Genomic DNA, 230,686 nt, shown 5'->3' with positions numbered 1-230,686 from the left:
GGCCTTAAATCCTGTGAAATTTAGTGAGTCTTGGAATTTCGGTCCTTTCATGGAGGATGCTCTGACAGTCCAGGAATTAGTTGAAACGGCTATTCAGGTTTGGGGAACGGGCCAATATGCTTTGGTTCATAATGAGGCACAGCCCCACGAAGCAGGCTTACTTAAGCTCGATATCAGCAAAACGGTGAATGAGTTAAAGTGGAAACCCAAATTAAATTCTCAAATAGGTATCCAAATGACGTTAGATTGGTTTAAATGTTATTTGGAGAGTAGAGAAGGCATACAAGAGCTCACAAAAAGACAGATTGAGGAATACATGCAGTCATAAAATTGGTACAGTTTCTATGAGAAAGCTGTTGATGCCTTGTTCATATTCTGATGTAGCTATGAAGTAGAAAAAGAAACTTTGCATAAATGAACTTGATTGTATGATAGACCCTTTGAATTAAAATATAAATACTTTCAATTTTTATTTTTTTATTTTGAAAGATTTAGTAGTAACTTTTAGAGGATTATTGGGTATAGATTTGTCTATTTTCTATACCATACTCGCCAAAATTTTGCAGGCGAGTGGGGCGCTCATTATAATAGGACTAATATCGTTTTTCCTAACCAAGGAAGAGCAGGGATACTACTACACATTTAGTAGTATCCTGGCAATCCAAGTTTTTTTTGAATTAGGGCTTACATCAATAATTACACAATATGTAGCCCATGAAGCTGTACATATACAGTGGGTAACTACATCTGAAGTGACTGGTCCTCCTGAAAAATTATCGAGACTTGCCTCTATATTGATATTATGCCTTAAAGTCTTTGGCATACTGACTGCCATCCTATTCTTTGCGTTATTAATTGGCGGATTCTTGTTTTTTTCTAATTATAAGCTAGTTTCTTTAAATGTAAATTGGCAATTTCCTTGGGTAATTGTCTGTTTATCAACATCGTTGATGTTACTGATAAACCCCATTCTTGCTTTTCTGGAAGGGTTGGGACAAGTGAAAGAGGTTGCTCAACTACGCATGCAACAGCAACTCCTTACTTTATTAATTTTAGTTTTTGTTCTGACGGCTAAAGGCGGTCTTTATGCACAGGGAATAGCTAGTTTATTAGCATTCTGTTTGCTGGCAGGGAACTTATTTTTTTCTTCTAAAAAATTGTTATTGATAAATATTTTCGGGCATAGAGATCGTTGGAAAGTATCATACCGAAAAGAAATATTTCCATATCACTATAAAATTGCATTAAGTTGGGTAAGTGGCTATTTAATTTTTCAACTTTTTAACCCTGTCCTTTTTGCAACGCAAGGCCCTATAGTTGCTGGGCAAATGGGTATGACTCTAGCTGCTTTAAATGGAGTCTCCGCGATTTCTATGAGTTGGATCAATACAAAAATTACTTTGTTTTCATCATTGATAGCTCAGAAAAAATTTAGCGATTTAGATATAATTTTCAACAAAACAGTACGCCAACTAACCATAATAAATGGTTCATTACTACTGGTCTTTATAGGAATATTGTTGGTGTTAGAAGAAGTGTACTTACCGGTAAGAAGCCGGTTTTTACCAATAGTACCTACTGTTTTACTATGTCTTACCGTGTTCGTCAATCAGTTCGTCTTTTCCTGGGCAGCTTATCTTCGATGCCATAAGGAAGAGCCCTTTTTGTTGATTTCGGTATTGAATGGGATATTTTGTGTTATCTCAACTCTCACTCTGGGTCGATATTTTGGCGTGATGGGCATGGTAGTTGGTTATACAATATTAACTGTCATTTTGGGCGGATTGGGGGGTATTATGTTTTTGTTACCAAGAAAAAAGCATGGCACTAACTTCTATTTGTTAAAGTGCTGAGTACTGATCAGAATCTATCAGGAAAGGTATCCGTGATATGTAAACACTATTGCAGAGCCCTACGGTAGTGATGCAATAGGCCAATTAGCTTTGCATTCTTGCTGGGTACAGTATGAACGAATATAAACCCAGTGTCAAGCTTGTAGAATATTCGTTTTCAAACAGATTTCTTTTAGCCCCAATCATATCATCAATCCGGAAGATGTAGAAGGTTGAACTTAGAAGGTAGTAGAGGGTTAGTAGATAAAGTTGCTGCAAAGAGTAAATCGTTGCGGCTTGCCAGCGGAAATGGGTAGTGTAGCTGATATAGAGTTGGTCGATGGTTTGTCGGTACACATAAACAAAATAGTTGGTTGTATATGGTATGTGGCAAGTGATTTTCGGCTAGTATTCCATTATAGTAAATGCGCTAATTCGATCGGATTTCCGGAACAAGATGGTAAAGCCAACCAATGTAAGACAGATGTATAGGCATAAATTGAAACTTCTAAGTATATCTGGTAGATTGTAGTGAGATTCATAGGGCATAACTAACTTTGATTGATTCAGTATCTCAACAGATAAGTAGAAAGTCTGTTCGAGAGTGGCAGGACTCGGGTTGAGTGTTGATTATAGTTTGTACACATGCTCGGAATCCTAAACGGCTGTAGGCTTTGGTCAGTTCTAAATCCCAATTGGTAAATACTTTTATTCGTAAGTGTGAATAATATGGAACTTATAGATGAGGATTTAGAACAAATAGTGGATAGTACTCTTGATATTTGGGAGTCATTGAGAAGGCAGTGTATATTTATAACTGGAGGCACCGGATTTTTTGGTATTTGGCTAGTAAACAGCTTCCTAAAAGCTAATAGAAGACTGAAACTGGAAGCTAAGGTGATTCTTCTAACGAGGGATAAAAACGCTCTTCTGGATAGATTTCCTGAGTTGATTTATGCTTCGGAAATAACTTTGTGGGAGGGGGATGTCGTTAATTTTGACTTTCCAGAAATTGGGATCGATTACATCATACACGCAGCTGTCGATGCTGATGATCGGATAATTTATGGAAAGCCGCTGCTTACATTCGATACTATCGTAAATGGCACTAGACGGGTTCTCGATTTATCAGTACAAAAGAACGTCAAATCCATTCTAATAATTAGTTCTGGAGCGGTGTATGGCCCCCAGCCTAGTCATATATCGCACATAAATGAAAACTACAACAGTGCGCCCAATGTCTTACTTTCTTCATCATATGCTGAAGGAAAGAGAATTGCCGAGTTCTTAGGGTCTGTTTACAATAGTAAGCATGGGATCCCTGTCAAAATAGCACGTTGTTTTGCTTTTGTAGGGCCATATTTGCCTTTGAACAAACATTATGCAATAGGTAATTTTATTGATAATGTGATTAAAGGGCAAGATATTACTATCACCAGCGATGGTACACCTCGTAGATCTTACATGTATCCAACGGATTTAGTTATTTGGTTATGGAAGATTCTCATCAAGGGTAAGTCAACCTATCCATATAACGTAGGATCTGAAGAGGACTTTTCCCTTCTTGAAATAGCAACCGCAGTTGCTGAACTTTCGGATAAAGATATATCCGTAAACGTAATAAAGAAGTCAGATGCCAACGTTTCTATAAATAGGTACGTTCCCTCAACTGAACGTATTAGAAACGATTTGGGACTAGTTGCCTATTTTGGTCTTAAAAATTCAATTCGTAAAACCTTGGCGTTTTATGAAAAGCTGGACAGACGAGCTTTAACCTAGTAATAACACAGACGTATCTTAAATCCAAGCATATTTTATATGCTTATTTATTTAAATAACATGAAGGTAAGTGATTTGATTGCTGAGTTTTTAGTGAAGAAAAACATCAGGTACGTATTTGGAATTATCGGAGCTGGCAATGCGCACCTATTCGATGCCATATATAGAAGAGGTTTTACGGAGATAATATGCGTTCATCATGAACAGGCTGCCTGTATGGCTATGCAAACCTATTACCGTACGAGTGGTATAATTACAGCCGCTATCCTGACGACAGGCGCCGGTTCTAGCAATGGGGTTACCGGGGTTGTTAGTGCCTGGGCTGATTCGATTCCTGGCCTTATTATTTCGGGAAATGAAAACTCAAAGTATTTGCAGACAGATCGGGAGCTACGAATGTGGGGAGTTCAGGGCTATGACAGCACTCAGATGGTTAAAGAAGTGACCAAATACTCTAAAAGAGTAACCGAGGCAGCCGATGTCGAGTTTGAATTGGAAAAGGCTTATTCCATAGCTCAGAAAGGTCGACCAGGTCCCTGTTGGTTGGATATTCCTATGAATATCCAATCGCAAACTTTAATACCAGATGAATCTAAGTCTGAGGTTTATGTGGAAGACAAAGTCAGTCCAAATAAAGATTCTATAGCAGGCCAAACCGGAAAAGTAGTACTAGCCCTTCAAAAGGCCAAACGTCCGCTTATCTGGCTGGGGCACGGAATCCGGCTGGCAGATGCTGATCAACTTATTGAGCCTTTACTTGATCAGATGCCGATTCCTGCGTTAGTGTCCTGGGCAGGAATTGACCTGATTGATTCCTATCATCCGCTTGTATTTGGGCGAGCTGGCGTCTATGGCCAGCGCTGTGCAAACTTTATATTACAAAACTGTGATTTTCTGTTATGTGTGGGTACAAGACTTGCCATTCCTCAAGTTGGGTATGACATACAAGAATTTGCTCGTGACGCCGAAATTGCTGTAGTGGATATCGATGAGCATGAACTGGCAAAATACAAGCAGCGTATTCAATTCCCCATCAAGGCAGATGCAAAAGACTTTTTGACCGAATTGATGCAACAATCAACCTCATTTCAAAATCCTCACCTGGCAGCGTGGACTGATCGATGCAATCAATATCGACAACAGTATCCATGGGTTACTGACACGGATCACCCTGATGAAGATGGCTTCATGAACTCATACCGGTTTATGGAAAAGCTTAACTCACACCTTAAGGAGGATCAAATCATTGTTACTGATATGGGAACTGCACTTTTAAGTGGCCATCAGGTGTTACGAATGAGAAAAGGGCAGCGTTTGATGACATCCACCGGATTAGGTGAAATGGGCTATGGGCTACCAGGAGCTATAGGGGCATCGTTTGCTACCAATAAAGGAGAGGTTATGTGTCTGAACTGTGACGGGGGAATGATGCTCAATCTTCAGGAATTGCAAACAATGGTCCATCATCAGTTACCTATAAAATTATTTATTTTTAATAACGATGGCTACTTGATGATCAAACATACCCAAAAGGCACTGTTCGATGGTCGAAATACGGGTACTGATAAGGCTTCCGGAGTTACCTGCCCTGACTTTAGTGCAGTAGCGAAAGCCTTCAATATACCCAGTTATCAAATTAGAACCTGGATTGATTTCGAGACAATAATTCCAGAAGTACAAGCCTATGATGGCCCCTTAATATGTGAAGTTTTTATGCACCCACATCAACTTTTCGTGCCTAAGCTTTCACTAGCCGTACAAAAAGATGGATCTTTGGTGTCTCCCCCATTGGAGGATCTCTCTCCTTTTCTTAATCGTAGTGAATTATCTGAGGCTATGCTAATTGGTGTGCATCCAAAGTCCGAGATGATTCAAGTCTGATATTCCAAATTAAATGAAGAAGTTAAGAGTTGCCATATTAGGCACTGGTAATATAGGAACTGATCTATTGATTAAGATCCAACGGTCGGCTGTGTTAGAATGTACACTATTTATCGGCCGGAATCTAGCCTCACCTGGTATGAAAGTGGCTGTAGGCATGGGCGTTCCAGTATCCGACCAGAGTATTCATGCCATTGTCAAGAACCCTGATTGCTGTGATCTCGTATTTGACGCCACATCGGCAAAAGATGCTCAGGTACATTGGCCAATACTTGAGAAATTAGGCAAAATTGTTGTCGATATGACACCTGCCAAATTAGGAGAGCTTTGTATTCCTGCAGTCAACCTGAAAGAGTCGGTGGAGTGTCAGAATGTAAATATGGTTACGTGTGGTGGGCAGGCCTCTATCCCAATTGCGCATCTTATTGGTCAAACTCATGAGGATATTGAATACATAGAGGTGGTGTCAAGTATAGCCTCCAGAAGCGCTGGCCCCGCGACCCGAATCAATCTAGATGAGTACATTGATACAACAGAGGAGGGTATTAAGCTCTTTTCGAAGGCACACAAGGCGAAAGCTATTTTGAATCTAAACCCTGCTCAGCCTTGTATAGATATGCAGACTACTATATTCGCGAAGGTTAAAAAGCCAAATATGGAAGCGCTTACTGAAAGAATAGACGCTGTAATTCAGGCTATCAATTCATACGTTCCTGGCTATAAACTCTTAGTGCCACCTGTTTATGAGAACGGGCGGATTATAATAATGGTAAAAGTGCAGGGTTTAGGAGACTACTTACCAAAATATGCTGGTAATTTAGATATCATTAATTGTGCAGGTATCGCCGTTGCTGAAGAGTATGCGAAAAAACTGGAGCAAAGTGAATCTTTAATTAACTGGCAGAATGGTTAAAAACATAATTATTAGCGATACAACGCTACGGGATGGTAACCATGCGGTTGGGCACCAACTAAAAGCTGAACAGATTGCTATTTACGCAGCAGCCGCAGATCGTGCCCTTATTCCAATCGTTGAAGTAGGGCATGGCAATGGGCTAGGAGCCTCATCAATGCAAGTTGGTATTAGTGCAGAAGATGACAAAACATTGCTGACTACGGCCAGGGAAAACTTAACGACAAGTAAGCTTGGTATTCATGTCATTCCTGGTTTTGCAACAATCAATAGGGATTTAAAACGAGCGATTGATATAGGTGTTGATGTTGTGAGAGTGGCATCTCATTGTACGGAGGCCGACATTACTCAACGACATTTAGGCTACGTACGTGAAAAAGGTAAAGAAGCCTATGGCGTACTGATGATGAGTCATATGGCATCTGTAGACCTTTTAGTCGAAGAAGCGCAGAAAATGGAATTATATGGGGCTGAAGGTATAATCATAATGGATTCAGCCGGGGCTTATTTGCCTTCAGATGTCGAAGAACGTATAAGTGCCCTGATAGAAAGCCTATCTATACCAATTGGGTTTCATGCACATAATAATCTTGGTATGGCAATTGCCAACTCTGTAGCTGCCATAGAGGCCGGGGCAACTATACTGGATGGCTCGGCTCGTGGATTTGGCGCTGGAGCAGGGAATGCACAGGTGGAAGTTTTGGTTGCTGTATTGGACCGTCTTGGCTATCAAACGAATATTGATCTGTATAACATCCTGGATGCAACAGACATTGCCGAAAAGGATATCATCCCTGTTGTCCCTATAATCAAATCAGACAATATTGTGAGCGGGTTGACGGGCGTCTTCTCGGGATTCTCGAAGCATGTTTCACGGATTGCAAATGAATATAATGTTGACTCAAGGGATGTTTATTTTGCTTTGGGGGAACGAAAAGTAGTAGCTGGTCAGGAAGACATAATTGTTGAAGTTGTCTTAGAACTTGTTAAAAACAAGAAGAAATGAATCCGTTATTAGTAGAGGCTATACGATCAGATTGTAGAGTATCCAGCGATGGGTTTCAGGCAAATCTCGCCAGTTTACGAAATCAAGCTATCCTGGTAACAGGCGGTACTGGTTTTATGGGAACATGGATAGCCGAAATGATTGCTTTTCTAAATGAAGAACATGGTTTCAATACAACTTTATTCTTGCTTTCCCGCGATAGTAAAGAGTTTGAAACAAAAGCTCCTCATCTGGCAAAGCAAGGATTTATTAACTTAATCGAGGAGGATATACGGAATGTAGCAATTCTGCCAGAACAGATAGGCTGGATAATACACGCAGCCGGTACGCCAGATAATCGGGAACATGCATCGCAGCCATTGAAAACTATTGATGTCGCCTATAAAGGAACGACAGCGTTATTAGAAGCTAGCTTACGTCTGCCTGCCTTAAAAAAAGTTGTCTGCGTAAGTTCAAACTACATATATGGCCAGTTGAACGCAAACGTTGCTATCGAAGAGCATCAACCTGGTTCTCTGAATTGTAACTCCGTTGGTGCAGCATACGCGGAAGCAAAACGTATTACCGAAACAGTTTGTGCTGTATATCGAAATCAACAACAGCTACCTATTGATATTGTCAGGCCTTTTGCTTTTATGGGACCATATCAAGGTTTAGAAAAACCATGGGCCCTAAATAACTTTATTAGAGATAGTATTTTGGGGGGGGCAATTAGAATTTTAGGAAATAGGAATACTACCAGAAGTTATTTATATGGAAGTGATATGGCTTATTGGATACTCAGTGTATTAGCGTCCCCACATTCTGGTAAGGTTTACAATATTGGAAGCCCATATGGTATATCTCTGTATGAATTGGCGCAAAAAATAAAAACAAGCTTTCATAGGAATATTGATATAGTAGAAAAGGCTTCAAGTGGTAAGTCTTCAGCTATACAATCCTCAGTGCCAAGCACAAAAGCAATCGAAAATGATTTGAACGTAGCCCAACGTATTGATATTAATAGCTCATTAATTAAAACTATTGAATGGTATGAAAGTATCTTACATGATGAGACTTATAAGTAATCGATAATAAAAATGTAGTTATAATGAAAAAATAGGGCTTTTAGATAGAGTTTGTATCGAGCTCGTTTAATAGAAGGCCTTTAAAAGTGTAGTGGTTTTAACTATGTCAATTGATGGAATCTACGAAGCAAAAACTAAAAAACATTGACGCATTATTAGAAGAACAACTTACCCAGTCATTAAAAGAAAAGACTGGTAAACCGATTGTTCCAGGCGTAGACTACATTCCAGTAACAGGGAAAGTATTAGATACCAATGATCTTTTATATGGTATTGATGCTATAATGGATGGCTGGTTAACAACAGGGCGATATGGTAAGAAATTTGAATATGAATTTGCCAAATATTTTGGTGCTAAATCTTCTGTATTGGTAAACTCAGGATCATCGGCTAATCTATGTGCATTTTATGCATTGACTTCTGCCTCTTTAAAAGAGCGACAGATAAAGCCAGGTGATGAAGTGATAACAGTTGCCGCAGGCTTTCCAACAACAGTGAATCCCATGATTCAATATGGAGCCATTCCTGTATTTATTGATGTTGATATACCAACGTACAATGTTAAGTCTGAATTGATTGAAGCTGCTGTAACTCCAAAGACAAAAGCGATCATGATTGCCCATTCGCTTGGTAATCCATTTGACTTGGAAACGGTTATGGCGGTCGCAAAAAAATATAACTTGTGGGTTATTGAAGATGATTGTGATTCGTTAGGGGCGACTTATCAGGGCCGGAAAACAGGTACATTTGGCGATTTGGCAACTGTTTCCTTCTATCCTGCTCACCATATTACTATGGGTGAAGGAGGGGCAGTGCTGATAAATAATCCAAGGCTCAAAATGATTGTTGAGAGTTTTCGGGATTGGGGGCGGGACTGTTATTGCGAAACAGGTAAAGACAATACATGCCGCAAGCGATTTGAATGGCAATTAGGCGATTTACCCTATGGTTATGACCATAAATATACCTATTCACATATTGGGTTTAATCTTAAAGTTACTGATATGCAGGCTGCCATAGGATTAAGCCAACTACAGAAAGCAGATACATTTGTTGAAAAAAGAAGAGAAAATCACAAGTTGCTATATAATGCGCTTAAACCCTTTGAAGAGTATTTTATCCTGCCTGAAGCTACTCCTAAAAGCGAGCCGAGCTGGTTTGGTTTCATGCTGACTATTCGGAAAGAAGCTAGGATTGAGCGAAGCGATTTGATAAAATATCTAGAAGATAATAAAATAGGAACTCGTTTATTATTTGCAGGTAATTTAATCCGTCAACCGGCATATAAAGGTATTGAACATCGCATTGTTGGTGATTTGAAAAATACGGATATAATTATGAACAATTCATTTTGGTTAGGTGTATGGCCTGGCCTTAGCGAAAATCATTATAATTATATTGCAGAAATTTTAGGGGATTATATCAAGGGATAATTGCAACTATCAGGCTCGGCGAGTAGATATCCATTCGTCGAGCCTGATAGTTAACAGGTTAATTTTTACCCAAGAAATGACAACGTCGCATGCAATCTGCAAGTAGAGATCTGTTAGAAATATTCATTATAACTTATAATCGTTCTGCTCATCTCAATAATACATTACGGCAATTAATAGGGTGTCCTTTTGTACAGTTTTCAATTACAATTTTAGATAATTGTTCTGATGACAATACGTATGAAATTTATCAGCGTTATGCGAATAAATTCCCTGGCCTTTACTACATTAAAAATAAAATAAATATTGGTGGTGATGCGAATGTACTCCGAGCTGCCGAATTAAGTAATGGGCTTTATACTTGGATTTTATGTGATGATGATAATTTTGACTTTTCAGTTTGTGATGACGTCTTGGATGAATTAGCCAAGGACGAAGTAGCCGCAATAATGGTTGGTTGGGCTGCCGGTTTCACTTGGCCGGAAGGAGGTATGCACGACACACCTGCTAATTTATTAAAACGAGATTTTCCTTATTTCAGTGTCCCGACTTTTGTCCCAGGTAGTATTTTTAAAACGGATTTACTACAGGAGCAGATCAGAATATCGTACACAAACATTGTGAATCTGTTGCCTGTGATGACCTACTACGTGAAGTTATACGAAGAAGGTCATCCAATTTATGTATCACGAAACAAAATTGTATCAGCTGAAGGCCATGCAGGCTATCACCATTCGTACTTACGAGTGATGGTTGCGACCTGTAACACATTCTATTTAATTAAGGACTCTACTCAACGGCGCAATGCGTTTTACCGAAGCTATTTTACAGGGCAAAAGTACATGGTATTACAACATGCACTTTTTTGGTTTGAACTGCGTAAATTATATAGCTTCTCAGATAAATGGCGGTATTTTAATATACTGAGATTTAAGGAGCGTCTACTTTTTTTAGGTGCTTATTGCATGGCCCCTATTATAAAAAATGTAAAACTATCAGATAAAACAGCTGCAAAAATAAAGTCCTTGATCAAAGGAGTGTAGGATGGTAAACAATATGTCTGAGATAACTTCTTTGAGTTTTTGAAGTCAGTAGGAATAAATAATTACTCATAGTTAGTCACGATAATACTAGTGTTAGAGAAAAAATATCATCTGGACGGAGCCAGTTATTTAAACGTATGGCTTTACTGCTTTTTCGTAACGTCTTTTGTTGTAACGAACGTTGTAAAAGGGACTACCCCAGCTTTTTTGCTAGCATTTACTAGCTTTTTGGTCCCTTTATTCGGATATGGGGATAAAGGTAAGTTATTTATTCAGAGACTTATCTTTTTTTTTGTCATATACGGGACTCTAACAGTTCTCTCGCAATTTGTACTGATTTTTTTTACAAATCTACCTTCAAAAAGTGGTTTAGTTTTTGTAAGTAACGAGTTAAGTATGATTTTACGTAACAGTTTGTTTACGCAATCACTTTATTTAATTGCCTCGTTTTTAATATTCATTTTTGTATGGACTTATTATACAGATAGCCATGATAAGCATTTAATATTAGCACTGTATATATTTATCGCTTTCGGTTTTTATAAATGGATTTTTTATTTGGTATTTGGTAAAGATGGAGATTTTATCTCTAACCGTATCTTTGGTAATGATGATTTGAACCCTGCACAATTCCAAACGATAGCAGTAGCTGGTATTCGTGTAAGTCGCTTTGTCAGTGCAACTGGGGAAGCCTCAATGTTTGTATTTTCGATATTGCCGTTTTGTATATATTTTGTTTATCGTAAGGTATATAGGTTAGCAACGGTTTTGTTGATTTCATTAGCTCTAACTCTTTCAGGCTCATTTGTGATGGGGCTAGCTATATGGGGAATTAGCCATTTACTACTAACAAATCAACGAATTAAAGCCATCATTGTGATCTTGGTAATAGCTTTAATTGCCTTTGTCGTAATTCCGGATGAAGTTATCGAATTCTTTATTAAAGAAGCTGTAGTGGACAAGCTTAATCAGGAGAATCAATCAGGTGTTGAACGAGGTGAAAACTTCTATTATCATTTTCAATACTTCTGGTCTTTGCCATTTCCTGTAAAAATTTTTGGCCTCGGCTTTGGCGTTGTTCGATCTACGGACTGGTTATCTACATTGTTAGTCAATGGAGGGATTGTAGGGTTTGCAGTATTTACATTTTTATTTGTTTACCCGATACTAAAGCTTCAAGAACATGACTTAGGTATTAAAATCGCATTAATTACGACTTACATTATAATGATGGTCAGTGTGGCAGAATACGCTTATCCTGCTCTATGGTTATTATTAGGTATAGCTTACAATAAGCTAAGAATGAGTGATTTGATTGGTGAATGACCTCATCAGTTTGTGGATAGAGTGGACTCAATGAATCAATTTATTATACCATTACAAACTTACCGTGTATATTTGTAGTGGTATAAATATGTGCCATATGGTCGCTTAAGTCAAAACATTGATTACAGAGAGACAATGTTGTTGAAATCAATCTAGTTAAAATTTTTAGTTTTGGCAACAGAGTTAAAATATTGACCAATGTTAAATTCTTTGTTACGTTTTATCAAATCTTTTTTTTTCTAAAAGACTTATTATATTTCTTCAGGATTTAAGGTGTTCGAAAGTTGCTGATATGTCGATAGCTAAGCTTAGGTGTTTACTTATTTTTAACTTTTGGACATGACGTAAAAGCTTACGAAATTTTTAGCTGTTAAACAAATGTGCTATCGGTTGAAAATATGGTATAGCTAGGATGCAGTAAAGTTTTATTCAATTGATAGCTGTCATTATGCTTTGACGATTGGTAATGTTTGGTGGTATAAGTTACTATATTAATTATAATTAGTTTTCTATTTGGAAAAAGTATATATTTAAGTTATGAGGTAGTTATGAATCAGTTAAACAAGCGTAAGAATTGATTGTCTATGGCAGCAAATATAGTAGTAAATGCGAGGTTCTTAACTCAGCAATTAACAGGGACACAGAGGTTTGCAATAGGATTGTGTTTTGAAATAAAAAAAAACTTTCCTGATGTTATTTTTGTGTGTCCTAATCGAATTATTCATCATGAAGTAGCTAAAGAACTGAACGTTGTTATTATTGGGTATTCCCAGAATGGATTATTTTGGGAGCAAGTAGAGTTACCTATATATTTGTCTAAACAGGGCTTTCCTTTGTTAATAAGTCTTGGTAATGAAGCGCCTGTCATATACTCGAAAAATATAGTAGCGGTTTTAGATCTAGCTTTTTTTCACAATCGCAATTGGTATTCGAAGACTTTTTCGTTTATTTTTAATACCATTGTTCCGTTGGTAGCGAGACGTGCTTTGCATATAATTACAATTAGTGAGTATTCAAAACAGGATATAGTTAAAACATTTGGTATATCTGCTGACAATATAGATTTAATCTATCCTACAGTTGCAGAGAAATTTTTGGCTGCTCCTCGCAAGGATTACCCCAACAAGTATGGTCGTTATATACTAGGGGTTTCTTCCATTGATCCTCGTAAGAACTTTATCGGACTGGTCAAAGCGTTTCGGGCCTCTGGGTTAACGGATACGAAACTGGTCATTGTTGGGCAACAACATAAAGTGTTTGCCGATTCGCAACTTAAGAGCCTTATCGAAGGCGATGAGTCCATTATTTTTACGGGTTATGTCGATGATGTTGAGTTAGTTAACCTGTACCATCATGCCATGCTGTTTGCTTACCCATCTTATTTTGAAGGCTTTGGTATCCCCCCTCTTGAAGCAATGGCATGTGGCTGTCCTACGCTGGTATCCAATACGACCAGCATGCCCGAGGTTTGTGGTGATGCCAGTCTGTACGTTGATCCTTATGACATCGATAGCATCAGAAAAGGGTTGATTCGCGCTATTTCTGACGTTGTTTTACGTGAGCAGATGGTGACGCGTGGCTATAGCCGGGTACAGTATTTTATAAATCAAGATGTGTCCAGGCAATTTGCTGATATAATTGAAAAGGCAGTAAAGAAAAGCTCATAACTCTTGTGGTAACTTGACAGACAACGTACTAATTAATGCTCGCTTCTTAACTCAACCTATTACAGGAGTTCAACGATTTGCCATTGAGTTGTCAAAAGCATTGAAAGCAATAGATATTTCTATCCGTTTTATTGCTCCTAGGAATGTAATACACCGGGAAGTCGCATCTTTATTAGAGGTTGAAACTATTGGTACCTATACGGGGCATTTATGGGAACAGATTGAGCTACCTTTATTGCTTAAGCAAAGAAGGAATCATTTATTAGTCAATTTGTGCAATACTGCGCCTGTCATTTTAAAGAACAACATAGTAGTGGTTCATGACATATCTTTTATGCACCACCCAGAATGGTATTCTAAGAAGTTTGCTACTACTTATCAATTATTTATTCCTTATATAATTAAGAAATCAAAGCAGGTTTTAACGGTTAGCAACTATTCACGACAGGATATAAGCTACACACTAGATATTCCCAAATCCTCGATCGAGGTTTTATATCAACAAGTTGCTCCCATTTTTTTTGATATCTCTAATGTTAGAAGGCCCAACAAGTATGGTCGTTATATACTAGGGGTTTCTTCCATTGATCCTCGTAAGAACTTTATCGGACTGGTCAAAGCGTTTCGGGCCTCTGGGTTAACGGATACGAAACTGGTCATTGTTGGGCAACAACATAAAGTGTTTGCCGATTCGCAACTTAAGAGCCTTATCGAAGGCGATGAGTCCATTATTTTTACGGGTTATGTCGATGATGTTGAGTTAGTTAACCTGTACCATCATGCCATGCTGTTTGCTTACCCATCTTATTTTGAAGGCTTTGGTATCCCCCCTCTTGAAGCAATGGCATGTGGCTGTCCTACGCTGGTATCCAATACGACCAGCATGCCCGAGGTTTGTGGTGATGCCAGTCTGTACGTTGATCCTTATGACATCGATAGCATCAGAAAAGGATTAGTTGAGATAGCTACGAATTTGCGTTTGCAGGTAGAACTAAGAGAAAAAGGTTATAAGCAAGTGTTGAAATATAGTTGGAGACAATCCGCTGAAAATTTAGTCCGTATAATCGATAGGTTGCCAAAAATATAATGAACATGCTTTTTACATTGCAACCCTAAATTTCTACCAACCAATAGGATAATGGAGTTGTTAGTTTAAGGCTCTCCCAAACACTGGAATGCTCAAATATTGAGGGGCGGACGTTCGTTTGTTCTTCTTTCGATGTCCATCCCGGCCTCATTTGGCGTTCGTCCGCCGAGCGAACTGTGCGGTCGAAAGGAATTATATTCTTGACCGCAATGGTGGACCGTTCAGAACACTATAATGAACGTTTCAATGGGACCTTTCGACGATAAGTGCTTAATCGTTGGCATTCAGCAATTATCGCAAGGGCGTCAAACGGTAGATACTTGGTTAATGCAATACAACACGGAGCGACCCCATCAGTCCTTGGAGTTTATAATACCGGTCGAGTATCGTCAGGTGGCTTGACAGTCTTAAAAGAGAGCAATTTATGATTAGCCTTGAGAAGATGAGGATATATATAAAATACAAAGGTGATGAGGATTATTGTGCTCATGCCACTCACAATAAACGGACGATTATGGAAGATGGCGACTTCTTTAAAATCGATAGCTTATTACAGGATATAGAATTAGCCGAAAAGGGGCTAATTACCGAACGCTATTTAAGAAGCCTGAGCGAAAAACTATCCGAACTTTGCGATAGTTCTGAAACGATCAGTGAATTGAAACGAATGGCAAAATTATAGCTGTTCAGCCGAACAATCAGTTTTCAAAGCAAGGAGTCATCACACTATATCAACTATGGAAAGTATAACAAATTTTAACCTCTATCCAAAACTGACTCACCAAATGGTGCAAGACCAGTCGGGACTTTCTCGGTAAATTCCATGCGATAACCGTCGAGCAATTATGTCATAAGCTAGGTCTTATCAATAAAAAAAATAGGCTAATGCCGCCCTGTTAGCATCTACCTATTTCATTTTCAGATCTAGTATTAACTATGAAACACATCAACAATTTATTAAAAGAATAGAAGTAAAAGAATAAGTAAATACCCTTATTTCTTTTATCAGAATCCTCCAGAGCTTACTTTTACCTGATAGCGGTAACTTTAGCCACTAAAGCGTATAAAATAATAGTATATGAAGTCAGAGACTGAACAATCTGTCGTAAATAGTAGAATTTTCGGTTTAGATTTATTGAGATGTATAGCCATAGTTCTTGTTCTGATAGCGCATACAATAAGACCATTGGGGGATAATGTTTTTATTAATGCGAGTGGTATCTACGGGGCAGTATGGGGTGTAGAAATATTTTTTGTCCTTAGCGGATTCCTGATAGGGACAATTTTAATCAAGATACATAACCAGCATCCTGTTACTAGTCTCGATAGTATTAAAATTTTCCTTATCCGACGTTGGTTCAGAACATTACCTAACTATTATTTAATGTTATGTGTTTATATGTTGTTGTATTATATAAGTCCAAAGTTAGAGTCTACTCCAGCTATAAACCCATTCCCTTTCCTATTCTTTTTGCAAAATGTAACTCCTACTTTCCCTCACTTAAGTTTCTTTGGTATTTCTTGGAGTTTATGTATAGAAGAGTGGTTTTATTTATTGTTCCCTATTGTAATGTTTTTAATACAATTTATTTCAGGCAATAAATACACATCTTTGTTTAGAACAATCATTTTCTTTATGTTAATCCCTCTTTTATTCAGATTATGGGTTGCAGAGCGTTTCGACTGGCCGTGGGATGAAGGATTTAGAAAAGTAATGCCTTTACGGCTCGATAGTATAGCGATTGGAGTTTTAGCAGCATTGTTCAAGTTCTATTCAGGCGAAATGTGGCACAAGAGGAAAAATATAATGGCAATTATGGCTTCTATACTGTTATTAACGATGTTAATACTATTGAAGTTTGATTTTATAGATAATTATGATGCTCAAAAAGACATTCCTACAGGCTCTGTGAGCTTATTTCTAAATACGGTATTTTTTTCTGTTAATAGTCTAGCTATTGCTATGTTTATACCTTTTTTTTATTCTATAAAAAGTAATTATAGTTTTTATGGAAAGGTTATTACCACTATAAGTTTGATATCATATTCCCTTTACTTATCTCATCCCTTGGTGATTACAATAGTAGGGCATTTTTTTAGGGATTATCCTATTGTTAATTTTATTTTAACTTGGTCAATTAGTATCGTTGGTGCTTATTTTCAATATCATCTTTTTGAAAAGAGGTTTACATCTTTTCGTGATAGTTTTGGTAAGAAAAAAGATGCAGTAGGTTTGTTGAATTGATAGGAAGGCACCCTCTCATTATAAGAAAAATAAAGATAGTAAAAGCTAAGATGTTTTTTACATGAGGATGTAATATCATTGGCTCTGTCTTTAACCTGGTTCACTAGTACACTTAATGAAAACATATTTAGAATCGTTTGGGTTGTAATTTACTCAAGATAGTAAATTATACCCCTTATGTCAGCCAAGTTATACCTACTTACTATAATTTCTTTGGTAAGTACACTTTCGGACGTTTTTAGCCAGACTACATATTATGTAGCAACTGCTGGTAACGATGCCAATGATGGACGATCAACCAGTACACCATTTAGGACTCTGGACAAAATTAATGCACTTACTTTACAGCCCGGTACTAAAGTATTGTTAAGGCGTGGCGATACGTTTCGTGGTATGCTTACGATTCAACAATCAGGTAGTGCATCAAATCCAATTAGTGTCGATGCCTATGGAACAGGTGATAAACCTATCATAGCTGGTAGTGTACCGATTACAGGGTGGACCAGCGTTGGTACAAATTTGTGGCAGGCAACCTGTAGTTCGTGTACTAACCCTATTACAGGGCTGTATCGAGGAACAGACGCATTGCCGTTGGGTAGGTATCCAAATTTAAGTGATTCTAATAAGGGGTATCTGACCATTCAATCACATACCAGTAAAAATCAGTTTGTTAGTCAGCAAACGCTTCCTGCCGACTTTACCGGAGGAGAAGTGGTTTATAGACCCACCCTCTGGATACTAAATCGAGCTTCTCTTACTCAGCAAAGCGGCAACACACTCAATATTGACAATGCTAGTTCAGTTTATGATTTGCAGGATGGTTGGGGATATTTTATTCAGAATCATCCATCCACACTTGATCAGAATGGTGAATGGTATTTTAATTCAAGTACAAAAACGATTCGACTCTTTAGCACAACTAATCCGAATTCGTCAACAATAACCGCTACGGTATATTCGAAATGCATGAATGTTATCAATTCATCGAATATAAGTGTTAGCAACTTGACATTGACCCAGTCTCTGAACTTTAGTTTTTATGTGGCAAATGTATCAAGTTTAACTATTACAGGGGTTGATATAAAAAATTCCGGAGAAAACGGAATGGAAATTGATGGTACGGGTTCCAATATAAATGTTCTGAATAATACGGTTGATCTGGCTAATAACAACGGAATAAACCTTCAGGCTTACTCGAATATAACAGTCCGAGGTAATATAATTAAGCGTATTGGTATCGTGCCTGGACGTGGGAAGAGTGGTGATGGTCAGTATCGTGGTTTTGATGCCAGTGGTACAACTAATCTGTTGGTTGAAAGTAATCGTTTAGACAGTATTGGGTATACGGGTATCTCTTTTTCTACGCAGACCTTTGGGCTTACTATTCAGAAGAATATCATTTCCAATTTCGGTATGACAAAAAGTGATGTCGGAGGTATATATACGTGGAATGGCGTTCAGCAGTCGATGGGCAATATAAAAATTTTGTCGAACATCATTTACAATTCCTTGCCTGCAACTGAGGGTGCGCCTACAGCTGCCAGCAACCCTTATTCAGGAAGCAACGGCATTTATTTAGACCAGTGTTCCCAAAATATTATTGTCAACGATAATACTGTATATAATTGTTACGGGATCGGGATCTTTCTGATTTCGGTTAGTAATATTACGCTTCGAGGAAACACCAGTTTTGATAATAGAGAGAGTCAACTAGTACTGACCAAAAGTGCAGGTCTCTGTAGTCCACGTAATAACATTCTTAAGAAGAATGTTCTTGTAGCTAAAAGCACAACAGCTACAGTGGCCAGGTATGAGTCTGATCAAAATGATTTGGGTCAATATGGAGATATAGATAGTAATTATTATGCCCGGCCCTTTGATGATGTATTGAAGATTGGCATTTCATTTCCCAATGTCAATGCGCCATATACCCTGAAAGACTGGCAAGGAGTTTCAGGTAAAGACCTACATTCGGTAGAGAGTCCAGTAACTTATAAAGGGTTTACTTTAAATACGCTGAATGAACCCAATCGGATCGGCAACAGCACATTTAACACAGATGCGACAGAATGGTATCAGCAGAGTCCTTATTATAACAATGGGAAAGTTGCTTGGGACAACACCAATAAGCTGGATGGAGGAAGTATGCAAGTGTATTTCGATCCACCGTCTGGCTTTTTTGGTTCATTTGTAATCGTTTTTCATAGCGCTTTTTCTATTGTTAATGGGCACAACTACGTCTTGCAATTTGATGCCGTTGCCTCGGCTAATGGCAAGGCTATTCAGGCCTATATCAGAAAGCGGTTTGGTCCTGATGAATTAGCAATTCGAGTGGGAGCTGCGGTTGGCACAGCTAGAATGCATTATGAAATAGCCTTTACAGCAACGAAGGATGAAGCAGATGCGATATTAATATTTCAAACTAGGGAAGACGGTGAGTCAGTATGGATAGATAATGTAAGTTTACAAGAAGCTAATATAACAAGAGATAATCCTGACACTATTCTGAAGTTACTATATAATCCAAATAATAGAGATACCACAATCGCATTAGCAGGGATTTATAAAGATGTTAGAGGGCAATTGTATGTTCGACAGGTTACGCTAAGTTCATTTACTTCCCTTGTTCTAATGCGGGACACAAGTCCTGATTTGTCTCCGACAATTAATTTGCCTCAAAGTAACTTTGCCTCCTCCCCCGACAATGCTAGAAACTTTCTGGTTAATATTTTTGAGACGAACAGCCAACCCACCTCTGCTGGCAACGCCACTATTACAATCTCAGCACCTACTGGGTATGTTATCTCATTTAACAACGCACTTACAAGTATTAATGTCAGTGGCGGATCGAATAATCCAGTTGCTGTTGATAATACGAAATGGACTGTAATAGGCAATGCATCGAATCAGCAACTTACTCTCAAAATGAATAATGGCCAGATTATTGCGGCAAATAGTTCGTCGACCATAGGGTTTACGGCAACAAGGATTTCGGCTAATGCTGGTAGCACCTCTAGTATCACTGTGAATATATCAAATGACCCCTCCAGGGTATACGATGGAAATACAATCAATAATGTTTATGCGAGGATAATAAGCGGTTTATAAGCAAAAACGCCACTGACCGGATCAATCCGGTCAGTGGCGTTTTTGCTTATTATATAGCGGTTTAGAAAAATCTAGTGATTATATAGAAGTAATATTATACTTTTATGACTGATTAGGCAGTTCTTTTTTTGTTTGTTTTTTTGGATTTTTTTTGCATTGGCGTGAATATTGCTCCTCTATTATAGAAAGCCAGCTTGATTTACATTAGTCCTATTAGGAGAGAATTTCATAATAAAACAATTGTTATGTATAGAAATCTACAATTTGCAGCTTTACTGTGCCTTGCTTACGCAAATGCCGTTGCTCAAACTAATTATGTGGCCACTACGCCAAGTTCTTCTACACCAGGTTCCGATAATACATTAGTTGGCGTTGGGGCTGGGAATGCAAATATGTCTGGAGCATCAAATTTGATAATTGGTCGTGGGGCGGGGGGCATGAATATGGCTGGTACCCAAAACGCTTTTGTTGGAGCACAAGCAGGGAACAAGAACTCATCGGGTCAGAATAACTCATTCTTTGGTTATAGTTCCGGTTTTAATACGACTACTGGCAACGGCAATACGTTTTTAGGCAGTTTTGCTGGTTTTAGCAATGGTGTAGGGTATAACAATACTTTTGGAGGTCAAAACGCTGGTTATACTAACTCGACCGGCAACTACAACACATTTTTTGGTAGCAATACTGGCTATGCAAATAATGAGGGTTCTAATAACACTTTTATTGGTTCGGATGCAGGAGGGGCTAATACATCAGGTTCTTTAAATGTTTTTTTAGGCTCTTTAACAGGGGCAGCAAATACAACAGGAGCAGGGAATACATTTATTGGAGCTCAAAGTGGAGCCAGTAACGTATCTGGTTTCCAAAACACTTTTGTTGGATTTCAGTCTGGGCAAAAGAACACAACAGGTCAAGGAAATACGTTTCTCGGAGCGTATGTAGGCCAAAATAACACATCAGGGGGCTTCAATATGTTTATGGGTAATGGAGCAGGAGCAGCTAATACTGGTGGTAGCTTTAATACATTTTTGGGGAATGGTACGGGTTATTCTAATGTGTCTGGAGAATATAATACATTTATTGGCTATAACAGCGGATATAAAAACACTATAGGGACTAATAATGTGTTTGTAGGCCGTGGTGCAGGCTCTGAGAATACTCAGGGTACTTTCAATACATTTATAGGAGGATCCGCCGGTTACAATAACCTGACTGGAAGTTTCAATGTTGCTATTGGAGATGGTTCTTCTTACAGCGCTAAAGATGGGGGCTACAATGTATCGATAGGGAAGAATTCTGGTTACAATAACACAACTGGTTCAAATAACTTGTTTTTGGGATATGGCGCAGGTTTACAAATTACAACCGGTAGCAATAACACATTTTTAGGATATGGGGCTGGTCTTTCTGGCCCTAATAATTTAAATAATGCAGTAGCAATCGGGAGTTTGGCCCAAGTTGCTGTATCAAATGCAATTGTTCTAGGGGGTACAGGGCCTAATTCGGTGAGTGTAGGTATCGGAACAGCAAGCCCTCAAAATAGGCTTGAAATCACCCATGGCACAGCCGGTAATTCTGGCCTGCGCCTGACAAGCCTGACAAGCGCAACCACGCCTACCCTGAGCACCAATCAATTCCTAACCGTTAATGCAGACGGAGATGTGGTCTTAGCGCTGGTAGGGGGGAGCAAAGGTGCCTTCCGGCAAGCTGCTTCTGATTCTAGTGTTGCTTCGAACTGGAATCTACAGCCAAATGGAAATATCCAAAATACGAATTCCGGAGGAGTCGTTATTGGGGCTGGTATTCAGCGAACGCCAGCTGGCTATCGATTATTCGTTGAAGATGGTATCCTGACGGAAAAAGTCAAAGTGGCAATTAAATCTACAGACGATTGGTCTGACAAAGTATTTGGCACAGGATATAAGCTTCGTAGCTTGGCAGCTGTTGAACGCTATATCAATGCAAATCAACATTTGCCTGGAGTTCCATCGGCGCAGGAAGTTGTTGAGAACGGCGTTGATGTAGGGAAAATGGACGCTAAGTTGCTCGAAAAAGTGGAAGAGCTTACACTCTACATGATTCAGTTGAAGAAGGAGAACGAAAGCCTCAAGCGCAAAGCCAGCCAAATTGAGAAGCAATTGAATAAGCTACAACGTCAAAACCATCGCTGATATGCGCCCACTTTTATTGTTGATTTTGGGACTATGTTCCGTTCAGGCCATAGCCCAGCAGATAGAAACAGAACGGCAGATTAGAGTGGTTTATCCTGCTTACTCCGTGAGGGATGAAAAAGCTCTGGTCAGTATAGAAACGGCTAGTAAATTGATTTCTGGTGCTGTTGTATCTTATCGGGCAGGACGTTCAATAACGTTGAGCCCTGGTTTTAGTACTGAAAAAGGGGCTATACTCAGTGCCACTATTCAGCCTATCGCTACAGAAAGTAATGCGGGCTTACGACTAGCTATTGCTCCCAATCCGGTTGGACTAAATGCGGTTATTGACTATACAATTCCTACTTCAGGTGAAGTAGTGTTGGCTATAATAGATGCAAAGGGTAATACTATAAGTGAACTGGTCAAAGAGGTGAAGGAATCGGGGACCCATCGCCATAACTGGGATAGCTCCCTTTTATCTACTGGTGCTTACATATGTATATTACGGATAGGAAATCAATCCCTGTCTGCCCGTGTAATTAAGCAGTAGACTATAGAGTGATAAAGTAATAAGGGACGTAAGGCGAACTCCGGTAGCCTTACGTCCCTTATTACTTTATAGGTAGGATGAGTAAGGTAATTTAGTTATTTTTGTGGGATTGACTACTAATTAAGCGTACTAATACATGCGTATTGCAATAGTTCATGATAGCCTGATGTGCAGGGGGGGAGCCGAACAGGTAACGCTTAGTTTTCATAGAGCTTTTCCAAAGGCACCCATTTATACGCTTTGCTATCAACCAGAGCTGACATTCCCAGAATTTAAACAGTGTGATATTCATACTAGTCAATTACAGCGCTTTGCAAAAACAGACGCTATTATGAAGCGATTATATTTCCCTTTTGGTATAATCGCTATGCATCAATTAGATGTAACACAATATGATATAGTGTTGATATCTTCTACACATTGTGGTAAATATATTAAGGTTTCAAAAAAAGCGATTGTGATTAATTATTCTCATGCTGCGTTTAGACTAGTATGGGAACCTGAATCATATGCACAGTATGTAAATAGCCGTTCGATCAAAAGAAAAGTATTTGATTTAGTCATTGCTAAATTAAGATCGATAGACTTCAAAGCTGCACAGCGGACTGACTATTTTATTTGTAATACTGAACGCATGGCTAATCAGGTTAGAGGCTATTATAAGGTAAAGAAGTCAATTGAAGTTATTTATCCGCCTGTAAATACAGCCAATTTTTATGTAGATAATGGCCCGAAAAGATACTTCTTGGTCGTATCCAGATTAGAATATTATAAGCGAATTGATTTAGTGGTTGAAGCTTTTAACCAATTAGGCTATTCATTAGTAATTATTGGTAAGGGTGTTCAGGCGGATGAAATAAAAGCCAAGGCTAACAATAATATTATCTTTAAGAGTGGTCTCTCAAAAGAAGAACTGGCTGAAATTTATGCTGGGTGCCGAGCTTTTATTTTTCCTCAGTATGAAGATTATGGAATCACGCCATTAGAAGCGAATGCTGCTGGTAGGCCAGTCATCGCATATGGGCAAGGGGGAGTATTGACAACCCAGATTCCAGTCAGTGATAACCCGGCCGAGGCTACAGCTCTATTTTTTGAGCAGCAAACCGTTGAGGATTTGGTCAATGCGGTAATTAAGTTTGAACAGATAGAACACCGCTTTGATCCCAACTTTATTCGCAACCATGCAGAGGCCTTTGATGAGGATGTGTTCATTAATAAGATCCGCCAATTTGTTAAGGAAAAATACCAACAGGATAGAAAGCAGCAGACTGAAATCATCAGATAAGACCACAACTATTATTGATGAAGACGAGGTATACTCTTTTATAGCTGGCGATCCATGTAGATGATGTACACAATTGGAAAAATAGGAGTATTTATTTCTAGTTTTTGTTGGTTTTCTCAACTAGTAGCTCAGCCTATTCGACAGCCGAATCGGTATACGGCAGAAATCGGGACTTATCTCTCCTCATCTACTGAAACTCCTTTCTGGTTAAGGGCAAACCAATACGGTATAGTACCTAACCAGTCGCCTTCGCTTACATTTCGAGTAGGCGCCTATGCTGGCTATGATTCTACCCGGCATAGTACGGGGCGGTGGCGCACTTCTATGTTCGATTATAGCTATGGTATTAATACGGTAGTCAATGTTAATAAAAATCAATTGCCGTATGAACATAACGTTTTATTGCCCGAAGCTTTTATAAAAGTACGTCGCGGCATTTTTGAAATGTATATTGGGCGTCAGCGTGAGAAGTTTGGCCTAGCCGACTCTAGCCTGTCTACCGGTTCATATGCTTGGTCGGGTAATGCGATGCCTATTCCCAAAATTCAGATTGCGATACCGAATTTTACACCAATTGGCTTTACAAAAGGGTGGGTGGCTGTTCAGGGAACCTTTGCTCATGGCTATCTGGATGCTAAAGGGTACATCTTAAACCCAATGCTTCACCAAAAATCACTTTATTTTCGGTTTGGAAGGCCGCAGGATGTAGTAAGGGTTTATGGTGGGGGAAATCACCAGGTAGTTTGGGGGGGGCGCTTGGCTGATCCTAACTCAAACCCTACTACTATTCCTAATGGCGGCCAACTTCCATCAGGGTTACTAAATTACTTTTATGTTGTATCTACGCTTGGGCCACCTCAAACGGATACAAGTAAGTATAACTATTTTGATCTCACCAATCGTATAGGTAATCATTTAGGGTCTATTGATGTAGCGGTAGAAATTGATCTTATACGTCACACGCTCTATATCTATCGTCAGAATATATATGATGATGGGTCTCTGTTTTACCTCACTAACATCGCGGATGGCCTAAATGGTATTAGGCTCAGACGTAATAATCCCAAAGCCATAGTACGGGATATTCTCTTTGAATTTTTGAATACGACAAACCAGGGTGGCGATGAGTTTGTATTTGATGATGCGAAACGACGAGGTAAAGACGACTATTTTAATCATCAACAATTTCGAGATGGGTGGGCTTATCGTCAACATACAATAGGCACTCCGTTTATCCCGCCTGCATTGGGCCCAAATGACCAGTATCCGTATGGAACATTTACCAATAACAATCGTGTATATGTCTTTCATGCTGGCTTCGCTGGAACTTTACCAATACTTAGGAATCAATGGCTGAATCCTATTTCTTATCATATGAAGCTGTCGTTTAGCCGTAATCTGGGTACCTACAATCTTCCATTCGCGAAAGCTAAAGATCAATTCTCGGCATTAGCCAGTATTGTAGCTCCATTTAATGTACTTGGTGGAATTCAATTAACCGCAAACTTGGCAATTGATAATGGAAGCTTGTACCAAAATTGTGTAGGAACGTTCATTAGTTTACGGAAGGTATGGATACAAGATAAGTAATTGATTATGAGTCAATGTATTCTTTAAGTTTCAAGTTAGAGTCCAGTTAAGTCCGACTTTATGGCTAACTTACAGACTAGTTTCTGAGCCATAGAATAATATTCATACTAATTCGCCCATGTACTGTGTTATTTTAGCACATTATGTGCTAGTCCAGTACTACAGAGACTCTAAACGAGAACAAATGTTGTCGGAATGAAGCATCGATATTCCATATTATTTTTCCCGCTGCACGTAATCATTGACTTCCTAAGTCTTAATGTAGGATTCTTAGGCGCTTATTGGATCAAATTTCAGGAAATTGAATCGGTAACAAAATATCCCTATGGATCTCTATGGGCTATCTTTAATATTATATGGTTAATAGAAATAGTATTAGTAAAACCGTATGTTTACCCTCGACAGTTATTTAAATCAGATCATTTAGTCAAGCAATTAGTAGTACTAGTTTTTGTGCATATAGGCGTTATTGCTATTTACTGGATTGCAGTAAAAGGATATTACTACTCACGTGGACATTTAATCGTAGCTTATGCCATTTTCTTATTGCTTGGCTCGCTGGTTCGAATAGGGGGCGTCCTATTTTTACAGGAATATAGAGCAAGAGGGTATAATCATAGACGCTATATTATTGTAGGATACGGTAAACTGGCTAAAACTATTCAGGGATTTTATGAAGCCCACCCTGAAATGGGCTTTCATTTCTATGGCTATTTTGATGATCAATCCCCTGAAAATGGCGAATTGCTGCAGGGAAACTATCAAGGCTTATCTGCTTATATAGAAGCAAACAAGATTGATTGCGTATACTGTTGTATGCCTTATATGGACAATAGCCATATTCGAACGATTGTGGATAATGCAGCAGAGGCAGATTATCAGGTTAAATTACTAGTTGACTTTAGGGGCTTTCTGATGCGTGGTACTTCGGTTGAATATCATGATTTTTTGCCTGTCCTTAATTTGTCATCACAGGTTATTGCCGATTTTCGAATTAGCTTTTTCAAGCGAGCTTTCGATATTTTATTCTCCTCGAGTATGCTAATTCTTGGCTCCCCCATCTTTTTAATACTAGCAGCCATTACCAAATTAACATCGAATGGGCCTGTAATTTTTGCCCAGAAGCGATATGGGCGATTGGGTCAGGTATTCACTATTTATAAGTTTCGCAGCATGTATATTAGCTCTGAGATATCAATTGATGGGCTACAGCATTCGCAGGGCGAGACGGATCCGCGTATTACACCATGGGGAGGGTTTATGCGTCGCACCCGCTTGGATGAGCTTCCTCAGTTTGTTAATGTTCTGTTAGGTCAGATGTCGATCGTTGGACCGCGACCATTGGCTCAATATGATGTTGATGCACTGATGGAAGAAGTGCCCACTGATTTTCAAAAGATTCTGACTGTTAAGCCTGGCATCACGTCGATCGGTCAGGTGAAGTTTGGGTATGCAGTTAGTATTGAAGAAATGGTTCAACGATTACGCTATGATCTTCTCTATCCTGAACGTCGATCCTTTTTATTTGATATATGGATCATTGCCCAAACGGTTAGGGTAATGATACAGGGGCGTGGCAAGTAATATATGCTAAAAAGCTCCTGGAAGTGATTCACGATCATTGTGTCTATGATATTTAGAGTAGCATGGTTCAACAGCCTATTAGTATGCATATTAAAATGTACTCTGGTTCATGGGCAGCATATAAATCAATACCAACTTGAACTAGGCACTTTTCCCGCATCTAATCAAACACCTTTTTGGCTGCGAGCAAATCAATATGGTACTATCCCGCTGAGTAGTCCTGTTGGTAGAGCAGTTTTAGGAATTCAGTCTGACTATCAAGTAGTAGATAGTACAGGGCATAGACCATTAGTAGATTGGGGCTATGGTATAAATGTAGTTGCCAATATAGGTCAGACCAATCAGGTGATGCTTCCTGAAGCCTATATAAAAGGCCGTTTGGGAGCCTTCGAACTTTATGCTGGACGGCGTAAAGAGGTGATTGGGTTAATGGATACGTTATTAACCACCGGTTCATATATCTGGTCGGGTAATGCATTGCCAATTCCTAAAATCCAGCTAGCTATACCCAAGTTTACTGCTCTCCCCTTTACCAAGGGTATATTATCTCTGATGGGAGCATTCTCGCATGGATGGTTTGAAAACGCTGATCGTCTGGTAAAAGGAGGATATTTACATCAGTCGTCTTTATATGGGCGATTCGGAAAGCCAACCTGGCGGATTCGACTGTATGGAGGGTTTAATCATCAAGTAATGTGGGGGGGATATTCTGATTACTTAGGGCCTAGTGTTACCGCTAATGGGCGCTTGCCATCGGCAATTAAATATTTTCCGGCTGTCGTATTTGGTACGCGAAACCCTTTTCCAGACGACCCGAGTATTCAGACCATTACAAATTTTGAAGAGAATCGGATTGGGAACCATTTAGGCTCAGTTGATCTAGCCGCTGATGTAAATCTTGGCCATTGGAATCTATTTCTGTATCGACAGTTTTTTTATGATGATGGGTCCCTTTTTTATGGTACTAATCTGGAAGATGGCCTGAATGGGATACGATTAAAGAATCGAAATCTTCTAGGGAGCACTCCCTTTTTTCTACGGCAGATTACATTCGAGTATTTGTTTACGGGTAGCCAGGGTGGAGAGTCGTTTATACTTGACGATCCACAACGAAGAGGACGGGATGACTACTTTAACAATAGCCAATATTTAGATGGCTGGACGTATTTTGGCCATACAATTGGGACCCCTTTTTTAACGCCACAGCAGGAAGTAAATTCGTCGTTACCCCCTCGATACGGTATTGCGAATAATCGAGTAAGTGTGTTTCATTTAGCTTTAAGTGCTTTACTTGGAGGCAAAGTGGATGTAACAACTCGTTTATCATTTAGCCGTAATGCAGGTTCTTATGCAAATCCATACGTATCAATTCCAGGTCAGTTCTCAGGATTATTAACGGCGTCAATACCGGTTAATCTGTTTGGTGGAACTGTATTAAATGGCGCGTTGGCACTTGATTCGGGTGAGTTATTGCCTAATAGTGTTGGAGGGTATATTAGCTTAAGGAAGACAGGTATGTTTGGGCGTCAACAGAAGCCTCGGTCTGTACTATCTCCCAGGTGGCCATTTAAGTAGATGGAAGGAAGTCCAATAGCGAACTTTCATCCGTTTTTAACTAAATGGAGACTGCTGAATCTGGTATAAATATTATTTTTGTTTAATGTCTGCTAATAAAGGTAAGTTGAAATAAAGTGCGTGAGGATGGTGAGGACGAATAGTATCTGGAGTTTTTGCACTAGTTTAATTCTCATAGCGATTAGTGTGGCGTGTACGCAGGATTCCCAAAAGAATCTGAATCGATCGGCACGCGAAATGCGTAACTGCGCTGATGGACAGTTGCTCACCACAGATCAGGAAGATGTTATCCGGCAACAAATCGATGCGGACCGGAAAACGCAGCAAATTGATGAGATAATCCGTCAGAAAGTCCGAAGCGGATTGAATGGGAATGTACTGATTGCCCAAAAAGGAATCGTACTTTACAAGCATTCGTTTGGCTTGGGCCATTTTGAAAAAAGCCAGCGTGATACACTGGTTGAAGATTCTAAATTTCAATTAGCCTCCCTATCGAAAACATTCACGGCTGTGGGTACGCTGAAACTTATTCAGGCCGGTAAGCTGAAGTTTGAAGATACTATTCAAAAATACTACCCGGATTTCCCATATCATGGGATTACGATTCGGGACCTATTGTGCCATCGGAGCGGCTTACCCAATTATCAGTATGCCTTCGACGATAGTATGAAGGTCAATTTCTATAAAAAAGAAAAGCCCTATCCAACTAATGCTACAATTATGCATTGGTTTGCAACCGTACAACCCACGCCCAGAGCTTATAATATACCAGGCCGTGGTTTTAGCTACAGCAATACAAATTATATGGTGCTGGCCTCTATTATTGAGAAGGCGACCGGGCAAAGCTATGAGTCGTTTATAAACAAAAATATTTTTGAGCCGCTTGGTATGCATCAGACCTTTGTGGCAACCACCAAGAACGATTCAATTAATCATCATCGAACGGCGGGTTATCAATGGAACCGTCGAATTCCTAAAGATTATTACGACGATGTTGTTGGTGATAAAGGAATTTATTCAACAACGGGGGATCTATTTCGGTGGTATCGTGCCTTGAATGGCGATTGCCTGTTACCCAGAAAAATGTTGGCGGAAGCATTTATTCCGCGCAGTTTTGAACGAAAGGGTGCCAAGAATTATGGGTACGGATTTCGGATGATGCTCAACGATATGAATCAGCCAGAATATATTTATCATTCAGGCTGGTGGAAAGGCTATAATACGATGTTCTGGTTCAGCCCCAAAGATGAGTATGTCATCATCATTCTTGGTAACCGCTATAATACAACTGTATATCGGGTAAAGGAGCTTATTGATATACTGCACGGCGGGTCTAATACAAATTCATCAGATACTGATAACGAGGTGGAGATATGAGTAGAGCCGACCTTACGGTCGGCTTTTTATTTTACAGGCTTCTTCGATCCATTTCTACATCTATGCGCGCTTTATTTGTTACTATGCTATTTATTTCTGGTTTAACGACGGTTGCCCCGGCACAGGATGTTATAAAGCTATGGCCCGACGATGCGATTCCAAATGCTATTGCCGGAGCAAAAATTACTGAAGCGTCTGCAACGGATGCTAATGGTATTTTGCGAATCAGCAATGTATCGGTTCCTACATTAACGGCTTATATGCCTGCTAAAGAGAAAATGACCGGGGCAGCTGTGATGATTTGTCCAGGAGGAGGCTATTCAATTCTGGCGGCTAGTCATGAAGGATCTGACATTGCTCACTGGTTTAATGACATGGGTATAGCTGCTTTTGTCCTGAAATACCGGCTGCCCAATCCTGAAATTATGACTAACCAGCAGGAAGTCCCCTTGATGGATGCTATGCAGGGGATGACAGTAATTCGGAAAAATGCCAGCAAATATGGTATCGACCCAACCAAGATAGGAGTTATGGGCTTTTCGGCAGGTGGGCATTTGGCGTCAACACTTTCGACGCATTACCATCGAGGCCCTAGAGCCAGTGAGATGGCCAAACCAAATTTTGCTATCCTGATGTATCCGGTAGTCACATTCGGGGAGAAAGCCCATACGGGTTCACGAGATAAACTATTGGGTAAACTGAATACCTCCCCCGATATGATTGCGTATTACTCCAACGAGCTACAGGTAAGTAATCAAACACCGCCAACGTTTCTGGTCCATTCCGAAGACGATAAAACGGTTCCGGTAGAAAACAGCATAAATTACTACCTGGCCTGTCTGAAAAGTGGAGTTCCGGCCGAAATGCACCTCTACCCAGCCGGGGGGCACGGCTACGGATTGCGAACAGCAAAATTTGGATCGCTCAACAAATGGCCTGAAGCCTGCAAAGCCTGGCTAACAAGTATAGGGGCAGCCAAATAAGGAATTCGAACGAATTGATTTGACGTTTGGTGTTTGACGTGCGATGAGGCCTTTGTGGACTGGTCGTTTCAACTACCAAACGTCTTACCCTATTACTAGTCATTCAGGATTAGGGGTACATTCCCTCGGCTACCCATAATTACGATTTTTGCGTTCGGTGAGGCCGCAAGCTCTCGCTGGGCTTTGATCTGTTCATATTGCAACTGCTTGTCGGTCAGCCCCGTGGCCAGAATTTTCTGATAATCGGCAATGCCCTGCGCTTCAACTCGTTTTCGTTCGGCTTCCTGACGCTCCTTTTGCAGAACGAACTGCATCTTCTGGGCATCTTGCTCGGCATTGATCTTCGATTCGATGGTTTTCTTGACTGAAGTGGGTAAGTCGATGTTACGGATTAATAGTTGTTCCAATAGAAGCCCACGCTTTTTAAAATCGACTTCGATGGTTTTATAAATCCGTCCTTGAAATTCATCGCGACGAGTAGAGTACAGGGCAACAGCATCGTAATACACGGCATTATCCCGAATACGCGTACGAGTGATTGGTCGAACAATTTTATCCGTGTAATCTTCCCCAATCTGGCGGTAAATCTTTGGAGCATCATCAGGGACAACCCGATAAAGAACGGTCAGGTCAATAATTACCTCCAGACCATCGGCCGTAAGAACTCGAATGGCATCGTCACCTTGCTTCTGTCCTTCATCGTGCGAGGCCGACATCGTGTAGTTCTGCGTTTTTATATCAAATTCAGACACAGTGGCCAAAGGGTTCACGAAGTTAAGGCCAGCATTCAGGACACGGTCGCTTACGTTGCCAAACAGCGAAATAATGCCAACCTGCCCAGCATCGATTTGCCGAACGCTGGCAGTCAGCGCACCAAGTACGATTAAAATAAGCCCAACCACCTTGGCCGGTCTTGAATAGCGCGAAATAGTCAGCGCAGGGGTATTGATGGCAAATCCGGCAATGACGGCCAGAAAGCCGAGCATAATAAAAAACATGATGTATAGTAAATGAGCTGTTCGGACTCGAACAGACTGGTTAAATGATGGTTAAGAACAGATTCTCTTTAGCAGGTATATAAGCCGTTAAGGCAGAAATGACAGGTGCCGAACGGATCGGCGATGGGGCGGAGTCATGATAGGCTGTAGGTCTGTAGATGAGCCGAATATACCGGGTAATTGATTGATAAAGAAAAACTATCGGAGGAGTGGCCGGGCGGCAGGTCGATTGGTTATAGGACAGGATGACGGCACAAATGTGCAAAAAAAAGGCATCCGGTAAACTACCAGATGCCTTTCTTAACCACACTATTAACCCTTCAGTAGATTAGCGTGAAGTTTTCTTCTTAGGCGCTGTAGCCGCTGGCGTAGCTGCGGTCTCTGCCTCTTTCTGTGTCACAACCTCGCCCTTGAGATACAAAACGGTTTGACCGGCTTCAGCGTTGCTGGTTACCGTTACCGATTTATTGAACGGCCCCATAGCTGCTGCGTTGAATGTTGCCGATACCGTTCCCGTTTTGCCCGGCATAACTGGTTCACGGGTCCAGCTTGGCTTTGTGCAGCCACAAGATGCCTGTGCATCACTGATGACAACTGGATCGGTGCCTGTGTTTTTGAATTCAAATACGTAGGTTACTGGTTTGCCTTGCTCAACTTTGCCGAAATCATGCGTTTCTTTCGCAAATTTCAAAACGCCTTTCTGTGCATAGCTAACTGCAACAAACACAAATAAAGCTACGAAAAGTGAAAAAATCTTTTTCATTGGACTAAACGGAATTATGATTTGGTTGTTAAGATATTTACCCTCACAACCTCAATCATAGCAAACATTTTGCCAATCCTTGCAGGTTGTTGTTTGGTTAACAAAGAAACTCAAAAAATCGTTTTTTTGAAAGCTGTCTTGTTTTGACTTACTTTTACTTTTGTTAAGTAAATGGGCTATTGAAAGCCATCCACTTCATCGATAAATTGAAAGTTAGACGATTTTAATCCGTAGCTCTGTTGTGATAGCAAACGAACAACTCCGCTCAACTGATATTTTAAGTCGCGAAAAAATCCTATCGGACTACCGGCTTGCCTGCGAAAGCCGGCAGGCAAGTTTACTGGGTCGGCGCGATGTAATGGGAGGTCGGGCTAAATTTGGCATTTTCGGCGATGGTAAAGAACTGGCACAACTGGCAGCTGCCCACGCATTCGCAAGGGGCGACTTTCGGTCAGGATATTATCGCGACCAAACGTTTGTAGCGGCTCTGGGTGAACTTCGCTGGACGGAATTTTTTGCGCAGCTCTATGCGCATACGGACTTAGAAGCTGACCCGAATACCGCTGGCCGTTCGATGAATGGGCATTTTGCCACTCGCTGGCTCGATGAACAGGGACTTTGGCGTAACCAGACAGAGATGTACAACTCCGTTTGTGATATTGCTCCTACCGCTGGGCAAATTCCTCGTTCGCTTGGATTAGCATATGCCTCTAAATTATTCCGGAATAATCCTGCCCTGAGCGATCTGACGAAGTTTTCCCATAATGGGAACGAAATCGTATTTTCGACAATAGGCGATGCATCGACTTCGCAAGGCATGTTTTGGGAGACCATGAATGCCGCCGGTGTATTGCAGGTGCCTTTGCTCATGTCCGTTTGGGATGATGGCTATGGTATTTCGGTTCCCGTTGAGTATCAGACAACTAAGGCAAGCATTTCGAAAGCCATGGCTGGTTTGCAGCGGGATGCGCACGACAAAGGCATTGAAATCTTTACCGTAAAAGGCTGGGATTACGTCGGGCTGCTTGAAACCTATCAACAGGCTGCTCACATTTGCCGGACTGAACACGTGCCGGTATTGGTGCACGTTCAGGAACTGACCCAGCCACAGGGCCATTCAACTTCGGGTTCGCACGAACGGTATAAGTCGAAAGAACGCTTAGCCTGGGAAGCCGAATATGATTGCAATCGAACATTCCGGCAATGGATTCTGGAAAATGGTTATGCGACCAATGAGGAACTTGAGCAAATCGAGGACGAAGCTAAAAAAGTAACGAAAAAAGCCCGTACAGAGGCCTGGAATGCCTATCAGGCGTCTTTGAAAGATGATTTTGATGAAGCTGTCGATTTGATTCAGCAAGCTGCCCGACACAACCCGAAATCGGCTGAGTTGATGGCAATTCGTGAGGAGCTTCGGAAAGCCGACATGCCCATTCGACGGGATGCGGTTAGTGCTGTTCGGAAAGCATTACGCTTATTACGAACTGACTCTGGTGCAGGGCGGCAACGGTTGAAAGACTGGCTGGTGCGTACCAACGTTGAGAACGACGATCGGTTTCATTCACATCTATATAGTCAATCGCCCGATTCACCGATGCTGGTAGAAGGTGTAGAAGCTGAGTTCTCCGACGAAAGCCCAATACTGGATGGCTACCAGCTTCTCCAGCACTATTTCGAAAGCCTGTTTGACCGCGATCCCCGCGTAGTAGCTTTAGGCGAAGATGTGGGTAAAATTGGGGATGTCAATCAGGGGTTTGCAGGCCTTCAGGAGAAGTTCGGTGAGATTCGTATTACGGATACCGGCATTCGCGAGACGACGATTATCGGGCAGGGGATAGGTATGGCTATGCGTGGTCTGCGGCCTATTGTCGAGATTCAGTATTTCGATTATGTCTATTATACCCTGGCTACCCTCACCGACGATTTAGCCACGCTGCTGTACCGAACCAAAGGGGGGCAGAAATCACCAGTAATTATCCGTACCAGGGGTCATCGGCTGGAGGGTATCTGGCATTCGGGCTCACCGATGGGGGCCATGCTGGGTAGCCTGCGTGGGCTGCATGTGCTGGTCCCGCGAAATATGACCCAGGCGGCTGGCTTTTATAATACGCTTATAAAAGGGGACGATCCGGCGCTCATGATTGAGTCCCTGAATGGATATCGTCTGAAAGAAGTCCTGCCCGATAATTTGAGCGAATTTTGCGTTCCGCTGGGGGTTCCTGATATTATTCGTGCGGGTACCGACCTGACCATCGTAACCTACGGATCGATGTGCCGGATTGTTTGGGAAGCGGCTAATCAGTTGGCACAGATGGGTATCCAGACCGAAATAATCGATGTACAGACCCTGCTTCCTTTCGATGTGCATCACCTCATTCTGGAATCGATCAAGAAAACGAACCGGGTGATTTTTGCGGATGAAGACGTTCCCGGTGGGGCTTCGGCCTACATGATGCAGCAGGTTGTGGACGGACAGAATGCTTACCGATACCTGGACTCTCCACCCCGAACCTTATCGGCTAAAGCGCATCGCCCGCCCTATGGTTCCGATGGGGACTATTTCTCAAAACCAAATGTTGACGATGTAATCGAGATGGCTTACGAGCTAATGAGCGAGTGCGAGCCCGACCGATTTCCCAAACTATACTGATTGAATAGCTGAATGATTGAATGATTGAATAATTGAAGAGGGACGATCCATTCAGTCATTCAATCACTCAATCATTCAATCATTAAAAATGTCTTACTTCCACGATATACAGACCGGGATTCGGACTACGTTGAAAGGCTTGAGTCTTACGCTGAAGCACCTTCGACGAGCGACGAAACGCCGGACGCCTGAAGGAATTGCCAGCGATAATTATTTCGACCTTCAAAATGGGCTGGTTACACTTCAATATCCACACGAGCAGTTACCCATTCCCGATAATGGACGGTATCGACTTCGGAATGAGATCGAGGATTGCATCGTCTGCGATAAATGTGCGAAAGTCTGTCCCGTCGACTGTATTACGATCGATGCTATCAAGGCTACGGAAGAAGTAGGGCGGGCGTCGGATGGCTCCCCCATTCGATTGTATGCTGCTAAATTCGACATCGATATGGCTAAGTGCTGCTATTGCGGCCTTTGCACGGTGGTTTGCCCAACCGAATGCCTGACGATGGACAAAAAGTTCGATTACAGTGAGTTCGAATTGGGCAAGCTTACCTATAACTTCTCGAACTTAACGCCTGAACAGGCCGATGAGAAACGCTCTTTGTACGAGCAGTTCTTACGTGAAAAAGAGGAAGCGAAAGCAGCACAGAAAACGGCAAAACCAACCATTGCTCCTGCATCAGAATCAACGGCTGCGCCTACTACTCCTAAGCGCCCTGTTTTCCGGCCGACAGCCAAACCGGCTGCACCTGCCACTGATAAACCAGCTAACTCAGAAGGGTCATCAATTGAACACCCATTGACAGACGCTAAACCGGAGGAAATGCAACAGATTGCCCAGGGAGGGCTGGAAGCGGCCAAACGTCCGGTGTTCAAACCTACGCAAAAGCCAATAAAGTCAGTTGTAGAGGATGTTGGTGAAGATAAACCGGCTGGCGAGAAATCGGTTGAAGATAAGCCGGTTGTTGTCAAACCGGCGTTCCGGCCAACCATGAAGCCGGGAAAAGCTGAACCAACAAAATCGCTTGAGCCTGATGCCATCGGGCCAGCAAAGTCTGAAGTGGTGACTCCGAAACCAGGTGCAAAGTCTCCCAGTTTCCGACCAACTATGAAACCAACGGTTGCTAAGGCGGTTGAACCAGAGAAACCTGCGTCGGAAACTAATGAGTCGGAGCGTGTGGAGCCTGTTAAACCGAAGCCTGCTGGTTTTCGCCCAACCATGAAGCCCGCCAATCCGGCTAAAACAGCGCCCGATCCAAAACCCGCAGCACAACCTACCGAAGCAGCAAAACCGAAACCTGGATTTCGGCCAACGATGAAGCCAAAACCAACACCGGAAGGAGAAACTAGCGGACGGATAGAGTTGAATGCGAAACCAGAGGCCGCTGAGGAGTATCAACCATCGGAGCCAACAGAAACAAGTCAGGAGGCCCCTAAGCCCAAACCCGCTTTCCGACCGACCATGAAGCCTAAACCCAAATCGGACGAAGGCGAATCGACTAATTAAACCAGCTAATTCAGTGATTCAGGTTGCTTTTTATACGTTTGCTGCGCTTAGTCTCTCGGGAGGGCTGGCGGTGCTGTTTACCCGTAATGTAATTTATGCAGCGTTTTTTTTGCTCCTGACTCTGTTGGGCGTAGCAGGCTTGTTTGTACTGGCAAGTGCCGACTTTCTGGCGATAGCACAGCTTATGATTTATGTTGGGGGGGTATTGGTACTGGTTATTTTTGGAGTAATGCTCACGAATAAAACCGATCCTGCTGCAGACGCGAGTAACCAGCAGCCCAATCGAATTGCTTCCCTGAATCGTTCTACAGGTTGGGTGATTAGTGCCTTAGTGGCCGGAAGTTTATTTGTCGCTCTATTTACGTTGCTGGCAAAGGCAAATTTTGCCTTATTAAATCAGCCGGCTGGGTGGCAGAGCACCGTAAATACCATCGGTCGACAACTCATGACCGAATATGTATTACCGTTTGAAATCGTCGGGATACTGTTGTTAGCCGCTCTGGTAGGAGCAACCTACCTGGCATCGCCATTAGCTAAATCATTTCGAAATGCAGCCCGTTGATAGCCATTTGTTTCTGATTGTCGGTGCCGCCTTGTTCAGCATAGGGCTCGCAGTTGTGCTGCTTAAGCGTCATGCTATTGTGGTACTGATGGGTATAGAATTGATGTTGAATGCCGTCAATATCAATCTGGTAGCCTTTAGCCAATATGATCCCGATCGATTACAGGGACAGATGCTGGCTTTATTTGTGATGGTTATCGCTGCGGCCGAATCGGCCGTTGCCCTGGCTATTGTGTTGCAGGTCTATCGCCATTTCCGAACGGCGCAACTGGATGAGCTTAACGAACTGAAACAGTAACAGACCAGGTAGGGTTCGAAACCGGAAAGGTCTTGCCATATGAATACAGTTTTTGAATCAGTTATCGATGGTATCGTATCCGAAGGGTATGGTATTGCCGATAATTTTCTAACACCCGAAGAAGTTACAACCCTGGCCAGCCGATTGCGTGAGCACAGGGGAGCGGGCCAGTTTCGGGCTGCTGGTATTGGTAATCAGCAGAAAATTGTTCAACATACGATCCGGGGCGACGAAATACTTTGGCTGGATGAAGCGTCGGCTACGCCTGAGGAAACTGCCTTTTTACATCGAATCAACGAGTTTGTAGCGTATGTAAACCAGACTTGTTATTTAGGCTTGCGAGAGTACGAGTTCCATTATGCCGTATATCCACCAGGCGCGTTCTATAAACGGCATCTGGATCGGTTTCGCAGTGATTCGCGTCGGAAATTATCCGTCATTTGCTACCTCAATTCCGATTGGCTGGAAACCGATGGTGGTCAACTGGCAATCTATCTGCCGGAAGCCGAGGGTCAATCCGAGCACCAGATTACGGTTAATCCGTTGGGCGGACGACTGGTATGCTTTGAAAGTGGACGGTTAGAGCATGAAGTGCTTCCGGCTACCCGCGAACGGCTGAGTATAACGGGCTGGTTGAAAACGGGCTAAAAGCTATTTGCATCCCCACCGGATAATAGGGATATTTGCGGCCAATTCTGACCGAATACGGATGCCCATCCATACACCTTTGTCATTATCGTTACTAACTACCGTTCTACTAGGCCTTCCTTTTGTTGGGTTTCTGGCGCTGGCTGTAGCAAGCCGACGGGTAGCTGCGTTGTTAGCTATGCTGGTAACTGGTTTAGGATTGGGTTTATCTATCGTTCTGGCCCTGAATGTGTCAGATCAGCCACTTACGATTCAGGCTGAATGGGCTAACCTGTCGGGTAGGTTGTTTTCGGCCAGCTTCAGGCTTGATTCATTAGCGGCTCTGATGCTTGTCTTGGTACATTTTGTGGCGCTGCTGGTACAGATTTATTCGGTTGCCTATCTCCATGACGAACCCCGGCTCCGGCGTTATTTCGCATACCTACAACTGTTTGTCGGGGCAATGCTGGGGATTGTACTGGCCGGAAACCTGCTGGTGATGTATGCGTTCTGGGAGCTGGTGGGGCTTGCCTCCTATCTGCTCATCGGATTTTATGCCGAACGGCCCGCTGCGTCAAAAGCTGCGAAAAAAGCCTTTTTGATGAACCGCGTTGGCGATGCTGGATTTCTGATCGGTATTTTTCTGACTTATTACTACTTCAGAACGCTCGACTTTTCAGTATTGGATACTGCCGGAGCGGGGGGAACTTTACCTACTGCATTGGGGCTTTGCCTGTTTATGGGCTGTATGGGAAAATCGGCTCAGTTTCCGTTACTGACCTGGCTTCCCGATGCTATGGAAGGGCCTACGCCTGTATCGGCCTTGCTGCATGCCGCCACCATGGTAGCCGCCGGTATTTTCCTGCTTGCCCGGATTCACCCGTTGCTGTCGCCCGATGCGTTGGTCGTAGTTGCCCTTATCGGTACCATCACGACCGTATGGGGTGGGTATTCGGCCCTCTTTCAGACTGATATTAAGAAAGTGCTTGCGTTTTCGACGGTTTCACAATTAGGTCTGATGGTGGCGGCTATGGGAACCGGCAATGTGAGTGGGGCCATGTTCCATTTGCTGACCCATGCCTTTTTTAAAGCTGGACTTTTTTTAAGTGCAGGTGCGGTTATTCATGCCGTTCATACGCAGGATATGCGGCATATGGGTGGGCTGCGCCAAACGCTGCCCATAACCTTCTGGAGTTATACACTCTGTGCTGCAGCGTTGGCCGGTGTTCCATTCCTGTCGGGTTTTCTGTCGAAAGAAGCCATTTTAGGTGGGGCTTTCGATTGGGCGAATCAACAGACTAGCGGGCTTGCCAGTATGATCCCCATAATACTGCTCTTATCGTCAGGGCTGACCATGTTATATATGGCCAGGCAATGGCGACTTGTTTTCTTCGGGAACTACCGGAACAAACATAGTTCATTAGACCAAACGCATGAACCTGCCTGGCTCATGCGTGGACCAATAGTAGTGTTAGCGATTTTATCGCTTGGGGTTTGGTTTTCGGTAAACCCGCTTTCGGTGCATGGGAGCTGGTTTTTCAAAATCATATCCGCAACTTCAAGAAGCCATTTTTGGTGGTTGGCCCCCGTTTCAGTTGGTCTGGTTGCTATGGGAGGCTGGGCTGGATTTCGTATGAGTACTCCTCGGGCTGATACATTGGCTGTTCGGCTCTCACTTGAATATGGCTTTTTAGATAGACTGTTTCAGTATCTGGTAATAACCCCAACACACAAACTGGCAAACCTGCTGAATCGGACGGATAGGCGTCTGGTCGATGGGACGGTGAATAACCTGGGCGTTGCAATGGTTGTACTGGCTTATATAACGCGTGCAATTGATCGTCTGGTGATCGATGGTATCGTAAATGGTATTGCCTGGGCCGCCAGTTTATCAGGGCAACTAACACGATCTATACAGAATGGCCGGGTACAGTCTTATATTACAGTGGCTGTGGTTGGTTTGGTATTGGTTCTTTGGTGGATGTTTTACTAGTGGGGGCTATAGAGAATGTGTCCCTGACAACTTATGATTCTTTCGTTACTTATTTTCCTGCCATTACTTGGCGCTCTGGTAATAGCGTTGCTGCCTGAGAGTCAGGTGATTCAGTTTCGCTGGATTGCCTTTGTAATTACACTGGCCGAAGTCATGCTATCGGTGGTAGCGTATCAGGAGTTCAACCAGACAAGTGCCGGTTACCAACTGGTAGAACAAGCTGACTGGATTACCCTGCCGCTTGGTAATCTGGGCATTGTATCGATTGATTATCTGCTTGGCATCGATGGCATTAGTCTGCCGTTGGTGATTCTGTCGGCGGTAGTCATGTTGAGCGGTGTAGTGTCGTCCTGGACAATGACGCATCGACTGAGAGCCTATTACTCCCTGTATTTGCTCCTTACGGGCACCATCATGGGCTGTTTTTTGGCACTGGACTTCTTTCTCTTTTTTCTGTTTTTTGAGTTCATGCTCCTGCCGATGTATTTCCTGATTGGTCTTTGGGGAGGGCCACGGCGAGAATATGCATCCATCAAGTTTTTTCTGTATACCCTGTTTGGCTCGCTACTGATTTTGCTGGTTATGATTGCATTGTCGTTGTCGGTTATGGACCCAGTAAGTACGGCCATAACGGCTGGGCTTATTACAGATTCATCGGCCATTACGAATGAGCTAATTCAAAGCGTTCAGATAGCATTGCAGAGCGGTCAGTTAAATTCTTCACAGATCGTTCATACGTTCGATATGCACTATCTGGCCGACGGGGATAACTATCTGCCAAATGCGTTACTGAATCCTGCCTCTCAATTGATTGTTTGGGGCTTTTCGGTAAGGCAACTGGCTTTTTGGGCAATTTTTATCGGGTTTGCCATTAAGCTACCCATCGTTCCTGTGCATACCTGGTTGCCTGATGCGCACGTAGAGGCACCTACGCCCGTATCGGTTGTGTTGGCAGGGGTCTTGCTCAAAATTGGTGGATACGGGTTCCTGCGAATTGCCTGGGACTTCTTTCCCGATGGAGCGACCAATTATGCGCAGATTTTAGCTGGCCTGGGCGTATTATCGATTGTATACGGAGGGCTTAACGCGTTGGCACAGGCCGACCTCAAGAAAATGATTGCCTACTCATCGGTATCGCACATGGGGTTTGTGTTACTGGGTATAGCCTCGCTAACAGCCGAAGGAATCAATGGCGCCATTTATCAGATGGTAAGCCATGGGGTGTTATCAGCCATGCTGTTTCTGATTGCAGGTGTCATTTATGATCGCACCCACGATCGCCGAATCGATTCGTATCGTGGACTGATGAAGCCTATGCCTCGTTACACCACTCTAACCGCCATCGCCTTTTTTGCTTCATTAGGATTACCAGGATTCTCGGGTTTTGTGGGTGAATTATTCACGCTTATGGGAAGTTTCCAGTCCCGATGGCTGGCAGGCTGGCTTACTATTGTGGCTACAACGGGTGTGTTGCTGGCGGCTGCTTATTTTCTCTGGACGTTGCAGCGTATGTTCTTTGGGCCATACTGGTCTCGCTATGAGGCTACAACGGTGCTGACGGATCTGTCTGCCCGCGAAAAATTAATGCTGATTCCGCTGGCGGTTCTGGCACTCCTGTTGGGCTTATTCCCCAACCTTATTTTCAACCTGACCAATGCTACCGTAGGGCAGTGGCTGCTGAAATTCTCGGTAGAGTAGAAACTGAACCGTTCGTTAAGCAGGTAAACGACCGATCAGTAAGGCTTAAGGGCGACCTTTGGCACGATACCACTATAAATTTTGTTAACTTTATAGTGACGAATTGTTGATTGTATACATTTCACCAATGGCCATGGATTGTAAATTTATTGAGAAGGCGACGGGGGCTATGGCCGACAAATCCCGACTGTCAATCCTGATCGAGCTGGCCAAAAAAGAAACGCTGACCAATGCCGAAGTAATGGAATTGGTGGGGCTTTCGCAGCCTTGCGTTTCGCATCATATTAAGCAGTTGATCGACAGCGGATTAGTGAGTTCGTCGAAAGATGGTCGTAACATACATCTCCGTTTAAACAAAGAAGCGATTCAACAATTGACGATTTTTCTGGATGGATTAAGCTAAAAATTTTAATCAATACATCCAAACTTTTGAATATATGGATGTGTTAGGGCAGAGAGGATTTAAGAAAACCCACTCTAGTCTTATCACTAAAAAGCAGTCAGACAATGGCACAGAAACTGTTCTCAGAAGCTAAACTTGGTACATTAACCCTTCAGAATCACGTAGTGATGGCTCCTATGACCCGTAGCCGAGCGTTGGGAAATATTCCAAATGATATGATCGCCGAATATTATGCACAACGCGCTACGGCAGGTTTGATCATCACCGAAGGAACAGCTCCTTCGCCCAATGGGTTAGGTTATGCTCGCATACCAGGTATTTACAATGCTGAACAGGTAGAAGGGTGGAAGAAAGTAACTGCAGCGGTTCATGATAAAGGAAGCCGAATTTTTGTCCAACTGATGCACACTGGACGAATTTCGCATCTGGCTAATATGCCTTCAGGAGCTGAGGTTGTAGCCCCTTCGGCTATTGCTGCGGCCGGTAGTATCTGGACGGATACCGAAGGGCTGGTGCCAAATGCAACCCCGCGCGAAATGACCAGTGAAGATGTTCAGTCGGCCATTCAGGAGTTTGCCCAGGCAGCTAAGAATGCTGTAGAAGCAGGCTTTGATGGGATCGAACTGCATGGGGCCAATGGCTATCTGATCGAACAGTTTCTGAGCGCCCGTAGCAACCAGCGTACCGACGAATATGGAGGCCCTGTTGAAAACCGGGCTCGGTTTGTTCTCGATGTTGCAGCCGCAGCGATAGCAGCGATTGGTGCCGACCGAGTAGGGGTACGATTATCGCCTTTCGGAGCTGCCGGTGATTTGATGCCTCATGCCGAGGATACGCACGATCTGTATGTTTACCTGGCTCATAAACTACAGGAACTGGGGGTCGTGTACATACACCTGGTAGATCACTCATCTCAGGGTGCTCCAGCAGTGCCACAGGAAACGGTGGATGCTATTCGGGCGGCTTTCAAGGGAACACTGATTCTGTGTGGTAATTACGATACGGAGCGGGCCGAAGCTGATCTGGAAAGTGGTAGAGCTGATCTGATCGCTTTCGGGCGTCCATTCATTGCTAATCCTGACCTTGTCGAACGCTTGCAAACGGGTGCCGAATTGGCTCAATTTGATGCGTCAACATTTTTTGCGCCCGGTCCTAAAGGCTTCGAGCAAGGCTTTATCGATTATCCGGCGCTTGCAGAAGCACAGGTCTAATCAGCGTCATACATCTTTATACGGAAAGCGCTCTAAAGTGATAGAGCGCTTTCTGATTATTGACCATAACTTCGTCGTCGTATAAACTGCCAGACAACGCCTACAAGACTTAAAAGGGCTAAAGGTCCTAACAGGTTAAGGGCCTGCCAGCCGGTTCGGGTTGAATCGACCCGAATTTTGTCGAGCGGGCGGAGGGTAACAACCCGGTTGCGGGCCGCAATAACCCCGTTGGGATCAATTAGATAATCAATCGCATTCAGGGCGAAATCCTTATTGGCAAATGTAGTACGTGTATATCGGTCGAAACCGAGTGGATAGGGCGTTTGCCGTTTATAATCGACATCATTAACGATTAAATCCCCATCCGAGCAAACCAGTATGCGCGAGGCTATCCCTTCCGCCTTGAAACCCGCAGCACGTGGATCGCCGGGTAAAATCCGATTGGCATACAATGATTGGAAATTGCCCTCGAGCAGGCAGCCTACAATCTGGGGTCCGTCGGTGTAGGTTGCCGGATCAGGTTGCTGACGGGCTTCGTTGTATGAAATTAAAGCAGGTGTTTTCAGTAGCTTCGTATATTCCGATGTCAGCAATAAAGGCGTTTTCTGAATACCTGCCGACCGAACCGTGTCAATTGTACTAACAAACCGACCGAGTACAGCATCCAGATTGCGGACAATTGGATTGTTCGAGATGCCGAAGTTGTTAAGCATCGGATAAAATCGCCACGGCACTAGCTGAATATTCGGTTTATCGCCCATATTACCCACGTTGAATGGGATAGGAGCGCAATACATATCTTTAACAACATCCCGATTCATTCGGATGCCCCATCGGAAGAACAAATCATCGAGATTGAGGCTAAGCGGCTGTGCATACGTACCTTCGTTGCTAACACTATCGACCCGCTGCCCATCGACAAAAAATAAGGCCCGGCCACCCTTTACCACGAACTGATCGAGTTTGAAAATTTCGTCGTCCGAAAACGCTTTGTCAGGTTTTGTAACCAACAGGAGATCGACATTCTCGACTGGCCCCGGTTTAGTCATATCGACAAAAAACAGATCGTAATTTTCCTGCACAGAAGCCAGCAGGTCTGAGAAGCGAGAGGGAGGCACCTGCGTATGCCCAAATACCAGACCAACTCGTTTTCGATTTTCTTTGGTCTGGCTTAGCTTCCGAATGGCGGATGCCAACTGAAATTCGACGCCTTCATACGATTGGTTCAGTTGTTCCTGCGGTGAAGCTGTTTTATTTCCTTTCAGGAGCTGAACAGCAACTTCCTGACCTTTGTAGGAAACAATAGCACCGGGAAAGATCAGCTTTTCGGTACGCTTTCCACCTTCATTGTCAAACAAATTCGTGGGGAGAAGGCCCTTTTGCTGGAGCTTGTCAATCAGTTTATTTTTGGCATCGGGGGCTGTAATGTCGTCGGGGTTAATAAACCGATACGTAACCGTTTTAGCCGCTTCTGCCTGAAAACCATCCAATGTTTCCCGAACGGCATTCTCGAGTCGTTTAAAACCTGGCGGCAAATCGCCCGTAAGGTATACATCGACATGGACATCATCGGGTAGGTTCGCCAGCAGATTTTGAGTAGCCTCGGAAAGGGTAAAGCGTTTTTCCTGCGTCAGATCGATTCGAAAAAACACAAACGCCGAAAGAATATTAACGGCGAGTAGAGCAGCAATTATAAGAAGCGTACGTAAGAGTGCAGAGTGCATACGGGACTATAACGAAAGAACGCCGTGCCTTGTATACATAGTTTACAGGATTCGGTATGGGCTGGTAAGAACGGACTAGGGAACGGTCAATTCAATCGCTGTTCGGGAATACGGGTTAGATTAATGGTTTTAGCATCATCCAGTGCCGCCTGAGGAGAGTCGATTTTATCAGGATCCATACCCAGTTCTTTCATAATCCGATACTGGCGGGCTTCAATGTAGGTTAATCGCGCTATAAGTTGGCTCATGCGGGTCTCCTGTTCATCCTGCCGGGCAAGCAGATAAGCCGTTTTTTCTTCCAGTTCGTTCAGGCGTTGTTTGTCACGGTCGGTCATGTATAACAGTCAGAAAGAGTTACACTTGCAAGATAATAAATTTTGGTCTCCTGTACACAAAAACACTGGATCAACGCAAGGCTTACCGACCATAGAAACCTCCATTGTCATAGAAGCTCCGACGACGGCTTAATTTTAACTCCTGGAGAATGGACGATCGTGCCCGCAGGTCGAACGAATAGTTGCCCGATCGGAAGTTATTTCCCGAATAGGGCGTCCAGTTAAACGCCATTTCCCAGCAGTGCAGGTCGCGGTTGATACCAATAGTCGTCAGGGTTGGGCTGTGGAACTGGAAGTCATATCCTGTCTGGATAGTAATTTTCCATTTTGGCGTCAGGCTCAGGTCACCGGTTAAAGTGAGTGCCTGTACCACCTGCGAGAGTTGCGGGGTTAACTTGGTCAGACCGAAGGTATAACTCACGTTCATCGACCAGGGGATGTTGAAATCGACGTACAGTTCGGGGTTGTTATTAATCGCTTTGAGGGTTGCTTCCGACGCATTCGGGCTGGATTTCGGTTTATCTGCCTGCTTCGGAGCAAAGCGGGCACTCACGTATGCCTGTAAGTTTGTAAGCCGCAGTAGACCCTGCCCAGCCTGAAATGCGTATAGGTTCGGAACGCGAGTGTATTGCTGATCGACATACGGCTCCTGCAACGATTGGAGCGAAGGCGAATACGAGAGGGGAGTTATTGGACTGGTCGTAGTGGCAAAATAATAAGCTGCTGTGCCACCGTAGGCTCGATAGGCGTACGGATCGAAAGTTGATGAAAAGTTGAAGCTGATGTTTTTGAAAATCTGCGTGTTGGCACTAACGGCAATAGGCGATAGCTTATAGTCGGGAGCCAGGAGGTTATAACTGCCGTTGATACTTAGGTTATCGAAAATCGGAATCTTCTTAAAGTCTTGCCCCGACGAATCACTGCGTGTACGAACTTTCATTTCCAACTGGTTCACAATGCCGAAGTTAATGAAGGCCGATTGCGTACTGGAAGCACTGGTACTTCCACCATCGATACCCCGGAAAACTGAAATGGTTCTTCGGTAGAGCGGCAAATTTGCCAGCGCTCCGCGAGCTTCCAGAACGAAAAACTGCCCATACTTCGGGTTGGTAAAGTCAGGTACATAACTAAACGAAATAGAAGGCGCTACGGTATGTCGTATTGCCTCAACACGTTTGCCACGGATAAAAAACGTTCCGTAGAAGCGCGTGTTCATACTAGCATTGATAGAGAAATTATAGGACGGAAAAAAGCCCGGTACAGTATCAATTTTCACATCGTTATGGGTGGCATTGTACCCTGGATCCAGTTTTAGTTTCTTGGTATAGATGTTCCCTTGCAGCGAGAAACCTGGTGTCAGGTTGATGTACCGCAACAGCTTTACGTTGGGAAGTGAAATGGGGATACTATACTGAGCCTGTAGCGTTCGATTCCGCCAGATCCGGTCCAGGTTGGGGAGGCTGAAAGCAATCAGGTTCGGGTCGGCCGTAACAATGCCTAAGCGAAGGTTGTTTGCCCGTGTGATACTATCCTGAATGCGCTGTACTGTACTAATCGTAGTCAGATTTGTAACAACGGGGAAGCCCAAACCTGTTGTGTCGATCTGCCGACGAATGGTATTGCTTACGCCAATCGATCCACTTACATCCAGGCCTACCCGGAAGCTTTCGTACCAACGACCTGAACCGCCTTTCAGCGCAAATGGCGAGATTTGATTGATACCAAAATTGAAGCTGGACGAGACATCGGTCTTTCCATTTTCCCGAACGCCCGTTTGCTGGTTTACCTGCCCAAACTGCTGGTTTACCCGTATGTTGGCACCTGCTCGTGCATACTGCCCAAAACTACGGCTATACTGAACCGACGAACCGGCTACGTTGGAGATATACGATTGCGTATTGTAGGAGTTGAACTGGTTGTAGCTGTTACTGCTGACGTTAACGTTGGCCGAGAAGCTTCCCCGTCCGCGTGGTACCGGTGAGTGTGACCAGGTAAAGGAAAAGTCGTTGCGTGGGCTTTGCGTCGTATCGACCCGGTCGCCGGAGCGGTTGCGATTGAATTGCAGGTTCACACTGCCGCTGAATCGATAGCGTTTATTGTAGGCCGACGATACGCCCAGCCCCCAGCTTCCGCGTGAATAAATCTGTCCTTTGAATTGCAACCCCAGGTTTTCGCTGACAGCCCAATAATAACCGCCGTCGCGTAAGTAAAATCCACGTCCGTTGGGTTCTTCACCGTATTGAGGAACAATGAGCCCCGACACACCGATCTCTTTGCGTTTGGGAAATGGGAAAAAACCGAATGGCAATCCGATGGGCAGCGGAATCTGATTGATAACCAAATTGAAAGGCCCTGCCACCACCTGCTTGTTGTGGATAACCTTGAGTTTACTGGCATTGATATGAAAGTGCGGAACCGCCAGATTACAGGTTGTATAGATCGCTTTACCAATGTAGAGGTTATCCTCAGCATCTTTTTTGACCGTTGTTCCCCGAATATTGCCTTCACCCTGTTGAGTTACCACTCCCTGAATTCGTCCTTTTTGGGATTTGAAGTTGTATCGTATTTCTTTGGTATCGTACTTGCCTTCACCATCCTGAAAAATAGGCCTTCCAATCGTTTTTTTGGTCGTTGAATCGTAGCGTCCTCGGGCATATACCTCATTGGTCAGGTAGTTCAGACGGATGTAATCGGCTTTCAGTGAAATATCACCATATATGACGCTGGCGTCCCCAAATAATTCAACGGTTTGGCCATCGGCAGCATAAATAGTTGAATCTTTGGCTTGGTATTTGACCGTAGTTTTAAAATCATCTGTACCTTTTGTGGTATCGACTTTGGCCGTATCGTTTGCTGTAACTTGCAATGAATCAGTGCTATTGCTCGTTGTAGACTGTGGTCGAACTGTGTTGGGTGACACAACACCTGGCCTGGTCTTGTTGGGTACTCGCTGAGCGGGTACCGTGGCTGGGGGAATACTACCTTTTGCGGGTAGTTGAGGCAGCGTTTTTTGTTGCCCCAGCGCCGTAAACGCCCAGAGTAGCCAGAAGAGACAGACGGTCATCTGTATCCATATCGGTCGTTTATGCAGGGGCCGCAAAATAAAGTCTCTGTTTTTCAGGTTTATTAAAAAAATTATATTTGCCATTAGACCGTTAAGTCTATGGTTTACAAAGGTATCCACGAACAGTTATCCTACTATCGCTTTGAAACGTTTTTGGCTGTTAAAAATTATTAAACCCATGAGCCTTCCTGCTCCCGGAATAATGACAACTTTGGTCTTCGCCATCGTACCATTACTGGCGATGACCAGTCCAGATTCGTTACCCTTCGACCTCACCCAGGATTCCATACAGCAGGTAGGTTCGCAGGATAAGGAAGCCACGCAGGAGAATGACGCCCCTAATCAGCTCCGAACCATCGTTCTGGATGCTGGTCATGGTGGTAAAGACCCTGGTACGCATGGCCGCTACGCCAAGGAGAAAACGATTAACCTGGAACTGGTTCTCTTACTAGGTCGCAAAATTAAGGAGAAGCACCCAAACGTTCGGGTCATTTATACGCGAACTTCGGACCATTTCGTCGAATTGTTGGAGCGCGGAGCTATTGCCAACCGCAACCGGGCCGATTTATTCATCTCGATTCACTGCAATGCCAGCCCATCGAGTAGTCGGGTATATGGCACTGAAACGTACACACTTGGGCTGCACCGTACCCAAAGCAACCTTGATGTCGCCCGTCGGGAAAATGCGGTTATCTTACAGGAAAAGAACTATCAACAGACCTACAAAGGCTTTGATCCGAACTCACCACTGGCTACCATCATGCTGGCCAATTATCAGCATGCCTTCATTGCCAGCAGCATCAGTTTTGCTGAAAAGCTGGAGAAAAGCTTTCATTTTAATGCCAATCGGAAGAGTAATGGCGTCAAGCAGGCCGGTTTTATCGTACTCTGGAAAACAACCATGCCCAGCGTTTTGATCGAGAGTGGTTACCTGACCAACCGTGACGAAGAAGATTACCTGCGTTCGGAAGAGGGGCAGGAAGAAATGGCGGATGCTATTTATAAAGCTTTTGCCCGGTATAAGGAAGAAATTGAAGCGGGTGAGTGACTTGGCTAAGTAGTACGCTTACGTTCAATCAATTCTCGTATCAAGTTAGTCCACTGCTTCACTAAATTCGCCCGACTGTGGGACAAACGCCCCCAAAAGTTGGTTATACATCCAACCAGTCTGGTTAGGACTGCCCATAACTGGGTTGTTCACCTTCACGCAACACATGAAAATTTCACAGGAAGTAAAGGTAGGCTTGTTGGCTGTTGTCTCGCTGCTGATGTTCTACTACGGATTTCGCTTTTTGAAAGGCTCTGATTTCTTTTCCTCAACGAATAAGTATCAGGTCATTTATGATAATATCGATGGGCTGGTGCCCTCAAACCCGGTTCGAATCAATGGCTTGTCAGTAGGTCGGGTAAAGAGCATAGAAATTTTACAGAACCAGGGTAACAAACTGCTGGTAACGCTGGAGTTAAATAAAACAATTCGGGTTACGCAGGGGTCTAAAGCAGTTCTGGACGACGATGGGCTGCTAGGCGGCAAATTGATTAAGCTGAGTATCGACCCGAAAGGGGCTACGCTGGAAGATGGGGGTATGCTGGTAGCGACAAAAGAGTCGGGCTTATCAGCACTAATTCGGGAAAAAACACTGCCTGTTCTGAACAATGTTGATTCGCTGACTTTTCAGCTCAATCGGGTTGTTGCTCAGTTCGACCAGACAGGGGTTATGCTTAAACAAACTCTTCAGAGTGCGAACGCTGGTGTGAAAACGCTCGACCTCACTATCGCTGAAAATCGGGCTGGTTTGAAAGCTACGCTGGCCAATGTAAGCCATTTGTCGGCCTCACTTGTTGAGACGGAGAAAATGCTTAAGCCCATACTTTCCAAAGCTGATACCTTTGCCGATTCGCTTCAGGGCCTGCAATTGAAACAAACGCTGTTGACGGTTAACAAAACGGTCGATAACCTGCAGAAGATTCTGGCCGATGTTAACAACGGACGGGGTTCGTTGGGTAAACTCACCTCAGACGAACAGCTCTATCGGAACGTGAACGCTACGGCCGCTAGTCTGGAAAAGCTCCTGACCGACCTGCGCGAACACCCTAAACGGTATGTTCAGTTTTCACTTTTTGGTAAGAAAGAGCAACCCTATACGTCTCCAACACCCGCAGCCAGCACAACCATCACCACCGTGATCCCGGCCGATTCGACGAAGAAGTAAAAGCCCGAAATGGCGGTTGATTTTGGATCGCTAAACCCGTATCTTAGGAAGCTAAAACTCGTCGGAATATGGTAGTAGCCGAAAAACGAATAATCAGCCAGGAAGAGTACCTGACCCATGAACGGCAGGCACTTGAGAAAAGCGAGTTTTTCAACGGCGAACTTATCCCTATGGCCGGTGCAACCTTTAATCACAATCGCATTAACGAAAATTTATCGATTATTATAGGAGCCTTTCTTGAAAAAGCTTCCTGTCAGTCATTTTCGTCGGATATGCGTGTTCACCTCCCGGCAACGGGCCTGTATGCCTATCCTGATATCGTCATTGTATGCGGAGAGCCTGAACTCTTGCCAGATGGATTTGACAACCTGTTGAATCCAGTTGTATTGATTGAGGTGATGTCGGAAGGAACGGAAGATTATGACCGAGGACGGAAGTTTCTACGTTATCGGAGCATACCCACATTTCAGGAGTATATTCTTATCGACTCGCAACAGGTAGCTGTAGAGGCCTGGCGTAAAAATGATCTTGGGCAATGGACGCTGGCTGAACAATCTACCAGCCTGTCTGGCGAATTTTCTATTCAAACGATTAAGCTGTCGATTTCGTTGGCGAGCGTATATGCCCGGACAATAGGGTTGGTTACTGCTAAACCCGTTTAAATGTCTTTCTCAAAAATAGTTTTGTCCCATTTTCGGAAGTCGTAGTATTTGCCTTTGGGCTCACCAGTCCAGCCATTAATACCTTTCTTCTGTGGCAGATAATACCCATGGACGTATAGAAACGGGATTATAAAAGATCCCAGAACACTCATCGCCACCGTTCTTCCGAAGTAGGTTGAGAGGACCATTACGATCAATAGTGTAAGAATATACTTGCCTAACCTTCGCCATTTGGGTGTTCGTTCTTCAAATTGGTCAAACAATATATTGCCTACCGCATAAATAGCACTTACAACGGCTATTTCAAACCAGATCGAGTCTGTTTGCCACATAACGTTTAGGTTTATAACTAGTCGGTAATTTCGTCTTTTTCTCGTCTCGGTCACAGACAATTGTTCGGAGATGCAATGAGAAGTGCCCAATGCTACGTTATTCGCGATAGAATCCCGATGTTTGTCCAGCAAAAATCCCGATAAACGTTTATGCAAACCCTTCTTGACGAACTCGCTCAACGCACCGCTCAAACCCAACTGGGGGGTGGTCTGAAGAAAATAGAAGACCAGCACCAGAAAGGAAAACTAACGGCCCGCGAGCGCATCGACTACCTGACCGATTCAGATAAACCGTTTGTTGAAATCGGGCTATTTACCGGCGATGGTATGTATGCCGAACATGGTGGATGTCCGTCGGGAGGAGTGGTAGTGGGTATAGGCTATGTTTCGGGGCGTCAGTGTGTTATTGTCGCCAACGATGCGACTGTAAAAGCAGGCGCCTGGTTTCCGATTACGGCCAAGAAAAACCTTCGGGCACAGGAAATCGCGATGGAAAACAGGTTACCGATTATTTACCTGGTCGATAGTGCGGGGGTGTACTTGCCCTTACAAAATGAGGTATTTGCGGATAAGGAACACTTCGGCCGGACTTTCCGGAATAATGCGCACCTGTCGGCTATGGGCATTTTTCAGGTGGCGGCTATCATGGGTAGTTGTGTAGCGGGTGGTGCCTATCTGCCTATTATGTCCGATGAGGCTCTGATTGTAGAAGGGACAGGCTCTATTTTTCTGGCGGGGCCTTATCTGGTTAAAGCCTCTATAGGCGAAGATGTCGATGCCGAAACCCTGGGCGGAGCCACTACGCAGACTGACATTTCGGGTGTGGTCGATAATAAGTACCCTGATGATAAAAGCTGCCTGGATGCCATCAAGCGAATGTTCGATAAATTGGGCCACCACGAATCGGCTGGGTTTGATCGCGTTGAGCCCGCTGCTCCCGCTAAAAATCCAGAAGAGATTTACCAGATTCTGCCTGTTGATCGGGTTAAACCCTATGATATGCAGGAAATTGTGGATAGACTTGTGGATAACTCTGCTTTCGATGCATATAAACCCGGCTACGGCCAGTCGTTGCTATGTGGTTATGCTCGAATCGATGGCTGGGCGGTTGGTATTGTGGCGAATCAGCGAAAGGTGGTAAAGGCCAAAGGCCGGACAGGTCAGGCAGGGGAGATGCAGATGGGCGGAGTCATCTATGGCGATGCCGCCGATAAAGCCGCCCGGTTTATTATGAACTGCAATCAGAAGCGAATACCGCTGGTATTTCTACAGGATGTTTCGGGCTTTATGGTGGGTAGCCGGGCCGAACAGGGCGGGATTATTAAAGACGGTGCCAAAATGGTGAGTGCTATGGCCAATTCGGTCGTCCCGAAGTTTACGGTTGTGGTCGGGAATAGTTATGGAGCGGGCAATTATGCCATGTGTGGTAAAGCCTACGACCCCCGGCTGATGCTAGCCTGGCCTACCGCGCAGATGGCCGTTATGAGTGGCGCTTCGGCAGCCAAAACATTGCTTCAGATCCAGGTAGCGGCCCAGAAAGCCAAGGGCCAGCCCATGACCTCTGAGGAAGAACAGGCCCAACTGACTAAAATTATGGATCAGTATAATGCCCAGCTCTCGCCCTACTACGCAGCCGCCCGACTTTGGGTCGATGCAGTTATCGATCCATTACAAACCCGTGAACTTATTTCGGAAGGCATTACAGCCGCCAACCATGCACCCATCACAAAACCTTTTTCGGTAGGCGTGATTCAAACATAAAAGCAGACGCAAGCACAGGGGATTCAGAGAATCTTAGAAAATTGTTAAATAACCGTAGTTATAAGTGATTTAATTTTGCAGGGGTTGTATGTTTATAGGGAATATCCTCACAGAGCCTCTATTCAGTATAGCATGTTAACCGAACCAACGTCGTGTGTCTCTCGATTGCTTAACGGCACTCATCTTCATAATGTCGAATTAAGGCAACTTCGGGAAATACATGATCACAGGGGGGCTTTTACAGAAACGTTTGCTGACCATTGGGGCCTGGCCATTTCGCCAACACAGTGGAGCATGATTCGTTCGGAAGCGAATGTACTTCGGGGGCTACATATTCACCAACGGCATGGTGAATACTTTTGTCTGATTCAGGGGCATTGTCTGGTGGGCTTATACGATATCCGATCCGAGTCGCCAACGTATCGTCAGTACGCTCTTTATGAGCTATTCGGAGCAGATCTGAAAGCGCTTGTATTTCAGGCTGGTGTCCTTCATGGCTGGTATTTTTATACCGCTTCCATCCATCTGCAGGCAGTATCGGAATCGTATAACAAGTATGCACACGACGATAACCTCGGATGTCGCTGGGATGATCCAGCTCTGGCTATTCCCTGGGGTATATCTAATCCAATTTTATCGGATCGGGCAGCCAACTTTCCTCCGCTGTCGACTTTGTTTGATCAGTTAGCCACCAGCGAAGTTTGTTCATAAACCAACGGGGCAATTCAGAAATGCGCCGTCCGCGAACCAGAAACCAACTTTCCTTAAACTGATTGCGCTCATAGATCAAATTGATAAAGGCCTGATTCATAGCTGACTGAAGCCGTTCGGGATTCTGCCGAATGGTGTCCCAGCGAGCTAATTCCTCGTAGCGCTGAGCTGTTGGCCAACCTGGATGGTTATTTCGTTTAAAATACAACAACGTTGGCTGCCAGACCATTGCTACCCGGCAGTTGGGGTGAGCCAATAGCTGATCCCACATGTAGAGGTCAGTAGCCTGATTGGAAGGTGTCGTTCGCCAGCCATAAGGGAGCTGCCGGTAAAAGTCGAGCCGATGGGCGGTTGCCGAAAGAATACCTCTGGCCCTTTGGCGTGGAGAACTGGGCAGGTAGGGTAGAAGGAGTTGCTGATTCCGTCTTACGAAATAATAATTTGTGGTTGCCAGTGTTGCTTCCTGTAGAACGCTAGATAACGCATCGAGGTGGTTAGGTAGCCACAAATCGCGGTCACAAATATAGGCGACAAAGAATCCCTGCGCCTGTTGAAGCGCCTGATGCCGATATACCTCACCACGGCGTTCATGCTTTGGGTGATCAAAAAAACGAATACGATTGTCCTGAGCCATCAGGTGTTTAATCACGGATCGGGTTGGCTCATCGACACCGTCGCCAATGATAAATAACTCAAATGCCTGTAGGGTTTGCTGTTGAATACTACGGATGCAGAGAGGCAAAAGTAGCCCTCGGTCGGCAGTGGTTGGCAAAATGATTGTGGCCTGAATAGCCTGGCTCATAACTGTCGTTGAAAGAGGATACGCAATCAGGCTAACTGTTCAATCGCATCGATCAGACGCACAATGTCAATGCCTTCTGCTAAAGGACTAAGTGGGGGCGGTCCCCCACGAAGGTACTCAATAAAGGCAGCCAGTTCCAACTCGAGCGGGGGAGTGGAGTCAAAAAAGAGCTGCTCATACTGACGTTCGGCCAAGGATGTATGATCGTTGCCATACCAGACATCAATCGCGTTTGTTTGCTCATTGGCCAGCACAGCAACACCCTGCGTACCCTGAAGTCGTACCTCCCGGCGTTTGTCAGCGTACCGGGTCGATACATCAATAATACAGCCTGGATCGTTGCCGAGGATGGTCGTTAAACTGCGTATATATGCTCCATGCCGTTCTGCAACTGCCGCTTTAGGAGTTGGTATATATCCCAGAATCTGCTGAATAATAGTTAAGTCGTGAGGAGCCAGCGTCCACAGGCTATCTGCATCAAGGCGTGGACTAGTCCAGTTAGTTCGGCTTGTTCTGAGCATTAAAAGGCGCCCAAGTTTACCAGAGCGTTGAAGATCACCCAGCAATCGAATACCGGGATGATAACGCCAAATATGCATCAAAAAAGTAGGGGGTAGCGCTAACCTGCCAATAGCCAGCGCATCGGCGTAAGAGGTGGCTAACGGTTTTTCAACAAATATGGGCTTGTCGAAAAACCGTATTTGCTCGAGCACGGCCCGATGAGTTGTGGCTGGCGTTGCCACGATGAGCCCCCTCACCTGCTTTAATAAATCGAGTTGCGATGTAGCGTTGATAGCTCCTAACTGTAGCGCCTGACCACAGTGTTCAGGATTTATATCGTAGACAATTACTCGCACCGACAGCTTTAGCAATGTCGTTAAAATCTTGCGGCCCCAAAGCCCACAGCCGATTAAACCAATATCCATTGCCCGGAGAAAACTACCTAAGATCGTTGAGCGCGTATAGGAACAGACAGCTACTTCTGCGCCCGGGTGGCCTTTACTTCATCGGTGGTGATGGCGTCGGCTTTATTACCGAAACTGCTTCGGATGTAGGTCAGTACATCGGCGATTTGGGTGTCGGTCAGAAAATCGTGGGCGGGCATAGCATTATCGTACGCGTCGCCTTCCACTTCCTGGCCTTGTAATCCTTTCAGTACCACATTAATGAGCCGGGTTTTATCACCCAAAACCCAATCGGTACCACGCAGTGGAGGATTTAGGTTTGGTACTCCCGAACCATTCGCCTGATGACAAGTCAGGCAATTTTGTTCGTAGACAACCTGGCCGGGCGATTTGGTAACGGTAGCCGACGGTTTACCACTGGGTTTTACCGAGGCTTTTTTCGTAGGGTTTTGAGCCAGCGCGAACGAGTGAACAACGGCAAGAGCAGCTAGCAGACTGAACAGCGAAATTCTATTTATTTTCTCCATTTCAGGGTATTGAGTAGATGGATAATGTCTTTCCGAATGTATTGAATGACAGGCTGTAACGAGTCGTTTTCGGTGGCCGTATTGAAGTATAAAGCTCCCCGTAGAAAGTGTGTCGTGGAATCGGTCGTAACAAACTGTACCTGACTCGGCACATCGCCCGTCAAGTCAATTACACTGGCTTCCAGGCCCGATTTCAATCGCATTTTTTTCTGCTCAATGGCATATGCTTTTATGTTGTGACGGGCTGCCAGTTTATACGAGTCTTCGAGCATGGCCCTCAGCCGATTCACATCATTGTAAATCGGTTTATAGGTCAGCTGGATGCTGGCGTGAAACATCGGGTAATGGATAAAAATCCAGTGTGGTTCGGACCGGGCGAAGGTATCGGGTAGCAGTCGGGCCACTTTGTTATACTCAAACTGATACGGGTGAACAGGATCGATCAGCTTATACTGCTGCGGAGGTAAATCCAGTCTTGGAAAACCTTTGGGTTTGGGTACGTAATTATCTGACGAGCTACCACCACAGGCAGCCAGCACAAGGCCAATAAGAATAATACAGGGCTTTATCACGTTCATAGTTTTCGTCATGCTAACGAAGGTGTTTCAGCAACGGCCGCCCGGTTTCGTCAGGATGACAAATTTAGTAACGCAAAAGCCCGGCAGTTTGGTGCTGGGCTTTTACAAGAGACTATTTATAGCCTAATCAGACATTTACGTTCTCTACTTCTTCCTGCCGAACAGGTTGCCCCATCAGTGTAGCAAACCGATTGATATTGAATGTTGGCTCGAACCAAACCTCCCCCATAACCGGATGTTTTACAGGTACATCAGGATTTTTGATTTCGTTCAGCAGAACCCCCGTTTCGCCCGTTGTGTGACGCTTTACCTGACGAATGGTGTACATTTTGTCGCGTTTTGGGGTTTGAATGCCAAACTCCGCATAAAATGCCAGCACAGGAGCCGGAAAATTGTCATTTGTGCAGATAACTTCCATGTATGGTCTGTTTTTCAGATAACGGTACAAAGGTAACAACGAATTGCCAAAACAGATTCCCTATTAATCTTCGAACAGGTTACCCAACTGGCCCAATACAGAACCGCCTTCTTTATGGGCCTGAGCGCTATTAGGCGACAATCGCTGAACGAGTTTTGAGATAGGCATCGATTGGATCCAGACTTTACCCGTACCGCGAAGTGTAGCCAGGAACAGACCTTCACCACCAAATACCATACTGCGCAGACCACCAGCCCGCTGAATATCGAAATTAATGCTCGGCTCAAAACCGACCACGCAGCCCGTATCGACCCGTAGTGTCTCGTTGTTCAGCGTGCGCTCTACCACGACACCGCCCGCATGAATGAACGCCATGCCATCACCCTGTACTTTTTCCAGGATAAAGCCTTCGCCACCGAAGAAACCGGAGCCAAGCCGTTGATTAAACTGAATACTTAGTTTGGTGCCCAGGGCTGCGCATAAAAACGCATCTTTCTGAACAATAAGAGTATTACCATATACATTGGCCAGGTTAACTGGCATCACAGTGCCCGGATACGGTGCGGAAAAAGCTACTTTACGCTTGCCCACGCCCCGGTTGGTAAAATGGGTCATGAACAACGACTCGCCCATAATCATGCGCGAACCGGCCTGAAGCAACTTACCCAAAAAGCCCTGATCGGGTTGTGAACCATCTCCCATTTTGGTTTCGAAGGTGATGCCATCTTCCATGAACAACATAGAGCCAGCTTCGGCAATAACGGTTTCGTTCGGATCTAGTTCGATTTCTACAATCTGAATGTCTTCTCCAATGATTTTGTAATCGATTTCGTGCGAGTACATGCCAAGAGTTGTTAGTGGTTAGTTTAGTTACCGAAAACTACGGAAACCATCGCATTTGGCTGCTAGTTTTTCTGACAAACGGGCAAAAAAAAGCCCGACCGGGCATATTTCGCTGGTCGGGCTTTTGAGTGAGCTTTAGAATTAGTTTTTTAATGCAACGGTTCGATTGTCGTTAGTGGTTTTAATGATTTGGCTAATTCCCAATTCGTCAATAGCTCATTCTGGTGAATAAAAGCCCATTCAATTACCATACCTAGCGCACGAGAAGGGAGTTTGCCATCAATAACTTTCAAGTCATTGATGCTAATTAAACATTGATCATTCCCATATTTAGCATGGAAGTGTGGAGGGTTATGAATAGCTATGATGATACCAAAAAACGACTAATCTGAGGCATGAGAAATGTCTTGCTGTTTCCAGGCCTCAAACGTAGTATTTTTTATCGTTAAGTAAGCATTTAATAGATCTATGTCGAGTAAATCGTTCCAGGCTACGGTACCCATTTCATTGATTTAAGGCTTGAAAAATAAGTTGTCTTCATCCCAAGCCTTAAAAACTCCTCTTCCTGCCAGATTTGAAAGATCAATTAGACCTTGGGTGTCACCTTCAAACTGTAGTCGGAGCCGGTACATGGGCAGGGCTTCAACCGAAGTTAGAGAAGGGACTATCATTTTGTATCCTCATCAAGATTTAAATCATCTAAGTTTAAATCGTCATCATCCTGGTCGTCCGGCTCGTCGGGCTCAGGCTCACCTTTGAGATTAAGGTCGGTCCGATGACGCAGTTTTTTATCGTCGACGGTTTTATTCAGAAACTGGTTGATGCGGTCAATGTCAAAACTCGTGGTGATTTCACCGAACGAGTTAATCTTGATATCGAAACCTTCGAGTTCTTTATGGACTCGTGGCTTATCGTTTTCGTCGGGATTGGTTTTCTTCTTTGCCATGAGTTTAGTGTTTGAAAAACAAAAGTAAACCTATAAGGCCTTTACGACCTTATAGGTTTGAAAAAGTTAGCTGATTGCTGATTTTAGATTGGCCAGGGCGTTTTCCAGTCGCTTAATCGTTTCGTCTTTACCAATAATTTCCAGCGTTAACATCAGATCTGGGCCAGCCCCTAAACCCGTCAGAGCCAAGCGCATAGCCTGCATGATTTTACCCTGTTTGATACCTGCCTGCTGCATCGCATCACCTAGGGTGTGCTTGATCGCATCGGCGACAAAATCACCGTCAAAGGTTTGCAGAGCATCCCGGAAAACGGTGACAGCCCGAATGGCATCCTCATTCCATTTGGCGGCTACAATGGCTTCATCGTAGGTCGTGGGGGCGTTGAAAATAGTGCTCGCTTCTGTAAAAATTTCGTGCGCGAAATTGACACGTCCTTTCAACAGCGAAACGATCTTTTCGGCTTTCTCCAGCGAGCAAGCAAACCCGGCAGCCTCAGCCTGTTGCTGAACAATGGGAGCCAATTCGGAATCGGGTCGTTGGCGGATGTATTGGTGGTTGAACCACTGCGCCTTCTGAATATCGAACCGGGCTCCGGCTTTATGTACCTGAGCAATGTCGAAGGTGGCAATCAGTTCATCCATTGTAAATAACTCCTGCTCTGTACCCGGATTCCAGCCTAACAGAGCCAGGAAGTTGACAACCGCTTCGGGTAGGTAACCATCCTCCCGGAAACCACGGGCCACCTGACCTGTTGCAGGATCGGTCCACTGTAATGGGAAGATTGGGAAGCCACCCAGGTCGGCATCGCGTTTGCTGAGCTTACCATTGCCTTCGGGTTTCAGTAGCAGCGGCAGGTGGGCAAACTGCGGCATGGTCGATTCCCAGCCCAGATACCGATACAACAAAACGTGCAATGGTGCCGAAGGAAGCCACTCTTCACCCCGAATTACGTGGGTAATGCCCATCAGATGGTCATCCACGATGTTGGCGAGGTGATAGGTTGGCAGTCCATCCGATTTCAGCAGTACCTTATCGTCAATAGCCGAAGAATGGACATTGACCCAGCCCCGAATCAGATCGTTCAGCCGAACTTCTTCTTTGCGGGGCGTTTTAAGCCGGATCACAAACGGATCGCCTGCTTCGATTCGGGCCTTCACCTCGTCGGGTTTCATGGTGAGCGAGTTGCGCATCTGCATCCGCGTGATAGCGTTGTATTGCGCGGCTGGCGCGTTGGCCTGTTCCAGCCGTTTGCGCATGGCGTCCAGCTCTTCGGCCGTATCGAAGGCATAATACGCTTTGCCTTCGTCGATTAACCGCTGGGCTTCTTTCTGATAAAGCTCTTTCCGCTCCGACTGACGATAAGGCGCGTCGGGACCACCGACACCCTGACCTTCATCAATCTCAATGCCAATCCAGCGTAGTGATTCAAGGATATATTCTTCCGCTCCGGGTACAAACCGATTCTGATCGGTATCTTCAATCCGCAGGAGCATTTTGCCGCCCATTTTTCGGGCAAACAGATAATTATAAAGCGCAGTGCGCACCCCGCCAATATGAAGCGGCCCCGTAGGGCTAGGTGCAAAACGAACGCGAACAGGACTTGACATAATTTTGAAGGAGTGAAAGAGTGAAAGAGTGAAAGAGCGAATAAGCTGCGGGAAAGTTTTCGCTCTGTCACTCTTTCACTCTTTCGCTCATTGAATAGCTATTACTGAAATTTCGACATTAACATCTTTGGGCAAACGGGCGACTTCTACGGTTTCGCGGGCAGGTGGTTCGGAAGTAAAATACCGGCCATATATCTCGTTGATAGCCGCAAAGTTGTTCATGTCCTTGACAAAGATGCTGCTTTTCACGATGTTGATATAATCCAGACCGGCGGCTTTCAGGATCGCGCCGATATTTTCCATTACCTTTTGGGTTTCAGCCTGAATATCGCCCTGACCCGCGACATCAAGGGCAATCTGACCCGAAACGAACAGCATTCCATTAACCAAAACGGCTTGGCTGTAAGGCCCAATTGGGGCTGGTGCCTGATCGCTATAAACAATTTGTTTGCTCATGGTTTTTAGTAGTCAATAATGAGTAGCCTTATGGCAGAGGCCGATCGTCGCCTGCCGTGAGGTTAACGCCAGCAAAGTTATCACTAAACCCTGGATAGGCTTATGTTTGGGCTAAAGTTTGGCATTTGCCATTTTTTCGCGTCTGCCAGCTTTACTCGTCAAACCCAAAGAATCAAACATTAAATCGATCAATATGTCCAGTTGGAAAGATTTTTTGGTAAATACCGCTGCTGATGTAGATGCCCAGTTTGATCGACTCAAAAACCGGCTGTCGGGACGGCTCGATAGTAAAAAGCCTTACCGGATCATTTATTATCGGGGATTTGGGAGCCCGACGGCTGTTTGGCTGAAAGGCCGGGTATTGCGCCAAAACGACCTGAGTACGCCCAGTGATCACGATACTTTCTGGCAGAATCTGCTGGCTACCTACCAGCGATTTGGGAGCGAGGCCGTTGCTAACGTAACGGTTCGTATTGAAGCCTTTGGACAGGTGCATCGGACTATGACCAACGATGAAGGGTATTTTGAGCTGACGATCAATCCACCGAACAATTTGCCACCTGGCCGGGCCTGGTTTCCGGTCCGGTATGCGCTGGAAGGAGTTTTGCAGTCCGATACACTGGAAACGACGGCTAATGAGCCTGTAATCAAGGATGGGTATCTACTGATTTCGCCGACCTACAGTCAGTTTGGGGTTATATCTGATATTGACGATACTGTTCTGGTCACCGATGCGACCAACCTTTTGCAAACTGCCCGACTGACGTTTTTAGGAAATGCCTATACACGGCTACCCTTTGCTGGGATAGCTGCGTTTTACCGGGCCTTGCAAAGCGGGCCTGTCACCACCTTGTTTAATCCCATCTATTTTGTGTCGAGCAGTCCCTGGAATCTGTACGATCTACTGGTCGATTTTTTTCGAATTCAGGGTATTCCCAAAGGGCCGCTGCTACTTCGCGATTTTGATCTGTCGGCCAAACTTCTAGCGTCCGAAGGGCATCATACGCATAAGCTGGCCATGATTCGGAAGGTACTGGACGTGAATCCGCAGTTACCGTTTGTACTGATTGGCGATAGTGGTCAGCAGGACCCCGAAATCTATACGCGAGTTGTGCGCGAAAATCCGGGTCGCATACTCGCCATTTACATTCGCGACGTGTCGGAAGATCAGCGGGACGAAGCCGTTCGCGAACTGATCCGAACCACCCAAGTTTACCAGGTTCCCATGTTGCTGGTATCCGATACGGTAGCTGCTGCCGAACATGCGGCCTCACTCGGATTGATTGATTCGGATACCATTCCCGAGATTCGCGCCGACCGTCGGGCGGATAAAGAATAACTTTTTTTATTGGCTACGCAACCTAGCGTTATACGACTCCGTATTGCCCATTGAACCGGTTCAACTGTTCTTTTTTCAACCTAAAAACACAGTTGATAGAATGAAACCTTCTGTTTACATAAATCGATCAGTTTTACTGACAGCTTTGTGCGTAGCGACCTTGTTGGGCTGCAAAGAAGATAACCCAACCATTACCTCGGATGTAGGGCTAGGAACCACCACGCTGGGTCAGGTGCTGACCGGACAGGATGGCAAAACACTGTACTTCTTTTCACGGGATGTAGCGGGTGATGCCAATTGTTCAGGATCTTGCCTGGATAACTGGCCAATTTTCTATAAAGAAACGCCTTCGTTAGCCAGTGGTCTGAAAGCGTCGGATTTTGGTACAATTACGCGGGCCGATGGCAACAAGCAGACAACCTTCAAAGGATGGCCATTATACTACTACAAGAATGACGCAAAAGCAGGCGATGTAACAGGCGAAAATGTGGGTAATTTATGGCTTGTCGCCAAGCCAAACTACACCATATTGCTGGGTTCAAGGCAACTAGTTGGACTAGATGGAAAAAACTATACTTTTGATACAAAAGAGGGAACCGGTAATTCGTTGTTTCTGACCGATAGTCTGGGTCGTACACTATATGCCTATGCGTTCGATAAAAAGAATGTCAACAAGTATACCAAAACCGACCTGAGTAACGATGCTACCTGGCCTATCTTCCAGACATCATCGAAACTGGGGGAAATTCCATCAGCACTTAACAAAGCTGATTTTACCACGATTACGGCCGTTGGTAAAACCCAACTGACCTACAAAGGCTGGCCACTGTATTATTTCGGTGCCGATGCCGGACAACGAGGTAATACGAAAGGAGTTAGTGTGCCAAAACCGGGCATCTGGCCAGTGGTCAATACCACATCGGTCGAAGCTCCGGCCCAGTAATGATAATGGATAATGTAAAATGAATAGTGGACAAGGAGTTATGAATGAGTAATGGGCTCCTGATCAGTGATTTAGTTGTCGGTCATCATCCTTTCAAATTGCCCATTATTCATTGTTCATTTACGTGCAATACCCATTTAGATAAAGCTTATTTTGTCCAACGCTTCAAACATATCCGCGCTAACTGATCTGCTGGCCGGTTGCCTTCGCAACCATCGGCAAAGTCAGGAATTGCTGTACCGGCAATTTTATGGGTATGCTATGAGTGTGTGCATGCGCTATGCACCTACACGCGAGGAAGCACTGGAAGTATTGAACGATGGGTTTTTGAAAGTATTTACACGATTGGATCAGTACGATCCTGCACAGCCGTTTAAAGGCTGGCTCCGACGCATTATGATCAATGCGGCTGTCGATCAGTATCGTCGGGAAGCCCGCCATCAGCATGAAGGTGTCGAAAAGATTGAATTAACGGCTGTTGCCGAATCGGCCGATGCCTTTAGCCAATTAGCGCATGAAGATTTATTGGCCCTGATTCAGCGCCTGTCGCCTGCCTATCGGCTCGTGTTTAACTTATACGTTATGGATGGATTTACGCACGAAGAAATAGCCGGTCAACTGGGTATTTCGGTCGGTGCGTCGAAATCGAACCTCGCCCGGGCGCGCGAAAATCTGCGTCAGCTATTGAAACAACTAAACTACGACGAGTATGCCAGAGCTAACCGATGACCAATTGGACGGGCTCTTCAGAAAGTCGGCTGAAGAGTTCGATCCCCCGTTCGATCCGGCGGCCTGGCAGGATATGAAAGCCCGCCTGGACACCAATGAACATACCACGCCCGCCGGAGCTTTATTCTGGAAAAATATGCTTCGGTGGGGTCTGCCTGCGCTACTGCTATTACTGCTGACAGGAGGGGGATGGCTTGTCTATCAAAAAACAACAGCTAAAGGAACTACTGCCATCGATCCGGCCCGACTAGCCAGAACACAACCTCGCCAATCGTCGGAGCACACAGCCGCCCGTGAGTCAGACTTGCCCGGAACCCATACTGCTGAGCGTAAGGAAAACGAGGTTTTGAAATCGGCTAATCGGAACGAATCGATACATGAAGTCACGAATTCAGACAACCGACTTAACAAATTGACAGAGCAGCCGACGTCCGCACCCAAACCAGCCATAGAATTGACGCGAAGCCCTGCAACGAACCGGACAACAACTACGTATAAGCCAGTAACCGACCATCGGTTACTTCACCCGAAGCGTGGCACTCGATCCTCAGTGCTAGCTTCAACCAGTGGTGAAGTTATAACCGGCCGTTTGGAGCAAATCGCGCGAAAAGGGAAGAATGGCCGTGTGCGTAAGGTCCGTAATGGTATTCCAGGTACGGAAGCCGTCGCATTAGTTGGTGCGGATTATTCGACAATACCTACGACATCGTTTTTGAACACGAAACGGCAAGACACACGTCGACGGGAGGTCGTTCAGCCAGATAGGAATGCCGTTGGAGGAGGCATAACGCCCGGTGAAGAGTTGGAGTTGTCTTCATCTGAAGCGTTTACGGTTTATAAACTGGCAGTTCGCCCGCCAAAATGGCCAGTCGTGGCGTTTACGAATCCGCCTGTGGTTGCGCATCCCGATACGACGGCCCGCCGTGTTATTTCAAAGACAGATGTACCATTTCAGCGGGGGTTGAGTGTTCGGTTTGGTGTGTCGCCTGATTTAAGCTCGGTTGGACTGGATAATTTTTCCCGGCCAGGTACTAATATAGGTGCCTATCTGGAGTATCGGATGGCATCACGCTGGAGTATTCAGGCAGGGCTGATCCAAAGTACGAAAATTTATCAGGCTTACCCTGACGAATATGTTGCGCCAACGGGTGCCTGGGGAGGATATGTAAAGCCCAATGATATCGACGGACGTTGCAATATGTTCGATATTCCGATTAACGTGCGGTACGATTTTTCAGTAAAGCCTAAAAAAGGCGATAATCGACTCGCTAACCGTTGGTTTGTGAGTACGGGCGTAACCAGCTACATTATCAAACAGGAAGCGTATCATTACAATTACCCAGCGCATACCTATAATCAGCGAACAGATTCTACCGCTAGTACAGGAGGCTATGGATTTAGTAATCTGAATTTTTCGGTGGGCTATGAGCGGGCGCTAAGTCGTCGGCTATCCTGGCAAATCGAGCCATTTGTCAAAATGCCATTGCGGGGTGTTGGTCTTTTCAAAGTCGATTTACTAAGCACGGGTGCCTTTTTCTCGCTTCGTTTGAAATTATGACAAAATCTCTACGGATAGTCTATAGGAGGCTATTAATTGATGTAACTACATGAAACCAACTAATCAGATGAAGAGTAACTTAGCAACCGAGACAATAAAGCGTGGAGAATTTTTACGTAGCCTGGGCTTGAGCACGGGTGCCCTGATGGCTTTCTATTGCATGGGGACAGGGCTCACCGCTTGTTCGAAAAGTGATAGTAGCGATCCTGCACCTACGCCAACACCAGCCGCTGGTGTAACAGGAAATGCTGATGCCTCGAAAGGCGCTATTAGCTTTACCGTTGATCTAACCAATTCTAATTATAGTAAGCTAAAGACATCGGGGCAGTATGCCATTATTGGTAGCCTGATTGTGGCCAAAGCGAAAAGTGGCTCATTTATAGCGCTTTCCAAAACTTGCACGCACGAAGGTACAGAAGTGAAGTATCGGGCTGCTCAGGACGATATTTATTGCGACAATCACGGTTCAGAATACAGTCTGACGGGTGCCGTCGATGTTGGCCCGGCTACCAAGCCGCTCACGCAGTATAAAACGTCGCTGAGTGCCGACGGAAACACGCTGACCGTAACTGCCTAACCACTAAATCGTACCAGATGAAATTTATTTGTTTTGCCTTACTGGTATGGGTTGGGCTGGGTTCGTTGCAGGCTCAGGATACAACCGCCGTACGTCGGGATACAATAGTTACACCCAGTCAGACGCCGGATAATTCGGCGTCTGACCTACTGGCTGATCTGACCGATTCGACCGAAAAGCAGGAGTTGTTACCTCATAAGATGATTTTTACCCAGCGAATTTTCTGGGGTCCCAAGGGTTTGCTGCGAACCATGAATATTGCCCCGCTTACCTCAGAGGCACGTATTCATGAATTAAAAGTGCGACGGACCATGCTGGTAGCTCACCAGATTGGCGGTTTTCTGACGCTGGCTGGTTTCGTAACCCAGGGTATTCTGGGTGCTAAACTGTACAATGCCAAAGGACAGGACTATGTCGATACAAAGAAATGGCACGAACGGACCGCTACGTTTATTAACATTTCTTACGGAACTACCCTGGCCTTGTCCTTAACTGCTCCACCGCCCATTGTGGGACCTAAGCGTGGTTTTACCACCATTAAGCTGCACAGATACCTGGCCATTGTTCACCTGGCGGGCATGGTAACAACCAATATTCTGGCCCACCTGATTGAGGACAATTCGTCGCTCAAACCGTATCACCGGGCCGCTGCCTATACCACCTTTGGCGCTTATGCTGCTTCGATTCTGGCGTTAAAATTCTAAGATCATGAAAAACTATTCGATTGCAAATGGCTGCCTGGTAGCCATCATGGTTCTTTGTGCCTTTACAGCTCCCCTGGCGAAACGAAAAATAATGGCCGATAAAGCTGCTTCGACTGTTACGTATGCGGCCAAACACCCGCTGCATAGTTGGGAGGGCATTAGCCACGATGTGAATTGCGCCATCATTTATAATGATGATACGAAACAGCCCGAAACCGTTGCTGTTTCCATCAAAGTAGCCTCGTTCGACAGCGACAATAACAACCGGGATTCGCACGCTGTAGAAGCGATGGAGGGCATTAAATACCCGAATGTTACGTTTATAAGTTCGGATATTAAAGCAGGCGATAACGGGACTCTAACGGCCAAAGGAACGCTTACGTTTCATGGGGTAGCTAAGCCTGTTACCCTAAACGCTACTCGCAAAGACAACGGAAACAAGATGACCATAACGGGTGAGTTTCCGGTGAATATGACCGATCATAATATTGAACGTCCCTCGCTCATGGGATTAAAAACCGAAGACGCTATGATGCTCCGGTTTACTGTTGTATTTAGTTTATAAATAGGTTGTAAATGGCATGATTTACAGGGAAGTATTCTGTATATTATGCCATTTACAACCTATTCATAAGCTACATGAAACTATCCGCTACCGTTCTGCTCTTGTTGAGCACCGTTTCGCTATGGGCGCAAAAGCCCATTTCTTCCAGACAACTTCAGGATTTTGACGGCTATGTAGAGGCCGCCCGCAAGCAGTGGCAGGTACCAGGCATGGCCATAACGGTTGTTAAGGACAATAAGGTAATTTTTAAGAAAGGGTACGGCGTTCGGGAGTTGGGCAAACCAGAACCTGTGGATACACAAACCTTATTTGCCTGTGCCTCAACCACCAAGGCAATGACTGTTACGTTACTGGGGATACTGGTCGATGAGGGTAAACTCGCCTGGAATGATCCTGTCAGCAAATACCTGCCCGAACTTCAACTATACGACCCTTACGTAACCCGCGAACTGAGAGTACGGGATTTACTAATTCATGATACGGGCATCGGTAGTACCGATTTTATGACGGGAGCGATGAGCATTCCAGCCAACGAGATGTTTCTGCGAATGCGGTTGGTGAAGCCGAGCTATTCGTTTCGGGCAGGATTTGCATACCAGAATACATTTTACTCAGCCGCCGGGCGAATTATTGAGCGCATTGCCGGAAAAAACTGGGCTGAGTTTCTGAAAGAGCGCGTGTTCAATCCCCTCGGTATGACCCGCACGGCTCCGAAACGCAGCTATATCAAAGACGATAATCAGACCCGACCGCATTATGCCATCAACGATACGATTCGGGTTATTGATTACGGAGCAGATAGCGAAATTGGTTCGGCCGGTGCTGTCTGGTCGTCGGCTGACGACATCAGTAAGTGGGTTAACTGTATGCTGGACAGCAGCAAATACCGAGGTGGCCGTCTGTTAAAGCCCGAAACCTGGACCGAAATGTTTACCCCGCAGACGTTCTTTCCCGAGGACGAATACCCAACTATGTCGGTCCTGAAACCCAATTGGCGGACGTATGGACTGGGTTGGTATCAGCATGATTATAAAGGGCATAAAGTCAATTTTCATACAGGAAGTCTGGCAGGTTTGACAGCCATTATTGGGCAGGTACCCGACGAAAAGCTGGGTGTTTACATTTTTGGAAATTTAGACCATGCCGAAGTGCGCCATGCATTGATGTACAAAACGTTCGACTGGTTTGCTTTGGGCGGTAATCGGGACTGGAGTAAGGAATTGAAAATAGTATATGATGGCTTGAAAAAGAAGCGAAAGCAGGCGATTAATGAGTTCTACGAAGATCGGATAAGGAATACGTCACCTGTTTTACCCCTGGCATCGTACGCAGGAACCTATACCAGTCCATTGTATGGGAAGGCCGTAGTGAGTGTACAGGGCGATGGATTAGCCGTCAATATCAACGATAACAGCCTGCAAGCTAATCTGGCTCACTGGCATTATGACATCTTTTATGGGCCTTACCAGAAAGCCTGGTATGGAAAGGCACAGGCCCGGTTTCTGTTCGATAAAATGGGGAAGGTGGATAAATTACTGATTGATGGACTTGAGTTTACCAAAGAGTAGCAAAGCTGGTTTTGATTTAGACCTTTTACCGGGTATCAAATACAGTATGCCCACATTCAACTATAGGTTTTCCTTCAGTAAAATATAGGTTTTCCCGGATTGAAAATGGGTTGCTTATGCTTGATCTTTGTCCTGTTCAATTCCTTGATTGACAGGTACTATGAATAAATTATATGGTTCGCCAGCAAGAGCTGACCGTTATCAGCCTACGGTACTGGCACTAGGTATGGGACATGGGTTTTCGGACGCAGCAGCCGGTTATCTGGTAGGCGGTTTTTCGGCCAATACCTCGTTTGCTGAGTTAGGTGGTGCCATCATGCTCTATAACCTACTGGCTTTTGGCGGGCAGTTGCCTGCCGGAATCTGGCTCGACCGTGTTGGACACTACCGGGAGGCTGCCATCATCTCCCTGCTGAGTATGGCAGGGGCAGTGGGCTTGTTGGCCAACGATCTAATCTGGCCTGCTGTAGTGCTGGCCGGACTAAGCTCAGCTATCTATCATATAGCTGGTGGTGCTATCACACTAAGAAGCTTTCCAGAAAAATCACGGTTTGTAGGCATTTTCTCCGCCTTTGGCGTACTGGGGCTGGCACTAGGTGGCTGGTCAGGCACGATGCATTGGGCTGGTGTTAGTTATCTGCTGGTAAGCGGATTACTCATACTTGCCCTGATCATTGTCAAAGCTAGGCTACCCCTGAGTCGACCACAGCTGGTAGTGCCAGAAAAGCCCCAACTTGATCGTCATGACTATCTGATGATCTTACTGCTGACAGCGATTGCGATGCGGTCGGCAGTGTGGAATATGATTCAGTTGCTTTACGCGCATCAATACGACTGGCTCCTGTATATCGCGCTGGCGGCAATGGCGGGTAAGTTGATCGGTGGTTGGCTGACCGACCGGATTCCCTGGAAACTGTATACGCTTTTGGCACTGGGTATTGCTATCCCGGCCCTCGGCTGGGGGTATCGCCGATTGTTCTGGCTAATGCTTGGAACGGGACTGTTACAATCGTTGACACCTGTCAGTGTAGTAGCGCTCCAGCGGCTTTTTCCAAATACACCGGCCACCGTGAGTGGGGCTACGTTCGGGCTAGCTATTGCGCTGGGTGGGCTAATCTCGTCAATTTCGCTGGGTTCTTATTTCTCGTTGTTTACCCAGTTGCTGCTGTTGGGTATCCTGACCTGGTGCCTTTACTATTCCTTCTGGTTGGCCGGCCACCAGCAACCAACCTAATCCGTTCATGAGTAACTTTTATAGGTGTTGCTAGCCGAATTATAGCTCATTCGCATCATGAAAATATGGCCTCTGCTCTTGCTCGTTGCCAATGGCGTTTTGTCCGCTTTTGCGGATGAAATTCCTCATAAAGGGTCGCCCCATGATTCTTCACCACTAACAAGCACATTAGTTATTGGGGTGTTTGCCGTGGTAATACTACTAATTGTTCAGCGCGTTCGTAAGCGGAGAGATAGATGATTGATTCGTTGTAACGCGGGTGAAAACCCGCGCTATTCAGTCGAATGTCGCGGGTTTTCACCCGCGTTACAATAAGCATAACACGTGGTAAATAATCCTGCCAATAACCCTATACAATTATGAAAAAACGTATCCTTAGTCTGCTATGGCTCTGTTCCTTTTCGCAGGCATTTGCTGATGTTGTCAATAGCGAACCAACGGGCTATCCTGTGTTGGATTATGCGCTGGTGATCGGTGTAGTTGCGGTGGTTGTTCTGTTGATTGTGCGTCAGGTTCGTAAACGCAGACAGATATGATCGTTTCATGTACACTCAAACGATTACGCATGAACCCTTGGCGATTAGTTCTTCCTGGCTTGTTTTTCGCAAGCACTGTTCAAAGCCTTCGGGCCGATATGATTCCTACAGGGCAACGACGGGTTGAGGCTTATTTCCGGTTGGCTAATGTCAATCAGTATCCGAATTATGTATTTCTGGCCTACGCTCAGGGTCGATTCGGTGATAGTTATTCTATACTGGATCAAAAGCGTGTTGGCCTAACTAAGCAAAGCCAGACCACCATTTTCGCTATTCCCAAAGATGATTTTAACGCGGCTGATATTCAGGTAGATACGGTTAAAAGTCCTAATGGATACAGTCAAAAGTATGGGCATTATTTTACGGCCCATCCCAAGCTGATCAGAGCGGCTATCAATATATATCCACACGATTTTATTGCTGAGTCCGATTCGGCAGTGAGTGTAGAAGATGTGTGGACAATTAAAACTTTAACGCCTGACACACTTATTCTAGCCTCGGATACTGAGGTATATACATACGCCAGTGGCCGATTGGATGTACGTCGGAACGAAGTGGTAACGCACTGGAGTTGGCTGGTGCCCGGTGTGTTTGCTGTGGCGGTATTAGCCGTTGTTTTATACTTCCGTAAGCGAAAGCAATAATGTGGATGTATCTGGTCAAAACTTGGCTAATCGAAATTCCATTGTTGTTCCTGTTTCTCCGAAAGTTGGATACACCTTTAAACATTTTCTGGCTGGGGTTACTAATCAGTGCTTCGACCTGGCCGTTTTTGGTTTATTACTGGTATACGTTTGGCGGAAATATTTTCCTGCTCGAAGGGGTAGTATCGTTGGTAGAAAGTTTTTGGATACGCTCGTTATGGAAGACCTCCTGGCGTTATAGTCTGCTGGTCGGTTTCGCGTGCAATATCGTCAGTTTCGGGCTTGGCTGGCTGGGTTGGATTTGACTCAGCAACCATGTTCCGCTTGAAGCCACGGCGGGCCAGAAACGCGCTGATAATGACCAGTAAAGAGCCTAAAAAATATGGTGCACCGGGCAGATAGATAGGTGCCTTGGGCGACGTAAAGTACGAAAACAGGTTGGTCATAATCAGCGGCCCGAAAATCGATGTCGTACTGGTCAGACTGGTTAACGCGCCCTGTAGCTCTCCCTGCTCATTCGCCGGAACCTGCGTAGAAATAATGCCCTGAACCGATGGCCCTGCAATGCCGCCCATCGCATAAACAGCCATGAATGCGAACATCATCCAGCTTTGTGTGGCTAATGCAAACAGCAGGAAACCAATGGCGCTGAACATCAGCCCGACGTATACCGACCGCTGTTGACCCAGTTTAGGAATGATGATTCGGGTTAGGCCACCCTGCACAATCGCAAATGAGAGGCCAATAGTCGCTAATGATAGACCGACTGTTTTTTCGTCCCACTTGAATTTCTCCATCGTATAGAACGTCCATGTGCCCTGTACGGCAAAACCGGCTATATAGATCAAAACCAGCGACGCAACAAGTCCCAGAATGACCGGGTACTTACCTAGCCGCATCAGTGAGCCTACGGGATTGGCGCGTTTCCAGTCGAAGGGACGGCGGTGAGCTTCGTCAAGCGATTCGGGCAAGATGAGCAGGCCATACAGGAAATTAATCATGGTAAGGCCAGCCGCCACAAAAAAGGGAACACGTGGGCCATATTGCCCTAAAAAGCCGCCAACCGCTGGGCCGAGAATGAACCCCACACCAAAGGCCGCTCCTACTAGCCCGAAGTTCTGCGCCCGCTTTTCCGGGGGGCTCACGTCGGCAATGTAGGCTGTAGCGGTTGTAAAGCTTGCCCCTGTAATACCAGCCAGAATCCGTCCCACAAACAGCCAGCCAATGCTGGGCGCGAATCCCTGAAGCACATAATCTAAGCCAAAACCGAGCAGTGAGAACAGCAGGACAGGCCGACGTCCATAGCGGTCGCTCAATCCGCCCAGAATAGGGGAAAACAGGAACTGCATGGCTGCGTAAGAAAATGTCAGCCAGCCCCCCCAGCTTGCCGCCTGACTGATATTACCATGAATGAGCTGCTCAATCAGTTTCGGAAAAACGGGAATAATAATCCCCAGACCCGTCACATCGATCAGCAACGTGATAAAAATAAAAATCAGTGCAGGTGCGGTGCGCTTTTTCATGAAACTATAAAAGAGTTAGGAGCGAGGAGTTAGGAGTGAGAATCCATTCGGCAGCAATCTTTTGCGTCCACTATTCTCACTCCTGACTCCTCGCTCCTAACTCCTTAAAAATTAGGCGTATGTATTCAACATCACGGGCATCACCAGCATCAGGATGTCTTCATTCTCTTCTTTATCGGCTGGAATCAGCAGGCCGGCGCGGTTCGGGGCCGACATCTCCAGCGAGATCATTTTCGCGCTGAGGTTGCTCAGTACTTCCGACAGCAGTTTGGCATTGAAGCCAATTTCCATCGGATCGCCATCGTATTCGCAGAGGAGCTTTTCGTTTGCTTCGTTGGAGTAGTCCAGATCCTCAGCCGAGATGGTCAGCGAGTTCGACTTGAGCGACAGCCGAATCTGGTGTGTAGTACGGTTGGCATAGATCATAATCCGCTTGAGCGAGTTCAGCAGATCGGTACGCCCGATGGTCATCACATTCGGATTGTTGGTCGGGATAGCGTTTTCGTAATCAGGGAACCGTTCATCGATCAGGCGGCAGATCAGTTTGGTTGCTCCAAACGTAAAGGCCGCATTCGACTGGCTGAACTCAGCCGTAAGGGGCGTGTTCTCAGGCAACGAGGCTTTCAGCAGTTGCAGGGCTTTACGGGGAATAATAATCGACGTACTGCCCGACGCGCTGAGGTCGGTCCGGCGGTAACGGATAAGCCGGTGTCCATCGGTAGCTACGAACGTAGCATTCTCGCTGGTGAGTTGTAACAGCACCCCGGTCATGGCCGGGCGAAGGTCGTCGGTACTGGTCGCAAAAACCGTGTTGTTGATAGCGCCCAGCAAGACATCCGAAGGCATTTCGACCGACATATTTTTGTTGACTGTCGGCAGTTTGGGGAAGTCGATCGGGTTTTCGCCCGACAGTTTATAGCGGCCGTTATCGGTCAGGATTTCGGTACCAAACGTATCCGTATCTATATTAATCGTAACCGGCTGTTCGGGCAGGCTGCGGAGGGTATCAAGCAATAATTTGGCGGGAATTGCAATTGACCCGTTCTCGCTCGATTCAACCGGAATCTGAGTCGTCATGGTCGTTTGCAAATCCGAAGCGGTTACCGTAAGCGTCCCATCCTCAATGCGAAACAGAAAATTTTCGAGGATCGGAACAATAGGATTGGTGGCCACAACGCCGTTAATATGCTGAAGGTTTTTTAGCAGGACAGACGAGGAAACTATAAATTTCATAGGCCAGGTGTCTAAGGCGGTTTCTAGTGATATATAAAAGCAAAAGTACGAAAAAAGCCGACAGCCTGTGTATGTTTTTGCAGAACCTTTAGGCGTTAAATAACCGTTATAATGAACGAAAGAGTGAATGAGTGAAAGATCGAATGCCATCCGGCAGAAAGGGCTATATCAGTTATTCAATCATTCATCAATTCAATCATTCAATCATTGGAAAGGATGGAAGCTGAAATTGTAAATCGCGTTGCCAATAGCGGGCTGATCACGCTCGATCTGGAAGACTATTATCACCCTGGCGAACGGATTGTCTATGATCTGAAAGATAATCTATTCATGGGGCTTATCCTGAAAGAGAAGGATTTTCGCGCCTTTCTGAAAGAGCACGACTGGAGCCAGTACGCGGGTAAAAACGTGGCCATCACCTGCACCGAAGAGGCAATCATTCCTACCTGGGCCTATATGCTGTTGACACTGCAATTACAGCCTTATGCCCATGCCATTGTTTTCGGCTCTCTGACTGATTTGGAAGAAAAACTGTATTTCGATGCTATTGCGCGCATTAATCCTGAAGTGTATCGGGATGCGCGGGTGGTGGTAAAAGGATGCTCAAAAGTGCCCGTTCCCACAGCCGCTTATGTTGAACTGACCCGCGTGTTGCGCCCGGTCGTTCAGAGCCTGTTGTTTGGTGAACCATGCAGCACTGTTCCCCTCTATAAACGCCCGAAGGGGTAGTTGATAGTCATCTGAATGTATGGCGCTTCAAGTGGTTGAAGCGCTTTTTTTATGCCTTTCAAATCAAATTCATGCCTTCGGCAAAAGTTTGGGTTTGATATTCACAGACTTTCAACATATTTGCTCCTATTCCCTTCAACCAAATAGTCTTCCGCTTCCTATATGCAACTCGAAATTAAAGACCTCTCCAAAACTTATTCAAATGGTGTTCGGGCGTTGAAAGGCGTTTCGCTGACCATTCCACAGGGTATGTTTGGCTTATTAGGCCCTAATGGTGCCGGTAAGTCATCGCTCATGCGAACAATTGCTACCCTTCAGGAAGCCGATGGCGGAAGTGCCCAGTTGACAGGACTTCCCGAAGGAGACCTGGATATACTGACCCAGAAAGACGCTGTTCGGCGATTGCTGGGCTACTTACCGCAGGAGTTTGGCGTATATCCTCGCGTAACCGCCGAGGCCATGCTCGATCATATTGCTACGCTGAAAGGCATTGCGAACAGCAGAGAGCGAAAAGAGATTGTACAGGGTCTGCTTCAAAAAGTGAATTTGTATGAGGTGCGGAAGAAAAATCTAGGAACGTATTCGGGTGGTATGAAACAGCGCTTTGGCATTGCTCAGGCCCTGATCGGTAGCCCCCGCCTGATTATTGTTGATGAACCAACTGCCGGTCTTGATCCTGCCGAGCGCAACCGTTTTCATAACCTGCTATCGGAAATTGGCGAGAATACTATTGTCATTCTGTCGACGCACATTGTAGAAGATGTGACGAACCTCTGCTCCGACATGGCCATCATTTGTCTGGGAGAAGTTGTTGCTACGGGTAATCCGAACGATCTGGTGACTCAACTGAATGGCAAGGTCTGGCAGAAATCCGTCGAGAAATCAGAGATTGATACCTATCGCCAGACGCATCAAATTATCTCCACACAATTGAAAGGTGGCAAAACGCGGCTGCATGCCTATAGTGAAGTTCCCCTTGACGGGTTCACCCCCGTAACTCCCGACCTGGAGGATGTGTACTTTACGAAAATTACGGAGAAAATGGGGGCTGTCACTGTTTGATAGTATTAGGAGCAAGGAGCGAGTATTAGAAGTTATCGGCCACGTAGGCTGACGCATATAAATCAAATACCCACCTTGTAAACATCTTTCAAATGGAGAAAACACGACATTTTAAGGAACTCATTGTCTGGCAAAAGGCTCAGCGATTTGTCTTGAAAATCTATAAGCTGACCAAACATTTTCCGAAGGAAGAATTGTTCAGGCTGACTTCCCAGTTGCGACGAAGTGCTGTTTCAGTTCCTGGGAATATTGCCGAAGGTTATCGAAAACGGACGATACCCGATAAAGCCAAGTTTCTTAACACGGCACAGGGGGCATTTATTAATCACATTTCGAAAAGTGAATTTCTACATTTCCAAATGTGAAGATTTGGGTTTTGCCTTAATTGTACTTAAACGAGATAAACCAACTTTCCAATCATGTTTGACTTCCCAGACTGGCTATCAAAAAAAGGCTTCAACAAGTCACAGGCCAAAAATGGCAAAAAGCTCCTTAAACAACTTAGAATATCGTCTTGCGATATAGTCTCGACCTTTGAGTGGGCCAATGAGAAACTAAGATGTCATATATTTTTGAAGCCTAATTCATCAGTTTTGATAGTGACTACAAGTCTATTTTCAGACGATATAGACCTGACGCACATTAAAACACCTAAAGATCAAGACACCGCCCAAGCAATTATTGATCTATTCGGACTGGAAATGTAGTCTGAAAATTAGCCCAAAATCGACTTTTTGCCACCACGTTCGAGATCGTCAGCAAGGTTTGACGATCTTTTTTTTTGCTCTGCTTAAACAAGAGAAATACCCTAAAAGAGCTTAGAATGAATATATTCGCTTCATCATTTCACCCCGTTAATCATGGCTGACCTTCCACCACTTCCAAGCAGTAGTACAGTAAATAAACTCCTAAAATGGGAGGATATGCCGCTTTCATCACTATTATCGGTCCTGACAAAGTGGTTCAACTGCGATTACTTTACCCTAACAGTTGATAGCCGCCCAAGAGTGGAAACGGGGATTTGGTACACCTTAAAATTTGAATTACCAGAAAGATATGGTCACGAGTCAAAGCGCACTCGCTTTTTATCGGCATCATCGCTTGAATTAATGAAAGAGCGCCTAATCAAATGTTTAGACAGAGATCGACTCTGTGAAGAACGGCTAAAAAAACAAGCCTAAAAATTCACTCAAAACCGAATTTTTGCCACCTGATCGACTATCATTTGTCAGGATCAACGATCTTTTTTCAACCCTGCTTAAGCAAGCCAAATAGGGTATAAAGGCTTAAAAACAAAGAAAGGCGTCCTGAATCAAGACGCCTTTTGCTTATTAACTCCCTATTATTCTCTTTCCGGCCAGTGCCATGTACCTGGCTCTTTTTCTTCGCTATAGCGAGTTGATGGCCGCCAGGTATCATAAATACCATCGGTAAATACTTTCAGGTTAACCAGCGCCCCTTCGCCCCAGGCAGCTACCACAATAGCCGGAACCTCTTTGGCATGATTAGACGCTTCGATGGAATTTTCAAAAGGCACATAATGGACTATTCGTCCGATGGTGGGTTTTACTTCTGGATTCTTGTACAACATGACGGTAGGCTCTGTTAACCTGCACAGAAAGGACGATCTTTTTTAAATGCTGTTTAAATACAGCTTAAACGGTGGTTTTCTTGTTCTTCACCTTGACGAGATAGCCATCTTTGATCTGGTACCAGACCCGTTCCGGGTGTTCGGTTCTGGCGGGTAGATCAGGGTGAAGGATAAAGGCGTTATCCCGATTCGCCCATAAATGGCGGAAGGTTTCGGGAACCACACTGACAGGTTCGACCACGAAGCGGGTAGGATCAGTATGGAAGTTACCCGCTTCAAAATCGGCCTCGGTGGGACAGGCGGAAAGCAGGCCATTGCGGTTGACGATTAGTCTACACTTCATTACAGTACGGTTTTAGGGGTGATAGCCACTTTCACGGCAATAATCGAATCGACATAATAGCCCAGTTCCGGGCCAGTGGTGATCCAGTGACGATCCGTTTTAACATCGACCACCAGATAAGAGCCTGACAACCCGCCAACGGTGGACAGTAACCAACGTTGTGATGGACCCGCGCCAGCGGTGCCCGTGGACCCTAATGGGTTATAGGCGCTACTATCGGTCGTGATCGTCTGCTCAGTCCAGGTTAAATTGATCTGCGTAGGACGACCCGGAATCCCTGTCCATTTCAATTCATCATTGATCCGGCGTAGATCGCTGTACCCCGTCAAAATACTGAAGACATCGCCCAGCGTTGAGCAAACCCCGTCCACGTTCGACGCTTTCAGGGCTGTGTCATAGGCGGCAATCCGCGTATTGACCACCTGCGAGTCTACGGCCTCCTGATCGTCCAGGTGAACCAGGCTGTCGATAATTGCCCAGAAGTCTTCCTGTGACAGTTTCTTGCCAATTACAAACAGGGCGCGAAGATCGGATTTGGATAGTTTCATTAGATGGTTTCGTTAAAAGTCTGTGCGGTACATCCGGGCAATACAGTACGGATCATTACGTTAGGCACCGGATTAAGAATGATAGTGCTGGATTTATTGATGCCCTGACTGGCATCCCCGGCAATCACGTCCACATACGCGCCTTTATTCCGGCAAAGCACATAGGGACGCCCCCGACGCTTATTGCCACCATTCGCCAGGGCATAGGGACCACCGAAGGCGCTGGCCGCTTCCAGAATACCCGTGTAATCGCTGGTTGGCTCGATCCAGTTTTCCGAATCTTCAAACCGCCAGCGACATTCCCGCCAGGACACGCCTTCAGTATTCCGACAAAGCCAGTAAAAATAGGCAGCCTCGTACCCACTGTCATGCCAGCGTTGGGGTTCGGTCGGATACCCTAGCTGACTGGTCGATGTTGGATCAGTACCCCATACCGGACTACGCTCATCGAATGGCATCAACCCATTGCACATACAGAACCCAATCATGAGTCGGCACATGACCAGCCATTCGTATTCGACTTGTGTATGCACGTAATCGGCTGATGTAACTTTGGTGCCATTTGGGGTGTAACGTTCGGGTTTCTGACCTAACGTGATTTCGCCAGGACTCACACCCAAGCCTTCGATTTTCGGCCAGTCCAGATATCCCAAAAAGCCAGGACCAATACCACCCACTTTGCCCATGCCTTTCCCCATGACCAAAGCCGCGTACATCTTGCGGTAAAAATCGGGTGCATAGTCCAGGGTATCCGCGTAATTTTTAATGATCGCCCCAACATCATACTGCTCAAACAGGGAGAAATACGCACAGGAAGCCCGTGCATTGGCTACACTCTGAAGCTTTGACTTGAAGCGTTGATCGTTGGGCAAAACATTCGGATTTCCATCGGTAGCGTATAACCAGGGATCACCGTTAAAATTTTCAAATCCGCCATAGGTGCCCCCATCGAATCCGGGCTTATTAGCAGCTTTTCGCATCGACTGACGCGCTTTGAGAAGAAAAGCTTTCTCCGGCGCCCAAAAGGGCATTCCCCAAAAGCCTTCTCCGAACTCATTCGCGCCAATTTTGGTCAATGGATACGTTCCAGCGATCCGCTTCATGTCGTCTTCGGAATACCCTTTCACGGCATACGCATCAGGCGATGTATTGGCAGGCTTTCCAATCAAACTGCACTGTTCGGCATGCGTCCACTCATAACGAAGCCAGTCTGGATTGATACTTGTATCCATGACCGCATCGATACTCGCTTTACCAATGATACTGATGCTGGCCTGATCATTTCGGCGGTTGATGGCGGTATGAATCCGACCATCGGGCAAGGTGAAGTTTGGCGCGTTCTTCTGCCCGGTACAAAGCCATTGATTACTCTGATCAAGCCAGGGTGGTTTAGTTGCTTTTCCCATTATTCAGGCTGTCCAAAATAGATGATATTAAAACCAGTAGCGACAAAGGCATTAGCGAACCGATCCGGCGAAACGGCTACGACCTTCCAGACGGTGAGTGTCTGACCCGGCAAGTATTCGTAGTCGGTCGATAGGCTATTGACATAGGGCGAACCCGACAAGAAGTAATAGACGTTCTTGCCACTGGGCACGACATAGCCCGACGTGTCTACGACCCGCGCCTTGCCATTGCTCCATTGTACTTCACACTTCAGTACGTTGGAATTGTAATAGACGACATTGGACGTTCCGGTGCCTGATGGAATCGGGTCCGGTGCATCGGCAGCAGCGATGGTTAGCACAAACGAGTCCTGAACGGTAGCGCCCTGGTTATCGGTTGCGGTCACGTACACGGTGTACGTTCCGGCTGTCGTGGGTGTACCCGCCAGCGTTCGGCTACCGGACGTGTAGCCTAGTGGTGAGGGGTAGCCCGACACCGCAATACTGGCTATCGTTCCGTCTGGATCAGTGAACGTATTCAGGGGGAACGTGGTCGAAAATGGCACCCCAACTTTACCCGATACATCCGGCAATTGATAGCTGACAATCGGCGGCTGATTGGCCCCCGCCCAGGTTATATCCACCGTCGTTTCCTGCGTTTGGCCTTTGATCCGGGCATAAGCCCGGTACTGACCGTTTGGCACTGTAGGGTAAACCCGCTGGCGGTTATAGGTCACGCCCGACACGGTATTATTGGCCACACTCGCATCCTGATAGGAGTCGCTGAAATTCGTTCCATTGATACCAACCAGCTTCACTTCGACCGTGCCTAAATCGACATTCGGCAGGATCATAACCAGGTTCCCACTTCGCAGGTACCCGATCCGGTTAATGACACCACTAGCAACGTTCCGCGTCAGTGTAGCCGATACAGGACCGACCGTAATACTGACATTAGTAGCGGTGTTATTGGCGTACTCTAAGGGCACCCCATCCAGGTAGTTAAACGACTGATCAATGACCGTTTCCCCGTCCGCAACGACAACCGTATGGAAACTACCCGACTGATCGACTGCCCAGGTTAGTTTTGTACTCGATAAGGTAGGGTAACCCGGTTCCCAGGCCAGCGGAGTGGTGATCACATCATAATCCGCATCAACCTGAATCGTGTAGCGTTTTCCGGCTTGCTTGTGGGCATCCAGCACCCCCCGGATATTCGACACAACCGATTCCGATAGACCAGGCGGAATGACCACCTGAAAATCTACCGTCGTGTTGCCATCCAGCAAATAGATACGATCCACAGCCGCCCCGAAAGCCACCCGGTTGCAAAGCTCCTGAAGGATTAAGACCTGACCCGTGGAACGGGCTTCGATCAGGAGCTTAACCCGCAACGCTTCGATAGCCAGCAGGAGCGTTCCAATCGGCGCAAACAGGATTTGCACGAACCCTTTGTTGGTCGTGGTACGCTTATAGGGGGGCAATAATTGCGCGATAAAGGCGACCAGATCAAACATAGGTGATAACGCTTTCGTTGAGGTTCAAGGCCATGTACCCGGCTCTACTCGTTGTCTCCCTGGCAAACTCCGTCCAGGCTGTCGTACCAGCCGCCCGAATGAAGGTTCTGGTAACATTGAAGTCAGCCACACCGGGCAATTGCTGAAGGCTATCCGTTAAAGCGGTCCAGTTGATTTTCGAGTCAAAAGGCAACGCCTGTAAATACGCTATGATGGCATCCCGAACGGGATACTTGGTTATGTCGGTCAGCAGTTGACCACTACCATTCAACACCAAACGATCATACTTGACCGTGACTTCCAGCCTGAGTTCATCGGCAGGTAGTGAGATCACATCGACAATCACACCTGCATATTTGACCTGCCTGACGTATTCGATCAGGGCCGTTAGTTCGACCGTGGCCAGGGGCACCAGAACGCCACTGACCGACTTCGCCACTTTCGCCAACAATCGCCCGTCCGGTTGCTCGGTCACGGTTGCCTGTTTGATGATCTGCTTATCGGGATTAACAGTCGCATAACCGATTCTTGCCCCCTCGTAGACCGTCACGGCATCGCCAAACTGGAATGCTTTGAGCTGCGATACATACCAGCTTAGTGAACCCAGCTTGCTATCAGCCATTGCCGCCATGACCTGAGCAATCAACGTGTCCTGACGCTGTTCAATGGCCATGACCAACAGCGCCCACATATCCTTCAGTAGCTTAAAAAAACCGACCTGACTGGTACTGGTCAATCCTTTTAAGGTTGGGAACTGATCCTGTACAGCGGACATTTCCGCCTGAATTTCTTCTTTCGTTCTCATTACGGTGGTTATTGAACAACGTATTCCTCCAGGAGCCAGTAATTGATCCCTTCGGGTTTATCACTTTCTTCAATCGTCTGAAATTCGGGGAACTGTTGCAGGTAAGCGACCTGACGCGGATTGATCACCTGGTCCCGAACGTTCAGCACGTCACCCGCTTTGATCCGGTCGGTTAGACCGATCAGTTGGGGGTTATCTTCTAAAATCCAGAACACCCCTTCGACATCGCCATACAGATAGGTAGCGATGTCGAAAAGGCTCTGTTGCGTTTTGACAATGAATGTGGTCATGATGGATAGGAACCGTCGATGGTGATTTGTCCGCCTTCCTCTACTTTGACAGTATCAACATCCTGCCCATCCGCAATCAACTCCAGGCGAATCGTAGAGCTAAGGCCCGTTACATTTTCCACATCGTTGGTGTAATTGAACAATCCAACACCCGTACGGGGAGCATGTTTATAGTGCCCCTTATCGCTCAGAACAATATCCCGCTGGTGCTGATGGGTCGAATCCCCAACAACCAACTCGCCATCCTGAATCAGAATGTCACCTGTAACCGGATCAAACAGAATATCGGTTGTCATGATAGGAGTTGATTGATTTTGGTAGACAACTGGGTAACCTGCGTGATCGTAGCCGGAAACGGAGCCGATGGCGATCCGGGAGCCGCGCACGTCACGGTAAAATTTTGAAGTAGGCTAGTCAAATCGTCCAGGACACTTTTCAGACTCGTGGCCGAATTGTTGATCTTCACTTTACCGCTGGACAGCTCTATCGTCGTCTGATCCTGTTTCAGTGTGGCCTTATCGGACAGGGTTAGTTCACACTTATCACGAACGGCCTTCACCTGGTCTTTGTCGATAGTGACCAGCGAATTACCAATCTTCACCTCGACCCGATCCACTTCACTGACCTGGCAGACAAACAGGTTATCGACCGCATTTTCGACTGCACCCACGTAAACCAGACTACCGACACGAGGCACGATCAGCACCCCTTCAGTCGCTTCGTCGTCTGCCCGTAGGTTTACTTCATCCACATCAATCAAGTCTGTATTCAGAATATCGACGGTACAGTTAGTTCCCTGAATCGACTTGACAGTGGCAGGCCAAACCTGTATAGGCGCTACACCCTGAAGCCGCTTTAAAGCAGCAATGAATTTGGCGTTACGATCCATAGAAAATTTGGTGTGAGCTAAAAAAAGAGAACCAGTAAGCGGATAGGCCCGGTAGGAGCCGGGCACGATCAGGCACTATTCCAGCTAATTCAATTCGGCCAGACCAAATTTTATGCGGTTTTGGTCAGAACCTTGATACCCAGCGAAACCGTACGCCTTCCGCCATTTTCAGAAAACTCCGTCTTCACGCCATTGACGTAGTAGGTGCCTGCCCGGTCGGGATAATCCACATCGACCACCTTAGCCGAATAACCAATTTCACAAACCGGAATCAACCATCCTTTAATGGCTCCTTTATAGCCATCATAACTAAGCGTCTTTAAAAGCTCCTTTGCCCGTTTCTCCAGAACAACTTTATCCGAAACGGTTGGTAGTTGAATTGTCCGCAAATCACCTTTGGGATCGCCAACCTCTACCTCAACCTTTGTCCCCTTCTTAGACCGTCCGATGGCTTTTATTTTCACCTTTACATCTTCCGCTTTCACATACTCCAGCCCATCGGACTCCTCCACATTCCGAGCGAAGTCATACGTAACATTCCCCCGCTTTTCAGTGTAGGTAAGGTGACAATGCAGCTCATGACCCCGGCAATAGATTGCCGGACCAAAGTCGGACTTAATGCGCTCCAGCACCTCGTAGCCATTCGAGCGAACAATAGTAAACTTGTCGTACTGGTAGCCGGACAGATCAGTAACTAGTTTTAGTTGCTGATCAGCGGTTAGCTGTGGATTGATTTGCGTCAGTACGTATTTCAGAATATCTGGCACCGTAACTTTTTTGAATTGCTTATCGGCTATCTGTTTACGGAGTAGATACGCTGAATCTTCGCACTCCAGCAGCATAGGCGCGTTCGGATGAATCGACTTTAGATAGCCTGTAAATTCGGTGTGTAGGTTGCCATCATAGCCCAGGCGAACCGTAACCACATCCCCACGCTTGATTGAATCCTCAATGGCAAACGCTTTATTGTAGACCATTCCGGGTAACGTAATCTGGCAGGTATCCGAGATCAGATCAACACTGGATTCAACGGTTACGGATTCAAGTCCTTTCAGCCTGGCCTTACCAATGCTGATTTCGTAGTCCATTTTAAACATTGGCGTAGTAGCTTGCGTGTGTACGGCGGTCGATAGAAGTAGACCGATTGCAGAGAAAAAAAGTGATTTAAACATGTGTTTCGTCATGACGATTTAAACGGGGATTAAGTGAAAAATTAAGTGAGGTCAAAATACTGGTCACTGTAGCCTGAAAAGCTGAACCGCTGATTTTCCAGCCCTGGCGTTTCAGGTATATTATAGTTGGTTATGCAGATCAGGTTGATACCCCATACATCCAGCACCTTCGCCCGGATCACGACGCTCTGACCCACCTTTAAAAAACTCTTCAGCCTGGACACATCCGCTTCCGGGTAGGCACCGTCACCCATCAAAATACCCGTAACGGTAATCTGATCGTCGTCCTGGTTCCACTGTTCTTTGACGGTTCCCATTCCCTGCGCTTTGGCGATATTGCGACGAATGACGGTTTTGCCACCCGTAATCGAAACCAGGGGTTCGATGGGAAATAGCCATAGGTCTGACCCGTCTTTCTTTAAGCCCATCCGCACCGGGCACTGCATCGTCTGCCCGGTTGATTTAACCGTTGCTGTGGCGTCAAAATCAGCCTGAAGCTGGCCAACCTGGAAGGTATTTGGATTCGTAGTAGCCATTACGATGGTATTGCCGTTGCGGAGTTAATGACACGCGTAAAGTGGTCAATCAGCATATCGCGAACCTCGGCCACCCCTTCTTTGAGTTCTGTCGAATGAATATGCACCCCCCCATCGATCAGGCTTTTTAAATTGATCGTGATGTTGGTGGATTTTGACCCGGCAACGGTAGCCTCCAGCCCTGAATCGGATGCACCCTTTTTACCCTTAGCAGTCTGAAGTTCTCCCGATCCCAGCAGTCCAGTTGTATCAACGGCTTTTTCCCCTAGTCGCAAACGCCTGGCCTGACGCCTGGAGTCCAGTTTCGCCAGTCGCTGTTGCTGTTGAGCATACGCCCGGTTGCCTTCTGAAAGCTTGGCATTGGATTCCGCCAGGCGCTTCATGTAACCCGGATCAAAATCGGGATTTTCGGGCGTTCGGGAAAACAACCGACCTTGACGACGAAATTTTTCTTCCGGCGTTTCAACGGCTTTGGCCGCTTCCGGCGCTGAGTCCTGTCCATTCCAGTATTTCCCTGTCAATGCTCCGATTGGATCACGAGGAAAGTTAAAAATCGACCGAAACAGACCCATTACCTGATCGACAAAGGCCGCAAATCCAGATAGAAAGTCGCCCGTAATTTTAGCGGCAACCCCTAACGCGCCAATCGTACCCGCCAGAACCTTTATCACGCCTTCAGTCGCTGTACCTTCCTTGCTGATGATACCCAGGGCCACAAATACATCTTTCATACCCCCGGCAAACACACCCAACTGAACGCCAGCAAAGGCGAGGGCTTTGGCAAATGGCCCCTCAGCTCGCCTTAAAAAATCATCCATCCATACCAAAAGCTTATTTAAGGTAGGCAGCATTTTATCGCCTAAGTTGGCGGCTCTAAGGCTTAAGTCTTCCCAAAGCTTTTGTGTCTTTCCATACGTAGTCTGATCGCCAACCTTTTCAGACATCCCATTATAAACTCCTCCTTTGGCGGTCATCATGCTCAAGGCTCGAAGCACATTCTCATAGCTGATCTTCCCGTCTTTCATCAAATCGGGTAAGTCCGTCTGTTTCTTGCCTATGGCTTTGGCCAGGTAGGGCATGAGATTGACCCGGCGTTCCGCAAATTGAAGCCCTTCCTCGGCCTGAAGCCTGCCCTTCATTTTCACTTGACCTAAAATCAGGATCAAATCTTTTAGCTCGTTTTGCGAACCTACGGCCACGTCGGACATGGTTTTTATGATGGGCATAATCCGATCATATCGCTCCTCTAAGCCCACCATTTGCGTACCCGCCGACTGAATATCCTTATAGCCCAATACCGGGTTTTGTTTAGCGTAGGCTTGATACTGAGCATCCAGAGCCGACGAACGTTCCTGGCTATGAAGCATAATCCCAGCACTGAAGCGGTTTCGCTCCATTTCCATTGCGGGGCTGATTGTTTGACCATAGGCCGCTTTCACGCCCTGCCAGCCCAGATACCCACCCAGCAGACCACCCATGCCTAACCCGGCAAACCCCAAACCCTTCAGCCAGCCACCACCACTGGAGCTACCACCCTCACCCACGAAGCGCCCCCGGCTATCCCGAAGCCGCCCTTGTGCATCACGTAACCGCTCGACTTCCTGCCTGGCCTGACGAACGCTTGAGTAATCGACATTCAGACCAATCCGACTTGGTAAGCCCGATAGACCCCGGCGCAACTGATCGACGGTCTGGATCGCCTTACGAAACCCGCCTGACAGATTGCGTCCGAATGTCCCACCAAAACGGCGGCTCTGTTGCTCCATCCCCCGCATAGTTGAAGAATAGTAACGAGACATTCGCGCTAGTGGCGAACTCATCAGGTCGTCTAAGCGAATAGCGAAACGATACATCCGGTTCATAGTCGATCAGCAGCAAAGGGTTTTAGTTCCAGCATCAATAGTTCGGCTTCCCGCCAGTGGGTGGCAAACTCTTTTGGGGTGAGCTGGTAGGGATTGACGTGCAGAAAATGGCGGATCATAGCCGCCATGTATCGGTAATTGTCGCCATCGGACCTACCATGCTGGATAGGCCCGATGGCGACTAAAGCTTTTTTACTTTCGCCTGGTACACCTGAATCCAGCCCGAAATTTGCGTGGCCGCAAAGTGAAGCTTGGCTTCATTCATCAGAATTTCGTTATCCCCGCCCAGCCAGCAAGCTTTGAGCATGTTTTTGGCAGCGGTCACGTAGCCATCCGAAGCCAGGAACGAATAGGCCATCGAACTGATTTGTTTATTGGGCTTACGTAAATACCCTATTAGAGTTTCGCCCGTAATGTCTACATCCGCATCACTATCAAAGCCGAGGGAGTCAAACATATTTTCGGGCGTAATTGGGTCTTTGGCTACTTCGACAACAAAGACTTCGCCATACTTCTTTTTCCAGGCATCAATGTGTTCCTGAGTGACAGCCGTTGCTGTTTGGGGTTTTTGATCTGTATTCATAGGGAGTTTATAAAAAGGGTGTTTAAATGCTATTTAACGAGGCTTTTACACTTCGAAATGAGGGCGATCTACCAGCCGTTCATCGGTCGTCTGACCATCGCCATCCCAATCAGCCCCCCAGATTACATCCGGGAAAGCCGCCCGAACGATTTGAGCCGCCCGGTTATAGTTGACTTCATCCCACACCATTTGCCCATTCAGCGTAAAGCCAATGTCAAAGGCTTTCGAGGGGCTTACCTGGTGTTTCGATTGCCCTGGCTTCGCGTTGGTGATCCGGCGTTTGTTCTCAGCCGCCGAAATCGCGGGTAGGCCGACATTAGCCCGAAGGCGGTTGACGCTGGCGAGTTGCTGGCGTCCCTGAGCGTAGTAGGCCAGTTGCACCGCTGGCGAACGGTAGGTTTCGACCAGGATGATTTTGGGGCCGTTTGGATAGGCCAGTGTCCAGGTAGCCAGCAGATGCGCCCACGCCTGTTGCAAGCGTGGGACGCATAGCTTTATATCACGATTGATCATTGCTGGACTTTTTGAACGATGGAAGTTTCCACGACCAGATCAGGTTAATAACCTTACCTGCCGTTGAGAATGGATCAATCTCAGCCATTTTCAGAGCCGTCAGAAACACATTCATAATATGATAGCCGAAGCTTCCAACCAGATAGGATATTCCAGACGACAAAAACGGTAACACAGCCCGCTCTAACAGGATATAGCCAATCAGACTGGCTAATACGAAACCCGCCAGCGTATTCAATGCGCGAACCAAAAAGGGCATTCCAACATCATTCTTGGTCGAAAGCAATGCCCCGATAAGACTGAAAAAAGTAACCATGACATGATCTAGGGTAAGTCCATCCAGCCCGGTGAGCTTAATCAGGAAGTCTTTCATTTAGATGTCGTATTGGACTTTGAGAAAAAGAAAAGGCAAGGTCACTTCCATGAACTTATCATTTTGGCGAAGTGCCTTTTCAAGCTCGGTAAACTCAGCGCCCACAATGGCATCCGTCACCACCGTTCCGTCTTCCTGGCGATAGGCCACCACCAAGCTGAGATCACGATAATCGTTGAGGTCTTTGTTGGGGGCATTGGAAACCAGAAGCTCCAGTTCACTTTGCAACAACATCAGTTCACCCCGATACGCCTTATTGCCCCGCTGGATGGCTTGCGGCTCATCGCCCTTACCATACACTGGCTCTTTTTCCTGACTGGAGGTGTAGGATAGACCACGGGCACCCGTCAACAGTCGATTCCCAATCTGAATATCGACCTGTGACCACGAATATTGCTTGGTATTAAATTGTTGTGCCATGTTTACGCGTTGGGGTTATAAAGTCCTAGTTTCACTTTGATAGCCCGGTTGGTGCCCATTGGTGTTACCCGAAGGTCAATGACCAGCATTGATGTAGCAATGATGTCCTGAGCCGGATCAACAAACGCCTTCACACCTGAAATTTCCCCGCTTGCCTTCATCTGAAGGGTAATTGCTCGTTCAATTTTGGTTTGGTAGGTCTTCACCTGCGTTGGAAGGATTTTCCCTGTAACCTCATCGACCAAAACCTCATCGCCCAATTCTTCCACGAACGTGGCATAAGCCAACCGCGCGACCTTATCAATTGTCCGACCGTTTGCCAGACTGAAATAGTCATCCGTATCAGGACAGGCCATGTGGTCATCGTTCCAGTAGTAGCCCGCTTTGTTGGCGAACTTGCGAAGGAAGATGTACCCCTTATTGTGGATGGCGTCAAGCTGTCCAGGCGCGAACGTCGATACCGCTGTGTTGTTGCTGAAGTATCCGGCATCCACACCAACCGCCCCCGACCGCACCCGGCCTAAGTTGCGGTTCACCGGACTGCCAGCGATTCGACCCATAACCAGGCCGATGGCGGCATTTGAGCCACTTGCCCCACCCTTGCTACCGATGCACACCGCAACCCGGTTGTAGCTCATACCCTTCAGATCAGCCAGGGTAGACAGATCAGCAGCCGCATAACGACCATCGACAATGACCCGGAATGGCATATGCAGATCAGCCATTGCGACCGCTTTGGCCTGCGCTTCGTCAAGCCCGGCAACAATGTCCGCATCGATGCCGCCCGTTCGGGTGATCGTGCCAGGTGTCGTTTCCAGTTTCCGGGACACCCCGATAACATTGATCCGACCACCTGAAAGTTGCATGAGCTGTTCGATGGCGCCCACGGTAAAAATCTGTGCCGTGGTCATTTCTGGGGCTACGGTCTTGATCCAAAGCTCCCGACCGTCCCCGGCCTCCTGGTAAAAATCAGCGACCTCGTTCTGAATGTAAACATTGAGCGGTGCGCCTATATCCGCAAGTAGCAACGCCCGTTTACCCAGGAAGTCCGCGTACGAGTACACGACAAAAGGCGGGGAGTCCTGCGCGTAGCCATTGAAAACAATAGCTATCACCCGGTCATCCGCCGACGCCACCAGCCCCAAATTGCCGTTCTGATATTCTATCGAAACGTTAGGTAATCCCATGTTTGTTTTGAGTTAAAAAGCCCGTTTGCCGCCCTACTGCGTGACGCGAAGAGCAGCAAACGGGCTATGTTATACGTTAGAGGAATCCAGACTAAGCCGAGGCCGCTTCAATGACCGCAACGATACCAGCCCCGTCATTCCGGCGCTGACGACCACCCGCCATTAACAGAAAGGAAAGAATATCCCCGTAGTAGGTAGGCGCTCCTTCGTGCGAGAAAATATCAACCGTGCCCAGCGCCCGTTCTACAGCAAAGGGATGCCAGAACAAAGCCGCCTGGTTATTGGCCGCTGCACCAGACGCGCCAGGGTCTTGCACAACGGGCGTAGTCGCGTTATCGTACTCCAGTACGGTCGAACGCTCCAACAGCTCGAAGCCGAACAGCCGCGAGATCACTCCGCCCTTCATGTCGATTTCACCCGCATAATCCCGCTTCAGCAAATCCGAATCCGACAGTAGAAAGTCCATCTGGTCCGAAGGGATCAGCGCCACCCGGCCATCTTTGGGAGCATTCTGTTTGTTAAGCTTGGTTCGCGCCTTACGAACGTCTTCTTTGGTCAACCCCTTCCGGTTGCCCGTTGCGCCATTGGCCGCACCTACTACAGCCGCACCCGTCGTGCGGAGATACTGAGCCGCTACCGTGGGTGCCCAGGAACGAAGCATCCATTCGGCCACCAGTTGGTTTAAAGCCGCCCGGTCTTCCTGCATAACCGACTGACGCTTATCATACGACAGTTGAATGTCATCGATATTGGGAATCAGAACCGGGTTGGTGGTGTACTCATCGAGTGCATAGGTCACGTCGATGTCCGTCCGCTTGGTCACCGAAGCCGGAAGCGAGGAACGGTTTTTAACGACCCCGGACGCTGAATTGGCGTTGGGGATGTGAACAACTTTACCAGCCAATACGTATTGATCGGCAATGGTGGCGTATTTCATGAAATCGTTGTCCTTATACAGGTTACTAACGATGTCGGTCCGCCAGATTTCTTTTTCAAGTGCCATTTAAAAAGTATAGTTACAGTGGTACGGGTAAGAGCCTGAACCGGGTTATGGTGCCAGGGCTGGAAGACTCCAGCCCTGGTTCAGCATCAGCCAGTCGGTTCGATGGTTATACTAGGCAGACGGTTTGCGGTTCCATTTGGCCTCAAACAGTCGGGAATATTCAGCCGGATTTTCAGCCTTCAGGCGAGCCATCGAGCCATCCTTATCTTTCTGATCGTAGAGCTTTACCAGGTCTTCTTTGCTCAGGCTGGCCGCCAGGGTGACACTACCCGTCACAAAGGCATTCAGATCGACAGGTTTGGCGATTTTAGCCAGGGCCACTTTAGCCGCTTCGTGATTGGCATCAAACAGAGCTTCGTAGGTAGGCTTCTGATCCGCTGTGATCCGCTTGTCCGAAATGGCGTCATTGATGAGCTGGTCACGCTCCTGCGTTCTAGCCAGCTTCATCTGGCCCTCCAGGTCTTCGAACTTTTTCTTAAAGCCCTTCTCCTGGGCAAGTTGATCCAGAGCCGCTTCAACTTCGGACTCTGTGGCGGTTTCGGGTAAACCCAGTTTGACCGCTGTACGTTTTAACTCCATTTGTACGGGGGTGTTTGGTTGTAACTCGTGCGTAGTTAGCTTGGGAGCCGATAGTTGAGCGATGCGATTTTTCAAATCGTCACCTTCCAGGGGACAGCCATTGGCATAAAGCCGGATCGCATTGCGATTACCGGGAATGTCCACCAGGGAGATTTCTTCAAGAATCGATTCGGTAGCGACCCGGATTTCATCAGGACCATAATCAACATCCCGGATGTCAAGCCCGGCGCTGGCGGCTTTCAGAACCCCGCGCTTGGCTTTTCCAATAATGGACTGAACTTCCGGGTCTGTATCCTCCTCATCGAATACTGCATCGGCCAGTAGTTTACCGTCTTCTTTTCTGAGATTAGCCCAAGTCCCGTAAAGCTTTCCCCTGATGTGCATATACAGCATAACCGGATTTTTTTCGAAGGCAGAAATATCAATGCCTGCGGTCGAAACCCGGAAACCATACGCATTCACCGATTCGTCACTAATGACGTAGGTGTAGGTTTTTTCTTCGGACTTGGGCTTACTCATAGTATAGTGTACGGTGGTTACGCTACCTAGCTCTCATGGCCTCGGCTCGTTTTAGTGACCGAAAATTGGGGGGGCTTTTTGTGCCGCGCAAAAGTCGCTTTACCAGGTTCCCGAAATCCGGGAACCACGTACCCGAAAACCGGGAACCTGGTAAACATCATTTTTTTGAAATCAGGGGTTTGCGGCAACTTTGATCGTGGCTTACAAGGCCAACCACCGTACGATCAATGAGCAATCAGGAAAAAATCATGGGCGCTGGCAAGGCGCTGTTTATGCTCAACGTGCCCAACGTTGAGATTGCCCGTACGCTCGACGTGTCCGAAACGACCGTTTCCAACTGGGTAACAAAGGGGGGATGGCGGGATGAACGAGCCAGCGGCATGGCTATCAAAAAGACCATCCAGGACAACGTTCTGTTTCTAATCGACTACCAGCTTGAAGCCCTTCGCCAGCTAACGGAAGAATACCGGAGTGCTGGCAAACTGAAGCTGATCGACAAAGGCGAAGTCGATGGGTTGTCCAAACTATTCGCTACCGTCAAAGGCAAGGAACTATCCTGGGCAAACGTGGTAACGGTTATCCGTGAGCTGCTAGAATACCTGGCATCGAAAGACCCGGATTTAGCCAAGGCGCTGGTTCCGCATACCGACGATTTTCTGAACACGAAACGAGAAACCATGACGGTATGACAGCCCAGGAGAAAAAAGCCTTCCAGGAGTATATTGATGCCCGGACAAAGGTCATTAGCAAGAAAACGTCTGATGTTCCGATCAACGAGCCATCCGCCGTTAAAGAGGCCCGAAAAGAGCGGCTTCGAGGTGATTTCATTCAGTTCTGCCAATATTATTTACCGCATTACTGTACGGCTCCATTTGGCTGGTTTCATAAACAGGCCGCTAAACGGATCATTGCCGATAAAAATATTTTCGCCGTGCTGGAATGGCCGCGCGAACACTCCAAATCGGTATTTGCCGATGTCCTGATTCCGCTATTTCTGAAGGCCAACGAGGAATTAGACGGTATGATCGTTGTCTCCTCAAATCAGAATAAAGCTATTGGCCTGCTCATTGATTTACAGCTCGAACTCCAGCACAACGAGCGGTATATCTATGATTATGGTGAACAGTACAGTTTTGGCGATTGGGCAGAAGGAGAATTTTCAACCCGCGATGGCGCTGGCTTCTGGGCGCTAGGCCGTGGGCAATCACCCAGGGGATTACGAAATGCCGAAAAACGGCCTAACCTTGGCGTTGTCGATGATTTAGACGACGATGAGCTGGTTGAAAATGAAGACCGGGTCGAAAAGACGGTCAACTGGGTGGAAGGTGCCCTATTCCCTTGTTTCTCTATCCTGGGTGCCCGGTTTATCGTGGCAGGGAACCGCATTCACCGAAAGTCCGTTTTGGCGCACCTGGTAGGCGATGTCGAAGAAGGCGACCCGGTTAAACCAGCCATTTACCACTGCAAGGTCTATGCCCTGGAGAATCCCAAGACCCACCAGATGGACCAGAGTGAAGCGGGTGTACCTGCCTGGAAAGAACGGTATACCCGCAAGATGCTGGAAGAGAAATGGAGCAAGATTCGTTACGCAATGGTCCAGCGCGAGTTCTTCCATATTTTCATCGTATCGGGCAAGGTCATAAAAAGCGAGTGGATGACCTACATCAAAACCCCGCCCCTGGCGCACTACCCGTTTATTGTTACCTACAATGACCCCTCCTGGAAGGATACCAAGAAGAACGACTACAAGGCCATCGTTGCTTTGGGGCCACTGGGCAAGTATCGCGACCTATTGGATTGCTGGGTTGCCCAGGCCACTAAGACCGCAATGGCAAAAGCGCACTATGATATGCATGAATGGCTACTGAGCGAAGGAGCCAGCATCATCTATCATTTCATCGAAGGCGGTCTAATGCAGGATAGCCACATCGAAGAATACCAGACCGAAGGGCAAAACCGTGGGTATATGCTCCCGATCCAGGTAGACAAACGCCAGAAGCCCGACAAAGCCGGACGGATCGAAGCCAACCTGCAACCCCTATTTGAACTGGGTTGCTTTCGGATCAGCCAGCGACTCAAAGGCAACAAGCATTTTGTCAACTGGAAAGATCAACTTCTATCCTTCCCCACTGGGCATGACGACGCACCCGATGCGACCGAAGGCGGCATTTACATCATCAATCAAAAAGTCCGAACCGTTACCCCTGCCACCAGCGGAGGCAACCGACGTACCACTAAATACTAACGATTATGTTTTTACAAAAAGCCGACCTGATGACCCAGGTCATGCCGGAGATCGTGGACATGATTACCCGCTACGATGATACGATCATCCTGACCCACCTGGTCACGGCGGAATCCGAAATTGAAAGCCATTTGGTAGGCCGCTATGACATCCGGCCTGAACTGGAGAAGACGGGCGCAAACCGAAATGCGCTTTTACTTCAGATCGCTAAAACGATTGCTATCTGCTACCTCTACCAGCCCCTTGAAACGATTCCCGACAAGATTACCAAATCATGTGAGCGGGCCGCAAAGCTACTGGAAATGCTGGCCGATGGACGAATTAAATTACCCGGTGTAGCCGCTCCAATTCCTGACGACACAGCCACAACAGGCAGTGAAATCGGATGGGGTAGCACCCCCCGACGACCAACACTGGTTTGACGTGCCATTTTGCCCGTTTAAATGCTCGTTAACTAAAATCAAATTATTCCCGCGCCCATTCGATCACCAAAGATAGATCGTGTCTTAAATCGCCCATTTTGGCTATGGCAAAACGCACAACCCAAAAAGCTTCTACGGCTCTGCAAATCGTTGACCGCTCGATTCAGATCAGAGCCATCGACAGAAGCCGGAAAACCCTCGACAACTGGCGGCAAGCCATCGTATCGGCAGAGTCGGTTATCCATCCGGTTCGCTGGCTACTCTATAATATATATAGTGATGCCACCCTGGACGAACACCTGCGTTCAGTAATGGAACAGCGACGACTAGCCACCACCCGAACCAAGCTGGTCTTTAAACGGGATGGGGAAGATGTCGAAGCCATTACCAGGTTAACCCATAAACGCTTTTTCCGGCAACTGCTTAAACACATCCTGGACGCCCGGTTCTATGGCTATAGCCTAGTAGGTGTTGACTTCGTAGGACAAACGACCAGCCTGGTTCCCCGTCCGCACGTGGTTCCCAGCAAACACCTGGTCGTTGCCACGCCGTACGATCAGACGGGCATTGACTACAGCCAACCCCCCTATACCAGTTTATATCTGGCGGTTGGGGAGGAAGATGACTTAGGACTACTGATTAGTGCGGTTCCCCTGGTCCTACTCAAGCGTGGGGACGTGAGCGACTGGGCAACCTTCAACGAACTCTTTGGCCAACCCCTTCGCAAAGGCACCTATAACCCGCTTGATCCTGCCCAAAAAACGCAGGTCGAACAGGCGCTGGCGAATCTGGGTAGCTCGGCCTGGGTAGCCATGCCGGACGGCAGTAGCGTGGAGTTTATTGAATCGTCGGGCAAGACTGGCGCGAAGGATACCTATTTTGGTTTGGCTGACTACCTGGACAAAGGCATGTCCAAGCTCATCGTTGGGCAGACCATGACCACCCAGGACGGTAGCAGTAAGAGCCAGGGCGAAGTACACGAGCGGGTAGCTGACAACATCACCCAGGACGACCAGGATCATATCTTGTCGTACCTCAACGAACAGGGTGTGGCCATGCTGATCGCCCAGGGCTTCGACGCGGAAGGTGGACAGTTTGAGTTCATTGAGGAAGAAGCCAAGATTTCCAAAAAAGACCGTCTGGCGATGGATTTAGACATCCACACCAAAGTGGGAAAACTAAAAAAGGAGTTCTTTAAACAAGAATATAACGTTGAGTTTGTCAACGAATCCGACGACGAGGTAAGTCCAGCAGACCAGGCCAAACAGCAACAGCAAGGGGAGCCAACCACCAAGCCAGCCAAAAAGCCAAAGCCAGCCAAAAAAGAGAAGGCAAATTTTCAGCAGGCTCCGAACCCCTAGCCGATTTCGGAGCCACTATTACCAGGCTATACCAGGCCCACAACCACGGTCATGTCGAACTGGCTAGTTTCCGTCTGCCTGGCCTCAACATCAAACGGCTGGTTGTCGATGCGCTGAAAAATATATTCAACGGCTTTACCGGACTGGTTGAACCGAACCTGTTCAAGATCACCTATGAATCATTGGCCACGGCGGTAGATGAAGGCTATGGGCGAATTGAATACGGTAAACCCAATCATGCCTTTGCCCAGCAGCTAAAAAAATCGGGTGCCTGGTTTGCGGCCCGAAAGAGCTACCGACAGCGCGAAGACCTGGCGAAATTGCTGGCTGATGACAACGGCAAGACGCGCACCTGGCGACAGTTCAGAAGCCTGGCTAAAGCGGTCGTTGGCAACTATAACGATGTCTGGTTGAAGGTAGAATATCAGACCGCCATTGCTTCGGCGCGTAGTGCCAGCCTTTGGCAGCAATACGAGGCCGATAGTGATCTGTATCCAAACCTGAAGTATCTGCCCTCAATGGCCGCAACGCCCAGGGATGAGCATAAGCCCTACTATGGCGTGGTTAGACCGATTAATGATTCGTTCTGGGTGCATCATTATCCACCCAGCGCCTTTAACTGTCAGTGCGGTGTCGAACAATCCGACGAAGACCCAACCCCTGTTCCGGCTAACAGTCCAACCCCCCAGCCTGGATTAGATCACAATGCCGGGATCACGGGCGAACTCTTTAGCAAAAGCCATCCCTATAGTGCCGATCTGAGCGACGCCCAGCGCCGGAAGATCGACCAGGCTGGCGAAGACCTGGCAAGCAATGGGTAACTATTCACCGGAGGATTTTCAGCGCCGAACCGAAGCCGCCCGGCAGTTTCTCCAGGCCAAAGCCCGGACCATCATTCGGGTCAAAGGGGTGAAGCATTTTAAGGACTCGTTTCGAAATGAAGGCTTCACCGACGAAACGCTGGAGAAGTGGCCAGACATCAGCGAGGCCCGGAAAAAGCAGAAGCGAAGACGGAACGGCAGCTTACCTGGCATCCTTTACGACACGGGTGAGCTGATGCGCTCGGTTACAGGTGAAGAGGACAGCGAGGGAGTTGTATTTAGCTCGGACAAAGCCTACGCCCAGCGCCATAACGAAGGACTGGACGGGATGCCCCAGCGCCAGTTCATGGGCGAATCCAAAGCCCTTATTGATGGGATTATAAAAGATTTCGAAAAAGCCCTGGACCGGATTTTCCAATAATGCTTATAGGCCATTTAAACCATGTTTAAATCGTATTCAACCATCGCAGAAGCGATCAAAAAACAGGTCAAAGTCCTTCGCTGGTTCGACCTGGATAAAGGGCAGTTAGACGACCCGGAGCGGTACAACAGCATCATTACACCGGGCATCCTGATTGGCAATTCCGAAATCACCTGGAGCCAGGGCAGTAGCCGGGCTCAGATAGGCGATGGCACCGTAACCGTAAAGCTGGTACTTCGCTTACCTGCCCAGACCCACCTGACCGAACCGCTCCTGTTTGAAAACCTGAAGGCACTGGAGCTAGGTGATAGCATCGATGATGCGGTTCAGAACGTGCCTGGCGTTTTGTCCCGCACCAAATACCGCGACTATCCGGTAGACAGCTTTTATGTGGTCGAACAGACCTTTTTAGTCCAGTACAAGAAAGAACGCACCTACAGCCTCAAAACAGTCAGCTTAAAAATCAATCCGCAACTTGTAAACCCCAATGAATCATGAAAACTGAACGCTTTGGCCTGATCCTGGTCAACCTCTTACTCCTGTTTGCCCTATCCATTTTTGTTTCGGGCTGCATGACCTACAACAAAGCCCTTCGCAAGTTTGGCCACCTGGCAAAAGACTCTACCCACATCGTTGTCCGCGATACGGTAATCATTCCAGGTGATTCGATTGCGAAGGGCTACCGCACCGACACGACTGTGATCCATGATGTGTTCCAGCAGGGACGCGCCAGACTGACCGTGGACCGTAATGCCAGAACAACCACTGTCAAGGCGGAATGCAAGCCGGATACGATCTACCGGGAAATCAAGGCCAATTGCCCACCTATCGCCACCTTCGGGGTTTCGTCCTGGTACAAGAAAGGTTTCTGGATCATGCTGGCCTTATTGATCCTGGCCGGAATCTTCTTTCTGTTTCGGTATGTCTTTAAACTCTCAATGGTCAAGCGATGAACCTCATCAACACGGACGAATCCGCCGAACTCACGATTGAATGTCCAGCCAACCGAACCTTTGATCTAACTGTAAATCTAAATCGGGATACGGTAGGTAAAAATTACAAGATGACCGTCAAGAAACGGGATGACACGGTTTTGCTATCCTTTGCGGTCGATCACGGCCTGACCATTCTGACTAGAGCGGTCCGGCTACTCAAAACACCCGCCCAAATGGGTATCCCTACAGGCTGCTACCAGTATGACCTAGTGGAGATTGCTGGTAGTGCGATGGAAAATGTATTTAGAGGATGGTTTATCGTCAAGCCCAGCTTTACCCTGAATGACGATGAAGCACCTAGCGAACTTGATAACATTGAATGGTAATGCGGATACGAATCAATAAAGTTTTAGCCCTACCCGACCTGCCTGATCCCAACACGATCTATCTGGTCAAATCAGGCGATTTCGCTAAAGGCTATATTACGTCTGACGCGGGTGAACCAATCCCGATAATGGATGAGGACATTATTGCCCAACTCATCCAGGATGCGCAACTAGGCGAAACCAACCTGGAAAACTATTACACCAAAACACAGGTAAATAGCCTACTGACAAGCTATGTGCTGTTAACAACCCTACAGGCTGGATACAGTACAACCAGTCAGATGAATGCAGCCATTCAGTCAGCCATCAATACGTTGATTGGTGGAGCACCGGGCCTACTGGATACCTTTAATGAGATTGCAGCGGCTCTGGGCAACGACCCCAATTTTGCAACGACGGTGACGACTTTACTGTCAGGAAAACAGGATAAAGAAACGGGCAAGGGGCTTTCTCAGGAGAATTTCACAACGACACTCCTCAATAAACTAAACGGGATTCAGTCAGGCGCAACGGCCAACGACCTGACACCCTACAGTACGACCAGTCAGGTAAACACGCTGATTAGTACAGCAATTAACAATCTGGTCAATTCGGCACCGGGTACGCTCGATACACTAAAGGAGCTGGCTGATGCACTGGGCGACGATCCAAATTTTGCGGCCACCATCACGGCTGCATTAACGGGCAAAGTCGATAAGGTGACTGGCAAAGGGTTATCCACAGAGGATTTCACCACGGCGCTACTCAACAAGCTGAATGGTATTGCGTCGAATGCAACGGCTGTAACCTCGACTGACAGCCTGACGGAAGGCGGCACCAACAAGTATTTTACCGAAACACGCGTCCGTTCTACGCTGCTGACGGGCCTTGTTGCAGCCGTGTCGCGGGTACTGCCTGTTGATACGGATAGCCTCTTAACAGCATGGGGCAAGGTGGTTAAATTCCTGACGGATCTAAAAACAGTCGCCTTCACCGGTGCTTATTCGGATTTGACAGGTACGCCAACGTTTAAGACGATCAACAGCAATTCAATTACTGGCACTGGCGATATAGCCATTACCGGCAACCCGGTCACGACGACCACGAATTCGTCCGCATCGGGTAGCATCAGTTGGGCGTGGTCAACAGCGATCAACGTCTTTAACGTCACCACATCGGGGAACTGTACGTTTGCCAATCCGACTGGACTCAGCTTTGGTCAGCAGGGCATACTACTGGTAACGATTGGCGGAGCAGGGCATACGCTTAGTTTCGGAACGAACTGGAAGTGGCCGAATTCGACTACACCCACATTCCCTACGGCATCGGGCAGTGTAATCGAAATCAGGCTGTTTAGCGATGGCACGAACGTGTATGCGGAGTGGAGCAATCCAAGCAGGCTTAATCCAGGAACGGTAGCTTCCGAGTCAGATGCGTTGATTACTGCACGCAAGAATAGCAACGCGAATGCGAACGACTTTGAGTGGGGGCATCCAACGACGGGATACCTGGCGACGCTGGGGCATGAATCGACTACAGGCAATCCATTTCTCGCCTTTTTCGCGCAGGCAGGTACTGGTAATGCTACGTTTCGCACCAGAGGCTTGAAAGGCGTGGTTGTTAAGCCAACCACATCAGGAGATTTGACGTTCAACTCCATTGCGTCGGCTAATGCTGATAATCAGGCAGCTACGGAATGGGGGCGGTTCGCTGTTAGTGGTGAACTAATGATCAACACAACGACCAACAACACCCGCGACAAATTACAGGTCAACGGCTCCATGAGTTTCAATTTCGCATCCGGTTCCGCAGACCCTACAACGACAGACCTTCCTTCAGGTAAGTCAATCCTTTGGAAAAACACCACATCAGGCACAATCAAATGGTACTGTAACGATGGTGGTACGATCAAATCGAGTGTAGCCTTCTCATAACCTCATCCAACTAATGACAACCGAACTACTCGACTACTTTGCCGCCAACCCCTTTCTGCTGAAAACGGATTGGCACAACTTTTCAGAGCAGGACATAGCCTACCTCATCTCGACAGGCAGTGTGAAAAAGCGTCCTGAATACCATGTCAATCTGTCGTCCGATGGCCCCTATGATACAGGTAAAGCCGAAGGGCGATTGACGTACGTACACATGCAGCCAGTGCCCGAAGGATTCGACGAAGAAGCCTTGAAAGCCTGGAAAGCGCAGGGGTTTGAAAACGCGTTTGTACTGAATGGGACACTGGAAACCATCGTATTTGCTGGCCCCTGGCTGGTTGATTTCTTCGATCAACAGGAAATGGAGTTTACACTTGGAGCTATTCTGAGTTTGCCCAAGAAACAGGCAGCACTAACAGCCATCAACGGCGGCTTTCCCAATATCGTTATTCGGGTAAAACCGAATGAAGAAACAGCAAATTCTTAGATCATGGCCACTACCATCGACGTAAAACCCGAAGCCCCGAATGTCGTCAATCTGGAGCCTAACGAACCCATTGCCAATTCCGTGTTTTCCGGCTCCATTGGCGGAACGGGTGAAATCCTGATCCTACCCATCGGGGAAAACATTATACTAGGCACCGCCGTGGCCAACGTGAACGGAGTAGCCTATAAGTATAATATCAACAATCCGGCTCACGCCTACGCCCTGGCAGGAATCGCCCAGACATCCGCCGTAATGGGACAGTTCGTGGTCGTTCAGCCCGATGGCCTGGTCAACGTACCCGGCTGGAACCTGACGCCTGGAGCCGTTTACCATGTGGGTAGCAATGGCGCGTTGACCTCATCGCCCGACCTATCGACGGGCCGGATTCTCCAGACGCTCGGCAAGGCCATTAACAGCAGTACCCTCTTACTTCGCCCGGACGATCCGGTTACCCTGTGAGTTTTTTTAATCAATTTTTCCACCGTAAATCAATTCAAAATGCCAAATCCAATCCAACGTTTTATGACCCTCGTAGCTGGTGGGGGTAAGAAATTTATCGAAGGTATTACCTCCAGTAGCGGTTCTGCCGATGGCGGCAAGCTGGTCGCAACCGATGCCACCACTGGCCGACTAGACGCATCCCTTATGCCGAACGGTTTTGGCATCCTTAGCGTCACGGCCACCGCTACCGAATCGCTGACAGTTGGTTTCGTCAACCTGTATAATTCGTCAGGCTACAAAGTGCGGAAAGCAGTAGCAACCGCGAAGGGCACCAAAGCTATTGGGTACGTTACCCAGGCGTATTCTACGGGTGATGCCGTTACTGTTTATTTTGACAATGGAGTTCTGGGGGGTCTATCGGGCCTGACACCTGACGCGGACTATTACCTGTCGGACACCGTAGCTGGCGGCATTACGACCACCCCGCCCACAACCGGAACGGGTAAGATCGTTCAGTTTGTAGGCGTGGCCAAATCTGCTACCGAACTCATGGTCAGCATCGAGGAAGCCGCCGAACTCGGTTAACTTTCTGATTTACTCACAAGCCAAATGGCCGGGCCTACTGGTTCGGCCATTTGTTTAACCCACCGTAGGATGAAAATAGTATCACGCAATTCAACAGGAGGACAAACCCTAATTGATCCGCATTTAGTCGGTGCGGTCATGATGGACAACGCCAGCCTGACCGCCTATACAGGTCCAGCCACCAGCCTGCAAACCGTCGATGGACGTTGTTACCAGAAAGTCAGCAAAGGCAGTAACACCGCCGATGGGCTGGTTTACCTAACCCATTCGGACAGCACTTGCCTATGGCGCTACGTGCCCAAAACATGGCTGTCAGCTTCCGATTTTTCCACCATCGAAGTCGCCCTGTCAGCAGCCGCCCTACTAGGCCGAACCCTTTACGTGGCAGGCTCCTGGACACCTGCCGGGCCACTTACCCTGGACATAAGTAAGGTACAGATCGTAGGTGATAACGCAGTACTGACCTGGAGTAGTAGCACCCTGAGCGGAACGCAGGTAGCGATAACCATTACCAATACGGCATCAGGATCGCCCTACCGACAGAGCATTTTAAAGGTTATGAGCGGACTGGAACTGGTCGGGCCGTCAGGAGCTGGCACCACCGACTGTCTGTATCTCAACCGATCCATTGAACCCGGCATTTCCCATTTGCTATTCGAACGACTCAACGTTCACTATTTTGGTCGGGGTGTGGTGTTTGGAAACAATACCTATCTGGTCAAATTTCGAGACTGCGATTTCTGGGGAATAGCGAGCATTACGAGGTGCAAGGCGGCACCAATTGCGGGGAGCGTAACGCCTTTGAAAACTGCAACTTTTACAATGGAGGAGGTTGCACTATCGACAACCCGAACAGTGACACCTACGAAAGCAATTGCTCGCACGATTTTGAGACGTACAATATTTGGGTGAAACAAGGGCGCTATTATGGTCACCTGAACCACTACGAATCGTCAGGCTTTACTACTCGTCCATTCCGGGTTGATAATAACAACGGGGCTTACCTGAGCATTGAAAGTAGTGAGATCATTTGTACGGGTGATCTGGCCACCAACCCCAAACCGGATTACTACTTTTATTCAGCTATCAACCCCGCGCTAGGCACCTCACTAAGGGTCAATAATGTCCATATCAATGGCCTACTGGCATCATCTGGACGACTGGCCAATTCGGACGCTGTAAAGCTGACGAATATTCACAGCTACCAGTATGCTACCTCTACGCTGTTTGCCTCCGATGGGGCTAATCTGATGTTGGATGGTAGCTTTGAAGCCAGCACGATCCTTGACGACTGGATTGCCCAGGGAACCCAGGGGGCCGCATCGCAAACTGACCGCTTCACCGATGACAATTGCACCCTGGATCAGGTGAGTGGGGGCAGGTCCGGCAAGTGCTTACGCATCAGAAAATTATACGGGCCAGGCTCCCTTTGTACGGCAACGGTATTTGTTCCCATTGTCCACAAAAGCCGGGTTATAGCCGCATTCTATTATAAAAAACCCGGCGTGGTGGGGGGAGATAATTACATCAGTTTTATGTACGCTGGTGGTTACCGCCTGGATGCACGTGGATTCCCGTCGTGTACCCGGCTGGAATACCATTCCAATTTTACAGTTACCTTCCCGTCCTCAGCCACCGACTGGACGCTGATCGGTACGGGTGAAGACAGCATCGAAGCGCCTAGTTGGGCTACACACCTGGCTATCGTTATCAACCTGAACAACTGGGTAGCTGGCAGTTCCGATACGGATAGAAGCCTGTTGATCGATGATATTTTGGTCAACTGCATTTGATTACCTTTGCCTATCAATTTCTCACAGGTCACAAAAAAGCCTCACTGGAATCCAGTGAGGCTTTTTACAACCTATAACGTATACTTTACGCTTTGATGGCTTTAGCCAGTGCCTTATAGTCATTGTCCCATTTGCCACGCAGATACGTTGCCGGGTACATTTTTTCCTGATTCTTGCGGATCGCCAGAAAGTAGTTATACGAGGGTATCCGCTCAAATGCCTGAATGCGATCCTCTTCACTCATCTTCTCCCAGGCTTTAATAGCATCCTGTTTGTCGATCTTCATGCCATAGGCATCCCAGAACTGGTCAAACGTTACTTCCTGAGTCGTCAAGCGAATCGTCAGCGTTGAACTATTTCCCGCCATTGCTTCCAGTAGCTTTTCGACGACTGGAAAGTTTTTATGGAAGTAGTTCAGATGGTCGATTGACAAATCCGCATCGTTGAAAAAGCCTGTCAATATGCCTTCCTCGTTGTAACAGAACGACAGTTCGCCTTCGAAGGACGTGGACGTAATAGAGTACCGTTTCTTCATAACCTCGTATTTTCCTGTTGGGGGAACAGGTAGGGGTTTGGGTTGATTGAGAACATATTGGATCATGCAGCCACCAGCTCACGGGTTCGTGGGCCAACCGAAGCGCCATAGCGCCCCCGTTTCCAGACGATACTTTCAACGGTAGATTCTTCCAGGTAGAAGCGGTACGCCAGATCAATAATGATGTAGCGGGATTGCACACCACGGCTTTTCTGCCTGGCAAATTCATCACGGATCGCCTGATTCCGGCGTTCCGCATTGGACACGGCTACCGTGTCAGCAGGAAGGTTTTTCAAGGTCTGAGTAGCGTTACGGTGGGCGAATAAGGGCCAGCACAGAAGTAACGCTAAATATAGACAAAAACGATGCATCTCAAAAACAGATAAATTGTTTGGTATCAGATCAAAAATGTTTGATGGATGGTGCCGATCAGTCCCGTGATAAAATTGGCCTCGTAGGTTTGTAAAGAATTGCCCTGATCGGGTACATCCACTAGTACACAGCAAATAGCCAGGGCTTGCGTTCGGGATATGGTGATGCTGTACAGTTCGCCTTTTCGCTTAGAAGGAAAAAGCCGGATGTTCTCCGCTTTTTCCTTCACTTTGCTATAGAGTTCATACATAGCTGACATAATCACGTAATCAGCAGGATTCGCCCTTAAATCATCCATTGGCACCCTGGCTAATTCCGTGGCCAGAAAGCGAGTCAGCGCAACCACTTCCCCTTTTTTTAGCGACAGTTTCAGTTTGAAGGCCATCACAAACCAGCCAGTTTATTACGAGCTTCCGCGCTCAGTTTCTCGTTTTTGGTGGCATCCTGCCAGGTATTCCAGGCACGAGCATGGCCCAGGGCATAGAAGAACAAACAGAGCATAAACAGGGCAAAGCCACAGAGCAAATACAGTATAATCATGGTTTAAATGCCGTTTAAAAGGTCGTTAACTATCTTTTTCATGGCGCTGGAGTGCCAGGACTCCATTGCCGTACATGCGTCGATAAGCTGGCGATACAATAGCTTATGCAAAGGAGCTTTGAACTTTTTAATCAGGAACTTATTCAGCCTATCGTAATGCTCCTGTTTCCAGTCATCCTTCGGCTTCAGATCGAAAATATCACGAGCAATGTTGATGATCTTCGCTCGCATTTTCTTCAGGCTGGCGGTCTGCTCGGAGTCCAGAATCTGAATGGCCAGGGCCATTTCTTCCACCGTCATGTCCGCGCTTGATGAAACCCGACCACCTGAGCATTCCAGGACGAGGGCTTGTTTATCCTCTTTGTCCAGTTTCCGCAACGCTACCAGCGCGTGAAACTTCGTGTTTTGTTCATTCGTGCGTTTCATGGTTTAATCGTTTATCATACATTGAATAATAGGGTATCAGAACCCCGTCCACGATATACTTTTGGATCAACTCAAAACCCTCCTTTAGCTCCTTCCAGTCGCTATCACCATACAGCATAAAGGAACTACAGTCGTGTTGCGTAAGCGATACCCACATTATACCTTTCTGATTGAACTGGATCGACAGGGTAGCTTTTCGTTCGTGCTTTACCAGGAGCGCAACCATTTCCAGATACTTGTCAACGATCCGCTTCTGATGGTTAGCCTTTCGACGCAAAACAACCTTTGCCATCTGGATTTCGTAGGCCGTTGGTGGGCTGTCAAAGTGCTGTGTTTCGTGCATCTTCGATTAGCTGTTTGATCTCCTCTACTGATCCCTGTACTTCGATCTTATACCCAAATGGCAGGTAAACGAACGCGTACCCTTCGCGGGTTGATGGAGTCACGTTCTGGACGTGCTGCGGGTCGATGGTTTGGGGCTGGCTGTCCGCACCCTGCACCCTAGTTAGTGTTATGGTTGCCATAGAATATTTTGTTTTTATTGTCGGCCGACGGTTGAGATACGAAAGAATCTTTGGCCGCCGACCGACCTGATGATTACGTTAAGGGTGTTTCCACTAAGGGCGCTTTGGTGATCGTAATGAAGTAATCATGGCCCGATTCAAAGAAGCCCGACCATGCGTCATTCGTTACCAACACTTGCATACTCCCCGATGGCGTTTCTGACAGGACTTTGTTAATATTCTCGCTACCGTCTGGATTATCCCCAATGGCGATAGAGAGTGATACGCGCTCCTGATACGTGTCCTCAAATCCAATATCCTGGATATTGGTACACTGGAATTTTAATTCCAGCACATCCCCTTTAGGTGCTTCTTTAGTGGCAGTCTTTTTGTTTCCCATGTGACGATTTGACTTGGTTATCTGGCACCGTTGCCATTGCCGTAGTACCGGGACTCGAACCCGATGAGAGAAGAGTTTGCTATTACGGTCTGGAGGCATTTACCCAGTGCGAAACTGGTAGTGACTATACACCTACCGATTTACATAGCGAGACGCCCTGTCACTTCACCTTCTGGCCTGGAGTTGAGTTTATCAGCCAATCGTAGACTGCTTAAACTTGGCCTGGACGTTCCCTTCCTACTACTTGACTCCTGCTTACCCCAAACAGGAAGTACTACGTTTTTGCCGCTATTTTCCGGCTGTCACGACGTTTTTAGGCATGAGTTTGGCAAGGAGACTGAACCATTTCAGCCTCAGATTTTGCGCTCAAAAACCTAAGAGTTGGGAGTTGCAGGAGCCTTATTCCTGCCAGTTGTCTAGTAGTTGATCCAGAGTGGCTAACAGGGTAGCCGTTTCCTCCTTATCATCCGAATTTGGCCCTTCATTTGTAGGGGGGGGGATTTCGCCAGGCACATAAAAGACGTCTCCAAGCGACCCGTCACAGTTAAAAAATCGACAGCGTATCATCTTGGTTTAGTAGCCTGGCACATCGCCATATCGTCGTTCCATTGCCTCGTTAATTTCACTGAAGAAATCCTGCATCTGATAGGTGTTGAGTCCCAAGACTTCTCGACCAGCTTTTGTCAGGTGCTCAACTTCAGGAGCAGCCATTAGATTCGCCATTAGAAAGAGCGACTTCAACACATTATCAGACAGGCTATCGAAAAACGTGGCATCAAAGGTGGTTGCCATAACTCAAGCCGCTTTGATGTCGTAGCGTGAATCCTGCTCAACGCGGACACCCTTTTCGTTCAGGATCGTTCGAGCTTCATTTAGCCCACGTCCAACACCTTTCGCCAGTTCAGCAACACGAATATCTTGCTTAACATACACGGATGGAAGTAGCAGGGCCAACCCTTCCCGATCCGCTACACTAAGCGCCTTGCCATCACTCCAAACCAGCTTTGCCGGATTCATCGTAACCGACACCATAGCCACACCTGGCAATCCTAGTTTCCCGTTCGCAAAGCCGTTGTTCTTAGCGATCAGGTCAAGTTCGGAGTCGATCTCAACCTTTAGCTCCTTCATTTCCGTTTCCAGTTTAGCGGCTTGCGCTTTCTTCGCCAGAAACATCGTCAGCTTGTTTTTAAGCTTGGTACTTACCGTTTTTGTACTCATTGCAGTAGTGTCAGGATTGACCGTCTGACGCGGTTTTAGGGGTTAATTATGTAAGTGGGTAATTGAATGCGTTCATAAATGCGTGCAGCTCCTTCTCATTGCGTAGACTATAGCGGATCGCACCAAATTTGGCCTCCCAGCCGTAGCCAACCTCATAGCGAATCACTGGATAGGGATACTCCGTATAGCTGGCATCCTGGATCGTTGCGGCCACCGGAACGCTGGCATGAACCAAGCGTTTCGGGTCTTCTACATGGACAGTTCGAAGGGTCACAGGGTCTTTGGTTCCCTTGTATCGATACGGCACAAAACCAACCGCTTTCAGGTCTTCAATGGTCAGATCATCCATAATTTCACGCGGTTTAACGTTGGCGTAGAAGCGGATAACCTTGCCTGTTTTTGCGTTCCGATCCATGTTGTCAGGGAAATTACCCCCCCCCCCGCAAGTATCTGAATTTCAAGGGGAGTCAACTTCCGGCTTTTACGTTGCCGTAACCCTAGCGTTCTCATGCGGCCAGTTCGACAACCCGTCCCCCCATCGCTGATTCCATTTCTGTTGGATTCAGCTTCCCATCATTACCCTGAGCTGCCAGCCGAAGCGTCGCTTTTTCGTGTTTTACGGCCTGTTTCAACACACGCAAATCCTGCGTTGCTACCCAATAGTATTTACCATTGATTTCCTGACGGGTTGGCATTAGCCGTTGCCAAATCCGTTGTTGGGCCGCTGAATCAGTTAGACCATTGGCATTACAGATCGCCTTGACATCCTGCTCAAAAATCCCCTGAAGGTCCACAAACGAGCGACCAAGCCGGGAAGCTAGTTCATCCATCCCCCGCGCATCCCGGCGAACCCCGTTTAGAATAATCCGCTTGAGATCGTGAGCGCCAACCAGCACCATGCCGATTTGATCCTGAAGTTTGTTAAACAGGGGAATAAACAGACGAAGCGATGATGGTTTGAGCTTATTGGCTTCATCGATGATTAGCAAGGGACGTGTAGTAGACGCCTTATCCCGAAGCACATCCACAATCATATCCGTAAGCTCAGAGACGCTATAGCGTTCGACCGATATACCCAACTCTTCAGCCAGCTTTTGCACGAATCGTTTGTGGCTCCAGCTTTCTTCGCACTCCACATAGAAGACGCCGTATTTTTCCTGCCGATACATGCGAATCCCAGCCGTTTTACCGTGGCCAGCCGGATGGCTCACCGCCATAAATAGTTGCTCATTTTGCGCCCGGTCCAGAATGTTCATCATGATTTTGACATTCTGCGTTTTAACCAGGTGCCAGCCTTCATCGTTAAGATTGTACTCTAACTTTCCAGCCACTTTGACCCACATGGCCTCACTGACCTTGTTCCATAATTCAGGCTGTTGCATGTTATAGCGCAAGGTCACCTGATTAGCACCCAGCCGGGTAGCCGCCCGTTGCCAACTACCCTGCCGTTCGGCTTCCAACTCAATGAGCCGGGCAATTTGATGTTTTTGCTGTTCCGTTACCATTTTCTCAGAGGTTTTAGGGGGTTAAATGCCGTTTAAATCGCTTTTAAACGGTTATTTTGAATGAAATTCACGCGCCAGATAAGCGTCGATTTCGGTCTGAATCATCGTGTAACAACGTATATCAGCGCGTAGATCATCGACTTGCGTAATGAACAGGTTCGTAGTGGTCATTCGGCGGGTGATCTCCTCCGTTTTGGCCGCTAGAATGGCTTTGTAAGCCCGTAGTGTTTCGGCGTCTTGATTTTGCAATTCGCCTAATGAATGATCCCGAAGAACCTTATACAGCGTGGGTTCGGGCTTGGGTGGTTGGATGGGGGCTAACGTAGCCGCTTGGGTTTGCATGGTCATTTTCTCACTAGGTTTATTGGTTGTAAAAGCTTTTATTGATCCATCCCGCCGTATCAGGCACCTCCGACGAGGTAGGCAGGGGCTTGGGTTTGGCCGTTTTGTCTTTGGCGTTGGCAGGACGATGGGATTCCGACTCAACCACTAGCCCCATTTGCGCATAGATCAGCCTGGATTCGTTGGACTCCTGTTCCTCCTTGGGCAGGAATCGATTCATACTAAGCAGGTATTCCGGGCTGTAGGTGGCCGCGCTGGTGATCCGCTCCAACTCCGCTTTATCACGATCCTGGAACTGGTCAATCTTTTCCATTCGACCCGCCAGCCGTGATTTTTCAGCGCCAGGGCCGTACATGGTAATCTTTGTCGAATGCTCCAATTCCCCTAAACAATGATCAGACACCCGCCCATCCACACCGACACCGAACAGCATGATCCGGGTTGGGTCAGCTTCTTCATAGCGGATCGCGATAGACTCCCGATTCATCAGCTCATTGTCGTAGATATGATATTCATATTCCTGACCATGAACTGTTTGGCGAATTACAGGCCGCTCCAGCTTGAATATTTTGGTCATCCAGAACAGCGAAGCTTCTTCCCAAATCTCAATTGGAATGACGTTCGGCTTTTCACTCTGAGCGTGAAGCGTGGCCGGGCTGATGTCCAAACCTGTATGCTTTTTAGAATAGTAGCTTACAGGCGTTTGGCGATATTCTTCAATCCGTTTCCATGCCTCTTGCCAGGCTTTATCAAAGTCCCAGCCTTCCAGTTTGGCTTCTTTGGTCACCTTCAGCAGATGTTCAGGCGAACGGTGGGCGTATGTGCGGGTAGAGGTGATCCCCTGCCCGTAATAGTATTTTGACCTGGACAGAAACACAGTCTGAAGGGTATCAAACCAACGCTCCAGGAGGGCTTTACCTGTTGCTTTATGTGTGCAAATAAGCTGCACACCTTTACGCTCCATTGCTCCTAAAATTGACTGCATTTCGTCGGTGATATGCCCCGGAAAACGGTCATAAACCAGCGTATGAGGCAGATAGCCCGTCGATTTTGCGGCCATTTTCAGGGCGTTTGCATAGCCCCAACGGTCTTCTTTTGTGTCAAAATGCACCCCTACAATGTCCCCTGAATAGGCATCCCGGATAGCGATAACGAACAACGAAGCCTGTTCTTTACTGGTTTTCGAGGCTTGATGAGCAATAAAATTCACCCGTGTGGCGTCCATCATCCAGCAGTCACCCGCATACATGGCACGAGCCATTGAAATCGAATGCTTATACCGACCCGCTAGTTTCGTACCGACCCCATGCCGTGAATCGGCGGTTAGTCGTCTGATCTTAGGGTCATTGATCGCCTGGACGAACCATGAGTTTGAGGGAACCTCACGCCCAACCACCCGGCAAACCTCCTGAATCTTACGCACCACGTATTGATCAGGTGTCCCGCTTTCCAGTCTGGCGATAACTAGCCAGGCATTTAGTTCTTCGTCCGACTTGAATTTATCCCGGCTCTTATTACCCTCACGGGGTAGCTTAATCACGTCCGTGATGGGTTGCGGATCGACGCCAGGCTTACCGAATCGTTGTACTACCTTTTCCTTTAACCGTACACGGTGGCATGGCAGGTATTTTTTAGGAAAATAGAACTCATAATTACCGTCTGATTCAAGCCAGTTGATAGCCTCATCGTAGGGTGCATAGCTACTTTCCTTTATCTCACGCTCCCGTATATACGCGCCCAACAATTCAACCACAGCAGCCGCACGAGCGAGGCTCTTTTGAGAGTGTTCAGCGTCCCGGCTGGTGTCGCTGGCTGGGTACAAACCCAGATAACGCCGATAGCCATCCTGTAAAACCTGCTCTAAAAGCTCTGGTAAACTGTACCGTTCACTCAAAACTTCATATGATTTTTTTGTCGCAACTTCCCAAGGTTCCAGACCACCGCAAAGCGCACGGCGAACGACCGATTGGTATTTAGTAGCCATTGTGTCGTATCGTATCAGGCGACGCCGACGATCAGCAGGATCGACAATTGATTGCCAATGTTGCGAACCTCGTTTATAGCCTGTACGAATCGTATCCTCAGAGATGTAACACTGAGTAACTAGCTCTTCAAGAGGCACATACCATATTTCGGCAATTTTTTTCATAGGACTTCTTGCCGATTATTTTCCTGTGATAATTGCTCACGAATAGCTACCATTTGTTCGGCCACTTCTAGGATTTTTTTGTTATGCCGAATACCCTGCATAACCTTCTTCACATAGTCGTGCGTAAAGCCTGTTATCTCAGCAATACGCGCCTGATCTCCGTGTTTTAGCTTTCCTTTCATGACCGTTTCAATAGCACAGACTAGCAAATGATTATTTTTATTAGTCCTCTGAGTAGGGGACTGGATTACAATAATAGAATATATTCTATTATCAGTGTAATTAAATAGAATATATTTTACAATACTACAAACTGTTAACTCTACGTATAAGTATATAAAAAATTGATTATCAATAATATAAATAATAAAATTTAGATTATTATCATAAAATATGAGCCATAAAAATAGATTATATTCTATTATTATGGCTAGATAGATGCAACTACGTAAAAAATTAACCAGCTAAGAACGAATTGATTTACTTTCAACAGAAAGCCCCTTGAATCGTACGAACGGCTGTTGGAAGAAAAAGAAGGGTAAATCTGTCTTAAAGCGTTGGCTAGTATAGTCGGCCATTTAATTTCTAAACGTGGACAAGTTGTTGGCGGCTTGCCGTTAGCCCGTAACAGACGGAGTGCCGTCTTGTAATTGGTCATCTTTTGCATTTGTTGCGGTTGGAGTTTCAGCTTCTTTTTCATGTTTATTTTTTGTTCAATGTTCGGTTGCTCTGGCATGTCTGGCCGCGACACCCTAGTAGACTCAGATGCAATTGTCCAGTTTTCAGCCTTGCCAGTACTGGACAATAAGTAAGCATCTTCTTATAGGGGCCGTTAACAAGCCAGATGCATTTAATCTTGGGGCAAGTTTCGCCCTCAACAATTGGCTTGACCGCGATACCGCTAAGACGCATTTGCAATAGTCTCATTTTCGGCATTGTCGAAACAGGACAATAATCAAGCAACTTCACGTAGGGGTCGGTAACAAGTCGGTCTTTTCGTTACAAGTTTCGCTTTTGGCGATCCAGTCAACCGCGACACCCTGTTAGACGCAAATCAAACCTCTTACTCTTTTCGTCTAGCAGTCATGACAACAATCAGTCTAGTTGTTAAGTCGATCCTCGGCTCCTAGAATGCTTACAAGATTCGGTTGGGCGTGTCCATCGGTCGTAACAGACGGAATGCCGCCTTATAAATGTCCGGGCTTTGGTCTCCTTGAAACAGGATAATAATTAAGCGTGCGAGCAAAGGTCAGACAGGTACAGGGCGAAAAACAGGAGGGCAAACCCGGATTAATAAATTGGTAAGACCCGCCCTTAAGCCACCGAAAAAAAAGGAGGGCAGGTCGAGGGAAATACGTGTAGCTACACGTATTAATAAAGAGGCCATTTTGTTACCCAACCAACGAGGTAATTTGATAATTTGCAGGTAAACCATACCCTATCTACTTAATGAACAAAGAACAAATTGCGGAATGGATTGATGGAATTATTCGAGACCTGACCGATAAGGATAAAACCCTAGAAGACTGTTTGCGTAAAACTCTGGTTCTCTCTTTTAAGCTTAAGAATGACAGGCTAAAAACTTGGGTTGAAAGTGAGCTTAATGGGTATGCTTCAGAAGAGTTACTACCTGATTATAGGCTTGTAGGACTGGAAATATGGGGTAATTTAGCTCAACCCACCTACGGCGGGATTATTACTAGAAGGGCCAGCTTACATTTCCAAGGATCTCCTCATCCGTATTTAGTAAAACTTCAGGAAGGTTATCCGCTATTGTCAACAGTAGCAAGTCTGGAATCAATATTAAGACCATTAGGTGATAACCATGGGTCCTATTTAACATTCAACCTAAGCCCTCACATCCTTAAGGCGTTAGAAAAATTATATGATGGCTGGATCATTGAAAAGGCTTGGATTCAACTTTCAGAGTTTACGATAACGGCAGTTCTGTCACAAGTCAAAACCAATCTCCTACAGTTTTTATTAGTGCTTAGCGATGAATTAGGGACTGATACTAACTTTTCAGTTATGAATAACCAAGACAAGGTAAACCGTATTCTCGAACATACCATCGGGCACGTTCACGCCGAAAATGTCACGTTCGGTACTAATTACCAAACCAAAGGCAATCAAAATAACGTCGTTCAAGGTAATCAGAATACCCAGCAAATTAGCTCATCAGGGCAGGTCGTTACTGCTATTAAAGAGTTGGTTGAGCAAATAAAGAGTCAACTTCAAGAGGCTACCGATATTGAGCCCGATATAAAAGAGCAGGTCGCTTTACAGGTCGCAACCCTTGAAAAACAGGCCAATAAGGATAAGCCCAATTTTGATCTTATAGGCAAGTCCATGCAAATAATTGAAAGTCTACTATTAGACGCAGCCAGTAGTGCCTATGTACCCCTGATTTTGGAAGGTATTCGGCATTTACTCCCACAACTGACAAAATAGAGTTAACATGGATATAGATGATCTGATCGAGTTTGAAAATGAGAGCACCCGCCTTGACTTTAAGGCAATTCAGTATCGAAAGGAAAATTTTTACGAGTTGCTAAAAGATGTTATTGGGATGGCCAATGCCCCCATCGACGGTGACAAGCTAATAATCGTGGGTGTAAAAAAGAGTAGCGACGGTTCTTTTGCCATTCACCCAATAGAAGAGCAGTTTTTCGATTCAGCCATATATCAGAAACTTATACTAGACAATATCGAACCTGATCTACGTATCGACTACTATGCCCATAAATACAAGGGAAATCAGCTTGTTGGTGTACTTAAAATTCCAGCCAGCCCTGATAAGCCGTACATGATGAAAAAGCAGTTCGGCACTGACAAGCAATTGCGCAGGCCCGGAGAAAGTTTCATACGAAAAGGAACAGCCACCTTTCCTTTAATGCGAAAGGATATTGATAAGATGTTTGAGCAGCGAAAACAACAGGACGCGTTTAATCATACTATTACCTGTTATTTTTCTGGAACTGACCTCAATAAAGAACTGTGTTTAAAACCCAATGTACCCCAAAAACTCACCTCCCAACGCAAAGCGGACGAGATTCAGGCTATTCTAGCTAGACGAGAAAAAGAAGAAAAGGAACGAACAGACCGGGCGATACAGAAAATGTTATTTCCTGGGATTGAAGCACTGCGAGAGCCATATCTTGATTTTGCTGACCCTTTCGGCCAACCTTCGCCCTATGAAAAAAGAAGTACACAAACCCTTCTGGAAAACCTAAAAAATATCAATAAAACCTATAAGGATGATGATTGCTATGAATTATTCGAGAAGCATTCTGCTAAAATTAATATAACACTTTTAAACGAGGGGACAGTCTATCTTGAAGACGCTACTGTAGAGATACGTACTCCTAAGAAAGAAGGCTTTTATATTGCTGATAAGATTTATAGGAAACCAGTATATCGGTCTATTGCAGAGACACTTAGTCATGGAATAAGGCCAGCTAGCCATGATGAATTAAATTATCCCAAGTATGAAGAACAGAATGGTGATTATGTTTTCAGGCAACACATTGGGGATTTGAGACACTTGCAGCCTACTGATATATTTGATGTGCCCTTACGGTTAGTTATAGGTCCTAAGTTAATAGGGGCAGAGATTGAGGTAAGGGTGATAATATTTGGTAGAAATTTGCCTATACCAATTAAGGATACCCTTGTGATTAAGGTAACGGAAAAGTCGGAATAGCGCATTTTGAACCTTTGCTAACCAAGCCATTGAGCCAAATCCATGAAGCTTTTACTTCTTAAAGCAAAAGCAATGATGATATAAAAGGTATTTTTTCAATTTAACATAAGATAGTCTAACCCATGGAAATCAATGAACCAGTACGCATAGGGAGTCCGGTTACAATCAAGGTATTGCGTGATTATATACTCGATAATGGCGTAACGGCTAATGATACCCTTGTGCTACATTCAGCCAATTTTAGAGAGCTAGTTCAAGACCAGCATTGAAAAGAAGTTTAACAAGCAGGTCAATATCTACGACTTACAGAGAGTACTAGCCCAGCATGTATTAGGCTAGTACTCTTCCTTTTTAGTTAGGAATGGCATTGCTCGAATTGAGCACCCTCGTCAGTTCGTCAATTAGTATATCCCTCATCTCACTAGCACTCTCTTTTAATGTAGCTGAGTTGATATTGATGGTATGTACTAATTGATTGAGGCTAATATTGATGGTCGTCGATTTTGTGCCACCAGTTGTGGAAGACAAACCCGCCGAATCACCTACAGAGCCACCACCGCTACTACCCATAAGGCCGCTTGATTTTCTGGGTGCGCCCGATGATTCAGGCCCAAGTCCACTTGGTTTATTTTGTGACAGTCCCATTGCGCGGGCTTTCCTGTCTAGCTTGATGGAGTTTTCGGCATTGGCTAGCCCCTTTTCCCAAGACGTTGATAAGGCCGTTTTAACGCCCGACCAATCCCGCCTTTTTAGGGCGTCCCATGCGGCTCCGAGTCCACCAAAAACCGATTTGCCGACCTCCCAGAGCTTTATTAGACCATAGCGAAATTCCTCCACATTGTCCCACGCCCACTTTACGCCTGTAGCCACTGCACCGACCGCCGTTACAATCAACCCGAATGGATTCATGGTAGCCACAACATTAACCGCCCATAGTGCTGCTGTGACACCGCCAATGGTTTTAATTAGCCCTCCCATTGGCCCCTCAATCAGCCACATAGCTAATTCGCCTGTCCATTTGAGAGCCTGAGAGACTACTGATGTGGCAGCGGCCAATACCTGAAAGACCGTTTCAAGTCCCTTTGTCCCTCCTGTTAGACCGACGAAGCCAGCCCAAAGCCTTCCGGCAAATTGCCAGAGTTCGCCTAGTAATACCTTTACCGGGGAGGCTGCTTGCCAGAGTTTGACTAGACCCACTGCGACTACATCAAAAATAGGCTTTAGTTTGGCTAAGGCTGGGTCAATCTGGTCGATTAAGTGCGTGCCAAAATCAAAAAGCTTACCTAGGTAGGGGTTGAAGTGTTCAGCCCATTGCTGGATTTTATACTGAACATTACCCAGAAAGGTCGATAGCTTGCCTTTAGCTGTAGCCATATCCTTTTCCAGATAACCCGCAAATATCCCATCGCCTGTTGTCATGGAAATCATGGCCCTAGCCAGATCGTCATACTTGATCTGGTGCTTTTCGGCCATTTTAAAGAGTTGTTCACCATTGACACCCATGTTCTTTTGCAGGGTTTCCATTAAGGGAGTGCCACCAAACTCCTGATGCAATTCACCCCCATCGACAAACCCTTTCTGTTTGATTTTGGCAACGGCTCCCACCAGATCGCCAAAGTTCTTCCCGGCTCCGGCGGCTATATTGCCAATCATTTTCAGGTTCGGTACAATGCTTTGCGGGTCATAACCAGCGGCCAGCATCGTGCGGCCTCCCTGCAAAATTTCCTCGTTGGAAAAGGACGTATCGTTGGCGAACTTGTTTAGTCCTTCATAGAGGGGTTTTGCCTGTTTTCCTGCAAATTGACTATATGCCAGTTTGGTTTGCTCGGCATTCATGCCAGCGCCAGCGAACTGGCCTATTCCCGCCATAATACCCGCTACACCCAAAGCGGGTAATGCTCCTCTTGCCAGACCCGCCAACCAGCCTCCTTTCTTTTCAGAACTATTGGTTGGCGAACTTTCAAACTGCTTTTTCTTGCCTAGCAATACATCCATCAGATTGATAGCCGATTTAATCATGCTGGTGCCAATACTTACTTCCCGCTTACCGGAAAGTCCATTGAGTTTGCGAGTCAGCTCGCTTACCGATTGAGAGGCACGGGCAAACATGGATTGAAAGCTGCCGCCAAACATGCGGTTGTAATTGCGAGTAATCCGCTCCCATCGGCCAATAGTCTGCATGTAGCGGCTACTCATTTGAGCCAGTGGGCCACTAAAGCCGTCCAGTATACTTATACGAAACTGGTAATTTTTCATCCTTGATTGATCTGGCTTATAAGAGCGATTGAAGGGGTACGGTTTTGGGTTCGCTACCAGATTGGTAAACCGTTAGACTGTTTCCCGAAAAAGCAATCTGGGTATCATTGGCCTGATAAAAAACAGTATCAGCCCGAATAATCTGCATAAGCAGAATTTCGCCGGGTGTATTCTGCATGGTGCCAATCAGTACGGTAGAGCCTATACTAGGGCGACCCGCAAGGTATTGGTTAGGCATCGGATCGGCTGAGTCCAACGCCGGAATAGTAATACCGTCAATCACTAACGCTGTGTGCATTACCTGAACGCTACAGGTATCTCCTTGAATGGACTGAACAACGGCAGGCCAAACCCGAATCGGGGAGGTTTGCCGTTCAAGCTGCTTAATGAGGGTTTTTCGATTTGCTTGCATGCTTACGGTGGTTTATATACGTTTTAAAAAATAGGGAGCCAGGTTAGGGCATATTCATGTAGCTACACAGGTTTTATCTACTCAGGTAATCGGCCTGTACAGATTAATCTATCAGGGAACCAGAGGCAAAAGTGGATGTACTGCACCAAAGCGTAAAACCACGTTTTACCACGTTCCCGGTTTTCGGGTACGAGGTTCCCGAAAACCGGGAACGTGGTAAATTTTTAAGGGAGCCTGCTGTAAAGTTGAAGGGAGTTTGTAGCGGGTGCAAATCCAGTTTTACCAAGTTCCCCAAAATGGGGAACCACGTTCCCTAATTTGGGGAACTTGGTAAAACTCGAGGCCAAGCTAGCCTTTAAATCCTTTTAGAATATCTTCTAAGACCTAGAAGAACAAATATCAATATTAAGCCTATTGGATAAGACTGATTATCCGGGATTAATCGAGCTTTAAAGTTGGGTCTGTAAAAAATAAGTTATTGCCATTAATATGTACTCGGCAATTTTTGATCCAAGGTGAAGTTTCTCCTTTTTTTAGGGGGAAACCAGCCCAAGTGCTATTTAGCTCTATATTGACAACAGTGCCAAGCATATGTTGCTCAGTAATTTTTGTACCTCGCTTACTATCATAACGAAACCAGTATTCAGACCCCTCTTTGATAATAGTTTCTTCACCCTTCTCGTTCATCAAGTAAATCTGGGTTGCCCATACATAAATATCTGTTGAAGGGATTTTTCGGAAAACAATTCTTTGGAACCATTCACCGTAGCCATTTGATGCTCTAAATCGCAGGTTATACCTTTTTTCTGGCTGTACAGAATAAGGTATATAGCCGATTTGCTTTCGTTCGCCAGTCGTTAGGCGATTGATTTCAAATGTGTTTTCTTCAATTGGATCGAGGTTACCAACGGGACTTTTTCCTGATTTTATTCTGGCGAAATTTTCACATCCATAATCTGCATTTAATATTAATACGTCTATGGCTTGCAGGGTGTACTTGCCGCTTTTCTGTAATTCTAGCGCCGCCTTGAAGGTGTTGCCTGCTGCACCTGAGTGTATGTCGAGGGTGGCATAGCAGAAAGTATTTTCACCTGTAATATATTCCTTAGTCTCCTGAGAGAGTTTGGCTATTTTTTCGGCAGATAACCTTAGTTGCTTATTCAGTTCTGCTATTTCTTCGTTCTTAGCTGCCTGATCTTCCGCCTTCTTTATAAGCTGCATCTGAAGGGCTTTTATCTCTTTGTCGCTGCCTCGTTGAAGTCTTGCATAATCATCTACCTTACTAGCATATTCTTCACTTTTCTTAACTAGTTCATCTTTGAGCTTTTGTTGGTCCTCTTTATTTTCCTTTTCAGTCATACGGGTGGCAACGTACGTAAGCAGTAATGTGATAGCTCCGCCGATAAGAACAATGGTAGCAGGTGTGAGCATTGGTTTTTTAGTACGAGTCATTAGGGTGTTGCTATTTGACCATTAATTTACTCAAAGCTAACTTCCCAATGACCTTTAACTGATTAATAAGTTGCAAAGTGCGATCTAGTGCCAGGCAGTTCGCCTTACATGGCTTTGCTTTACAAGTGTTCCATTTTTTGTGAGAACCCCAAGGCTTAGCAAGCGACATAGACTCGGCCTTACGGTCGCTTAAATTGCAACCCTAAGGCCGAGTCTAAAATAAAGCTTTTAAGGCATTGAAAGGTGTCGAGCGTCCATTCTATTAGCTTTTGAATTTGCTTTTAGTTAATGAGCATTTAAATGGCCAAAATGGGGTGTTGTGCCAAGATGCTACAGGAAGTAAATCGACTTTAGGCTTATGGAAGAGATATCTATCTTTTTGAAGCACCCTTGTTTAATTTTTGGGGAAGGCGGTTCTTTTTTCTTTATCTAATTCCAGTGGTAACATACCTTCACCTGATTCATACCTGTAATAGATTTCCTCATAAGGCATCCCATTTATGTTAAACCGGCAATAAATGTGTGGTTCTGAAGTATATTCGTCTCCGTTTACTTTGTAAGATACAATGTTGTAGTAAGGGATTCGCCCTATCTCCATAACACTGACAACGGTATACTTAGGGTCTGCCCGGCGTTCATCAAAATGATCAATTAGTTCCCAATAGCCTTCCTGATTCATCAGTACATATCGGCCTATTGCAGCACCAAGCCATAATTCAATGCCGTTGTGATAAGTATCGTAAAAATTGGTTCTAAACCAAGGGCTTATTTCATTTGACTTCCTTGTGTCTGCTTTTGGGTAGGTTGTATCGTCTATAGAATGAATGTATACTTCTAGAGTGATAAATTTATAATAGGGCCGCGTGGCTAATTTTTTCCAGTTTTTACTATCCTTCAAGTAAGCATGGTCTATTAGGTCTTTGGTGATCCGTTTCTCCATATTAATTGAATACTTAACTCTGGCAGCATTGTCCTTGGTGTTCTTTTCAAGACGAACTCCGAAATAAACAAATAGCAAGTCCTTATAATCCTTGTAAAGCTTTGTCTCTAAGGTAGTTGCTGTCCATATTTCTATTTCCTCGATACCGCTTTCTAGTGAATAAGCTTTAAGGTAATCATATTGAGAGCGACTTAAATCACAGGCAATGATAACCAGTAGCTTGTCGGGTAACGAAGGATTGCTTGTGGTTTTGTCTACTATTTTAGTTAATTCCGATTTTGAAATTGCACTATAGCGCTTGCACTGCACAAACCAAACTTTTTCTTTGTCACCATCACTTTCAATAGCATGAATGTCTACCCCACCGTCTGACCCTTTTCGACCAAAATGATTTAATTCTTTCCAGTCTCGAAGCCGAGAAACGAGATTAAGACAAAGGTCTTCAAAGCGTAAGGGGTCTAAATCGGTAAAATGTAGTCGATTAATAGTTGTAGTTGGTTGTTTGATCATATACATGATTTCAATTAAATTATTGACCTGACTTTTTGCGGCTCCGTTTTTATTGCACTCATTTAGGGGCCTATTGAACTTCAAATTAGGCTTGGTGGCAAAATAGGCCGCAACCAGAGGGCTTGTCGTTCAGTCTAAAAGCCGGGTGGGTAGGCCATGATGCTGGGCTATGACAATCCACTCCTAATCATTTTATGGAGTAAAGGATAATTGAGGTCTTCCTTTTAACTTAAATCGATTAAATGATTCTAGTTCAAATGAATAGGGATTAGTTCTTCCAGCGACCCTACCTACAGAAGGTATTAGTTTGTGATTGACTCTATCAGATACTCCCTAAAAACAAAGTGTCCGCACGAATATGCGCGAAGCCTGTCAATCAACTCAAAGAAGGACTCTACTCGGATGGTCTCAATTGTGGGGCTTGCTTCAAGGGGGCTGGGAAATGGGGTACTCATAGATTCGCTTTAATAGAAATGGTGTATATTAAAGATACAGAAAAAAGGCCAATAATCCAATATTTTTAATAGGTAACCGCGAACAATCGCAGGCTAAGCATAACATAAACCTTGCTGGATTTAATTGTGGATTAACCGATAACTCAAAGCCTGAATTATTTCCAGTACTTGCTTATGACTTGACAGGTGGATTAACAGTCCAAATGGTATCTTTGGACTGTTAAGTCTATTATTAACAATGGAGGACGTAAAAAAGCGAATAGGGCAAAAGATTCGAGAGGCTCGCAAAGCAAAGGGATTAACCTTAAAAGAGCTAGGTGTAAAGGTAGGCGTTTCGGAGTCCGTAATGAGTAGGTATGAGGTAGGAGGACAAAACCTAACTATTGAAACCCTTCAAAAAGTAGCTGATGCTTTGGGGGTAAACTTCGATGCTACTTTTAAATAAAAAATTTACCAATTAACTTGTTATATATCGACAGTTTACTATCTTTGTAATGTCAAACGACAACAAAAAAGCCCCAACGCTCTGCCTGAGAAACATCAGCGTAGGGGCAAGTCAACCATCTAACCAGAAAGTCAAACGATGACAGCGCAAACTTACGCTCTGCAAGCCCAACTTGCAAGCTCGGTTGAGCCAATGGCTCTACCACTTTCCGATCAGCATCCAATGCTATCGACTCTAATTGAGCAACTACAGGATGTACTACTCCTGTTCGATCATCCTGTACTGCAAGCCCCGCACAATTACCACTTTCAGCGTTCAGTTGAACAGCTAACCACTGAATTAGCTCAGAGTATCGCCCGGTTACACCCTGAAATCTTGGAGTGTATCCAGTATCAGCCAACTGCCAACGCTTAAGCCTCTCATTGTATGGTACACTTTGAGAAAGATAAGCTGATAATTGAGCTAGAAGCCAGAGACGAAAAGCCTTTATCGCTTTACTACCGCCTGATTGACTCCCTGTTAGAAGTCGTGTGGTTTGCGCTGGAAAACGATGAAGACGGAATGATTCGCAAGGAAGTAGGCACAATCGCCTATTACCTGCTGAATGAAATGCTGATGAAGGGGCAACCTGAACACAAACGTTTACAGCCGTAAGAGAATTATGAAAGTCCGTTACACATACCGTATATATCCAACCATCAGCCAGAAGCAAGCTTTGGCTAAGGTGTTTGGCTGTACACGGTATGTGTACAATTGGGCGCTCAGAGAGCGCGAAACGGCTTATAAGCGGGGCGAAAAGATGAACTACAACCAAAGTAGTGCCGCGCTGACTATCCTTAAGAAATCGCCCGGTTTTGAGTGGCTGAACGAAGTTTCTTGCGTACCGACCCAACAGGCACTCCGTCATCTGCAAACCGCTTACACCAATTTCTTTGAAGGAAGGGCAAAATACCCATCGGCCAAAAAGAAACGGCATCGCCAAAGTGCTGAGTTTACCGCGTCTTCTTTCAAATATGAAAACGGCATTCTCTCATTGGCTAAAATTGGCCCCCTAAAAGTCCGTTGGTCTCGCCCCTTTACCTCCAAACCCACTACCGTAACTGTTACCAAAACCCCATCGGGACGCTATTATGTCTCGCTGATACTGGACGAACCCGCGCCCGTCCACTACCCCAAAACAGGCAACTCTATCGGTATTGACCTCGGCATCAACAAGCTGGCAACGCTTTCCAATGGAGAAACCATTGACAACCTGAAATCCACTAAAAAATACGAAAAGCGATTGGCGAAAGCCCAGCGCACCCTGAGCCGGAAAACCAAAGGCTCGGGGCGCTGGAACCGCCAACGCATCAAAGTTGCTCGTATTCAGGAAAAGATTGCCGATACCCGCAAAGACCACCTCAACAAAGTCACAACCGATTTGGTCAAACGCTTTGATCTGATTGCAGTTGAGGACTTGAATGTTAAAGGGATGGTCAAAAACCGCAAACTGGCAAAACACATCTCGGATGCAAGCTTTGGTACATTCGTGTCGATGCTGGACTACAAATGTAACTGGCGGGGCAAGCGACTAGTTAAAATTGACCGCTGGTATCCAAGCTCGAAAACCTGTTCGGGTTGCGGTCATAAGCTGGCTGAGTTGCCCCTGAGCATACGTAGCTGGCAGTGTCCAGCCTGTCTGTCGGAACATGACCGTGACATCAATGCGGCTCGGAATATATTGTACTTTTCGGCGGAGGGACACTCCGTTCCAGCGCGTGGAGCGACTGTAAGACCCTGCATAGTTAGGGCGCGTTGCGGTGAAGCGTGAATACCCATAAATAGGTAATGTCAAGACCGTTTACTCAAAGCCCACTTGCTTTACCTCTTGTGTGACTGGATTATCTCATTAATTTGTCCTCTAATTGGAGGACTTGAATGCAATAATAGAAGATATTCTACATTAATCCAAGACTTTTTAGAAGATATTTTAATTGTTTTTCATGGCCAGCGCAAACCGACTCAAACAGTATTTAGTAGCTAAAGGAATGAATAACAGAGAGGCCGACGACCTTTTTGGCTTCTCCAACGGCCTTACTGGTAAGTTTTTGGCTGGAAAAACGGTCCTGGGAGTTGATAAAATAGAAAACATTCTATCGGCTTGCCCTGATCTAAACGGCGATTGGTTAATTACAGGCCGTGGCGCTATGCTGGTTAACGATCATTCACATCACAGTCAAGTCACTGAACCAAAGACCGAATACGGCAGAAATAAAGACTTGGTGGCTAGAATCGCTGAATTAGAGGCACGTTTAGCCGATAAAGATGAAATTATTGAAGCTTTACGGGAAACGATCAAGTTATATAAAACGGTGACCAAAAATAGAACTAATTCTATTTGATATGAACCGCTAAATGAACCGCTAAATGAACCGCTAATCTCAAATGTTAAGATTAGCGGTTCATTTTCGGGGGGGTTTATTAGAAATTTCCTTCAAAAAAATACCCACAGATTAATAAACCATTAAGAACCTTAAAACCCTGTTAATTCTGTGTCAGAATAACCACTAAACACACATGAAGAAATTGTACTTTCACAACCTAAGCTGTACACCTAAAAATACACCCAATTGTACACCTTTCTTTAAAAGTTAAGATTAGGTGTACATTTCCACTCAAAAACCACCCTTACAATGAAACAGACACTACCAGTTTTGCTTATGCTATCTCTAATTGCCTGCAATCCTCTATCAAAGGAGTATCACAAAAAAACTGCCAAAGAGGACATAGAAGCAATTTATAAACATGACAGCATCGAGGGAAAGCATGTATTTACCGCATTGATTAAGCGAAACATAGCAGATATACCATCCGAAGGGATTAAATACCAACAACTTGCTGATGAAGGCCGTATGGCCGAAGAAAAAGCAGCAAAACAGAAAAAAGAAGAAGAGGAACAAGCTCAGAAAGAACTTATTAAAGAGCAACAGCGCGCCGAACGACTCAATAAGGTCTTCAATCTAACTCTACTCCATATAGACCGCGAAAAGGGGGATTTTCAAGAATATATTGCTTTTAAGATGTTGTTACAGAATAGATCAGACAAAGAGATTAAGGCCGTCAAAGGGGTAATAACCTTTAACGATCTATTTGACAAGGAAATCAAATCAATAAACCTGACTATGGACACTCCAATGAAGCCAGGCCAATCATTCAATGAGTCTTATACCATTGATTATAATCAGTTTATTGATGAAGACAGAACACTTGCATCTAAATCCGCGAGTCAAGTTAAAATGGTCTGGAAGCCAGAGAAAATACTTTTTATGGATGGCACAAGCATTGAATAGCCATTTAAACGCCATTTAACCACAAAAAAAGCCTTGCAATCATCCTGCAAGGCTTTTTCTTCGATTTATATCAATTCGGCCTGTTTTAGCACTGAATCGGCCAATTCTTGGGCTGTAGCGTATAAGATTGACTCCTTATGCAAAATAGGTCTATGACGTTCTTTGTAATGGTTTTTGAGGGCATACTCAATCACATCTCTTAAATCTTTGTCACCCTCAAGTCTCCACTGCTTTATGGAAATATTGATAAAGTCGATTTCATCACTTGAAACTTTACCTTCATTTAGGAAATAGACCTTTTGCCCAACCTCGAATTTAGTGCTGATAGTTGCCATAGAATGTAAGGGAAATCAAAGAGTTACGGTTAAAATTCATTACTACGGTAAAGATAATCCAACTCCAATTTAAGTGAAATCCAAATCTTCACATTTGGCGCTTTTTGGGGTGTTTCGTAACTGCCTGATTATCAATATTCGGGCAAAAAATAAAAGAACACCTCTTAACATTACAAAATACCCCCTATACATTAGATGAATCACATTATTATCTGATTTTGGCTCATGTTTAGAATACGCTGATACAACCGATTTGCAAGCTGATTTAAAAGAAATAGCGTGTTTGCTTAACGCCTATTATACCGCAGTTAATAGCCAACGTTAGCAGCATGGGTGCGTGAGCCTAGGTAGTTCACCTCCCCACTTCTCGCTCCTAACTCCTAACTCTTTGAAACCCCATGTTCTCTGAAATTTTCCGCTTTGAACTCGCGTACCGGCTTAAACGGCCTGCCACTTACCTCTACGCCCTGATTCTCTTTCTGTTTACTTTCCTGTTTGTCATTTATGGGAATGGACCGGCGTCGGAGAAAACGAATGTCAATTCCCCCTACGCCATCAGTCAGTTTGTGGTGGTGCTGACCATTTTCGGGATGCTGGTAGCCTCGGCAGTTATGGGGGTGCCGGTCTATCGCGACATTGAACACAATACCAAAAATTACTTCTTCAGTTTCCCAATCACCGAACGAGGCTATATTCTGGGCCGGTATTTCGGGTCGTTTGTCGTACTGTTGGGTATTATGGGGGTGGGTATGCTCGGCATCGTTATTGGCTCACTGTTGGGGCCAGTGTTTAATCTGGCTGACAATACCGAGCGGTTCGGACCCATTCGGTTTCGTGATTACGCCTATCCGTTCCTGCTGTTTGTGTTGCCCAATATGTTTCTGGTCGGTAGCATTTTCTTTGCATTGGTCGCCTTTTCACGGCAGGTATTTACAACTTATGCGGGGAGTATTTTGCTGTTCATTGCGTATCTGCTTGGTACTACGCTCTCGCAGGATCTGGAAAACAAACACCTTGTCAACTTACTTGATCCGTTTGGCTCGTTTGCCTACGACAATGCCACCAAATACTGGTCGCCAGTGGAGCAGAATACGCTGATACCACCGCTCGAAGGTGATTTGCTGACCAACCGACTAATCTGGTTGGGCGTAGCACTGCTGGTGTTTTTGCTGACGGTATTTCGGTTTAGTTTCGCGCGGTTTCTGGCCGTCAAACTGGGCAAAAAAGCCAAAGGAGAAGCTTCCACAGAGAAAGCACCTTCGCTGGCAAGCCTACCAACGCCAACGCCTGTTTTTCAGGTCAGTACTTACATTGGGCAGATGATCAAACAGGCCCGGATCGAGTTTAGCAACATCATTCGCGATCCGTATTTCATTGCTATACTGCTTGGAGCAGTGTTGTTCCTGTTTCTGGATGGCTGGTTTGGGGTGCAAACCTATGGCACGCCTTCATTGCCAACTACCTACACCATGCTCGAAGCCCGGAACGGTACATTCTTCTTCTTCGTGCTGATCGTCATTATTTTCTACACCGGCGAGGTGGTTCACCGCGATAAAGTCGTTCATTACGATACGATTGCCGATGCCCTGCCTGTGCCCGACTGGATGAATTACGGCGCTAAGCTACTGGCGATGACGTATATCTGTCTGCTTCTCTGTACACTTATTATTGTATCGGGCGTAATGGACCAGACGGTGAAGGGTTATTTCAACTACGAATTTCCGCTCTACTTCCGCGATGCATATGGCATTGCCTTCACCCAGTATTTTCAGTTGGTAATGCTGGCCTTTTTCGTGCATACGATGGTCAACCAGAAGTTTGTGGGGCACATTGCTACATTGGCTACGTACATTGTTATCTGGGCCGTACCGCAGTTTGCCGAGTTTAATTACAAACTGGCGCTGCCCTTTTCGGGCGGTGGGGTCCAGCTCTCCGACATGAACGGATTTGGGCATTACCTGTCTTCACTGGCATCGTTTCGGGTATACTGGTATGCCTTTGGCGGCATTCTGCTGGTGCTGGCCCTATGGTTCTGGAATCGGGGAGCCGATACGGGTTTCAAATCGCGCTGGCAACTGGCCCGGCAACGGATGGGCAAACTGTCGATGGCACTGGTAGCGTTGCTGCTGGTTGCTTTTGTGAGTATGGGCGCCTGGATTTATACCAACGTAAGTGTAAAAAACCGCTACTATTCGGCCGATGAACAACGGGAACAACAGGCCGACTATGAGAAGAAATACCATAAATATGCGAACGTACTACAGCCGAAAATTACCAGCGTCAAACTATCGGTCGATGTATTTCCCGATGAGTTTAAGGCGGTAGCAACCGGACTGTTCTCGATTGTGAATAAAGGCGATCAACCCATCGACTCCCTGCATCTGACCATTTCGCCTGATAATTTCCATCGGAAGCTCACGAAGTTTACCATCGACGGACAAGCTCCAAAGCTAATCCTGAACGATGCGGATTTTGGGTATTACATCTACAAACTTCCGAAACCGATGAATCCTGGCGATACGGCCCGGATGGAGATGGACGTAAGTGGACAATATATCGGATTTCCGAACAGTGGTGACCAACGGGAGGTGGTTTCCAATGGTACGTTCTTCAACGTGGGCATTTTCCCCGGTTTTGGGTACAATGCCGATGGTGAGCTAAGTAGTGATAAGTATCGGAAGAAGTACGGTTTGCCCGTGAAAGAATGGGCAGTTCCGGCTCAAAATGATCCGCGTGGCCTGCGCGATTTTCTATTCACCGACGATGCGGACTGGGTAACGTTTGAAGGCATCATTTCAACTACTCCCGACCAAACGGCTATTATGCCGGGTGAACTGCTCAAGACCTGGACCGCCAATGGGCCTGATGGTAAACCTCGCAAGTATTTTCAGTATAAACTTCCCAGCTTCTCCGATTATTTCTTCAGCATGTGCTCAGCGAAGTACGCCGTTAAGCGCGATTCGTGGACAGGGCCCGATGGCAAAAAGGTGGCGCTGGAAATTTACCATCACCCCGGCCATGATCGTAACCTCGACCGATATATGGCGAGTATGAAAGCGTCGCTGAGTTACTACACTAAAAACTACGCACCTTATCCGTATCCCGTGCTGCGGGTGCTGGAATTTCCACGCTATGCGGCTTTTGCCCAATCGTTTCCGACCACGGTGCCCTATTCTGAAGAGTTTGGCTGGGTGGGCGATTTCCGCGATCCCGACAAAACCGATTACGCCTATTATGTAACAGCGCACGAGGTTGCACACCAATGGTGGGGGCACCAGATTATGCCCAGCCGGACACGGGGTGCCAACCAGATTTCGGAAACGATGGCCGAATATTCTGCACTGATGGTTCTTAAAGAGCGTTATGGTGTCGATGCTATGCCCAAGTTTTTGAAGTATAGCCTGGATCGGTATCTGGGTGGTCGGGCGTTTGAGGATAAGTTTGAGGCCAATATGCTTGATAATGACACCCGCTCGTACGTCTGGTATCAGAAAGGGTCGATGCTGATGTATGCCTTGCAGGATTACATTGGCGAAGCCCGCGTCAATCAGGCTATGAACGACTACATGAAGGCGGCCCGGTTCCGCCAGCAAGCCCCTTTTACCACTTCGCTCGAATGGTACAGTTTCCTGAAAGCCGCTACCCCCGATTCGCTGAAACCCTGGCTGGCCGATAACTTCGAAAAGCTGACGCTCTACGACAACCGGATCACCAAAGCCGAAGCAAAATCGATTGGGAAAGACCAATATCGGATCAAACTGTATGTACGCTCGGCAACGGAGTATTACGACAAAGCGGGTAAGGAAATCAGTAAAGGCAAGGGGCCGGTTCTGGTCGACATTGCCGTTTTAACGAACGATAGCAAAAATAAAGATGGTCTGACGATCAAAGTGCCGCTCTATATGCAGAAGCATAGCCTCACACCCGGTGAGCATGTCATTGAGGTGACTGTAAAAGGTAAGCCCGTTAAAGCTGGAATCGACCCGTACAATAAGCTGATCGACCGCGTTTCCGACGACAATCTGGTAAACGTAGATATGCCGTAAAGGAACTTGTTTGCAGGCTGATAACTAAATGTTTCTTCCTCAGAAACCATGAACCACTTACGTACAAACTATGGTCGAGCCTACTGGCTTTTGGGCTTATGCGCTTGTGTTGCTGGGTTGGTGGCTTTAGTGCCACCTTCCTACTGGCAACCCCCTGCCGATAGCCGGATACCAGCAGGAGCTAAAGGACAGCAGATTCGCTACGGTCGGGAGTTGATTGCGCATACGGCCAAATACCTGGGGCCCAAAGGAAGTGTGAAGCACCTCTCGAATGGCATGAATTGCCAGAACTGCCATCTCGAAGCTGGAACTAAAGTACTGGGAAACAACTATTCGGCTGTGTACTCAACCTACCCAAAATTTCGGGATCGTTCAGGGTCAGTAGAGTCAATTATCAAGCGCGTATCGGACTGTTTTGAGCGGAGCCTTGCCGGTAAATCCCCTGATAGCAGTAGTAGGGAAATGAAAGCTATTGTCGCCTATATGCAGTGGTTAGGGACGGATGTACCGAAAGGTCAAAGACCCGAAGGGGTTGGCTTGGTAAAAGTAGCCTATCTGGACCGGGCGGCCGACTCCACAAAAGGTCGGGCGGTGTATGTGGCTAAATGTCAGGTTTGCCACGGAGCGAAAGGCGACGGCATTCGGGCAACTGGTGCATCGGAGTATGTGTATCCGCCCTTATGGGGCCCGAAAAGCTACAACGACGGCGCGGGCCTGTACCGGCTGTCGAGCTTTGCTGGTTATGTAAAAAACAACATGCCGTTTGGGGCTACCTACGCCAGTCCGCAGCTAACCGACGAAGAAGCCTGGGATGTAGCCGCCTTTGTCAACTCCATGCCGCGTCCGCACAAAGACCAAAGCAACGACTGGCCTAACATCGCCACCAAACCGATTGACTTTCCCACGGGCCCGTATGCAGATGGCTTTAGTGAGCAGCAACATAAATTCGGCCCTTACCAACCCATTGCAGATGCGCGAAAACCGAAGTAGCTTTACTGTAAACAAACTGATCATGAAAAAACATATCTACTTACTGCTGGTAGCCTTTCTGGGAATGGTTGTATCGGTAAGGGCACAGTCGAGCGAGACAGGTACATTCCACGGAGCCCAGCCTACCAAGTCCCGCTACAAGGCCATTTATCAGCTCAATACGGCCGATACGGCCACCATCCGGCACGCCCTGGCCAACATCCAGAATGCGCTGAACGATCCCCGACTGAAAGGCAAACTGGACGTTGAACTGGTTGTATATGGTGGGGCTAACATTGTGTACCGGAAAGACAAGCCTTATTTTCAGAGCGATATTGAAAACCTGCACAAGCAGGGTGTGATTATGGCCATGTGCGAAAACACCATGCGGATGCGAAAAATCAGTAAGGATGAGCTGTTCCCGATTGTGAGTTATGTACCCAGCGCCAACGGTGAACTCATCATCCGCGAACAGGAAGGCTGGACCATCATTCGACCTTGATTCAACTAAGCCGTTTAACACAACAGCCCGCTAACCAACGAACTGGTGGCGGGCTGTTTTTTGTCAATAGTGTAACAATCGCTAATTTTCAGAAATAGTAGCACTATTTCTCATGTTAAACTCGCTCGAAATCCGCAATTACCGCAACCTCCGCCACCTGACGATTGAAAAGTTAGGCCGAGTGAACTTGTTGGTCGGGAAAAATAATACCGGAAAAACGTCGGTGTTAGAAGCGATTAGTCTTCTAGCATGTAAAGCTAATCTTCAATGGATTAGTAAGATTTTTGAAGAAAGAGGAGAAGATGCTTCTAGTACTTCCTTGATGGAAACCGAGCAGCGGATCGAATACAACTTAGAATTGCTATCAGGCTTGTTTTATGGTAGAGAATACAGTACAGATAAACAAGCATCTATTTTAATATCTTCCGAAGATGGCTTTTTAACCCTTAGGTTTGTTTACTATATAAAAGAAGAGATTCAAGATGAAGAGGGGACTTATTCAAGAATCGTCACAGTTAATTCGCCAAATAATTCCGAAGGTTTAGGTTTAGAGATAACAGTTGATAACACATTTCAAGTTGTTACTCTTAATAGAAATTTAAATCGGCCTACACGTTTTAGGAGTATACCAGAAAATATACAATTTGTTAGGTCAAGCGGAATAAATCGTGAGACAAATGGTCGTTTATGGGATAAAATAACTTCATCAGAAAAAAATATATATGTTGAAGATGCTTTAAGACTTATTGAGCCTAATATAGAGAGTTTACGTTTTGTGCTTCCCAATATAGAGTCTTATGGAACAAAAAGGAAAGATGAAAGAATAGGAAGGGTACAACTAAAAGGGTTAAGTAAACCTATCTATTTACGCTCAATGGGTGATGGAATTAATCGTATTCTCACGATAATTTTAGCAATGGTAAATTGTGAAAATGGCTACCTATTCATTGATGAATTTGAAAATGGCTTACATTATTCCGTTCAGGAAAAATTATGGGAAATTATCTTTTTTCTCTCGGAACGATTAAATATTCAGGTATTTGCAACGACGCATAGTAATGATGCCGTTAAGTGGTTTACCTATATATTGGCTAAGCAGGAAAAGCCTGATGAAGCGGGCAAAGCCATTCGTTTACAACTTCACAACGGTGATGTTCGAGCTATAGATTACTCACCAGAGGAATTGGAAACAGCCGTAGAATATAACATCGAAGTGCGTTGACATGAAAGTAAGAGAGAAATTCAACGCCAAACTGTTAGTTGAGGGAAATGATGATCAACACGTAGTGTGGGCCATTTGTGAAAAATACAATATCCCTGAAACTTTCGATGTGATTGATTGCGAAGGTATTAGTCGAATTTTAGAACGACTACCCCTTGAACTAAAGCAGGAAAGTATTAAAGCCATTGGCGTGGTATTGGATGCTGACCAGGATTTGCAAAAACGTTGGAAAAATTTATCAGGAATTTTATCGTCATTCGGTTATGCAATCCCTGATCAACCTAGCCCAGAAGGCTTTACGCATTTGCCACATGATATTTACCCAACTATCGGTATCTGGCTTATGCCCGATAATTTGCAATCAGGCATGCTCGAAGATTTTATTCGCTTGCTAATTCGACCGAATGATCTGCTGAGTCCATTTGTAGAACAAGCCCTTGTTCAACTTGAAGCTCAGCCAATTGATAGTCGGTACAGTGAAATTCATCGGGCTAAAGCCTATATCCATACTTGGCTAGCTTGGCAAAAAGACCCCGGCACGCCCATGGGGTTAGCAGTAACGAAAACCTATCTCGACCATAATACGGAACTCTGCCAGCGTTTTGTTAACTGGTTAAATCGATTGTTCAATCCTGAGCCGCAAACGGTTTTATGAGCCGTCATTTTAGTGTTTTCGATAAATGACGGCTCATATTTTTATGTATGGTTCTCATAAACCCGGGATCACATTGAGTAGGCTTCGACCTTTGGTTTCGATGGCTTCGCGGACCTGATTTTTAACGACGGTTTTGATGATTTCGCTGCGGTCACGTTCACCACGGGTCATCGATTTGACAAATTCAATGGCCTGCTCAGTCGTTATCTTACCGGGCATGGGAGGCTCGTTCTGATCGACAATACAATCGATTAAAACCGGGCCATCGTGGGCAAGGGCTTGTTGAACAATAGCGGGTGCATCGTTCGGGTCTTCAATGGTAAAGCCAGTAGCTCCGCAGGCACGGGCATAAGCCGCAAAATCGATTGACTGTAATTCAACGCCAAATTCAGGGTTGCCTTCCAGTACGATCTGTTCCCATTTAATCTGCCCGTACGAGTTGTTGTGGAAAATGAATACTTTGATGGGCAACTTATACTTGACGGCTGTTGCCATTTCGCCCATGAGCATGGTAAAGCCGCCATCGCCTACCAGCGCCACAACCTGCCGACCCGGATACGCGACCGAGGCCGCAATCGCATACGGTAAACCCGATCCCATCGTAGCCATTAGCCCCGAGGTAGAGAACTGCATGGAACCCCGCATCTGGATATGACGGGCCGCCCAGGTTGTGTTATTGCCACAGTCGCAGGTAATAATGGCATCGTCATTGAGTAGCGGGCTGACCAGGTGTGGGATCACCTGCGGCTTCATCGGGATATCGGTCTGCGTGCCGCGTTCGGTCATCAGTTCCCGCCAATGTTCCATCCGTTCCTGCGCTTTCTGTAAGAAACGGCTATCCGACTTGGGTTTTAGTAACGGTAGGAGAGCCTGGAGCGTGGTTTTACTGTCGCCCACAAGGCCCACTTCAACGGGTGTTCGAAGGCCTATGCGGGTAGCATCCAGATCGATCTGTACCGTTCGGGCCTGACCGGGTTTGGGGTAAAACTCCAGATAAGGAAAGTAGGTGCCAATCATGACCAGCGTATCGCACTCTTCCATTACATCTTGTGAGGGAGCCGTACCCAACAGACCGATGCCCCCGGTAGTATAGGGGCTATCGTCGGGGAGGACAGCTTTTCCCAGGAGAGCCTTGACGACGGGGCCGCCAACTATTTGGGCTAATTGCTCTATCTCTGCGCGGGCGTTCAAGGCGCCACGACCAACCAGAATGGCCACTTTTTCGCCTGTGTTGATTACCTCAGCAGCTCGTTGCAGCGTTTCCAAAGCTGGAGCAAGCGCCATTGTTACGCGTAGTTCACTAGTATGCTTCGGCGCGTTTGCCATGGAGCGTTTATCATCCTGGACTGTCCATTCCTGAAAATCTTTGGGGAAGGATATATGCGCTACCGTTCGAAGTCCATAAGCCGTTCGGATGGCCTGATCGACGGCATTGATGACGTGATCGGGCCCCATAATCAGCTCATTATAAGCAGCTACATCGGTGTATACCTTCGTCAGATTGGCGTCCTGCTGGTAATACGAGCCACTGAGGTCATGGAAGGTATGGCCCGTAATAGCCAACACGGGCTGACCATCATACTTGGCATCATACAGGCCATTGAGCATATGGATACCTCCACAACCCGACGTAGCTATACAGACACCTAGTTTACCCGTAAATTTAGCGTAACCACCGGCCATAAAAGCTGCAGCTTCTTCGTGCCGTACCTGAATCAGTCGAATCTTGTCCTGATGGGTCCGTAGTGCCTCATAGATTCCGTTGATGCCATCGCCGGGCAAGCTAAAGACTGTATCGACTCCCCAGTCGATTAAGCGCTCAATTAATAAATCTCCTCCTGTTTTAGCCATGCTGTTTTCTACGTCACGAGTTGCGCCAGCACGTGGCGTTCCGCACAGATAAAGCGGGTGGGAAGATGTTTTGTTTTTAATTTTAATGTCAATGCCCGATAGCTTACAGAGCCACTAGTTTGACGAATTTAGCGGCTAAATGGCCGAACTATTCGTTAACCAAGTATAGTAAGTAGGGTAGATTCGCTAATAGTTTTCTTCTAATAAAGAGGGTTACTCTGCGTATGAAGGCTGAACAAATCGATGATGCACTCCTGTGGCAACGCTTCCGATCAGGCGATTCGGTGGCGTTCGATCAGCTTGTTCAGGCGTATTATCCGATTTTGTTTCGGTATGGAATCCGTTTCGACCCCAACGAGGAGTACATAAAAGATTGTATTCAGGATGTTTTCGTAGAGCTATGGCAGCGTCGGCAAACAGTCCGCGAAACGGAGTTCGTTAAGTTTTACCTGCTGAAATCGTTACGACGACGCATTTTTCGGGGAAAAGCGAAGTGGGGTACTAATTGGGAGTCGATTCAGGAGAATTATCTGTTCGAGGTTGAATTTTCTATCGAGAATCAGCTCATTACGCAGGAGATTGCCCATGATCACGCCCGGCAGTTGGAAGCGTTACTCAATCAGCTCTCCAAACGGCAGAAAGAAGTTATCTTCCTTAAATTTTATCAGGGCCTTACGCATGAACAAATAGCCGAAGTGATGGTCCTGAATCGGCAGTCGGTCTACAATATTCTTCACGAAGCGCTTCAGAAACTGCGTAATGCCTGGCAGGGCGATATGGCTTTTTCAATGGCTTTATTGTCGCTTCTGGTTCGGTAAGCTCGTTCAGCCACTATTTTCATCGGTTAAATTTTTTTGCAAAAAAATGCAGTTTCTTCCAGTAGGATCGGTGGGGTGACTGCATGTTGGAGGTATAGGGCTAGTTTTTAGCGTATTCCTTCATGAAAAATTACCAGGATTACCAGATCGAGGATTTGCTGCTGGATGAATCGTTCAACCGATGGGCCACTAACCAAAGTTCGCCCGACGAACAGCTATTCTGGCAACAATGGCTGGATCAGTACCCTGAAAAACGCGATATAGCCGAGCAGGCCAAAGTAATTATTGGTGGCCTGACTGTTAAGCCGTATCGGGATATTTCGGAGTCGGACGTACAGCATCAACTTCAACAGATACAGTTCCGAACGCATAAACACCCTTCCGTATGGGTAGTGGCGAACCGCTCACTGGGCTGGTGGGCCAGGGCTGCCGCTGTATTGCTACTGGTACTCGGTATCGGCTGGACTGCCTGGTTGGTTCGACAGTCGGCCGGGCCAGCTACCTACGCAGAATTAGTCAATGCGTCGTCGACAAAACTGATTGAGAAAGTCAATACAACGAATACACCTTTGGTGGTTGGGCTACCCGATGGGAGCCGGGTTACCCTGCAACCCGCCAGCCGGATCAGTTTCAGCAATCAATTTCAGGGAACGAAACGCGAAGTTTACCTAACCGGCGAGGCCTTTTTCGACGTTCACAAAAATCCGGCAAAACCTTTTTATGTGTATGCGAATGAGTTGGTAACCAAAGTGCTGGGTACCAGCTTTACCGTCAGGTCCTTTGAAAGTCAGGCGAATGCGCAGGTAGTGGTACGCACTGGGCGCGTATCGGTTTTTGCCCGGAAAGACTGGCAACGCGCGGAGAAAGAAGCCAACAGCGATATTCCCGGCGTAGTGCTCACACCCAATCAGCAAGTGGTTTTCAGCCGGCAGGAAGGGCATTTCCGACGGACCATTATTCCCAATCCTGCCATTATTGATTCCCGTTTTACTCGTAATGTCTTTGTGTACGACGATACGCCGGTTGCGCAGGCTTTTACCCAACTTGAGGAAGCCTACGGGGTCGATATTGTCTTCGATGAGCAACTACTAAAACAGTGTACACTGACTGCCAAATTTCAGGATGAACCGCTGTTGGAAAAACTGAATTTAATCTGTCAAACCATAAAAGCTTCTTACCAAATCGTTGATGCCCAAATCGTCATTAGCGCTCAGGGCTGCTATTGACCTTTCATTATCCCCTTTACTCAATTTACTGTATGGAAAAAAATAGATGTCTACGAACTCTTGCCTTGTTTCTCATGAAAACTTCGCTCGTGCAAGGCTGTTTACTCATACTGTTTGCTGGTATGACGTATGCTACAACCGTCGATGCACAGTCACCACTAGATCGTCAGATTAGCCTGCAACTGACGGATGTGACCGTAAAAAACCTCCTCAAAACGATTGAGCGCGAAGCCGATGTCGAGTTTATGTACAGCGACCGGATTATTCAATCGCGCCGTAAAGTGTCGCTCAATGTGACCAATGAACGGCTGGCTACCGTGCTCGATAAACTGTTGCGTCCGCTGCAAATCAGTTATCAGTTGGCCGGAAAACGAATTCTGCTGAATGCATCGGCTCCTGAAATGCTTTTACCCGTTCGCATGATTCAAACACCCGTAAATGTTGCCGCTGACCGTACCGTTACAGGCTCGGTCACCGACGAAACGGGCGCTGGGATTCCCGGTGTAAGCGTCATTGTGAAAGGGACCCAGCGTGGTACTACGACTGATGTGCAGGGAGCCTATCGACTGAATGTACCCGATGGCGGATCGCCTATACTGGTATTCAGCTTTGTTGGCTATCAGACAAAGGAAGTTCCCCTGGGCAACAACAGCCAACTGTCGGTTCAGCTTCAAACGGACGATAAAACCCTTAGTGAAGTAGTTGTAGTAGGATACGGCACGCAAAAGCGGGAAGCTGTTACGGCGGCCATTGCGTCGGTGCCCATGTCGGAAGTGAAAGATATGCCTGTATCGAATGCGGCTACGGCTTTACAGGGCAAAATTGCCGGGGTTATCGTTCAGCAAAACAACGGTACGCCGGGCAGTACCCCCGCCATCAAGGTCCGGGGCTTTGGTTCGATCAGCGCGGGTAACTCTCCTCTGATTGTGGTCGATGGCAACATTGTCGATGCCAGCATTTTTGGTTTGCTGAACACAAACGACATCGAAAGCATCGATGTGCTCAAGGATGCTTCGTCAGCGGCTATTTATGGCTCCAAAGGCTCGAACGGGGTGATTCTGGTAACGACCAAACGCGGTAAAAGCGGAAAAACCAATGTCAATCTGGATGTGTATACGGGCTTTCAGCAGATAACTAAAAAAATTGACCTGCTCAACTCGCAGCAGTTTGCTGAGTTTGGTAAAGAAGCCTCCAATACGGCTTATCTGGACAACGTACCTGGCGCCAACATTAATGACCCCAACAGTGTCCGGCCAAGTTCCTATCTGCGGTATCGCTACCCACGGGGTGAACTATACGATTGGTTCAATTTCGACGACCCAGCCAAAGTAGCCAATCTGCCCTATCACGACTACCAGGATATGATCTTCCGCAAGGCCGCCATTAGCAATTACCAGCTTTCGGTTTCGGGTGGTACCGATAAAGCTCGTTATCTGGTTAGTGGAGGCTACCTTAAGCAGGATGGAATTATTAAAGGCTCTAGCCTGGATCGGTACACGGTACGGGCCAATGTGGATGTGAATATCACTCCCCAGCTCCGTGTCGGTCTGAACCTTAATCCATCGTTTAAAAATCAGCAGGAAGTACTTTCAGATGGGCACTGGGCCAACAACGGCATTATCAATGCGGCTCTGTCGGCGATGCCGATGGCTCCCATTTACGCGGCCGATGGCGTAACGTATTCGTCACAAACCGAACTGGCAGCACCCTATAATTATCCCGGTATTACCAACCCGATTGCCAATATTACCGAATACCATAGCAACTATCAGCAGATCAATTTGTTGGGTAACTCCTATCTGGAATATAACTTCCTTAAGGCTTTTAAATACCGGGCCACGGGTAACCTTAACTTCACAGGCTATCGACGCAATGCCTACCAGACATCCCGGCTGCCGCTCAATCAGTTGTTGCCCCCAAATGCAGCTAAAGGCACCGCTACCTCTGAGCAGGGGCTTAGCTGGCTATTTAACCAGACGCTGACTTACACCAAAACCCTGAATGAGGTGCATAATCTGGATGTGTTGGTCGGAATGGAAGCAACCCGCTTTCAGTATCAGTACAGTTCCGGGACGGGCAGTTCGTATGCCAACGATGTAGTGGAAACGCTGAACGCCAGCGCCAATGGTACAACATCGACCATTACCTCCAACCGCCGGGAGAATGCATCGACATCGTATTTCGCCCGGATCAATTACAATTACAAAAGCAAGTACCTGTTGAATGTGTCTGTCCGTCGGGATGGGTCGTCGATCTTCGGGCCGGAGAATCGTTGGGGTACATTCCCGGCTGCTTCGCTCGGCTGGCGGTTTAGCGAGGAGAATTTTATGAAAGGCATTCCCAGCCTGTCGGAAGCCAAGCTTCGGGTGAGTTATGGCCTATCTGGTAACAATGCTTTTCTATCGGGAGGAAATCCCGAGTATTATCCATACGCGGCCACCTTGCGGTCGGACAACTATAGCTTCAACAATAATCTGGCGAATGGTTTAGCTCCTGGCACACTGGGGAATGCCAATTTAGGTTGGGAAAAGAACCAGCAGTTCGATGCCGGTATCGACCTGGGTTTGTTCAACAACCGCATCTACCTGATTGTGGATTATTACAACCGGATTACCAAAGACCTGCTGCTATCGGTTAATGTACCTTCGCTGACTGGATTTACATCGGCTGTGAAGAACATTGGTAAGATGGAGAATAAAGGCTGGGAGTTTTCGATCAACACACGCAACATCACCGGGGCCTTTGTCTGGAATACCAGCGCCAACCTGTCACTGAACCGCAACAAAGTGCTGGCACTTGGACCCACGGGCGATCCAATTCGAAGCAACAGCGGTGTCGATCAAACGAACATTACCCAGATTGGCTCGCCCATTGGTAGTTTCTATGGCTACAAGCAGATTGGTATTTTCAAGAATCAGGCCGATCTGGATAGCTACCCGCACGATGCCACGGCACGGCCCGGCGACGTGAAGTATGAAGACGTGAATGGCGATGGAAAAATCACGGCCGACGACCGCACCATCATCGGCAACAACCAACCAAAGTTCATTTACGGAATGACCAACTCGTTTAGCTATAAAGGCTTTGACTTAAGCATTGCCATTCAGGGAACGCAGGGCGGACAGATCCTGAACCTGAGCCGGCGCTTTTTCGAGAACCTGGAAGGCAACGCGAACCAGATTACCACCGTGCTGACTCGCTGGCGGTCGGAGAGTAATCCCGGCGATGGGGTAACCCCCCGCGCTAATGCCCGGACAACGGGGAACAACAATGCCGTTTCGTCGCGCTGGGTGGAAGATGGTTCGTACCTGCGGATTCAGAACCTGAGCCTGGGGTATCAGTTGCCTAAAACCTTGCTGAACAAAGCGAAAATTCAGCAGGCCCGTATCTATCTGTCGGCGCAGAACCTGCATACCTGGACCAAGTACCTGAACTACAACCCGGAAGTCAGCAACTATGAAGGCCCGCTGACGGGTGGGGTCGATTACGGCTACTATCCTCTGGCGAAAACGTTTACGGTGGGTCTCAACTTAGGATTTTGATGGAACGCGTTGACGCTTAAAAGCCTCATCGGTAAACCCTAATGACAAAAACAATGAAAGTATCTAAGATTTATATATCGCTGCTGTTCAGCCTGACGCTCAGCTCATGCAGCAAAGAGTTTCTGGATTTAAAACCCATCTCATCGGCTACATCAGATAACTTTTACAAGACAGCTGATGATTTCAAGAATGCCATTAATGGGGCATATGCCTCTTTACAATCGGGTGGTATTTTCGGGAATAGCTACGTTTTTGGCGATGTGGCCTCGGATAATACAGTACCTCCGGCTTCCGGTTCGGTAACGGATCAGGATGAATTTGATCGGTTTTACATCAAAACCACTAACCCGTTTATCTCCGGTCGGTGGAACGATAGTTATACCGCCATTGCCCGCTACAATACCATCCTGGAAAAAATTGGCGGAGTGTCGATGGATGAAAACCTGAAGAATCGGTATATCGCCGAAACCAAATTCCTGCGGGCGTTGGTCTATTTCAATCTGGTACGCACGTTTGGCGATGTGCCTCTGGTGCTGAAGGCCATCTCCAATCCCGACGAAGGGTATGAGTACGGTCGTTCGCCCAAAGCGGATGTGTATGCTCAGATTGAGAAAGATCTGACCGATGCCGAAGGGGTGTTGCCGGTTTCGTATGCCACTGCCGAAGTCGGACGGGCCACGAAAGGAGCAGCAAAAGCGTTACTGGGCAAAGTGTACCTAACCGAAAAGAAATACGCTCAGGCAGTTGCCAAGCTTAAAGAAGTGATCGATCTGGGGGTGTATGATATTCTGCCGAACTATGCCGATGTTTTCAAAGTGAGCAATAAGAACAACAAAGAATCGGTGTTCGATGTGCAGTACAAATCGGGCGGTGCTGGCGAAGGAAATTCCTGGCCAAATTCGTTCGCACCCGAAAATTCAGGCAATGCCGTGATCGCATTTGGGGGTGGCGGCAACAACCAGCCCACTGCCGATCTAATCAATGCCTATGAGCCGGGAGATAAACGGAAAGACGTTTCGCTGGCGACATCCTATGTAAATGCCAGCGGGCAAACCATTCCCTACAATTTTGTGAAGAAGTACTATGACACGCCAGCCACTAATGGCGATAACGGTAACAACATCCCCGTTATCCGCTATGCCGATGTGTTGCTGATGTATGCAGAAAGCTTGAATGAAGTGGGCTATCAGCCCAATGGCGACGCATTTACGTACCTAAACAAAATTCGTAACCGGGCAGGATTGGCCAGCAAAACGGCTACCGATATTCCAAATCAGCAGGCATTCCGGCTGGCAATGGAACAGGAGCGTCGGGTCGAATTTGCTTTTGAAGGGCAGCGCTGGTATGATCTTGTCCGTACTGACCGGGCCATTCCAGTTCTGAACAGCAAAAAAGACCAGATTCGACTCGTGAATGTGTTAACCGAAAACAATCTGGTCGATCCGATCCCCCAAAGCCAGATTGATATTAACCGATCAAAAATTCAGCAGAATCCGGGGTATTAGGGAGTCTATAACGCGGGTGGAGCCCGCGCTATGATACGCCAATCGCGGGTTACCACCCGCGTTACGAAAGGGAACAGCCATTGCCTGTTCCCTTTTTTGCGTGATTTGCGTGGTGGCAGATGCTACCATCTGCCACCACGTTGAACAATCAAGATTTCTGAAAACCAATACAATCTATTGCCAATGAGGAATTTATTGATAGCGATCTACCTGTTTACTCATTCTTTCATACCCGCACACGGGCAAACGGACTTATCGTCGTGCCAGGCCATTCGCAAGGGTGATACGTTAATTCTGGGTAATTCGCTGATTCAACGAACCTACCTATTTCAGAATGGGAATCTCAGTTCATTCGCCCTTCAGGACAAGCAAACCGGGAAGAAATGGCAATTGGCGAATAAAAACGCTGATTTTTCCTTGCCTGCTAAAGTGGGTGATCCGGCCAACGGAGGCTTTACGGTAAAACCCGTTGCCGAAACCAGCCGAACACCTGCCCATCTGGAAGCAGAGGTACTCGTTTCATTAGGAGATGTATGGGTAAAACGGGTCTTTCGAATCTATCCCAACTGCCCGGCTATTGCCTGCGATTATTACCTGAAAGGACGCGCTCCCGATTGGCAGCAACAGGTTCAACAAGCCTACGACCTGCGTAATCTTGAATCTCTGGCAACCCAAAAAGAGGGTGAGGCTAATGCTGTCGTGCTGGATCGACTCGCCCTTCCCGGACTTCATTGGCGGGGAAAATCGGTGGAGTTTTTCGATGCTACCGACCAGAATAACACGCTGGTGCAGGAATATACCCGACTGGCGTATCGCCAGGAAGTACGATTGCGGGGTAACCTGTTGTTTCTGGACGAAGGAGGAACCGATAGGGGGATTTTCTGGCTCAAAGAAGCACCAGTATCGGGTGTACAGCTCGCTTACCCTGGCTTCGATTTCTCGTTAAAGTTCAACGAGATGCGGGCGGTTGGTATTGGTGTAGGACCAACTGACCTACGCAATGATGAATGGGTTCGGGGATATAGCCTGGTGCTTGGCGTTTGGTCGGGTGGCGAAGAGGGACAACTGACAGCGCTTCGGTCGTATCAACGAAGCTTACGGATACGGCAACCTAACCGCGATGAGATGATTCTGCTCAATACCTGGGGAGATCGGGGGCAGGATAAAAACATCAACGAAGCGTTTGTGCTACGCGAACTGGAATTAGGAGAAAAATTGGGGATCACTCATTTCCAGCTTGACGATGGCTGGCAACAGGGAAAAAGTGCCAATTCGGCGTTTCAGGGTGGGAGCTTCAAAGACATCTGGCGCAAACCCGATTACTGGCTACCCGACCCCAGGAAGTTCCCAACGGGTTTTAGCCGAATTATGGAAACGGGTAAAAAGCGAGGTATTACGCTCTCCACCTGGTTCAATCCGAGTGTCGATAGTAGCTTCAAATACTGGGATCGGGATGCGCAGGTGATGATTGACCAATACCGACGCTATGGCATCCGGATGTGGAAGATCGATGGGGTGCGTATTGCCGATAAGCAGGCCGAAATTAATTTCCGAAAGATGCTCGATACGGTTATGGCCAGCACAAACGGTGAGGCTATATTTAACCTCGATGTGACGGCTGGCCGACGGTTTGGGTATCATTATTTTTATGAGTACGGCAACCTGTTTCTGGAAAACCGCTATACCGACTGGGGAAATTATTATCCGCATTTCACCTTGCGCAATTTGTGGATGCTGGCCCGATATGTGCCACCTCAGCGCTTGCAGATCGAGTTTTTGAACAAATGGCGTAATCAGGATCGCTATCCCAAAGACGACTCATTTAGCCCGGCACACTACCCCTTCGATTACTTGTTTGCCATTACCATGCCTGCCCAGCCGTTGGCCTGGATGGAAGCCCGCAATTTGCCACCAGAGGCCTTTGCCATTACCAGCCTGATCAGTGCCTATAAAAAACATTGGTGGGCGTGGCATAATGGCCAGCTATTTCCAATTGGTAATGAACCATCGGGCACAAGCTGGACAGGCTTTCAATCCATTTCGGAAAAACAGTCTACCGGATATGTATTGGTTTTTCGGGAGCAAACGAAAGTGGGTGCTGCTAAAATGAAGCTCATGAACCTGTTATCCGGCACCTATCAGTTTACGCACTTAATGGGTCAGGGAAAAAGCTTCCGGCTGGCCGTAACGGCTGATGGAACTGTGTCATTTACATTACCGCAGCAAATGGCATTTGGTTTTTATCAATACGAACGGGTTAAGTAAACCGCAGGCAAATACGGACAGACTACTACCTTTGCTGTACTAAATTCAGTATCAGTATGCTATCCTTCCGCCTGAATGTCTTCTATACCGTGGCCAAACGGCTGAGTTTCACCAAAGCAGCCGCTGAGTTATATGTCACGCAGCCTGCCGTGACCAAGCACATTCAGGAACTTGAACATCAGTTTGGAACCGCCCTGTTCGACCGGCGTGGGAATCAGATCAGCCTGACAGCGGCCGGGAGTATTCTGCTTCGTCATGCCGAAACCATCATGGCCACCTATCGCCAACTGGAGTTCGATATGAACGCGCTCAAAGGGGAGTCGAGAGGATCGTTGCGGGTAGGGGCCAGTACGACCGTAGCGCAGTATGTGATTCCGCCTGTTCTGGCGCGGTTTCATGAACAATCGGCCGATGTAGCCATCTCGCTGCTGAGTGGCAATACGGAACAGATCGAACAGCAGTTGCTCAACGACGAGATTGATCTGGGATTGGTGGAAGGCCGAACGCATCATAGCGACATTCGCTATACGCCATTTGTCAAGGATGAACTGGTCCTGATCTGCCGGGCCGATCACCCATTAGCCAATCGCGACGAGATTACGCTGGACGAATTACGTACCGTCCCGATTGTGCTGCGTGAACGAGGCTCCGGGTCGCTCGAAGTGATTGAACATGCTTTGCGAGGAGTCGGCATACGTCTATCGGATCTGACCGTGGAAATGCATTTAGGAAGTACAGAAAGCATTAAATCGTATCTCAGTAATTCGCGCTGTATGGCGTTTATTTCCGTTTTTGCCGTTCAGCAGGAGTTACAGGCTGGTACGCTAAAAGTGCTTGATGTACAGGGGCTTACTATCGAGCGTGATTTGTATTCCATTCAGTTGCAGGGCGTCAGCGAAGGACTTGCCGATACCTTCATGCGATTCGCCCGTCAGCATTATAAGCGAGGCTAGTCTAGGGTAAGGATTACCCGCTTGCCTAGGCTACTTTATACAACTTTATACAACCAGATTCGCCAATAGCTTTCCGGTTGGTCAAAGACTTTTTTCAGATACAGTCGGTTGGCGGCTGCATTTAAAATCGGTACGGCCGAAATTACGTATTGCCCATTGAGCGACTTTAGTGCATTTGTATCGATCTGTAGATGACTAACGGACCGATTTTGTGTTTTTCCGAAAAGGTAGTTCATGCCTAATTCGGCGGTGTAGAGATAAGCGCGACAGGCATAGGCATCGTAATAAACGCGCATTTGCCGGGTGCCCTTGGCGAGTTCCGCAGCAATAATTTTGCGGAATGCGTGCTTGTAGGGTAGGGGATAATTGTTCTGGTAACTATCGAGCGTGTAAAAGCCGTTGAACTGCGCAACGGATGGATGCATACCCAGGCATATGACCCGGTAGTTCGAGGGTTGCTGGCCAATATAATCGCGAATCTGAACAAATTGCTTTTCAGCAAAAAAGGCCCGGAATGATGGATATTGCGCTTCGTTAATAAGCCCGACTGACTTACCGACATTAATTCGCCATTCTTTGTTCGCAATAAGCATCAGCGTGAGCTGCAGGGCCAGAAATAGCGAAACTACGTTCGATGGCTGGCTGTTGTTGCCGGCTTCTCTGCGCCCATCCCCAAACTCCCGTAACGCCATAGCAAACAGAATGAACCAGAGTGCCGGAAGCAGAAAATAGAAACGATCAAACTGAAACACGCGAAATTTGAGCCCCAGGTCACTATCACCCAGGGCAACGACGAGGTAATGGTAAAAGCCATGAACCAGACAAATGAGTGCCGCCAGTATTGGCAACCCGATTAGCCACCTGACGGATGTATAACGTTCTCGTCGAAAAGCTTTTCGGGCACTTAATCCAGCTACTAGTAGAATACCCAGCGTAAAAAAAGCCCCCGTATTAAACATCGGCCAAACAAATAAATCCGCACTCCGGCGCAAACTATCCACTACCCGCATCGAACGTAGCTGGCTATAGTCGAATTCAACGCGTTGGGAAATATATGTTTGATGGACAAACCCATAAATCAGTTCCCACTCGCTGGCCAGGTAGAGCAGGGAAAGTGTGAGTAATCCATTCAGATACGGTCGGTTCAGTTGTCGGTTTCTGAGCATACTGATCAGGCCCAATACGCCTAAGGCAACACAGATAAAAAGGCCCGACCAGACGAAGAACGAATAGAATGGAAATAAAAGGATAATGACCCAATCGGTCCAGCGAGCCCGGTTCGTCAATAGATTGAGAAATGCAAATAACAGCAGTGGCTGACCCGTAACCGATGCGCCATGCACTATATAGCAGGGCACCAGGGCAAACAGAAAAGCAACCGCTACTCGGGTAAAGGCCCAGATCGATTCGGGCAAAATGTATCGACGCAGCAATAAATACATGCCCCAGAAGCCAAGCCCATGCACAGCCGCAAAATTGATAACCTGAGCTGCGTAAGGTGGAAAAAGCCAGAACGACAATACTTCAACATTTAGCCCTGTCCGAAATGCTGAGCGTGGTATACCCCGGAATGGCCCACCACTCATCATATTGGGAATAATAGTGTTCAGATCAAAATCGAAGGCGGTACGAGTGAGTTTGAGCAGATACAGGTAAAGAAAATCGCTGTCCAGATTGTCGTGGATGGTTAGATGGGCCCCTTCGCCGAGCCAGATGTATGGGAAAACATACAACCCTAACAACCCTATGGCAATGAACAGATATGTTCTTTCGGAAGTAGAATAAATTGTTTTGGTAGAAGAGGACATAATCAACGCAACCTGATAGATTTTCAGAATCTACTAGGTGTAAGGGGACGAAAATACTGAAATTTGATGAGATGGAAAGACTGCCAGTGAGCGTCGGGGTTTTTCGTACTTTTATCCCAAATTCAATCATCATGCAAACAACTATCCGAGTAACGCTCTGGATGAGCCTACTGCTAACGGCATTGGGCGCTCATGCGCAAAGCCGACCTGCTAAAGGCGGAAAATTAACCCTTCCTGAAGCATTACTCTCTCGAACTGAAGTTGAGGTACATACGAGATTCCTGGCATCTGATGAACTGCAGGGCCGTCGGACGGGCGAGCCGGGCAACCGAACAGCCGCCCGATACATTGCCGAGCAGTTTCGTCTGCTGGGTCTGAAGCCTGCGGCCACGACCGATAATCAGCCGGACTTTCTTCAGCACATCAATCTTGAAAAAGCAAAAACGGCTACCTCTGCTACACTCCTGATCGGAAAAGATACCCTTCAACTTGGCAAGCAGTTGATTGTGATGTCGGGCGACCCAACCAATCTGTCGGGCGAGGTGATCTATGTCGGTTATGGCCTCACTGATGGCGAAGATGGCTATAAGGGTCGGGATGTAAAAGGTCGGATTGTGGTAGCGCAGGGTGGTTCGCCCGAAGCTAAAAGCCCTGGCGATATTATTCGGGCTGCTGCCGAAAAACGCAAAATGGCAACCCAAAAAGGCGCGGCTGCTCTGATTGAACTATACAGCGAAGCTACGCCCTGGGGGTTTGTGAGTCAGTATTTCAGCCGCGATCAGTTGACCATCGCCACCTCCGCCGATGGCAAAGCGCCCATAACCCATCTTTGGGTCAACAACGCCAACAACCAATACAAGCAGTTGAAAGAAGCGGGTCAAACCGTTACCTTGCGAACCTCCGGTCGCCCACACCTAACCACGTCCTCGGCTAATGTTGCCGGAATTATTGAAGGTACCGATCCAAAGCTGAAAAATGAATACGTTATTTTATCGGCTCATTTTGATCACATTGGGGTTGGAGCACAGGGCGGAAGTGCGTATCAGTCTACCGACAGTATCTTTAATGGGGCTCGTGACAATGCCATTGGCGCCGTAGCCTTGCTGGAATCGGCCAAAGCGTTGATGCAGCAGCGGCCCAAACGCTCCGTCTTGGTGTTAGCGCTGACGGGCGAAGAGGTTGGGTTTCTGGGTAGCCGCTATTATGCTGAGCATCCCTTAGTGCCGCTAAAACAAACCATCTTCGACCTGAATTCGGATGGAGCCGGTTATAATGATACCACCGTGGTATCCGTCATTGGCCTGGAACGGACTGGGGCAAAAGCCGAAATCGAAGCAGGCGCTAAAGCGTTTGGTCTTAGCATTTTTGCCGAACCCGCTCCCGAGCAGGGCTTATTCGACCGATCAGATAATGTTCAGTTTGCGGCAAAAGGTATCCCGGCCCCTACATTCTCAGCCGGTTTCAAGACGTTCGATGCCGCTATCGGCAAATACTATCATCAGGCCATTGATAACCCCGAATCGCTGGATTTTAAGTATGTTCTTCGCTTTTGTCAGGCCTATGCACACGCAGCCCGACTGATTGCGGACCGGCCTACGCGCCCCCAATGGTCGGCGGGCGATAAGTACGAAGTAGCCGGAAAAGCCTTGTACGGACAACAGTAGAGTTCTGCCAATCACGCTTTTATCAACGTAGCGGACCGAATAACCTGGATTGAAACCGTTTGACGGGCTCGAAAACTAAATGGCTAACCGCTACGTTTATAAGGTATTAACGACACCCTGATATGTTACTCAAATATCTCTTCATTATCACGCTGATTATTCTGTTCGTGCCTCCAGTACGCCGATTTGTTTTTTACCTTTTGGTTGGTCGTCAACTGGTTAAGGAGCAAAAGAGGCAGGGTGATGTTCGCGGAGCCCGTCGGGAAGGAGACATTCGCGTGGATAAGCGGCCGCAAGAAAACGGCTCCCGCTTTGAAGGGGGCGACTATGTTGACTATGAAGAGGTCAAATAAATTGTATTGTCTCATTCCAAACTAAAAGGTCTGCCAAACGAATAGCTGGCAGACCTTTTAGTTTGGAATGAGATATGTCCTAAGTCCGTTATTTGGCCGTGGTTTCCTCTTCTTTTTTATATTTCACGGCAAGCCCCGTCATAATGTATCCGTTATCGGTCATTGATGTGTAGTAGGTATATTTAACAGCCACTAATGCATCGGCACCAATATTCTTGGCCTGCATGGTCAGTCGAGCCAGCATCAGTTCTTTCTGTTGCATATCGTTCCCACGGCTCAGCATCCGTTTATTGCGTTCGTCCAATTGCCTGGCCGAGAGCTGTACTTCGCCTTTTACTTCCAGGTCCTGCAATGGGTCGAAGGGGCGGGCTGGTCGTTGATTGTCATAGAATACATCGACCGGATAATGCGTTTTGTTCTGAAGGTACAGGACCGGCCGGAAACAACTGCTCAGGAAGGCTAAAACAAGCAACGCTCCAATAAACCCAACGGCTTTATTTTTTGTAAAATTATTCATCGCATCAATACGTCTTCTACCACTTTTGGATAATGCAGGTGTTCTAATACCTGAACTTTTTGGGCTACGTCTTCGGGTGTATCGGTTGGTAAAACCGGGCAACTGGCCTGGAAAATAATCTGCCCTTCGTCGTAATGCTCGTTTACATAATGAATCGTAATCCCTGATTCGGTTTCGTTGGCTGCTACCACCGCTTCGTGGACAAAGTGGCCATACATGCCTTTCCCCCCAAATTTAGGTAATAACGCTGGGTGAATGTTAATAATTTTATTAGGGAATGCCTGTACCAATTTGCTGGGCATCAGCCACATAAAACCGGCTAGTACAATTAAATCGATGTGTTGATTCTGCAGCAGTTGAGTGATTCGGTCGGTATCGTAAAACGTTGCCCGGTCGAAGAGCAAAACTGGAATGTGCAGCCGTCTTCCGAATCCACGGCGGGCCCGATCAATAACCCCCGCTTTTGGGTTGTTGGAGGCAATCAACGAAATGTCAACGCTGGTATTATCAGCAAAATAGGCAGCGATTTTCTCGGCATTCGAGCCAGAGCCAGAAGCAAATAGAGCGATTCGTTTCAAATGAATAATATAGAATGGATAATAAATAATGCCTAACTGGGGAGTAAAATTATTCATTGTTCATTCTACATTCTACATTATTCTCGTTGCCTGCCTATTTTTGTGCGTATTAGCTTCTGTTTCTATGCTGGCGACCAACCAACTTTCGTTTGCGTATAACCCCACCAAGCAGTTCACATTTCCCGATGTGTACTGCGCCAATCGGGAAGCACTCCTGATTTTGGGTCGGTCAGGAACGGGTAAAACAACATTCCTGCACTTGCTGGCCTTGTTGCTGAAGCCCAAAAGTGGTTCGGTTACCATCGACGAAACAGACCTCACGAAATTGAGCGTGGCCGAAACTGCCGCTTTTCGGGCCAAACACGTGGGTATTGTTTTCCAGAAACCCCATTTTGTTAGTTCGCTCTCGGTGCTTGATAACCTGTTGCTGGCTAATTATTTAGCTGATAAACCGCAGGATAAAGCACGGGCAAAGGAACTGGCAGCCCAATTGGGATTCGGTGATCACCTGGACAAAAAAACGCATCAGCTAAGCCAGGGTGAGCAGCAACGGGTGAGTATAGCGCGGGCCGTTATGAATCAGCCGGGGGTTATTCTGGCCGATGAGCCAACGTCGAGCCTTGACGATGAAAATACAGAGCGTGTTGTGCAACTCCTGCGTGAGCAGTCGGAGCAGATAGGGGCCAGCCTCATTGTGGTTACCCACGACCAGCGTTTGAAAGATGCCTTTCAGAATCGCGTAGCTTTGTAACTATTTCTGGATTCTGATCGGCAACGAACCATGCGTATTTACCTCGCTCTCTTTTTATTGATGTCAACCACGCTTCTGGCCCAGAACCGGAAGAAAAAAGACTATCTGGTTACGCTGACAACAATCTACGGTCCCATGCGGCTCGTTCTGTACGATCAGACGCCAAAGCACAAGGAAAATTTTATCAAACTGGTCGATCAGAAATTTTACGACAGTCTGTTGTTCCATCGCATTATTCCTCTGTTCATGATTCAGGGGGGCGACCCAAACTCCCGTAAAGCAAAAGCTGGCGACCCTCTTGGAAGTGGTAGCATTGGCGAGCGGATACCGGCCGAGTTTGTGCCCACACTCTTCCATAAGAAAGGCGCCTTAGCGGCTGCTCGCGATAATAACCCCGAAAAAGCGTCGAGTGCCTGCCAGTTTTACATTGTACAAGGCCGCGTTTGGGATGATGCCGCGCTGCAAAAGCAGGTCGAACGAATCCAGGCTATGAAAGGGCATGTACCGACCGATGAGCAGAAACAGGTATACAAAACCATTGGGGGGGCACCGCATCTGGATGGCAACTACACCGTTTTTGGCGAGGTAATTGATGGGCTGGCTATTGTGGACAGCATTGCCAAACAACCCCGCGACGAAATGGACCGGCCCGTTAAAGACGTTCGCATGACCATGACGGGCGATTGGGTCAAGAAAAAGAAGATTACAAAACAATATCATTATCAGTATTAGGAGTGAGGAGTATTGGGAGATAAATAAATACGCGTCAGCAACTTCTACTACTTACTCCTATTACTGAGCTACTCTTATGAAACGCATTCTTATTACTGGAGCCAATGGCCTGTTGGGACAAAAACTGGTCGACCTGTTGACCAAACAGCCCAATATTGAATTAGTAGCAACCGCTCGTGGCGATAATCGATTGCCTTATGCAGATGGATATACGTACCGATCAATGGATATTACGGATCGGCAGCAGGTATTGGATACAATTGGCGAGGTAAAACCCGATGTAGTTATCCACGGGGCTGCTATGACCGATGTGGATAAATGCGAAGTACAGAAAGATGCGTGCTGGGCGCAGAATGTCCATGCGGTTGAATACATTGTTGAAGCCTGTCAGGCTACCAATGCCTTTCTGGTGCATGTGTCTACAGATTTCATTTTCGATGGTACAGCAGGCCCTTACGATGAAACTGCCGAGGCCAATCCCATCAGTTTTTATGGCTGGAGCAAACAGGCTGGCGAATCGGTCGTTAAACATGCGAACCGGGCCGACGTTCCCTTGCGCTGGGCTATTGCCCGTACGGTACTCGTGTATGGCATTGCACACGATATGAGTCGTAGCAACATCATTTTATGGGTCAAGAAATCGCTGGAAGAGGGTAAGAATATTAAAGTCGTCACCGACCAGTGGCGGAGCCCAACCCTGGCCGAAGATCTGGCTATGGGTTGCTACCTGATTGCTGATAAAGAAGCTGAAGGCATTTTCAATATATCGGGGAAAGAAGTTTTGACCCCATATGATATGGCGATTAAAACCGCCGATTATTTTGGTCTCGATAAGTCACTGATTGCGCAGGCCGATGCATCCACATTCACGCAGGTAGCGCGTCGGCCACCACGTACCGGATTTATTCTGGATAAAGCCAGAACCGTACTGGGTTACGATCCGCGCAGTTTTGAAGAAGGCATTGCTGTACTGGCCAGTCAGCTTAAGCCATAGAAAGTATGAGTCAGGTAAAGATTTATGGGGTGCGCGAACACCTGCTACCCATTCGGGAGGTGCTTTCCAGTTCCATTCATGCGTGCGTGGTCGAAGCACTCCAGTTTCCGGAAAATAAACGAGCGCACCGCTTTTTCTATCTTGACAAGGAGGATTTCTTTCGACCGGCTACCGCATCCGACCGGTATATCATTCTGGAGTTTCTGATGATCGAAGGCCGTACGGTCGATACGAAGAAAAAACTGATTCATTTGCTCTACGAGCGTGTTTGTACTCAGCTAAATCTACCCGTTACCGACCTTGAAATCTGTATTCTGGAAAGTCCGGCGCATAACTGGGGATTCCGGGGCATGACGGGCGATGAAATTACGCTGAATTATAAAGTCAACGTTTGATTTATGCCTGTTACGCTGCATCTGAAAGTAAAGCCCGGAAGTAAAGTAGACCAGCTATTGTATGATGCTGCCGGGATGCTTAACGCCAAGATTAAGGCCCCAGCGCAGGATGGGAAAGCCAATGCGTATCTGACTGAATTTTTGGCTAAGCAAATCGGTGTTGCCAAGTCCAATGTGACGATTGTGGCTGGTTTTACCAATCCGCACAAACGGATCGAGCTGTCTATTGACCAAGATACATACGACCGCTTTCTGACCAGGCTAAAGACAGAATAGATAAGTCTTGCGTCGGTTCAGGTACCATGCCATTCAAAGACAACTCATATTGGGTTGTCTTTTTTGTTGTTAATTATTCATTGCTTTATCATTTAGCCGTATCTTTAGCTAGTCAACTGCCCAATCATCATTATAAAATTTGGTAATACCAATGAGAAACTGTACAAATCTTTTATTGTTCCTCTTGCTCGTGCCAACGCTTCTAATAGCGCAGGCAAAGAAAGGAGCTAAATCCGTCGACAAACTTGACAAATTGAAACAGGAAGCTGTTGCGGCTGTGGAAGCCAATTCGGCACTGGCGCAACAAATCAACGATATGCTCTTCAGTTTTGCCGAGCTGGGTTTTCAGGAGGAAGAATCGTTCGAGTACTTAACCGGCCTGCTGAAAAACGAAGGTTTTACTGTAAAAACTGGTATATCCGGTATTCCAACGGCTTGGGTGGCTACCTGGGGATCAGGTAAACCACTCATCGCAATCGGTTCCGATATCGACTGTATTCCAAAGGCTAGCCAGAAGCCGGGTGTAGCCTATAAAGATCCAATTGTGGAAGGCGCTCCTGGTCATGGCGAAGGGCACAACTCCGGTCAGGCGTTGAATATTGTAGCTGTACTGGCCGTGAAGAAGCTGATGGAGCGCGAGAAAATTCCCGGTACGCTAATGCTTTGGCCGGGTGTGGCCGAAGAACTCGTCGGCACAAAGGCTTTCTACGTTCGGGACGGCTATTTCAAAGATGTTGACGCCTGCATTTTTACCCACGTAGGCAATAATCTCGGCGTTTCCTGGGGTGATAATGGCAATAACGGGCTGGTGTCGGTAAAGTTCAGTTTTGAAGGGCAGGCTGCTCACGCAGCTGGTGCACCCTGGCGTGGCCGGAGTGCACTGGATGCGGTTGAACTGATGAACGTAGGCTGGAATTTCCGCCGTGAACACCTGGAGCTTACCCAACGCTCACACTATGTCATTTCAGACGGGGGCGATCAGCCTAACGTTGTTCCTTCAAAAGCGTCGGTCTGGTATTATTTTCGGGAACGAACGTATCCGAAGATCAAAAAACTGTTCGAAACGGGTGTCAAAATTGCCGAGGGGGCTGCGCTGATGACCGATACGAAATTCAGCTACGAAATTTTAGGCTCGGCCTGGCCAGTGCATACCAATAAGGCGATGGCCATTGCAGCTTACGAGAATATCAAAAAGGTGGGCCTACCCACCTGGACTGAGGAAGATCAACTCCTGGCTCGCGCTTCGCAACTGGAGCTTCAGGCGCCTAAAATGAGTGGACTGGCTACCAAACTCGATTCCATGAGTCTGCCAACTTCGTCGGCTCCTGTGGTGATGATGGGTGGTCAGGCCATGACGTCTATGGGTGGTGGTTCCGACGATATTGCTGATATTTCGTGGTCGCTGCCGACGATTGTATTACGCTATCCAAGTAATATTCCCGGATTACCAGGCCACCACTGGGCGAATGCCATTTCGATGGCGACACCAATTGCCCATAAGGGGGTTGTCTACGGTGCCAAAGCGGAAGCCATGACGTTGCTTGATCTACTGATGAAGCCCGAGTTGATTAAAGATGCCTGGGCTTACTATCGGGATGAGCAGACTAAAGATATTAAATATGAGTCTCTGATTTCGTCGAAGGAAAAACCTGCGATCTACCTGAATAAGAAGATCATGGACGAGTTCAAACCGAAGCTCTCGACGTTTTATTACGATCCAACAAAGTATAAAACCTATCTGGAGCAACTTGGCATCAAATACCCAACCGTTCGCGACGATCAGCGTGAAGCTGTGAAAAAACAATTGGAGAAAGATAAAGCTGAAAAATCGACACCAGCCGCCAAGGTTTCGTCTTCGCGGTCGGAGTAGGAACGGAACAATAGGATACGTTATGACATCCCGAAAGCACAGCGCTTTCGGGATGTCACGTTTAGCCGGGTATTACTTCCCTTTTTGTTTTTCCAGGTAGGCTATCATTTTTGCCAAAGCTTGGGAGCGGTGGCTCATCCCGTTCTTCTCTTCTATCCGCATTTCGGCAAACGTTTGGTCATGGCCATCCGGCAGGAATAGGGGGTCATAGCCAAATCCGCCTTCGCCACGAGGCTCAGTTAGTATCTGGCCTTCGATAACGCCCTCAAACTGATGCTCAACACCTTGCAGAATTAGGGTAAATACCGTGATAAACCGGGCTTTCCGATTGCTGTTTCCAGCAAGGTTTGTGAGTAACTTTTCTATATTCTTACCAGCATCCCGACTACCTGAATAATAGGCCGAATCGACACCTGGCTCGCCATTGAGGGCATCTACTTCCAGACCCGAATCATCGGCAAAGCACGATAGGCCGAAATGCGTCCAGACGTATTCGGCTTTCTGGCGTGAGTTGCCGGCTATTGTTCCCGTCGTTTCGGGTAACTCGTCGGTACAGCCAATATCACGTAGGGTTTTCAGGGTAAACGAGTTACCGAGTTGACCTGCCACTTCGTCGAGTTTATGTTGATTGTTGGTAGCAAAGCATAGTTCCATCATCAACAAAAAAAGCCGTTTACAGCTATAACTGCAAACGGCTTTCGGAATAAATGAGACTATCTTACCGACTGGGCTGTGGCATACCAGGCTGCATTGCTGGCTGTTGACCTTTCTGAATGTCCAACAGTTCAATGTCGAACAACAGCACTGAGTTAGCTGGAATCTTCGGATTGGCACGTGAGCCATAGGCCAGTGTCGAAGGGATAATCAGGGTTGCTTTTTCACCTTTGTGCATTTTCATAACCCCCTCTTCCCAGCCTGGAATAACCTGCCCTACACCAATCGGGAATTGAACGGGTTCACCGCTGGCTTGTGGATTAAGGCTTTTCTCGGAACTGTCGAAGATAGTGCCGTTCAATAGTTTGCCCGTGTAACGAACTTTAACAATTTCACCGGCTTTAGGGGCGGGGCCACTTGAAGGCTGGGTTACGATGTAATAAACTCCCGACTGAGTTTTCTGACCTTTTCCGGCTAAACCGTTTTTAGCCACATAGCTATCAATGACTTTGGCATCAATCCCTTTTTGCTTATCAAAATCGGCAGCCTGCTGTTTCTTATATTCGTCTTCAGTCTGAATATTCAGGACTTTTACGGCTATGCCAATATCACTACCTTTTTGAACGCCTGGCGGCAGGGGCTGCATGGCCCGGGTGAAAAGCGAGTCGGCACTCACATAGAATGTGGCACTGTCGCCTTTGCCCAGCATAGCCAACCCTTCTTCATAAGATCCTTTGAAAGGTGGAACCTGGAGCAACATCTGGAAAGGAGCCCCTTCTTTGTGCGTATCGCGCAGAACTGAATCTTTGTTGTTCATCAGGGTGAGGTGTAGCGTCAGAATGTCGCCAACTTTACCCTTACGAGTGCCTTCTGATTGTTCGTGAATTTGGTACTTCAGGCCGTTGTCCGTTACCTGAACGCGGTTTTTACCGCAAGCCGCTACCACAGCGACGATCAGGGCGGCTTTCCCGAAATTTTTGAGAGACATGAGAGATTGTTAGTTGTTTATTTAAGATTGCTTCAGGTTCAAGGTTTCAGGCTTCTGACTCTCGGAGGCTAATCAAAAGTTGAAATCCATAAAAATTAAACAGTTTCCAGCAGTGATTGCTGATACAAAGGAATTATAGATAAAAGTTTTTTCTCCGTTTCGGCCATTGATAATTTAGAACGACCACCGGCGGCATTCCGATGCCCTCCACCATCAAAATGTGTACTAGCCAGATCTCTGACCGAAAAATCGCCAATTGAGCGGAACGACAATCGAATTTCATCGACCCGATCTATGAGAATAGCCGCCATTACGACCCCTTCCACAGCTAGTGCATAATTGACCATGCCTTCTGTATCGCCGGTTTTTGATCGATAGCGCTTCAACTCCGCATCGGTCAGTGTGATGTAGGCAAACTTATACTCAGGCAACACTTTCAGCTTTTCGTTCAAGACATACCCGAGCATCCGAAACTTATCGAGTGATACATTGTCGAAAATGCGTCGATGAATACTACTTACATCAATCCCCAGATCGACCAGTTCAGCCGCCATGCGATGCACATTGCCCGTTGTATTGGAATGGCGGAATGAGCCGGTGTCGGTCATTAATCCCGAATACAGACATTCGGCTATGGGGACATCAATCAAGGCTTTGTCGCCCAGTTGTACAATCAGCCGAAAAATGAGTTCGGCCGTCGCAGCCGCCTTAGGGTCCCAGAGGGCTAAATCGGCAAACGATTCAGGTTCAAGGTGATGGTCAATCAGTACTTTTCGGGCACGTGCCTGTCGTATCAGCGGGGCTAGCTCACGAATACGATCGAGGCTGGAAAAATCGAGGCAGAAAATGACGGTACTTTCTTCAACGAGTCGACTGACTGAAACCCGGACTTTTTCATCAAATGGAATGACGCCATCATTGCCCGGCATCCAATGAAGGCTTTGTGGATAATCTGTCGGCGTCACAACCGTAACCCGATGACCTTTCTTCCGAAGATAGCCCGCCAAACCCAACGACGACCCCATAGCATCGGCATCAGGATTCTGGTGAGTTGTAATCAGCACGGTCTGAGGATGTTCGAGCAATGTGCCGATTGCTTCAATGTCTTGCATACCTAAACGGCCCTGGCCGTAATCAAAACCCAAAAATAAGAAATAATACGATTGGCGGTTGATCGTTTGCCATATCTGACAAGTAAGGCCTTAATTATCAGATATTTATTTTGGTAATTAAGCCTGCATAAGGCATCGATAACCGTTAAATAGTTGTAATGAACTGTAGTGTTTTTAAGAATAGCGTGGCATTTCAGATGGAAGTGTCTACCTTTGCAGCCAAATAAAATTTGGAGATTAACATCCCATAATGGCAACGAATCGCACTTTCACCATGATTAAGCCCGATGCTGTAGAGGCAGGGCATTCTGGAGCAATTATCAAACTGATTGAGGAAGCGGGTTTCCGTATCGTCGCAATTAAAAAGACACTGCTAACGAGTGAGCGCGCTGGCCAGTTCTACGCTGTTCACCGCGAGCGTCCTTTTTATAATGATCTGCGGGCTTACATGTCGTCGGGTCCTATTATTCCAATGATTCTGGAAAAAGAGAACGCCGTTGCTGACTTCCGTAAACTTATTGGCGCAACCAATCCAGCCAACGCTGAAGAAGGAACCATCCGAAAGCTATATGCTAAATCGATGGAGGCCAACGCTATTCATGGTTCGGATTCTGACGAAAATGCTGAAATCGAAAGCAATTTCTTCTTCGCTGGAACCGAGCAGTACTAGTTGCAATTAATTAGGAGTTAGGAGTGAGAAGGCTGGCGCGTATTTTTTTTGTTGCGTTCGCCATTCGCACTCCTAACTCCTAATTACTTTTTCATAATACTTACAAAAATCTTTCAGTTCGCAAACCTCACACTTGGGCGTACGGGCCAGGCAGATATATCGTCCGTGTAGAATGAGCCAGTGATGCGCTTTGGGTACATGCTGTTTTGGGATATGTGCCATTAGCGCTTTTTCGACGGCCAAGGGCGTAGTTGCTGTAAGCGGTGCTAAACCCAGTCGATGCGACACCCGGAAAACGTGCGTGTCTACCGCCATAGTTGGTTCGTTATACACCACTGATAAAATCACATGGGCCGTTTTACGACCCACTCCCGGCAGGGTTTGCAACTCTTCCAAGGTAGCCGGAATCTCCCCCCCGAACCGTTCCATCAGCGCCTTAGCCATGCCGACCAGATGCTTTGCCTTATTGTTTGGATAGGACACACTTCGGATGTAGGAAAATACTTCATCGACCGATGCCGCTGCCAAAGATTCTACTTCAGGAAAACGAGCAAATAAAGCAGGTGTAATCTGATTGATTCGTTTGTCGGTACATTGCGCCGACAGGATTACGGCTACCAGCAACTCGTAAGGATTGGAGAAATTAAGCTCAGTCTTAGGCTCGGGGTAATGCAGGGCAAAATAATCCAGGAAACGCCGGAACCGTTCTTTCTTTAACATAATACGTACTTATTCACCCAATGAGCAGGCATAAACAAGCATAGCCGGAAGCTATCCTGTTGGTTAGAGCTACACAACAAGCTAGCTTTCGGCTACGCAGCTTTTAACTGCGCCCGTAAACTGCCCAATTACGAATGGCGTAATTGGGCGGTTGGGTTTAATGGATGGTTTTGGGAATAATCCAGAATAGTCTGAACGGTGTCAGGCCTGGGCTGGCGTTCGATCTTGTTCATCAAAGCTCTCAACTCGAGAGCTTCGAGGAAGAACGTCATCAACTCCGGTTCCGACATCAGAGCGTCTTCAATGAGCAGATTTTCCTCGGCTGAGGTCTCCTCATAGACATACCGGATCACATCATCTTGAGTAAAGGTTTTTATCATAACTCGGCGAACGTTTGCTCAGTTGTTTGCGCAGATTGATCAGCGCATAACGCATACGTCCCAATGCCGTGTTAATACTGACGCCGGTTGCATCGGCAATCTCCTGGAAACTCATTTCCTCGTAGTGCCGCATGATGAGCACCTGGCGTTGTTGTTCGGGCAATCGCTGAATCAACTCGCGCAAATGCTCGTGTGTTTCCTGGCGAATCTGCATGGATTCAACAGAATCTTCTGCAAACTCAAGCGTGTTAAACACACTGCTTCCGTCTTCAAACACCACACTGGGGTAGCGTTTATCTTTTCGGAAATAGTCAATGGCCAAGTTGTGAGCAATTCGAATAATCCAGGGTAGAAATTTGCCCTCCTCGTTGTATCTACCTGATTTGAGTGTGTCCACGGCCTTGATGAACGTGTCCTGCATCAAATCTTCTGCTATATACTGATCTTTTACAATCAGATAAATAGTGGTGTAAATCTTCGATTTGTGCCGTTGCACTAGTTTGGCAAAGGCTTTTTCATTACCACGGATATACAGGGAAATCAACTCACTGTCGTTTACCTGGGCTTTTTCCATTTTCAGTAAGACAATTAGGTAACGTAGAGTTGTGTTCCGATAGTGTACGAAGGGGTTATGTTTTTTAAAATATTTCCGTGATCCAGCCTTGAAGATACTAAGATTTTATGCTTAAATCCAAATAAATCTTACAAAAAATCTGCCAAAAGGGATCATTTCTCCGAAAACTTCTATTTCTCGCCAGAAAAAATACCGCGAGTTCTAATTTTGACCAAATATAGCTTATTCGGAGAAATAATTGTACTTACGTTTGACTTCGTATGTATAGATTCAATTTTAATACCAGACGTTTAAAAGGTCTTAAAAATTTTCGATACAACATTAACAAAAACTTTCAAGTCGGCGATTAACAGTAGGTAAAATTGTTAGCTAATGTACTGACAATAGCTACTGAGGGGCGTTGAGGCAAACATGCACCGGGAAACTGAACTGAGTAGTACTGGTCAAATAGTAATTCTAGGTTACTTATGGTTACCCTACACCTATACGTTGTTTGAAATTGCGCGTATCTATAGTCAATAGCTTGATTTACTGTACTAAATTATTACTTTCGTACTTGTATCAGCTTTATGTTGAGATCAGTAAGCATCTATGAGATCAGTTTGGATTGGAATGGCCATACTTAGCTGGTGTATCACCTGCTTGGCTCAACCGTTTCCAAAATTGCCGGAACTGAACTTCGACCGGCGGAGTGATGCTGCTTACATGGATAGTCTGCTGACTCTGGGCCGACTGCATCGGCAGATGGCAGCTCGCCTGCCGAAAGGCCGTATTAACGATACGGTACGTCTGGAGGGCTTGCGATATATGGCACTGGTATTTAAGCAGATGCGTGGGGCCCAGCGCGATAGTAGCTATATCTATGCCAGGCAATTAGAGGAACAAGCTCTGCTGCTTCATAATAACCTGTATGCTGTTCGGGCCATGATGCTGCAAGAGTATCACCTCCGGATCGTAAAAGGCGATTATCCACTGGCCCTTCAAATCAACCAGCGCGCATCTGAATTATGTAGTAAACTACCGCGTGAAAGCTCTCCACGCTGGCAGGTGCAGATGAACATGGGTGATATTTATATGTTGCTCAAAGAATACGATAAGGCTTTAAGCAGTTATCAGCTTTCACAAACCCTGCTGGGTTATAATACCTCGGTACCACTAAGAAACCGGAAATTACTCACTAGTCAGGCGATAACGCAGATTGGTGAGATTTACGAAATTCGGGGACAGTACGAGCAGGCGCGTCAGCAATATGAATTGAGCCGACAAATTGCACTGGATACCCATTCGCAGATCAATGCAGCGTATGCTGGTGAACGACTTGGCGATTTCTATATCAGTCGGCAACAACCCGAACAAGCTATTCATGTCTTTGAAGAAGCTTTAGCTGTCTGGACACAGTTGAAAGACATTCCCGGACAAGCTGCGGTATGGGCCCGACTTTCCGAATGTTATACCTTAATCAAACAGCCTAAACTGGCCATTGAGTTTGGGGAAAAAGCGGTGGTTGTAGCACGGAATGCGGGCTATACCCGAATCCGGCAAATGGCTACGCAATCTTTGTATCGGGCTTACCGTCAGGCAAATCAACCGGTACAGGCGTTAAACATGTACGAAGAGTTCAGTCTGCTACGCGATAGCCTGACAAACCTTAAACGTATAGAGGAATTGTCGACCGTTCAGAAAAAGTATGACGTTAATCAGGTACGGATTGCTGCCGAAAAAGAACGGTTTATACAGCAGCAACAATTACTGAATGTCCGTAGGCAGGCTGAGCTGGATCGGGTACGGGCTGAATCGGAGCGAGAGCAGCTTGAAAGCGAAACCCGGATGAACCACCTAAAGCAATGGGTTGAAACAGAACGCCTACGTGCCGAATCGCAGAAGAGTAGGCTGGAGCAACGAGCCCATATTGATAAGCTCAGTCACGATATTGAGCAGGCTAACCTGATGCGAGTCATCCTGGTTGGTGGGCTGACTATGCTGTTGGGTTTTGTTATTTTATACTACCGGAAAAATCGCCTGATTAATCGCCAGAAGCAGGAGATCGAAGCGTTGAATCATGATCTGGAAGACAAAGTACTGGCCAGAACGGTTGAACTGAAACTGGCTAATGATCAGCTACGGGCTAAAAACCGGGAGATTGAAGAAGCGTTACTGCGTGGACAGACACTTGAACGGAAGCGTATGGCTGCTGATTTACATGATAGTCTGGGCGGTTTACTGGCCGCTATTAAAACCAGCCTGTCGGCCCTGAATCCAGCCAAAATGTCGGATCGGGAGCAGCAGATCTACCTCAATCTTCTGAATATGAGCAAGGAGGCTTTTGCGGAAATTCGCTATTTATCGCATAACCTCCAACCCGACGAATTGGAGAAGCAAGGTCTTTCGCAGGCGTTGACCCGGTTGGTAACCAAGCTTAATCTGACGCAAAAAATTACCTTCCGATTAGAAGCTACTGAGTTGCCTCGCCTGGATAAAACAGCCGAATTTAACCTCTATTCGATCTGTATTGAATTGTGTAGTAATATACTTCGCCACTCTGAAGCATCCGAAGCCGATATTTTGTTTCGGCGGTTCAACAATGAGTTGAATATGATTGTGAAAGATAATGGCTGTGGAATGAACCCTGCCGATGCTACAGGCATGGGGCTACACAATATTCAGGCCCGAATGGATTTGATCAAGGGTCGTTACGAAATTCACTCTGGGCCAAAAGAGGGAACAACCTTCATTTTTATTCTGCCTGTATCGACCAACCTGACAACGGCTTAGTTTATTGGACGCGCCCTTCGACCAGAAAGCTGTTTTTGTCGAAATACGGAAGTTTTTGATAGCCCGACAGCGTGTAATGTTGTACGCGCCACTGACTACCTTTCGGACCGCTTTCTAACAAAAGCGTACGTTCGGATGAATAGAGCGGGTTGCTGGTTTGTAGAACGGCGGTAATTCGACGAGGCTGACGAGTCAGGGAGTCGAGTTGTACGCTAAGCGACCGAACAGTCAGATGTTCTTCTGGATTTTTTAGCGTATACTGATAGGTAAGCGAATCAGGCCGTACAATCTGGTAGCTGGTTCGTAAAGCTGGCTTATTGATATCGGCCTGTGCGAATAACTCCAGTTCGCGTTCCCAGTTAATGTCGCGGGTAGACTCCTGGTTTCGTTTTTCGTTAATAGCAACGGACTTATTCACAACGGGCTTCTGATCTGAAAGGTCAGTAATCTGACGTTTCACAAAGCCTAATACATCATAATAAACGGCTGGCTGATTCTGCTGCGTGGAGTCGGTGCAGCTGCTGACTATCAGCAAAACAAGAAGGTAAATAGGTAAAACGAAGCGCATAAAACAGACCGTAATAGCCCCGAATGAGAAGGGCTTTACGAAACCACCAACACGATTTTTTGCAAATCGGTTTGGGTAATCAATTTCTGAACCAAATTTGCATTCATAATGCTATATATTAGATAGGTTTCGAGTTTCAATTTTCACTGTTGGGGGCCTCGTTAGCAATGGTCTTACTAAGCTGAAAAGATGGGAATAAGAGCCTGAAACTTAAGAACAACTGTTTCATGGAATACGATGTTATTATGATCGGTTCGGGGCCTGGTGGGTATACCGGCGCCATTCGTTGTGCACAACTGGGGCTGAAAACTGCCATTATCGAAAAATACCCTGCACTGGGCGGTACCTGCCTGAATGTTGGCTGCATTCCTTCGAAGGCACTACTCGATTCGACGGAGCATTATTATAATGCTGCTCACACCTTTGCCGAGCATGGCATCAAGCTGGAACACTTACAGGTCGATCTGGCCCAGATGATTGCCCGTAAAGCTAGTGTAGTCGATCAGACGACCAAGGGTATCACCTATCTGATGAAGAAAAATAAAATCGACGAGTATCATGGCGTCGGTTCATTTGTTGATCCTCATACCATTAAAATTACCAAAACCGATGGGTCTGAACAGACCATTAGCGGGAAGAATATAATTATCGCGACCGGATCAAAACCATCCTCGTTTCCGTCGATGCCGATCGACAAAAAAAGAGTGATTACGTCGACCGAGGCACTTTCTCTCAAAGAAATTCCTAAACACCTCATCGTGATTGGCGCAGGCGTTATCGGGGCCGAGTTGGGTTCGGTTTATGCTCGTATTGGGGCAAAGGTTTCATTCGTTGAATTCTTCGACTCGATGATTCCAACCATGGATAAAACGATGGGTAAGGAGTTACAGAAGGTCATTAAAAAACTGGGTGCTGATTTTTACTTCAGCCACAAAGTCACAAAAGTTGAAAACAAAGGTGATGAAGTAGTGGTGAGTATGGATACGCCCAAAGGTGAACAAACGACCCTTACCGGCGACTATTGTCTGGTATCGGTAGGGCGTCGCCCATACACTGAAGGGCTGAATCTGGAAGCGGCTGGCCTGAAAACGGATGAGCGTGGTCGGATTGAGGTCGACGAACACCTACGTACAAGCGTTCCGCACATTTATGCACTGGGCGACGTGATTCGTGGGGCTATGCTAGCGCACAAAGCAGAAGAAGAAGGTACATTCATTGCCGAGACCATTGTTGGCCAGAAGCCGCATATTCATTATCGACTGATTCCGGGTGTTGTGTATACATGGCCCGAGGTGGCTTCGGTAGGCTATACCGAAGAAGAAGTGAAGAAAGAAGGTATTCCGTATAAAGTGGGTTCGTTTCCATTTAAAGCTTTGGGGCGTGCGCGGGCCAGTATGGATGTTGATGGGCTGGTAAAAGTGCTCGCCCATAAAGACACCGACGAAATTCTGGGCGTCCATATGATTGGCGCTCGTGCGGCCGATATGATTGCGGAAGCTGTTACAGCGATGGAATTCCGGGCATCGGCCGAGGATGTGTCACGTATGTCGCATGCTCACCCAACCTATACCGAAGCGTTTAAGGAAGCCTGTCTGGCGGCTACGGATAATCGGGCTATTAATATTTAAGGCATAGAGTAGAAAGGAAAAAATAAGCGTCCGGTTGCTATACAGTGGCCGGACGCTTATTTTTAGGACTTCAGCTTATGGCGTAGCTTACTAACCAGCGATACATCGACATCGGCTAGATCGGCGATTAGTTCGTCACTGTGGTTGGTTTTGGTGAGCAGATTTTGAATGAAGATTTTTTTGGTCTTTTCTATTCCTTTTTTCTCCCCTTTACGCTCACCTCTCTTTTCTCCCTGCTGTTCGGCTCGTTGTAGCAGAAATTCTTCAAGGCCCATTGTCTTTCTCTGGTTTGTAAGTATGCTTATTTGCTCATCGAATTTGGTTCGTAGGGTATCGGAATGAAAACGGACATAGTGCCGTAAAAAATCCATCAATACCCGGATTTTAGCTTTGGCTATTTTTTTTACAAGTAGCCGTTTGGCTAAATCGAGTTTTAACTCAAGAAGTACTTCGCCATTTGTTCCTCGTTTTCGGCCCTGTAAGGCTAATTTAACGGTTTGAACAACTATTGCAAAGGGATTGTCGGTATGATTTAGTTCATTATCCGGTTGGTCGAGTACTTTGTAGGTGTTAAACTCGTAACGCAGATGAGTGCCTAAGAACGAACGCTCATAGGCCTTAGGACTAAACCGGCGATTCGCGTCGGTCAAAATAGCAAAGGCCGTAATCGGGCGCTGGTATTTATCCAAAATGCGATAGTAATAGGTAAACATGCGGTGGGCAAAGTCAGAATCAACATAGCCCTGTACTTCGACATGGACCAGTATCCATTCTTCCTAGCCGTTTCGGGTAAACAGTTTAACCAGCTTATCGACATAACGCGGTTGAAATTCGTCTTCGTCGGCATTGGGAATAAAGAATCGCATAAAGTCGTCAAATATATCTTCCAGAATAGCCTTCCAGAGCGTATCGTCTCGTTGCATCCGTTGTAATTAGGTGAATCGTACATAAGACGTAGTTCTTGCTGACTAGTCTCTGAGGCACTTCAATTTCGCGCGGGGCGATATTGTCTTTTCTGTATCTTGCCTTTTTAACCAATACAACCCTGTTCGTATGCGAAAATTAATTACGCTTCTTCTAAGCTTGACTGTGAGTTATGGTTGCGCCCAAACCGCTGATTCTGTTGCGATTCGAAAAATCTACGATGAAGCGCTTACTCATGGTAAATCGTACGAGTGGCTCCGTTACCTGACCAAACAGATTGGCCCCCGACTGAGTGGTTCTGCAGGTGCCCAAAAAGCTGTTGACTGGACGAAGTGGATTATGGAGCAACAGGGTTTCGATCGAGTCTTTTTGCAGGAGGTAATGGTACCTCACTGGGTGCGGGGCGCTAAGGAAGAGGCTTATATTCAGAATGGTAAACAAAAAATAACCGTGCCTATTGCTGCCTTAGGCGGGTCGGTGGCTACCGGGCCAAAAGGTATAAATGCCGGTGTAATTGAGGTGAAAAGCTTTGCTGAACTGCGAGCCATGAGCCCTGATAAAGTGAAAGGAAAGATCGTGTTTTACAACCGCCCAATGGACCCAACCAAAATCAACACGTTTGAAGCTTATGGTGGTGCCGTTGAACAGCGAGCCAATGGCGCTACCGAAGCCGCCAAACTAGGTGCAGTAGGAGCCATAGTTCGTTCAATGACGAATATCCACGATGATTTTCCGCACGTAGGAGGGATGCGCTACGCAACGGGCGTCGCGCTAATTCCGACGGCTGCCATCAGTACCAACGGCGCTGATCTACTGAGTAAACTATTACAGGAAAACCCTAGCTTGACCTTTTACTTTAAGCAAAACTGCGAGACATTGCCCGACGCCAAATCGTATAACGTTGTTGGTGAAATGAAAGGGACTGAAAAACCTGATGAAATTATCGTGGTGGGTGGGCACCTGGACTCCTGGGATCTGGCCGAAGGGGCTCATGATGATGGAGCAGGCTGCGTACAATCTATTGAGGTGCTACGTATACTGAAAACATTGGGTATCAGACCAAAACGGACAATTCGGGCCGTAATGTTCATGAACGAAGAGAACGGACTTAAGGGTGGTGTGCAATACGCTGATCTGGCTAAGAAAAATAATGAAAATCATATTGCCGCAGTAGAATCGGATAACGGCGGATTTACGCCACGGGGCTTTGGTATTGTTGGGTCACCCCTACAGCGCGCTAAAGTGATGCTTTGGAAACCACTTTTGGCCCCTTATGGCTTGCTGGAAATTGGCCCTGGTGGCGGTGGGGCTGATATTGGCCCTCTGGCGCAGCTAGGAACAGTGCTGTTTGGTTTCAAGCCTGATTCACAGCGTTATTTCGACTATCACCATACAGCTGCTGATAAATTTGAGACGGTGAGCCAGCGTGAACTTGAGCTTGGAGCAGCCTCAATGGCAGCCTTGGTTTATCTGCTCGACCAGTATGGATTGTAGGTTTACACTATTCGGTTTACGGTGGGGGCGCAAGACACTGCTTGCGCCCCCACCGTAAACCGAATAGTGTAAACTATAAGTTTTTATCGATCACTTTCCGGGCTTCGTCGAAATCGGCTGGTAAGGGCGCGTTGCGTTTCACAATTTTGCCTGTACGATTGATAACCGCTGCCGACAGGTCGTTGTCGGGCCGCAGGCGTTCAATGGCGTCGAAAAGCTGGGAATCGGTCAGTAGCAAATGGTCGCCAGTGAGGTTGTAGCGGGTTGCTAATTCAGGCCATAGCGATTTATCGGTTCCACTCATGGGTACATACACCAGTGCAAAATCGCGGGCACTGTAGGCATTGCGTAGTCGCTGAGCGTCCAGGGCTGCCTGACGGCCTCCATCATCGGTAGGGGAGACAACCAGCATATAAATAACCTTGCCCCGATTGGCATTGACCACCTTATCGAATAGTGAGGAGCCATTGCCGAAATCATCGCGGGTAACAAAAATGCCCGGCGAAATTTCTAAGGCGTTATTGGTTCTGCCGCCGTTTCTTAATGTCTGCATAGCTGTTCGGATGCGGGTGCTATCTTTTACTTCGAGCCGATACAGTTCATCCAGCGATTGTTCCAGGGCTGGGTCTTTCACCTGCGGACGGGCATAGTCGTACAGGAGCCGGGCAAAATCGAGCGTTACCGTTGGTAAGGTTGCCGCCAGCCAGTATGCGGACAGATAATTGACTGTTGTGCTGTCGAATTGCCGGATAGCCCGCTGAATCAACGTTTCGTAATTCACCAGCCGCTGGAGGGTATCAGGATTACGCTTGACCAGACCATCAAAAAAACGCAGATCGGCCTGCCGAGCTGAATTCGATTGCGCGTAATCGTCAAGACGTAGCCGCTCACCTGCTGTTATATTTTTACCATAACGTTCCAGAAGTAGCGCCAAAGCCCGTACCGTTAACCCGTTTGTGCGACCTGTTTCGGCAGTCAGTCGTTGGGAGGTGTAGGTAGCAAAGCGGTTCATGGCCGATGCCCGCGCAGCCGTTAGAAGCTGGTCATTGGGTGGGCGTAACGAATCATTCAGGGCTTTATTGATATTCTCATTCTCGTAGGTAGCCCTGTCGTATACAAAAGCAGCAGCATTGTAGCGATTGACGAAGCTAACCCAACGTCTGAGAAGCGGGAACGGCTTTTCTTTTGCCGCAAAAGCCACAAACGGAGCCTGATAAGCACTCGAAACGATTCGGTAAGCCGCTTCATCGCCCAGATTGGCTATTTGTGCAGACAGCTTTCGACCATCTGGTTTAAGTGGATAGGTGGCTTCAAAGGCTTTATACCGGGCAAACTGGCTATTCACCTGTGCATTGACACCGCCGAACTTAAACGGAACAGCCACCGAAAAGAGCGAATCGGCATCCAGTTCGATGGTAAGTGTACCTGCCGATGCCAGAAAGGCCGTCGAAATACGCCCGTAATTAAAATACATTTCTTCCTGCGGATAAATCAGTGGCAGCGAGACCCGGAAGGTTCCGTCCAGATTAAGCGGAGCCGGGCGAACCAGCTCGCGATTGGCTTGCAGAATATTATTTCGACTTATGAATACCGTTGGCGACTCGCGGTAGAGCTGAGCCGAAAGATGCTGGATTCGACCCGTTACAATAACTGAATCGGTTTGGGCAACGCATCGATTGGGTAATAGACAGTGGGCCGTCAGTAGAAGGCTCAAAAAATAGACGTAAGGGTTTCTCATTGCTTTGAAGAACAGATAAAGCAATAACCAGCGAAATGGCTATACAGTCAGTAAAGAACGAAAAAAGCGCCGGTATTTACTTGGTTTTGATGCCGTGATACTGCTCCTGCTCCGTATAGTCAGTCCGTAACGGGTGGCCTTCCCAGTCGGTTGGCAGGAGAATTCGACGAAGATCAGGGTGGTTTTCGAACTGAATACCGACAAGGTCGAAGGTTTCGCGTTCGTGCCAGTCAGCAGTTCGCCAGATGTGGGATATACTCGGTACCGACGGAAGTTTCGATGAATTGGTGTTGCGGGGCACGATCACTTTCAGCATCAGATCATGTGCATACGGAATCGAAGTCAGGTTGTAGATAACTTCCATCGTATTGGCTTCAACGCCGTTGTCGATACCCGTTACACAAGACAGCAAGTCGAAAAACAATCGGTCATCGTCACGGAGAAACTGGCAAACGTTGGCCAGTTGATTGGCCGGAATTGTAAGGTACGGTTGTAGGTTTTGGGTATTAGTCTGAAAGTCAGAACTAAATTGGCTATTAAGGAGGTCTGTGATTTCGAGGAAAGTCATCTATCAATATGGATTGGAATCGGGATCGCTACGGGTATCAAGGATGCGAAGAATTGAGATTGTTTCATCACTTACTTCATAACACAGGATATTATACTTGTCAATTTTTACCTTTCTTACTTTGCTATCTTTTAAAGAAAGGAAACCAACACCAGGCATCGATTCAATTAAATCCAATTTGTGATAATAGCTGTTAATGAACCGAATCGCTAGTTCAAGAGACCAATTCTCCTCCAGGAATTCAATGATTTTTTGTAGATCAGCCTCTGCGGAGGCAGTTACTATTATCTTCTGGCTGCCAGCCATTGCTCAATTTTTTGTTTATGTTCTGCCAGAGAAATATAGTTGCCATTTTGAATTTCTTCTCTGGCCTTTTCTAAACCGGCTAATTGATCATCGGTTAAATCCTCAAGAATATCTGTTTCTGATTCGCCCGATAAAATTCGGCTTACTTCTGCCAGGATTGTTTCATTCTGCTCTTCATCGATCAGTTGATGGAGTTTGCTCCTCATTTCCTGAATGCTCATAGACGTATTCGTTTGCTTACCGAAAGATACAAAAAAGTGGGAATGCTTATGCCAGCCAAGCCAGCCACTGCATCCAGTTTTCGAGCCAGAACAAAAATTTGGTGGCAAACTTAGCAGCAGGTGCTGTGGATGGACTTAAGGTTAAGCTGTTGTTGTTCAGGTTAGTGTCCATGTAGACTTTTTGCTTCGGATCGACAGTTGCCCAGACAACATTTGAACCTTCCGACACCGTAAACTGACGTTGTCGGGCCTGCCCATCCCAGAAGAGCATCAACTCCTTCCCGTTCTCAAAATGTACCAGAATATCGACGGGTATTTTTCCATCATTGTTCCGCTGGACGGTTATAACGGATTGATTGCCTTTGTTTTTGATACTAAGCAATTGATAGTCGACTACGTTATCGCCATACAGGGCTTCATTGAAGAACCAGTTCATATTGGGGCCGTACTTACTGCCTAGCCGTTTTGGTACGATCTCGTTGACAATGTCGATGAAGTTCTGGCCGTTGGGGTGTTTAAATTGCCAGCGGTTGAAATACGTTTGCATGATTTCGTCCATCACCGACCGACCAACCAGCCCTTCCAGTGTCCGCATCCAGGTAGCTGTTTTAGAATAGGTCAGTACACCATATTGCCCCGGTGGCAGTTGCCAGGTATTGCCAAACGAAGAGCCTAGCGCCGGGTTGTCCTGATGCACATAATTACCACGTGACTCTTCCAGATCACCGGTCCGAAAACCAAATAAATCCAACTGCGAGGAGTGTGGGCCGTAGGTTTCGTCCATAATTCGTCCTTCGTAGTACTGGTTAAAGCCCTCGTCGAGCCAGGCTTCTTCAAATTCGTTAGTCGCCAAAAGTTGCATAAAGTACTGGTGCCCAAATTCATGAACGGTTACGCCTTCTGGAATGCGGGCAGCGTCGGGTACGAACCAGGCAGTCCCGGCCGTAATCAATGTGGGGTATTCCATTCCGGCCGAACCACTGGCATGGAGTGGGGGATCAACAATGGTCAGGTTAGGAAACGGATATTTTCCCAGGTGTTTATCGAAATAGGCCAGCGCGGCTTTGGCTGCGTCCAGGTGGCGTTTAGCCTGATGCAGGTGTTCGGGCTGCATAATCAACTCAATACTAACCTCCCCTCCCGATGGTCGCTTCCAGGCATCGTTGATCACCTTAAAGTGGGGCGAAGCTGTCCAGGCAAAGTCTACGACATCTTCAGCATGATAGAGGATGGTTTTGGTCCCATTCTGGTGCATTTTCTCCGACTGAAACAAGCCTGTAGCGCTAACCCAATAATCTTTGGGGGTAGTGATGTTGACATCGTAAACGCTATAGTCTGCATAGAATTCGGAATGGGCGTGAAACTGATGACAATTCCACTGGCCGACCTTTGCATAGCGTGTTCCAGCCGGTTCGTACACACCAATTTTCGGAAACCACTGGCCTACCAGAAAGAAGTCGCGACTAAAACCCGTACGGGCGAAGATCTTTGGTAGTTTCGCCTGAAAAGCAATGTCTAAAACAATCGTTTCGCCCGGCCCAACGGGTTTGCTCAGTGGTACTCGAATCACCGTATGGTCGTCGCGGTTCAGGTCGTCGGGCTGAATAAATTCATAGGCCAGCGCTTCGGTCGTATTGGCGGTTGGATTCCGGGCTTTCATCGACACGACATCTATCCAGCCGTACGGGTTTTCTTTGGCATTCCGGTCCATTTGGTCTCCACGCAACTGGCCTCCCGATTCACGCATAAACGATGATTGCTCATTCCGAAAAGCATTGAGGTATAAATGGAATTGCAATTCACGAATTACATCAGCCGAAGGATTGCGCCAGGTGAGCGTTTCGCGGCCAGTTAGCTTCTTTGTGGCTGGATCGAGACGCACATCGATCTGGTAATTCGCCAGGCGCGGGCTTAGCGGCTTTGGGAAAATGGGCTTTGTCGATTGAGCAAAACCGATGGATGTGATGCCCAAAAGCAGCAAAAACAGACTTAGTTTCATCGGGGCGGCCAGTAATGTAGCGAATGATTTAGGTAGTTAAATACCTTCTGCAAAGTAAGTGAAAATGAGCAAAACACTACTGACATAGGGCTGTCACAGGGTCCAACGATCTTTGTATTGTTAATAAACCAACGACAAATCTTATGGAACTGATTCCCATTTTTTTGAAAGAACTAGAGCAGGAAACCCAAACTACCCGTAAAATGCTCCAGCGAATCCCAGACGACAAATACGATTGGAAACCTCACCAGAAGAGTATGACAGTCCGGCAATTAGCGACACACATTGCCAATTTGCCAACCTGGATAACCATGGCGTTAACAACCGATGGACTGGACTTTGCCAAAAATCCGTATACCGAAGACTTTATTGCCAATACCGCTGAGTTAATGGCCTATGCCGAAACGTGTTTAGCCGATGGGAAATCGCAGTTAGTACCGGAGAATGAAGCCATTTTGAATGCACCCTGGACGCTGCGAAATGGAGAGCAAGTCTATTTTGTAGAACCGAAGCATGAAGTGGTACGAACGGCACTCTGCCAGATTGTGCACCATAGGGCGCAGTTGGGCGTTTTCCTCCGGTTGCTCGATATTCCGATTCCGGGGAGCTACGGCCCAAGTGCCGACGAACAATAAATAGAACACGGATTTTTAGGATGATCAGTGCAAATCATAATCATCCTAAAAATCCGTGTTCTATTTATTGCGGGGGATTTGATTTTAACAATGGAATCGGCCATATTACTAGCTGATTTCCTGTTTTTTACTTCCTCTGCAACCTGATGAAGCACCGTTACCTTTCTCTCATTCTCTTCCTGTTTTCAGCCTGTTTGGTCAATGCCCAGCCATATGATCTTGTTATCAAAAATGGTCGAGTGGTCGATGGTACGGGTAACCCCTGGGTATATGCTGATGTAGCCGTTCAGAATGGACGTGTCGTTCGGATTGGCTCCGTCGCGTCTTCGGATGCCAAACGAACGATCGATGCCACAGGGCTCATTGTTTCTCCCGGGTTTATTGATGTTCATGCACACGTAGAAGGCAGTCTGGAAGCACAACCAGGTGCCCCTAACTTTATCCATGATGGAGTCACAACGGTCATTACGGGCAATTGTGGTGGGTCAAGCGCCAATCTGCGAACCTATTTCGATACGCTTCGGATGCAAGGCATGTCGATTAATGTTGGGTCGTTGATCGGTCATAATTCGGTACGGATGAAAGTCATGAAAATGGCATTCCGTGAACCCACCTCCAAGGAACAGGCTGCTATGGAGGCCCTGGTTGAGCAGGCCATGAAAGACGGGGCCGTAGGCATTTCGACCGGATTGATTTATACGCCCGGCACCTATGCTCGTACGCCCGAAGTGGTTAACCTGGCCAAAGTTGCTTCCAAGTATGGCGGTGTATATGCTTCGCACATTCGTAACGAAGGGCAGAACGTAAAACAGGCCGTTGAAGAAGCCATTCAGATTAGCCGGGAAGCGCGTATCCCGGTCGAAATTTCGCACTTCAAAGTAGCCAGTAAACCCCTATGGGGAAAAAGTACCGAAACCGTCGAACTGGTAGCCGCTGCCCGTCGTGAAGGACTCGATGTAACCGTTGATCAGTATCCCTATACGGCTTCAAGTACATCGCTGGAGAGTATTTTGCCAACCTGGGCGTTGGCCGATGGTGATTCGGCGGTATTGGTTCGATTTCATGACCCGGCTACCCGGTCGAGAATCCGGGCCGAAATGCTGGAAACGCTATCGAAGAACCTGCGTAAAAATTACGAATACGCCGTTGTGGCCAGCTATAAACCCGACACTACCTTCAATGGCATGAGCATTAGTGCCATCAACCAGAAGATGGGCCGGAAAAATAACCCTGAAACGGAAGCCGATCTGGTACTGGAGCTAATGGAGAAAGCTGAGCTGAAGCGTATCCAAATGATCTATCATACCATGTCGGAAACGGATGTGGAAAATATCCTGCGCTATCCAAATACCATGATCGCATCAGATGCCGGGGTCGCCAAATTTGGATCGGGCATGCCGCACCCGCGTGCCTATGGAACCAACGCCCGCGTGTTGGGCCGTTACGTGCGTGAGCGACACATTATTCCGTTGGAAGAAGCGATTCGCCGGATGACCTCACTCCCTGCCCAGCGTTTTCATCTGGCCGATCGTGGATTATTGCGGCCCGGCTATGCCGCTGATATTGTGGTCTTCGATGAGAAAACCGTGTCCGATCAGGCAACCTACGACAAACCTCATGCTTACACGACTGGAATTGCCTATGTGTTGGTCAATGGATCGCCGGTGGTTGACAATGGAAAACACAACGGCCAGCGACCAGGCCAATTACTAATGGGGCCGGGCTACGAAAAATGAGCGGTTGCATAAAGAGCCGATGTGTACGTATCTGAATCGTTTAGGTAATCAGACGCTTACACGTCGATTCTTCCGTAGGAGATAATCGGCTACCATCAGAACACTCATGGCAAAAATGGTTAGAGCGTATTGAATTGGAAGGGCGTTGAGTGTTCCATCGAAGCCAGACAGAAGCTGATCCAGTCCAGAAGAGGTAGGTTGCGATGACCCGGAAGAGAGTAGGAGTAGGCAGGAAACAATAACGAACAGCAGCGATGCCGCAATCATATACCAAACCCGTGTACTGATGATCGGCTCTAACGGTTTGGATTGCCGAGCCATAACCTGGTTCATCACCCGACGACTAAAGTTGGCCGATGGGGTCTCGACAAGGGTATGCGATTGGAGAAGCTGAATCAGGGTTACTTCTTTGGCCGATTCCAACTCCGATGCTGCCTGTACCCGTTGCATAATAGCATTGGTAAAGGCAGCCCCCGGCTTCTCTGGCTGTGCTTTTTGAATTAGCTTTCTGAAATTATCTTCGTTTTCGTTCTCCATAGCTTAACGGACTCTTCAAATGCCTTCCTGGCTCGTTTTATCCCTAAATTCCCTAGAGGACCTGGCACAAACTCAAACAAAGTCTTCTTTAGGGGTGAAACGGATTTTAGTACCTAACGAGCCTGTTTAAACTTTCGAAACTGTAATTGAAACCAGTGCTTTTGTCATTCCGAGGAAGGAGGAATCTTATAACTATCCCTACTTGAAGATAAGGAAACTATAAGATTCCTCCTTCGTCGGAATGACAAAATCGCTTCTAAACAAAACTTTAAACAGGTTCTACAATAAAAAACGTAACTGTTCTTCCAATACTTTTCTGGCTCGGAATAATTTCACCTTGATATTGGATTCCGATAGGCCGGTAATCTCCTCAATCTCCCGGATGGACTTTTCATCCAGGTAATACAACGTGATCAATAACCCTTCTGTTGCGGGTAGCCGTTCAATCGCATCCTTGATGTATTTCTGCTGATCCGATACCTGAAGGCTCTCCAGTTGATTGGTTTGATACGAATTACTATAGGTTTCAGTTAGTTCTTCCTGGATCGGAACCGTGGCGACCCGCTGTTGCTCCAATTTAGAGACAGCTACCCGATATACAATCGTGTAGAGCCAGGTTGAGAACTTCGATTTACCCTCAAATCGGTGAAGCTGCTGATACGCTTTTACGAAACCTTCCTGGGCTGCGTCTTCGGCGTCTTCAGCATTTCGCATGATGCGTAGCGCAATCGTGTAGGCCATATGCTTGTATCGATCCACAAGAAACGCAAAAGAAGCCGAGTCGCCCTGTTTGACTTTGTCGATATAGACCTGATCATCGGGTTGCTTCACGAGCCTCTTGGTTTGTTGGGGAACTGTTCGTACACGTTGCCCGATTAGACCTGAGTTTTCAAAAGAAGGTTACAGCGAAAAGCTATTTTATTTTTATGCATAATTTTTTTGCGAATAGCTGTAACCCTATTTCTATTTCGACGGTCATATGCAGCGAAATCAATTAGTAAGAAATAATAAACGAATAACCGTATGGATGGCGACGACATTAAACATATTCTTATATCTCTTGGCGCATTTGCGGGCATTTTCGGAATCGTATATGTATTCCTGATGACGCGTTCCCGCGAACGAATGGCTATGATCGAGCGGGGCGTCGATGCGTCCATATTTTCGGGTAACAACTCCATTTCACCTACGTTGAAATTTGGGATGCTGTTCGTCGGAATTGCCATAGGTATGATTGTAGGCGATATACTGCACGACTATTACGGTATTGGCAGCGTTACCTCCTTTCTGTCGATGGTATTTTTATTCGGTGGTCTTAGCCTGATTCTCAACTTCGTGATTGAGCAACGGCTGTCGAAGAAGAAGTAACGCCCCCTGCCTACTCTCTCTTGGTTTTTAATTGCTGGTAGGCCCAGGCCGCTCTCTGCCAACGGTGCCTGATTGCTATTAACACAACTACTCCGGTTCCATTCCTATGATTCCCCCTAAAAGAGCCTGAATCTCTTATCGGAATCGCTTTGCCTGTCCAAATCGATTAGCCAGTACATCTATGAAAATTCTCAACGCACTAGTACTATTGATACTCCTATTGTGCTACCACATTGGTATTGCCCAAAAACGACCCGAAGCCTATTCGGTTCGTGGAATCATTGCTGATTCGGTAACTCATAAGGTGATGACATTTATAACAGTCAACTTAATGAAAGCTCCAAATACCGTTCTGAAAGTCGATTACTCCAAGGAGGACGGCTCATTTGCGTTTGTCGGTTTGGAAGCCGGAAATTATTCCCTGGATATGGTCGGTGTAGGGTATAAGACTAAACGAATTGCCATTAGCCTGACCGATTCGCTTCACAAGACAATAGACCTGGGTATGGTGCCGCTGGGCTCAGCCATGGTTGGCTTACAGGAAGTGGTTGTTACGGGTACGAAACAGATTTTAAAGCAGGAGATCGACCGTATTACCTACGACCTTCAGGCCGACCCCGAAAGTAAAGTGGTTAATGTGCTGGAAATGATGCGAAAAGTGCCACTGCTTTCGCTGGATGCAGATAATAACATCCTGCTGAAAGGCAACAGCGATTTCAAAATCCTGATCAATGGCAAGCCGTCGAGTATGATGGAACGAAGTTACAAGGATATTCTTCGGACTATGCCCGCTTCGTCCATCGAGCGAATTGAGGTGATTACATCGCCCCCAGCCAAATACGATGCGGAAGGGCTGGCGGGGATTATTAACATTATCACGACGAAAAAGCTGGATAATGGCTACAACGGCTCTGCCAATATCAGCGAGCGTTTTCCCAATGGAGGGCCTGGCCTGGGTGGATCGGTGTCGGCTAAGCTGGGGAAATTTGGTATTTCGGCGTTTGGTGGCGCCAACCTGTATACGAACCTGCCCATTCGAGTTGGAATTCAGCGATTTACCTCCGGGCTGCAACCTACTATGCTGTTGCAGGAAGGCACTACCGAATCGAAGAGCCGGACAGGTTATCTGGGCTATGAGATGAGTTATGAGCTGGATTCGCTGAACCTGATCTCGGCTCAGTTCAATCTGAATGGCAACCGCTCGGAAGGCTATACGATACAGACCAGTTCGTTGATGGACTCAGACGTTCGGTTACAGGGGTATAGGCTGGAAAATAACAATACTGGAAACGGCAATGGTCTGGATGCATCAGTGAATTATCAGCGGGGCTTTCGGTCCAATAAAAACCGCTTGCTGACGTTTTCGTACCGTTATCTATCGTACGGGAGCCAGCAGAAGGCTGATTTGTCTATTAGCGATCAATTGAACTATATCAGGCCTGATTATCGGCAGGTGAACGACCAGCGTTTTGCCGAGCAAACCTTTCAGGTCGATTATGTTCATCCCGTTAAAAAACACCAGATCGAAGCCGGTTTGAAGGGTATCTTACGGGATAATAAAAGTGATTTTCAATATGCAGTTGTTGATTCCGTAACAGGCCGCTATAGCATTCAACCCAGCATCAGTAACCGATTCAGGAATACCCAGAATGTGTTTGGAGCCTACACCACCTATCAGTATGCACTAAAAAACTGGGGTATAAAAGCAGGAGTGCGTATAGAGGAAACCGTTATTGATGCCGATTTCATGTCGGTCGATTCCAGAGTGAAGCGAACTTACGTAAATCTGATTCCTTCTGTATCGATAAACCGAAAACTCAGGAACAATAGTGGACTTATTCTGAGCTATACACAGCGGATTCAGCGGCCGGGTATTTATCAATTAAATCCCTTTGTGGATCGATCCAACCCGAATTTTGAACGAACGGGTAATCCTGATTTGCGACCTGCCCTTGTCAATGATATTCAATTAACGTTCAGTGGGTCGGGTAAGATACAACTAAGTACAGGACTAGGATTCACATTTTTCCGGGACCTGATATTCCCGGTTTCCGTTTATGATTCTACCACCAATATTACGCGCACATCGTACGGTAACACGGGTACGGCAAAGCTCCCGAGCCTGTATGTGAACGTCAATCTGCCCGTTACCAAGCGGTGGAATGTCAGTATAAACAGCCGGGTTGCCTATGGCATGGTACAGGGTGTAGTCAATGGCGTATTGATTAAAAATGAAGGATTAATGTACCAGGCCTCGCTGTCGACCAGTTATAAACTTCCGAAAGACTGGCGGTTGACGGCCAATTTGCAGCCAAATGGGCCAAGTATTAACCTGCAAGGGGCCACTAATCGGATGATGAGCTCGTCAGTTAGTGTCAATAAAGACCTGATCAAAGACAAACTTTCCGTTGCCAGTTCCATAAATAATCCGTTTCGAAAATACCGTCAAAATCTGAGCACCACCTCCGGCCCCGATTTTCAGCAAACGAGTTTTCGCTGGGATTACTTCCGGTCGTTTACGATGAGTCTGAACTACAAATTTGGGAAACTCAGGGAGTCGATTAAAAAGAACAAACGCGGTATTCGGAACGATGATGTACAGAGCGGCAATTAGGAGGAAGAATTAGCGAAAGTGCTTGTCTCAAAAGTCAACTAACTAGTTAATTCCGGCTTAGGGTAGGGTGTTTAACCTGGATTGTGCGTTAGCAAATAGGCAATTGCCACCAGGCTAACAATACAAACGAGACGAACAATACCTATATGGCTTCACCCGGTTTAGTGGTCAGGAATAAGATCGCACAGGGCTGAAATAGTCCGTGAGTTCGGAGCCACTAATGTCCTGCCATACCTGCCGTCTGTTTTACCTCGTACCCTGTTTTCTTTTGCATCCGGCTGAATACCGTAATGAGTACCAGCAACAGACCAATTGGAACCAGCGAGAAATAGAAGGCCGTTTGACCGCCATAAGCTTCAAACACATGACCAGTAATGATAGAGCCTGTGGTTCCGCCAAGAGCCGAGAAAATAACAATCAAACCCGCCATTGGTCCATGCTGCCGGAGTGGCAAGCTACTCAAAATGGCGGAATTAATGGCCGGATAGATAGGTGCGATGAGCAGACCAATCAGGGGAAAAATAAAAGCAGCTATAGGGGCATCGCCCCAGCCCGTGATGGTTCGTCCATTGACATCGGTGGCCAGCGGTAAAGCAAGCAGGACTAGTCCGGCCGCTCCGACCAGGCAACTGATGAGCAGCCAGTACCAAGAAACGCGACTTAGCATCACACCCGCCAAAAAACGTCCAGCTGCCGTTGAAGCGGCCAGAATACTCGCCATCTGGATACTGAGTGAGGTAGGCAGATTCAGAATCTTACTGTTGAAGGTCGGTAACCAACTCATGATACCCTGCTCCATCAGTACGTAGGTAAAGGCGGTAATGATAAAAACCAGTACAACGGGTCTAATAGCCAGACTAAGCATATCGCCCAAATCTTCGGCCAGCGTCCGGGCCACCTCCTGGCGAACTCTTGATTCATCAATCGGGGTAATCAGAAGCAGTAAAAAGGCCAGTAAGGCAATTCCGGCCAGCACATAATAGGTATTCAGCCAAGCCGTTGACTTTAAGTTGGAGTCGTCGACAAAAAGAGTGAATAGAAAATAGCCTGATAATACGCCAATCATGAAAAAGGATTCCAGAAAATTCATGAAACTGGCGTGCCCGTTTGAGTCGTTGGTAACCAGGCCAATGGTAGCAAAGATCGATACTTTGATGAGCGCAAAGCCCGCTCCGGTTGCCGCAAAAAGTAGCTTAGTTGTCCAGAAAGCCGGAACCTGCGGCATCAGCAGGCAAGCCAGCGTAACCATACCCAGCGCAACCAGCATCGCTCGTTTATAGCCGATCCGTGTGATGTAGGAAGCAACCAGAAAGGAGACGATAGCAATGGTTAAATCCTTAAATGCTTCGAGCACACTGGCGGCTGATTCCGACACCCCATAGTTGTTCTGAACCTGCAAAATGACTGTACCAACACTGTTGAGAAGAATAGCAAAAACGAAGTAGTTAAGAAGAAGCGAGAGTTTAATACGCCAGTGGCTCATCGAATTACGGTGGTTAACGAGTTCTAAATCATAAACATACGAGTTTATTTGTATTATTTTTGCCCGTATAAGTTGCGCTTTTTGCATTTTTGCTTCCATAACTGGTTTGCGATCATGGCAAAGCAGCCGCTTTTTGGTTACGATTTTGAAACTTTCTCCCATTTGCTTTGGCACCTGCGTTGTTTCCCCAATCTCCCGATGTAGTATTTGGCAATTTGTTTCGCGATGTCCAGTTAGGTCACGTCTTTGCCGATTCTAAAACGTTTGTAGACTGTGTGCCGACGTTGTCACCAACAGATTTAGTTACTTTATACGAAGCTGAAAAAGGTAAGCCCGGCTTCGACCTGAGTGCGTTTGTTCATGCCTATTTCGTTGTTCCGCAGAAATTGGCAGATAATTACGTCAGCGATACTACCGTCACTACAACCGAACACATCAATCGACTGTGGAACCGACTTACCCGTCCCGAGGATGTGCACGTGAAAGGTAGTTCTCGGGTGCCGCTGCCACATCCGTATGTGGTGCCGGGTGGCCGTTTTCGGGAAATTTTCTATTGGGATAGCTACTTTACCATGCTAGGTCTGAAAGAATCGGGTGAAGCACAGGTCAAGTTGATCCGGGCTATGCTCGATAATTTTGCGTACCTGATCGATACCTTAGGATTCATACCCAATGGAAACCGGACATACTTTTTGAGTCGATCGCAGCCCCCCTACTTTTCCTTAATGGTCAATCTGCTGGCGAAAATTGATGGCAACGACACGCTGAAGACGTATTCAAAACAGCTTCGTCGCGAATACGAATTCTGGATGGATGGCCAGCGGGAATTGACCGACGCCAAACCTGTTCGTAAGCGAGTCGTGCGCTTATCCAGCAATCGGCTACTGAACCGGTACTGGGACGATACGCCAACACCACGGCCTGAAGCCTATCGGCAGGAAATCGAGCTAACGGAAGAAGCGACTCCTTTGGGTGTTCATCCCGAAGCGCTGTACAATCACATCCGGGCGGCCTGCGAATCGGGCTGGGATTTCAGTAGCCGCTGGTTTACGGACCAACGAACACTGGCTTTGATCGATACCGCCAGTATTATTTCCGTCGATCTAAATTGCCTGCTTTGGCAACTTGAAGTAACTCTGCATAATGCTGCTCTTCGGATGGGCGATTGGAAAATGGCCTATGATGACTATGACCCGTTGATCAAAGCGCGCGAGAAAGCCATTCAGCAAACATTCTGGAACGAGGAAACCGGCTTTTTTCACGATTTCGACTTCGTAAAAGGTCGCCAGACGGATGCGCTGACACTGGCTGGTGCCTTCCCATTATTTTTCAAGCTGGCTACCCCAGAGCAGGCCAGCCGGGTCCATGATCGCCTTAAAGCCGATTTCCTACAGGCTGGTGGTTGGGTTACTACGCTTAGTCAGACGGGCCAGCAGTGGGATTGGCCAAATGGCTGGGCACCATTGCAATGGGTTGTTTATCAGGGGCTAATTAACTATGGATTTACTGAGACCGCTAATGAAGGCCGCGATCGGTGGTTGGCCTTGAACGACAAAGTATTCCGGGCTACCGGTAAAATGATGGAAAAATATAACGTGGTCGATGCCGCTTTAACCACAGGTGGCGGTGAATACCCCAATCAGGATGGCTTCGGCTGGACGAATGGGGTGTATCTGGCAATGGATAAAGAGCGAAAGAGCGAAAGAGTGAAAGAGTGAAGAGGACGCGTCAGCTTTTTTCACTCAATCGCTCAATCATACGCTCCTTCACCAATTTGGCACTGTATTTGTTTAGTGGTCTGACAAGATACTAACTAGCATTTATCAGTAACAAATTGGCTATGAAAAAGCTCTTCTTAACCGTAATAGCGGCTGGAATGACTACCGCTTCCTTTTGCCAGAAGACGTTTATTTTATCGCATCAGGATAAAAAAGGTTTTTTTGCTGCATCTGCGGGTGCCAGTGTACCGGTTGGGCGGTTTGCCAGTTGCTCGCCAACCGACGGTCAGGCTTGCATGGCCGGTGAAGGTTTTGCCTTTAACGTGTCGGCCGGGTATCGGATTGCTGGCCCAGTTGGACTGATGATTCGGGGAGAGCAACATCGTAATTCGGTCAATACAGGCGCTATGCTCAGCGCAATATCACAGAGCAATTCAAGCAATTGGACTGCAAAAGCCGATAACTGGTCGGTTATGACGGTTATGGCTGGGCCTTATGTGTCATTGCCAATGGGCGGACGTTTTTCGGTCGATGCCCGTTTGTTGGCAGGCCGGGCGCTGGCGGTATTGCCCAATACATCGGTTGCCGGGCTGGTTGGGCGTTCGGAAATGTCGGTAAAGACCACGGGTTCGCAAAGTACAGCGATGGCTTATGGCGGAGGACTGTCGTTACGGTATCGACTGGGATTGAATACGGCTGTGCTACTTAACGCCGATTATAGTCAGGCTGCGTTTACGTTTGATAACGTGACATCAACTACTACCAGTGGTACGAGCCGTCCCGAAAGTGCTACGTTCAGCAGCGATCGGACGGTGAATGTGGTCAGTGCTTCGGCAGGTATCGCCATTTTGTTCGGAACGAAGTACCGTCCGTTCTAGCAACCGTTAAGTAACCCTTACTAACAGTTCATCCTTATTCAGTTGTAACCCTCGCACAGGTGGTATAGCTTAGCGGTCAATTATCACTAAATCAGGCTATGACACCCCTTCGCCGGCATGCCGTTCTTCGGCGCGTTAAAGATATTACCCTTAGTACTACGCTTACCCTAGCACTGCTTAATGGGGCTGCTGTGCTCCAAAGCTGCGGAAACAGTCGTTCCGAAGAGCAAACGGAAACGCGCTTTCAGCAGGGTGTACGGACATACATTACCGAAACCTCTCCCGGAAATTTTAAAATTACCGACGAAGTGCAGGCCAATCCTGGTCAGGCTGGGGCCATTGTGAGTTATTTCGACGGTCATCGGGATACATTAAGTGTTGATGCTGCCAAACGACTGGTTGAGAATGACGAGTCAACCCGTACCTATCTGAATAACCCGAGTGCCTATCATGCGCATCACCATAATGGTTTAGCGAACGCTTTACTGTGGGGAAGCCTGGGCTACATGCTGGGTCGCTCAACTGCTCCCCGCTACGACGAGTACGAACGTCGCTACAGTTCGGGTGTTTATGCAAACACCGGTTTGTATAATCGGTCAAGGCACGTGAGCGAAAATGTTCGTAGTTCGCGCGTCACACGCACCACCCGCCCATCCGGTGGTCGCAGCGGCTTCTTTAGCCGAATGGGGCGTAGTTTCTCAGGATAAGCGAGTGCGATGTGTACTGCCATGAATCGTAGAGTTCGTATATCCTACATTAACTTACTGTAATTGATATACTCCAGACTCCCACTTTCACTATACTACTCCGCTAATTACTTTATCTTTACAACATGAAGCGGACAAAAAACTGGGAGCGGCTGAAGCAGGAAACATTCGACATTTGTATTATCGGGGCAGGCGCTAGCGGAGCAGGTGCTGCGTTCGACGCTGCGCTGAGAGGCTACCGCGTTGCGCTGGTTGACCGGGGGGATTTTGCCAGTGAAACCTCTTCCCGATCTACCAAATTGATTCATGGAGGTGTCCGTTATCTGGAGCAAGCTATCAAAAAACTTGATTTGGCTCAGTTGAAGCAGGTACGTCATGGTTTGGCCGAGCGTCGGACAGTGATTCGTAATGCGCCCCATCTGGCTCATCCGCTGGCTATTCTTACGCCCGTTTTTAGTTGGTTCGAAGGGATGTACATGACCATCGGCCTAACGCTTTATGACCTTATTTCGGGCCACGATGCATTTCCGAAAGGCAAGTGGCTGAGTCGGGTACAGGCACTGGAAAAAAGTCCAAAGCTTAGCCAGAAGATGCATAGTGCTGTGCTTTATTATGACGGTCAGTTCAACGATTCCCGCTATGCGCTGGCGTTGGCACATACTGCCGACGAAGCAGGCGCTGTGGTTGTGAACTATGCCGCCGTTACGGATTTCGGTCGGCAGGCGGGACGCATCACAACGGCCTTGGTAAAGGATCAGATTACCGGCGAAACGGTCGAGGTAAAAGCGACGGTGTTTCTGAATTGTACAGGGCCTTTTGCCGACGCGATTCGGTTATTGGCTAACCCTGAACTCGAACAACGCATCCGGCCCAGCAAGGGTGTCCATATTGTGCTTCCGCGTGAAACGCTGGACAGCAATTTTGCCGTATTAATTCCTAAAACGGCCGATGGACGTGTGATCTTTGCGATTCCGTTTGGCAGTAAAGTGTTTGTCGGGACAACCGATAACGATTACGATAGCTTATCGCGGGAGCCACTTCTGGAGCCTGATGAAGTGGATTACCTGCTGGAAACGGTTCGACCTTATCTGGCCAAAATGCCCGAGCGGTCACAGATACAGGCTGGCTTTGGTGGCATTCGCCCATTGATTGTGAGCAGTCGGGCCGATACGAAGACCTTGCTGCGCGACCATGAGGTAGAATATGATGCTACATCGGGTTTGCTCAGCCTGCTCGGTGGTAAATGGACAACCTACCGCCTGATGGCACAGGATGCTATTGACCGGGTGGGAGCGTTGTTGAACAAGTCCGTGCCGAGTCGTACTGAAACCGCTTATCTGGTCGGTGGCGAGTCTTATCGTTTCGATGACTGGCAGCAGTTACAGGCTACGTTTAACCTTCCAGCCGACGTATGTCAGCATCTGATGCGAACGTACGGAAGCCGGGTAAGTCTCCTCGGCACAATCATCGAGCATCAACCTGCGCTGGGGCAAAAATTAGTAGAAAACCAGCCCTATCTGCAAGCCGAAGTCGTTTATCAGGTACGCGAAGAAATGGCTATGACGCTTCGTGATGTACTGGCCCGTCGATGGCGCGTTGAGCTTTCTGACTGGCAGTTAACTATCCAACTCGCTCCAATCGTGGCGCGTATAATGGCCGACGAATTAGGATGGAGTGCATCGTATTGTACAGACCAAATTCAGGCTTATCAACAGCTCTTGAAAACCTTTATTCAGGAAGCCGGATTGTCGACTGAGCCTTCAGAAATGGTATCGGCTTAGTTATTTGTTATTCCGATGCGCATGACTTACTTCGCGTGCCATACCCATAATCCGTTTCCAACATCGACTAATGGTTTGTTTATCATGACCTTTCTGGTCTTTAGACGTAGCTATTGAAGCAGGCGATTCGGGTTTTGAAGCGGATGTGCGGGTTACCGAAGAAGCAGTGTCGGCCGGTTTATCCAACAGTACTGATGTCGTGCATTGTGGCATAGCCACTGCAACTGATGATACAAATGGGCAGGCTAACAGGCAGGCAACCGCCAGGCAGCGGGCTGCGTAAGGCATCGAAGATTTCATGAGGTACTGGTTAAAGGGGTTAAAACGAGTAGAGTTACCTCATAGAATCGAATTACATGGGTTGGGAAAAGGGTCTGTTACTCCCTTATCAACTATAATGCCAAAAAAATATTGTGCTACAAAGCAGGCTGAAAACGGACTTGACAGGCATTGGAGCCCAAGATACGCATCACCAATAACAGTTTGGTAATCATTGCCTGTCGGAAACTGTTATCTTTGTAGCAGATAATCGGTATTCCCATCAAACAAGTCTTGCATGGGAATCGAAATATGGCGAAAGGCATATTTTACACCATTTTAAAACAAGCCGGTACAGACCGGAGTGAGATTTAGGAGCATGTTTGAGAATCTTCAGGATAAGCTAAATAAAGCAATCAAGACCCTTAAGGGCCAGGGCCGCATTACCGAAATCAACGTAGCGGCTACCATAAAAGAAGTTCGTCGGGCACTTACGGATGCCGATGTAAACTATAAAGTGGCTAAAGACATTACCGATCGAATTCGTGATAAAGCACTTGATCGGAAAGTGTTGATCTCGGTTGAGCCAGGCCAACTCTTCGTTAAAATTGTTCAGGAAGAACTGACCGAGTTGATGGGGGGCGAAGCACAGGGTATCAACATCAAGGGTGATCCGGCAGTGATCCTGATAGCTGGTTTACAAGGGTCAGGTAAGACAACTTTTTCGGGGAAGCTGGCTTCGTACCTGAAAAAACAGGGCCGTAATGTACTGCTGGTGGCGGCTGATATTTATCGCCCGGCGGCTATCGATCAGCTAAAAGTGCTGGGCGAACAGGTTGGTGTGGATGTATACGCGGAGCCAGAGAATAAAAACGCGGTGGCAATTGCTAAAAATGCGATTGAGCTGGCTCGAAAATCGGGTAAGCGCATTGTAATTGTCGATACGGCAGGCCGTCTGGCTGTTGACGAGGCTATGATGCAGGAGATCGAAGCCGTTAAGAAAGCGATTGCACCAACCGAAACGCTGTTTGTCGTCGACTCCATGACGGGGCAGGATGCCGTTAATACGGCCAAGACCTTCAATGAGCGGCTCGATTTTGATGGCGTTGTGTTGACCAAACTCGATGGCGATGCCCGCGGAGGAGCGGCTCTTTCGATCAAAACGGTTGTTAACAAGCCGATCAAGTTTATCAGTACGGGCGAAAAAATGGAAGCCCTCGACGTGTTCTACCCTGATCGGATGGCCAGCCGGATTCTGGGTATGGGCGACGTTATTTCGCTGGTAGAACGTGCACAGCAAGCGTTTGATGAAGAAGAGGCCCGTCGCATCAATGCCAAGATGCGGAAGAATCAGTTCGACTTCGACGATTTCCTGTCGCAGTTGCAGCAGATCAAAAAGATGGGTAACGTGAAAGACCTGCTCGGTATGATTCCGGGTATGGGCAAGATGATTAAAGACCTTGATATTGATAACGATTCGTTCAAACCGATTGAGGCTATTATCAGCTCCATGACGCCTATTGAGCGGCAGCGTCCCGATATGATCGACGGTAGCCGGAAGAAACGCATTGCGGCTGGTAGTGGCACCAGTATTCAGCAAGTTAATAATCTGCTGAAGCAGTTTGACGAAATGCGGAAGATGATGAAGAAAATGAATACTATGCAGGCATCGGGTAAACTGAACAAGATGATGCGATAGTCTCATGCGCGGCATAAAGTCGGAGGTTGATAATCCGGGAGGAGTTATTGGCCACCGACTTCTGGTTTACAAAGCCAGATAATACTTGCGCCGGGTGGGGTCGAAGCGTTCGATCGCATAGCGGAGGGTGGTACGTGGCATTTCGCGCACATGATCATGGAGAAACTCTTCCAATGCATCAATATTGCGCTTACCCACCTCCCGTAGCATCCAGCCTATGGCTTTATGAATCAGATCGTGTTTGTGCGATAAAAGGATTTCGGCAATAGCGAAGGTATCACTAAACTGCCCTTTTCGAATCAGAGCCAGAGTGGATACGATAGCGATACGCTGGCTCCAAAGATGATCTTCATGAGCCAGATCGTACAAAATCGACCGATCATCCTGTAAAAGCGGCTGGCCAACAATATGCGGACAAGTAACGTCGACCAGGTCCCAGTTGTTGATGTATTTCCGGTTGGCCAGATAGCGTTCTATAATCTCCGTCCGTTGAACAGGCCCCGCTTTTTTGACTTGTTCTACCCAAATCAATAAGCCCACCATGCGGCATTCGTGGTACGGGTCGCGGATCAAACGTTCTGTTTCTGATAGGGTAAGCGCTTTGAATCGTTTCGCGATTTCATGTTGTTTCGGCATCGATAAGCCTAGGAACTGATCGCCTTCACCATATTGCCCTGGAGCCGTTTTAAAGAATCGAGCTACCAGAATAGCCCGTTCGGGCTGGGCCAGCGCCAGTAGTTCATTTTTTACGGTGGTGTAGGTAATTTCCATAGACGATAAAAAAACAGAGGCCCATGTGAGCCTCTGCTGCAAAAAGAACGTGTTTATTGTAGCTAGTCGTTTAGTTTTGAGCGAACGAAATCCTGTTCAGCCAGTAAAGGGATCGAGTAAAGAACCGTTTTATTCCGCTCGAACGCTGGCCGGTCCAGGTCGCTAGCTAAGTACTGTCCTTTCACAAAAGCCTCTACCATTCGTTTGATTAAATCGGTATCGTCGGGCCGTTCTTCATCCAGTTCCAGAATGTCAACGTCCGAATCGTCTTTGAAAGGATCGACAAACACAGGCGGGTCTGGGCGAACAATGGTGGTACCTCCGTTATAACCGACCGTTGGCGTATGAATCTCATCGGATTTCGAATTCCCTGTAGGGACAGGATCAGTATCGTCATCATCGCTGCCTGCCAGTACCAGCTCTTCTTTTTCAGTAGCATCCTGATGTCCAATTCCATCTGGCTGATCGCCTACAAGCGCTTCTGGATTTTTACTGGTATCATCGGAACTGGTTGTATCAAGCTTTTTGTCCTGTTCAGCCGCATCGGCTGAAACTACGCCTGCCGGGTTGCCAAGTTTATCTAGTAAATCACCTGTTCCGTCGAAGCCAGCTGCAATGATTGTTACCCGTAGCTTTTCGCCAAGATTTTCGTCGGTAATAGCCCCAAACTTAAACATCTTGGCTTCGCTTTGGATTTTCCGGGCAACGTGTTCGGAAATGGCCATTTGCTCTTTCAGTTTCATGGCATGATCCTTACTCGACGAAATGGTTAGCAGAATTCGTTTGGCACCGCGAATATCATGGTCATTCAGAAGCGGAGAGTTCAAGGCCGCTTCAATAGCGCGGATGGCTCGATCTTCGCCAGCGGCTTCGGCTGAACCCATTACCGACTGACCGGCTCCCTCCAACACTTTCTTTACGTCGGCAAAGTCAGCATTAATATCACCCTGAGTCGTGATAATTTCGGCGATGCTTTTTACCGCATTCGCGAGCACATCATCGGCATGGGCATAGGCTTCGGTCCAGGTAAGTTCGCTATACAGCTCAGCCAACTTGTCATTCAAAACAACAAGTACGGTATCACAGCTATCTTTTAGCCGTTCAATACCGACGCGTGCCTGCTCTTTTTTATCGGTACCTTCGTACCAGTAAGGAGCCGTAACGACAGCTACAGTCAGTAAGCCCATTTTTCGGGCTACTTCCGCAACTACTGGAGCTGCACCTGTGCCTGTACCACCGCCCATACCAGCGGTAATGAATACCATTTTGGTCGGTGGTGCCAGCAAATTCTCAATTTCTTCGATACTGGCACGGGCGGCATCTTCACCCGCTTTCGATTCCGTACCCGCACCCAGTCCGTCGCCCAATTGCAGCTTCGTTTTCACAGGATTACTCATGAGTGCCTGGCGGTCTGTATTGCAAACAGCAAAACTGACATCCTGCATTTTCATTTTATCCATGTGCTTGACGGCATTTCCGCCCATGCCGCCCACCCCAACAACCTTGATAATAACCGGGTTGTCGTCTGGCATTTCGAATCTATAGCCTTGAGTATTCATCGTGTGGGTTGGAGTATCTATTCATTTCTTTACACTTCATATCGCCGATTCCGTTACTGGCAACCAATGGATGCAGACTTAATAAGGATCGGTTTCGTTGCCTCTGATTGGGCGGGTTAGTTTTCGTAACCAGCCAATCAAACCCCCTTCGTCTTTAGACGGTTCGGGGTCAGGTGTTTTATCGGGTACTTTCTGGGTAACTCGTCCACCATGCGACGTACCGTAACCGCCTGTTGTCGTATGCCCGTTAGTACTTCCATGCCCACCTGTTGTTCCGTTATGGGTGTGAATCGGCTGATTCTCGTCCTCTTTAAACAGCCGATTAGGGTCAGTGATGAAGGAGATGCGGTTATCGATAGTTTTATAACCAGCCCAAACCAGCCCTACAGCAGTGGCATGTGCTGGATCGCCTACCAGATCGGCCCTTCCGTTCGGTTCAAGATGTTCGGGATACCCTACGCGTACTTCTTCAATGCCCGTTACCCGTCCAAAAATTTGCTCTACACCTGGAATCAATGCAGACCCACCAGTTAATACGATACCTCCCAGGAGTTTGCCATCATAGCCTGAACGAATAATTTCGGCCTGTACCAGGGCGGCTATTTCGCGTAGCCGATCCTCAATGATGACGGCAACATTTTTCAGTAGTACATCTTTCGGTTTGCGATTACTTAAGCCAGGTACGGCTACAACCTCATTCAGGTTGTACTCGCCAGGGTTTGCATTCCCAAATTTCTTTTTCAATAATTCGGCCTGATTAGGCAGAATTTTACAGCCTGCCTGAATATCCGACGTCAGACTGTTGCCAGCCCACGGAAAGACAGCCACATGACGTAGCACGTTTCGGTAGTAGATTGCCATTTCGGTGGTTCCACCGCCAATATCAACCAGGGCAACACCGGCATATTTCTCTTCGTCGGTAAGTACAGCCAAGCCCGATGCCAGTGCCGAAAGCATCATGGTATCCTGCGCCAGGTTATTGCGGGTAATGCATTTGCGAATGTTGCGGGCTGCATTGGCCTGGGCCGTAATAAGTTGAAAATCAGCACCAAGCTTTACGCCATTCCGGCCAACGGGCTGGTTGATATTCGTTTCGGTATCGACCACAAAATCCATCGGCAGCACATGGATAATTTCCTTGTCGGCCGGAATGGACGTGCGGTACATATCGTTCAGCAGATGATCGATGTCTTCAACCTGTACTTCATCGCCCGAAGACGATCGGGTAATACTACCACTTGATTTTACCGAAGTAACATGAGACCCACTAAAGCTAACGTTGACTAAATGAATGTCGAGATTCGATTGATTAGAAGCCTCATGAATGGCTCTCCGAATAGCATTGACCGTATTATTGACATTAACAACCGACCCTTTGGCTACACCATCAGTCAGATTTGTTTCGCCTACGCCCAGCACTTCGAGCGTTTCCTGTTCTTTATTATTCCGTATCAACCGCCCAGCCACGGCGCATACTTTGGTGCTGCCGATGTCCAGACCTACTACAATTTTCTCGTCCATGCCCGTCTTAGTCATTCGCAAACAATTTGATTTCGGTACTCAACGTTTATCCGGCTGTAGCGATCCCAACCTTTAGCGGGTAAAACGTCGGTATATACTATTTTTAATTTTCTAAATTTAGCATCTAATTCGGTAGGCGGCCCAAATTCTATTTTGTGGTTACCCATTTGCGGCCACATTGTGATGTTGCCTTGTGGATCAACGGATAGCTCTGCAATCTGTGCCTGCCAAAATGGATCATCATGGATTCGTTTCAACAGCTCCAGCAACGGTCTATTTCGTTCACTCGCCAGAGAACGGTTTTGGGCAAAGTAATTGCCGGTAAGAACCGGAACTCGGGCTGAGTAGTTCATAGAAATCGGGAAAAAACGCCCTTCCTCACTAATATACTGGCCAGAAACAGGCTGGACACCATCGCCATTCACCACTAATCGGGCTAGGGGCCTGGGTTGTTCGATCACAACCAGTAAATCGCCGTACAAGTCACGAGAAATCTGACAGTTCTTCACCAATCCATGTTGTTTTAGCCGCTTTTCCAATTGCTGCAAATTGACATCGGCATAATTCTTGCCCGTAATTGGATCAGCACCCCCGTTTGTCAGGTAGCCCATCACATCACGTCTGGTCAGAAACCGGTGGTTATCGATCTGGTCAATCTGAACGATAACGTTCCGAACATGTTTCTGCCCATGCTGAATTTCGGTGAATGCAATGAGTCCAAACAGACTAAGCAGTCCTCCAAAGGCCAACAACCACTTTTTGGATGATTTAAAGGTAGAAAACATCTGTAAATAAGCTCAATTGTTTCTCCAATATTTTTATCTATTGGTTGCTTAGTGTCGATTTTAATGCCGGAAGCAGTTGATCTATGTCACCAGCCCCTACGGTTACAAGTAAGGAAGGTTTCATTTTTCGCACAACGTCAATCAATTCGTCTTTGGTGCATTTCTGTTTGCTTTTCGAGTGTACGTTCTGAAAAATCAAATCAGAGGTTACGCCTTCTATGGGTAATTCACGGGCTGGGTAGATGTCAAGCAGAATAACGTTATCGGCTAGTGACAAACTTTCGGCGAAGCCATCGGCAAAGTCGCGGGTGCGGCTAAACAGGTGCGGCTGAAACGCTACCGTCACTTCGCGGTCGGGATACAGGGCCTTTACCGACGACAGAAATGCGTTTACCTCGGCAGGGTGATGGGCGTAGTCGTCAATCAGAATAGCTGTATCTGTTTTGAGGATGTATTCAAACCGCCTACGAACTCCCTTGTACGTAGCCAGAGCAGAACGGATGGCATCGGGAGATACGCCAACTTCCAGGGCAACCGCGCCAGCCGCCACTGCATTTTCCACGTTATGAAATCCAGGAACTAGTAGCTGAATATCAGAAATAACTCCATTTGGATAGACAAGATCGAAAATAAACGAGCCTTGCTCGATCCGCAGATTCTGGCTGTAATAATCTCCCGTTTGTAAAGAGTACTCTCGAACGGCTGCTTTTGTTTTATTGGCCAATGACAAACCGGTTTTCATAAACAAAACACCATCGGCTTCAATCTGGCTAACGTACATCCCAAACGATGCAAGCACCGCTTCATGCGCCCCATAGATGTCCAGATGGTCGGCATCTGTGGAGGTGACGATCGCATACGTTGGAAATAAAGTTAAAAACGATCGGTCGAATTCGTCCGCTTCAACCACACAAATAACCGAACGCAGGTCGTCGGCGGGTTCGTTGAGCAGGAAGTTGGTGCCGTAGTTAGCGGTAATGCCGCCCAGAAAAGCCGCACAGTTCACGCCCGCATCGCGTAAGATATGCGTAACCATCGAGGAGGTTGTCGTTTTTCCATGCGTACCCGCTACACCGATCGTAGTCATTTGGCCCGCCAGCAGACCAAGCACCTGCGAGCGTTTCTGTAAGATGAATCGCTTTTCCGTCAGATAGATGTACTCCAGATGAGTACTGGGAATAGCCGGTGTAAAAATGACGAGAGTCTGGGTTGGATTCTCCAGAAACGCAGCGGGTATTTGCGCTACATCTTCCGTAAAATGAATTGCAATACCCTCTGCCTGTAGGGCGTCGGTCAGTGCTGTTGGAGTTCGGTCATAACCGGCTACTGTATAGCCGTTAATACGAAACCAACGCGCCAGTGCGCTCATACCGATCCCACCAATACCGAGAAAATAAATGTATTTGAATTGATCTAAAGTCATCGTTATCCTGGCCAGACGTTAGCCTGGTCTTATAAACTAAATTTAATGGGTCTGGCTGGAAGTTGATCCTGCCAACTTAATTACTTCATTCGCAATGTCGCGGGCGGCATTGGGTTTCGCTAATGTTTTGATTTGCGTTTTCAACTGAGTTTGTTGCATTGGGTCGTTCAGTAAGTTCAGTGCGGCAGTTACCAACTGTTCACGAGCGGCCTTATCGGTTACCAGCAGAGCAGCTTTATGGTCTACCAGGCTCATCGCATTTTTGGTTTGGTGATCCTCGGAGGCAGCCGGAAACGGTACCAGAATGGCGGGCCGGCCTACCAGGCACAATTCTGATACAGATAGAGCCCCTGCCCGCGATACCACAACATCGGCAACGGCGTAGGCTTTATCCATTTCGTAAATGAAGTCGTAGGCTTTGATCAGGGGCGAGCCCGTTGCGGCAGCAGCGGTTTTTGCCCGCTCAATGAATCCGGGCCCTGTTTGCCAGATAACCTGCACCCCCGCTTCAACAAAACGCTGTAAGCCCCCTTCTATGCTCTCATTGATGGTTCTTGCTCCCTGACTACCCCCAATAATCAGTAAGGTTGGCCGACTAGCCTCCAGATTGAACAGTGTTCGTCCAGCTTCTCGCTGCTGATCGGCAAATTGAATATCGCTTCGTACCGGATTGCCCGTTATACTCAGTTTTTCGGCTGGGAAGAAGGCTTCCATATCAGGATAGGCAACGCAGATGCGTTTGGCCCAGCGAGCCAATACTTTATTGGTCAGACCAGCATACGAGTTTTGTTCCTGGATAAGCGTAGGTACGCCTTTAAGGGAAGCCGCTAAAAGTAGTGGTCCACTCGCATAGCCACCTACGCCAACAGCGGCATCGGGCTGGAAATCACGAACGATCTGGCGGGCCTTCAATAAACTTCTACCCAGTTTGACAGGAAATCCAAGATTTTCCAGAGTAAGCTCGCGCTTAATGCCAACAACAGGTAACCCGACTATTTTATAGCCAGCACGGGGAACTTTCTCCATTTCCATTTTGCCTTCGGCTCCTACAAACAGAATCTCTGTAGAGGGGTCGATGGCTTTTAGCTCGTTGGCAATGGCAATGGCTGGGTAAATGTGGCCGCCGGTTCCACCTCCGCTGATAATTACTTTCATTCGATTGATTGTAAACCGTACTGTTTAAATTCGACTCTCATCGGCTTCCTCACGGCTGACACTAAGGACAATGCCAATGGCTAAGCCTGTGAATATCAAGGAAGTGCCGCCCATACTTAACAAAGGTAACGGTTGGCCCGTTACGGGGGCCATACCAATAGCTACACAAATACTGGCAAAGGCCTGAAAAACAATGCTAAATGTCAAGCCTGCTGAGAGCAATCCACCAAACGGTCGGGTCGCTTTTTGAAGCGTTTTCATGCCTCGCCATAAAAACCATAGATAAGCCAGTACGACTGGAATGCCTCCTAACAGCAGTCCGTATTCTTCAACGATAATGGCGTAAATGAAATCGGAGAAGGGATTGGGTAGGGTATTTCGCTGGTGACTATTGCCGGGTCCCTGACCCGTTAATCCACCATTGGCCAGCGCTATATACGACTGTTCTACCTGATACAGAATGGTGTCGGAGTCCGAAAAGCTTTTGACTCGATTAACGGCTGTACCCAACCGTTGCCCGGCTGCCAAAGCAATTCCGCCAAATAAAACGCACACGGCTATCATGTAGCCAAGATACCGAACGGGTACCCGCCCAATGTACATCAGCAGAAAGCAGGTGGCACCTAGCAAAAGTGCTGTCGATGTGTTTGTGAGGATAATGAGCGAGCAGATAAGACCAATCCAGAGGATCAGATTGAACAGAACCGTTGGATCATTCATGAACCGCTGCCTCTTAGCCAGCATAGCCGCCAGATTAGAAATAAGAGCCAGTTTGGCTAAATCGGACGGCTGAAACGTCTGGTTAATGATCGGAATCGTTACCCAGCGCGATGCATCATTCAAGGTAGAGCCTTTAAAATAGGCCCATATCAGCAAAGGGACGGATAGCCAGAGACCATATTTAGACAGTCGGGCGTAATAGACGTAGTTGATCTTATGGGCAAAATAGGTGCAGGCCAGCCCAATCAGCAACAACGATCCATGCTTGAGTAGGAAGATTTCGGTATTCCCATCGAGTTCCCGGAACGCTTTAGTGCCTGTTGCACTATAAACAACCAAAACACTCATGATTGACAAATACAAGACGATCCACCAAATTTGGCGGTCACCTTTCAGATGCGTTCGAATCCATTCACGTAGGGCCATGTTTTTGTAATGTATGGTGTATTAGGGATGAGATAGGCTGACGGTGCATTTACCCTACATCATCTAGGCTATAGTAACTTTTGAACGGCGGCTTTAAACTGATTACCGCGATCTTCGTAATTTTTAAACAGATCAAAACTTGCACAAGCGGGGGATAAAAGGACTACTTCGCCTGGTTGCGCTAATTCCAGTCCCTTCGCAACGGCATCCGTAACGGATTGGGTTTCATAAATAGTTGGGAGCTTCGAGCCGAAATAATCGATGAGTTTATGGTTATCAATGCCCAGGCAAATCAGGGCCTTTACACGCTGTTTCACCAATTCATCTAACTGGCTATAGTCATTGCCTTTGTCTAAACCGCCTGCTATCCAGACCGTTGGTGCATCCATACTCGACAAGGCATAGAAAACCGAATCGACATTAGTGGCTTTTGAGTCGTTGATGAACTGTACACCATGAATCGTTCCTGCCGGCTCAAGTCGATGGGCCGCATTCTGGAACGTTTTAAGCCCTTGTGTCAGTGCTTCATTTGAGACGCCAACTGACTGCGCGGCTAACATGGCCGATAGCATGTTTATGGCGTTATGTGGTCCCCGCAAAGGAGTATCAGCCTGAGCTATAGTAAATGACGTATTCTTAGTTGCGGAAATTAGCTGTCCGTTTTCCAGGTAGCCGCCGGGCGAAACTGCCTTTTGCAACGAAACGGGTAACCGATTTACATCTGGGTGCCGTTTCGCGAACTCGTTCAGAATGGGTTGACTCTCGGCAAAAAAGATAAAGTCGTCCTCTGGCCGCGCATTTTGAAGTATTCGAAATTTAGAATCAACGTAATTCTGGAAGTTATAGCCGTACCGATCCAGATGGTCAGGGGTGATATTGAGCAGCACCATAACATCGAGATGGGTATTGTACATGTCATCCAGTTGAAAACTGCTAAGTTCGAGTACAAAATAGTCGAAGCGATCGGTAATGACCTGTTCAGCGAAGCTATCGCCTATATTACCAGCCAGCCCCACATTAAAACCAGCGGTTTTAAGTAAGTGATACGTTAGCAGCGTCGTCGTCGTTTTGCCGTTGCTACCTGTAATACCGATCAGTTTAGCGCGTGTGTAACGGGCGGCAAATTCAATCTCTGAAATTACGGGCGTTCCCTGCGCTCTAAGCTTTTGCACGAGAGGGGCTGTTTCGGGAATACCTGGGCTTTTTATGACTTCAGTAGCATCCAGAATGAGCTCTTCGGTATGTTTTCCTTCTTCAAATGGGATCTGCGCCGTTTGAAGAGCTGTTCGGTAGCTCTCTTTGAGGGCGCCTTTATCCGACAAAAAGACACCAAAGCCTTTAGCTTGTGCCAGCAAAGCGGCTCCTACACCGCTTTCGCCCCCGCCTAGAATAACTATTTTTTGCACTGACATAACAAGTACTTACGCTTAGCAAAGTAACACATAAATGAAAAAGCCCCGGCTATGGGCCAGGGCTTTTCAACTAAATTTCTCTACAAATCTTATTATTTAGATTCCATCGAATTGGATAACCGTGCACGATTGGCCAGCTTGACAATTAGGAAAACTACCCAGGCTATAATCAAAAACTGGATGATCGTATTCAGGAAGTTTCCGTATCGAATAGCAACTTCAGGTGTTGTTCCAACTGCTTCTTTAAGAACGTATTTCATTTGGCTGAAATCAACTCCGCCTAAAACAATCCCCAGAATCGGGTTAATGATGTCTTCAACTAGTGACGTCGTAATTTTACCAAACGCAGCACCGATAATAACCCCAACGGCCAGATCGATGACGTTGCCCTGAGCAATAAAGGTTTTAAATTCACTTAGCATAATGGTTAAGTTTTGGGTTGGAATATACTAATTGCAATTATGAAGAGTAAAGTAGATAAAAGTTCCTGTAAATCAAAATCTGCCCGGCAAAGGGTCACTGGCTTTTGCGGAGTCTTTTTTCTTTTTGAAGGAACTGATGTTATATACCAATCCGATGGCTAATGTTTGTTGGATTTGTAAATTAGAGCTAAAGTCTTTGTTATAAAGTGCAATCAGTCCAAATGTAGTACTGATGTATCTACTGGCTTTAGCAGTTATGATCAGATCGAGCCGATGATTGATATTATCCAGATGGGAATATTCCGTAAATAGCTGATACCGTGTATTTATGGAAATGTTTTCGGTCAGATTACGATTAAGGGCGGCTTGTAACTGAAACGCCAGCCATTCGGTTCGGCTGCTTTTTCCCGGATCAACACCGTATGCTTTCTGGGTGAGGTCGGGCACAAATGTACCATCTGCCTGTTCGCGTACCCGCACATTCTGATCACCCAGCAATGTAAGCCGTGGGGCAATAGGACTCATTCGGAGGGCGAACCAGTCATTCGGTTTATAAGCTATACCCAGAGCTAATGTAAGTTGAGCCGGCGCAAAAAAATTGGATACTTTCAGCCTGGTTTGGTCGGAAGGAAGCTTATCGTAGCGGTAACCCGGCGCAAAAAATGTATTGAAGGTTCCAGAAACAAACAAATCCCACTTAGGCGCAATCTGTTTGCCCAATACTGAAATAATCATGATCTGGTCAGCCGCTTTTCGGGTATTACCTAATTGCGTTACATAACCTAGTTGTAGATCCGCCGTATTATCCCAGGATGTTTTCCCTCTTTCGTAGAGCGCACGAGCGGCTACAACAGCGCCAAGAGCCACCGAATTAACTCCGCCACCTGACCAGTTACTAAAAGAGGCCTGGTTAAAATTGACCCCTCCACTAAATGATTTTTGCCAGTAGGATGTATCGGGCTTAACCGCAACGGTATCTTTAAAATTGGTGGTTACCCGAGTCGAATCCTGGGCATATACCTGGTTCAGGGAAAGTCCGGTTATTAGTATACAGAGCGCAGATTTTTTCATATTAACTTTTGAAAACTTGATTGGCTCTTAAGACTGTTTAAGGGGGGCAGAGTAACTTCGTTAAGTAGCAGGAGCGTTATCAAAAACCTCTACTTTTTTCATTTGCAAAGTCTGTAAAGGAATAACCGTAGTAGTTTGACCTGTACGAAGGGTTAACGATAATGTATCTACTTTAATAATCTCACCTTTCGCGTCATCAATTTGAATAACCTGACCTTCTTTATATTTATTTTTCGTGTAGAAAGATGATATAATATTGGCCATCAAGTCGCGGGAAGCAATGCCATAACCGATAGCAAAGGCGAATATAACTCCACCAATAATGAGGTTGAAGCTGGATTCAAGTAATTCTGTATTTATACCCGCTTGCCCTAAGGCACTAATAACTGTAACAATTAAAAAGAAAATAAACACAATCATACTTAGTAACCGACCCGATGCAATATTAAACGATTGACATACGTTGATAACGGCTGCCCGTAAAGCATCGGCGATTAGCACGCCCACCTGCAACATAATAGCGGCTGCAATCAGTTTGGGAATAAAATTGATTAGTGAAGCCACCATCTCGGTAATTGCTCCAACACCCAGCTTTTCGGTAGAGGCTTTGATAAATACCAGCAGAATGAAATAATAAAGAACTTTAGCAATAATTTCGCTTAGCTTAATTTCTGTTTTTAGTTGCTTGATAATGCTAATTTCATTCAGGCGATTACCGATTTTATCAAACCCCACTTTTCCCAGTACCCGGCGCACGATCATAGCGACCAATCGGGCAAACCCAATACCAATTAGTAGGATGACAATAGCACCTAGTAGACGAGGGACAAATTCAACAAATTGATTGATGAGGGTTTGAAATGTATTCCGAATAATTTCGGTCAGTTCAGGTAATTGATTCATACGGTAGGATTTGTGTCGTCTGGTGTTAAATGAGGTGGGTTAACAAGTGCTGATGCTAAAGCAAACAAATCGCCGATATAGAGGTCTATAACGGTAACGGCATTACGGATCAGATCAATTTCAGATACTAACTCCGTTTTTAAATGCGGAGGGCAAAGATCATCTGGCTCAAGTTGCTTGAATGGGTTTGTGTTTTCCATGCCGATTAATTAACGAAAAGGCCAGCGTATAGAAAGTATCATTTTGATAGCCAGTAGGAGCCAGAATACAACTCCTTCAAGGTAATGTTTACGAAGTTTATCTCGTGATCGTTTCAAGCGCATTTTCACGGCACTTTCGGTCAGGCCGTTTATATTGGCAATATCCCGAATGCTAATATCATCCTGATATTTCATCAGAAGCATCGACTGTTCTTCGGGAGGAAGTTGGTGTAGGGCACGCTCAAGTTGCTTTGCTTCCATTTCTGCCAAATCGCCCAGATCATCTTCCTGCTGTATATCTAGCCGTTCCCATCCATCTTCCATATACACCTCTTTGCGCATATTCTGCGTTCGAATCTGGTCGGTGCAATAGTTATACGTGATTGAATATAGCCAGGTAGAGAATTTCGCCTGTTCACGAAAACTTCCGAGTTTAATGACCAGTTTAAGGAAAATATCATGCGTCAAATCCTCTGCCCGAACAGGATCTTTTGTAAACGATAAACACTTCCTGTACACTTTATCGCAATAGCGTTCGTATAGCCGTTCGAAATAAATATTTCGTTGCGTGTCGACATATAACCGAACTAACTCCTCGTCCGAATATTGCTCCATTTTATACGGTGGTGGCTCTTATGACCAGAAAGCGTTAAAAAAGTAACTCAACTTAAACGGCAATATTAATAAAATATCAGCTACGAATTGATCCTGAAAAAAGATTATCCAAATAGATATACTTTATGTGTTTATAGGTTTATAAAATGCGTTTTATTTCAATTAATTTAATTGGTAAAAGTCCAAAAAAATTGTTGCTCTGCCAGTACCTTTTCAGTCTATCTTCAGTCTATTTCAATCCTATTTTGAACTGTTTTTTGTTAGTAGCCCTAACATCCTATACCAGCTAATTTTACAACAAAATACCTACTTTTAGGTTAGCTTCAAGGTTAAAATTGTATAAATAATAACACGATCAACGACGTAGATAATAAAAAATACCCAGCCATATGGCTGGGTATACAAGCAATTAACCAGGTAAAGCGCTAAATCGACTACCCAATAGCTACGCGTTTGAAAGCCGATACAGTCAGTCCCTTGCTGGTTTTATCCAGAAGTTGCGAGATCGTAATGGAAGGATCTTTTACAAACTCCTGGTTCAGCAGCGTATTTTCTTTGTAGAATTTGTTCAGTTTACCCATTGCAATTTTTTCAAGCATTGCTTCAGGTTTGCCTTCGGCACGAGCCTGCTCTTTCCCGATTTCGATTTCACGTTGAACGATAGTAGCATCAACGCCGTCTTTATCCAGCGCTACAGGCTTCATTGCCGCAATTTGCATAGCAACGTCGCGACCTACTTCGGCAACTTCGGTACCGTTGGTATTGGTCAAACCAACCAGTACACCCAGCTTACCGTTTGAGTGAATATAGGATACCACTTTATCTGCCGAGACGATTTCGAAAGAGGCAACATCGATCTTTTCGCCAATTTTACCCATCAGGTCGGTGATGTGGTCCTGGAGTGAACGACCATCAGCCTGAGGAGTAGCCAGCAACGTAGCTTTATCGGTTGCATCGGTGGTAACCGCTGTGCTCATAACAGCCATCGCCAGGTTCTGAAAATCAGCCACCTTCGATACTGGTTCTGTTTCGCAAGCCAGAGCAATTACCTTACCGGATTTACCATCGGGGCTAACATGAGCTAATACAATGCCTTCGGCAGTTGTGTTGTCGGCTCGCTTGTCAGCTATTTTCTGACCCTGCTTCCGCAGAATCTCTTTTGCTTTTTCAAAATCGCCATCAGCTTCGGTAAGGGCCTTTTTACAGTCCATCATACCGGCTCCGGTCTCTTGCCGAAGTTTGTTTACGTCAGCAGCAGTAATTGCCATAATAAAGGTTGTTAGTAAGTTGAATTACCAAACGTTATTTTGTGATCAAAAAATTATCTGTTGAAATGGAATAGCCCATAGCGGCTGGCTACGGGCTATTTTTTAGTTTACAGTTTTCGGTTTACAGTTTTTGGTTGATTTATGCATTAAAAAAGTTCGTGCTCACCAACTAAAAACCGCGAACTGGAAACTGTAAACTCATTTATGCTTCCTGCTCATCTTCAGCAACAGGAGCTTCCGTCGCTTCGGCTTCTGGCTGAGTAGCGCCTTCGGCACGGGCCTGGGCAAGGTCTTCAGCACGCTTAGCTTCTTCTTCCTCCTGGATACGCTGATCGTCTTTATCTTGCTTGCGCTCCATTAGCCCTTCTTCGATAGCCTTACCGATGGCAAGGGTAATCAGAGCAATGGATTTGTAAGCATCATCATTAGCTGGAATAGCGAAGTCAACTGCTTCGGGGTTCGAGTTTGTATCGCACATAGCGAATACAGGAATACCCAAACGGTGTGCTTCGGCAACGGCGATGTGTTCACGTTTTACGTCGACAATGAACAGAGCGGCTGGCAAACGAGTCAGGTCGGCAATACCGCCCAACACACGCTCCAGTTTTTCTTTGTCACGCATCCGGGTCAAACGCTCACGCTTGGCAATACTTTTGACGGTCTCCTCGTCTTTCAGCATTTTGTCAAGTGTTTGCATTTTTTTCAGCGACTTCCGAATGGTAGCGAAGTTGGTGAGCATACCACCCTGCCAACGATCGGTAACATAAGGCATTTTCAGGCGACGTGCTTCTTCCGAAACAATTTCCTGAGCCTGTTTTTTAGTCGCAACGAACAGCACCTTCCGACCCGAACGAACAATACCACGGATAGCATTGCAGGCTTCGTCGAGTGAAGCTAATGTTTTATTAAGGTCAATAATGTGGATGCCGTTCTTCTCCATGAAGATGTACGGAGCCATCCGGGGGTCCCACTTACGCGTCAGGTGGCCAAAGTGCACACCGGCGTCGAGGAGATCTTTATATTCAATTTGTGCCATTTTCGTTATGAAAAATGAAGAATAAAAATTTGATTAGTACGCAGCACCACGCATCGGCATCATCTAAGCGCAGTCTGGACAAAAAGCAAGGTGCCGGGGGCAGGATTGAAAACCATGCGCCATGCTCCAACCGCCAAGCTATATTAACGTTTCGAGAACTGGAACCGACGACGGGCTTTCCGACGACCGTACTTTTTCCGTTCAACCATACGCGAATCGCGAGTCAGGAACCCTTCTTTTTTGAGGGCCGGACGGAAATCAGCGTTCAGTTCGACAAGAGCGCGGGCAATGGCCATACGAGTTGCCTCGGCCTGACCAGCTACACCACCGCCACGAACGTTTACTTTTACGTCGTAACCACCAACGCCATTAACTGTAGCAAAGGGTTGGTTCAGAATGATTTGCAGGACCTCGGTTGGGAAATACTGTTTGTAATCTTTTCCGTTTACCGAGATGGCTCCGCTGCCCGCCGACAGATAGATCCGTGAGATGGCAGTTTTACGGCGGCCAATGGTATTAATACGATCCATTATGACTTAGAATTTAACTGCTTTGGGTTGCTGAGCCTCGTGCGGGTGTTGATCACCGGCATAAACATACAGGTTGGTGTACAACCGCCGACCAAGCCGGTTTTTCGGCAACATGCCCTTCACAGCATGCTCAATGATGCGCTCGGGTTGTTTTTCGAGTAACAACCGGGGCGATGCGAACCGTTGACCACCGGGGTAACCTGTGTGGCGAACGTAAACTTTGTCGGTCATCTTAGAGCCCGTCAGGCGCACCTTTTCGGCATTGATGACGATCACGTTATCTCCGCAATCAACATGCGGGGTGAAGTTGGTTTTGTGTTTGCCGCGGATCAGACGTGCAACTTGGCTAGCCAGACGGCCAAGTACTTCGCCCTGAGCGTCAACCACAACCCAATCCTTCTGCACCGTTTCTTTGTTGGCAGAGATGGTTTTGTAACTGAGCGTATTCACTTTATGGAGACTAATTGGTTGATTTCTAATGATTTGCCTATGAAAAAGCACTCCCGCTTCAAAACGGGAGTGCAAATATAGACGATATAAGGCTGAAAAACAAGGCTCTGTCAAGAATTCCTGTTAGCGCAACTTCAACGTGGCCAACGCCAGAACTGCCAGGATGATTCCGACAATCCAGAAGCGGGTCACCAGCTTGGCTTCGTGGTATCCTTTTTTCTGAAAATGGTGGTGCAGTGGCGACATCAGGAATATTCGCCTGCCTTCGCCATACTTGCGTTTGGTGTATTTAAAATAGCTGACTTGCAGGATCACGGATACAAGTTCAACCAGAAAAATGCCGCAGATAATAGGGATCATCAGCTCTTTCCGAATGGCCAGAAATAACACGGCAATAACGCCACCGAGCATCAGGCTACCCGTATCACCCATGAACACCTGTGCAGGGTAGGAGTTGTACCACAAAAACCCGACACAGGCTCCCACAAAAGCTGCGCAGAAGATTACCAGCTCGCCAGCATTGGGAATGTACATAATGTTGAGGTACTGAGAAAATACTTTATTGCCTGATAAATAAGCTAGTACACCAATGGTTAGCCCAATAATGACGGAGGTTCCAGCCGCCAGTCCGTCGATACCATCGGTAATATTGGCTCCGTTCGAAACCGCAGTGATGATAAAAATACAGACAATTACATAGATGATCCAGGTATAGCTGTCGGGCAATAAGCCGAATAGCAGCGAACTATAATCAAACTCGTTATTCTTGAGAAACGGAACCGTCGTCAGGGTCGATTTTATATCGGTATACACGTCGGGTACGTTGGAGGTACTCAATAGACGAGGAGCATACTTTCGAATTTTGACGTACTGGTTGAAATAGAGTGTCAGGCCGACAATGAGCCCTAAACCAATCTGCCCAACTACTTTAAACTTGCCCTGTAGCCCTTCTTTGTTCTTTTTGAAAACCTTGATGTAATCGTCCAGGAAGCCAATCAGGCCCGTCCAAACGGTTGACACCAGGGCCAGAACGACATACACATTAGAGAGCTTTGCAAAGAGGAGTGCCGGAATCAGGAGTGAGGCTAAAATGATAAAACCTCCCATTGTGGGTGTGCCCCGTTTCTGCATCTGGCCTTCCAGACCCAGATCCCGAATCGATTCACCAATCTGTAAATTGCGAAGAGTATCGATAATTCGTCGTCCAAAAATAGCGGCAATGAGTAGCGACGTGACGACAGCCCCTAACGCCCGGAACGAGATATATTGGAAAACTCCCGCACCCGGGAAATCATAGCGTTCGTCCAGAAACTGAAAGAGATAATAGAGCATAGAGGAGAATGATTGAATGACTGAATGATTGAATGATTGAATAACTGCCCAGGCGCTATTCAATCATTCAATCATTCAGTCATTCAAAATTATACATGTGCCAAAGTTACAGATTTCCGCGTTCTGAGAAAGCCTCTCGTAGGACGGCCCGGTCATCGAAATCGTATTTAATTCCTTTTATTTCCTGATAGGTTTCGTGGCCCTTTCCGGCTACCAGAATAATATCGTGTGGGTTGGCGAGCGATACGGCCTGTCGAATGGCTTCGTGCCGATCTTCTATTGTGGTCGTTTTTTTGAAATCGATAGGCGGAACACCTGCCTGCATCTGTTCCAGAATGGCCATTGGGTCTTCGTTTCGTGGATTATCGGACGTAAGAATCACCCGGTTACTGAATCGACAGGCAATTTCGGCCATGATAGGTCGTTTAGCGGCATCGCGGTTGCCTCCACAACCAACTACGGTGATAATCTGCTCATTCGCCTGACGCAGACCATTGATGGTTTCCAGTACATTTTGAAGCGCATCGGGTGTATGGGCATAATCGACAATACCAACGATTTTATCGTCCGATACGACCTGCTCAAAACGGCCAGGAGGGGGCGTAATACCAGAGAGTAGCATTAAGACTTCGGCTGGATCTTCGCCCAGCAACACAGCCGTTCCGTATACGCTCAGTAGGTTGTAGGCATTGAAGCGACCGATTAACTTAAACCAGACCTCATGCCCATCGAGCTGCATATGGAGGCCAAATAAACTATCGGCAATAACCTTACCTTTGAAGGAGGCCAGCGTTTGGAGCGAGTAAGTTTCCTTGCGGGCAGCCGTATTCTGGAGCATTACCAAACCTCGTTTGTCGTCCACATTGGTAAGGGCAAAAGCCGATGCAGGAAGCTGGTCGAAGAAGCCCTTTTTGGCCCGTATGTAGTTATCAAATGTGCCGTGGAAATCGAGATGGTCGTGGGTGATATTCGTAAAAATAGCGCCTGCGAACGTAAGGCCAGCGATGCGCTCCTGAACGACCGCATGCGAGCTGACTTCCATGAACACATGCGTACACCCATGTGCCAGCATCGTCACCAGTAACTGGTTGATCGTTATGACGTCGGGGGTTGTATGTGTCGTTGGGATTACCTCATCGTCAATTTGATTCTGCACAGTCGATAGCAATCCACAGCGGTAGCCAAGTGCACGAAACAGCCGAAAGAGGAGCGTCGCTACGGAGGTTTTACCGTTCGTACCTGTTACGCCGACAAGCTTTACCTTTTGGGAAGGGTGCTCGTAAAAATTAGCCGCAATCAGCCCCATACTTCGGGCAGAGTTTTGCACCTGAACATAGGTAACTCCAGGAGAAGGATTGGCTGGTAGCTCTTCGCACAAAATTGCCGAAGCCCCCTGTTTTATAGCCGTTTCAATGTAATTATGCCCGTCGGTTACGGTTCCCCGAACAGCAATAAATAAACTACCCGGTCCCACTTTTCGCGAGTCCATCGCAAGGGCCGTAATGTGAGTTTCCATACTGCCCGACGTAGCCAGTAGCGGAATTTTATAGAGAAGGTTTTTGAGTTGCATACCGATAAACGATGCCTTGTCTCGTTTTATGGCTGCAAAAAAACAGGTTGAGGGGCGTACTACCTAATTTTTACAGTATGTACATGTTGCGTAGTTTATCAACTATCAACTTAACCGAAGCATAATACTCTTGCTGCCAACCTGTTCAATAGCCATGCCTGGTGAAATCGACTGCTCCCGAACCTTGCCGCGCCCTTCGACGGATACGCGAAGACCGCGATTTTCAAGTAGAAAAAGGGCATCACGTAAGGTTAGGCCACGCACATCAGGAACCTGACCGGGGCGCGTTGGGCGCGATTTCCATCGACCATTTCCTGCGGCTTCTACCCAACCTTCGGTTGACGGCTCGTTGGCAATATCCAGTGTGGAACTGATGGTATGCAGGTCACCGGCATAGCCAGCCAGTAGGCCCGTTGTTGAAAGAGGTTTTGAACTACCAGTTCGGATCGGTGCATGCATGCGAATATCATAAGCTACGATCCGGTCAGCAACAGCTTTAAATACAGGGGCCGATACAGCGCCCGCGTACAACAGGTCGATGTTATCGCCCTGGGGTGTATCAACCATCGTGATCATGCTGTATTTGGGCTTATCAGCCGGGAAATACCCAATGAATGAGGTATAATATTTACCGACCTGATACTGCCCGTTAATTATTTTTTGGGCCGTTCCAGTTTTGCCTGCAATGGCATAATAGGGATTATTAATGTGCTTGGCAGTGCCATTGGTCACTACGCCCCGGAGCAAATCCTGCGCTTTCCGAGCCGTTTCCTTCGAGCAGATGGGTTCGGGAAGCACATAGGGTTTGTTATCTTCAATAATTTCGCCTGCCAGCCTGATCTGTTTCACAATGACCGGACGCACCCAATAGCCATTATTCGCAACGGCGTTATAGAAAGCCAGCATCTGGAGCGGGGTAATTTGCATTTCGTATCCATACGACATAGAAGTCAGCGACACTTTGCTCCAGCCCTTCATATCCGGGTTACGAACTACCGGAATGGCTTCCCCTTTCATATGAATGCCTGTTGGTTGGGTCAGGTGGAATCGGCGGAGGTATTGGCAGTACAGATCGGGGCGGCTGTAGAAATAACTACGCATGAGTAGGTGTGTGCCTACATTCGATGATTTTTCGAAAACCTGGCGGGCGGTAATCGTTCCATGACCTACCCGGCTGGCATCATGAATGCCCAGGCCATTATAACGTGCTGACCCACCACCGGTTGCTACCAGTTGGTTGAGCGAAATTGCTTTCTCTTCCATCAGAGCCATCATTGTCGCTAACTTGAACGTTGAGCCGGGGTCAGTACGACCAGCCAAAGCATGGTTGAAGTTTTCGACATACTGATCCGGTCCGTCGCCACGGCCCTGTTTGGTCAGATTGGCCATTGCCCGGATTTCGCCGGTGGCTACTTCCATCACAATCACGCAACCTTTTGCCGCATTGTATTTGATCAAGGCGTCACGCAGAGCGGATTCGGCCATGTCCTGGAAATTGACATCGATGGTGGTGTACAGATCCATGCCCGATTCGGGTTGCATATCGGGTCCATCGTTGACGGGTTTTCGGATGCCACCCGCCAGCACTTCAACCAGGCCCACTGCATTTTTTCCGGCCAGTGCGGGTTGAAACGATGCTTCCAGGCCGATCAGACCCCGTCCTGTTTTGGCATCCAGATTGCCGATGGTTCGTTCGGCCATTTGCCCAAAGGGGTGATAGCGTTCATAGAAAGGACGCAATACCCCACCCCGTGCAGCTACTTTTGGCGTTGATCGGAAAAAAGGCCATTTCAGCATTTTTTGCCGCTCCTGAAAGGTAACCCGTCGGCGGTTCAGCAACACATACCGACGTTTATGGGCGCGGGCATCCCGAACAAGGTCAGCATATTCCTGCGGGGAGCGGTCGCGGTATATCTGAGAGAGCAGCAGTCCCAGCGAGTCTATTTTCTTTTTGAAATAATCGGGCTTCGCCATGGTTGGGTCGAGACCTACTACATACGTTGGTAAAGAAGTCGCCAGCAGTCGGCCGTCGTTGGCAAAAATATTTCCCCGCATAGCCCGAATGGTGTCGCGCTGGATCAGGGTGGCATCGACACGCTCGCGCCAGAACTGCCCTTTGAACGTCTGGAAATATTGTACGTAAATCAGCCGAAAGACAACGCCAACGGCCAGGACAATAACAAAGTAATAAACGTTATTGGCCCGTTGAATGATGTCCTGCTTAATGTTCATTTGACTTGACGACGATTTTATGGGGTGGTGTTTGGCTATCCGAAAGGCTGAGTGACGCTACGCGCTTGCTGATTTCTGACTGCTTTCCACTCTTATCCAGATCAGCCTGTAGAACGGTATACTGCGAACGGAGTTCATCGACCTGGATCTGTGTGCGTTGAATTCGTCGGACGAGCCGTTCAGCATTGTGGTTGAGGCCAATGTAGAGAATGAGCAGGAAAGTGACCCACAAAATCCGGTCGATATGATGGATGGGCCAGGCATTGTCTTCGCCAAAAAGCCGATCCAGACCAATAAAGTCGTTCAGCCAGGTTGCCAGCTTGAGTTTGCGTCGTTGCTTTTTTTGCTGTTGCGTAACGCGCGGTGATTCCCGGAATGTATTTTTGGCCATAGCTTGGGTTAGGATGCTATAGAATTACAAAGAAACAAAAACCTAGTCTCCTAATCCGGGCTTGAATCAAATTCTTTGATAAGATTTTATTCTTTCCAGCGCCATTCGTTGGCGATCTGTAAAGGTGTTCGCAGCCCCTGTGCCACGAGGTAATCGCGGGTTTGGGTATCCGTTTGCCGACGGGTCGGAATATCATCTGCGTCGGCAAGGGCATACAGGAGCATAGTTGAGTAGCGAACCGTATTTTTTAACTGATCGGCATTTACCAGATTCATGCGGTCACAGTTGGCGTGATAGCAGTCGAGTACGGATTTAGACAGATGCCCGTTCAGGCCCACTACCGGAACCCCTTCGAGCATAAAGGGCTGGTGGTCGGAATGAAGACCGGCCTGATTCTGCATATCATTTGAGAAGGCAGACTCTACCGACTTGATGTTTTCACCAACATTGTTAAAGAATGGCACCATATCGGCTCGCCCGAACGCATTGAGGCCAGTAGGATCATTGGTCATGTCGAGGTTCATCATATACCGAACCTTATCCAGTTGCCCTGCCTTTTTCAGGTTTTCGACCATTGCTTTCGACCCTAGAAGCCCCTGTTCTTCGCCCATAAATAGAACAAATTCAATAGTGCGCTTGGGTTTCAGTTTCAGCGCTTTAAACGTCCGGGCAATGTCGAGTACGGCAAATGAGCCGATGCCATTGTCGATGGCTCCCGTCGCCAGATCCCATGAATCCAGGTGCCCACCCACAATAATCTTTTCATCGGGATATTTCGAACCTTTTAAGGTTGCCACTACATTTCGGGCGCGAATTTTCCGGCTCGTGTTGGTCATGTCGATCATCGCCCGCAATGGGCTGTGCTCCTCCTGCATCCACGAACGTATGGCTTCGCCACTTTCCAGCGAGATGCATACCGACGGAATTGGAATCAGTTTGCCAGTTACGGAAGCGGTTCCGGTCAGCAGTACATTACCGGGTACCAGATTGACCATAATCACCCCCGAGGCCCCGTGCTGAATGGCCAGTGCTGTTTTTTCGGAACGATGCAAATTTCGGGCACCTTTGGTTGGAGAGGATAACCCAATATTGACCAGCGCAATTTTGCCTTTTAGTTTGCCTTTCAGGGCGGCAAAGTCACCCTCCAGACCATTGCCTACATCAATAATTTCGCCCTTTACGTGCGCTTCGACGGGAGAATGGGCCAGCGCTACTACGGGCACATCACGGAAATTATCACTTTTGGAAGGTACTACTGATAAAGTTACCGTGTCGCGTGCCCAGGCTTCAACTTCAAATGGCTCATACCGAATCTCTTTGAAGCCGTATGTCGACAGTAAATCGAATGCATACGCTTCGGCACGGCTACCATTAGGACTGCCTGTGAGCCGATGCCCGACCTGTTCCGATGCCTGGGCAAGCGTTTCGTAGGCGCGGCTATGAGCAGTTACTTCTTTCGTAATTCGGGCGAATGCTTTTTGAAGAGATAGTTTTTCAGGGTAAAAAGCAGTCAGTGTACCAGCGGTGCCGATACATAACAAAACGAGCCGAAAACGAGGCACGTAAAACGTCCGGGTCATGAGAGGATGGGTGGCAGAATTACTTGCTAAATATACGAAAAGGTTTGTTGCTTTCGATGCCGAAAGATTAGACGCAATAAATGGACAAAGCGTTCGGAGAATCTGTAAAAAAATCAGATTTACCTACCTGTAATTGTTCAGACTGACTTTTTTTATCTAACGATCAATTCGTGTGAAAGTTAACTAGCGGACTGGTACTTCATGGGTTTAAGCTGAACCGTCAGTCGATTGGCCAGCCAGTGCGGGTCGATACCTGCTATGCCAAACACACGGTCCCAGCTTCGTTCAAAACAGTGGGCTGCATCGGGAAAGGCAATGGATACCCTCAAGGCTTGCTCATAAAAGGATACGGTTTTTTGCTGTAAAAGGTTGCGATGAACAGCAAACTGGGCGCCCAGCACAAAGGTATATTGCTCAGGTCCATCCGTACCAAAAAGGCATCGGTGAAACCCCCGTAAGTCCAGACCCCGCCCGTCGTCGTTTTTGCTCCACGGTCGGAATAACCGATGGCCCTGGGCGTCGTCGGTATCGATCAGGTGGCCCAGCCAGTAAAAATGCGGGTTCGAATGCCGTTCGTCGGGGTTAGAAAACCAGGAGCCGTCAGCAAAAGCCCGTAGGGTTTTCTTGAAATCATATGCATGGTCGAAGGGTTTGCCCTGGCAGAAAATAGTCCACTCGGCCAGCGAATCGTATCGGCTTATGATGTGATGCAGATAGGTATGGGCTTCCCGCCCAACATTGGGTAGGGGAACGGCCATAGGCCCAGTGGCATGGTCAGAACTTTTATCGTAGACCGTAATTGGTAGGTCTTTCGGTACATTTCGGAGCCAGCTCAGATCTTCGGTATAGTGAGCTACAACGAGTTCAGGCATCTAGTTAAGAGGATAAGCGCAAACGTTTCACAAAGAACGCAAAGCGGCTGTTAATTTCTTTACGTTCTTTGTATATCCTTTTGCGCCTTTACGCTTGAGCTATTCTCTTCCTATGAAACGGACGTATTTTGCGCTTTTCTGTTTATTGACATCCCTTAGTATGACGCAGGCACAACCCGTTACGGCTCCTAAAGCCACTAGTAAACCTAAAGAACTGATTACCAACGGTCACAAACGAATTGATAACTATTATTACCTTAACGAGCGCGAAAACCCGGAGGTTATCAACTACCTGAACGCCGAAAATGCGTACCTCGAACAAGTGCTTGCGCCCGTGAAAAGTTTACGGGAAAAGCTGTTCGATGAGATGAAGGGTCGTATTAAAGAACAGGATGAATCGGTGCCTTATAAAGAGGGGAGCTATTTTTATTATAGTCGATACATCACGGGCGGAGAGTACCCGATTTATTGCCGTAAAAAAGGTTCGCTCGATGCCCCGGAAGAGATTTTATTTGATGGTAATGCGCTGGCAAAAGGGCATACTTATTACCACTTAGGCGGATATGAAGTGTCGGACAATGAGGAGCTGGCGATCTATGCCGAAGATGTGGTAAGCCGTCGGTTGTATACACTGCGGATCAAAAACCTGAAAACTGGCAAAACCTATGCAGACAAGATACCGGATGTAGAAGCCGATAACTTTGCCTGGGCTGCTGATAACAAGACCTTATTTTATATCAAAAAAGATCCGCAGACGCTGCTAGGTTATCAGGTGTATCGGCATGTGCTGGGCACAAGCCCCCAGACTGACGTGCTGGTATATGAAGAAGCCGATAACCAGTTTTATATGGGCTTGGGTCGCTCAAAATCAAAGAAATACATCGCCATCGGCTCCGATCACAATGGCGTTGCAACCGAATATCGGCTATTAGAGGCTAGTCAACCAATGGGTCCGTTCAAGGTGTTTCTGCCGCGAGAGAAAGGCCATGAGTACGACATTGTACACTACCAGGATAAATTCTATGTCCGCACGAACTGGAAAGCCGAGAATTTCCGGCTGATGGAAGTACCAGATGGCAAAACAACTGATCGTACGGCCTGGAAAGAAGTAATCCCGCATCGGCCCGATGTGTATCTGGCTACAATGGATGTGTTTGTTAACCATCTGGTGTTGGGCGAGCGCAAGGCCGGTTTGACCAACATCCGGGTCATAAATCAGCAGACTAAAACCGACCAGTACCTTTATTTTGGCGAGCCTGCTTACGTGGCTGGCATTGGCTATAACCCTGATTTCAGCACCAATATTCTCCGATTTAGCTATTCGTCACTGACAACGCCCAACTCAACCTTCGATTATAACATGGATACGAAGGAGAAAACGTTGAAAAAGCAGCAGGAGGTTTTGGGTGGTTTCAACAAGGCCAATTATGTATCGGAACGCCTGTACGCAACCGCTCGCGATGGTGTGCAGGTGCCCGTATCGCTAGTGTATCGCAGGGGAACACCCAAAGACGGTTCGGCTCCGTTATTACAATACGCCTACGGTTCTTACGGCTACTCAATTGATCCCAGCTTTAGTTCGACGCGGCTGAGTCTGCTGGATCGGGGTTTTATCTTCGCTATTGCACACATTCGGGGTGGGCAGGAAATGGGGCGCCGGTGGTATGAAGACGGTAAGATGCTGAAAAAGAAAAATACCTTCAACGACTTTGTGGATGTGTCGGAGTACCTGATTAAGAACAAATATACCAGTTCGGATAAATTGTTTGCGATGGGCGGGAGTGCAGGTGGTCTGCTGATGGGCGCTGTGATCAATCAGGCTCCGCAGCTTTATCGGGGCGTAGTAGCATCGGTGCCGTTTGTCGATGTAGTGACGACCATGCTCGACGAAAGTATTCCGCTCACAACGGGTGAGTTTGAAGAGTGGGGTAATCCCAAAAATAAGCCCTATTACGATTACATGCTGTCGTACTCACCCTACGATAATGTGGAGAAAAAAGCCTATCCTAATCTGCTCGTAACCACGGGTTTGCACGATTCGCAGGTGCAATATTGGGAGCCTGCCAAATGGGTTGCTAAACTACGTGCGCTGAAAACGGATACGAATCAGTTGTTGCTCCATACCAACATGGATGCGGGTCACGGTGGGTCGTCAGGGCGTTTCCAGGTATTAAAGGAAATCGCGCTGGAATATGCGTTCATGCTTAATCTAGTCGGGATCCAACAGTAAGCATAGTTCACACATCTCTGAAGCTACCTGGATAGATAGTCTGGAAAATGCGTTGATTAGGTAGTATATTCACCGCAAAATTTGCGGTGAATAATGATATAGATATATATAAATTACTGGATGGATTCGAGGGGAAATTGACCACATCGAAGTGGGCTAAAATCACCAAAACATCACAGGATACAGCACTACGGGACATTCAGAATTTACTTGATCAGGAAATACTTGTCAAAGAAGATTCGGGTGGGCGGAGTACTAGTTATGCGTTGAGAACAATCTGACATACAAAGGCATTTCAAAGCGACTCACTAAGGTTACCCGTTCTTAATCAGCCATATTACCCCTTGTTCGGGTTAGGTTGAATACCCAGATTCACAATAAACCCTGTGGGCCTACAGCCATATTAGTACTATATTTGTAGGTATCCTGTTGGCCTGGACGATGTATAGTCTGGGCCAATTACTTTAAATGCTTCTCGCGATTAGCTGTTATGGCCCAACTTGTTCGTATTCCAACACCGGGGAAAGACAAAACTCCGCTCTCGAAGGCACAGAAGGAGTTTAACCGACTGACCAAAAAAATTGGGGAGCTGGAAGCCGATCTGGAACAGTTTCGGGCAACCGCTACCCAAATCCAGCAGCGAGTATATTCCGAGTATGAGCCCTTACTTCGATCATTCAATACGCTTCGGGCTGACCTGGTACGACTGTTCGACCGGGCTTCTGATAGGCCCGAAACGACCAAGACGGAGCGAAAAAAACTGGCCGATATAATCCTCAACCTGGCTTACGAACTCATTAGCGAACATGGGCTGGATGAGCTAAAGCCGGTTTTTGACAAATATGACAAGGCGGGGTATGACGCTACCGATACGGAAGCTGATCAGCAGGTTTCGGAAATAATGAAAGAGATGGTCGGAGCTATGTATGGCATTACGTTCGAAGAGGGGGCGGATGTCAGTACGCAGGAAAAGTTTATGGCGTATATGCAGGAGCAGATGCAGGCCAAACAGGCCGAAGATCAACAGCGCCAGCAGGACGCTCAGGAGCGACGCGCTCAAAAGCCTAAATCGGCGAAACAACAGGAACGGGAAGCGAAAAAGCTGGTTGAAGATCGAAATATCACCAAAGCGGTTCGGACGCTTTATATGGATCTGGTGAAAGCGTTTCACCCTGACCGCGAACGTGATGAAGACGAAAAGGCCCGGAAAACCGAAATCATGAAGCGCGTAACCGAAGCCTATGAAAAAAGTGATCTGCTTTCGCTGTTAAGACTTCAGCTTGAGTTTAACCGAATCGATCAGCAACACCTCGAAACCCTGGCCGACGATCAGCTTCGGTATTATAATAAAATACTCAAACAACAGGCCGACGAACTCTCCAATGCGTTGTATGGCCTACAGAGCCAGCTTTCGGCAGCCCTCAACAAACCCCTCATGATGGTTGGCTCGGCGTTTAGTCTGGAGTTCAGCTTCAACAACGATATTCGGGAGTTGAAAAGCAGCATAAAGGCGACGAAAAAGGATATCAAAGAGTTAGCTAATCCCGTCGTACTGAAGGCTTTTCTGAAAACCTATAAAATTCGGAAGGCAAACGAGTTCGATATGTTAGACGGACTTTTCTGCTGATCGGGTGGGCTTCTGGTCAACTTATTCCTACTATAGTAACGCGGTGATTATGCGTACATTTATGCGCTTCTTTTTCTCTGTTTATAGTTTTGTTGGTTTAGCCATTGCGGTAGCTAGCTGCCACTCGGGCAGTAACAGTACGCTCGATAACCCACTTATTGCCGAAGGGAAAACGCTGGCCGAAAAGCACTGCGGTAGCTGCCATATGTTGCCATCGCCCGAGTTGCTGGACAAAGAAACCTGGGTAAAATCGGTGTTGCCAGCTATGGCACCCAATCTGGGGCTTGAAGCGTATCCGGGTGGCAATTATTATGCGGGACCGAAATCGGCGATCTCGTTCGAAAACTGGCAAAAGCTGATTGCTTATTACGAAACGCTGGCTCCGCCAAAACTAAAAGACGCTGACGTGGTTACCGAGCCTGTCAACGACTGGGCAGTTTTTTCGCTCGAAAAACCCCAGACCGATACTACAAAAACAGCGATGACGACGATGGTGGCAATCGACACGATTGGCCATCGAGTCTATTCAAGCGATGCGTTCCGGTCGGATATTACCCAGTGGAATCGGCAGTTACAGGCAACTGGCAGTAAGCAATTGCAATCGGCGGCTGCACAGGCAACGTTTTTTCGCGACAAGTCGGGGGCCGAACAAGGGGTATTTACATGTATGGGCACTATGCGAGCGGCCGATATATCGCGCGGTGAACTGGTAACCATGAGCCTTTCGGGTAAACAGCCAGCCGATACGTCGATTGTGTATGCCAATTTACCCCGACCTTTACAGTCGGTTGCTGCCGATTTGAACAAAGATGGTCTGATGGATTGGGTGGTTGCTGGGTTTGGTCATTTGCAGGGAGGCCTGTACTGGCTGAAACAGCAACCCAATAATAGTTTTACAAAAGTTCCGATTTGGGAGGTGGCCGGGGCCATTCAGTCGACGGTGGGCGATTTTAATGCCGATGGCTGGCCCGATCTGGTCGTTTTATTTGCCCATGCCGACGAAGGCATCTGGTTATTTCTGAATGATAAAAAGGGCGGTTTTGTTGAGCGGAATCTACTTCGGTTTCCGTCGGTATATGGCTCTACGAGTTTTCAACTGGTTGATATCAACAAGGATGGCCGGCTGGATATTCTGTATACCTGTGGCGACAACAGCGATTATTCCAAAATCATGAAGCCCTATCATGGCTTGTATGTTTACCTGAATGAAGGCGATTTTCGATTGAAACAAGCCTATTTCTATCCCATCAACGGATGTACGAAAGCGATGGCTGCAGATTTCGACCTAGATGGCGATCTGGACATCGCTACCATTGCCTTCTTTGCTGATTTTCTACACAATCCGGGCGAAAACTTTCAATACTTCGAGCAACAGAAGCCATTAACGTTTCAGTCGCATGTGCTACCTATCCATACATATGGCCGCTGGATATGTATGGATGTGAACGATATAGATCAGGATGGGGATGCGGATGTGGTGCTGGGAAATTTTTCACAGACGTTTATCATTCAGAAGGAGCTAAAGCCAGCCTGGGGAACACACCTGCCCCTGGTCGTACTGAAAAATAAGACACGTTAGGTAAAGTGGTTTGTTGTAAAGTTCCCAGCCGCCTTACAACAAACCACTTTAAATCAAATCCCAGCCTTTTCGGTATTCTCTTGAGAGTAATGCATTGGCATCGGCATTATGCCTAAATTTCTCCTTGTGGGCATTCCACTCCAGCGGTTCGCCAAGCCGATACGAAATCAACCCCAGATGCATAGGCATAGTCAACTGACGGGCGTAGGCCAGATTGGATTCGGGCTGCTTTCGGGATTTAACCGAGTCTATAAAATTCTGCTGATGACCAGGCGACCGCTCAAGGGTGATAGGAATTTCGGCTATATCGGACATCGTTACGCCGTTTATCGTAATCTCGCGGCTATTATAGTCACACAGAAGCGTGCCTTTATCGCCCTCAAAATAGGCTCCGATACCTCGCTTGGCGGCCCCTGGTACATCGGGTGGGGTACTGGTCCAGTGGAGCTTTAGGCCATCAAATTCATAATCAATATCGATCCATTTGGGAGCATCGCCGATACCTTCGGGGGCCGCACCTTTAGCCTGAATTCGTTTTAAACCCGTGGGATTGATCGACCACCAGACCACATCGGCAATATGACACCAGAAGTCCTGAAACACACCCCCTGAGTAGTCCAGAAAATAGCGGTAGGTAAAGTGGCAACGTTCGGGTGTGTAGAGTGATACAGGAGCGGGTCCTTGCCACATATCCCAGTTCAGGGTAGCCGGTGGAGTCTGGTAGTTTGCTGGGCCCAGCACGGGTGGAAAGCCTGTTTTCCAGAGCCGGACAGTATGCACTTTTCCGATAGCGCCCGCTTTGATAAGTTCAACGACCCGGTGGTAATTGTCGCCCGCATGAATCTGGGTGCCTAACTGAAAAATTCGGTCATAGCGATTCAGCGCTTTTAACATTTTCTGTCCTTCGCGCACGCTATACGACAGCGGTTTTTCTCCGTATACGTCTTTACCTGCCTGAAACGCCATAATGGCAACTTGTGCATGCCAGTGATCGGGGGTGGCACAGGTAATGGCATCAATATCGTTCCGGTCGAGCAGGTAGCGGAAATCAGGATAGGTTTTGGCAGTCGTATTGGGTTGTAAGGTCTGTAACGTAGAGAGCGCTTTAGCCAGGTGGGTCTCATCAACATCACATAACCCTACCACTTCGACGTCCGGTAATTTAGCGAACCAGTTCAGGTGATTGGTTCCCATGCCATTCAGGCCAATATGGGCAACCCGGACCCGATCACTTGGCGCAACTTTACGTTTCGGACCGTACCCGAAAGACAGGCTAAAGGCAGCCGCACTACTCTGTTTTAAAAAATCACGGCGGTTAAGATGATGGCTCATAAGAAAAGGCAATAGCTGGTGAGACCTTACTTTTTACCACCATAATACGGATGAACTGCTGAATCTACTTTTCAAGTTACAATAAAATTTTGTTCATTAAACATGTTTTAATTGTATAAAATAATGTATACAAATTATGTTATATATGATAATATAATTGCCGAATAATATATTTTTTTTAGCAATAGTAAACTTAAATTTAGATTCACATATGTAAAAGCTAATATGAATTATGGTGAAGTTAATAAAAATCACTTTTTGTTTATAATTCATTACTCTTTCCTTTTAACATAAAACACAATTAGCTCACGTATATGAAACACTTTTATCCTGCCCTCCCAAGATGGGTAAGCGGCTCCGTTTGGGTTACCCTTCTGTTTTTTCTCGCTCTCAGTAGCCAGGTTAATGCTCAGCAAAGTAGTTTAGGAACGCCCAATTCAACTACATCAACGCCCTGGGTTAGTCCCACTTTCTCATTAACGACAGCTCATGCCAGCCCCGGTTTATCCTGTTGGGGAGGGGACTTAGGATGTCTTCTGGCCGACGGTAGTCCTGCCAACGTTACAAATCCCACACTTACGGATTACGATGAGTTAGCCATTGCAATTTCTGGTGCAGGCTCATTTACAGTTGGTGAAAATAATCCCGCCAATATCTATGATGCTGGTAATTTTGCTGGTTTCCTGATCAGCAATAGCTCACTAGCTGATGTTACTTTGTTAGGGGCGGTAACGATCACAACTTATAAAAATGGTGAATTCCGTGAGGAAAAGACCGCAACTAACCTCATTGGAATAAATTCTGCATTAGTTTCAGGAGCCTATGAGGTAGGATTCCACACTACACTTGATTTTAATCAGATCGCGATTTCTTTTACCAACCCACTAACTGTAGCCACTTCCTACAGAGTGTATTATGCGTTGATGAGACGCTACGCTTCAGCCAGCACGACTTTGGCTTGTAATACGCCTAGCTCATTAACGGCACCCGGAAATTCAATCTATATTTCAGATCGTACGGGTATAGTTACCGATCTGGCCTGTGCCCTTTGTGCCATTAGTAATGCAGATAATATTATTGATGGAAATACGTCAAATGTGGCCAGTATTTCTTTAACGGCAGCCGTAGCAACAACGGCTACGATAGGCGTAAAAAACCCCTTTACGGCCTATACCGCCAGTACGTCGGCACCAAAATTCGTCGGTTTCGATATCTCAAGTACAGATCTTGTCGACTTAGGGCTTTTAGACCGAATCACCATTTCGACCTACAAGACCGGAACTGCCACTCCTATCCAATCAGTTAGTGGGACTAGCCTGATTTCTGCCAACAGTTCGCTTTTATCAGGTACAAGTACAGGCCGAAGAACGCTCGGCTTTTTAGCGACAGCCGATTTCGACGAGATTGTGCTGACGGTTACCAAAGCTGTAGGCGTATCAGTCGCCCGAATTAACGTATATGGGGTAACCGTTACAAGTTTTTGTGATGGGCCTAGCCTTGATTGTGCCGATAATACAATTCCTAAAAATACGATTACCCCCCTGGTTTATCCGACAAATCCCGTTTATGTTGATGGGAAAAATACGGGAATCACGGGAACTGCCTGTGCGTTATGTTACATCAGTAATTCAGAAAATGTAATCGATAATGACCCGTCCAATTTTGCCTCACTGTCATTAACGGCGGGTGTATCGACGACGCTTTCGTTTGCAGTCGCTAACGCTTTACAGACCTATCCGGTCAATAGTTTTGCTGGTTTTGATATTGAAACCCGGAGCTTACTTTCTGCTAATGTACTAAGTATTGCAACCATTACGCTCTATAATGATGGTAGTCCGGTTCAGACAATAGCCGGTAATGCCTTGATTGTAGGCGCTACGACCAGTTTGCTAAATGGCCGGAGCCGTCAATATGTTGGCGTTGTGGCGACAGCGCAATATGATGAGGTGAAAATTTCGTTCCCGAGCGTAGTTGGCGTCGACCTCGGTGTGATCAATATTTACAGCGCTGTATTTGAGAAGACCTGTTCAGCAGCCATCAGTTGTAATACGACCTATAATCTTAGTAATCCAACATTCCCGGTTGTTATCGATTACGAACGGACAGGGGTTACTGGGGCTGTCGATGCGGCTGTAACGGTTGCTGATGCATGGAATGTAGTTTCGTCCAGCACTACTGATTATGCTACGATTACCAATACGGCAGGGGTAGCCGTTACCGCATCGATTGGCGTACTTAATCCGATAGATACCTATCCGGCGGGCACGTTTGCTGGCTTTACCATTCGGAAAATATCAGGGTTGGTTACGGCAAATTTATTGGCAAAACTGACCATTACAACCTACCAGAATGGGAGTCCGGTACAATCACGAACGGCTAGTGATCTGCTTGATTTGTCAATCGCTTTATTTGGCTCTGTTACAGATTATTATAATATAGGCTTTGTTACATCTCAGCCGTTCGATGAAATTCGGCTAAGCGTAGCACCACTAGTTGGTTTGGGTGTAACGGTCACTAATTTACAAGTATATGGTGCCTTTATCAATACTAACCTGTCAATAGGGAATGGCTTTACCTGTGCTTTAAAAACAAGTCCTGATTTTGCAGTTACCTATAAAAATGTGTCGGTATCAGGAAGCGTGGCTACGAATGATAATGTACCGGCTGGCACAACCTATGGCACATCGCCAACGCTGGTTAGCAGCCCGAATGGTTCAACACCAACATTGACCATGAATAGTGATGGAACCTATACGTTTATCACCTCAACGTCTGGAGTATATGTTTATTCAGTACCCGTTTGTGTATCAGCGGTATGTGTGTCGCAAACGCTGACAGTTACCGTACTGGATCCAAAAGTAAATACAAATCTGCCGGTAGCTAACCCGGATGTGGCTTCAATGACCAGCACTACGGCAACAACACCGCCATCTGTAACGGTCAATGTAAAAGCAAACGACGGCCCAGGCAATCCAGGAGGTACACTCGGCACACCAACTATAGCTACTCCGCCCACCAATGGCTCAGCTACTGTTGATGGCAATGGTAATATCGTTTATACGCCGAATACGGGTTTTTATGGTACTGATGTGCTGACCTATCAGGTATGTGAAACCCCAGGCAACCTGTGCGCTACAGCTACCGTAACTATTTCAGTGTATCCGCCAGATTATGTTTCTGCATCAGCTAGTGACGATTACGTGTTTTCATCAGGTACAGCCGTGACGGGCAATGTTCTGACGAATGATATAGGAACAGGGCTGACGGTATCGAATCCGGGAACAACAGTAGGTTCGTCAGGTACACTGGTGATTTCGTCGACAGGAAGCTATACATTTACACCTGCTTTAGGTTATACAGGTCCCGGTAGCTTTACCTATACGGCCTGCGATTCAAATAGCCCTTCAAATTGTGTAATGGCTACCTTACACGCTCTGGTGAATATTCCTGACCTGTCGCCAACAATCATTCTGCCTCTGGCCAACTTCAATACTGCTCCAAATAACGTCAGAAACTTCATCGTCAATATATTTGAAGCAAATGGGCAACCAACACCTCCGGGTAGTGTCAGCATCACCATTACGGTTCCAACGGGTTATACCATTTCATATAATAGCTCAATAACCAGCACAAGTGTATCAGGTGGATCGACGGTTTCTGTAGAGAACCCGAATTGGACCGTGGTGAATAATTTATCTGATCAGCAGCTTACCCTGAAGAACAACGCTGGGCAGATTATTCCTGCCAATGCCACTGCTGTTCTGGGTTTTACCATTACACGGACAACAGCAAACTCAGGAAGTACAGCCAATATTACGGTTAATGTCACCAATGATCCTACGAAAACATATGATGCTAATCCATTAAATAATGTTTATGCTAGAATTATCAGTGGACAATAATAATTTTACTTGCGTCAAATATCTTTTTTAAGATATTTGACGCATATTTATTTTCCTCACTTAGGATTCTTTAAACTTATTATTATCAACTATGATAAAGAAACTTTTACTTTTCATGTTTTTAGGGATGTGTGCTGGCTTTACTGCCTTTGGTCAGGATCCTTACATCGCAGCGAATGGGGTGGTCATTAACCCGCAACAGTTCGCAGTAGGAGGTTATAGTAGTGTTACTATTTCTTTTGGAAGTGGAACCTCTACGGCTATACCTCAAAGCGCAAGTGCTACGTATACCATCAATCTGCCTGATGTAGTCGGTGTGACCAGTGCTTCAGTTACTGTTCCGTCCGGTACAACCGCTAACCTGTCGTTAACTGTTGGAGCCTATACCGGTAGTGGAACAGTTGTGACCGTTGTTAGTAACTTGGGAGACGTCCCAGGGAGTACGACATATTCACTGGTGATCACAATGCGTGGTCTAAAAGCAAATGAGCCTGGTTCTTCGGCTGTCACGGCGAATGCCGTTGGAAGTGGTCTATCGACAAATGATTCTAATAATGATAACCAGTCTAACCTTTTGCAGATAACCCAAGGAAGTGTGCAGCCAGTCGGGCTGGTTTCGTTTACGGCCAAACCCCAGGACGACCAAACCGTGGCCCTGGCCTGGACCACCTCCTGGGAAACCAACAACAAAGGCTTCCTGATCGAACGCAGCCTAGACCTCAAAAGCTTTCAGACCGTTGGCGAAGTGACCGAAATTGGGGCCAGCAGCGAATCCTTGAAAAACTACCACCTCACCGACTTCACCCCCTTCCGGGGTACCAGCTACTACCGGCTGACGCAGTTGGATCTGGATGGCAAATCGACGATACTGAAAGTGGAGTCGGTGGTGCTACGGGATGGTGCTTACGGCGTGTTCCCCAACCCGGTGGTCAGCAACCAGCAGTTTCGGGTGAGCCTGGATGAGCCTGAGACGGCCCGGTTGAACTTCTATGGTTCGGACGGTCATGTGGTTTCGTTGCAGAAGAGTGGTGTTCAGGGGGATAATGTGTTGCTGAAAGCAGACAGCAAGCTGTCGACGGGTGTGTATGTACTGACCGTTGAAGAGCGGGGTCAGGTTCGTAAACATCGGATCGTGATCGAATAGGTTCGGGTTTGTGCTCGACTCGCTTTCCGCAACTGAATTTACCACCTTTAATTTTTTGTTCCATGAACTCAAAGTCTAAGCATAGCGTACACCCTTCTGGCAAGAAGGCCTATCAATCGCCCAAGCTGCATGTGCTGGGCCATGTCAAGAAGCTCACCCTGAAGATTGGGTCCGACACCGATGGATTCGGAAATACATTCACAGGATAGATCACGTTTGCCAGAGGGTTTCAGTCGCTAGCTACTCACCCTCTGGTTTCTTAATCAGGCTTTCGTGTAGCCAGCTCAATAGCTATATCGATAGTACTGATGTTTAACCTATTAAAGCCTGCACTACTGCAAGGTCCATTTAATAATTTTATGTCAGAATCGTCATTAGTTTTATAAACTTTTCACTTGTTCAAAAGTCTTTTTATTGAACTTTGGCAGACATAAAGTTTCTATTTGTTGATTTTGAAAGACTTATTATTTTCTACTATGTTTAAGAGACTTCTACTTTTTCTTGTGATCAGCTTGTGTGGTGTATATACTGCCTATGCTCAGGATCCGCTCGCGTCCGGAATAACCCTTACAGCGCCTACGAACTATACGATTGGGGCTACAATTAGTGGCACTGTTAGCTTTGGAAACGGAAGCTCTTCTGCAATAACTCAAGCTTCTGCCGCTTCTTACACTCTTGTTGTACCCCCCGCATTGGGTGTAACGAGTGCTACCGTTACCGCCGGCGTGGGGTCAACAGCTAACCTATCTGTGACACTAAGCTCTTATAATGCAACAACGGGCTCGACAATCATTGTCAATAGTGATCAGGGAGATATTCCAGGCAATGCGATTTATAATTTGCTCTTTTCGGCTCGGGCCTTAAAAACGACTCCTGGTTTTCCTGCGGTAACCAGCCTTTCTGCTTTAGCCGGATCTAGCTTGGCTAGTCCACCTAATAATACGGAGAATGATAGGGCTACTGTTAATATTACCGTTACCCAAGGAAGTGTGCAGCCAGTCGGGCTGGTTTCGTTTACGGCCAAACCCCAGGACGACCAAACCGTGGCCCTGGCCTGGACCACCTCCTGGGAAACCAACAACAAAGGCTTCCTGATCGAACGCAGCCTAGACCTCAAAAGCTTTCAGACCGTTGGCGAAGTGACCGAAATTGGGGCCAGCAGCGAATCCTTGAAAAACTACCACCTCACCGACTTCACCCCCTTCCGGGGTACCAGCTACTACCGGCTGACGCAGTTGGATCTGGATGGCAAATCGACGATACTGAAAGTGGAGTCGGTGGTGCTACGGGATGGTGCTTACGGCGTGTTCCCCAACCCGGTGGTCAGCAACCAGCAGTTTCGGGTGAGCCTGGATGAGCCTGAGACGGCCCGGTTGAACTTCTATGGTTCGGACGGTCATGTGGTTTCGTTGCAGAAGAGTGGTGTTCAGGGGGATAATGTGTTGCTGAAAGCAGACAGCAAGCTGTCGACGGGTGTGTATGTACTGACCGTTGAAGAGCGGGGTCAGGTTCGTAAACATCGGATCGTGATCGAATAGGTTCGGGTTTTTTGCTCGGCTCGCTTTCCGCAACTGAATTTACCACCTTTAATTTTTTGTTCCATGAACTCAAAGTCTAAGCATAGCGTACACCCTTCTGGCAAGAAGGCCTATCAATCGCCCAAGCTGCATGTGCTGGGCCATGTCAAGAAGCTCACCCTGAAGATTGGGTCCGACACCGATGGATTCGGAAATACATTCACAGGATAGATCGGGAGTTTCCTGTCTCTAAAATAGCTTGGTGATGATCTTTTGATCTCATCAAGCTATTTTCATTTATATAAATTAGCCATGCATTGGATTCCTCGGTGTATTATTGATCAGATTATTGGAAAAGTATAGACCAGATTGTATCGTTTTAATAAAAGTATAGTAGAATGCATACATACCAATCTCCAGAAATTACAGTTCTATGTATGGCATGTGAACTGTATGCAAATGAGGAGAAAAAGGCTGAGTTGAGCCATTTTTTAAGCAAGAATTCAATTGATTGGCCATTACTTTATCAGTTAGCAGATCGTCATCGTCTGAAGCCTTTTCTATTTCAGGCTTTACAAAAAAGTTCTGGTTGTTCAACAGGTTTTCTGACAAGCCTGCAAGACGATTGCCGGGAAGCCGCAACTGATAATTTGTTAAAACTTCATCACTATCATTCTGTAGATAAGTTATTGACTGAGAATGGTATTGACCATATTGCCTTAAAAGGAATATACCTGGCTGAAAATTGTTACCCCGATAGTAGTCTGCGTAGTACAGGTGATATAGATCTGTTGATTAATAAAGACGATGTATTTAAAACAACGCAACTTTTTCAGCAACATGGCTATCAATTAAATAAAAAACATACTATACATTGGCAGCACAAAAAAGAGACTGTTCTTTCTGATTTGTTCGAAGTCAGCTTATTTAAACCATTTTTTGGTAATAACGCATTTGAAATCGATTTGCATTGGCGCATTTTGGGCTTTAATATTTATTATATTTTATTTGATCTGTCATTTATTCGTTCTAATCCAGAAATATCAAATGAACGGATAATTGTTTTACTGGTGGCGCATCATGGCGTTCTTAATGTATGGCAACGAATTTATTTTATAAATGATTTATATTTTCTTCTAAAAAGTAAGCCGGTAAACTGGGATCGTTTGTTAAATGAACTTGACTCCTTTGGCTTTAAAGAGGCCTTTCTCGCAGGTTTATATTGGTGCCGTACAATTTGGGGGTTGACGTTACCACCACCTATTGAATCACTGATTAAATCGAGACATGTACAATCAATGGCCGCTGCGTATGCGAAAAGCTGGAAAAATCGCCAGGAAGATGAAAAAAGCTACTTAATTGTAAAGCAATTTTTACTTTTTTTCAAGTCACAGATGAATTTAAATGGTAAGCTGAAGGTATTATTTTCATTTATCAAAAGTAGAATATTTCGATATAGCCTCTTCAAAGTCAGGAATACATATATTTATTTACCTAAAGAGTTCGGTTTTATCACCGTATTTATCCGTGCATATCAATCGTTACTACGATTCCTGCCTGCTAAATCCAGTAGTTTGGATGCAAAAAGTGATGCAGGCAACGATTATAATTTAGTATCTAATGAATCAAGCCACAGGGCTAAATAAATAATACGGCTTAGTTGCCAGTTATATCGTGTTTTTTTGTTGGCTGGATAGGTAGAACTAAATACAATCGCTACAATTTTTTCAAACATGATTTTGTCAATAACTTCCCAAATTGGGTGGGTGGGCAATGCAAGTCGTTCCTGGGCTGATTTATACAACTCCTGTGCTGATAAGGTGCCGTATTCTACAAAATTTGCTTTTGTATAACGCGACAAAATAGCTTGTGGCAAAATTGTACGCAGGCCATTTCGAATGAGTCCACGCCCGCGGCCCTGGTTAAAATGTACGGCCAAAGGCGTCGCCAACCCTAATTCGATAATTGACTTATCAAAGAAAGGAAATGAGTAGGTGTGGCCATAATAAGCCCCAATATGGTTCATCTGCTCATTACAGATTACGTTGGTCGTATGAAGTATTTGTTTAAATGGAGCCTTATGCTCAGCGCTTAACTGGGTTACCAGTTCGTTGGTTGACATTACTGGATGATGGCCCAGTTGGCTTTTAAACTCAGCACTCAATGCATTATCGATTAACGATTGATGGCTTAATCTGGTTTGGATGCGTTTCGCTAAATACGAGAAAATAGTCGATGATGAAAGGTCAAAAAAATGTTTTTGCTGGGTAAGCATTTTTAAAAAGGAGAGGCCAGATTGGCTTTTGACGTGTTTCTTCAGCTCAGAACCAATAACTGACAAAACAAATTTTTCATACTTGATCTGCTCACTTAAAGTTGACCAGTCGGCACTTAAATAAGTCAGATTATGCCCCTGAATCGAAACCATTTGTCGGCACGCTTCCTGTAAGGCTACCCAGTCGTTTTCATTTAGTAATTCTGTCAGAAAATCGAATCCGTTAGGAGCGGTACTGTCGCCATCATGTCCGGTTAGCAATAGGTCGCAGCCAATCTGTTGTGCATCTGTCGAAACACTCAAATGAAAGCTGGAAGGAATAATAAAGTGTTCTGGCTGGTCAAATATCCTGTTTATTGTCAGCACTGAATCCAGGATGTTAGGTAAGGGATGAACAGTAGTATGCTTCGGATGCCATAGGTCAACAACGGCCTGCACATACTCCTGTTCACTTGCCGACGGCTGATTGGTGTCGATAGAAAACGTATGTAGGTCTGGACGTTGCTGAGTTAGCAATAGCGATTGGGCAACACAACTGACGGATGAAGAATCTAGCCCGCCACTAAGGTGAGAACCTACTATTTTTTTATCCTGAATCCGATGCCTGATAGCGCTTGTAAAATGCTCCTGAAATAAAGAGGCATACTCTTCCGAACGGGTTAATCCTTCGAACCGACTCAACGCAGGCTGCCAGTAAGGGTGAATTTGGATGGTCTGCGAACTTACGGATAAATAATGCCCTGGTAGAGCGCTGAAAATGGCTTCGTAGAAAGTTTCGTTGGTGTATGGTACATAAACAGTACTCCATGTCAGGTACTCTTTAAATTTACGGCGATTGGGCTTTAGATAGACCTCCTGCAAAGCCAATAAGGCCTTAATCTCTGAGGCAAATGCGAAGAAGCGACCGGGCTGATGGGTATAATAGAGAGGCTTAATGCCTAATGGGTCGCGGGTACAGATCAGTTGTTGCTTCCGTTCATCCCAGAGTACGGTGGCAAAATCGGCACTTAATTCGTTAAATAGGGCTGTGCCTTTTTGTAAATAGCCGGAAGAGAATGGATTCTCCGGGAGGGCATCAGTAAACAGATCGGCATCGGAAACGGTATACAGAGAGGCTTGGCTATTCGTTTCAGGCTGGCCTCCAAACGCAAAAAGCTCGCCCTGAGACACAAGCTGACTCGTTACTTTGCCCCGATGCTGTAGCAACCGAACCAGATTTGATCGATCCGTAGCGTTAATCTGTTGCCCATCAAATCGAATTATTCCTGCAATACCGCTCATGATGTAGTAATGAAAACGTAATAACGTAACCCTTTTTGTATCTTCGCTTTCAGGTAGTTATCGGGTACAAGTTTATAAGATTGACCAGGTTGTGGCCGCCTGCCTGAGCGATCCGACCATTTTATAGTAAAGCCACTAAATGCGTTTAAAAAGTAGACTCTATCAAATTAGTTTGCTGGCAGTAATTAGCCTTATCTTGGCCTGCCAGTCGTCCAATACGTCCCCGACACCCGATGATTCGACTTATTTCCCGATTCAGACAGGTGATTACTGGATTTATCAGGTAACTCAGGAAACGTATACGCTTACTAATGCGCCAATTACACGGACCTACCAGCTTCAGCAAAAAATTAGTAATTCCTTTACGCAGAATGGTCAGGTAGTTTATCAGGTCGAAGAATCCATCAAACTATCTACCCAATCTGATTGGCAAATCAACGCTATTCGCACGGTTTATAAAAACCTTTCGGAAGTAATTAGTCAGGACGGTAACGTACCTAAGCTACAGATGTTGTTTCCCGTTGCTGCGTCAACAAGCTGGAACCTGAATACCTA

General features: G+C 46.7%; 225 protein-coding genes (2 of these 225 running past the window's edge). 119 read left to right on the top strand and 106 right to left on the bottom strand.

Annotated features, from left to right (window positions below):
* The 24 genes from rfbG to B5M13_RS29260 all read left to right on the top strand — a co-directional run.
* A protein-coding gene (gene rfbG, locus B5M13_RS29380) for a CDP-glucose 4,6-dehydratase (RefSeq protein ID WP_245859550.1) crosses the window boundary here: on the top strand, positions 1 to 328 show its end. It extends 764 nt beyond the left edge of the window; 328 of the gene's 1,092 nt are visible here — the last part of the coding sequence; the start codon falls outside the window, past its left edge; it ends in the stop codon at positions 326 to 328.
* Between the two features lie 154 nt (positions 329 to 482).
* Positions 483 to 1,853, top strand: a complete 1,371-nt coding sequence (locus B5M13_RS29375) for an MATE family efflux transporter (protein ID WP_218919465.1) — start codon at positions 483 to 485, stop codon at positions 1,851 to 1,853.
* A 708-nt stretch (positions 1,854 to 2,561) separates the two neighbouring features.
* Positions 2,562 to 3,611, top strand: coding sequence for an NAD-dependent epimerase/dehydratase family protein (locus tag B5M13_RS29365; protein WP_080059055.1), 1,050 nt, complete (start codon positions 2,562 to 2,564; stop codon positions 3,609 to 3,611).
* A 39-nt stretch (positions 3,612 to 3,650) separates the two neighbouring features.
* The gene (locus tag B5M13_RS29360; RefSeq protein WP_218919464.1) at positions 3,651 to 5,492 is read left to right on the top strand and encodes a thiamine pyrophosphate-binding protein; all 1,842 of its coding nucleotides are present in this window, start codon (positions 3,651 to 3,653) and stop codon (positions 5,490 to 5,492) included.
* A 13-nt stretch (positions 5,493 to 5,505) separates the two neighbouring features.
* On the top strand, positions 5,506 to 6,405 hold the full coding sequence (locus tag B5M13_RS29355; RefSeq protein WP_080059054.1) for an acetaldehyde dehydrogenase (acetylating): 900 nt from the start codon (positions 5,506 to 5,508) through the stop codon (positions 6,403 to 6,405).
* Positions 6,398 to 7,411: a 4-hydroxy-2-oxovalerate aldolase gene (gene dmpG, locus B5M13_RS29350; RefSeq protein WP_080059053.1), complete on the top strand. Its 1,014-nt coding sequence runs from the start codon at positions 6,398 to 6,400 to the stop codon at positions 7,409 to 7,411. The genes B5M13_RS29355 and dmpG overlap by 8 nt, the downstream gene beginning before the upstream one ends.
* Positions 7,408 to 8,478 (top strand): NAD-dependent epimerase/dehydratase family protein, encoded by a 1,071-nt coding sequence (locus B5M13_RS29345; RefSeq protein WP_080059052.1) that lies wholly within the window; start codon positions 7,408 to 7,410, stop codon positions 8,476 to 8,478. The genes dmpG and B5M13_RS29345 overlap by 4 nt, the downstream gene beginning before the upstream one ends.
* Before the next feature lie 113 nt (positions 8,479 to 8,591).
* Entirely contained in the window at positions 8,592 to 9,911 is a 1,320-nt protein-coding gene (gene rfbH / locus B5M13_RS29340; protein ID WP_080059051.1) for a lipopolysaccharide biosynthesis protein RfbH, read from the top strand.
* Positions 9,912 to 10,000: 89 nt separating this feature from the next.
* Positions 10,001 to 10,954, top strand: coding sequence for a glycosyltransferase family 2 protein (locus tag B5M13_RS29335; protein WP_080059050.1), 954 nt, complete (start codon positions 10,001 to 10,003; stop codon positions 10,952 to 10,954).
* Positions 10,955 to 11,044: 90 nt separating this feature from the next.
* Positions 11,045 to 12,280 (top strand): hypothetical protein, encoded by a 1,236-nt coding sequence (locus B5M13_RS29330; RefSeq protein WP_080059049.1) that lies wholly within the window; start codon positions 11,045 to 11,047, stop codon positions 12,278 to 12,280.
* Positions 12,281 to 12,864: 584 nt separating this feature from the next.
* Positions 12,865 to 13,947 (top strand): glycosyltransferase family 4 protein, encoded by a 1,083-nt coding sequence (locus tag B5M13_RS29325; RefSeq protein WP_080059048.1) that lies wholly within the window; start codon positions 12,865 to 12,867, stop codon positions 13,945 to 13,947.
* A gap of 13 nt (positions 13,948 to 13,960) precedes the next feature.
* Positions 13,961 to 15,034 (top strand): glycosyltransferase family 4 protein, encoded by a 1,074-nt coding sequence (locus B5M13_RS29320; RefSeq protein WP_080059047.1) that lies wholly within the window; start codon positions 13,961 to 13,963, stop codon positions 15,032 to 15,034.
* Positions 15,035 to 15,268: 234 nt separating this feature from the next.
* Entirely contained in the window at positions 15,269 to 15,436 is a 168-nt protein-coding gene (locus B5M13_RS34690; RefSeq protein WP_080059046.1) for an integrase core domain-containing protein, read from the top strand.
* A 22-nt stretch (positions 15,437 to 15,458) separates the two neighbouring features.
* The gene (locus B5M13_RS29310) at positions 15,459 to 15,716 is read left to right on the top strand and encodes a hypothetical protein (protein WP_080059045.1); all 258 of its coding nucleotides are present in this window, start codon (positions 15,459 to 15,461) and stop codon (positions 15,714 to 15,716) included.
* A 396-nt stretch (positions 15,717 to 16,112) separates the two neighbouring features.
* Positions 16,113 to 17,279, top strand: coding sequence for an acyltransferase family protein (locus tag B5M13_RS29305; RefSeq protein WP_080059044.1), 1,167 nt, complete (start codon positions 16,113 to 16,115; stop codon positions 17,277 to 17,279).
* A 177-nt stretch (positions 17,280 to 17,456) separates the two neighbouring features.
* Entirely contained in the window at positions 17,457 to 20,387 is a 2,931-nt protein-coding gene (locus B5M13_RS29300; protein ID WP_080059043.1) for a right-handed parallel beta-helix repeat-containing protein, read from the top strand.
* Between the two features lie 245 nt (positions 20,388 to 20,632).
* On the top strand, positions 20,633 to 22,558 hold the full coding sequence (locus B5M13_RS29295) for a bZIP transcription factor (RefSeq protein ID WP_245859544.1): 1,926 nt from the start codon (positions 20,633 to 20,635) through the stop codon (positions 22,556 to 22,558).
* Position 22,559: 1 nt separating this feature from the next.
* On the top strand, positions 22,560 to 23,090 hold the full coding sequence (locus B5M13_RS29290) for a T9SS type A sorting domain-containing protein (protein WP_080059042.1): 531 nt from the start codon (positions 22,560 to 22,562) through the stop codon (positions 23,088 to 23,090).
* A gap of 136 nt (positions 23,091 to 23,226) precedes the next feature.
* A complete protein-coding gene (locus B5M13_RS29285) occupies positions 23,227 to 24,375 on the top strand; it encodes a glycosyltransferase (protein WP_245859542.1) in 1,149 nt (382 codons plus the stop codon).
* Positions 24,376 to 24,699: 324 nt separating this feature from the next.
* On the top strand, positions 24,700 to 25,965 hold the full coding sequence (locus B5M13_RS29280) for a capsule assembly Wzi family protein (protein WP_245859541.1): 1,266 nt from the start codon (positions 24,700 to 24,702) through the stop codon (positions 25,963 to 25,965).
* 195 nt (positions 25,966 to 26,160) lie between these two features.
* The gene (locus tag B5M13_RS29275) at positions 26,161 to 27,549 is read left to right on the top strand and encodes a sugar transferase (RefSeq protein WP_080059041.1); all 1,389 of its coding nucleotides are present in this window, start codon (positions 26,161 to 26,163) and stop codon (positions 27,547 to 27,549) included.
* Positions 27,550 to 27,594: 45 nt separating this feature from the next.
* Positions 27,595 to 29,124: a capsule assembly Wzi family protein gene (locus tag B5M13_RS29270; protein ID WP_080059040.1), complete on the top strand. Its 1,530-nt coding sequence runs from the start codon at positions 27,595 to 27,597 to the stop codon at positions 29,122 to 29,124.
* Positions 29,125 to 29,361: 237 nt separating this feature from the next.
* On the top strand, positions 29,362 to 30,501 hold the full coding sequence (locus B5M13_RS29265) for a serine hydrolase domain-containing protein (RefSeq protein WP_080059039.1): 1,140 nt from the start codon (positions 29,362 to 29,364) through the stop codon (positions 30,499 to 30,501).
* Positions 30,502 to 30,563: 62 nt separating this feature from the next.
* On the top strand, positions 30,564 to 31,484 hold the full coding sequence (locus tag B5M13_RS29260) for an alpha/beta hydrolase (RefSeq protein WP_080059038.1): 921 nt from the start codon (positions 30,564 to 30,566) through the stop codon (positions 31,482 to 31,484).
* A 95-nt stretch (positions 31,485 to 31,579) separates the two neighbouring features.
* Here B5M13_RS29260 and B5M13_RS29255 read toward each other — a convergent pair whose 3' ends face one another.
* Both B5M13_RS29255 and B5M13_RS29250 read right to left on the bottom strand, forming a co-directional pair.
* Complete coding sequence (locus tag B5M13_RS29255) at positions 31,580 to 32,482, bottom strand: prohibitin family protein (protein ID WP_080059037.1); 903 nt, start codon at positions 32,480 to 32,482, stop codon at positions 31,580 to 31,582.
* A 328-nt stretch (positions 32,483 to 32,810) separates the two neighbouring features.
* Positions 32,811 to 33,245: a DUF1573 domain-containing protein gene (locus B5M13_RS29250; protein ID WP_080059036.1), complete on the bottom strand. Its 435-nt coding sequence runs from the start codon at positions 33,243 to 33,245 to the stop codon at positions 32,811 to 32,813.
* A 241-nt stretch (positions 33,246 to 33,486) separates the two neighbouring features.
* On the opposite strand from B5M13_RS29250, the gene B5M13_RS29245 reads away from it, so the two are divergent.
* The 9 genes from B5M13_RS29245 (at position 33,487) to B5M13_RS29205 (ending at position 44,200) form a co-directional block, all read left to right on the top strand.
* Positions 33,487 to 35,895 carry an alpha-ketoacid dehydrogenase subunit alpha/beta gene (locus B5M13_RS29245; protein ID WP_080059035.1) on the top strand — a complete coding sequence of 803 codons (2,409 nt, stop codon included), beginning with the start codon at positions 33,487 to 33,489 and terminating at the stop codon, positions 35,893 to 35,895.
* Positions 35,896 to 35,983: 88 nt separating this feature from the next.
* Positions 35,984 to 37,408: a 4Fe-4S dicluster domain-containing protein gene (locus tag B5M13_RS29240; RefSeq protein ID WP_080059034.1), complete on the top strand. Its 1,425-nt coding sequence runs from the start codon at positions 35,984 to 35,986 to the stop codon at positions 37,406 to 37,408.
* A 13-nt stretch (positions 37,409 to 37,421) separates the two neighbouring features.
* Complete coding sequence (locus B5M13_RS29235; protein ID WP_080059033.1) at positions 37,422 to 37,970, top strand: NADH-quinone oxidoreductase subunit J family protein; 549 nt, start codon at positions 37,422 to 37,424, stop codon at positions 37,968 to 37,970.
* Positions 37,957 to 38,268 carry an NADH-quinone oxidoreductase subunit NuoK gene (gene nuoK / locus B5M13_RS29230; protein ID WP_080059032.1) on the top strand — a complete coding sequence of 104 codons (312 nt, stop codon included), beginning with the start codon at positions 37,957 to 37,959 and terminating at the stop codon, positions 38,266 to 38,268. The genes B5M13_RS29235 and nuoK overlap by 14 nt, the downstream gene beginning before the upstream one ends.
* Before the next feature lie 39 nt (positions 38,269 to 38,307).
* Entirely contained in the window at positions 38,308 to 38,916 is a 609-nt protein-coding gene (locus tag B5M13_RS29225; RefSeq protein ID WP_080059031.1) for a 2OG-Fe(II) oxygenase, read from the top strand.
* Between the two features lie 61 nt (positions 38,917 to 38,977).
* The gene (locus B5M13_RS29220; protein WP_080059030.1) at positions 38,978 to 40,888 is read left to right on the top strand and encodes an NADH-quinone oxidoreductase subunit 5 family protein; all 1,911 of its coding nucleotides are present in this window, start codon (positions 38,978 to 38,980) and stop codon (positions 40,886 to 40,888) included.
* A gap of 33 nt (positions 40,889 to 40,921) precedes the next feature.
* Positions 40,922 to 42,586 carry a complex I subunit 4 family protein gene (locus B5M13_RS29215; protein ID WP_080059029.1) on the top strand — a complete coding sequence of 555 codons (1,665 nt, stop codon included), beginning with the start codon at positions 40,922 to 40,924 and terminating at the stop codon, positions 42,584 to 42,586.
* A gap of 133 nt (positions 42,587 to 42,719) precedes the next feature.
* Positions 42,720 to 42,989, top strand: a complete 270-nt coding sequence (locus B5M13_RS29210; RefSeq protein ID WP_317046959.1) for an ArsR/SmtB family transcription factor — start codon at positions 42,720 to 42,722, stop codon at positions 42,987 to 42,989.
* Positions 42,990 to 43,093: 104 nt separating this feature from the next.
* Positions 43,094 to 44,200 (top strand): alkene reductase, encoded by a 1,107-nt coding sequence (locus tag B5M13_RS29205; protein ID WP_080059027.1) that lies wholly within the window; start codon positions 43,094 to 43,096, stop codon positions 44,198 to 44,200.
* Positions 44,201 to 44,256: 56 nt separating this feature from the next.
* Here B5M13_RS29205 and gldG read toward each other — a convergent pair whose 3' ends face one another.
* From gldG to B5M13_RS29190, 3 genes are all read right to left on the bottom strand, one after another.
* Positions 44,257 to 45,924, bottom strand: coding sequence for a gliding motility-associated ABC transporter substrate-binding protein GldG (gldG, locus tag B5M13_RS29200; protein WP_080059026.1), 1,668 nt, complete (start codon positions 45,922 to 45,924; stop codon positions 44,257 to 44,259).
* 86 nt (positions 45,925 to 46,010) lie between these two features.
* Positions 46,011 to 46,259 (bottom strand): hypothetical protein, encoded by a 249-nt coding sequence (locus tag B5M13_RS29195; protein ID WP_080059025.1) that lies wholly within the window; start codon positions 46,257 to 46,259, stop codon positions 46,011 to 46,013.
* A gap of 82 nt (positions 46,260 to 46,341) precedes the next feature.
* Entirely contained in the window at positions 46,342 to 49,323 is a 2,982-nt protein-coding gene (locus tag B5M13_RS29190) for a putative LPS assembly protein LptD (protein ID WP_080059024.1), read from the bottom strand.
* A 202-nt stretch (positions 49,324 to 49,525) separates the two neighbouring features.
* Between B5M13_RS29190 and B5M13_RS29185 the strand changes: the two genes are divergently transcribed.
* The 3 genes from B5M13_RS29185 (at position 49,526) to B5M13_RS29175 (ending at position 52,198) form a co-directional block, all read left to right on the top strand.
* Complete coding sequence (locus tag B5M13_RS29185) at positions 49,526 to 50,371, top strand: N-acetylmuramoyl-L-alanine amidase family protein (protein WP_080059023.1); 846 nt, start codon at positions 49,526 to 49,528, stop codon at positions 50,369 to 50,371.
* A gap of 166 nt (positions 50,372 to 50,537) precedes the next feature.
* Complete coding sequence (locus tag B5M13_RS29180; RefSeq protein ID WP_080059022.1) at positions 50,538 to 51,536, top strand: MlaD family protein; 999 nt, start codon at positions 50,538 to 50,540, stop codon at positions 51,534 to 51,536.
* Positions 51,537 to 51,604: 68 nt separating this feature from the next.
* Entirely contained in the window at positions 51,605 to 52,198 is a 594-nt protein-coding gene (locus B5M13_RS29175) for a Uma2 family endonuclease (protein ID WP_080059021.1), read from the top strand.
* Here B5M13_RS29175 and B5M13_RS29170 read toward each other — a convergent pair.
* The gene (locus B5M13_RS29170; protein ID WP_080059020.1) at positions 52,195 to 52,530 is read right to left on the bottom strand and encodes a hypothetical protein; all 336 of its coding nucleotides are present in this window, start codon (positions 52,528 to 52,530) and stop codon (positions 52,195 to 52,197) included. The two genes, B5M13_RS29175 and B5M13_RS29170, sit on opposite strands and share 4 nt — an antisense overlap.
* A 150-nt stretch (positions 52,531 to 52,680) precedes the next feature.
* Between B5M13_RS29170 and B5M13_RS29165 the strand changes: the two genes are divergently transcribed.
* Together B5M13_RS29165 and B5M13_RS29160 are read left to right on the top strand one after the other, a co-directional pair.
* Positions 52,681 to 54,291: an acyl-CoA carboxylase subunit beta gene (locus B5M13_RS29165; protein WP_080059019.1), complete on the top strand. Its 1,611-nt coding sequence runs from the start codon at positions 52,681 to 52,683 to the stop codon at positions 54,289 to 54,291.
* A gap of 132 nt (positions 54,292 to 54,423) precedes the next feature.
* Positions 54,424 to 55,002 carry a dTDP-4-dehydrorhamnose 3,5-epimerase family protein gene (locus B5M13_RS29160; protein ID WP_080059018.1) on the top strand — a complete coding sequence of 193 codons (579 nt, stop codon included), beginning with the start codon at positions 54,424 to 54,426 and terminating at the stop codon, positions 55,000 to 55,002.
* Here the strand turns inward: B5M13_RS29160 and B5M13_RS29155 are convergent.
* From B5M13_RS29155 to B5M13_RS29110, 10 genes are all read right to left on the bottom strand, one after another.
* On the bottom strand, positions 54,914 to 55,804 hold the full coding sequence (locus B5M13_RS29155; protein ID WP_080059017.1) for a glycosyltransferase family 2 protein: 891 nt from the start codon (positions 55,802 to 55,804) through the stop codon (positions 54,914 to 54,916). The two genes, B5M13_RS29160 and B5M13_RS29155, sit on opposite strands and share 89 nt — an antisense overlap.
* Positions 55,805 to 55,830: 26 nt before the next feature.
* Complete coding sequence (locus tag B5M13_RS29150) at positions 55,831 to 56,730, bottom strand: Gfo/Idh/MocA family protein (protein WP_080059016.1); 900 nt, start codon at positions 56,728 to 56,730, stop codon at positions 55,831 to 55,833.
* 50 nt (positions 56,731 to 56,780) lie between these two features.
* Entirely contained in the window at positions 56,781 to 57,236 is a 456-nt protein-coding gene (locus B5M13_RS29145) for a c-type cytochrome (protein WP_080059015.1), read from the bottom strand.
* Positions 57,224 to 57,814: a gliding motility lipoprotein GldD gene (gene gldD, locus B5M13_RS29140; protein WP_245859540.1), complete on the bottom strand. Its 591-nt coding sequence runs from the start codon at positions 57,812 to 57,814 to the stop codon at positions 57,224 to 57,226. The genes B5M13_RS29145 and gldD overlap by 13 nt, the downstream gene beginning before the upstream one ends.
* A 127-nt stretch (positions 57,815 to 57,941) precedes the next feature.
* Complete coding sequence (locus B5M13_RS29135) at positions 57,942 to 58,232, bottom strand: hypothetical protein (RefSeq protein WP_080059013.1); 291 nt, start codon at positions 58,230 to 58,232, stop codon at positions 57,942 to 57,944.
* Between the two features lie 63 nt (positions 58,233 to 58,295).
* Positions 58,296 to 59,075 (bottom strand): TIGR00266 family protein, encoded by a 780-nt coding sequence (locus tag B5M13_RS29130; RefSeq protein ID WP_080059012.1) that lies wholly within the window; start codon positions 59,073 to 59,075, stop codon positions 58,296 to 58,298.
* Positions 59,076 to 59,224: 149 nt separating this feature from the next.
* Positions 59,225 to 59,377 carry a DUF4160 domain-containing protein gene (locus tag B5M13_RS34550; protein WP_317047019.1) on the bottom strand — a complete coding sequence of 51 codons (153 nt, stop codon included), beginning with the start codon at positions 59,375 to 59,377 and terminating at the stop codon, positions 59,225 to 59,227.
* A gap of 365 nt (positions 59,378 to 59,742) precedes the next feature.
* The gene (locus tag B5M13_RS29120; protein ID WP_080059010.1) at positions 59,743 to 60,021 is read right to left on the bottom strand and encodes a hypothetical protein; all 279 of its coding nucleotides are present in this window, start codon (positions 60,019 to 60,021) and stop codon (positions 59,743 to 59,745) included.
* A 66-nt stretch (positions 60,022 to 60,087) separates the two neighbouring features.
* On the bottom strand, positions 60,088 to 61,629 hold the full coding sequence (gene gltX, locus B5M13_RS29115; protein ID WP_179950464.1) for a glutamate--tRNA ligase: 1,542 nt from the start codon (positions 61,627 to 61,629) through the stop codon (positions 60,088 to 60,090).
* Positions 61,630 to 61,716: 87 nt separating this feature from the next.
* On the bottom strand, positions 61,717 to 62,085 hold the full coding sequence (locus tag B5M13_RS29110; protein ID WP_080059008.1) for a RidA family protein: 369 nt from the start codon (positions 62,083 to 62,085) through the stop codon (positions 61,717 to 61,719).
* A 193-nt stretch (positions 62,086 to 62,278) separates the two neighbouring features.
* On the opposite strand from B5M13_RS29110, the gene B5M13_RS29105 reads away from it, so the two are divergent.
* The 9 genes from B5M13_RS29105 (at position 62,279) to B5M13_RS29065 (ending at position 71,302) form a co-directional block, all read left to right on the top strand.
* On the top strand, positions 62,279 to 63,424 hold the full coding sequence (locus tag B5M13_RS29105) for an App1 family protein (RefSeq protein WP_080060116.1): 1,146 nt from the start codon (positions 62,279 to 62,281) through the stop codon (positions 63,422 to 63,424).
* A gap of 100 nt (positions 63,425 to 63,524) precedes the next feature.
* Positions 63,525 to 64,367 carry a hypothetical protein gene (locus B5M13_RS29100; protein WP_080059007.1) on the top strand — a complete coding sequence of 281 codons (843 nt, stop codon included), beginning with the start codon at positions 63,525 to 63,527 and terminating at the stop codon, positions 64,365 to 64,367.
* A gap of 153 nt (positions 64,368 to 64,520) precedes the next feature.
* Positions 64,521 to 65,096, top strand: a complete 576-nt coding sequence (locus B5M13_RS29095) for an RNA polymerase sigma factor (protein ID WP_080059006.1) — start codon at positions 64,521 to 64,523, stop codon at positions 65,094 to 65,096.
* Entirely contained in the window at positions 65,077 to 66,654 is a 1,578-nt protein-coding gene (locus B5M13_RS29090; protein WP_080059005.1) for a porin family protein, read from the top strand. The genes B5M13_RS29095 and B5M13_RS29090 overlap by 20 nt, the downstream gene beginning before the upstream one ends.
* Before the next feature lie 67 nt (positions 66,655 to 66,721).
* Entirely contained in the window at positions 66,722 to 67,231 is a 510-nt protein-coding gene (locus B5M13_RS29085; protein ID WP_080059004.1) for a QcrA and Rieske domain-containing protein, read from the top strand.
* A 17-nt stretch (positions 67,232 to 67,248) separates the two neighbouring features.
* Positions 67,249 to 67,935, top strand: coding sequence for a hypothetical protein (locus tag B5M13_RS29080; protein ID WP_080059003.1), 687 nt, complete (start codon positions 67,249 to 67,251; stop codon positions 67,933 to 67,935).
* A 4-nt stretch (positions 67,936 to 67,939) separates the two neighbouring features.
* The gene (locus B5M13_RS29075) at positions 67,940 to 68,500 is read left to right on the top strand and encodes a YceI family protein (protein WP_080059002.1); all 561 of its coding nucleotides are present in this window, start codon (positions 67,940 to 67,942) and stop codon (positions 68,498 to 68,500) included.
* A gap of 74 nt (positions 68,501 to 68,574) precedes the next feature.
* On the top strand, positions 68,575 to 70,068 hold the full coding sequence (locus B5M13_RS29070; RefSeq protein ID WP_080059001.1) for a serine hydrolase: 1,494 nt from the start codon (positions 68,575 to 68,577) through the stop codon (positions 70,066 to 70,068).
* Positions 70,069 to 70,228: 160 nt separating this feature from the next.
* The gene (locus tag B5M13_RS29065) at positions 70,229 to 71,302 is read left to right on the top strand and encodes an MFS transporter (RefSeq protein WP_080059000.1); all 1,074 of its coding nucleotides are present in this window, start codon (positions 70,229 to 70,231) and stop codon (positions 71,300 to 71,302) included.
* A 172-nt stretch (positions 71,303 to 71,474) separates the two neighbouring features.
* On the opposite strand, the gene B5M13_RS33640 is transcribed toward B5M13_RS29065, so the two are convergent.
* Positions 71,475 to 71,621 (bottom strand): hypothetical protein, encoded by a 147-nt coding sequence (locus B5M13_RS33640; RefSeq protein WP_155297352.1) that lies wholly within the window; start codon positions 71,619 to 71,621, stop codon positions 71,475 to 71,477.
* A gap of 40 nt (positions 71,622 to 71,661) precedes the next feature.
* Between B5M13_RS33640 and B5M13_RS33635 the strand changes: the two genes are divergently transcribed.
* On the top strand, positions 71,662 to 71,838 hold the full coding sequence (locus tag B5M13_RS33635) for a hypothetical protein (protein ID WP_155297351.1): 177 nt from the start codon (positions 71,662 to 71,664) through the stop codon (positions 71,836 to 71,838).
* Positions 71,839 to 71,867: 29 nt separating this feature from the next.
* Complete coding sequence (locus tag B5M13_RS29060; protein WP_155297350.1) at positions 71,868 to 72,482, top strand: hypothetical protein; 615 nt, start codon at positions 71,868 to 71,870, stop codon at positions 72,480 to 72,482.
* Between the two features lie 215 nt (positions 72,483 to 72,697).
* On the opposite strand, the gene B5M13_RS29050 is transcribed toward B5M13_RS29060, so the two are convergent.
* Together B5M13_RS29050 and dnaN are read right to left on the bottom strand one after the other, a co-directional pair.
* The gene (locus tag B5M13_RS29050) at positions 72,698 to 74,005 is read right to left on the bottom strand and encodes a TCR/Tet family MFS transporter (protein WP_080058997.1); all 1,308 of its coding nucleotides are present in this window, start codon (positions 74,003 to 74,005) and stop codon (positions 72,698 to 72,700) included.
* A gap of 111 nt (positions 74,006 to 74,116) precedes the next feature.
* On the bottom strand, positions 74,117 to 75,238 hold the full coding sequence (gene dnaN, locus B5M13_RS29045) for a DNA polymerase III subunit beta (RefSeq protein WP_080058996.1): 1,122 nt from the start codon (positions 75,236 to 75,238) through the stop codon (positions 74,117 to 74,119).
* Positions 75,239 to 75,454: 216 nt separating this feature from the next.
* Between dnaN and B5M13_RS29040 the strand changes: the two genes are divergently transcribed.
* The 4 genes from B5M13_RS29040 (at position 75,455) to B5M13_RS33630 (ending at position 78,210) form a co-directional block, all read left to right on the top strand.
* Positions 75,455 to 75,967, top strand: a complete 513-nt coding sequence (locus B5M13_RS29040) for a DUF2480 family protein (protein WP_080058995.1) — start codon at positions 75,455 to 75,457, stop codon at positions 75,965 to 75,967.
* A gap of 162 nt (positions 75,968 to 76,129) precedes the next feature.
* Positions 76,130 to 77,029 (top strand): ABC transporter ATP-binding protein, encoded by a 900-nt coding sequence (locus B5M13_RS29035; RefSeq protein ID WP_080058994.1) that lies wholly within the window; start codon positions 76,130 to 76,132, stop codon positions 77,027 to 77,029.
* A 92-nt stretch (positions 77,030 to 77,121) separates the two neighbouring features.
* On the top strand, positions 77,122 to 77,394 hold the full coding sequence (locus B5M13_RS29030; RefSeq protein ID WP_080058993.1) for a four helix bundle protein: 273 nt from the start codon (positions 77,122 to 77,124) through the stop codon (positions 77,392 to 77,394).
* Between the two features lie 495 nt (positions 77,395 to 77,889).
* Positions 77,890 to 78,210: a hypothetical protein gene (locus tag B5M13_RS33630; RefSeq protein WP_155297349.1), complete on the top strand. Its 321-nt coding sequence runs from the start codon at positions 77,890 to 77,892 to the stop codon at positions 78,208 to 78,210.
* A 161-nt stretch (positions 78,211 to 78,371) separates the two neighbouring features.
* On the opposite strand, the gene B5M13_RS29020 is transcribed toward B5M13_RS33630, so the two are convergent.
* The 20 genes from B5M13_RS29020 to B5M13_RS28930 all read right to left on the bottom strand — a co-directional run bounded on the left by B5M13_RS29020 (position 78,372) and on the right by B5M13_RS28930 (position 93,144).
* The gene (locus tag B5M13_RS29020; RefSeq protein WP_080058991.1) at positions 78,372 to 78,620 is read right to left on the bottom strand and encodes a hypothetical protein; all 249 of its coding nucleotides are present in this window, start codon (positions 78,618 to 78,620) and stop codon (positions 78,372 to 78,374) included.
* Positions 78,621 to 78,684: 64 nt separating this feature from the next.
* Positions 78,685 to 78,963, bottom strand: a complete 279-nt coding sequence (locus B5M13_RS29015; RefSeq protein ID WP_080058990.1) for a hypothetical protein — start codon at positions 78,961 to 78,963, stop codon at positions 78,685 to 78,687.
* Entirely contained in the window at positions 78,963 to 79,511 is a 549-nt protein-coding gene (locus B5M13_RS29010; protein ID WP_080058989.1) for a hypothetical protein, read from the bottom strand. The genes B5M13_RS29015 and B5M13_RS29010 overlap by 1 nt, the downstream gene beginning before the upstream one ends.
* On the bottom strand, positions 79,511 to 80,917 hold the full coding sequence (locus tag B5M13_RS29005; RefSeq protein WP_080058988.1) for a hypothetical protein: 1,407 nt from the start codon (positions 80,915 to 80,917) through the stop codon (positions 79,511 to 79,513). Before B5M13_RS29005 ends, B5M13_RS29010 begins: the two co-directional genes overlap by 1 nt.
* Positions 80,917 to 82,413 carry a putative Ig domain-containing protein gene (locus tag B5M13_RS29000; RefSeq protein WP_080058987.1) on the bottom strand — a complete coding sequence of 499 codons (1,497 nt, stop codon included), beginning with the start codon at positions 82,411 to 82,413 and terminating at the stop codon, positions 80,917 to 80,919. Before B5M13_RS29000 ends, B5M13_RS29005 begins: the two co-directional genes overlap by 1 nt.
* Positions 82,406 to 83,218: a hypothetical protein gene (locus B5M13_RS28995; RefSeq protein ID WP_080058986.1), complete on the bottom strand. Its 813-nt coding sequence runs from the start codon at positions 83,216 to 83,218 to the stop codon at positions 82,406 to 82,408. The genes B5M13_RS29000 and B5M13_RS28995 overlap by 8 nt, the downstream gene beginning before the upstream one ends.
* A gap of 8 nt (positions 83,219 to 83,226) precedes the next feature.
* The gene (locus tag B5M13_RS28990) at positions 83,227 to 83,508 is read right to left on the bottom strand and encodes a hypothetical protein (RefSeq protein ID WP_080058985.1); all 282 of its coding nucleotides are present in this window, start codon (positions 83,506 to 83,508) and stop codon (positions 83,227 to 83,229) included.
* The gene (locus B5M13_RS28985) at positions 83,505 to 83,804 is read right to left on the bottom strand and encodes a hypothetical protein (RefSeq protein ID WP_080058984.1); all 300 of its coding nucleotides are present in this window, start codon (positions 83,802 to 83,804) and stop codon (positions 83,505 to 83,507) included. Before B5M13_RS28985 ends, B5M13_RS28990 begins: the two co-directional genes overlap by 4 nt.
* Positions 83,801 to 84,397 (bottom strand): hypothetical protein, encoded by a 597-nt coding sequence (locus B5M13_RS28980; protein ID WP_080058983.1) that lies wholly within the window; start codon positions 84,395 to 84,397, stop codon positions 83,801 to 83,803. Before B5M13_RS28980 ends, B5M13_RS28985 begins: the two co-directional genes overlap by 4 nt.
* A gap of 110 nt (positions 84,398 to 84,507) precedes the next feature.
* On the bottom strand, positions 84,508 to 85,569 hold the full coding sequence (locus B5M13_RS28975; protein ID WP_155297348.1) for a hypothetical protein: 1,062 nt from the start codon (positions 85,567 to 85,569) through the stop codon (positions 84,508 to 84,510).
* Between the two features lie 41 nt (positions 85,570 to 85,610).
* Positions 85,611 to 86,105, bottom strand: coding sequence for a DUF6046 domain-containing protein (locus B5M13_RS28970; RefSeq protein WP_080058981.1), 495 nt, complete (start codon positions 86,103 to 86,105; stop codon positions 85,611 to 85,613).
* The gene (locus tag B5M13_RS28965) at positions 86,105 to 87,904 is read right to left on the bottom strand and encodes a tape measure protein (protein ID WP_155297347.1); all 1,800 of its coding nucleotides are present in this window, start codon (positions 87,902 to 87,904) and stop codon (positions 86,105 to 86,107) included. Before B5M13_RS28965 ends, B5M13_RS28970 begins: the two co-directional genes overlap by 1 nt.
* Positions 87,905 to 87,963: 59 nt before the next feature.
* Positions 87,964 to 88,086 carry a hypothetical protein gene (locus B5M13_RS34480; protein WP_262508060.1) on the bottom strand — a complete coding sequence of 41 codons (123 nt, stop codon included), beginning with the start codon at positions 88,084 to 88,086 and terminating at the stop codon, positions 87,964 to 87,966.
* Between the two features lie 62 nt (positions 88,087 to 88,148).
* Positions 88,149 to 88,550 (bottom strand): hypothetical protein, encoded by a 402-nt coding sequence (locus B5M13_RS28960; protein WP_080058979.1) that lies wholly within the window; start codon positions 88,548 to 88,550, stop codon positions 88,149 to 88,151.
* Positions 88,551 to 88,595: 45 nt separating this feature from the next.
* Positions 88,596 to 89,063 carry a M15 family metallopeptidase gene (locus B5M13_RS28955; RefSeq protein ID WP_080058978.1) on the bottom strand — a complete coding sequence of 156 codons (468 nt, stop codon included), beginning with the start codon at positions 89,061 to 89,063 and terminating at the stop codon, positions 88,596 to 88,598.
* Positions 89,050 to 89,436 carry a hypothetical protein gene (locus B5M13_RS28950; protein ID WP_080058977.1) on the bottom strand — a complete coding sequence of 129 codons (387 nt, stop codon included), beginning with the start codon at positions 89,434 to 89,436 and terminating at the stop codon, positions 89,050 to 89,052. The genes B5M13_RS28955 and B5M13_RS28950 overlap by 14 nt, the downstream gene beginning before the upstream one ends.
* Positions 89,437 to 89,856 (bottom strand): hypothetical protein, encoded by a 420-nt coding sequence (locus B5M13_RS28945; RefSeq protein ID WP_080058976.1) that lies wholly within the window; start codon positions 89,854 to 89,856, stop codon positions 89,437 to 89,439.
* Positions 89,857 to 89,858: 2 nt separating this feature from the next.
* Complete coding sequence (locus tag B5M13_RS28940) at positions 89,859 to 91,043, bottom strand: DUF2586 family protein (protein WP_080058975.1); 1,185 nt, start codon at positions 91,041 to 91,043, stop codon at positions 89,859 to 89,861.
* A 91-nt stretch (positions 91,044 to 91,134) separates the two neighbouring features.
* The gene (locus B5M13_RS28935) at positions 91,135 to 92,046 is read right to left on the bottom strand and encodes a phage capsid protein (RefSeq protein ID WP_080058974.1); all 912 of its coding nucleotides are present in this window, start codon (positions 92,044 to 92,046) and stop codon (positions 91,135 to 91,137) included.
* Between the two features lie 111 nt (positions 92,047 to 92,157).
* On the bottom strand, positions 92,158 to 93,144 hold the full coding sequence (locus B5M13_RS28930) for a hypothetical protein (protein ID WP_080058973.1): 987 nt from the start codon (positions 93,142 to 93,144) through the stop codon (positions 92,158 to 92,160).
* 227 nt (positions 93,145 to 93,371) lie between these two features.
* On the opposite strand from B5M13_RS28930, the gene B5M13_RS28925 reads away from it, so the two are divergent.
* From B5M13_RS28925 to B5M13_RS28855, 15 genes are all read left to right on the top strand, one after another.
* Positions 93,372 to 93,833, top strand: a complete 462-nt coding sequence (locus B5M13_RS28925; RefSeq protein WP_080058972.1) for a hypothetical protein — start codon at positions 93,372 to 93,374, stop codon at positions 93,831 to 93,833.
* Positions 93,830 to 95,389 carry a hypothetical protein gene (locus B5M13_RS28920; protein ID WP_080058971.1) on the top strand — a complete coding sequence of 520 codons (1,560 nt, stop codon included), beginning with the start codon at positions 93,830 to 93,832 and terminating at the stop codon, positions 95,387 to 95,389. Before B5M13_RS28925 ends, B5M13_RS28920 begins: the two co-directional genes overlap by 4 nt.
* Positions 95,390 to 95,394: 5 nt before the next feature.
* Complete coding sequence (locus tag B5M13_RS28915) at positions 95,395 to 95,811, top strand: phage protein Gp36 family protein (protein ID WP_080058970.1); 417 nt, start codon at positions 95,395 to 95,397, stop codon at positions 95,809 to 95,811.
* 104 nt (positions 95,812 to 95,915) lie between these two features.
* Entirely contained in the window at positions 95,916 to 97,172 is a 1,257-nt protein-coding gene (locus B5M13_RS28910; RefSeq protein ID WP_080058969.1) for a phage portal protein family protein, read from the top strand.
* Positions 97,173 to 97,354: 182 nt separating this feature from the next.
* Positions 97,355 to 97,993, top strand: coding sequence for a phage head morphogenesis protein (locus B5M13_RS28905; protein WP_170061212.1), 639 nt, complete (start codon positions 97,355 to 97,357; stop codon positions 97,991 to 97,993).
* On the top strand, positions 97,986 to 98,414 hold the full coding sequence (locus tag B5M13_RS28900; protein ID WP_080058967.1) for a phage virion morphogenesis protein: 429 nt from the start codon (positions 97,986 to 97,988) through the stop codon (positions 98,412 to 98,414). Before B5M13_RS28905 ends, B5M13_RS28900 begins: the two co-directional genes overlap by 8 nt.
* Before the next feature lie 21 nt (positions 98,415 to 98,435).
* Positions 98,436 to 98,912 (top strand): hypothetical protein, encoded by a 477-nt coding sequence (locus B5M13_RS28895; protein ID WP_080058966.1) that lies wholly within the window; start codon positions 98,436 to 98,438, stop codon positions 98,910 to 98,912.
* On the top strand, positions 98,909 to 99,367 hold the full coding sequence (locus tag B5M13_RS28890) for a hypothetical protein (protein ID WP_080058965.1): 459 nt from the start codon (positions 98,909 to 98,911) through the stop codon (positions 99,365 to 99,367). Before B5M13_RS28895 ends, B5M13_RS28890 begins: the two co-directional genes overlap by 4 nt.
* Positions 99,364 to 99,735, top strand: coding sequence for a hypothetical protein (locus B5M13_RS28885; RefSeq protein WP_080058964.1), 372 nt, complete (start codon positions 99,364 to 99,366; stop codon positions 99,733 to 99,735). The genes B5M13_RS28890 and B5M13_RS28885 overlap by 4 nt, the downstream gene beginning before the upstream one ends.
* Positions 99,735 to 101,648: a hypothetical protein gene (locus B5M13_RS28880; protein ID WP_080058963.1), complete on the top strand. Its 1,914-nt coding sequence runs from the start codon at positions 99,735 to 99,737 to the stop codon at positions 101,646 to 101,648. The genes B5M13_RS28885 and B5M13_RS28880 overlap by 1 nt, the downstream gene beginning before the upstream one ends.
* Before the next feature lie 13 nt (positions 101,649 to 101,661).
* Positions 101,662 to 102,132 (top strand): hypothetical protein, encoded by a 471-nt coding sequence (locus tag B5M13_RS28875; protein ID WP_080058962.1) that lies wholly within the window; start codon positions 101,662 to 101,664, stop codon positions 102,130 to 102,132.
* A gap of 3 nt (positions 102,133 to 102,135) precedes the next feature.
* Positions 102,136 to 102,591, top strand: a complete 456-nt coding sequence (locus B5M13_RS28870) for a hypothetical protein (RefSeq protein ID WP_080058961.1) — start codon at positions 102,136 to 102,138, stop codon at positions 102,589 to 102,591.
* Between the two features lie 63 nt (positions 102,592 to 102,654).
* Complete coding sequence (locus tag B5M13_RS28865) at positions 102,655 to 103,158, top strand: hypothetical protein (RefSeq protein ID WP_080058960.1); 504 nt, start codon at positions 102,655 to 102,657, stop codon at positions 103,156 to 103,158.
* 69 nt (positions 103,159 to 103,227) lie between these two features.
* Positions 103,228 to 104,070: a hypothetical protein gene (locus B5M13_RS28860; protein WP_155297346.1), complete on the top strand. Its 843-nt coding sequence runs from the start codon at positions 103,228 to 103,230 to the stop codon at positions 104,068 to 104,070.
* Positions 104,067 to 104,951 (top strand): hypothetical protein, encoded by an 885-nt coding sequence (locus B5M13_RS28855; RefSeq protein WP_080058958.1) that lies wholly within the window; start codon positions 104,067 to 104,069, stop codon positions 104,949 to 104,951. Before B5M13_RS28860 ends, B5M13_RS28855 begins: the two co-directional genes overlap by 4 nt.
* Before the next feature lie 85 nt (positions 104,952 to 105,036).
* Here B5M13_RS28855 and B5M13_RS28850 read toward each other — a convergent pair whose 3' ends face one another.
* The 8 genes from B5M13_RS28850 to B5M13_RS28820 all read right to left on the bottom strand — a co-directional run bounded on the left by B5M13_RS28850 (position 105,037) and on the right by B5M13_RS28820 (position 107,727).
* Positions 105,037 to 105,486 carry a hypothetical protein gene (locus tag B5M13_RS28850; protein ID WP_155297345.1) on the bottom strand — a complete coding sequence of 150 codons (450 nt, stop codon included), beginning with the start codon at positions 105,484 to 105,486 and terminating at the stop codon, positions 105,037 to 105,039.
* A 62-nt stretch (positions 105,487 to 105,548) separates the two neighbouring features.
* A complete protein-coding gene (locus B5M13_RS28845; RefSeq protein WP_155297344.1) occupies positions 105,549 to 105,782 on the bottom strand; it encodes a hypothetical protein in 234 nt (77 codons plus the stop codon).
* A 101-nt stretch (positions 105,783 to 105,883) separates the two neighbouring features.
* On the bottom strand, positions 105,884 to 106,243 hold the full coding sequence (locus B5M13_RS28840; protein ID WP_080058955.1) for a hypothetical protein: 360 nt from the start codon (positions 106,241 to 106,243) through the stop codon (positions 105,884 to 105,886).
* Complete coding sequence (locus B5M13_RS33625) at positions 106,243 to 106,398, bottom strand: hypothetical protein (RefSeq protein ID WP_155297343.1); 156 nt, start codon at positions 106,396 to 106,398, stop codon at positions 106,243 to 106,245. Before B5M13_RS33625 ends, B5M13_RS28840 begins: the two co-directional genes overlap by 1 nt.
* Positions 106,399 to 106,401: 3 nt before the next feature.
* The gene (locus tag B5M13_RS28835) at positions 106,402 to 106,824 is read right to left on the bottom strand and encodes a hypothetical protein (protein WP_080058954.1); all 423 of its coding nucleotides are present in this window, start codon (positions 106,822 to 106,824) and stop codon (positions 106,402 to 106,404) included.
* The gene (locus B5M13_RS28830) at positions 106,808 to 107,167 is read right to left on the bottom strand and encodes a hypothetical protein (protein WP_080058953.1); all 360 of its coding nucleotides are present in this window, start codon (positions 107,165 to 107,167) and stop codon (positions 106,808 to 106,810) included. Before B5M13_RS28830 ends, B5M13_RS28835 begins: the two co-directional genes overlap by 17 nt.
* Positions 107,145 to 107,348 (bottom strand): hypothetical protein, encoded by a 204-nt coding sequence (locus tag B5M13_RS28825; protein WP_080058952.1) that lies wholly within the window; start codon positions 107,346 to 107,348, stop codon positions 107,145 to 107,147. The genes B5M13_RS28830 and B5M13_RS28825 overlap by 23 nt, the downstream gene beginning before the upstream one ends.
* A gap of 73 nt (positions 107,349 to 107,421) precedes the next feature.
* The gene (locus tag B5M13_RS28820; protein ID WP_080058951.1) at positions 107,422 to 107,727 is read right to left on the bottom strand and encodes a hypothetical protein; all 306 of its coding nucleotides are present in this window, start codon (positions 107,725 to 107,727) and stop codon (positions 107,422 to 107,424) included.
* A gap of 8 nt (positions 107,728 to 107,735) precedes the next feature.
* Here B5M13_RS28820 and B5M13_RS33620 point away from each other — a divergent pair, with 8 nt between their 5' ends.
* Positions 107,736 to 107,933, top strand: a complete 198-nt coding sequence (locus tag B5M13_RS33620) for a hypothetical protein (RefSeq protein WP_155297342.1) — start codon at positions 107,736 to 107,738, stop codon at positions 107,931 to 107,933.
* A 367-nt stretch (positions 107,934 to 108,300) separates the two neighbouring features.
* Here B5M13_RS33620 and B5M13_RS28815 read toward each other — a convergent pair whose 3' ends face one another.
* From B5M13_RS28815 to B5M13_RS28785, 7 genes are all read right to left on the bottom strand, one after another.
* On the bottom strand, positions 108,301 to 108,519 hold the full coding sequence (locus tag B5M13_RS28815; protein WP_080058950.1) for a hypothetical protein: 219 nt from the start codon (positions 108,517 to 108,519) through the stop codon (positions 108,301 to 108,303).
* A gap of 3 nt (positions 108,520 to 108,522) precedes the next feature.
* Positions 108,523 to 108,945, bottom strand: a complete 423-nt coding sequence (locus tag B5M13_RS28810) for a hypothetical protein (protein ID WP_080058949.1) — start codon at positions 108,943 to 108,945, stop codon at positions 108,523 to 108,525.
* 46 nt (positions 108,946 to 108,991) lie between these two features.
* Positions 108,992 to 109,360, bottom strand: a complete 369-nt coding sequence (locus tag B5M13_RS28805) for a hypothetical protein (RefSeq protein ID WP_080058948.1) — start codon at positions 109,358 to 109,360, stop codon at positions 108,992 to 108,994.
* A 91-nt stretch (positions 109,361 to 109,451) separates the two neighbouring features.
* Positions 109,452 to 110,450, bottom strand: a complete 999-nt coding sequence (locus B5M13_RS28800; RefSeq protein WP_080058947.1) for an ATP-binding protein — start codon at positions 110,448 to 110,450, stop codon at positions 109,452 to 109,454.
* Between the two features lie 51 nt (positions 110,451 to 110,501).
* Positions 110,502 to 110,798, bottom strand: a complete 297-nt coding sequence (locus B5M13_RS28795) for a hypothetical protein (RefSeq protein WP_080058946.1) — start codon at positions 110,796 to 110,798, stop codon at positions 110,502 to 110,504.
* A 13-nt stretch (positions 110,799 to 110,811) separates the two neighbouring features.
* Positions 110,812 to 112,941, bottom strand: a complete 2,130-nt coding sequence (locus B5M13_RS28790; RefSeq protein WP_080058945.1) for a hypothetical protein — start codon at positions 112,939 to 112,941, stop codon at positions 110,812 to 110,814.
* The gene (locus B5M13_RS28785; RefSeq protein WP_080058944.1) at positions 112,938 to 113,123 is read right to left on the bottom strand and encodes a hypothetical protein; all 186 of its coding nucleotides are present in this window, start codon (positions 113,121 to 113,123) and stop codon (positions 112,938 to 112,940) included. Before B5M13_RS28785 ends, B5M13_RS28790 begins: the two co-directional genes overlap by 4 nt.
* Before the next feature lie 1,267 nt (positions 113,124 to 114,390).
* Between B5M13_RS28785 and B5M13_RS28775 the strand changes: the two genes are divergently transcribed.
* Complete coding sequence (locus tag B5M13_RS28775) at positions 114,391 to 115,392, top strand: AbiTii domain-containing protein (protein WP_080058942.1); 1,002 nt, start codon at positions 114,391 to 114,393, stop codon at positions 115,390 to 115,392.
* A gap of 7 nt (positions 115,393 to 115,399) precedes the next feature.
* The gene (locus B5M13_RS28770) at positions 115,400 to 116,644 is read left to right on the top strand and encodes an AlbA family DNA-binding domain-containing protein (RefSeq protein ID WP_080058941.1); all 1,245 of its coding nucleotides are present in this window, start codon (positions 115,400 to 115,402) and stop codon (positions 116,642 to 116,644) included.
* A gap of 351 nt (positions 116,645 to 116,995) precedes the next feature.
* On the opposite strand, the gene B5M13_RS28765 is transcribed toward B5M13_RS28770, so the two are convergent.
* The 4 genes from B5M13_RS28765 to B5M13_RS28750 all read right to left on the bottom strand — a co-directional run bounded on the left by B5M13_RS28765 (position 116,996) and on the right by B5M13_RS28750 (position 122,214).
* Entirely contained in the window at positions 116,996 to 118,900 is a 1,905-nt protein-coding gene (locus tag B5M13_RS28765; protein WP_080058940.1) for a tape measure protein, read from the bottom strand.
* Between the two features lie 16 nt (positions 118,901 to 118,916).
* Complete coding sequence (locus tag B5M13_RS28760) at positions 118,917 to 119,312, bottom strand: hypothetical protein (RefSeq protein WP_080058939.1); 396 nt, start codon at positions 119,310 to 119,312, stop codon at positions 118,917 to 118,919.
* Positions 119,313 to 119,750: 438 nt separating this feature from the next.
* Positions 119,751 to 120,743 carry a hypothetical protein gene (locus B5M13_RS28755; protein WP_080058938.1) on the bottom strand — a complete coding sequence of 331 codons (993 nt, stop codon included), beginning with the start codon at positions 120,741 to 120,743 and terminating at the stop codon, positions 119,751 to 119,753.
* Between the two features lie 415 nt (positions 120,744 to 121,158).
* Positions 121,159 to 122,214, bottom strand: a complete 1,056-nt coding sequence (locus tag B5M13_RS28750) for a restriction endonuclease (protein WP_170061211.1) — start codon at positions 122,212 to 122,214, stop codon at positions 121,159 to 121,161.
* A gap of 693 nt (positions 122,215 to 122,907) precedes the next feature.
* Between B5M13_RS28750 and B5M13_RS28745 the strand changes: the two genes are divergently transcribed.
* The 6 genes from B5M13_RS28745 to B5M13_RS28720 all read left to right on the top strand — a co-directional run bounded on the left by B5M13_RS28745 (position 122,908) and on the right by B5M13_RS28720 (position 126,443).
* Positions 122,908 to 123,114, top strand: a complete 207-nt coding sequence (locus tag B5M13_RS28745) for a helix-turn-helix domain-containing protein (protein WP_080058936.1) — start codon at positions 122,908 to 122,910, stop codon at positions 123,112 to 123,114.
* Between the two features lie 138 nt (positions 123,115 to 123,252).
* A complete protein-coding gene (locus tag B5M13_RS28740; protein ID WP_080058935.1) occupies positions 123,253 to 123,528 on the top strand; it encodes a hypothetical protein in 276 nt (91 codons plus the stop codon).
* A gap of 12 nt (positions 123,529 to 123,540) precedes the next feature.
* Positions 123,541 to 123,768, top strand: coding sequence for a hypothetical protein (locus tag B5M13_RS28735; RefSeq protein ID WP_080058934.1), 228 nt, complete (start codon positions 123,541 to 123,543; stop codon positions 123,766 to 123,768).
* Between the two features lie 7 nt (positions 123,769 to 123,775).
* Positions 123,776 to 124,924 carry an RNA-guided endonuclease InsQ/TnpB family protein gene (locus B5M13_RS28730; protein ID WP_080058933.1) on the top strand — a complete coding sequence of 383 codons (1,149 nt, stop codon included), beginning with the start codon at positions 123,776 to 123,778 and terminating at the stop codon, positions 124,922 to 124,924.
* Positions 124,925 to 125,096: 172 nt separating this feature from the next.
* Positions 125,097 to 125,495: a hypothetical protein gene (locus B5M13_RS28725; protein WP_080058932.1), complete on the top strand. Its 399-nt coding sequence runs from the start codon at positions 125,097 to 125,099 to the stop codon at positions 125,493 to 125,495.
* A gap of 291 nt (positions 125,496 to 125,786) precedes the next feature.
* On the top strand, positions 125,787 to 126,443 hold the full coding sequence (locus B5M13_RS28720) for a hypothetical protein (RefSeq protein WP_080058931.1): 657 nt from the start codon (positions 125,787 to 125,789) through the stop codon (positions 126,441 to 126,443).
* Positions 126,444 to 126,508: 65 nt separating this feature from the next.
* Here B5M13_RS28720 and B5M13_RS28715 read toward each other — a convergent pair whose 3' ends face one another.
* Positions 126,509 to 126,778: a hypothetical protein gene (locus B5M13_RS28715; RefSeq protein WP_080058930.1), complete on the bottom strand. Its 270-nt coding sequence runs from the start codon at positions 126,776 to 126,778 to the stop codon at positions 126,509 to 126,511.
* A gap of 398 nt (positions 126,779 to 127,176) precedes the next feature.
* Here B5M13_RS28715 and B5M13_RS28710 point away from each other — a divergent pair, with 398 nt between their 5' ends.
* The 5 genes from B5M13_RS28710 (at position 127,177) to B5M13_RS28690 (ending at position 134,172) form a co-directional block, all read left to right on the top strand.
* A complete protein-coding gene (locus B5M13_RS28710) occupies positions 127,177 to 130,824 on the top strand; it encodes an ABC transporter permease/M1 family aminopeptidase (protein WP_080058929.1) in 3,648 nt (1,215 codons plus the stop codon).
* A gap of 48 nt (positions 130,825 to 130,872) precedes the next feature.
* Positions 130,873 to 131,814, top strand: coding sequence for a c-type cytochrome (locus tag B5M13_RS28705; RefSeq protein ID WP_080058928.1), 942 nt, complete (start codon positions 130,873 to 130,875; stop codon positions 131,812 to 131,814).
* A gap of 22 nt (positions 131,815 to 131,836) precedes the next feature.
* Positions 131,837 to 132,295: a DsrE family protein gene (locus tag B5M13_RS28700; RefSeq protein WP_170061210.1), complete on the top strand. Its 459-nt coding sequence runs from the start codon at positions 131,837 to 131,839 to the stop codon at positions 132,293 to 132,295.
* Between the two features lie 112 nt (positions 132,296 to 132,407).
* Entirely contained in the window at positions 132,408 to 133,517 is a 1,110-nt protein-coding gene (locus B5M13_RS28695; protein WP_080058926.1) for an AAA family ATPase, read from the top strand.
* A 1-nt stretch (position 133,518) separates the two neighbouring features.
* A complete protein-coding gene (locus tag B5M13_RS28690; protein WP_080058925.1) occupies positions 133,519 to 134,172 on the top strand; it encodes a DUF3226 domain-containing protein in 654 nt (217 codons plus the stop codon).
* Positions 134,173 to 134,226: 54 nt separating this feature from the next.
* On the opposite strand, the gene B5M13_RS28685 is transcribed toward B5M13_RS28690, so the two are convergent.
* Positions 134,227 to 136,023, bottom strand: coding sequence for a thiamine pyrophosphate-dependent enzyme (locus B5M13_RS28685; protein ID WP_080058924.1), 1,797 nt, complete (start codon positions 136,021 to 136,023; stop codon positions 134,227 to 134,229).
* Positions 136,024 to 136,247: 224 nt separating this feature from the next.
* Between B5M13_RS28685 and B5M13_RS28680 the strand changes: the two genes are divergently transcribed.
* From B5M13_RS28680 to B5M13_RS28655, 6 genes are all read left to right on the top strand, one after another.
* On the top strand, positions 136,248 to 136,841 hold the full coding sequence (locus B5M13_RS28680) for an RNA polymerase sigma factor (protein ID WP_080058923.1): 594 nt from the start codon (positions 136,248 to 136,250) through the stop codon (positions 136,839 to 136,841).
* Positions 136,842 to 136,963: 122 nt separating this feature from the next.
* Entirely contained in the window at positions 136,964 to 138,067 is a 1,104-nt protein-coding gene (locus tag B5M13_RS28675) for a FecR family protein (RefSeq protein WP_080058922.1), read from the top strand.
* Positions 138,068 to 138,141: 74 nt separating this feature from the next.
* Positions 138,142 to 141,609 (top strand): TonB-dependent receptor, encoded by a 3,468-nt coding sequence (locus tag B5M13_RS28670; RefSeq protein ID WP_080058921.1) that lies wholly within the window; start codon positions 138,142 to 138,144, stop codon positions 141,607 to 141,609.
* A gap of 53 nt (positions 141,610 to 141,662) precedes the next feature.
* Positions 141,663 to 143,114: a RagB/SusD family nutrient uptake outer membrane protein gene (locus tag B5M13_RS28665; protein ID WP_080058920.1), complete on the top strand. Its 1,452-nt coding sequence runs from the start codon at positions 141,663 to 141,665 to the stop codon at positions 143,112 to 143,114.
* A 183-nt stretch (positions 143,115 to 143,297) separates the two neighbouring features.
* Complete coding sequence (locus B5M13_RS28660; RefSeq protein WP_080058919.1) at positions 143,298 to 145,379, top strand: alpha-galactosidase; 2,082 nt, start codon at positions 143,298 to 143,300, stop codon at positions 145,377 to 145,379.
* A gap of 56 nt (positions 145,380 to 145,435) precedes the next feature.
* Positions 145,436 to 146,332 (top strand): LysR family transcriptional regulator, encoded by an 897-nt coding sequence (locus B5M13_RS28655; protein WP_080058918.1) that lies wholly within the window; start codon positions 145,436 to 145,438, stop codon positions 146,330 to 146,332.
* Between the two features lie 35 nt (positions 146,333 to 146,367).
* On the opposite strand, the gene B5M13_RS28650 is transcribed toward B5M13_RS28655, so the two are convergent.
* Entirely contained in the window at positions 146,368 to 148,140 is a 1,773-nt protein-coding gene (locus B5M13_RS28650) for a DUF6044 family protein (RefSeq protein WP_245859538.1), read from the bottom strand.
* 131 nt (positions 148,141 to 148,271) lie between these two features.
* Between B5M13_RS28650 and B5M13_RS28645 the strand changes: the two genes are divergently transcribed.
* Both B5M13_RS28645 and B5M13_RS28640 read left to right on the top strand, forming a co-directional pair.
* Positions 148,272 to 149,804 (top strand): M28 family peptidase, encoded by a 1,533-nt coding sequence (locus B5M13_RS28645; protein ID WP_080058917.1) that lies wholly within the window; start codon positions 148,272 to 148,274, stop codon positions 149,802 to 149,804.
* Between the two features lie 122 nt (positions 149,805 to 149,926).
* On the top strand, positions 149,927 to 150,157 hold the full coding sequence (locus B5M13_RS28640) for a DUF4834 domain-containing protein (RefSeq protein WP_080058916.1): 231 nt from the start codon (positions 149,927 to 149,929) through the stop codon (positions 150,155 to 150,157).
* Positions 150,158 to 150,245: 88 nt separating this feature from the next.
* On the opposite strand, the gene B5M13_RS28635 is transcribed toward B5M13_RS28640, so the two are convergent.
* Positions 150,246 to 150,674, bottom strand: a complete 429-nt coding sequence (locus B5M13_RS28635; RefSeq protein WP_080058915.1) for a hypothetical protein — start codon at positions 150,672 to 150,674, stop codon at positions 150,246 to 150,248.
* Positions 150,671 to 151,252 carry a phosphoribosylglycinamide formyltransferase gene (gene purN, locus B5M13_RS28630; protein ID WP_080060115.1) on the bottom strand — a complete coding sequence of 194 codons (582 nt, stop codon included), beginning with the start codon at positions 151,250 to 151,252 and terminating at the stop codon, positions 150,671 to 150,673. The genes B5M13_RS28635 and purN overlap by 4 nt, the downstream gene beginning before the upstream one ends.
* Before the next feature lie 124 nt (positions 151,253 to 151,376).
* On the opposite strand from purN, the gene B5M13_RS28625 reads away from it, so the two are divergent.
* From B5M13_RS28625 to B5M13_RS28600, 6 genes are all read left to right on the top strand, one after another.
* A complete protein-coding gene (locus tag B5M13_RS28625; protein ID WP_080058914.1) occupies positions 151,377 to 152,003 on the top strand; it encodes an ABC transporter ATP-binding protein in 627 nt (208 codons plus the stop codon).
* A 30-nt stretch (positions 152,004 to 152,033) separates the two neighbouring features.
* Positions 152,034 to 152,735 carry a peptidylprolyl isomerase gene (locus B5M13_RS28620; protein WP_080058913.1) on the top strand — a complete coding sequence of 234 codons (702 nt, stop codon included), beginning with the start codon at positions 152,034 to 152,036 and terminating at the stop codon, positions 152,733 to 152,735.
* 76 nt (positions 152,736 to 152,811) lie between these two features.
* On the top strand, positions 152,812 to 153,729 hold the full coding sequence (locus B5M13_RS28615) for an SDR family oxidoreductase (protein ID WP_080058912.1): 918 nt from the start codon (positions 152,812 to 152,814) through the stop codon (positions 153,727 to 153,729).
* Between the two features lie 5 nt (positions 153,730 to 153,734).
* The gene (locus tag B5M13_RS28610) at positions 153,735 to 154,124 is read left to right on the top strand and encodes a tautomerase family protein (protein ID WP_080058911.1); all 390 of its coding nucleotides are present in this window, start codon (positions 153,735 to 153,737) and stop codon (positions 154,122 to 154,124) included.
* 3 nt (positions 154,125 to 154,127) lie between these two features.
* Positions 154,128 to 154,400 (top strand): DUF167 domain-containing protein, encoded by a 273-nt coding sequence (locus B5M13_RS28605; protein ID WP_080058910.1) that lies wholly within the window; start codon positions 154,128 to 154,130, stop codon positions 154,398 to 154,400.
* A 151-nt stretch (positions 154,401 to 154,551) separates the two neighbouring features.
* On the top strand, positions 154,552 to 156,270 hold the full coding sequence (locus B5M13_RS28600; RefSeq protein WP_080058909.1) for an amidohydrolase: 1,719 nt from the start codon (positions 154,552 to 154,554) through the stop codon (positions 156,268 to 156,270).
* A gap of 72 nt (positions 156,271 to 156,342) precedes the next feature.
* Here B5M13_RS28600 and rdgB read toward each other — a convergent pair whose 3' ends face one another.
* From rdgB to B5M13_RS28585, 3 genes are all read right to left on the bottom strand, one after another.
* Positions 156,343 to 156,924 (bottom strand): RdgB/HAM1 family non-canonical purine NTP pyrophosphatase, encoded by a 582-nt coding sequence (rdgB, locus tag B5M13_RS28595; protein WP_080058908.1) that lies wholly within the window; start codon positions 156,922 to 156,924, stop codon positions 156,343 to 156,345.
* A 64-nt stretch (positions 156,925 to 156,988) separates the two neighbouring features.
* The gene (locus B5M13_RS28590) at positions 156,989 to 157,912 is read right to left on the bottom strand and encodes an FKBP-type peptidyl-prolyl cis-trans isomerase (protein WP_080058907.1); all 924 of its coding nucleotides are present in this window, start codon (positions 157,910 to 157,912) and stop codon (positions 156,989 to 156,991) included.
* A gap of 95 nt (positions 157,913 to 158,007) precedes the next feature.
* Positions 158,008 to 159,024, bottom strand: a complete 1,017-nt coding sequence (locus B5M13_RS28585; protein WP_179950463.1) for a DHH family phosphoesterase — start codon at positions 159,022 to 159,024, stop codon at positions 158,008 to 158,010.
* Between the two features lie 250 nt (positions 159,025 to 159,274).
* Between B5M13_RS28585 and B5M13_RS28580 the strand changes: the two genes are divergently transcribed.
* Positions 159,275 to 159,694: a nucleoside-diphosphate kinase gene (locus tag B5M13_RS28580; RefSeq protein WP_020597064.1), complete on the top strand. Its 420-nt coding sequence runs from the start codon at positions 159,275 to 159,277 to the stop codon at positions 159,692 to 159,694.
* Between the two features lie 72 nt (positions 159,695 to 159,766).
* On the opposite strand, the gene nth is transcribed toward B5M13_RS28580, so the two are convergent.
* The 3 genes from nth to B5M13_RS28565 all read right to left on the bottom strand — a co-directional run bounded on the left by nth (position 159,767) and on the right by B5M13_RS28565 (position 161,368).
* Positions 159,767 to 160,414 carry an endonuclease III gene (nth, locus tag B5M13_RS28575; protein WP_080058905.1) on the bottom strand — a complete coding sequence of 216 codons (648 nt, stop codon included), beginning with the start codon at positions 160,412 to 160,414 and terminating at the stop codon, positions 159,767 to 159,769.
* A 128-nt stretch (positions 160,415 to 160,542) separates the two neighbouring features.
* A complete protein-coding gene (locus B5M13_RS28570) occupies positions 160,543 to 160,794 on the bottom strand; it encodes a hypothetical protein (RefSeq protein WP_080058904.1) in 252 nt (83 codons plus the stop codon).
* Positions 160,769 to 161,368, bottom strand: a complete 600-nt coding sequence (locus tag B5M13_RS28565) for an RNA polymerase sigma factor (protein WP_020597067.1) — start codon at positions 161,366 to 161,368, stop codon at positions 160,769 to 160,771. The genes B5M13_RS28570 and B5M13_RS28565 overlap by 26 nt, the downstream gene beginning before the upstream one ends.
* Before the next feature lie 591 nt (positions 161,369 to 161,959).
* Between B5M13_RS28565 and B5M13_RS28560 the strand changes: the two genes are divergently transcribed.
* Positions 161,960 to 164,140, top strand: a complete 2,181-nt coding sequence (locus B5M13_RS28560; protein ID WP_170061209.1) for a tetratricopeptide repeat protein — start codon at positions 161,960 to 161,962, stop codon at positions 164,138 to 164,140.
* Between the two features lies 1 nt (position 164,141).
* On the opposite strand, the gene B5M13_RS28555 is transcribed toward B5M13_RS28560, so the two are convergent.
* Complete coding sequence (locus B5M13_RS28555; RefSeq protein ID WP_245859537.1) at positions 164,142 to 164,675, bottom strand: hypothetical protein; 534 nt, start codon at positions 164,673 to 164,675, stop codon at positions 164,142 to 164,144.
* Positions 164,676 to 164,935: 260 nt separating this feature from the next.
* On the opposite strand from B5M13_RS28555, the gene lpdA reads away from it, so the two are divergent.
* The gene (lpdA, locus tag B5M13_RS28550; RefSeq protein WP_080058901.1) at positions 164,936 to 166,336 is read left to right on the top strand and encodes a dihydrolipoyl dehydrogenase; all 1,401 of its coding nucleotides are present in this window, start codon (positions 164,936 to 164,938) and stop codon (positions 166,334 to 166,336) included.
* A 62-nt stretch (positions 166,337 to 166,398) separates the two neighbouring features.
* On the opposite strand, the gene B5M13_RS28545 is transcribed toward lpdA, so the two are convergent.
* Positions 166,399 to 167,049, bottom strand: coding sequence for an RpnC/YadD family protein (locus tag B5M13_RS28545; RefSeq protein WP_245859535.1), 651 nt, complete (start codon positions 167,047 to 167,049; stop codon positions 166,399 to 166,401).
* 63 nt (positions 167,050 to 167,112) lie between these two features.
* The gene (locus tag B5M13_RS34295) at positions 167,113 to 167,259 is read right to left on the bottom strand and encodes a hypothetical protein (RefSeq protein WP_245859533.1); all 147 of its coding nucleotides are present in this window, start codon (positions 167,257 to 167,259) and stop codon (positions 167,113 to 167,115) included.
* A gap of 130 nt (positions 167,260 to 167,389) precedes the next feature.
* Here B5M13_RS34295 and B5M13_RS28540 point away from each other — a divergent pair, with 130 nt between their 5' ends.
* Complete coding sequence (locus B5M13_RS28540) at positions 167,390 to 168,754, top strand: M28 family peptidase (protein WP_080058900.1); 1,365 nt, start codon at positions 167,390 to 167,392, stop codon at positions 168,752 to 168,754.
* 73 nt (positions 168,755 to 168,827) lie between these two features.
* Here the strand turns inward: B5M13_RS28540 and B5M13_RS28535 are convergent, their stop codons facing one another.
* The 5 genes from B5M13_RS28535 to B5M13_RS28515 all read right to left on the bottom strand — a co-directional run bounded on the left by B5M13_RS28535 (position 168,828) and on the right by B5M13_RS28515 (position 173,586).
* Positions 168,828 to 170,492, bottom strand: coding sequence for a hypothetical protein (locus tag B5M13_RS28535; protein WP_080058899.1), 1,665 nt, complete (start codon positions 170,490 to 170,492; stop codon positions 168,828 to 168,830).
* 76 nt (positions 170,493 to 170,568) lie between these two features.
* Entirely contained in the window at positions 170,569 to 171,060 is a 492-nt protein-coding gene (locus tag B5M13_RS28530; RefSeq protein WP_080058898.1) for an NADH-quinone oxidoreductase subunit C, read from the bottom strand.
* A gap of 3 nt (positions 171,061 to 171,063) precedes the next feature.
* Positions 171,064 to 171,366 (bottom strand): type II toxin-antitoxin system RelE/ParE family toxin, encoded by a 303-nt coding sequence (locus tag B5M13_RS28525; protein ID WP_080058897.1) that lies wholly within the window; start codon positions 171,364 to 171,366, stop codon positions 171,064 to 171,066.
* The gene (locus B5M13_RS28520; RefSeq protein ID WP_080058896.1) at positions 171,345 to 171,587 is read right to left on the bottom strand and encodes a hypothetical protein; all 243 of its coding nucleotides are present in this window, start codon (positions 171,585 to 171,587) and stop codon (positions 171,345 to 171,347) included. Before B5M13_RS28520 ends, B5M13_RS28525 begins: the two co-directional genes overlap by 22 nt.
* Positions 171,588 to 171,633: 46 nt before the next feature.
* Entirely contained in the window at positions 171,634 to 173,586 is a 1,953-nt protein-coding gene (locus B5M13_RS28515; protein WP_080058895.1) for a M1 family metallopeptidase, read from the bottom strand.
* Between the two features lie 143 nt (positions 173,587 to 173,729).
* On the opposite strand from B5M13_RS28515, the gene B5M13_RS28510 reads away from it, so the two are divergent.
* Positions 173,730 to 174,221, top strand: coding sequence for a DinB family protein (locus tag B5M13_RS28510; RefSeq protein ID WP_080058894.1), 492 nt, complete (start codon positions 173,730 to 173,732; stop codon positions 174,219 to 174,221).
* Between the two features lie 146 nt (positions 174,222 to 174,367).
* The gene (locus tag B5M13_RS28505; protein WP_080058893.1) at positions 174,368 to 175,957 is read left to right on the top strand and encodes an N-acyl-D-amino-acid deacylase family protein; all 1,590 of its coding nucleotides are present in this window, start codon (positions 174,368 to 174,370) and stop codon (positions 175,955 to 175,957) included.
* Positions 175,958 to 176,005: 48 nt separating this feature from the next.
* On the opposite strand, the gene B5M13_RS28500 is transcribed toward B5M13_RS28505, so the two are convergent.
* Together B5M13_RS28500 and B5M13_RS28495 are read right to left on the bottom strand one after the other, a co-directional pair.
* Positions 176,006 to 176,494: a hypothetical protein gene (locus tag B5M13_RS28500; protein ID WP_080058892.1), complete on the bottom strand. Its 489-nt coding sequence runs from the start codon at positions 176,492 to 176,494 to the stop codon at positions 176,006 to 176,008.
* 279 nt (positions 176,495 to 176,773) lie between these two features.
* Positions 176,774 to 177,325 carry an RNA polymerase sigma factor gene (locus B5M13_RS28495; protein ID WP_080058891.1) on the bottom strand — a complete coding sequence of 184 codons (552 nt, stop codon included), beginning with the start codon at positions 177,323 to 177,325 and terminating at the stop codon, positions 176,774 to 176,776.
* Between the two features lie 192 nt (positions 177,326 to 177,517).
* On the opposite strand from B5M13_RS28495, the gene B5M13_RS28490 reads away from it, so the two are divergent.
* Both B5M13_RS28490 and B5M13_RS28485 read left to right on the top strand, forming a co-directional pair.
* On the top strand, positions 177,518 to 177,862 hold the full coding sequence (locus tag B5M13_RS28490; protein ID WP_080058890.1) for a DUF6249 domain-containing protein: 345 nt from the start codon (positions 177,518 to 177,520) through the stop codon (positions 177,860 to 177,862).
* A gap of 181 nt (positions 177,863 to 178,043) precedes the next feature.
* Complete coding sequence (locus B5M13_RS28485) at positions 178,044 to 180,476, top strand: outer membrane beta-barrel family protein (RefSeq protein WP_080058889.1); 2,433 nt, start codon at positions 178,044 to 178,046, stop codon at positions 180,474 to 180,476.
* 217 nt (positions 180,477 to 180,693) lie between these two features.
* Here B5M13_RS28485 and B5M13_RS28480 read toward each other — a convergent pair whose 3' ends face one another.
* On the bottom strand, positions 180,694 to 181,959 hold the full coding sequence (locus B5M13_RS28480) for an MFS transporter (RefSeq protein ID WP_080060114.1): 1,266 nt from the start codon (positions 181,957 to 181,959) through the stop codon (positions 180,694 to 180,696).
* 167 nt (positions 181,960 to 182,126) lie between these two features.
* Between B5M13_RS28480 and treF the strand changes: the two genes are divergently transcribed.
* From treF to B5M13_RS28460, 4 genes are all read left to right on the top strand, one after another.
* A complete protein-coding gene (treF, locus tag B5M13_RS28475; protein WP_245859530.1) occupies positions 182,127 to 183,677 on the top strand; it encodes an alpha,alpha-trehalase TreF in 1,551 nt (516 codons plus the stop codon).
* A gap of 122 nt (positions 183,678 to 183,799) precedes the next feature.
* Positions 183,800 to 184,555, top strand: coding sequence for an outer membrane beta-barrel protein (locus tag B5M13_RS28470; RefSeq protein WP_080058887.1), 756 nt, complete (start codon positions 183,800 to 183,802; stop codon positions 184,553 to 184,555).
* A 98-nt stretch (positions 184,556 to 184,653) separates the two neighbouring features.
* Complete coding sequence (locus B5M13_RS28465) at positions 184,654 to 185,262, top strand: hypothetical protein (RefSeq protein ID WP_080058886.1); 609 nt, start codon at positions 184,654 to 184,656, stop codon at positions 185,260 to 185,262.
* A gap of 125 nt (positions 185,263 to 185,387) precedes the next feature.
* Positions 185,388 to 187,043, top strand: a complete 1,656-nt coding sequence (locus B5M13_RS28460) for a glycerol-3-phosphate dehydrogenase/oxidase (RefSeq protein ID WP_080058885.1) — start codon at positions 185,388 to 185,390, stop codon at positions 187,041 to 187,043.
* Here the strand turns inward: B5M13_RS28460 and B5M13_RS28455 are convergent, their stop codons facing one another.
* Positions 187,044 to 187,343, bottom strand: coding sequence for a hypothetical protein (locus tag B5M13_RS28455; protein ID WP_080058884.1), 300 nt, complete (start codon positions 187,341 to 187,343; stop codon positions 187,044 to 187,046).
* Positions 187,344 to 187,680: 337 nt separating this feature from the next.
* Between B5M13_RS28455 and ffh the strand changes: the two genes are divergently transcribed.
* The gene (gene ffh / locus B5M13_RS28450) at positions 187,681 to 189,000 is read left to right on the top strand and encodes a signal recognition particle protein (protein ID WP_080058883.1); all 1,320 of its coding nucleotides are present in this window, start codon (positions 187,681 to 187,683) and stop codon (positions 188,998 to 189,000) included.
* Between the two features lie 66 nt (positions 189,001 to 189,066).
* Here ffh and B5M13_RS28445 read toward each other — a convergent pair whose 3' ends face one another.
* The 23 genes from B5M13_RS28445 to B5M13_RS28335 all read right to left on the bottom strand — a co-directional run bounded on the left by B5M13_RS28445 (position 189,067) and on the right by B5M13_RS28335 (position 213,244).
* The gene (locus tag B5M13_RS28445; RefSeq protein ID WP_080058882.1) at positions 189,067 to 189,771 is read right to left on the bottom strand and encodes a DNA alkylation repair protein; all 705 of its coding nucleotides are present in this window, start codon (positions 189,769 to 189,771) and stop codon (positions 189,067 to 189,069) included.
* Between the two features lie 62 nt (positions 189,772 to 189,833).
* Positions 189,834 to 191,330 carry a cell division protein FtsZ gene (gene ftsZ, locus B5M13_RS28440; RefSeq protein WP_080058881.1) on the bottom strand — a complete coding sequence of 499 codons (1,497 nt, stop codon included), beginning with the start codon at positions 191,328 to 191,330 and terminating at the stop codon, positions 189,834 to 189,836.
* 78 nt (positions 191,331 to 191,408) lie between these two features.
* Positions 191,409 to 192,866, bottom strand: coding sequence for a cell division protein FtsA (ftsA, locus tag B5M13_RS28435; RefSeq protein ID WP_080058880.1), 1,458 nt, complete (start codon positions 192,864 to 192,866; stop codon positions 191,409 to 191,411).
* On the bottom strand, positions 192,863 to 193,636 hold the full coding sequence (locus tag B5M13_RS28430) for a cell division protein FtsQ/DivIB (protein WP_080058879.1): 774 nt from the start codon (positions 193,634 to 193,636) through the stop codon (positions 192,863 to 192,865). Before B5M13_RS28430 ends, ftsA begins: the two co-directional genes overlap by 4 nt.
* A 37-nt stretch (positions 193,637 to 193,673) precedes the next feature.
* Complete coding sequence (gene murC, locus B5M13_RS28425; RefSeq protein ID WP_080058878.1) at positions 193,674 to 195,059, bottom strand: UDP-N-acetylmuramate--L-alanine ligase; 1,386 nt, start codon at positions 195,057 to 195,059, stop codon at positions 193,674 to 193,676.
* 42 nt (positions 195,060 to 195,101) lie between these two features.
* A complete protein-coding gene (murG, locus tag B5M13_RS28420) occupies positions 195,102 to 196,214 on the bottom strand; it encodes an undecaprenyldiphospho-muramoylpentapeptide beta-N-acetylglucosaminyltransferase (protein WP_080058877.1) in 1,113 nt (370 codons plus the stop codon).
* Between the two features lie 24 nt (positions 196,215 to 196,238).
* Positions 196,239 to 197,360: an FtsW/RodA/SpoVE family cell cycle protein gene (locus tag B5M13_RS28415; protein ID WP_080058876.1), complete on the bottom strand. Its 1,122-nt coding sequence runs from the start codon at positions 197,358 to 197,360 to the stop codon at positions 196,239 to 196,241.
* Positions 197,361 to 197,428: 68 nt separating this feature from the next.
* On the bottom strand, positions 197,429 to 198,772 hold the full coding sequence (gene murD / locus B5M13_RS28410) for a UDP-N-acetylmuramoyl-L-alanine--D-glutamate ligase (RefSeq protein WP_080058875.1): 1,344 nt from the start codon (positions 198,770 to 198,772) through the stop codon (positions 197,429 to 197,431).
* Positions 198,773 to 198,864: 92 nt separating this feature from the next.
* Positions 198,865 to 199,194, bottom strand: coding sequence for a large-conductance mechanosensitive channel protein MscL (gene mscL, locus B5M13_RS28405; protein ID WP_080058874.1), 330 nt, complete (start codon positions 199,192 to 199,194; stop codon positions 198,865 to 198,867).
* A 72-nt stretch (positions 199,195 to 199,266) separates the two neighbouring features.
* Positions 199,267 to 200,265: a DUF3078 domain-containing protein gene (locus B5M13_RS28400; RefSeq protein ID WP_080058873.1), complete on the bottom strand. Its 999-nt coding sequence runs from the start codon at positions 200,263 to 200,265 to the stop codon at positions 199,267 to 199,269.
* 60 nt (positions 200,266 to 200,325) lie between these two features.
* Positions 200,326 to 201,168, bottom strand: coding sequence for a mechanosensitive ion channel family protein (locus B5M13_RS28395; RefSeq protein WP_080058872.1), 843 nt, complete (start codon positions 201,166 to 201,168; stop codon positions 200,326 to 200,328).
* Positions 201,165 to 201,368 (bottom strand): hypothetical protein, encoded by a 204-nt coding sequence (locus tag B5M13_RS28390; RefSeq protein WP_080058871.1) that lies wholly within the window; start codon positions 201,366 to 201,368, stop codon positions 201,165 to 201,167. The genes B5M13_RS28395 and B5M13_RS28390 overlap by 4 nt, the downstream gene beginning before the upstream one ends.
* Before the next feature lie 9 nt (positions 201,369 to 201,377).
* Complete coding sequence (locus B5M13_RS28385) at positions 201,378 to 201,983, bottom strand: RNA polymerase sigma factor (protein ID WP_080058870.1); 606 nt, start codon at positions 201,981 to 201,983, stop codon at positions 201,378 to 201,380.
* A gap of 434 nt (positions 201,984 to 202,417) precedes the next feature.
* Positions 202,418 to 203,251, bottom strand: a complete 834-nt coding sequence (tsf, locus tag B5M13_RS28380; protein WP_080058869.1) for a translation elongation factor Ts — start codon at positions 203,249 to 203,251, stop codon at positions 202,418 to 202,420.
* Between the two features lie 202 nt (positions 203,252 to 203,453).
* On the bottom strand, positions 203,454 to 204,287 hold the full coding sequence (gene rpsB / locus B5M13_RS28375) for a 30S ribosomal protein S2 (RefSeq protein WP_020597104.1): 834 nt from the start codon (positions 204,285 to 204,287) through the stop codon (positions 203,454 to 203,456).
* Positions 204,288 to 204,430: 143 nt separating this feature from the next.
* Entirely contained in the window at positions 204,431 to 204,817 is a 387-nt protein-coding gene (gene rpsI / locus B5M13_RS28370) for a 30S ribosomal protein S9 (protein ID WP_020597105.1), read from the bottom strand.
* Between the two features lie 6 nt (positions 204,818 to 204,823).
* Positions 204,824 to 205,267: a 50S ribosomal protein L13 gene (gene rplM, locus B5M13_RS28365; RefSeq protein WP_020597106.1), complete on the bottom strand. Its 444-nt coding sequence runs from the start codon at positions 205,265 to 205,267 to the stop codon at positions 204,824 to 204,826.
* Between the two features lie 123 nt (positions 205,268 to 205,390).
* Complete coding sequence (mraY, locus tag B5M13_RS28360) at positions 205,391 to 206,599, bottom strand: phospho-N-acetylmuramoyl-pentapeptide-transferase (RefSeq protein WP_080058868.1); 1,209 nt, start codon at positions 206,597 to 206,599, stop codon at positions 205,391 to 205,393.
* 106 nt (positions 206,600 to 206,705) lie between these two features.
* Positions 206,706 to 208,169 carry a UDP-N-acetylmuramoyl-L-alanyl-D-glutamate--2,6-diaminopimelate ligase gene (locus B5M13_RS28355; RefSeq protein ID WP_080058867.1) on the bottom strand — a complete coding sequence of 488 codons (1,464 nt, stop codon included), beginning with the start codon at positions 208,167 to 208,169 and terminating at the stop codon, positions 206,706 to 206,708.
* A gap of 105 nt (positions 208,170 to 208,274) precedes the next feature.
* Positions 208,275 to 210,401: a penicillin-binding protein gene (locus B5M13_RS28350; RefSeq protein WP_080058866.1), complete on the bottom strand. Its 2,127-nt coding sequence runs from the start codon at positions 210,399 to 210,401 to the stop codon at positions 208,275 to 208,277.
* A complete protein-coding gene (locus B5M13_RS28345) occupies positions 210,391 to 210,792 on the bottom strand; it encodes an FtsL-like putative cell division protein (RefSeq protein ID WP_080058865.1) in 402 nt (133 codons plus the stop codon). Before B5M13_RS28345 ends, B5M13_RS28350 begins: the two co-directional genes overlap by 11 nt.
* A gap of 86 nt (positions 210,793 to 210,878) precedes the next feature.
* Positions 210,879 to 212,372, bottom strand: coding sequence for a M20/M25/M40 family metallo-hydrolase (locus tag B5M13_RS28340; RefSeq protein WP_080058864.1), 1,494 nt, complete (start codon positions 212,370 to 212,372; stop codon positions 210,879 to 210,881).
* A 179-nt stretch (positions 212,373 to 212,551) separates the two neighbouring features.
* On the bottom strand, positions 212,552 to 213,244 hold the full coding sequence (locus B5M13_RS28335; RefSeq protein ID WP_080058863.1) for a DUF3431 domain-containing protein: 693 nt from the start codon (positions 213,242 to 213,244) through the stop codon (positions 212,552 to 212,554).
* Positions 213,245 to 213,356: 112 nt separating this feature from the next.
* Between B5M13_RS28335 and B5M13_RS28330 the strand changes: the two genes are divergently transcribed.
* The 3 genes from B5M13_RS28330 (at position 213,357) to B5M13_RS28315 (ending at position 218,680) form a co-directional block, all read left to right on the top strand.
* A complete protein-coding gene (locus B5M13_RS28330; RefSeq protein ID WP_080058862.1) occupies positions 213,357 to 215,474 on the top strand; it encodes a S9 family peptidase in 2,118 nt (705 codons plus the stop codon).
* Positions 215,475 to 215,964: 490 nt separating this feature from the next.
* Complete coding sequence (locus B5M13_RS28320) at positions 215,965 to 217,101, top strand: hypothetical protein (RefSeq protein ID WP_080058861.1); 1,137 nt, start codon at positions 215,965 to 215,967, stop codon at positions 217,099 to 217,101.
* Between the two features lie 49 nt (positions 217,102 to 217,150).
* A complete protein-coding gene (locus B5M13_RS28315) occupies positions 217,151 to 218,680 on the top strand; it encodes an FG-GAP-like repeat-containing protein (RefSeq protein ID WP_080058860.1) in 1,530 nt (509 codons plus the stop codon).
* A gap of 48 nt (positions 218,681 to 218,728) precedes the next feature.
* Here the strand turns inward: B5M13_RS28315 and B5M13_RS28310 are convergent, their stop codons facing one another.
* A complete protein-coding gene (locus B5M13_RS28310; RefSeq protein WP_080058859.1) occupies positions 218,729 to 220,012 on the bottom strand; it encodes a Gfo/Idh/MocA family protein in 1,284 nt (427 codons plus the stop codon).
* Positions 220,013 to 220,326: 314 nt separating this feature from the next.
* On the opposite strand from B5M13_RS28310, the gene B5M13_RS28305 reads away from it, so the two are divergent.
* From B5M13_RS28305 to B5M13_RS28290, 6 genes are all read left to right on the top strand, one after another.
* Positions 220,327 to 223,914 (top strand): beta strand repeat-containing protein, encoded by a 3,588-nt coding sequence (locus B5M13_RS28305; protein ID WP_080058858.1) that lies wholly within the window; start codon positions 220,327 to 220,329, stop codon positions 223,912 to 223,914.
* Between the two features lie 91 nt (positions 223,915 to 224,005).
* On the top strand, positions 224,006 to 225,058 hold the full coding sequence (locus tag B5M13_RS28300) for a T9SS type A sorting domain-containing protein (protein WP_080058857.1): 1,053 nt from the start codon (positions 224,006 to 224,008) through the stop codon (positions 225,056 to 225,058).
* Positions 225,059 to 225,120: 62 nt separating this feature from the next.
* Positions 225,121 to 225,267 (top strand): hypothetical protein, encoded by a 147-nt coding sequence (locus B5M13_RS33755; protein ID WP_170061208.1) that lies wholly within the window; start codon positions 225,121 to 225,123, stop codon positions 225,265 to 225,267.
* Positions 225,268 to 225,807: 540 nt separating this feature from the next.
* Positions 225,808 to 226,596: a T9SS type A sorting domain-containing protein gene (locus B5M13_RS28295; RefSeq protein WP_245859529.1), complete on the top strand. Its 789-nt coding sequence runs from the start codon at positions 225,808 to 225,810 to the stop codon at positions 226,594 to 226,596.
* A 63-nt stretch (positions 226,597 to 226,659) separates the two neighbouring features.
* On the top strand, positions 226,660 to 226,806 hold the full coding sequence (locus tag B5M13_RS33750) for a hypothetical protein (RefSeq protein ID WP_170061208.1): 147 nt from the start codon (positions 226,660 to 226,662) through the stop codon (positions 226,804 to 226,806).
* Positions 226,807 to 226,973: 167 nt separating this feature from the next.
* A complete protein-coding gene (locus tag B5M13_RS28290; protein WP_080058855.1) occupies positions 226,974 to 228,221 on the top strand; it encodes a nucleotidyltransferase domain-containing protein in 1,248 nt (415 codons plus the stop codon).
* On the opposite strand, the gene B5M13_RS28285 is transcribed toward B5M13_RS28290, so the two are convergent.
* Complete coding sequence (locus B5M13_RS28285; protein WP_080058854.1) at positions 228,179 to 230,131, bottom strand: asparagine synthetase B family protein; 1,953 nt, start codon at positions 230,129 to 230,131, stop codon at positions 228,179 to 228,181. The genes B5M13_RS28290 and B5M13_RS28285 overlap by 43 nt on opposite strands.
* Positions 230,132 to 230,303: 172 nt before the next feature.
* On the opposite strand from B5M13_RS28285, the gene B5M13_RS28280 reads away from it, so the two are divergent.
* Positions 230,304 to 230,686 carry the 5' portion of a hypothetical protein gene (locus tag B5M13_RS28280; protein WP_245859528.1) on the top strand. 286 nt of this gene lie beyond the right edge of the window, so 383 of the gene's 669 nt are visible here — the first part of the coding sequence; its start codon is at positions 230,304 to 230,306; its stop codon lies beyond the right edge, outside the window.

The organism is Spirosoma aerolatum (assembly GCF_002056795.1).
GTDB classification, from domain to species: Bacteria; Bacteroidota; Bacteroidia; order Cytophagales; family Spirosomataceae; genus Spirosoma; species Spirosoma aerolatum.
Note: the sequence above shows the minus strand (reverse complement) of the source record. Positions and strands in the feature narration are given on the sequence as shown.

Excerpts from the sequence above, each read along its gene's own strand:
- B5M13_RS29365 (WP_080059055.1), top strand. The coding sequence starts at position 2,562 with ATGGAACTTATAGATGAGGATTTAGAACAAATAGTGGATAGTACTCTT.
- B5M13_RS29360 (WP_218919464.1), top strand. The coding sequence starts at position 3,651 with ATGCTTATTTATTTAAATAACATGAAGGTAAGTGATTTGATTGCTGAG.
- B5M13_RS29355 (WP_080059054.1), top strand. The coding sequence starts at position 5,506 with ATGAAGAAGTTAAGAGTTGCCATATTAGGCACTGGTAATATAGGAACT.
- dmpG (WP_080059053.1), top strand. The coding sequence starts at position 6,398 with ATGGTTAAAAACATAATTATTAGCGATACAACGCTACGGGATGGTAAC.
- B5M13_RS29345 (WP_080059052.1), top strand. The coding sequence starts at position 7,408 with ATGAATCCGTTATTAGTAGAGGCTATACGATCAGATTGTAGAGTATCC.
- rfbH (WP_080059051.1), top strand. The coding sequence starts at position 8,592 with ATGGAATCTACGAAGCAAAAACTAAAAAACATTGACGCATTATTAGAA.
- B5M13_RS29335 (WP_080059050.1), top strand. The coding sequence starts at position 10,001 with ATGCAATCTGCAAGTAGAGATCTGTTAGAAATATTCATTATAACTTAT.
- B5M13_RS29325 (WP_080059048.1), top strand. The coding sequence starts at position 12,865 with ATGGCAGCAAATATAGTAGTAAATGCGAGGTTCTTAACTCAGCAATTA.
- B5M13_RS34690 (WP_080059046.1), top strand. The coding sequence starts at position 15,269 with ATGAACGTTTCAATGGGACCTTTCGACGATAAGTGCTTAATCGTTGGC.
- B5M13_RS29310 (WP_080059045.1), top strand. The coding sequence starts at position 15,459 with ATGATTAGCCTTGAGAAGATGAGGATATATATAAAATACAAAGGTGAT.
- B5M13_RS29305 (WP_080059044.1), top strand. The coding sequence starts at position 16,113 with ATGAAGTCAGAGACTGAACAATCTGTCGTAAATAGTAGAATTTTCGGT.
- B5M13_RS29300 (WP_080059043.1), top strand. The coding sequence starts at position 17,457 with ATGTCAGCCAAGTTATACCTACTTACTATAATTTCTTTGGTAAGTACA.
- B5M13_RS29295 (WP_245859544.1), top strand. The coding sequence starts at position 20,633 with ATGTATAGAAATCTACAATTTGCAGCTTTACTGTGCCTTGCTTACGCA.
- B5M13_RS29290 (WP_080059042.1), top strand. The coding sequence starts at position 22,560 with ATGCGCCCACTTTTATTGTTGATTTTGGGACTATGTTCCGTTCAGGCC.
- B5M13_RS29285 (WP_245859542.1), top strand. The coding sequence starts at position 23,227 with ATGCGTATTGCAATAGTTCATGATAGCCTGATGTGCAGGGGGGGAGCC.
- B5M13_RS29280 (WP_245859541.1), top strand. The coding sequence starts at position 24,700 with ATGTTCGATTATAGCTATGGTATTAATACGGTAGTCAATGTTAATAAA.
- B5M13_RS29275 (WP_080059041.1), top strand. The coding sequence starts at position 26,161 with ATGAAGCATCGATATTCCATATTATTTTTCCCGCTGCACGTAATCATT.
- B5M13_RS29270 (WP_080059040.1), top strand. The coding sequence starts at position 27,595 with ATGATATTTAGAGTAGCATGGTTCAACAGCCTATTAGTATGCATATTA.
- B5M13_RS29265 (WP_080059039.1), top strand. The coding sequence starts at position 29,362 with ATGCGTAACTGCGCTGATGGACAGTTGCTCACCACAGATCAGGAAGAT.
- B5M13_RS29260 (WP_080059038.1), top strand. The coding sequence starts at position 30,564 with ATGCGCGCTTTATTTGTTACTATGCTATTTATTTCTGGTTTAACGACG.
- B5M13_RS29255 (WP_080059037.1), bottom strand. The coding sequence starts at position 32,482 with ATGTTTTTTATTATGCTCGGCTTTCTGGCCGTCATTGCCGGATTTGCC.
- B5M13_RS29250 (WP_080059036.1), bottom strand. The coding sequence starts at position 33,245 with ATGAAAAAGATTTTTTCACTTTTCGTAGCTTTATTTGTGTTTGTTGCA.
- B5M13_RS29240 (WP_080059034.1), top strand. The coding sequence starts at position 35,984 with ATGTCTTACTTCCACGATATACAGACCGGGATTCGGACTACGTTGAAA.
- nuoK (WP_080059032.1), top strand. The coding sequence starts at position 37,957 with ATGCAGCCCGTTGATAGCCATTTGTTTCTGATTGTCGGTGCCGCCTTG.
- B5M13_RS29225 (WP_080059031.1), top strand. The coding sequence starts at position 38,308 with ATGAATACAGTTTTTGAATCAGTTATCGATGGTATCGTATCCGAAGGG.
- B5M13_RS29220 (WP_080059030.1), top strand. The coding sequence starts at position 38,978 with ATGCCCATCCATACACCTTTGTCATTATCGTTACTAACTACCGTTCTA.
- B5M13_RS29215 (WP_080059029.1), top strand. The coding sequence starts at position 40,922 with ATGATTCTTTCGTTACTTATTTTCCTGCCATTACTTGGCGCTCTGGTA.
- B5M13_RS29210 (WP_317046959.1), top strand. The coding sequence starts at position 42,720 with ATGGATTGTAAATTTATTGAGAAGGCGACGGGGGCTATGGCCGACAAA.
- B5M13_RS29205 (WP_080059027.1), top strand. The coding sequence starts at position 43,094 with ATGGCACAGAAACTGTTCTCAGAAGCTAAACTTGGTACATTAACCCTT.
- gldG (WP_080059026.1), bottom strand. The coding sequence starts at position 45,924 with ATGCACTCTGCACTCTTACGTACGCTTCTTATAATTGCTGCTCTACTC.
- B5M13_RS29195 (WP_080059025.1), bottom strand. The coding sequence starts at position 46,259 with ATGACCGACCGTGACAAACAACGCCTGAACGAACTGGAAGAAAAAACG.
- B5M13_RS29190 (WP_080059024.1), bottom strand. The coding sequence starts at position 49,323 with ATGACCGTCTGTCTCTTCTGGCTACTCTGGGCGTTTACGGCGCTGGGG.
- B5M13_RS29185 (WP_080059023.1), top strand. The coding sequence starts at position 49,526 with ATGACAACTTTGGTCTTCGCCATCGTACCATTACTGGCGATGACCAGT.
- B5M13_RS29180 (WP_080059022.1), top strand. The coding sequence starts at position 50,538 with ATGAAAATTTCACAGGAAGTAAAGGTAGGCTTGTTGGCTGTTGTCTCG.
- B5M13_RS29175 (WP_080059021.1), top strand. The coding sequence starts at position 51,605 with ATGGTAGTAGCCGAAAAACGAATAATCAGCCAGGAAGAGTACCTGACC.
- B5M13_RS29170 (WP_080059020.1), bottom strand. The coding sequence starts at position 52,530 with ATGTGGCAAACAGACTCGATCTGGTTTGAAATAGCCGTTGTAAGTGCT.
- B5M13_RS29165 (WP_080059019.1), top strand. The coding sequence starts at position 52,681 with ATGCAAACCCTTCTTGACGAACTCGCTCAACGCACCGCTCAAACCCAA.
- B5M13_RS29160 (WP_080059018.1), top strand. The coding sequence starts at position 54,424 with ATGTTAACCGAACCAACGTCGTGTGTCTCTCGATTGCTTAACGGCACT.
- B5M13_RS29155 (WP_080059017.1), bottom strand. The coding sequence starts at position 55,804 with ATGAGCCAGGCTATTCAGGCCACAATCATTTTGCCAACCACTGCCGAC.
- B5M13_RS29150 (WP_080059016.1), bottom strand. The coding sequence starts at position 56,730 with ATGGATATTGGTTTAATCGGCTGTGGGCTTTGGGGCCGCAAGATTTTA.
- B5M13_RS29145 (WP_080059015.1), bottom strand. The coding sequence starts at position 57,236 with ATGGAGAAAATAAATAGAATTTCGCTGTTCAGTCTGCTAGCTGCTCTT.
- gldD (WP_245859540.1), bottom strand. The coding sequence starts at position 57,814 with ATGAACGTGATAAAGCCCTGTATTATTCTTATTGGCCTTGTGCTGGCT.
- B5M13_RS29135 (WP_080059013.1), bottom strand. The coding sequence starts at position 58,232 with ATGGAAGTTATCTGCACAAATGACAATTTTCCGGCTCCTGTGCTGGCA.
- B5M13_RS29130 (WP_080059012.1), bottom strand. The coding sequence starts at position 59,075 with ATGTACTCGCACGAAATCGATTACAAAATCATTGGAGAAGACATTCAG.
- B5M13_RS29120 (WP_080059010.1), bottom strand. The coding sequence starts at position 60,021 with ATGGCAAAGAAGAAAACCAATCCCGACGAAAACGATAAGCCACGAGTC.
- gltX (WP_179950464.1), bottom strand. The coding sequence starts at position 61,629 with ATGTCAAGTCCTGTTCGCGTTCGTTTTGCACCTAGCCCTACGGGGCCG.
- B5M13_RS29110 (WP_080059008.1), bottom strand. The coding sequence starts at position 62,085 with ATGAGCAAACAAATTGTTTATAGCGATCAGGCACCAGCCCCAATTGGG.
- B5M13_RS29105 (WP_080060116.1), top strand. The coding sequence starts at position 62,279 with ATGTCCAGTTGGAAAGATTTTTTGGTAAATACCGCTGCTGATGTAGAT.
- B5M13_RS29100 (WP_080059007.1), top strand. The coding sequence starts at position 63,525 with ATGAAACCTTCTGTTTACATAAATCGATCAGTTTTACTGACAGCTTTG.
- B5M13_RS29090 (WP_080059005.1), top strand. The coding sequence starts at position 65,077 with ATGCCAGAGCTAACCGATGACCAATTGGACGGGCTCTTCAGAAAGTCG.
- B5M13_RS29085 (WP_080059004.1), top strand. The coding sequence starts at position 66,722 with ATGAAGAGTAACTTAGCAACCGAGACAATAAAGCGTGGAGAATTTTTA.
- B5M13_RS29080 (WP_080059003.1), top strand. The coding sequence starts at position 67,249 with ATGAAATTTATTTGTTTTGCCTTACTGGTATGGGTTGGGCTGGGTTCG.
- B5M13_RS29075 (WP_080059002.1), top strand. The coding sequence starts at position 67,940 with ATGAAAAACTATTCGATTGCAAATGGCTGCCTGGTAGCCATCATGGTT.
- B5M13_RS29070 (WP_080059001.1), top strand. The coding sequence starts at position 68,575 with ATGAAACTATCCGCTACCGTTCTGCTCTTGTTGAGCACCGTTTCGCTA.
- B5M13_RS29065 (WP_080059000.1), top strand. The coding sequence starts at position 70,229 with ATGAATAAATTATATGGTTCGCCAGCAAGAGCTGACCGTTATCAGCCT.
- B5M13_RS33640 (WP_155297352.1), bottom strand. The coding sequence starts at position 71,621 with ATGCTTATTGTAACGCGGGTGAAAACCCGCGACATTCGACTGAATAGC.
- B5M13_RS33635 (WP_155297351.1), top strand. The coding sequence starts at position 71,662 with ATGAAAAAACGTATCCTTAGTCTGCTATGGCTCTGTTCCTTTTCGCAG.
- B5M13_RS29060 (WP_155297350.1), top strand. The coding sequence starts at position 71,868 with ATGAACCCTTGGCGATTAGTTCTTCCTGGCTTGTTTTTCGCAAGCACT.
- B5M13_RS29050 (WP_080058997.1), bottom strand. The coding sequence starts at position 74,005 with ATGAAAAAGCGCACCGCACCTGCACTGATTTTTATTTTTATCACGTTG.
- dnaN (WP_080058996.1), bottom strand. The coding sequence starts at position 75,238 with ATGAAATTTATAGTTTCCTCGTCTGTCCTGCTAAAAAACCTTCAGCAT.
- B5M13_RS29040 (WP_080058995.1), top strand. The coding sequence starts at position 75,455 with ATGGAAGCTGAAATTGTAAATCGCGTTGCCAATAGCGGGCTGATCACG.
- B5M13_RS29035 (WP_080058994.1), top strand. The coding sequence starts at position 76,130 with ATGCAACTCGAAATTAAAGACCTCTCCAAAACTTATTCAAATGGTGTT.
- B5M13_RS29030 (WP_080058993.1), top strand. The coding sequence starts at position 77,122 with ATGGAGAAAACACGACATTTTAAGGAACTCATTGTCTGGCAAAAGGCT.
- B5M13_RS33630 (WP_155297349.1), top strand. The coding sequence starts at position 77,890 with ATGGCTGACCTTCCACCACTTCCAAGCAGTAGTACAGTAAATAAACTC.
- B5M13_RS29020 (WP_080058991.1), bottom strand. The coding sequence starts at position 78,620 with ATGTTGTACAAGAATCCAGAAGTAAAACCCACCATCGGACGAATAGTC.
- B5M13_RS29015 (WP_080058990.1), bottom strand. The coding sequence starts at position 78,963 with ATGAAGTGTAGACTAATCGTCAACCGCAATGGCCTGCTTTCCGCCTGT.
- B5M13_RS29010 (WP_080058989.1), bottom strand. The coding sequence starts at position 79,511 with ATGAAACTATCCAAATCCGATCTTCGCGCCCTGTTTGTAATTGGCAAG.
- B5M13_RS29005 (WP_080058988.1), bottom strand. The coding sequence starts at position 80,917 with ATGGGAAAAGCAACTAAACCACCCTGGCTTGATCAGAGTAATCAATGG.
- B5M13_RS29000 (WP_080058987.1), bottom strand. The coding sequence starts at position 82,413 with ATGTTTGATCTGGTCGCCTTTATCGCGCAATTATTGCCCCCCTATAAG.
- B5M13_RS28995 (WP_080058986.1), bottom strand. The coding sequence starts at position 83,218 with ATGAGAACGAAAGAAGAAATTCAGGCGGAAATGTCCGCTGTACAGGAT.
- B5M13_RS28990 (WP_080058985.1), bottom strand. The coding sequence starts at position 83,508 with ATGACCACATTCATTGTCAAAACGCAACAGAGCCTTTTCGACATCGCT.
- B5M13_RS28985 (WP_080058984.1), bottom strand. The coding sequence starts at position 83,804 with ATGACAACCGATATTCTGTTTGATCCGGTTACAGGTGACATTCTGATT.
- B5M13_RS28980 (WP_080058983.1), bottom strand. The coding sequence starts at position 84,397 with ATGGATCGTAACGCCAAATTCATTGCTGCTTTAAAGCGGCTTCAGGGT.
- B5M13_RS28975 (WP_155297348.1), bottom strand. The coding sequence starts at position 85,569 with ATGTTTAAATCACTTTTTTTCTCTGCAATCGGTCTACTTCTATCGACC.
- B5M13_RS28970 (WP_080058981.1), bottom strand. The coding sequence starts at position 86,105 with ATGGCTACTACGAATCCAAATACCTTCCAGGTTGGCCAGCTTCAGGCT.
- B5M13_RS28965 (WP_155297347.1), bottom strand. The coding sequence starts at position 87,904 with ATGTCTCGTTACTATTCTTCAACTATGCGGGGGATGGAGCAACAGAGC.
- B5M13_RS34480 (WP_262508060.1), bottom strand. The coding sequence starts at position 88,086 with ATGATCCGCCATTTTCTGCACGTCAATCCCTACCAGCTCACCCCAAAA.
- B5M13_RS28960 (WP_080058979.1), bottom strand. The coding sequence starts at position 88,550 with ATGAATACAGATCAAAAACCCCAAACAGCAACGGCTGTCACTCAGGAA.
- B5M13_RS28955 (WP_080058978.1), bottom strand. The coding sequence starts at position 89,063 with ATGATCAATCGTGATATAAAGCTATGCGTCCCACGCTTGCAACAGGCG.
- B5M13_RS28950 (WP_080058977.1), bottom strand. The coding sequence starts at position 89,436 with ATGAAAGACTTCCTGATTAAGCTCACCGGGCTGGATGGACTTACCCTA.
- B5M13_RS28945 (WP_080058976.1), bottom strand. The coding sequence starts at position 89,856 with ATGGCACAACAATTTAATACCAAGCAATATTCGTGGTCACAGGTCGAT.
- B5M13_RS28940 (WP_080058975.1), bottom strand. The coding sequence starts at position 91,043 with ATGGGATTACCTAACGTTTCGATAGAATATCAGAACGGCAATTTGGGG.
- B5M13_RS28935 (WP_080058974.1), bottom strand. The coding sequence starts at position 92,046 with ATGGCACTTGAAAAAGAAATCTGGCGGACCGACATCGTTAGTAACCTG.
- B5M13_RS28930 (WP_080058973.1), bottom strand. The coding sequence starts at position 93,144 with ATGAGTAAGCCCAAGTCCGAAGAAAAAACCTACACCTACGTCATTAGT.
- B5M13_RS28925 (WP_080058972.1), top strand. The coding sequence starts at position 93,372 with ATGAGCAATCAGGAAAAAATCATGGGCGCTGGCAAGGCGCTGTTTATG.
- B5M13_RS28920 (WP_080058971.1), top strand. The coding sequence starts at position 93,830 with ATGACAGCCCAGGAGAAAAAAGCCTTCCAGGAGTATATTGATGCCCGG.
- B5M13_RS28915 (WP_080058970.1), top strand. The coding sequence starts at position 95,395 with ATGTTTTTACAAAAAGCCGACCTGATGACCCAGGTCATGCCGGAGATC.
- B5M13_RS28910 (WP_080058969.1), top strand. The coding sequence starts at position 95,916 with ATGGCAAAACGCACAACCCAAAAAGCTTCTACGGCTCTGCAAATCGTT.
- B5M13_RS28900 (WP_080058967.1), top strand. The coding sequence starts at position 97,986 with ATGGGTAACTATTCACCGGAGGATTTTCAGCGCCGAACCGAAGCCGCC.
- B5M13_RS28895 (WP_080058966.1), top strand. The coding sequence starts at position 98,436 with ATGTTTAAATCGTATTCAACCATCGCAGAAGCGATCAAAAAACAGGTC.
- B5M13_RS28890 (WP_080058965.1), top strand. The coding sequence starts at position 98,909 with ATGAAAACTGAACGCTTTGGCCTGATCCTGGTCAACCTCTTACTCCTG.
- B5M13_RS28885 (WP_080058964.1), top strand. The coding sequence starts at position 99,364 with ATGAACCTCATCAACACGGACGAATCCGCCGAACTCACGATTGAATGT.
- B5M13_RS28880 (WP_080058963.1), top strand. The coding sequence starts at position 99,735 with ATGCGGATACGAATCAATAAAGTTTTAGCCCTACCCGACCTGCCTGAT.
- B5M13_RS28875 (WP_080058962.1), top strand. The coding sequence starts at position 101,662 with ATGACAACCGAACTACTCGACTACTTTGCCGCCAACCCCTTTCTGCTG.
- B5M13_RS28870 (WP_080058961.1), top strand. The coding sequence starts at position 102,136 with ATGGCCACTACCATCGACGTAAAACCCGAAGCCCCGAATGTCGTCAAT.
- B5M13_RS28865 (WP_080058960.1), top strand. The coding sequence starts at position 102,655 with ATGACCCTCGTAGCTGGTGGGGGTAAGAAATTTATCGAAGGTATTACC.
- B5M13_RS28860 (WP_155297346.1), top strand. The coding sequence starts at position 103,228 with ATGAAAATAGTATCACGCAATTCAACAGGAGGACAAACCCTAATTGAT.
- B5M13_RS28850 (WP_155297345.1), bottom strand. The coding sequence starts at position 105,486 with ATGAAGAAACGGTACTCTATTACGTCCACGTCCTTCGAAGGCGAACTG.
- B5M13_RS28840 (WP_080058955.1), bottom strand. The coding sequence starts at position 106,243 with ATGGCCTTCAAACTGAAACTGTCGCTAAAAAAAGGGGAAGTGGTTGCG.
- B5M13_RS33625 (WP_155297343.1), bottom strand. The coding sequence starts at position 106,398 with ATGATTATACTGTATTTGCTCTGTGGCTTTGCCCTGTTTATGCTCTGT.
- B5M13_RS28835 (WP_080058954.1), bottom strand. The coding sequence starts at position 106,824 with ATGAAACGCACGAATGAACAAAACACGAAGTTTCACGCGCTGGTAGCG.
- B5M13_RS28830 (WP_080058953.1), bottom strand. The coding sequence starts at position 107,167 with ATGCACGAAACACAGCACTTTGACAGCCCACCAACGGCCTACGAAATC.
- B5M13_RS28825 (WP_080058952.1), bottom strand. The coding sequence starts at position 107,348 with ATGGCAACCATAACACTAACTAGGGTGCAGGGTGCGGACAGCCAGCCC.
- B5M13_RS28820 (WP_080058951.1), bottom strand. The coding sequence starts at position 107,727 with ATGGGAAACAAAAAGACTGCCACTAAAGAAGCACCTAAAGGGGATGTG.
- B5M13_RS28815 (WP_080058950.1), bottom strand. The coding sequence starts at position 108,519 with ATGGCAACCACCTTTGATGCCACGTTTTTCGATAGCCTGTCTGATAAT.
- B5M13_RS28810 (WP_080058949.1), bottom strand. The coding sequence starts at position 108,945 with ATGAGTACAAAAACGGTAAGTACCAAGCTTAAAAACAAGCTGACGATG.
- B5M13_RS28805 (WP_080058948.1), bottom strand. The coding sequence starts at position 109,360 with ATGGATCGGAACGCAAAAACAGGCAAGGTTATCCGCTTCTACGCCAAC.
- B5M13_RS28800 (WP_080058947.1), bottom strand. The coding sequence starts at position 110,450 with ATGGTAACGGAACAGCAAAAACATCAAATTGCCCGGCTCATTGAGTTG.
- B5M13_RS28795 (WP_080058946.1), bottom strand. The coding sequence starts at position 110,798 with ATGACCATGCAAACCCAAGCGGCTACGTTAGCCCCCATCCAACCACCC.
- B5M13_RS28790 (WP_080058945.1), bottom strand. The coding sequence starts at position 112,941 with ATGAAAAAAATTGCCGAAATATGGTATGTGCCTCTTGAAGAGCTAGTT.
- B5M13_RS28785 (WP_080058944.1), bottom strand. The coding sequence starts at position 113,123 with ATGAAAGGAAAGCTAAAACACGGAGATCAGGCGCGTATTGCTGAGATA.
- B5M13_RS28775 (WP_080058942.1), top strand. The coding sequence starts at position 114,391 with ATGAACAAAGAACAAATTGCGGAATGGATTGATGGAATTATTCGAGAC.
- B5M13_RS28770 (WP_080058941.1), top strand. The coding sequence starts at position 115,400 with ATGGATATAGATGATCTGATCGAGTTTGAAAATGAGAGCACCCGCCTT.
- B5M13_RS28765 (WP_080058940.1), bottom strand. The coding sequence starts at position 118,900 with ATGAAAAATTACCAGTTTCGTATAAGTATACTGGACGGCTTTAGTGGC.
- B5M13_RS28760 (WP_080058939.1), bottom strand. The coding sequence starts at position 119,312 with ATGCAAGCAAATCGAAAAACCCTCATTAAGCAGCTTGAACGGCAAACC.
- B5M13_RS28755 (WP_080058938.1), bottom strand. The coding sequence starts at position 120,743 with ATGCTCACACCTGCTACCATTGTTCTTATCGGCGGAGCTATCACATTA.
- B5M13_RS28750 (WP_170061211.1), bottom strand. The coding sequence starts at position 122,214 with ATGATCAAACAACCAACTACAACTATTAATCGACTACATTTTACCGAT.
- B5M13_RS28745 (WP_080058936.1), top strand. The coding sequence starts at position 122,908 with ATGGAGGACGTAAAAAAGCGAATAGGGCAAAAGATTCGAGAGGCTCGC.
- B5M13_RS28740 (WP_080058935.1), top strand. The coding sequence starts at position 123,253 with ATGACAGCGCAAACTTACGCTCTGCAAGCCCAACTTGCAAGCTCGGTT.
- B5M13_RS28735 (WP_080058934.1), top strand. The coding sequence starts at position 123,541 with ATGGTACACTTTGAGAAAGATAAGCTGATAATTGAGCTAGAAGCCAGA.
- B5M13_RS28730 (WP_080058933.1), top strand. The coding sequence starts at position 123,776 with ATGAAAGTCCGTTACACATACCGTATATATCCAACCATCAGCCAGAAG.
- B5M13_RS28725 (WP_080058932.1), top strand. The coding sequence starts at position 125,097 with ATGGCCAGCGCAAACCGACTCAAACAGTATTTAGTAGCTAAAGGAATG.
- B5M13_RS28720 (WP_080058931.1), top strand. The coding sequence starts at position 125,787 with ATGAAACAGACACTACCAGTTTTGCTTATGCTATCTCTAATTGCCTGC.
- B5M13_RS28715 (WP_080058930.1), bottom strand. The coding sequence starts at position 126,778 with ATGGCAACTATCAGCACTAAATTCGAGGTTGGGCAAAAGGTCTATTTC.
- B5M13_RS28710 (WP_080058929.1), top strand. The coding sequence starts at position 127,177 with ATGTTCTCTGAAATTTTCCGCTTTGAACTCGCGTACCGGCTTAAACGG.
- B5M13_RS28705 (WP_080058928.1), top strand. The coding sequence starts at position 130,873 with ATGAACCACTTACGTACAAACTATGGTCGAGCCTACTGGCTTTTGGGC.
- B5M13_RS28700 (WP_170061210.1), top strand. The coding sequence starts at position 131,837 with ATGAAAAAACATATCTACTTACTGCTGGTAGCCTTTCTGGGAATGGTT.
- B5M13_RS28695 (WP_080058926.1), top strand. The coding sequence starts at position 132,408 with ATGTTAAACTCGCTCGAAATCCGCAATTACCGCAACCTCCGCCACCTG.
- B5M13_RS28690 (WP_080058925.1), top strand. The coding sequence starts at position 133,519 with ATGAAAGTAAGAGAGAAATTCAACGCCAAACTGTTAGTTGAGGGAAAT.
- B5M13_RS28685 (WP_080058924.1), bottom strand. The coding sequence starts at position 136,023 with ATGGCTAAAACAGGAGGAGATTTATTAATTGAGCGCTTAATCGACTGG.
- B5M13_RS28680 (WP_080058923.1), top strand. The coding sequence starts at position 136,248 with ATGAAGGCTGAACAAATCGATGATGCACTCCTGTGGCAACGCTTCCGA.
- B5M13_RS28675 (WP_080058922.1), top strand. The coding sequence starts at position 136,964 with ATGAAAAATTACCAGGATTACCAGATCGAGGATTTGCTGCTGGATGAA.
- B5M13_RS28670 (WP_080058921.1), top strand. The coding sequence starts at position 138,142 with ATGAAAACTTCGCTCGTGCAAGGCTGTTTACTCATACTGTTTGCTGGT.
- B5M13_RS28665 (WP_080058920.1), top strand. The coding sequence starts at position 141,663 with ATGAAAGTATCTAAGATTTATATATCGCTGCTGTTCAGCCTGACGCTC.
- B5M13_RS28660 (WP_080058919.1), top strand. The coding sequence starts at position 143,298 with ATGAGGAATTTATTGATAGCGATCTACCTGTTTACTCATTCTTTCATA.
- B5M13_RS28655 (WP_080058918.1), top strand. The coding sequence starts at position 145,436 with ATGCTATCCTTCCGCCTGAATGTCTTCTATACCGTGGCCAAACGGCTG.
- B5M13_RS28650 (WP_245859538.1), bottom strand. The coding sequence starts at position 148,140 with ATGTCCTCTTCTACCAAAACAATTTATTCTACTTCCGAAAGAACATAT.
- B5M13_RS28645 (WP_080058917.1), top strand. The coding sequence starts at position 148,272 with ATGCAAACAACTATCCGAGTAACGCTCTGGATGAGCCTACTGCTAACG.
- B5M13_RS28640 (WP_080058916.1), top strand. The coding sequence starts at position 149,927 with ATGTTACTCAAATATCTCTTCATTATCACGCTGATTATTCTGTTCGTG.
- B5M13_RS28635 (WP_080058915.1), bottom strand. The coding sequence starts at position 150,674 with ATGAATAATTTTACAAAAAATAAAGCCGTTGGGTTTATTGGAGCGTTG.
- B5M13_RS28625 (WP_080058914.1), top strand. The coding sequence starts at position 151,377 with ATGCTGGCGACCAACCAACTTTCGTTTGCGTATAACCCCACCAAGCAG.
- B5M13_RS28620 (WP_080058913.1), top strand. The coding sequence starts at position 152,034 with ATGCGTATTTACCTCGCTCTCTTTTTATTGATGTCAACCACGCTTCTG.
- B5M13_RS28615 (WP_080058912.1), top strand. The coding sequence starts at position 152,812 with ATGAAACGCATTCTTATTACTGGAGCCAATGGCCTGTTGGGACAAAAA.
- B5M13_RS28610 (WP_080058911.1), top strand. The coding sequence starts at position 153,735 with ATGAGTCAGGTAAAGATTTATGGGGTGCGCGAACACCTGCTACCCATT.
- B5M13_RS28605 (WP_080058910.1), top strand. The coding sequence starts at position 154,128 with ATGCCTGTTACGCTGCATCTGAAAGTAAAGCCCGGAAGTAAAGTAGAC.
- B5M13_RS28600 (WP_080058909.1), top strand. The coding sequence starts at position 154,552 with ATGAGAAACTGTACAAATCTTTTATTGTTCCTCTTGCTCGTGCCAACG.
- rdgB (WP_080058908.1), bottom strand. The coding sequence starts at position 156,924 with ATGGAACTATGCTTTGCTACCAACAATCAACATAAACTCGACGAAGTG.
- B5M13_RS28590 (WP_080058907.1), bottom strand. The coding sequence starts at position 157,912 with ATGTCTCTCAAAAATTTCGGGAAAGCCGCCCTGATCGTCGCTGTGGTA.
- B5M13_RS28585 (WP_179950463.1), bottom strand. The coding sequence starts at position 159,024 with ATGCAAGACATTGAAGCAATCGGCACATTGCTCGAACATCCTCAGACC.
- B5M13_RS28580 (WP_020597064.1), top strand. The coding sequence starts at position 159,275 with ATGGCAACGAATCGCACTTTCACCATGATTAAGCCCGATGCTGTAGAG.
- nth (WP_080058905.1), bottom strand. The coding sequence starts at position 160,414 with ATGTTAAAGAAAGAACGGTTCCGGCGTTTCCTGGATTATTTTGCCCTG.
- B5M13_RS28570 (WP_080058904.1), bottom strand. The coding sequence starts at position 160,794 with ATGATAAAAACCTTTACTCAAGATGATGTGATCCGGTATGTCTATGAG.
- B5M13_RS28565 (WP_020597067.1), bottom strand. The coding sequence starts at position 161,368 with ATGGAAAAAGCCCAGGTAAACGACAGTGAGTTGATTTCCCTGTATATC.
- B5M13_RS28560 (WP_170061209.1), top strand. The coding sequence starts at position 161,960 with ATGAGATCAGTTTGGATTGGAATGGCCATACTTAGCTGGTGTATCACC.
- lpdA (WP_080058901.1), top strand. The coding sequence starts at position 164,936 with ATGGAATACGATGTTATTATGATCGGTTCGGGGCCTGGTGGGTATACC.
- B5M13_RS28545 (WP_245859535.1), bottom strand. The coding sequence starts at position 167,049 with ATGTTTACCTATTACTATCGCATTTTGGATAAATACCAGCGCCCGATT.
- B5M13_RS34295 (WP_245859533.1), bottom strand. The coding sequence starts at position 167,259 with ATGCAACGAGACGATACGCTCTGGAAGGCTATTCTGGAAGATATATTT.
- B5M13_RS28540 (WP_080058900.1), top strand. The coding sequence starts at position 167,390 with ATGCGAAAATTAATTACGCTTCTTCTAAGCTTGACTGTGAGTTATGGT.
- B5M13_RS28535 (WP_080058899.1), bottom strand. The coding sequence starts at position 170,492 with ATGAGAAACCCTTACGTCTATTTTTTGAGCCTTCTACTGACGGCCCAC.
- B5M13_RS28530 (WP_080058898.1), bottom strand. The coding sequence starts at position 171,060 with ATGACTTTCCTCGAAATCACAGACCTCCTTAATAGCCAATTTAGTTCT.
- B5M13_RS28525 (WP_080058897.1), bottom strand. The coding sequence starts at position 171,366 with ATGGCTGGCAGCCAGAAGATAATAGTAACTGCCTCCGCAGAGGCTGAT.
- B5M13_RS28520 (WP_080058896.1), bottom strand. The coding sequence starts at position 171,587 with ATGAGCATTCAGGAAATGAGGAGCAAACTCCATCAACTGATCGATGAA.
- B5M13_RS28515 (WP_080058895.1), bottom strand. The coding sequence starts at position 173,586 with ATGAAACTAAGTCTGTTTTTGCTGCTTTTGGGCATCACATCCATCGGT.
- B5M13_RS28510 (WP_080058894.1), top strand. The coding sequence starts at position 173,730 with ATGGAACTGATTCCCATTTTTTTGAAAGAACTAGAGCAGGAAACCCAA.
- B5M13_RS28505 (WP_080058893.1), top strand. The coding sequence starts at position 174,368 with ATGAAGCACCGTTACCTTTCTCTCATTCTCTTCCTGTTTTCAGCCTGT.
- B5M13_RS28500 (WP_080058892.1), bottom strand. The coding sequence starts at position 176,494 with ATGGAGAACGAAAACGAAGATAATTTCAGAAAGCTAATTCAAAAAGCA.
- B5M13_RS28490 (WP_080058890.1), top strand. The coding sequence starts at position 177,518 with ATGGATGGCGACGACATTAAACATATTCTTATATCTCTTGGCGCATTT.
- B5M13_RS28485 (WP_080058889.1), top strand. The coding sequence starts at position 178,044 with ATGAAAATTCTCAACGCACTAGTACTATTGATACTCCTATTGTGCTAC.
- B5M13_RS28480 (WP_080060114.1), bottom strand. The coding sequence starts at position 181,959 with ATGAGCCACTGGCGTATTAAACTCTCGCTTCTTCTTAACTACTTCGTT.
- B5M13_RS28470 (WP_080058887.1), top strand. The coding sequence starts at position 183,800 with ATGAAAAAGCTCTTCTTAACCGTAATAGCGGCTGGAATGACTACCGCT.
- B5M13_RS28465 (WP_080058886.1), top strand. The coding sequence starts at position 184,654 with ATGACACCCCTTCGCCGGCATGCCGTTCTTCGGCGCGTTAAAGATATT.
- B5M13_RS28460 (WP_080058885.1), top strand. The coding sequence starts at position 185,388 with ATGAAGCGGACAAAAAACTGGGAGCGGCTGAAGCAGGAAACATTCGAC.
- B5M13_RS28455 (WP_080058884.1), bottom strand. The coding sequence starts at position 187,343 with ATGAAATCTTCGATGCCTTACGCAGCCCGCTGCCTGGCGGTTGCCTGC.
- ffh (WP_080058883.1), top strand. The coding sequence starts at position 187,681 with ATGTTTGAGAATCTTCAGGATAAGCTAAATAAAGCAATCAAGACCCTT.
- B5M13_RS28445 (WP_080058882.1), bottom strand. The coding sequence starts at position 189,771 with ATGGAAATTACCTACACCACCGTAAAAAATGAACTACTGGCGCTGGCC.
- ftsZ (WP_080058881.1), bottom strand. The coding sequence starts at position 191,330 with ATGAATACTCAAGGCTATAGATTCGAAATGCCAGACGACAACCCGGTT.
- ftsA (WP_080058880.1), bottom strand. The coding sequence starts at position 192,866 with ATGACTAAGACGGGCATGGACGAGAAAATTGTAGTAGGTCTGGACATC.
- B5M13_RS28430 (WP_080058879.1), bottom strand. The coding sequence starts at position 193,636 with ATGTTTTCTACCTTTAAATCATCCAAAAAGTGGTTGTTGGCCTTTGGA.
- murC (WP_080058878.1), bottom strand. The coding sequence starts at position 195,059 with ATGACTTTAGATCAATTCAAATACATTTATTTTCTCGGTATTGGTGGG.
- murG (WP_080058877.1), bottom strand. The coding sequence starts at position 196,214 with ATGAAAGTAATTATCAGCGGAGGTGGAACCGGCGGCCACATTTACCCA.
- B5M13_RS28415 (WP_080058876.1), bottom strand. The coding sequence starts at position 197,360 with ATGGCCCTACGTGAATGGATTCGAACGCATCTGAAAGGTGACCGCCAA.
- murD (WP_080058875.1), bottom strand. The coding sequence starts at position 198,772 with ATGTCAGTGCAAAAAATAGTTATTCTAGGCGGGGGCGAAAGCGGTGTA.
- mscL (WP_080058874.1), bottom strand. The coding sequence starts at position 199,194 with ATGCTAAGTGAATTTAAAACCTTTATTGCTCAGGGCAACGTCATCGAT.
- B5M13_RS28400 (WP_080058873.1), bottom strand. The coding sequence starts at position 200,265 with ATGAAAAAATCTGCGCTCTGTATACTAATAACCGGACTTTCCCTGAAC.
- B5M13_RS28395 (WP_080058872.1), bottom strand. The coding sequence starts at position 201,168 with ATGAATCAATTACCTGAACTGACCGAAATTATTCGGAATACATTTCAA.
- B5M13_RS28390 (WP_080058871.1), bottom strand. The coding sequence starts at position 201,368 with ATGGAAAACACAAACCCATTCAAGCAACTTGAGCCAGATGATCTTTGC.
- B5M13_RS28385 (WP_080058870.1), bottom strand. The coding sequence starts at position 201,983 with ATGGAGCAATATTCGGACGAGGAGTTAGTTCGGTTATATGTCGACACG.
- tsf (WP_080058869.1), bottom strand. The coding sequence starts at position 203,251 with ATGGCAATTACTGCTGCTGACGTAAACAAACTTCGGCAAGAGACCGGA.
- rpsB (WP_020597104.1), bottom strand. The coding sequence starts at position 204,287 with ATGGCACAAATTGAATATAAAGATCTCCTCGACGCCGGTGTGCACTTT.
- rpsI (WP_020597105.1), bottom strand. The coding sequence starts at position 204,817 with ATGGATCGTATTAATACCATTGGCCGCCGTAAAACTGCCATCTCACGG.
- mraY (WP_080058868.1), bottom strand. The coding sequence starts at position 206,599 with ATGCTCTATTATCTCTTTCAGTTTCTGGACGAACGCTATGATTTCCCG.
- B5M13_RS28355 (WP_080058867.1), bottom strand. The coding sequence starts at position 208,169 with ATGCAACTCAAAAACCTTCTCTATAAAATTCCGCTACTGGCTACGTCG.
- B5M13_RS28350 (WP_080058866.1), bottom strand. The coding sequence starts at position 210,401 with ATGAACATTAAGCAGGACATCATTCAACGGGCCAATAACGTTTATTAC.
- B5M13_RS28345 (WP_080058865.1), bottom strand. The coding sequence starts at position 210,792 with ATGGCCAAAAATACATTCCGGGAATCACCGCGCGTTACGCAACAGCAA.
- B5M13_RS28340 (WP_080058864.1), bottom strand. The coding sequence starts at position 212,372 with ATGACCCGGACGTTTTACGTGCCTCGTTTTCGGCTCGTTTTGTTATGT.
- B5M13_RS28335 (WP_080058863.1), bottom strand. The coding sequence starts at position 213,244 with ATGCCTGAACTCGTTGTAGCTCACTATACCGAAGATCTGAGCTGGCTC.
- B5M13_RS28330 (WP_080058862.1), top strand. The coding sequence starts at position 213,357 with ATGAAACGGACGTATTTTGCGCTTTTCTGTTTATTGACATCCCTTAGT.
- B5M13_RS28320 (WP_080058861.1), top strand. The coding sequence starts at position 215,965 with ATGGCCCAACTTGTTCGTATTCCAACACCGGGGAAAGACAAAACTCCG.
- B5M13_RS28315 (WP_080058860.1), top strand. The coding sequence starts at position 217,151 with ATGCGTACATTTATGCGCTTCTTTTTCTCTGTTTATAGTTTTGTTGGT.
- B5M13_RS28310 (WP_080058859.1), bottom strand. The coding sequence starts at position 220,012 with ATGAGCCATCATCTTAACCGCCGTGATTTTTTAAAACAGAGTAGTGCG.
- B5M13_RS28305 (WP_080058858.1), top strand. The coding sequence starts at position 220,327 with ATGAAACACTTTTATCCTGCCCTCCCAAGATGGGTAAGCGGCTCCGTT.
- B5M13_RS28300 (WP_080058857.1), top strand. The coding sequence starts at position 224,006 with ATGATAAAGAAACTTTTACTTTTCATGTTTTTAGGGATGTGTGCTGGC.
- B5M13_RS33755 (WP_170061208.1), top strand. The coding sequence starts at position 225,121 with ATGAACTCAAAGTCTAAGCATAGCGTACACCCTTCTGGCAAGAAGGCC.
- B5M13_RS33750 (WP_170061208.1), top strand. The coding sequence starts at position 226,660 with ATGAACTCAAAGTCTAAGCATAGCGTACACCCTTCTGGCAAGAAGGCC.
- B5M13_RS28290 (WP_080058855.1), top strand. The coding sequence starts at position 226,974 with ATGCATACATACCAATCTCCAGAAATTACAGTTCTATGTATGGCATGT.
- B5M13_RS28285 (WP_080058854.1), bottom strand. The coding sequence starts at position 230,131 with ATGAGCGGTATTGCAGGAATAATTCGATTTGATGGGCAACAGATTAAC.